We start from the raw sequence: 226,349 nt of genomic DNA, 5'->3' as shown, positions 1-226,349 counted from the left end.
ACGTGCGCGACACAGCGCACCGAGGCGGTGCCGCCGTTTGCATCTTCGAGTTCGACCGTATGCGGGCGCGGCAGCGTCGACAGCATCACGAACGGCAGCGCGGCGAGCGCATCGGTATCGTCCGGCCGCCCGTGGCGCGCGATGAACGCGGGGCTCGCGACCAGCCATTTCTCGTACGTGCCGAGTTGCACCGCGCGATAGTTCGAATCGGCGAGGCGGCCGATGCGGATCGCGACGTCGAGGTTGTCCGCGACGAGATCGACGACACGGTCGTTCGCGACCAGTTCGACATCGAGGCCCGGATGCCGGTCGCGCAATGCGACGACGGCAGGCGCGACGACCAGCGCGCCGTAGTCGATCGGCACGCTCACGCGTAGCGTGCCGCGCAGCGGCCCCGCGTCGGACGACACCGCGTCGAGCGCGCTTTCGGCGGCGCGCACGATGTCGCGGCACGCGTCGTAGAACGCCCGTCCCGCGTCGGTCACGCTCAGCCGCCGCGTGGTGCGCACCAGCAGGTTCGCGCCGACCTCCGATTCGAGGCGCTGCATGTGCGTGCTGACGACCGTCTTCGCAAGGCCGAGCCGCTCGGCCGCGGCCGTCAGCGAGCCGGCGTCGACCACCGCGACGAAGATCGCCAGCCGGTTCAGGTTCACGTCGCGCAGATCGGCCATCGTCGATTGTCCTATGGAAAAGGATAATGTTTCCGCGATTATCCGTGTTCTGGTGACGAACGGCGAGCGCTACGCTGCAGCTGTTCGTCGCCGATCCCCGGCGGCGCGAGATTCCGGAGCGTTTTCCATGTCTGCCGCCCGCAAGCCTGCTTCACCGATTCGCGTCTATTCGTTCCTGCTCTCGGGGCATGCGCATCGCGTCCGCTTATTCCTGTCGCTGCTCGGGCTGCCTGCCGAGATCGTCGACGTCGATCTCGCGGCCGGCGCGCAGCGCGAACCGGCGTTCCTCGCGCTCAATCCGCTCGGGCAGGTGCCCGTGATCGACGACGGCGGCACGGTGATCGCCGATTCGAACGCGATCCTCGTGTACCTCGCGAAGCGCTACGGCGACGCGCACTGGCTGCCCGACGACCCGGCCAGCGCGGCCATCGTGCAGCGCTGGCTGTCGTATGCGGCCGGGCCGATCGCATCGGGGCCGGCCGCCGCGCGGCTCGTGGCCGTGTTCGGCGCGAAGCTCGACCAGGAGGCCGCCAAGCGCACGGCCGCGAAGGTGCTCGACGTGATCGATCGCGAGCTGGCCGGCAAGCCGTTCGCGGCCGGCGCGCAGCCGACGATTGCGGACATCGCCGCGTGCTCGTACATCGCGCATGCGCCGGAAGGCGGCGTGTCGCTCGAGCCGTATCCGCACGTCCGTGCATGGCTGGCGCGCGTCGAGGCGCTGCCGGGTTTCGTCGCCATGCCGACGACGCGCGCCGGCCTGCTCGCCGCGTAACGCCCACCGATGCCGTGCCTGCCAGGGAGAACGCGATGAATACCCCGACCGCCGTCGTACCGGGCTGGGAACTCGATGCCGCGCCGTTTCACGCGGGTGAGCTCGCCGTGCAGCAGCGCGCGGGCGTGACGGAGGCCGCGGGTTCGGCAGGCCGGCGCGGGATCCGGCGTTTCATGCCGGACCAGCACCGGACGTTTTTCGCGCAACTGCCGTTCTTCGTGCTCGGCGGCGTCGATGCGCACGGCCAGCCGTGGGCGACGCTGCGGGCCGGTGCGCCGGGGTTCGTGACGTCGCCGGACCCGCGCACGCTGCGCGTCGTGGCGCGCGCGCTGCCGGGCGATCCGCTGGCCGGCGCGTGGCAGCCGGGCGCGCCGCTCGGCGGGCTCGGCATCGAATTCGATACGCGACGGCGCAATCGCGTCAACGGCATCGTGCGCGCGGTCGACGGCGATGCGCTGACGATCGCGGTCGAGCAGAGCTTCGGCAACTGCGCGAAGTACATCCAGGGCCGCAAGCCGACGTTCGTTGCACGGGAAGCCGGCGAGTCCGCCGGGCCTGACATATCGGACGCGTTGAGCGATGCCGATCGCGCGCTGCTTGCGCAGGCCGACACGTTCTTCGTCGCGAGCGCGAACACGGCGGCGGACGCGGGCGCCGCGCGCGGCGCGGACGTGTCGCATCGCGGCGGGATGCCGGGGTTCGTGCGCGTCGACGATGCGCGCACGCTGACGACACCGGATTTCAGCGGCAACCGCTTCTTCAATACGCTCGGCAACCTGCAGCACGATCCGCGCGCGGGGCTGCTGTTCGTCGATTTCGACAGCGGCGACCTGCTGTATGTGGCCGCGCGCGCCGAGATCGTGTGGGACGGGCCGCTCGTCGCGTCGTTCGACGGCGCGCAGCGGGTCGTGCGGTTCCATGTGCGGGAAGTACGGCGCATGCGCGCGGTGCTGCCGTTCCGGTGGTCGGCGGTCGAACGTGCGCCGCAGTTTGTGGCGATGGCGGCGGGTGCGGTGGGCGGGGCGGTGCCGTCTGCTTCGACTCCGACTTCGGCTTCGGCTTCGGCATCGGCACCGACATCGGCATCGGCACCGACATCGGCACCGACATCGACACCGACACCGACACCGACACCGACACCGACACCGACACCGACACCGACACCGACATCGACATCGACATCGACATCGACATCGGCACCGGCTTCGACTTCGACTTCGGCATTGGCACCGACTTCGGCTTCGGCACCCGCACCAGAATCAATATCCGCATCGGTACCCGCATGGCGGCCGCTGCGCATCGCGAAGATCGTCGACGAAGCGCGCGCGATCCGCTCGTTCCATTTCGAACCGGCGGACGGCGGCGCGTTGCCCGCCTACGAAGCCGGGCAGCACCTGACGCTGCGCGTCGCGCTGCCGGGCGGCGATGCGTCGTCGATCCGCAGCTACACGCTGTCCGATGCACCGGGCAGCGCGCATTACCGGATCACCGTGAAGCGCGAAGGGCGCGTATCGGCGTGGCTGCACGATCACGCGCAGGCGGGCATGACACTCGACGCGCAGATGCCGCGCGGGCGCTTCACGTTCGATCTCGCGAGCCCGCGCCCGGCCGTGCTCGTGTCGGCCGGCATCGGCATCACGCCGATGATCGCGATGCTGCGCCGCGCGCTGGCCGACGATCAACCGTTGCGCCGCATGGTGTTCGTGCATGGTGCGCGTGAAGCGGCCGACCGGCCGTTCGCGGCGGAACTGGCACGCATCGCGGCCGCCGACGAACGGTTCTCGATCCACTGGTTCGACAGCCATCCTCACGAACGCTCGGCAGCGCGAGCCGGCCGCATCGACATCGCGCAATTGAAGCGGCTCCTGACGTTCGACGATTACGATTTCTACCTGTGCGGGCCGTCGGCGTTCATGCGCGACTTGTACGACGGGCTGCGCGCGCTGAACGTGCCGGACGAACGTATCCGCTTCGAGGCGTTCGGGCCGTCGAGCGTGGCACGCAGCGCGACCCGTACGACCGGCGCGCCGGCGGCGGGCGTGCCGGTCTTGTTCCAGCGCACGGGCCGCGAAGCCGCGTGGACGCCCGCCGACGGCACGTTGCTCGAATTCGCGGAAGGGCAGCGCGTGGCTGTGCCGTCCGAATGCCGCTCAGGGTCGTGCGGCACGTGCGCGACGCGCGTGCTGTCAGGCGCGGTCGACTACGAGCAGGCGCCCGATGCACCGGTCGAACCCGGTTGTGCGCTGCTGTGCGTCGCGCGGCCCGCGCAAGGGCCGGAGCCGCTCGTGCTCGACTGCTGACGCACCCTGCGACATGCGGCCGCAGACGGCCTGCTGCGCGAAAAGCGCGCGCAACTGCTTCTTTTTTCGGAGGCCGGTCGGATCGACGATAGCGTCAACCGATTCGATGAAAGGAGCACAACCATGAAACTGCTCGGCATGATCAAGCTGGTCCTGTGGAGTTTCTTCGGCGTACGCAACAGCAAGGCGCACGCGGCCGATCTCGCGAACGTCAACTACACGTTGCTGCCGTTCGTGGCGATCGTGCTCGCGCTGCTCGTCGGCGCGGTCATTTACGGCGTCGTGCACTTGGTCGTCGATCCGACCGCGACGATGCAGGGGTTCTGACCGGCCGTCGAATCGCGAGCGGGCGAAGAGCGTTCCCGCTCCGGTTCCCAACCGCTTGACCGGTGTGCGACTGCGCCGGTCATCGAGGTGGCCGCGCACGACGCCAGTGACGCGCAAATCGGCACCGTCGTCGTGCCGCACGAAGCACACTGTTCCCGTACCCGTACCCGTACCCGTACCCGTACCCGTACCCGTACCCGTACCCGCCTTCCGATTCTCCCAATCCGCTCGTTTCGCCCGATCCGCCCGATCCGCCCGATCCGCCCGATTCGCCCGATTCGCCCGATTCGCCCGATTCGCCCGATCCGCCCAATCCGCCCAATCCGCCCAATCCGCCCGTTTCCCCCGATTCGCCCATTTCCCGGGCGGTCAGCCCCGCCCGGGGTAAAATGCGCGCCGCGCCGCGATGTCGTGCGCGACGGGCACGCCGCCGTTCCAGCGAACGGCACGCGTCAGACCGTCGCGCCCGTACCGGGGCGTTCGAAGCGTCCCCCCGCATGACAAGACCGCGCGATGCAGCCGGCCGCCCGACACGCCCCCCGACGAACCGGTCGACGGCTGCGTCGGTTCCCGGTGCGTCACCTGAATCCGATGTCCCATCCTGCGTCCTTCCGACCGAGCGGCCCGCTTGCGTGCCATATCGTCCGGTTTGTCCGGTTCGCCCGGTTCGTCTGATGAATGTCGCGCCGGCGCATGCGTCCGGCGCAGGTGGGATCCGGTCGCGGGCACGCTTCGCAGCTTCGTAACAGGTTTCGACAGGGTCGAGTGGCGAGTTTTCCATCCAGAACAATGACGGTGAATAGAACAACAGCGTCGCCCGCACGGCGGCGGCGCGCGAAGGTCGGGCTTGGCGTCGGTCTCGGCATCACGCTTTTCGCGGCACAGGCCGCCGCGGCGCAGGGCGACACGCCGGCACCGGACGCCGAGGCAGCCGGCAGCGCGACGCTGCCGACGATCACGGTGAGCGGCGAGCGCGGCAATGCGCTGCGCGTACGCACGGCGTCGGTCGCGGGGCTCGATGACGCACCGCTGCGCGATACGCCGGCGTCGGTGAGCGTCGTCACGCGCGCGCAGCTCGACGACCAGCAGGCGAAGCGGCTGAGCGACGTCGTGCGCAACGACGCGTCGGTCGTCAACGACTATGCGCCGGTCGGCTATTACGAAGGCTTTGCGATCCGCGGCTTTCCGGTCGATCTCGCGAGCGCGATCCGGATCGACGGGCTGACGGTGTCCGGCGAGCAGAACGTGCCGCTCGAGAACAAGGAGCGCGTCGAGATCCTGAAGGGGCTTGCCGGGATCGACAGCGGCGTCGTCGCGCCGGGCGGCGTGATCAACTTCGTGACGAAGCGCTCCGCGAACGTCGCGAGCGTGACGGGCGGCGTCGACAGCCGCGGCTCGACGTCGGCGGCCGTCGATCTCGGCCGCCGCTTCGGCCCCGACAATCAGTTCGGCTTCCGGATCAATGCCGCGAAGGAGAACATGCACTCCTACATCGACGGCACGAACGGACGGCGCACGTTCGGCTCGATCGCCGCCGACTGGGACATCAGCCCGCGCGCGAGCCTGCAGCTCAACGCCGAATTCCAGCAGTGGATCCAGCGTTCCGCGCCCGGCTACCAGTTGCTCGGCGGCACCGTCGTGCCTTCAGTCAAGACGACGTCGAAGGCGCTCGGCACGCAGCCGTGGGCGAAACCGGTGACGACCGACGCGCTGAACCTGAACGCGCGCTTCGACTACCAGTTCAACGACGACTGGAAGGCCTACATCGCCGCCGGCCGCAGCCGCACGATGATCGACGACAACAGCGCGTTCGCGTACGGCTGCTCGTATGCGGCGAGCTGCAAGGCGGGCACGACGTCGCCGTTCTTCTTCGGCGCGAACGGCGACTACGACGTGTACGACTTCCGCAGCCCCGGCGAATACCGGCGCAACGACGACCTGCGTGCGGTCACGACGGGCAAGTTCGCGACGGGGCCGCTGCGGCACGAGCTGACGCTCGGCGTGAGCGTGCAGCGCCGCGTCGTGAGCATGGCCGACGCCGTGTACGACTACGTGGGCAGCGAGAACATCTACGGGCCCGACACGACCTTTTCGCCGTCGCCGAATTCACCGGGGCCGTCGTATCCGCGTCTCGATGCGTGGCAGTACGGCGTGTTCGGGCTCGACCGCATCAGCATCGGCGAACACTGGCAGGTGCTCGCGGGCGGCAAGGAAGTGCTGCTGCGCCAACGCAGCTGGAGCAGCCTCGACGGCGACACGACGCATACCGACCGCTCGGTGTTCCTGCCGCAGGTCGCGCTCGTCTACAAGCCGGTGAACGCGCTGTCGCTGTACGCGTCGTACAGCAAGGCGCTGTCGCTCGGCGACCAGGCGCCCGTGCGCGCGACCAACGCGTATGCGTTCCTGCCGCCCGTCGAATCGCACCAGATCGAGGTCGGCGCGAAATACGACTGGCTCGACCGGCTGAGCCTCACGGCCGCCGTATTCTCGATCAGCAAGCCGTTCCAGTTCGCCGACCCGGACGCATCGGGCACGACCTACACGTTCGTGCAGCGCGGCACGCAGCGCCACCAGGGAATCGAGCTCGGCGCGGCCGGGCGCGTGACCGAGCGCCTGGGGCTGACGGCCAGCGTCGCGGCGATTCGCGCGCGCGCGTACGATTCGGGTTCGCCGGCATACGAAGGGCACCAGATCATCAATGTGCCCGCGCTGCGTGCGTCGGTGTACGCGGACTACGCGGTGCCGGGCGTCGCGGGGCTGAACGTGCTGGGCGGCGTCGAGTACAGCGCGGCCCGCAACGCGAACGAGGAGGGCACCGCGCGCGTGCCGTCGTGGTTCGTGTTCAATCTCGGCGCGCGCTATACGACGAAGATCGGCGGCCATCGTACGGTGCTGCGCGTGTCGGTGGACAACCTGTTCAACAAGTTCTACTGGCGCGATGCGGGCGAGCAGCAGGGCGACGCGTACCTGTTCCCGGGCGCGCCGCGCACCGCGCGCGTGTCATTGACCTATGATTTCTGACCGTCCGGAACCGGCCGCGTGACGCGCGGCCCCGGCAGCTAACCTGGAGAGCACAGACGATGTCCCCACTCGAAATCGCCGGCGTGATCGTCAGCGCGCTCGCGATCTGGCTGACCGCGAAGCGGCGCATGCTGTGCTGGCCGGTCGGGCTCGTGTCGGTCGCGTTGTACGGCTGGATCTTCTTCGACGCGAAGCTGTATTCGGACATGCTGCTGCAAGGCGCATTCGCGGTGCTGCAGGTGTACGGCTGGCAACGCTGGCTCGCGCAGCGCGCGAGCGAGGCGGACGGGAGCGCCGCGCCGGCGGGCGATGTCGCGCCCGTCACGGGCGTGCGGCCGATGCAGATGCTGCCCGACCTGATCGCGGCCGTCGTCGGCAGCGCGCTGCTCGGCGGCATGATGGCGCGCTGGACCGATGCGGCGCTGCCGTTCGTCGATGCGTCGTTGACCGCGTTCAGCCTCGTCGCGCAATACTGGACCGCGCGGCGCTATATCGCGTCGTGGGGGCTGTGGATCGTCGTGAACGTCGTGTACGTCGGGATGTTCGTGTTCAAGGAACTGTATCTGACGGCCGGACTCTATGCGCTGTTCATCGGGCTGGCCGTCGTCGGCTGGCGCGACTGGAGCCGCACGGCCGCGGCGCTGCGCGCGGCGGCCGGCGGTGCGCTGGCAACGGGCGGCGGCGCGCGCTGATTCACGCGCCGATTCAACTACGGAGCAACCTCGTTCATGTCATTTCCACTCGAGCCGGACGGAACCCTGTCGCGTGACGTCGCGCCGCCGCAATTCGGTGTCGACGGCGAGCAGGCCGAACGCGACTGGCCGCTGATGACGCACGACGAGGTGGCGGCGGTGCTCGCACGCATCGACGGCGCGGGCGAGCCCGCGCGGCTGACGTGGCACAGCCCGCGGCAGTTCGCGGCGGCCGTCCTGGTGCAGATGACGGACGGGCGCGGGCTGTTCGTCAAGCGTCACCACGTAAGCCTGCGCGATGTCGAAGGGCTCGAGGAAGAGCATCGCTTCATCGCGCACCTGCGTGAACGCGGGATACCCGTGGTCGACATTCTCGCGGATCGCGACGGTGCCACCGCGTTCGCATCCGGCGACTGGACCTACGAGGTGCATGTGCGGGCACCCGGCGTCGATCCGTATCGCGGCGTGATGTCGTGGCAGCCGTTCACGCATGCGTCGCATGCATACGCGGCCGGCCGCGCGCTGGCCGAACTGCATCGCGCGTCGGCTGGCTACGATGCGCCGGCGCGGCCCGTGCGCACGTTGCTGTCGAGCTTCCGCGTGCTGTCGTCCGGCGATCTGGCGGGCGCGCTCGAACGCTGGGTCGAGGCGCAGCCGCTGCTCGTGCGTGCGCTCGGCGCGCGCGACTGGCGCGGCGACGTGGCCGACGCGATCGGCCCGTATCACGCGCGCCTCGTGCCGCTGCTGCCCGCGCTGGCGCCGCTGTGGACGCATGGCGACTGGCACGCGTCGAACCTGCTGTGGACCGAGGCGGGGCCCGGCGCGCAGGTGCGGACCGTGCTCGACTTCGGGCTGTCGGATCGCACCTGCGCGGTGATGGACCTCGCGCTCGCGATCGAGCGCAATACGGTCGACTGGATGGCGCCGGCCGATGCGCGCCGCGTCGAGTACGCGCAGATCGACGCGCTGCTCGACGGCTATGAATCGCTCGAACCACTGGGCGACGAAGCCTATGCGGCGCTGGTTGCGCTGCTGCCGATCGTGCATACGGAGTTCGCCCTGTCGGAAGTGGCGTATTTCGGCTGCATCATCGATGCGCCGGCAATCGTCGACATCGCGTACGACGGCTACCTGATCGGGCACGCGCGCTGGTTCGGCGAACGCGACGGACGGCAACTGCTCGACTGGCTCGTGCAGCGCCGGCGCGAGAAGCAAGGGGGCGTTTGATTCGCATGCCGGGGGTTTCGGCACACGCGCGCCGAGTCCCCGACCCTCCGCAGTCTTCCTCGCGGCCATCGCGCTGCGCGTTCACCTCAGTCTCCTGATCGTTCAAGCGGGCTGCCGTTCCCGCGGGGCGCCGCAAGCGTGTGCGCGGCTGCACCCAACATGACGGAAATATCATCTTCGCCTCATGTTCGCACTGCGGCCGGACCGTAGCATCGGTCGCGAACCGTTACCGCAGAACCGAACATGCTCAAGCTCAACCTCGCCGTGGCCGTCGTCTTCGCGATGGCCGCGACGGCTCATGCGCAGCCGTCGCTGTCGCCGGGGCCGGCTCCGGCTGCCTCAGGCAGCACCGCGCCGATCGGCGCACCGCCGCCCGACGCGCTCCCTTCCACCTCGTTGACGCTCTCCGATGCGCTCACCGTCGCCGCCCGGAACAATCCGGCGCTGCGCGGTGCGCGCGCGGACGTCGATGCGTCGGCCGGCGCACTGATGCAGGCCGGTGCGCGCCCCAATCCCGAAGTGTCGTTCCTGCAGGAAGGCTTCCGTCGCGCCGAACGCACGTCGACCGCGATGATCAACCAGACGATCGAACTCGGCGGCAAGCGCAGCGCGCGGCTCGACGTCGCGTCGTACGGCAGGGAAGCGGCCAATGCATCGCTCGACGAGCAGGGCGCCGTCGTGCGCGCCGACGTGATCGCCGCGTTCTACGGGCTGCTTGCCGCGCAGCGCCAGCTTCAGGTGACCGAGGAATCGGCCGCGATCGCCGCGCGTTCCGCGGATCTCGCGAGCCGCCGTGCACAGGCCGGCAAGGTGTCACCGGTCGAGGCGACCAAGGCGCACGTGGCGGCGGCCGGCGTGCAGATCGAAGTCGTGACCGCGCGCGGCCGTGTCGAAGTCGCACGCGAGAAGCTGAACGCGGTGATGGGCGAAGCGCGCGAAGGCGGGCTGGCGGTGCGCGGCGACCTCGAAGCCGTGCCGCCGGTCGGGCCGCTGTCCGCGCTCGCCGCGCAGCTCGATGACGCGCCGCTCGCGCGGGTCGCGCGTGCCGAGATGCTGCGCTCGAACGCGGCCGTATCGCTCGAACGCGCACGGCGCATTCCGGATGTGACGATCAGCGCGGGCGTGAAGCGCGTGACCACGGGCGGCGTGCCGGACAACCAGGCCGTGGTCGGCGTGTCGATCCCGATTCCGCTGTTCAACACGAACAAGGGCGCGCTGCTCGAGGCGACGCACAAGGCCGAGCGCGCGAACGCCGATCTCGATCGTGAACGCACGCGCCTGCGGCTGGAGCTCACGCAGGCGTACGCGAATTTCGACGCCGCCGCGCAGGAAGCGCAGCGACTGAAGGCCGACATCCTGCCGGCGGCGCGCCTCGCGCTCGATGCGATGTCGCGCGGCTACGAGCTCGGGAAGTTCAGCTTCCTCGACGTGCTCGACGCGCAGCGCACGCTGTTCCAGGGCCAGTCGCAATACGTGCGCGCACTCGCCGACGCCCATACCGCGCGTGCCGACATCGGCCGGCTCGTCGGTACGCCGCTCGCACCGTTCGCACCGTTCGCACCGGTCACGCAATAGCGCAACAGGCGCCTCCATTACCTGAAGGATCATCATGTCACGCAGCAGAATCCTGATCATCGCGGCGGTCGTGCTCGGCAGTGCCGGGATCGTCCTCGGCGCACTCGGCGTCACGCGCAACAGCGGCGGCAACGGCACGTCCGCGTCGGCGGCACCCGAAGGCGCTTCATCCGTCGAAGCCGCCGGCGAGCGCGGCGGCGTCGTGCTCAAGCGCGGCAAACTATCCGTCGAGATCGTGATGACGGAGAAGCCCGGCGATGCGCGCCTCATCGTCTATCCGTTCGTCGACGGCAAGCCGGCCGACAAGGGCGTCACCGTGTCAGGCACGCTGGTTCGCTACGACCGCACGCACGAACCCTTGCGCTTCGACGCGGCCGGCCAGAAGTTCGTGTCCGCGCAGTCGATTGCCAAGCCGCACGTGTTCGATGCGACGATCGACGTGAAGGCGGGCAATGAAGCGGCCTCGTTCCCGTTCGCACGCGCCGACGGTGCGATCGCGTTGACCGACGCGCAACTCGCGACCTCGAAGATCGCGTTGGCGAAGGCCGGCCCCGCGCAGATCGCGACGCCGTTCCAGCTGCCGGGCGAAATCAGGTTCAACGAAGATCGCACCGCGCACGTGGTGCCGCGCGTGGCCGGCATCGTCGAGCAGGTGTCGGTATCGCTCGGGCAGAACATCGCGAAGGGGCAGGTGCTCGCCGTGATCGCGAGCACCGATCTCGCCGACCGGCGCAGCGAGTTGCTGACGGCCGAGCGTCGGCTGTCGGGTGCGCGCGCGACCTACGAGCGTGAACGTACGTTGTGGAAGGAGCGCATCTCGGCCGAGCAGGACTACCAGCAGGCTCAGGTGCAGTTGCGCGAGGCCGAGATCGCCGTGCAGAACGCGCGGCAGAAGCTCGCCGCGCTGAATGCACCGGTCGGCGCGGGTGCGCTGAACCGCTACGAACTGCGCGCGCCGTTCGCGGGCACGATCGTCGAGAAGCATGCGACGCCCGGCGAAGCGATCGCCGCCGATGCCAGCATGTTCGTGATCTCCGACCTGTCGACGGTATGGGCCGAGATGGCCGTACCGGCGCAACGGCTCAACGACGTGCGGGTGGGCCGCGATGCAACCGTGATTGCGACGGCGTTCGAATCGCGTTCGAGCGGCCCGATCGCGTACGTTGGTTCACTGCTCGGCGAACAGACGCGCACCGCGCCGGCGCGTGTCGTGCTACCGAACCCGGACGGCATGTGGCGGCCCGGGATGTTCGTGAATGTATCGGTTGACGCGGGCAAGCAAGGCGTGCCGCTCGCGGTCGCGAGCGACGCGCTGCAGGACGTCGACGGTGCGCCGTCGGTATTTGTGCGCTCGCCGAAGGGCTTCGTCGCACAGGCCGTCGAGACGGGGCGCCGCGACGAACGTGCGACCGAAGTGCTGAAGGGGCTGAAGCCGGGCCAGGAATACGCGGCGTCGAACAGCTTCGTGCTGAAGGCCGAACTCGGCAAGGGGAGCGCGGAACATGAATGAGCATCACGTGTGCGCTGCTGCGCGATCCGCGGCCCCGTCTGCAGCCCGATTCACGGCCCGGTTTACGGCGCGGTTTGCAACCCGGGTCGCAGCCCGATTCACGGCCCGGCTCGCGGTGCGATTCCCGGCCCGCCGGGTGGTCGGCCGGGCGGCCCGTCCGTCGAGAGTGACCGTGCCCCGTTGCGCGTTGCGCAACGCGAGTTTCAAGGAAACCCGTCATGTTTGAACGCCTGATCCGCTTTGCGATTGCGCACCGCTGGCTCGTGATGCTGGCGATCGCGGCCGTGGCCGCGCTGGGCGTGTTCAGCTACCAGAAGCTGCCGATCGACGCCGTGCCCGACATCACCAACGTGCAGGTCCAGATCAACACGGCCGCGCCCGGCTATTCGCCGCTCGAGGCCGAGCAGCGCATCACCTACCCGGTCGAGACCGTGATGGCCGGGCTGCCGGGCCTCGAACAGACGCGCTCGATCTCGCGCTACGGGCTGTCGCAGGTCACCGTGATCTTCAAGGACGGTACCGACATCTACTTCGCGCGGCAGCTCGTCAACGAGCGCATCCAGGAAGCGAAGGACAAGCTGCCGCCCGGCATCACGCCCGCGATGGGGCCGACGTCGACGGGCCTCGGCGAGATCTACCTGTGGACCGTCGAAGCCGATGCCGCCGCGCGCAAGCCCGACGGCACGCGCTATACGGCGGCCGACCTGCGCGAACTGCAGGACTGGGTCGTGCGGCCCCAGCTCCGGAACGTGCGCGGCGTGACCGAGGTCAACTCGATCGGCGGCTACGTGAAGGAATACCGCGTCGCGCCGAATCCGGCCAAGCTGATGTCGTACGGGCTGACGCTCGCCGACGTCGTGCGCGCGCTCGAACGCAACAACGACAACGTCGGCGCCGGCTACATCGAGAAGCGCGGCGAGCAGTATCTCGTGCGCGTGCCGGGCCAGGCGCGTAGCGTCGACGACATCGCCAACATCGTGCTGACCAACGTCGGCGGCGTGCCGGTGCGGATGAAGGACGTCGGGCTGGTCGACATCGGCCGCGAACTGCGCACGGGAGCGGCGACGTCGGACGGCGAGGAGGTCGTGCTCGGCACGGTCTTCATGCTGATGGGCGAGAACAGCCGCACGGTCGCGAAGGCCGTCGCCGCGAAGATGGAGGACGTGAACCGCACGCTGCCGTCCGGCGTGAAGGCGATTCCCGTGTACGACCGCACCGTGCTGGTCGAGAAGGCCGTCGCGACGGTGAAGAAGAACCTGCTCGAAGGCGCGATCCTCGTGATCGCCGTGCTGTTCCTGTTCCTCGGCAACATGCGCGCGGCGCTGATCACCGCGCTCGTGATCCCGCTGTCGATGCTGATGACCTTCACCGGGATGGTCAACGCGAAGGTGAGCGCGAACCTGATGAGCCTCGGCGCGCTCGACTTCGGGATCATCGTCGACGGCGCGGTGGTGATCGTCGAGAACTGCGTGCGGCGGCTCGCGCATGCGCAGGCCGCCGCCGGCCGGCCGCTCACGCGCGACGAGCGCTTCGCGGAGGTGTTCGGCGCATCACAGGAAGCGCGTCGCGCGCTGATCTTCGGGCAACTGATCATCATGGTCGTGTACCTGCCGATCTTTGCGCTGACCGGTGTCGAAGGCAAGATGTTTCACCCGATGGCCATTACCGTCGTGATGGCGCTCGCGGCCGCGATGGTGCTGACGGTCACGTTCATTCCGGCGGCCGTCGCGCTGTTCATTGGCGAGCGCGTCGAGGAAAAGGAGAACCGGCTGATGGGCTGGGCGCGGCGCGCGTACGAACCGGTGCTCGCCGCGTTCATGACGCGCCCGGCGCGCGTGATGATCGGCGCGGGCGCCATCGTGCTGGTCACGCTCGGGCTCGCTACGCGGCTCGGCAGCGAGTTCATCCCGAGCCTCAACGAGGGCGACCTGGCCGTTTCCGCGCTGCGGATTCCCGGCACGAGCCTGTCGCAGTCGGTGGAGATGCAGAAGTCGATCGAGAAGACGCTGAAGTCGCGCTTCCCCGAGATCGAGCGCGTGTTCGCGCGCACCGGCACGGCCGAGATCGCGGCCGACCCGATGCCGCCGAACCTGTCGGACGGCTACATCATGCTGAAGCCCGCCGACCAGTGGCCCGACCCGAAGAAGCCGCGCGACCAGCTCGTGCGCGAGATCGAGGAAGCGCTCGCCGAGCTGCCGGGTAACGCGTACGAGTTCTCGCAGCCGATCCAGCTGCGCTTCAACGAACTGATTTCGGGCGTGCGCAGCGACGTCGCCGTGAAGATCTTCGGCGACGACATGGCCGTGCTGAACCAGACCGGCGAGCAGATCGCGGCCGCGCTGCAGAAGGTGCCGGGAGCCTCGGAAGTGAAGGTCGAGCAGACCACCGGCCTGCCTGTTCTGACCGTCAACCTCGACCGCGACAAGCTCGCGCGCTACGGCGTGAGTGTGGCCGACCTGCAGGATACGGTCGCCGCGGCCGTCGGCGGCCAGAAGGCCGGTACGCTGTTCCAGGGCGACCGCCGCTTCGACATCGTCGTGCGGATGCCCGACGAGCTGCGCACGGATATCGAGGCGATCAAGCGGCTGCCGATCGCATTGCCCGTGCCGGCGGCCGGCGCAGGCGCCGGCACGTCGGCGGGCGGCATCGTCGCGCCGTTGGGCGGCGTGAACGCAACGCGCGCGGCGGCACCGTACGTACCGCTCGCGGAGCTCGCGACGATCGAGGTCGCGCCGGGGCCGAACCAGATCAGCCGCGAGGACGGCAAGCGGCGCGTGGTCGTCAGCGCGAACGTGCGCGGGCGCGACGTCGGTTCGTTCGTCGCCGATGCACGCGAGCAACTGCAGCAGGACGTGCGCGTGCCGGCCGGCTACTGGGTGTCGTGGGGCGGGCAGTTCGAGCAGCTGCAGAGCGCGAGCGAGCGCCTGAAGCTGGTCGTGCCGCTCGCGCTGTTCATGGTGTTCGTGCTGCTGTTCGTGATGTTCAACAACGTGAAGGACGGGCTGCTCGTGTTCACCGGCATTCCGTTCGCGCTGAGCGGCGGCGTGGTGTCGTTGTGGCTGCGCGGGATTCCGCTGTCGATCACGGCGGCGGTCGGCTTCATCGCGCTGTCGGGCGTGGCCGTGCTCAACGGGCTCGTGATGATCTCGTTCATCCGCAACCTGCGCGATGAAGGGATGCCGCTCGAGGCCGCTGTGCATGACGGCGCACTCACGCGGTTGCGGCCGGTGCTGATGACCGCGCTCGTCGCGTCGCTCGGCTTCCTGCCGATGGCGTTTGCAACCGGTACCGGCGCCGAGGTGCAGCGCCCGCTCGCGACGGTCGTGATCGGCGGTATCCTGTCGTCCACGGCGCTGACGCTGCTGGTGCTGCCCGTGCTGTACCGCGTCAGCCATGCGGTGTCGTGGCGCGCGGCGTTTCGCGGCGGCCTCGGCGCGGGCGTGCTGCGCCGGCTGGGTTTCTTCAAGGGTAATGCGTGATGCGAATTCTGATTGTCGAAGATGAACCGAAGACGGGCGCGTACCTGCGCAAGGGCCTCACCGAGGCCGGTTATGTCGTCGATTGGGTCGAGGACGGCATCACGGGCCAGCACCAGGCCGAAACCGAGGAGTACGACCTGCTCGTGCTCGACGTGATGCTGCCCGGGCAGGACGGCTGGACGCTGCTGCAGAACCTGCGGCGCAGCAAGTCGACGCCCGTGCTGTTCCTGACTGCGCGCGACGATGTCGGCGATCGCGTGAAGGGGCTCGAGCTCGGCGCCGACGACTATCTCGCGAAGCCGTTCGACTTCGTCGAGCTGACCGCGCGCATCAAGTCGATCCTGCGGCGTGGCCAGCCGCGCGATTCGAACACGCTGCGCGTGGCCGATCTCGAACTCGACCTGACGCGCCGCAAGGCCACGCGGCAGGGCGACACGATCCTGCTGACCGCGAAGGAATTCGCGCTGCTGTGGCTGCTGATGCGCCGTGAGGGCGAGATCCTGCCGCGCGCGACGATCGCGTCGCAGGTATGGGACATGAATTTCAACAGCGACACGAACGTCGTCGATTCGGCGATCCGGCGCCTGCGCTCGAAGATCGACGACGCGTACGACCCGAAGCTGATCCACACCGTGCGCGGCATGGGCTACGTACTCGAAGCGCGCGGCGGCGCGGCCGCATGATCGCGCGCCTGCTGCCGCGTACGCTGCGCGGACGCCTGACCGCGCTGATCATCCTGTCGACGTCGGTGATCCTCGCGTCGAGCGGCGTCGCGCTCTACGAGGCGCTGAGCAATCGCGTCGAAACGACGGCGGCCGAGCAGATGGCCGGCATTTCCGCCGCATTGGGCGCGCACCTGGCCGAAGCGCGCTCGACGGCGGACGTCGCGCGCAACACCGATATCTGGATCGACCAGTTGCACGGCCATCCGAACATGGATCTCGCGATCTATGACGCCGCGGGCACGCGCCTCGTCGTCACCCCCGGATTTCGCCTGGTTGCACCGCTGCTGTCGCTCGACGCGGGGCGCATACCGGTCGGCATCGCGCCGCCCGGCGCTCGGCAGCAGTATCTCGTGACGACCGTGCCGCTCGCCGGCGCAGGCGCACCCGTGGTGCGCGTCGCGGTGCAGTACGACCGTGGCGCCGATGTGCTGCTGCTGCGGACGCACGCTTATACGATCGTCGTGATCGAAGTGTTCGGCGTGGTGCTCGCGGCCGCGATCGCGTACGGCATTGCGGCGCTGGGCTTGAGCCCGCTGCGGCGCTTCGCGGCGCGTGCCGAGCAGATGTCGACGAGCCGGCTCGCGCATCCGCTGCCGGCGCTCGATACCGCAGGCGAGCTGAAGGAGCTCGAGCACGCGTTCAACGGCATGCTCGAGCGGCTGAACGAATCGTTCACGCGGCTGAGCCAGTTCTCGTCGAATCTCGCACACGACATGCGCACGCCGCTCACGAACCTGCAGGCGGCCGCACAGGTCGTGCTGTCGCAGCCGCGCAGCGCGGATGAATACCGCAACGTGATCGAGTCGAGCATCGACGAATACCAGCGGCTGTCGCGGATGATCGAGGACATGCTGTTTCTTGCGCGTTCGGAACAGGCCGGCACGTCGATCGACGTGCGGCGATTGAATGCGGCAGAGGAGGCCGGGCGAGTGGCCGGCTACTACGAGCCGCTCGCGGAGGATGCGGGCGTGCAGGTGAAGGTCGACGGCTACGCGTGGGTCGATGCGGACCTGACGCTGTACCAGCGCGCGCTGAGCAACCTGCTATCCAATGCGCTAAGGTATGCGCCGCGCGGCAGCGTCGTGACGATCGATTGTGTGGAGCAGGGCGGTGCGACGACGATCGCCGTGTCGGATACGGGGCCCGGCATTGCCGCCGAGCATGTCGGGCGGATTTTCGAGCGCTTCTATCGCGTCGATCCGTCGCGGCACGATTCGGCATCGGGTACCGGGTTGGGTCTCGCGATCGTCCGGTCGATCATGGACAATCACGGCGGCGAATGCGGCGTCGACAGCGACCCCGGCCGGCGCACGACGTTCTGGCTGCGCTTTCCGCGACGGCCGGCCGAGCTGAAACGGCCGGCGGCCATCAGCACCTGACACCGCGGGCGAGCCCGCCCGCGCGTTCGCCATGAGGCGGCTGCGCGCGGCGTGCTACCCGCAGTCGTGCGGCCGTGCCTCATTTCTGCGCGGTCAGGTTGTCGTGGTTGTCGGTCTGCGGCTTCTTCTCGCCGCCATGCACCGAAATCCCGTGAAGCTCCTTGTTGCGCGCGACGAGTTCGCCGCTCGGCGGGTACTGCGTCTTGCTCACCGGCACGACGCCGTCGTGCTGCGCCTGCTTCAGTTCATTGACGACCTGCGTGCGGGTCTTGCCCTGCGTTTGCGTCTGTGCGAACGCGGCCTGCGTGGCCATGCCGAGCGACAGCGTGGCGGTGACGAACAGTGCTGCGAGTTGTGCCGTTTTCATCGAGTACTCTCCTTGATCAGGGCCGCCGGGTGGCGAACCATGGACCCAGTATGCGAAAGCAGCCGTGCGTGATCGTGATCGCGAGATGAAAAATGCGTCAGATTGCGTCACGCGGGGATGCGCCGTTCGAACGCGAACGACATGACGCAATCGTCATGTTCGCGTCATGGGCGCGATGAGCGGGAAGTGGAACATGAAGCCTGCCGATGGTCGACGTGGCCGACGGCGTTCACGCCGTTCGCGACAGCAGCATGGAAAGCGGGCGGCCCTTCCTGACTTTCACACCGGACCGAAAAGTGCATCGTCCCGCCATCCGCCTAGCCTTGATCGCAGTCCTGATCGTCCCGTTGTTCGCGGGCTGCGCATCGACAAATTCCGGCTCAACGCCCGATGCACCGACCGCATCGGCCACGCCGGCCGCCGCACGCAAGCCGGCGCCGGCCGACCTCATGCCCGGCGAGCAGATCGATTATGCGGGGCATCGCTGCGGCAATCCGAATCTGTACGTCAAGACGCATGTGTGCCTGTTCCCGCAGCGCAACGGCACGCGTTGATCGCGATTGCCCGGTCTTTGGTTGCCGGGCACGCGGCGGGAGTCGTCCGGGATAGCTCGCAGGCAATGGCGGGTTCATCGCCAAACGCGCAAGGGTTCGGTTCTCGATGAGCGAAAAAAGAAGCCCGGCACTCGACGTGTCCGGGCCTAATGCGTGACGTGCCGTGAGGCAGCGACCCGCTTGCGTGGTTCGTTACGGGCGCTGCCCGTCACGTTTAAGATCGTAGCGATGCGACGCATCGCGAACCTGATCGGCGCATGAAATTTTCGTCATGCAGCGCGCGGTTTGCCGCCGCGATCAGAACCGGTGGCGCAACCCGAGATTGACGATGCCCTGCGTGCGCGTTCCCCCATAGCCATAGGAGCCGATCGACGCCTGCGCCGTTTGCGTGCCACCGTCGAGCGTGCGCTGTTCGCCGTTTGCGCGCTGCCATGCGCCGACTGCGTAGAGATCGGTGCGCTTCGACAGCACGTAATCGGCGCCGGCGGACACCTGATGGTAGGTCGCACTCGTGTCGCCACGGGCGCGCGTGTAGCTGTAGCCGACGCCGACGAGCAGGCTGGGCGTCGCCTGGTAGTTGAAGAAGCCGCGCGCGGTGTCGTACTTCTGCGTGCTGCGAAACGCGGACATCGCGTCGGCCTTGTACTGCGCGTTGCTGTAGTCGATACCGACCGCGAACGGCGCGAAACTGTAGCGTAACGCGCCGCGCGCGATGCCGATCGATTTCGCGGAGATGTAGCCGCCATTGACCAGCGACCCGTCGAACGTGCCGTCGGAGGTGCCGTTCCAGCCGGTCCGGATGCCGTTGGCGAGCGATGAACGATTGGCCGCGTAGTAGTAGCCGCCCGCCACGTCTACCGGGCCGTTGCTGTACGACAGGCCGGCCGACCAGGTTTGCCCGGCACCGCTCTTGCCGGCCACGCCGCCGAGCGCGTACATACCGACGAACTGGAGTCCGTTGATCACGGGCGACGTGTATTTCACCGCGTTGTCGGTGCGCGACGACGTGTCGTAGTTGTCGACGTCGCCGGGTGTCGCGTAGACGCTGCCGAAGTAGAAGTCGCCGGTGACCGGCCACGCGACGTCCGCGAGCGCGTCGTACTGGCGGCCGAGCGTCAGCGTGCCCCAGCGCGCGCTTTCGAGGCCGACGAAGGCCTGCCGGCCGAACATCCGGTTGCCTTGCCCGAGCGCACCGGTGTTCGGATTGAAGCCGTTTTCCAGGGTGAAGATCGCTTTCAGCCCGCCGCCGAGATCTTCCGCACCCTTTACGCCGAAGCGGTTGCCGAGCAGGTTGCCGTTGCCGAGGCCGACGAGATTCCTGCCGTCCGCGTTGGCGTTCCATACGTACGTCAGCGACGTATCGAACAGGCCGTACAGCGTGACTTCCGACGCGTGTGCCGCGTGAGCGGTCGTGAGCAGCGCCCCCGACATCATGGCGAGCCGAACTGGAGTTTTCATGGTGTGCCCCTGAGATTCAAGATGATCGATTCATGCATTGGTCGATTCCGCACCGCGTTGTGCCGGCGGGCGTGGAATGTCGCAATCGCGTTGCCGATTCTGGGAAGCGTTCGGATCGTGAAGGTGAGGGACAAATGAGAAAAATGTCATCGCCGCGTCATGGATTCGGAAGCGTGCGACGCGTTTTCATTCGGAGTGCGATGCAGGAAATATCTAAGCAGTGACGAAACCGTCATGCTGCGATCACGATTCCGCACCGCCGCCGGATCAAAGTGAAGGCTCCTGTCTCATCTTTCCAGCAAGGAGCGAACAACATGAGCATTCCGCGCCCGATGATCGTCATCGCCGCTGCCGTCCTGTCGATTGCGGCCTTTTCGCAGGCGGCGGCCGCGCAGCAGAAGACCCGGCAGGAAGTCCGTCAGGAACTGGTGCGAGCGCGCCACGACGGCGTGATCCCGAGCCCGAATCACGACTATCCGGCGAGCCCGGCCACCGTCGCACGCAACCAGGAAATTCATCGCGCGACGGTGCATCGCGGTGAGGCGGCGCCGCTGGTCGATGCGCACGACAACCGTTTTGCGGTTCGTTGATCGTTCGTTCGCGGCCGACCGGCGCGGTGCCCATCGGCCGTACCCCACACGAAGAGGAGAGAGCCATGCGCCATTTCGCGAAAGGAATCGTGCTCGCGGCGTGCCTGATATCGACGGCGGCGATCGCGGCCGGCTGGCCGGAACGCGCGCTGTCGCACGCGTCGGCGCACGATGTCGGCCGGCGCGCGAACGAGCGGATGCGCTGCGAGTTCGCGGCCGTGCCGGCCGGCGAGTGGAGCGCGACGTTCACGCGCGGGCAATGCGAGGTCGACAACGGGCGGCTGACGTTCGTGCCGGCTGATGCGGGAAGCGGGTCGGCGATGACAGAGAAGCGGATCCTGCTCGGCGACATCCGCACCGCGTCGCATCAGTCGCGCAAGCTGAAGGAGCAGCTGCAGTTGACGACGGGCGACGAAGTGATCGCACTGAACGTGCTGACCGACGACGGCAGCCGCAAGTCGCGCGAACATGCGATCGACCTGTGGGCTGCGCTGCGCAACGAAGGCGTGACGCCCGTCAACGGTACGCGCATCGTCGACACCTATCCGACGGGCGCGACGACGTGGTAACCGGTGCGCGGCCGCGCCCGGCTTATCCGGCCTTCACCGAGCCTTCGATCAGGAAGAACACGATGAAGCCGATGAAGAATGCGGCCGTCGCAAACGGCGTTTCGGGCACCTCGTGCGCTTCGACCAGCAGTTCTTCGGTGACGAGGTACAGCAGCGCGACGGTGCCCAGCCCGAGCAGCGCCGCGTAGATATTGGCCGGAAGCCCTGCGAACGCCGCGTTGCCGGCAACGGCCGCGACGCTCAGCAGTGCCGCGAGCCCGACCGGTACGACGATCGACAGCAGGCGGCCGATGCCGGCGGCCGCGAGCGCCGCACTGACCGACAGCGCGAGGAACAGCACCTCGAGCGTCAGCGCGACGGTCAGGATGATGCCGCTTTCGTCGCTCGCGGAGAATGCGATACCGAGCACGAGGCCGTCGATGACGAGGTCGATCGCGGTGACGATGATGAGGCTCACGGGCAGCCGCGCTTCCTCGAAGCGCGTCTCGATCGCGCCCGACAGCGCACGGATCGCGAGCATCAGCGCGATGCCGAGCACGAAGCCGACGACGACCGGGAACAGCGCATGCGCGCGGTCCTGCGGCAGCAGTTCGAGCGCCGCGGCCGCGAACACGATGCCGCCGGTGAAATGCTGGATGACGCTCGACGTTTTCGGGCCGGGTGCGCGCCACGCGGCGGCGAGTGCGCCGAAACAGGCCGCCAGCAAGGGCGGTAACGTCAGTAGCGCAAGCTTCGCGGTCGGTGTCATGAGGCCTCTCGGACGGTTGGCTTACCGCAGCGGGCCCGGCGTCTTGCTTCCCGGCCGCCTTGTACGGTTCATACACGCCGGGCGTTGCCCCGGCATCAACCGGGGATTGAACACCTTGAAGCCGCTTCAGGGTCAAGACATTCGATGCCGGGCGCACCGGCAAGCCGGCGCGCCCGTCGCGGTCAAACCTGCGCGAGCGCCTGGTCGAGATCGGCGAGCAGGTCGTCGATATGCTCGATGCCGATCGACAGCCGCACGGTTTCTTCCTTCACGCCGGCCTTCGCGAGTTCGGCCGGCGACAGTTGCCGGTGCGTCGTCGAGGCAGGGTGCGTCGCGAGCGATTTCGTGTCGCCGATGTTGACGAGCCGCGTGAACAGCTTCAGCGCGTCCTGGAACTTCGCACCGCCGTCGCGGCCGCCCTTCACGCCGAACGTCAGGATGCCCGGCGCACGGCCCGACAGGTAGCGCGCGACGAGCGGATGGTCGGGGTGATCGGGCAGGCCAGCATAGTTCACCCATTCGACGCGCTCATGACGCGCGAGGTGCTGCGCGATCTTCAGCGCGTTGTCGCTGATCCGCTCGACGCGCAGCGCCAGGGTTTCGATGCCCTGCAGGATCTGGAAGGCATTGAACGGCGAGATGGCCGCGCCCATGTTGCGCAGCGGCACCACGCGCGCGCGGCCGATATAGGCGGCCGGCCCGAACGCTTCCGTGTAGACGACGCCGTGATAGCTGACGTCGGGCTCGTTCAGCCGCTTGAAGCGGTCCGCATGCTCGGCCCACGGGAACTTGCCCGAATCGACGATCGCACCGCCGAGGCTCGTGCCGTGCCCGCCGAGATACTTCGTCAGCGAATGCACGACGATGTCCGCGCCGTGCTCGATCGGGCGCAGCAGGTACGGCGACGGCACCGTGTTGTCGACGATCAGCGGGATGCCGTGGCGATGCGCGACTTCCGCGAGCGCGGCGATGTCGGTGACGTTGCCGAGCGGGTTGCCGACCGATTCGGCGAAGATCGCTTTCGTGCGCGCATCGATCAGCGGCTCGAACGATGCGGGGTCGCGCGGATCGGCGAAGCGCGTCGTGATCCCGTATTGCGGCAGCGTATGTGCGAACAGGTTGTAGGTGCCGCCGTACAGCGAACTCGCGGACACGATGTTGTCTCCGGCTTCGGCGATCGTCTGGATCGCGTACGTGACGGCCGATTGCCCCGATGCCAGCGCCAGCGCGCCGATGCCGCCCTCGAGCGCGGCGATCCGCTGCTCGAGCACGTCCGTCGTCGGGTTCATGATCCGCGTGTAGATGTTGCCCTGGACCTTCAGGTCGAACAGGTCGGCGCCGTGCTGCGTGTCGTCGAATGCGTACGCAACGGTCTGGTAGATCGGTACGGCGACCGCGCGCGTGGTCGGGTCGGGACGATAACCGCCGTGCACGGCGATGGTTTCGAGGCGCCAGTTCGAAGAGGCCTGATCGGTCATGGGTGCTCCGTTTGTTGTTGTGGTGGTCCGGCGATTATAGGAGCACGTGCGCGGCAGCCCTTAGAACGAATGGTTTGTTGCTTATGGCGGCGCGGCGCATAAAATGCCTTTTCCGCAAACAAGGGGTACACGATGAATCAGGATCATTGGAACCAGGTGGATGCGTATTTCTCCGCGACGCTCGTGCCGTCCGACGATGCGCTCGACGCCGCGCTGGCGGCAAGCGACGCGGCCGGGCTGCCCGCGATCAACGTCGCGCCGAACCAGGGCAAGCTGCTGCAACTGCTCGCGACGATCCGCGGCGCACGGCGGATCCTCGAGGTCGGCACGCTCGGCGGTTACAGCACGATCTGGCTCGCGCGTGCGTTGCCGCCGGGCGGCACGCTCGTGACGCTCGAACTGAACCCCGAGCATGCGAAGGTCGCGACGCAAAACATCGCGCGCGCCGGGTTCGCGGAGGTCGTGACGGTGGTGGTCGGCAGCGCGAAGGACAGCCTCGCGCGGCTCATCGACGCGGGTGAAGCGCCGTTCGATTTCATCTTCATCGATGCCGACAAGGACAACAACCCGGTCTATCTCGACGCGGCGCTGAAGCTGTCGCGGCCCGGCACGGTGATCGTCGTCGACAACGTCGTGCGCGGCGGGCGTGTGGCCGACCTCGATAATCGCGAGCCCGACGTGGCCGGCGTGCGCGACGGGTTCGCGCGTCTCGTCGCCGCGCCGCACGTCACCACGACGGCCGTGCAGACGGTCGGGCAGAAGGGCTGGGACGGGTTCTCGATCTCGATCGTCGGCGCGTGAGGTGATGGCGGAGCGCCAGCCGCGCGTGCGCCGAGTCGCGGTCGCATTGTGCGGCGCAGATGCATGGGTCGGCCCCTCGGTTTGTTACGGGTAATGACTTGCCGGCGTGTTCCGGTACGATGCGCGCGTCAGCGATTGACCGTCGCGTCGGCGCGTCGATACAGGCGTGGCCATTGATCGTCGAACAGGCCGTTGCACGTGCCGTGCGTGGCGATGTCGTCGAGCATGAAGCGCCGGCCATCGAAGATCCACGATGCGGTCGAGCCGCAATCGCCGGCACTGCGCAGCCTGACCTTGCTCGACAGCGTCGCGCGGGTACGGTCGTAGCCGGCCTCCGTCAGTTCATTCGCGAAGGATGCCGAATCGAGTCCCGCGTTCGCGTTCTCGCCGAAATTCATCGCCGTCGGCGTGAACGGTGCCGTCCGTCGCACGCGATACCACAGGTCGGTGTGGTTATACATGCTGCTGGTCTGGCACGGTATCGCGACGAGCGCTTCGTCGGCGGAGATCGCCACGGCGCGTGACGCCTTCGTGCGATCGGTGGCCGGCATTTCGTCTTCGACATCGGCCGCACATTGCTTCACGTCGTCGCCGAACTTCGCGAGCACCGCGTCGACGAGCGGTCGCTGCTCGGCGGCCGACAGGTTCGCGACGGCCGGTGCCGGTACGACGGCGGGCGGCAGTGCCGGCGCGGCCGGCACCGACGATGCGGGCCGGTTGCCGGGGCGCAGCAGGGCCGTCGTGGTGCCCACACGGCCTTGCGTGTCGTCGATCAGCAGCAGCGCGGCATTCAATCCCGTCAACGGCATTCGAGCGGTTTGCGCCGATGCCGGATCGCCGAAGCTCAGCAGTTGCGCATTGCGCGACGCGGCGAGCCATGCGGCAACCGTTGCCGGATCGTTGGTCCGGATCCGGAACGGGTGGGCTTCGTCGTCGTCCGGTTTGCCGCCGAACGCATGCCATTGGGCCGCCATTGCGTCGAACGGGCGGCCGTCCGCGCGTGTCGTGTGCAGGTCCAGCGGCGCCGACGCGTAGAGGTCGAGCGAGGCTTGCGCATCCGGGCCGGCATCGCGCGTCACGCGCAGGATGAGGCTGGTGCGCGAACCGTCGATATCGTCGGCATGACTTTCGGCAATGCAACGGTTGCCGTTGTCGCAGACGACTGCCCAGTTCCTGAAGTCGCGTTCGACCGGCGGCCGCGTGAGCGGACGAGCCTGGGCAACGATCGGGGAAGCGGCGAGGAGGGCGGCGATGGCGAGCGAAAGGCGGTGCGACATGGCGGTTCGTATCGACTGTGGATGGGCGGGCGCAAGACGTCGGGCTGCAAGCGCATCGTCAGCAAGCGGGGCAGGTCGAAGGCAGTGGCGCATGCGGCGGCGCGCTGTGCCGAACGGCATCGAGTATACCGCCGCCATGGGCGCCGATCGCGGTGGCGACGCGTAGTTCGCGGGCACTTACGTTGCTGGCCGACATGGGGCGGCCGAGTGCGAATGCGGAAACGGCGCGATGCCCGCAGGCATCGCGCCGTTCGCATTTCATCGAGCGTCGACCACGTCGCGCAGGAACGCGTCGAGCATCGCCACGTCGCCCCACGGCCGCTTGTATTCGCGATCGTGTTCGGCATCGGCGAGCATCGTCTCGACGAGCGCGTGGATCGCCGGCCGGCGCGGCCCGTATTCGCTTTCGTTCGCGCTCATCTTCAGCGCGAGCAACGCGTCGAGCTCCGCGCGTACCGCCGGCTCGTGCACGGTGCCGTCGACGAGATCCGCGAAACGCATCGGCGGCATCCCGAGCCCCGAGTCGATCCAGCGCACCGCGAGCAGCGGCCGCAGCACGTACAGGTACTTCTTGTAGCGCACCGTGTCGCCTTGCAGATAACCGCGAAAGTTCTTCTTCGCCATCGCGAGGTAGTGATGACGCCCGCGCACCGGCGAGAAGAACGCCGACGCCAGCGACCTGAGTCGCGGCGCCCAGCGCGCGTCTTCGCGATACACGACGGGCGAGTCGAGCCATTCGAGCAGCGTCGGATTCGAGCGGCGCAGCAGTTGCAATGCCTTGCGCAGTTCCCAGCCGCTGACGTCGAGCTCGTCGTCGAGCGGCCGCTCGATCACGTCGCGTTGCAGCTCGACGCTCAGGTACCAGTCGCGCCGGTGCGCATACACGAAGCGCACGTCGTAGTCGCTGTCCGGCGAGGCGAACCCCCAGCCGCGGCTGCCCGATTCGCACGCGAACAGCACGCTCACGTCATGGCGGCGCTCGACTTCCGCGAGCTCCGCCATCACGCGTGCCCGCACGGCCGGGTCGACCGGGTGCGCGCTGCGCACGGCAGTCATTTTTTCCGTTTTCATTTTTGTCGTTTCCCTTTCGTTGTGCGCGGCCGCCGGCCATCGGCCGCGCACCGCGCTATCCTTTCACGCACACCACCTGACGCAGCGTATGCACCACTTCGACGAGGCTGCGCTGGGCCGCCATCACCGCGTCGATGTCCTTGTAGGCCATCGGGATTTCGTCGACGACGCCCGAGTCCTTGCGGCATTCGACGCCCTGCGTTGCCTTCACCTGGTCGTCGACCGTGAAGCGGCGCTTCGCTTCGGTGCGGCTCATCGTCCGGCCCGCGCCGTGGCTGCACGAGCAGAAGCTTTCCGGGTTGCCGAGCCCGCGCACGATGAAGCTCTTCGCACCCATCGAGCCCGGGATGATCCCGAGTTGCCCCTTCTGCGCGGACACCGCGCCCTTGCGCGTCACGAGCACGTCTTCGCCGAAATGGCGTTCGCGCTGCACGTAGTTGTGGTGGCAGTTCACCGCGTGTTCGTCGACCGAGAACGGCTTGGCGATCACGCCGCGCGCCGCGCCGATCACCGCATCCATCATCGCCTGCCGGTTGCGCCGCGCGTAGTCCTGCGCCCACCCGACCGCTTCGACGTAGTCGTCGAAGCGCCGGCTGCCCTCGGTGAAATACGCGAGGTTGCGATCCGGCAGGTTGGCGATGTGCTGCCGCATGTCGGCCTGCGCCAGTTCGATGAACAGGCTGCCGATCGCATTGCCGACGCCGCGCGAGCCGCTGTGCAGCATGAACCACACGTGTTCCGCTTCGTCGACGCACACTTCGATGAAGTGGTTGCCGGTGCCGAGCGTGCCGAGATGCGCGTAGTGGTTCGTCTTTTCCAGCTTCGGATACTTGTCCACGATTCGCTGGAAGCCCGGTTGCAGCGCCTTCCACGATTCGGTCACGGAGGCCGGCGTACGGTCGCCCCACGCGCCCGGATCGCGGCGGCCCGGCGCGCGGCCGTGCGGCACCGCGCGTTCGATCGCACTGCGCAGGCCCGCGAGCGAATCCGGCAGGTCGGACGCGGTCAGCGTCGTGCGCGCGGCCATCATCCCGCAGCCGATGTCGACACCGACCGCGGCCGGAATGATCGCGCCCTTCGTCGGGATCACGCTGCCGATCGTCGAGCCCTTGCCGAGGTGGACGTCCGGCATCACCGCGACGTGGCTGAAGATGAACGGCATCTGCGCGGTGTTGCGCAGTTGCGCGCGCGCTTCCTCCTCGACAGCGACGCCTTGCGTCCACATCTTCACCGGCTTGCCGTTCGCCAGTTCCATCACCTGGTAGTCCATTGCACTCATGTTCATCACCTTGCTTCGTTGTTCATGAGGCACGACGCCCGTGCGCCGTGCCTGTCCATTCATTACGCGCCCTTGATGCTGACGAGTCCGTTCAGCACCTGGTCGAGACCGCCGAACACCGAGATCCGGTCGATCCGTTCCGCGACGCGCTCGAGCGTTTCCAGCTCCTTGAGTCGCAGCGCAGTCGGGTTTTCTTCCATGACCCTTGCGGTGTTCAGCAGCGAACGCGTGGCCGCCGTTTCCTCGCGACGGCGAATCACGTTCGCCTGCGCGGACTTTTCCGCTTCGACCACCTGCGCGAGGATCGTCTTCATGTCGCCCGGCAGCACGATATCCTTCACGCCGACGCTGCGCACCTCCACGCCCGAATGGCCGAGACGTGCACGCACCTGCGTGATCACGACGTCGTCGATCGACTGCTTGTCTTCCAGCAGTTCGTCGAGCGAGCGCGTGCCGACGGCCGCGCGCAGTGCGAACTGCAGCTCGCGATACAGGTGTTCGACCGGCTTCTGCAGCTGGCCGAACGCATGCAGCACGTTCGCATAGCACCACGTCGCCGACAGGTTCAAGCGCAGCGCGACCTTGTCGCGCGTCAGGATTTCCTGTCCGCCGACTTCGAGCGCCTGCACGCGCAGGTCGACGAGTTCGACCGCGATGTCGCGGTTGAAGCGCCAGAACGCCGCGACGCCCGCGTCCAGCAGCCGCTCGATCTTGCCGTCGATCTTCAGCACGCCGACGTGGTATGCCGGCACCTGCGCCAGCAGCACGCCTGCCAGGCCCGCCACGCCGCGCGCACGCAGCGCCGGTTGCGCGATGCGCTTCACGAGCGCGGCCGGCAGCATGCTGTCCTGCGCGAGATCGACGCGCTCGAGACGGTGCGCGGTCAGGCCGCGCCAGTACAGCCGGCGCGTGCCCGGCGCCAGGATTTCGACGAGCACGTCGTCTTCGTAGCGCAGGCCGGCTTCGTCGTCGGCGAGATCCATCGCGACGAAGTGCCGGGCGAGCACGTCCTGGGCGTCGTGACGCAGATAGTCGGCCAGTGCCGCATCGGCGAGCGGCGCGTCGAGACGCGCGGTCTGCACCGACAGGCGCTTGAACGGATCGAAGGCCTTGAACACGCCCGGTTCGAGCACCTTCACGAAATCGCCCTCATTCATCAGCAGCGCGCGTTCGTTCTTTTTCACTACATGTCGCATCCACATATTCTTGTCCTTTTCTTCAATGGCCGCCGGGTGACGCGCATCGTGCGGATCGCGGGGCGACGCAACCGGGCGGGCGGCGCGCCGGCCCTGCGCTGAAGTGCGCGGCGACGCATCCTGCATCGCGTCGTCGTGCGCCTTCGCGCGGGCCGTGCGGCCGTCCGGCCGATCGCGCGGAACCGCAACCGGTCCGACGCGCGGCGGGCCTCGCGGCCCGCACCGGCGGGTACTGCTTTCATTACAAGGCTGTCCTTGCGGACAGCGTTCGAGCGGGATTCGAACCCGCTACACACCGGCTTGCGCCGGCTGCTCTACCCGAATGAGCTACCGAACGGAGGGCGCCCCGGGATTCGAACCCGGGCGAAGTGCCAGTACGCGCCCGTTTGCCTTCGTCTGCCCATGGCGGCATGCGCGACCGCGACGAACCAGGTTCGGCGGCGGCGCACCAGCAGGGCTGTGTGAACCCTGACTCGTGGGCCAGCGGGACATCCGGCGCTTTCTATTTAGCGAGGAGCGTGCCAGCGGGCGGGTCGGCGCGCGAAATAAATCTCAAGCTATTGAAGTAAAAGGGGAAATTATTTGATGTGGCGGGTGAGTCATGAAAATTCGATCGTGGCTCGATCCGGAAAATTCGATACAATCGGATCGCTTATTATCTTGTGGGATAAACATGCGCAAGACCGTCGCGATCGGTTTTCTCGGCACCGTGCTCGACCAGGGCGGCGGCTCGCAGCGTCGCTGGCGCAACTGGCGGCCGACGATTTCGCTGTGCGAGCAGCGCGACATGCCGATCGACCGGCTCGAACTACTGCACTCGCCAAACTACGCGCGTTTCGCGAATCGCGTGAAGCAGGACCTGGAGCGCGTGTCGCCGCACACCGACGTGCGGCTCATTTCGATGGAGATTCGCGATCCGTGGGATTTCGAGGAGGTCTACGCGACGCTGCACGATTTCGCGCGCGCCTACCCGTTCGATCTCGACCGCGAGGATTACCTGATCCACATCACGACGGGCACGCACGTCGCGCAGATCTGCTGGTTTCTGCTGGCGGAGGCGCGCTACCTGCCGGCGCGTCTCGCCCAGACGGCACCGCCGCAGAAGACCGACGAGGGACCAAGCGGGCCCGGCACGATGTCGGTGATCGATCTCGACCTGTCGCGCTACAACCGGATCGCGCAGCGCTTCACGCGCGAGCGCGACGAGACGGTGTCGTTCCTGAAGGCCGGCATTGCGACGCGCAACGCGCGTTTCAATGCGCTGATCGAGCAACTGGAGCGCGTGGCCGTGCGCTCGCGCGCGCCGATGCTGCTGGTCGGGCCGACGGGCGCTGGCAAGTCGTTTCTTGCGAAGCGCGTGTACGAGCTGAAGCGCGGCCGCCATCGGCTCGCGGGGCCGTTCATCGAGATCAACTGCGCGACGCTGCGCGGCGACGCGGCGATGTCGACGCTGTTCGGTCACGTGAAGGGCGCGTTCACGGGTGCGCAGTCGGCGCGGGCCGGGCTGCTGCGCGCGGCGGACGGCGGGCTGCTGTTTCTCGACGAGATCGGCGAACTCGGGCTCGACGAACAGGCGATGCTGCTGAAGGCGATCGAGGAGAAGCGTTTCCTGCCAGTCGGCGCGGACGTCGAGGCGACCAGCGATTTCGAGCTGATCGCGGGCACGCACCGCGACCTGCGGCAGATGGTGGCGGCCGGCACGTTCCGCGAGGATCTCTATGCGCGGATCAACCTGTGGACGTACGAGTTGCCGGGGCTGGCCGAGCGCCGCGAGGACATCGAGCCGAACCTCGAATTCGAACTCGATCGTTTCGGCCGCGAGCAGGGCGAGCAGGTGCGTTTCAACGTCGAGGCGAAGCGGCGCTATCTCGCGTTCGCTGCGTCGCCGCGTGCGGCGTGGGCCGGCAACTTCCGCGAGCTGTCCGCGTCGGTCACGCGGATGGCGACGCTGGCCGATGCGGGGCGGATTACCGAAGCGCTCGCCGAACAGGAAGTCGAACGGCTGACGCGGACGTGGTCGCAGCCGGGCGGCGCGGGTGAGTCGGACGCGTGCGTCGAAGCGGTGTTCGGCGCGCGCGCGGCGGAACTCGACCTGTTCGACCGTGTGCAACTCGAACGCGTGCTCGACGTGTGCCGCGTGTCGGCGAGCCTGTCGGAAGCCGGGCGCACGCTGTTCGCGGTATCGCGGCAGAGCAAGAAGCAGCCGAACGATGCGGACCGGCTGCGCAAGTATCTCGCGCGGTTCGGGCTGGATTGGGACGGGGTCAGGGGCGCACTCGATGCGGTGCGGTGACGGGCACGCACGATGCATTTCCTGCGTCGGGTGTGCCGGATAGCGCGTACGGCATCGTGTGCGCAAATTTCGGGAGGGTGGTTGTGGTCGTGATTCCTTCGTCGGTCAAATTGCTGTTTGCCGATTCCGGTTGGCGGGGTGACGACGGTTGCCGTGTGTCGGCCGGCGATGGCGAACATCCGGGAGATGTAATCCTGCGCGAATTCGGCGGGCTGATCGTGGGCGCCGCTGGCAGCGGGCAGACCTGCGCGCGAATGGGGCTCGCATTTCATGCGCTGGCGCGCAAGGATCGTCAGATCGACGCGTGGGAACAGGCGCTCGGGACGACGATGATCGGTTTCGCCGAAGACGATCTCGGGTACGCCGAGTTTTATGTCGATGCACGGGGCCGTGTGTTCTCGACCAATTGCGTGGTCGACGGCGTGTATCTGTGCGGATTCACGTTCGGCGAAGCGGTCGAGCGAGCGCTGCTCGGGCGCGTCTCGATTCCGCTATTGCTCGACGATCGGGCAACGATTGCCTATTACGGCGAGGATCTGACGATCGACGATCCGCGCGTGATGACGATCCGTCAGCTCCTTGGCAGCACGTAATGCGATGACGTGCTTCGGCCGTGTTTCAATCGGCCGTCGCTGTCGCCGCCTCACGAAACGGCGCCAGGAATGCCCATTCCGGCTGCGCGGCCGCGACATCCGCCAGCCCGTGCGCGAACGCGTGCGCCGGCAGCCACGGATACCCGAACGCCGCATGCAGCGCATCGAGTTTCGTCGACTTCGGATCGTCGATCGTATCCATCCGCGCGATATGAATGTGCAGCGCGGTAATGCGCGCGTGCGCTTCGCCGTTGCCCGCGAACTGCCAGCGGTACGTGCCGTGCCCTATCCGCAACGCGCCGTTGTCCTTCTGCCGCATCACGACGAGCCACGACATCCCGCTGACGCCGTGCGGGTCGACTTCGGGTTCCGTGCAAACGTAATAGGTCCGGCACCGCTCGAACCGCTCGCCGAATTCCTCGACCAGGGTGCGTGCGATCGCGGCCGCGCCCGTCACGCGCGGCGGAAAATCGATATCGTCGTTCGCGAGCGAAAAGCTCAGCTCGGCATCGGCGGCGAAGCACTCGGCGATCAGTGACGGCCGGTTCAGGTCTTTCGCGCGCAGATAGCATTCGAGCAGCGCGCGAACCGTCGCGGGATGAAGCGGGAAGGGCATGGACAAGCCTCCTGTATCGGTAAACAGGGCCACACGCGCCGGCCGGGCCTGGCCAGGGACGTATGTGCCTTTGCCGTATAATTTCGTTTCAAAGCTAAATTCGCATGACCGTACGGAGCGTCGAAGTCATGGCCAAGCAGCAAGAGGAGTCCGTTCTGACCATTACCAACCCGGCCTGCCTGATCGACGGCACGGACACGGAATTTCGCCACCTGATCAACGGGCTGCTGCCGTTCGCGGCCCGCCTGCTGTCGGTACGCGACGGCTTCGGCTCGCTGATCGGCCTCACCGGCATCCAGTATTCGCTGCTCGTATCGGTCTCGCATCTGTCGCACGACGACGTCGTGACCGTCAATCGCCTCGCCGATCACCTGCACCTGAGCGGCGCCTTCGTCACGATCGAGACGGGCAAGCTGAAGAAGCTCGGCCTGCTCGACAAACGCTCGGACCCCGACGACAAGCGCAAGATGCGTGTCACGGTCACGCCGGCCGGCTCGAAGCTGCTGAAGACGCTCACCGAGACGCAGCAGCGCATCAACAACGTGCTGTTCGAGGGCGTGACGAAGACCGAATTCAAGGCACTCTGCTCGGTGATCGACCGCCTCGTCACCAACGGCGACCGCGCGACGCTCGATCTCGCGCACCTGATCGCGCGCCAGGAAAAAGGCTGACGCGCACCCGCCGCCGGCCCGCCCGCGATCGCCGGCCCGCCTGACGCTTCGGCCGCACTCAGTGCGCGGCCCACTCGATCGTATTCAGGTCGACCCCTTCCAGATGCATATCCCACAGCGGGCTCAGCGCGCGCAGCTTGTCGACCGTGTCGCGTACCTGCGCGATCACGCTGTCCACTTCGGCTTCGGTCGTGAAACGGCCGAGCGTGAAGCGGATCGAGCTGTGCGCGAGCTCGTCGCTGCGGCCCAGCGCGCGCAGCACGTACGACGGCTCCAGCGATGCCGACGTGCACGCGGAGCCTGACGACACCGCGACACCCTTGATTCCCATGATCAGCGATTCGCCTTCGACGAAATTGAAGCTGACGTTCAGGTTGTGCGGAATCCGGCGGGTGACGTCGCCGTTCACGTAAACCTCGTCGAGCGTTGACAGGCCGGCCAGCAGCCGGTCGCGTAATGCGCCGACGCGGCGGCTTTCTTCCGCCATCTCTTCCTTCGCGAGCCGGAACGCCTCGCCCATCCCGACGATCTGGTGGGTCGGCAGCGTGCCCGAGCGCATCCCGCGCTCGTGGCCGCCGCCGTGCATCTGCGCTTCGATCCGTACGCGCGGCTTGCGGCGCACGTACAGCGCGCCGATCCCCTTCGGGCCGTAGACCTTGTGCGCGGTCACCGTCAGCAGGTCGACGTTCAACGCATTCACGTCGACCGGAATCTTGCCGGCCGCCTGCACGGCGTCGCAGTGAAACACGATGCCGCGCGCGCGGCACAGCGCGCCGATCTCGGCCACGGGCTGGATCACGCCCGTTTCGTTGTTCGCGAGCATTACCGACACCAGGATCGTGTCGGCGCGCAGCGCCTGCTGCACCGTATCGAGATCGAGCAGGCCGTCTTCCCGCACGTCGAGGTACGTGACGTCGAAGCCCTGGCGTTCGAGCTCGCGGCACGTATCGAGCACGGCCTTGTGCTCGGTCTTCACGGTGACGAGGTGCTTGCCCTTGCCCTGGTAGAAGTGCGCGGCGCCCTTGATCGCGAGGTTGTTGCCCTCGGTCGCGCCGGAGGTCCACACGATCTCACGCGAATCGGCGCCGAGCAGCGCGGCGACGTGCGCGCGCGCTTCCTCGACGGCCTGCTCGGCATCCCAGCCGTAACTGTGGCTGCGTGAAGCCGGGTTGCCGAACTGCTCGTGCAGGAACGGCACCATTTTGTCGACCACGCGCGGATCGACGGGCGTCGTCGCGCTGTAGTCCATGTAGATCGGACGGGATTGCATCGATGCGGCTCCGGAAAGCGGTGTCTCCCGCGGTGCACGGAAGCACCGTGGAACAGGGTAGCGGCAGTGTACGTGGACATTCGAAGGCGCCGCGCAACACCCATCACGCCAGTAGGGTTGTCTTTCAAACAAAGCTTTCAAGGTCAGGGTTTACGACAGCTTGAATCTGCCTTTGTGTTTACATTTAATAAAAGCTAAATAACAAAGCTAAATAACGGTGCTTTGTTGGGCCGGATTCCACTGCGGAATCCGGCGATGCAACCCAAGGAGGACGATATGAGCGAGAACCATGCCGGAACCGGTGCGGGCGCAGACGCGCAGCGGCACTTTCGCACTGCGCTGTCGATGTTCGCGACGGGCGTCGCGGTGATTACCGCGACGCGCAAAGAGGGGATGCCGGTCGGCATCACGGTCGCGTCGTTCAATTCGGTGTCGCTGGACCCGCCGCTGATCCTGTTCTCGGTCGACCGTCGCAGCCTGAGCCTCGGCGACCTGGCCGACGCGGGCGGCTATACGGTCAACGTGCTCGACGAGACGCAACAGCACCTGTCGAACTGCTTCGCGAAAGCGAACGGCGACAAGTGGGGCTGGCGTGCCGACGCGGCCGATGACGACGGCGCGGTGCTGCTGCCCGACGCGCTCGCGACGTTCGAATGCGAACCCTATGCGCAGTACGACGGCGGTGATCACGTGATCTTCGTCGGCCGCGTGACGCGGCATCGCGCACGCTCGGAAGGGCGCCCGCTGATCTTCTTCGGCGGCCGCTACCGCACGCTCGACGGCTTGCATGCGCCGTCTGCCTGAATGCAACCCACGCTTCATTCCACCCTGGAGGACATCATGATCAAGAACGGGACCCAGCACATTGCGTCGCTGCGCGACGGGCGGCAGGTCTACCTGAATGGCCAGCCGGTCGGCGACGTGACCGCACACGCGGCATTCCGCAATTCGATCCGCAGCTATGCGAGCCTGTACGACTACCAGGCGCGCGACGAGAACGTCGAGAAAATGACGTTCGTGTCGCCCGACACGGGCAACCGCGTCAGCCGAATCTGGCAACTGCCGACCTCCTACGACGAACTCGTCGAACGCCGTGCCGCGCTGGAAGCGTGGTCGGAGCTGCATTACGGCTTCATGGGCCGTTCTCCCGACCACGTCGCGTCGTGCCTGACGGGCATGTATATGGGCGCCGACGTGTTCGAGCAATACGATCCGGCCCGTGCGGGTGCTCTGCGCGACTACTACCGCTATGCACGCGACAACGACCTGTTCCTGACCTACGTGATCGTGAATCCGCAGGCGAACCAGTCGAAGGCCGCGCACGAGCAGGAGGACAAGTACCTCGCGGTCGGCATCGTCGATCAGGATGCCGAAGGCATCACGGTGCGCGGCGCGAAGATGCTCGCGACGAGCGGGATCATGGCCAACGAGGTGTTCTGCAGCTGCATCCAGCCGCTGCGCGAAGGCGACGAGATGTATGCGCTGTCGTTCGCGGTGCCGATGAACGCGAAGGGCATGAAGATCCTGTCGCGCAAATCGTACGAGGAGAATGCGACGTCGGTGTTCGACAACCCGCTGTCGAGCCGCTTCGACGAGAACGACGCGGTGCTGTATTTCGACGACGTGAAGGTGCCGTGGGAACGGATCTTCGTCGCCGGCAATACGGCGATGTGCGCGAAGCAGTTCCACGCGACGCCCGCGCACGTGTACCAGAACTACCAATGCCAGGTGCGCCTGATGACGAAGCTGCGCTTCCTCGTCGGGCTCGGCCTGAAGATCTCCGAGGTCAACGGCACGAACGCGTTCCCGCAGGTGCGCGAAACGCTGGGCCAGCTCGCGGCAGAAGCGTCGATGGTCGAGGCGTGGGTCTACGGGATGGAAGCGAAGGGCACCGTCGTCAACGGCTTCTACGTGCCCGATCGCAACATGCTGTACGGCTCGCAGGTCGTCACGCAACAGCTCTATTCGAAGGTGCTCAACACGCTGCGCGAACTCGCCGGCGGCGGAATGATCATGCTGCCGTCCAGCGTGCGCGATTTCGAGAACCCCGACCTGCTGCGCATCATCGAGAAGACGCAGAAGTCCCCCGTGTGCTCGTCCGAGGAGCGCGTGAAGTTCTTCAAGCTCGCGTGGGACGCGGTGGGCTCCGAATTCGCATCGCGCCACAACCAGTACGAACTGTTCTACGCCGGCGCGTCGTTCGTCACGAAGGGGCATGCGTATCGCACGTACGACTGGCAGCGCGCGTCGCATCTCGTCGATTCGATGCTCGGCAGTTATTCGCTGGACCAGGAACTGTCGACGCCGCGCGCCGCTTGACGCGTCGTATTGCGCCCGACTCACCCGCTATCGCTACAGGAGAGACAGATGGCCATCAACAAGCTTCACGACGAATTCCATACGCTGGACATGCAGCGCGACTGGCAGCTGCCGGAAGGTTATGACCCGGCGTCCGGCGCACAGGAACTGATCCTGTCCGGCGCGCTCGACACCGAGCAGAAACGCGGCAGCCGCACGCGCTTGCTGCGCCTGCCGGCAGGGCTGCACACGAAGAAGCCGTTCGTGCACGACTACTGGGAAGAGGTGTTTCTCGTCGAAGGCGACCTGACCGTGGGCAACGACGAGCACGGCAACGGCGGCACGCCGTTCAAGGGCTACACGTATGCGGTGCGTCCGCCCGGCGCATGGCACGGCCCGTTCAAGTCGAACGGCGGCTGCGTGCTGCTGGAAATTCACTACTACGACCCGGCGTAAGCGCGGCCGATCAACGATACACGGCGAGCGGCTGCACGCAGCGTGCGCTGCCCGCCCAGAGGAGCATTCGATGAAAACCATCACGTTCGCGATCGACGGTCGCGACGGCCGCACCGAGCGCACGATCGCGATCGACACGCTCGTGATCGCGGGCTGGACCGGACGCGACACGGTCGCCATGGAGAAGCACATCCGCGAGCTGGAGGAACTGGGTGTCAAGCGCCCGGCGAGCACACCCGTGTTCTACCGCGTCGCGGCCGATCGTCTCGACCCGTCGCCCGCGATCCAGGTATCGGGCGGGCAGAGCAGCGGCGAAGCGGAATTCGTGCTGGTGCGCGACGGCGGCGAGACCTTCGTCGGCATCGCGTCCGATCACACCGACCGCGAGGTCGAGACCTACGGGATCACGGTGTCGAAGCAGATGTGCGGCAAGCCGTGTGCGAACACGCTGTGGAAGTTCGACGACGTGGCCGGGCACTGGGATCAGCTGGTGCTGCGCGCGTACGCGACGATCGACGGCGAGCGTGTGCTGTACCAGGAAGGCAAGGTGACCGCGATGCGCGCGCCGGACGATCTGCTCGCGCAGTTCGCACGCGATGACGGACGCTTCGTCGACGGCACCGCGATGCTGTGCGGCACGCTCGCGGCCATCGGCGGTATCCGGCCGGCCGAGCGCTTCGAGGTCGAGCTGGAAGATCCGGTGCTGGGCCGTATGATTCGCCATGCGTATGCGGTCGATGCGCTGCCCATTGCGGGCTGACGCAATCGGGTGCGCCTTCAGGCGCGGCAGATCGCGATGATCTCCGCGCTCGTCGCCGCGTCGAACGGTGCGTGCTGCCAGTCGCCGCACCAGTCGGATGAAGCGAATCCGGCTGCCGCCACGCGTGCCTGCAGTTCGGGTTGCTCGATGAAACGCAGCCGGCTCGTGCTCGTCAGAAACGTATCGTCGCGACGGAAGCGGTAGTGCGTGTCGAACGTCACGATCGCGCCATCGACCGAGCGCACCGCATGATGAAGACCGATGGTGCCGGTTTCGTGCGAGTCGACACTGCATGCCGAAAGTTCGGGCGTCCATGCGCGCCAAGGTGTGACGCGCGGGTTGCGGGTGTCGAACAGGAAGCGGCCGCTGTCGGCGAGTACGCGCCGCACATCGTGCAGCGTCGCGTCGATTTCGTCGTCGGTCAGCAGGCACTGGAACGCATGCCCGGTCATCACGACCGCGTCAAACGGCGCGCCGGGCGGCAGGCTGCGCAGATCGCACGCGAGCCAGCGCACCGCATCGGCGTCGGGCTGGCGTCGCGCGTAGTCGATCATCGCCGGCGCGGGATCGATCGCGACGACGTCGTGCCCGGCCGCCGCGAGCCGGCGCGCGAACGTGCCGGTGCCGCAGCCGAGATCGAGAATGCGTTGCCGTGCGCCGCCGATCGCGGCGGCATAGAACGCGAAATCGCGATCGCCCGCGTTGAACAGGTCGTAGACCGCGACGAGGCGTGGGTCGGTGTAAAGGGCGTCTTCGATGGTTGGCATGGGCAGGCGAAACGTCAACGATCGGCAACCGGCTTCAGCGCCCCGCGAAATTGCAGGTAGGTGCGCGCTTCGGCCTGCAGCGCGTCGTAGGGCTGCGCCATCCAGCTCCTGATCTCGCCGAGCGCATCGCGGCCGGCGGCCCGCACCGCGCCGCTGACCGCCTGCGCTTCCGGGTTGTCCGCCACGTCGTTGCCGCAGAACACGGCGTCGTCGCATGGCCGCGATGTCGTCTGCGTGAACACCGTCTTGCCGTCGTGGAAATACTGGTCCCAATGCGTATTGAAGATCACGACGCCCTTCTGCGTATCGACCACGTAGTCGATGTCGGCGGTGTAGCCGACCAGCGCGTCGTCGAAGAAGGTCCAGCGTTCGGTACGGATCGGCAGCACGCCATTCACCGGGTGTGCGTTGTCGAAGCGCATGCGGACTTCGAGCTGGCGATACGGGCCGAATTCGATCAGGTACGCGTCCGGCCCTTCGTCATTGCGGTGATACCAGCGCTCCATCGCGGGCGTCGGCGTGACGGGGCCCGACAGCAGCGTGGCGCCATGTTGGTGATCGAGGTCGAGCCTAACCTGCGCGGCGGCGATCCGGCCGGGCGGCAGCCGGCCCGGTACGGCGGGCACGTTGATGCCGGGCGTCACGTCGTAGCCGGGAATGGCATTGGCCAGGGCATCCGGCATCGGGCAGCGCGTGCTGCCGGTGAACGACATGCCCGGCGTGCTGGTCGTGAGCGTCACGACGATCGGAACGCTCACCTCGGGTACGCCGATCGGCAAAATCGATTCGAGGCAGTCCTGCACGTTGCGCGGGCCAGGCCCAGGGTCGTGGCCCGCGTCCTGCGCGTCGAAGCGCACACCATAGTCGAGCAGCGGGCCGTCGTCGCCGAGCGGTTTGGCATTGGCCTCACCGCTTCTCGCGAGGAGCGTGTGGTAGCCGGGCTGGCGCGGCAGCGCGCCGGGCGACAGCACCACGGCGAACGACGCGATCGAGAAGCCGTTGTCGATCCGGTGCGGCAGGTCGAAGCCGATCGTGCGTGGCGTATCGGGGCCGCCTCGCGGCGTGACCGTGGCGGTCAGACGGCGCACTTCCTCGTCGGTGTGCTGGTTCCATTGCGGATCGGGCAGGCACCCGAGGCCATAGCTGCACGACAGCAGGCTGTAGGTGGTGGTCGTGCGCGTGTAGTGCGCGACGATGTCGACGCTGTCGGGCAGCCGGCTACGCAGATCGGCATTCTCCGCGGGCGACAGGAACGGCATGTAGAGATCGCTCAGTGCGATCGTGATGTGCGAGGTGCCGGGTGGTGCCAGGACGTCGCGGGGTTTCGGGTCGCGGGGCGTCAGCAGCCACCAGGCCGCGAGCGTGAGCGCGGCGACGACGCCGAGTATCCACGCCAGGCGCCGGGTGGTGCGGGTGCGCGATGCGCGAGGGGAAGCGGCCATGGATCGGGTCGTCGGTGCCGGTGGTGGTCGAGTTGTTGTCCGGTCTGTCCGCGCTCGCCGCGCGACGCGACCCGCTTGCCGTGTTTACCGGTGCTGCACGGCCACGCGCAGCCCGAGCGTGATGAAGATCGAGCCGATGATCTTGCCCTGCCAGCGCGTGAGCCATGTGAGCCGCTTCACGATGCGGCCGAGCGGGCGGATCGAGCACGCGATCAGCGTCGTGTAGAGCGAGCTGAGCACGACGAAGATCAGCCCGAGCACCGCGAACTGCACGAACGTCGAGCCGCGTTCCGGATGCACGAATTGCGGCATGAACGCGAGAAAGAACAGCGCCGTCTTCGGGTTCAGCACCTCGGCGGGAATCGCCTGCAGGTACGCCTTGCGCGGCGTGACGGGCGATACGCTCGGCAGCGACGGATCGGACTGTTTCTCCAGCAGCGCGCGCACGCCGAGATAGATCAGGTACGCGGCGCCGATCACCTTCACGACGTTGAACGCGAGCGCCGACGTCATCAGCAGTGCCGACAGGCCGACGGCCGCGAACAGCGTATGCACGAAGTCGCCGCTGGCGACGCCGAGGCCGGTCAGGATGCCGGTCTTGCGGCCGCCCTGCACGGTGCGGCTCAGCACGAGCAGCACGGCGGGGCCGGGGATCAGGAACAGGCCGAGGACGACAGCGATGAAGGTGGTCAGCGTGGTCAGGTCGAACATGGCGGCTCCGGCAGGTGGGTGCAGCGGCGGGGATCGGGGCATTGTATTCGCTTCGGCGGGCGGCTGCAGACGCCGCACGGGCATCCGCCGCGCGGCACGGCCGTGCCGGCACCTTTCTGGTATAAGCACGAAAGGACGCGCGGGCAGGGCGTCCGGCTTCCTCCATCGTCCACCGGTTCATGCGCACGCTTCCCCCGACCACCGATCCCGCAGCGGATGACGAAGTCTTCCACGTACCGCGTCCGCTCGTCGTGTTCGGCGGCTCGGTCGTCGAGCCCGAATGGCGGCTCGAGCGGCACAGCCATCCGCAGGCGCAGTTGCTCTACACGCTGAGCGGCGTCATCTATTGCGAGATCGACGGCGGCGTGTGGAGTGCGCCGCCGCAATGCACGGTGTGGATCCCGGGCGACGTCCCGCACGCGGCGCGCGGCTCGGCCGGCGCGACGTTCTACGCGGTGCTGGTCGAACCGGATGCCGCGCTCGACCTGCCCGCGCGCTGCTGCACGCTGGCGGTGTCGCCGCTGTTGCGCGAACTGGTGCTGAAGGCCGCGAGCTTCCCGAACCTGTACGACGTCGACGGCCCGCAGGGGCGGCTGATGGCGACGCTGCTCGACGAACTCGTTGCGGCGCCGATGGAGGATCTGTACCTGCCGATGCCCGCCGATCGCCGGCTGCGCAAGCTGATCGACCATCTGCTCGACGATCCGGCCGACAAGTCGCCGCTGGCCGAACTCGCGCGGCGCGCGGGCGTCAGCGAGCGCAGCCTGACACGGCTCGCGATGAAGGAGCTGGGCATGAGCCTCGGCGACTGGCGCCGCCGGCTGCACGTCGCGCTGTCGCTGCGGATGCTGACCGCCGGCCGCCGCGTGCACCAGATCGCGATCGATCTCGGCTACGAGAGCGCGAGCAGCTTCGTGACGATGTTCCGCAAGGCGACCGGCAAGTCGCCGACGCAATTCCAGACCGACCGGCAACGCTGAACGGCGCGGTCCGCGCCATCCGTGCGCGATTGGCCGGATCGAGCAAGCGGTTGGCCGGGACGATAAATGACGCCGTGAGCCTCGATCCATAAAATGAGAATTGTTCTCATCTGGAGGCCGACATGCAAATCACCACGACCGAATTCCCGTTTGTCTGGTTGCGTTACGCCAGTGCGCCGCGTACCGACCCCACTCACTTGCTCGCCGAACTCGACGCGTTGCTGGCGCGCCGCGAACGCTTCGTCCTTCTGACCGACGACGCGCCGTCCGGCGACGATCGCAGCGCCGACGATCACGAAATACGCAAGCAGCTCGCGAAATGGAGCAAGGCGAATCGCGATCAGTCGCGTGAATGGATCCCCGCGATGATCGCGATCGAGCCCGATGCGGCGCGGCGCGTGGCGCTCGACGCATTCTCGGGCGCGTTCGAGAAGGTATGGGGCTATCCGCTGAACGCGGCAGCCACCCGCGACGACGCGCTCGCGCTGGCGCAGCGGCTGCTCGACGAACCGGCGCGCGGCGCCGTGGCGGCGAACGGTTGAACCGTCTGCCGCGCCGGCGGCGCGGCGTTCCTCGATACGCATGCACGGCGGGCGCGCAAGTGTGCGCCGCGGCATGCGGCAACAACGCAGGGGTGTCCGGTGGACAATCCGATCCGCGCGATGCGCATCTTCACGCGCATCGTCGAAATGAACAGCTTCACGCGTGCGGCGCAGGTGCTCGGCATTTCGCGCGCGACCGCGACGCGAACCGTGCAGGAACTCGAAGCGGCGCTCGGCATGCCGCTGCTGGTGCGCACGACACGCGCGCTGCGCGCGACGCCCGAAGGCGACGCGTATTACCGGCGCTGCCTGCGCATCACGGCCGACGTCGACGATCTCGAGGCCAGCATTCGCGGCGCCGCGCTGAATCCGAGCGGGCCGCTGCGCGTCGAGCTGCCGACGGCGGTCGCGGATGCGATCGTGCTGCCGGCGCTCGGCGAGTTTCATGCGCGGCATCCCGATCTGGTGCTGACGCTGGGCGTATCCGGGCGCCCGGCCGATCGCATCGGCGACGCGGTCGACTGCAGCGTCCGGCTCGGCGAACTGCCCGATTCGTCGCTCGTCGCGCGCCGGCTCGGCACGCTCGAGCGCGTGACCTGTGCGAGCCCGGCGTATCTCGACCGCCATGGCGTCCCGCGCATGCTCGACGATCTGGCCGGTCATCGCGCGGTCGGCGGGGCGTCCGCTCCTGGTCAACGCGTGGCCGAACTCGATTTCACGGTGGATGGCGCGGTGAGCAAGGTGCGGCTCGACGGGATCGTCAGTGTGGAGGACGAGCAGGCGTACCTGGCGTGCGGCGTGCACGGCCTCGGGCTCATCCAGCCGCCGCGCGTCGCCGCGCAGCCGCTGATCGACGCGGGACGGCTGCGGGAAGTGCTGCCGCGCTGGCGGCCCGATGCGATCGCGGTGTCGGCCGTCTACGTGAAGCGCCCGCATGTGTCGCCCGGCGTGCGCGCGTTCGTCGACTGGATCGCGGAGCGGTTTTCGGATGCGTCGCGGGACCTCGAGGGGCTCGTCGTCGCGGGGGGCGTGGTGCGGCGGCCGGCGCCGGAAACGATCGAGGTCGACGATCGCGCGGGCAGTGAGGTCGCGATGGCGTGAAGGACGCGCGGTGGACGAAGAACGATCAAGCGCTCGCGAGATGGAACGCGCCGGCCATTCGCTCCTGTTCCCTGGCAGGGAGCGCGAGCCGCGTCGCAAGCGTTCGCCACTGACCGACGATATCGCTGAAGTCGTCGATGATCTCGTCGGCGTCCTGCAGCTTGAGCCGAAAATACTCGCATACCTCGCGGGCGAGTTCGAGGTCGAGTGCGTTGTCGGCTTCCGTAATGTTGAGCTTGAGCCCGTCGGCGACGGCGACAGGGTTCATGTCGTAGGCCGCCGAGAGCCGCCACCCCGCACCCGGCACCAGAATGAAGCCGTGATTGCGGAGATGGTCGTCGGTGTTCGAGACCAGCAAGTTGAAGACGATTCGCGCCCATAGTTCGCGCAAGTCGGCGTTCGGCTGCGCGCCGTGCCGCATGAGCACTTCGGCCAGTTCCAGGTAGCTGACGCCAGTCGACGCATCGTCGCCGTCGACGTGGTTGGTCATGGTCATCGCCGACGCGAAATGCAGGCGTCGGCCCTCCGCCGTCCGATCGAATCGCCGAACCAGGAAGCAGTGATGGTCGCTGGCGAATTTTCTTGCCTCGGCGTGCGCGACGTTGAGGCCGCAACCCACCGCGAGCGCATTGACGACCATCTCCCAACCGCCGACGTCGTAGTCGTCGCGCGCGCTCGGAAACTTCGCGATATAGAGGCGGCCTTGATCGTCGGCCACGCTTGCTTTGGGTCTTGCGCCGCCGAGCGAGCCGCCGGGGGCGATGAGCATCGACAGCCAGTCGCGCCCGTTCGGGGCGGTATTGTCGACGTCTTCCTCCAGCGCGCGACTCGCGTGCTCCAGTTCGCGGATCTCGGCGAACGGCGGTGCCGCGAGATCGTGACGGTCGTCGAGGAATTCTCCTGAGTCGTCGAGCTTGTAACGCAACGCGCCGACGCGATACAGGTCGTGCACGCCAAGCAGGTAGTCCGATTCGTGCAGGCGAGTGCCTTTCGGTTGCAGGCCGGCGCGAATGTCACGCTCCAGCCTGCGATCCATCAGCATGCGGCCCCATCGATCGGGACTGGAGTCGGCGAAGGCGCCGAACGCGTCTCGCGGCGGTGCCGGATATTGGGGGCCTTCGAAGCAACCGATTGCCGGATCGATCTGCACGTTCGCGAATTCGGGTGCCGCCAGCGCGGCAGACGCATACTGGAACTCGAACCGCTCGCTCGCCCGCGTCTTGCGGCTGTGCAGGAGTCCGAGCTTGTGTGGTTCCGCCAAGCCGTCCCAATCTGCGTAGACACCGATCGTCGTCATTTCCCTCGATGCTCCCCGTGCCGTTTTCGTGCCGGCTTCAGCAACGCCGCAAGGTCGGCCGCCGTCGTGCCGCGGACATCGCCGCGGTCGGTGGTGTCGGAAGCGGCGCTGCCTGCGTCGGTCGTTTTCGTGGCGGAAGAAGCGGTTGCACGATTGCGCCGCTCGGGCCCCGACGATGCGGCAGAGGACGGAGGCGGCGCGGTTCGTCGTTCGGGCCGCGGTTGGACGAGCCGCGCGTCTTGAAGCTGGCGGCCGAATTCGTCCGTGGCGGCGAGATTTTCCAGATCGTTCTGGAGCCCCAGAACCTGCATGACGGACAGATACGCGCCCATGGTGACGCCCGACCCGCCGGCTTCCAGTGAACGGAGCGTCATCGGCGACATGCCGGCGCGTTCCGCGACCTGCTTGGCCGTCAGTTTCCGGCGCAGGCGCGCAAGTTTCAGCCGCTCGCCGAATTCGGCGAGCAACTGGTTCGATACGGGCAGGAGCGGGGCGGTCTTCTTTGCCATGAAGCTAATATTTCAACGTTTTGCTAACAAAGATGCCAAAATATTAGCACATTCGACGCGCTTCATGGGCATCTTGAGGGTTGGATGGGTGTCAGGGGTGCTGATATTTTGGCGATTTATACAAAAAATAGCCAAAATATTAGTGTTCTTGTGTGCGTTCCCTGCGCGCGGAGCCGACGTGCGTGCCGTTCCGACTCCTACACCACCCTCAACCGCCCCAACTCGTCCGCCAGAAAATCCACGAACGCCCGAATCCGCGCGGACATCTGGTGCCGCTGCGCGTACACCGCGTAAATGTCGGCGCCCGGCGTTTCGTGGTCGGGCAGCACGACGACCAGGCGGCCGTCGGCGAGATAGTCGCGCAGGTCCCACTCCGCGCGCATCAGGATCCCGTGCCCGTCGAGCGCCCACTTCACGGCGATCTCGCCGTCGTTCGTCGTCAGGTTGCCGTTGATCCGCACGGCTTCCGTATTGCGTGCCGTGCCGCGCCCGCTCGTCAGGCGCCAGATCCCGTAACCCTCGTCCCCCTGCCGGATGCCGATGCAGTTGTGCCGCGTCAGGTCGTGCGGCGTGCCCGGTGTGCCGTGCCGCGCGAGATACGCGGGCGCCGCGCACAGCAGCCGGCGGTTCGGCGCGAGCCGCCGCGCGACGACGCGCGTATCGGGCGGCTCGCCGAAGCGGATGCACACGTCGAACGCGTCGTCGGTGAGCGGGGGCGGCATCACCGACAACTGCAGTTGCACCGACACTTCCGGATACCGCGCGACGAAGCGCGAAATTGCGGGGCCGACGTGGCTGCGCCCGAAACCGAGCGTCGCATTCACGCGCAGCAGGCCCTTCGGGCGTTGCTTTGCGCTGCCGAGCAACTCGCCGAGTTCGTCCATCTGGTCGAGGATCCGGCGTGCGTAGTCGAGATACACGTCGCCTTCGGGCGTCAGCATCATCCGCCGCGTCGTGCGGTTCACGAGCGTGACGCCCGCGCGCCGCTCCATCTGCGTGAGCCGCTTGCTGACGGCCGCCGCGGTCAGCCCGAGTTCGCGCGCGGCCGCGCTCAGGCTGCCGGATGCGGCGAGCGTCGAGAAGAAGCCGAGATCGGCCGGCTGGACGGTATCCGCCATGACGGGATTCGTGAATTAAAGTTAAAGATGCTTTGAGTCTAGCACCGGTTCCTGCACTTCTGGTTCGGTAAAGTGCCGCCACGCAGACGATCAATCGAGGATGTGCACATGAAGACCTACCGTATCGCAACGATCCCCGGCGACGGGATCGGCAAGGAAGTGGTGCCGGCCGGCAAGCAGGTGCTGGAGGCGCTGGCCCGCGGCAGCGACCGCTTCGCGTTCGAGTTCGAGGATTTCGGCTGGGGCGCCGATTACTACCGCGAGCACGGTGCGATGATGCCGGCCGACGGCCTCGACGCGCTGCGCGACAAGGACGCGATCCTGTTCGGCTCGGCGGGCGATCCGGACGTGCCCGATCACGTGACGCTGTGGGGGTTGCGCCTGAAGATCTGCCAGGGCTTCGACCAGTACGCGAACGTGCGCCCGACGCGCATCCTGCCCGGCATCGACGCGCCGCTGAAGCGCTGCGGGCCGGACGACCTGAACTGGGTGATCGTCCGCGAGAACTCCGAGGGCGAATATGCGGGGGTTGGCGGCCGCGTGCACCAGGGTCATCCGATCGAGGCCGCGACCGACGTGTCGATCCTCACGCGTGCCGGCGTCGAACGCATCATGCGATTCGCGTTCCGGCTCGCGCAGTCGCGTCCGCGCAGGCTGCTGACCGTGATCACGAAGAGCAACGCGCAGCGGCACGCGATGGTGATGTGGGACGAGATCGCGAAGCAGATTGCGCAGGAATTCCCCGACGTCACGTGGGACAAGGAACTCGTCGACGCGGCGACCGCACGCATGGTCAACCGGCCGGCGTCGCTCGACACGATCGTCGCGACCAACCTGCACGCGGACATCCTCAGCGATCTCGCCGCCGCGCTGGCCGGCAGCCTCGGCATCGCGCCGACCGGCAACATCGATCCCGAGCGTCGTTATCCGTCGATGTTCGAGCCGATCCACGGCTCCGCGTTCGACATCATGGGCAAGGGGCTCGCGAATCCGGTCGGCACGTTCTGGTCGGTCGTGATGCTGCTCGAACACCTCGGCGAAACGGAAGCCGCCGCGCGCGTGATGCAGGCGATCGAGGCGGTGACGTCCGACCCGTCGCTGCACACGCGCGATCTCGGCGGCAGCGCGACGACCGCGCAGGTGACGGCGGCTGTCTGCGAGCGGGTCGCGAACGCGGCGATCGCAGCCTGACGACAGGGGCGACGAGGGGGCGAGGTGCGGACGGGCCGTGACGTAGCGGCGGCGCGCATGCGCAGCCGGTAGCCGGCTATCGCCCGTTCATCGTCCTCCCGTTTCCCTGCCCGCGACTCGCGCATCCGACGCGAGCCGGGCGCCTGCCCGCCCGCTTCGCGGCGGCGCCGGCGAGCATTCACAGACAGAGCACGGCTCGACCTCGAAGGAGGAGACACATGCAAGCGGATCTGGAAAACCGTGTCGCGCGGAAACTGATGTGGCGCATCATTCCGTTCGTGATGCTGCTTTACTTCGTCAGCTTTCTCGATCGCGTCAACGTCGGCTTCGCGGCGATGACGATGAACAAGGCGATCGGCCTGTCGCCGACCGCGTTCGGGTTCGGCGGCGGCCTGTTCTTCATCGGCTACTTCCTGTTCGAAGTGCCGTCCAACCTGATTCTTCATCGTGTCGGCGCGCGCATCTGGATCGCACGCGTGATGATCACGTGGGGGATCGTGTCGGCCGTGTCCGCATTCGCGGCCGGGCCGACGAGCTTCTACGTGCTGCGCTTCCTGCTCGGTGTGGCCGAAGCCGGATTCTTCCCCGGCATCATCCTGTACCTGAGCCTGTGGTTTCCCGCGAAGCAGCGCGCGGTGGCCGCCGCGTGGTTCATGGCGGCCGCGCCGATCTCGACCGCCATCGGCTCGCCGCTGTCGGGCGCGATCATGCAGATGCCGCCGATGTTCGGGCTCGCCGACTGGCAGATGCTGTACATCGTCGAAGCGCTGCCGGCGGTCGTGCTCGGCTTCGTCGTGCTCGGGTGCCTGACCGATTCGCCGTCGAAGGCCGCGTGGTTGCGGGCGGACGAGCGCGACTGGCTGGTCGCGAAGCTGAGAGCCGAAGCCGATGCGCGCCACACGCATGCCGGGCATACCGCCGGTGCGTGGCAGGCGCTGCGCGACCCGCGCGTGCTGGCGCTTGCGCTGATCTACTTCGGCACGTCGGCGGGGCTGTATACGCTCGGCCTGTGGGCGCCGCTGATGGTCAGGCAGTTCGGCTTCACCGCGCTGCAGACGGGCCTGCTCACCGGGATCCCGAGCATCGCCGCCGTCGTCGCGATGATCGTCTGGGCGCGGCACTCGGATCGCAGCGGCGAGCGCACGTGGCACGTCGTGATTCCGTGCGTGCTCGCATGCATCGGCTTCGTGTTTGCGGGGCAGGCGAGCACCGCGCTGCTCACCGTGCTCGCGCTGGTCGTCGTCAACATCGGGATCAGTGCCGCGAAGGCGCCGCTGTGGGCGATGCCGAGCGCGTTCCTGTCGGGTGCCGGCGCGGCGGCCGGCATCGCGATGATCAACTCGATCGGCAATCTCGGCGGGTTCGTCGGGCCGTTCGCGATCGGCTGGCTGAAGCACGTGACGGGCGGGTATGCCGCGGGGCTCTACGTGGTGGCGGGCACGCTCGCGGTGTCGGCGGTCGTCACGCTGATGCTGAGCCGCAAGGGGGCGAGGGAGGATGCGGTGACGGGCGTGCGGCATCACCCGTAAGCCGGGCATGCGCAGGCGTGTACGTCGAAACGCCGGACAGGCCGTTGTGCGGCTGTCCGGCGACGTGCTGCGTCAAACGGTTGCGTGCTCAACCATGCGTGAGCGTCAGCGCATAGAACTTCACGATCGTGCCGGGCGTCGTCAGCGGTGTGCCGGACACGGCCGTCTGGTCGTAGTCGCCTGCCTTGAAGTAGAAGCTCTCGCCGTCGAAGCTCGAGTCCATCGTGAAGGTCTTGGTCGTGCCGTTCGCCGTGACGGTGATCGTCGTGCCGCTCAGGCTCAGCGCATAGCTGAACTTCTTGCCGACACCGACCGTGGTGATCGGTGTGGTCGTCGACTTGCCGCCCTGGTTGGTGCTTTCGAGCAGCAGCTGCACGACGCCGCCGGACGTGAACTGCAGCTCGCACAGCGGCTTGCTCGGGCCGCTGCCCTGGAAGATCTGGCCGATCGTCGTGTGATCGGGCACTTGCGTGACGGCCACCGTCGCATTCAGCCGGTTCGTGCCGGAGGTCGGCCAGATCGTGTTCTCGCGCAGCTCCGTGCGCGGATGCAGCGAGCCGGACGTCGTCCAGCCCTGCGTCGGGTCCATCATCACCATCGATCCATCGTTCGCGTCCGTGTAGAAATACGTCGGGTTCACGTAGCCGCCCGCGAGCGACGAGCCGCTCACCGTGTCGACCTTGCCGGACGAACCAGTCGGCAACTGCAGAGTGAACGGCGCGAGGTTGAAGTTCGAGCCGGGCGGGTTCGACAGGCTGAGCGCCATCGCCGTGGCCTGCTGGCGTGCGGCGGCGGCCGGGCTGGCCGGGTCGTCGCCGCCGCACGCGGACAGGGACGCAAAGGACAGAACGGCGACAACGCACGGGATGATCCTGTTCTTCATGGTGTCTCTCTCTGATGGTCCGTGGCTGGATGCCACGTTGTGGATAACGTTTTCCTTTTCAGGCTCACGATCGTCGAAATGAGATCGGTCGCCCGTAGAAAGCACTCCAAAATACAGAAAGCAGGTGTGACTCGACGGCGGGTGAAATAATGCGGAGATGCGAGGAATTCTGGAGCTTTCGATCGGCTTTCCGGGCGACTGGATTGCCCGACCGGGAACGATGCTAACAAGAAGCTCCAAAAGAGTAAACGTTTTCCTTCAGGGATAATATGGCGCTTTGCCTCGATGCCACGGAAGGCGTGATTCGTGTGTCGTCGGCGTGAGTTGCGCGTGCGGGCGCAGCCACAGGCTTACGACTCCGTCGCTGCGACGTGCTGCGCGATACGCGCCGCGCAAGCGTCGGGCGTCGCATCGGACGTATCGAGCAGCATCTGGCTGAATGGCCGCGACGCATAGCCTTCGCGATACATCTCGGCGATCCGGTTGCGTTCCCAGTCCGTCAGCGCGCGCGAGCCGCGATTCGACGACGCGATCGCTTCAGGCGGCGCGAGCGTCACGACGAACAACCGCGCATCGCGTGCTTCGCAGGCGGCGCGCAGCCGCTCGAATTCCGTTTCTCCGATCGGATAGGCGATGACCAGATGGCGCTCACGTGCGGTCGTGATCTGCGTGACGAGACGTTCGAGCGCGATCGCCCACTGCACGTCGAACGGTGCGTCTTCGGGCGCATCGTGATCGTCGCCGTCGATGAAGCGCGCATCGGGCAGCACGCGTGCGAGCGCGAGACCGATCGTCGTCTTGCCGCTGTTGATCGGGCCGTTCAGGTGGATGACGGTAAGGCGGGGCATGAGTAGCGCTGGAATCGGAAGACTCGCAGCTTGCCATGACTGGCGCGGTGGTGCAGAGCCGTTGGTGCGTCACGCGGCGCGATGCGAATACGGAGGGAAAGCGGAAAGGCGGAAAGGCGGGGAGAGGGAGCGGCAGGCTGCGTGCACGAAGCGGATCCGCCCACGCAGCCTGCCCGGCCGTGCCGCATCCAGCGATGCGGCACGGCGTCGAGCGAAGCGACTTACTTGTCGTCGCCCTTGATCTGCGGCAGCGCCGTGTTTTCGCCCGGCGTCAGCAGGCCGACTTGCGAATACACGCGCAGCTTGTCGCGCGTATCGGTGATGTCGAGGTTGCGCATCGTCAGCTGGCCGATCCGGTCGCGCGGCGAGAACGTCGACGCAACCTTCTCCATCGACAGGCGTTCCGGCTGGTACGTGAGGTTCGGCGACTTCGTGCTCAGGATCGAGTAGTCGTTGCCGCGGCGCAGTTCGATCTTCACTTCGCCGGTGATCGCGCGCGCGACCCAGCGTTGTGCGGTTTCACGCAGCATGATCGCCTGCGGGTCGAACCAGCGGCCCTGGTACAGCAGGCGGCCGAGACGGCGGCCGTTCTCGCGGTACTGCTCGATCGTATCCTCGTTGTGGATGCCGGTGACGAGACGCTCGTACGCGATGTACAGCAGCGCGAGGCCAGGGGCTTCGTAGATGCCGCGGCTCTTCGCCTCGATGATCCGGTTCTCGATCTGGTCGCTCATGCCGAGGCCGTGGCGGCCGCCGATGCGGTTCGCTTCCAGCAGCAGTTCGACCGGGTCGGAGAACTCGACGCCGTTCAGCGCGACCGGCTGGCCGGCTTCGAAGCGCACCGTCACTTCTTCGGCAGCGATCTTCACGTCGTCGCGCCAGAACGCGACGCCCATGATCGGGTTCACGATCTTGATGCCGCTTTCGAGGCTTTCGAGATCCTTCGCTTCGTGCGTCGCGCCGAGCAGGTTCGAATCGGTCGAGTAGGCCTTCTCGGCCGACATCTTGTACGCGAAACCGGCCTGGTTCATGAATTCGGACATTTCGGCGCGGCCGCCGAGCTCGTCGATGAACGTCTGGTCGAGCCACGGCTTGTAGATCTTCAGATCCGGGTTCACGAGCAGGCCGTAGCGGTAGAAGCGCTCGATGTCGTTGCCCTTGTACGTGCTGCCGTCGCCCCAGATGTTGACGCCGTCTTCCTTCATCGCGGCGACGAGCATCGTGCCCGTCACGGCGCGGCCGATCGGCGTGGTATTGAAGTACGTGACGCCGGCCGTCGTGATGTGGAACGCGCCGCTTTGCAGCGCCGCGATGCCTTCGGCGACGAGCTGCGCGCGGCAGTCGATCAGGCGGGCGCCGGCTGCGCCGTATTCGATCGCGCGTTTCGGGATCGCGTCGTAATCGTCTTCGTCGGGCTGGCCGAGGTTCGCCGTGTATGCGTACGGGACGGCGCCCTTGAGTTTCATCCAGTGCAGTGCAGCGCTGGTGTCCAGGCCGCCGGAGAAGGCGATACCGACCTTCTGGCCGGTCGGGAGGCTTTCGAGAATCGTGCTCATAGGAATTACCGTGGATTGAAGCCGGTGGGATCGTATTTCGCGGAATATGCGAGTATCGGCTGTCCGGCAGGTTGGGGCAAGGGCTGATTTTCGCGCGGAACCGTCGTCGGGCCTGTCGCGGCGGGCCTGGCGGGCGGTTAACCAGGTGGAGAACGCCACGCAAGCCGGCGCGAAATCGCAGCAGGAACAGGCATCGGCGAGCCCCGCCGCTGGCCGTGTTTCCGGGGCCTGATCGACCGAAGGACGGGGCTGCCGCCGTCAGGATGCGGTGCGTCACGCCGAAAGACATATGAAAGGCGAGTGCGCGAAGCCCGGATTCCCGCGAACGTCAGATATTCCACGACTGCGCGGTATCCAGCAGCTTCTCGCGCAACTGGTCGACTTCCACGGCCAGCTTGGCCGTGATCGACACGTAGCCGGACAACTGCGGCGGCGGTGCGTCGTGCGGCGGGTCGGCCGGCCGGCGGCGAGGCGAAAGCCGGCTCGGCGTGCCGAACTTGAGCGCGCGGCTCGCGCCGACCAGCGTATCGCGGATGCGCCGGTTCACGGCCTTCATGTCGACGCGCATGTATTCGCGGGCGGCGATGTCGTCGCGGGCCGGCACCGCGCTCGACAGGATCTCCAGATAGCCGATGCACAGGCGCAGGCTGCGCTGGATCGCCTCGAGCTGCATCATCGACGTCTCGCATTCCTTCGACACCGACGGCATCAGCGAGCGCAGCTGCACGAGCAGCGCGCTCAGCGCGGCCATTTCCTTCAGGTGCGCGTCGTCGCTCACCTGGCGGTCGCCCGCGAGCCGCGCATGCACGGCCGCGCACGCGCGCAGCGCGTCGGCGAGCTTGTAGCGCCACGAGTAGGTGGCATACAGCGGCAGCGCGAACGAGAACGCCAGCGCGATCGCGATGCCGGTCAGCACGTTCACCGCGCGCCACAGGCCGTCGACGATCTCGTTGTCGCCGTGCCCGGCGACGATCACCATCGTGATTGCCGACAGCAGCGCGATGTAGCCGGCCTTGCCGATCGCGTGATACGCGCAGAAGCCGCACGCGAGCGCCATCAGCAGGTAGATCGCGAGCGGCGCGTGCACGACCGAATAGAGCAGGATCAGCCCGAGCCCGGCGAGTGCGCCGATCGACGTGCCGAGCGCGCGCTCGGCCGCCTTCTTGCGGATGTTGCCGTGATGCTGCAGCCCGCCGACGACGATCAGCACGGTAATCGTCGACCACTCGCCGTGCGGCACGTTCAGGCCGGTGGACAGCGCGATCGACACGAGAATCGCGAGCGCGACGCGCGCCGCATGGATCAGCTTCGCGTGCCGGTAGCGGCGGTACGGGTCGAGCAGCGGGCGAAGCGCGTTGCGCAGGAGCGGCGGCAGCCGGGTCGGGAGCGGGGTGGTCATGGTGGAGCTGGAGTGGCCGGAACGCGCATGGCGGCCTGCGCGGGCCGGCGCCGCGCCGCATGCGCAGCAGATGTAACGCTAGCCGAACGCGGGAGGGCTGTCCACGGTGCGGTCATCCGGCCTGGCAGGCCGCCGCGCAACTTCACGCCACGTCACGGTGATGTCATGCGTCCGCGGTGCTCTGCTGCGCTTCCAGCACGCGGTTGCGTCCGCCGGACTTCGCGCGGTACAGCGCTTCGTCGGCACGCCGCAGCAGCGTCGCGGCGTTCAGGCGGCCGTCGGCGGAGGTCGCTGCGCCGATGCTCGCCGTGACCCGCCCGTACGGGCTTTTCGCGTGCTCGATGCCGAGCTCCGCGATCGCGCGCCGGATGCTCTCGGCGACGGTCACCGCGCCTTGCGCATCGGTGTCGGGCAGCGTGACGACGAATTCCTCGCCGCCGTAGCGCGCGACGTGATCGCCGTCGCGGCGCAGGCAGCTCGACGCGGTCTGCGCGACGCGTCGCAGCACGTGGTCGCCGGCCGGGTGGCCGTAGTAGTCGTTGAACGCCTTGAAGTGATCGACGTCGACGAACAGCACCGACAGCGGGCGGCCGCTGCGTGACGCACGCTGCGCCTCTTTCGCGAGCACCGTGTCGAACGTGCCGCGGTTGTCGAGGCCCGTCAGCGCATCGGTGTGCGCGAGCCGGTACAGCTTCGATTCGGCGACCTGCCGGCGCTTCAGTTCGCGCGACAGCGCCAGCGACCCCCACGCGATGAACCCGGTGAACAGGCACATCAGCACGACGGTCCAGATCGCGCGGTGGTGCCACGACGCGTAGACGTCGACCTCGGCCGGCGCGACGTCGACGATCAGCGGCAGGCCGGGGAGATGCTTGTATACATAGATGCGCCGCACGCCGTCGATGCTGCCGATGCCCGACAGCACGCCTTCGCGGCTGCGCAGCGCCTCGATGAACAGCGGCGAATCGCGCAGGTCGATGCCGACCACGCGCGCGTCGTAAGGCAGGCGGCTCACGAGCATGCCGTTGAGCTCGGCGATTGCCGCGCTGCCGTGCTTGCCGACCGCGAGGCCGTCGAGCAGCGCGCGGAAGTAGTCGATGCTGAGCGTGCCGACGACGACACCGCCGAACGAGCCGTCGGGCAGCGTGATCCGGCGGCTGAGCGCGATCGTCAGCGCGCCGCCGCGCAGCCGGGACGCGTACGGCCGGCTGAGATAGAGGCCCTGAGCGATATTGTTGCGGTGCACGGTGAAATAGTCGCGATCCGCAAAGTTGCCTTGCCGCGCGGGCGACGCGCTCGAATCGATCACGATATTGCCGTGCGCATCCATCACGAACAGCGACCCGAGATATTCGCCGGTGGCGGCGCGGTCGAACAGCAGCCGGTGGCGCTGGCGTGGCGGCAAGGTCATCAGTTCCGGATCGGCCACGCCGTCGACGACGTTCTGCAGCGACAAATCGTAGAGTTCGATATTGCGCGCGATATCGCGTTCGATCAGCAGCATCAGGTTGCGTGCATTTTCGACCGCATGGTCATAGGCATCGCGCCGCGCCTCGATTAAAAGCGACGTGGAAAGCCCCCAGCTGAACATCAGCAGCACGATCCCCGCAACGAGTACGCCGCGGGGCGACAGAATGCGTGCCACGATCGACGCCGTATGGCGGCGCAGCGCGGCGGGCAGCGTGAATGACTTCATCCTCGAGGGGCTGGCGGGCGGCGGATTTCGCGTCGTTGGCGATTCCGCTCGCTGTTTATTTCGAATCGGGCCGCATTATCTCGCGAATTCCCGACATTCGCGTGCACATGCAAAACATGCATGCGGATACGGCGATTCGAAACGATTACGCATCATTACCGCTTTACGTACGGGTGATTTGATTTGAATCAATTGCCGATATCGGTTGTATTGTCTGAATAATCCCGTGATTACCCGGCGATTTTGTATGTCGGTGCGGTATCGGGAGGAGGGCGACAGGACGGCGGAGAAACACCGGGGGGATCGGAAAACCGGATAACCACCCGGCGCACGTGGTTTTACGCCGGCATGCGGCCACGGCCCGCTCAGGGCGCGGCCAACTCCTTGATTCTGCGAAATCTCCGCGGCGGTGGCGGGCGGCGGCACCTGAGCTGCCCCCGTGACGAATCAGGTAGAATCCGCGCTTCGCCGCAGGCGCCCACCGCGCAACGCGTATCGGGGCCGCATCGAATGCATCGCAGGACGCGCACCGCGCTCCGATTCCGCATGCGCCGGCTACGGATGCCGGCCCGCTCAACGTTCGTCTCGTTTATGTCCGCAACTCCGAAATCCGACCAACCCGGTTCGTCTTCGAACCCACCCAAGCTTCATCGCGCGCTGAAGGCGCGCCACCTGACGATGATCGCCATCGGCGGCTCGATCGGCACGGGCCTGTTCGTCGCGTCCGGCGCGTCGATCTCGCAGGCCGGCCCCGGCGGCGCGATGGTCGCGTACATGCTGATCGGCCTGATGGTCTACTTCCTGATGACGAGCCTCGGTGAAATGGCCGCGTTCATGCCGGTGTCGGGCTCGTTCGCGACCTACGGCGCGAAATACGTGGACGAAGGTTTCGGCTTCGCGCTCGGCTGGAACTACTGGTACAACTGGGCCGTGACGATCGCGGTGGAGCTCGTTGCCGCGCAGCTCGTGATGCATTACTGGTTTCCGGACGTGCCGGGCGTGTGGTGGAGCGCGGCGTTCCTCGGTGTGATGTTCCTGCTCAACGCGCTGACCGTGCGCGGCTTCGGCGAGGCCGAATACTGGTTCGCGCTGATCAAGGTCGTCACCGTGGTCGCGTTCATCGGCGTCGGCCTGCTGATGATCTTCGGCATTCTGAAGGGCGCGCCGAGCAACGGCTGGGGCAACCTGACGATCGGCGACGCGCCGTTCGCGGGCGGCCTGCCGGCGTTGATGGGCGTTGCGATGATCGCCGGCTTCTCGTTCCAGGGCACCGAGCTGATCGGCGTCGCGGCCGGCGAATCGGAAAACCCGCGCACGACGATCCCGCGTGCGGTGCGCCAGGTGTTCTGGCGGATCCTGCTGTTCTACGTGTTCGCGATCTTCGTGATCGGCGTGCTGATTCCCTATACCGACCCGAACCTGCTGAAGACGGACGTGACCGACATCGGCGTGAGCCCGTTCACGCTCGTGTTCCGCCACGCGGGCCTCGCGTTCGCGGCCGGCGTGATGAACGCGGTGATCCTCACGGCCGTGCTGTCGGCCGGCAACTCGGGCATGTATGCGTCCACGCGGATGCTCTACACCCTCGCAACCGAAGGCCGTGCGCCGAAGATCTTCGCGAAGCTGTCGCGCGGCGGCGTGCCGCGCAACGCGTTGTATGCGACGACGGCCGTCGGCGCGCTGTGCTTCTTCACGTCGCTGTACGGCGACAAGACCGTGTACCTGTGGCTGCTGAACACGTCGGGGATGACGGGCTTCATCGCGTGGCTCGGCATTGCCGTCAGCCATTACCGGTTCCGCAAGGGTTACGTGAAGCAGGGCTACGCGCTCGACCAGTTGCCGTACCAGTCGAAGTGGTTCCCGTTCGGCCCGCTGTTCGCGTTCGTGCTGTGCCTCGTGATCGCGCTCGGGCAGGACTATCAGGCGTTCCTCGCGAACAAGATCGACTGGGCCGGCGTGACCGCGACCTATGTCGGCATTCCGCTGTTCCTCGTCGTGTGGCTCGGCTTCCGGTTCCTGAAAAAGAGCCGTTTCGTGCGCTACGAAGACATGGAAATCGCGCCGTGGATTGCCGCGAACCGCGGCGCGCAGGCGCAGCCGGTGGCGAACCGCGAAACCGCGGGCTGACGCGGGCGCGGCACGCGGCCGCGCGACATGCGATGAAACGGGAAGCCGCGCGCTTCCCGTTTTTTTTGCCCGGCTTTTGCCTGCACGGGGTCAAAGCCGGTTATATTGCCCGACCCTACCGGGCCTCGGCCCGGCCGGCGCGAGGCGCGCAGCGCGGATCGGCATCCGGCGCGCGCGGTGTGCGGCGGCCGGCAAAATGCCCGGCGTCTTCATCGTTCCATCCGGGCCGATACGGCCCGCGGAGCGCGCAACCCAGAGGAATCCATGAGCGCATCACCCGCCGAGCGGAAGGCCGGACCCGTTTCCATCGTGCGACTCGAAGCCGCGATCAACGCGTGGCGCGAAGTGTACCCGCCGGCGCCGGACGGCGAAGACGGCTACGCGCTCGACGCCGGCAGTAATTGCCTCGCGGAACTGTACGGCACGATGATCTGCTACCAGTTGCCGGACGTGCCGCTCGACTCGCTGAGCGACGCGCAGCGCGACGCGCTCTACGCGACCGAGGTGTGACGGCCGGCGCGTGACGCCGCCATGCCGCGGCGTCGATGAAGCAACGGGAAGCTCGCGGGCTTCCCGTTTTGCTTTGGGCGGCACGCGGCCGGGGGCCGCGCGTGGCGGTTTGCGCCGCCTGCGGTATCGTGATGACATCATCCGGCCGGGTTGAACGCCGGATCGCTGTCCGGGAGGCATCGAACATGGAGTTCAGACACCTCCGCTACTTCGTCGCGGTTGCCGAAGAGCGGAATTTCACGCGGGCGGCCGAACGGCTGCATATCGCGCAGCCGCCGCTGAGCCGGCAGATCCAGCAACTCGAGGAAGCGCTCGGCGTGCCGCTGTTCGAGCGCAACGCGCGGCCGCTGAAGCTGACCGACGCGGGGCGCTTCTTCTATTCGCACGCGGTGCAGCTGCTCGCGCAGACGACCGAGCTCGAATCGATGACGAAGCGGGTCGGCAAGATCGAGCGCAGCATGTCGGTCGGCTTCGTCGGCTCGACGCTGTACGGGATGCTGCCGAAGATCATCCGGCGCTTTCGCAGCGAGTATCCGGCCGTCGAGCTGAGCCTGCACGAGATGTCGACGATGGACCAGATCAAGGCGCTGAAGGAAGGGCGCATCGACGTCGGGTTCGGGCGCATCCGCCATGAGGATCCGAGCGTGCGCCGCGTCGTGCTGCGCGAGGAGCGGATGATCGTCGCGCTGCCGGTCGGCCACGTGCTCGACAGCGCGAAGCCCGTGCTGTCGCTGCACGATCTCGTGAACGACACGCTGATCATCTTTCCGAAGGCGCCGCGCCCGAGCTATGCGGACCAGGTGCTCGCGGCCTTTCACGATCGCGCGTTGCAGCCGCGCAAGATCTACGAGACGCGCGAACTGCAGATCGCACTCGGCCTCGTCGCGATGGGCGAGGGCGTGTCGGTCGTGCCGCACAGCGTCTACGGGCTGAAGCGCGACGACATCAGCTACAAGCCGCTCGACGATCCGAACCTCGTGTCGCCGATCATCATGAGCATGCGGATGCTCGACGAATCGGAGGACATCCGCGCGATTCAGGCGCTGATCTACCGGCTGTACGACGAGGCGCAGATGGAGTATCTGCCGCCGCAGCCCGAATGAACGCGCGGGCGGTGGGGGCTTGCTTGACGCTGCGCGCACGCGCGGGCCAACATCGCAGGATCCGATGCGGCCGCCGAGGTGCGGCCGCTTTCATGCAGACGACACACACATGACCGACATCCCGATCGAGGAGACAACCGTCGAGACGCCGCAAGGGCGCCTCTTCGCGAAACGCTGGCGCGGTGGTCCGGCGCAACAGGCAGCGGGTGCGCCCGGTGCGGCCGCACCCGAGTCGGCCGCACCGATCGTGTTGCTGCACGATTCGCTCGGCTGCGTCGACCTGTGGCGCGACTTCCCCGCGCAGCTCGCGAGCGCCACGCAGCGCGACGTGATCGCCTACGACCGCCTCGGTTTCGGGCGCTCGGATCGTCATCCGGGGGCGCTCGGCACGACGTTCGTGCGCGACGAGGCCGATCATGCGTTCGCGGCATTGCTTGAACAACTCGACGTCGATGCGTTCGTCGCGTTCGGGCACAGCGTCGGCGGCGGGATGGCGGTCGGGTGTGCCGCCGCGTATCCGGAGCGTTGCCGTGCGCTCGTGACGATCGCCGCGCAGGCGTTCGTCGAGGATCGCACGCTGGCCGGCATTCGCGACGCGGGGCAGCAGTTCGACGAGCCGGGCCAGCTCGACCGGCTCGCGCGCTATCACGGCGACAAGGCGGAATGGGTGCTGCGCGCGTGGGTCGACACGTGGCTGTCGCCGGCCTTTCGCGACTGGAATCTCGACGACGAACTGCCGCGCGTGCAATGCGCGACGCTCGCGATTCACGGCGAAGACGACGAATACGGGTCCGACGTGCATCCGAAGCGGATCGCCGCGCGCGTCGCCGGGCCGTCGTCGTATCTGTTGCTCGGCCAATGCGGGCACATGCCGCACCGCGAGCGGACCGACGACGTGCTGGCTGCCGTCGCGACATTCCTGCGCGGCGCGCTTGCCTGAGCGCGGCTGCCACCGGCGGGCATGCGCCCGCCGGCCATCAGAACGCGAGCTGGATCGCGAGGTCGATCGCGAGCAGCGCGATCGAACAGCCGATACCGAGGATTACGTTCGGCAGCCGGTGCTCGAAGTCGCGATTGTCGCGGCGCATCGCGGCGCCGAGCAGGAAGATCGCCTCGACGACGATCTGCAACCCGACGAACAGCAGCATCAGCAGATACTCGTAACCCATCTGCTTGAACGCGGCGAATTGCATCCCGTGATCGCGGATCCATTGGCCGACACGCAGCAGTTCGTACACGAACAGCAGGGCGGGGAACAGGTAGCTGATGAAATAGGTCGGCGCGGTGGCGTGCCGTAGTTCGAGGTGGAAGTGCTGATGCGTGGTTGCCATCACGAATCCCTCCTTGCAACGCATGATTGCGGTCGCGACGGCGGCGCGACAACGTGCAAATGCCGGGATTACCCGAGGCGTCGTGCGCAGCCGTACGACATCAGCATACTGCTGCGCGGGAAATTTGGCATGTGGTGTGTGCGATCGTCGTAAAAGGGCGCGTGTGCGCCGCGCGACGCGTCTATTGCGCCATGTTCGCCGGATGCGCTTCACTGGCCGGTTCTGCGGCGCTCGATGCATTCGGCAGCAACCACTCCGGATGCCGCTCCAGATCATCGCTCAATGCACGCAGCGCGCTCGCGGTTCGCGCGAATTGCATCAGCGTGCGGCGGACGTTCGATGTATCGGCACCTTGTTGCACGAGCATCGCCTGTGCGGCCGTGAACGATTGCCGCGCGGTGCCCAGCGCGGCGCGTGCCTGCGGTGCGAGTTCGGTATCGAGTTGCTCGAACAGCGCAGCGGTATTCCCGAGCGCTGCGGTCAGATCCGTACCCATGCGATCGAGCGGCAACCGCGAAAGCGTGCCGGCGATATCGGTCATCCGTACGCGCAGCACGTCGAGCGTGCCGGGCACGGTCGGCAACGCGATCGGCTCGCGGTTCGTGTCGACCGATGCGGGCGGTGCATTCGGGAACATGTCGAGCGCGACATACGAGCGGTTCGCAATCGGATTGCCGATGCGCAACTGGCCGCGCAAACCGCGCGCGACGAGCGTGCGCAGCAGCGCCTTGCCGGCTTCGGTCGCGCCGTTGCCGAGCGCGTCGCGGTAGCGCTGCCCGAGGCGATCGGGGTAGAGCGCCATCGTCACGCGCATCGTGACGTCGCCGCGTGCCGCATCGTATTCGGTGCCGACGGCCGTCACATGGCCGAGTTCGATGCCGCGAAAATCCACCGGCGCGCCGACCTCGAGGCCGCGCAGCGAACGATCGAAACGCATCACGACGGGTGCGGCCGGCGCGTTCGGCGTGCGCATCGCGTCGATTTCGTCGTCGGCTACGCGAAAGCGCGCACCGTCGAGCGCCGCGCCGCCCGGTGCCCGCCCGGGCGGCGATGCGAACGCAAGTGCACCGCCGAGCAATGCGGCGATCGACGGCGTGTCGAGTTTCATGCCGCCTGCACCCAGCCGCAGGCCGAGGCCGCTTGCCTGCCACCAGCGCGCATCGATGTCGACGGCTCGATCGAACGGCGCGGCGACGAACACGTCGATCGACACGCCGTGCCCGTCTGCATCGAGCGCGTAGCCGGTCACCTCGCCGACGCGTGCGCGCCGGTGATAGACGGGCGACCCGACAGCGACCGAGCCGAGCGACGTCGCGTGCAGCGTGTAGTGACGGCCGCCTTCCTCGGTGACCGGCGGCGCGTCGAGCCCGGTGAACGTCGTGCGCGGTTCGCGCGCATGGCCAGGCGCGGCTGCGATGGTCGATCCGGACAGCACCGTATCGAGACCGGAGAGGCCACCGGGCCCGATACGCGGCCGCACGATCCAGAAGCGTGAGTCCGCCACCGCCAGTGCCTGCGCGTCGGCGTCCAGCCGCACATCGATCATCACGCCCGGTTGTCCGCGCAACGCTCGAATGCGCGTGACGCGGCCGATTTCGACATTGCGCAGCCGCAGCGTCGACCGGCCGGCCGTCAGCCCGTCGGCGGTCGCGAATGCGATCGTGATCGTCGGCCCGCGGCTGCCGAGCGACACGATGCCCCATGCGATGCAGAGCGCAGCGGCCGCAAGCGGAACGATCCAGATGAGCGCCGCGCGCGTCAGAGCCGGCACGCCTCTGCGCAACACGTGCCAACGTATGCCGGCGGGTTTCAGTCGAACTGCGCGACGAGTGCATCGGCGCCCTTGTCGAGGCCGGTCTTTGCGGCGCCGAGCGCGCCGAAACTCGCGCCGATGTTCATCGCATTCGGATACTGCTTCGTCACGTACGCGCTGATCAGCCGGTTCGTCGATGCATCGCGGATCTCCACCGCATAGATGACCGAGCCCGTGAACGCGCCTTCGCGGCCCCGGATCGCCTGCACGCCGTTGTACACGTTGCCCGCGAGATCGAAATGCGCGAATGCGCCGGCAAAGGTCGTCGTCGTCACGGCGCCCGTCAGCGTCAGCTTCACGCGTAGCGTGTCGGGCCCCGGTGTGTTCGTCAGTTCGAAGCGCTTGCCGAGCTTCTTCGCGAACGTGTCGCCCATGTAGGTGGCGAGCGTCGCCTTGTCTTGATCGGTCAGGTCACCGAACTGGTGGTCGGTGCCGCGATAGATGGCGACGGGGTCGAGGATCAGCTTCCGGTATGTGTGCCAGTCAGCCGGCAACGCATAGCGATAGGGCACGCGGCCGGACTTGTCCTGCGGATCGCTGCGCAGGTACGGCGACGATTCGATGCCGCTGTAGCGGGCGGGCTGGACGCCGGCGCATCCGGCGAGCGCGACGCAAAGCGCGGCGTTGCGCAGGTGGCTGGATTTGATCGTTCGGTTCATTTGACTCTCCGGGTCGGGTTCGCGCCGGTGGAGCCGGTGCGAAGTGTGGTGCAACAGGGCGGCATCGCCGCTCGGGGTTGATGAAAAAAACCAACCAGACGGTTTGTTTTCGGGGTGCAAGAACCGCATGAATTTCGGCAGCGGCAAGCCGTCCGGCGGCGGTCATCGGCCGGACAGCCTTGCCACCGGCGGCGCTCGCGGCGCGCTGTGCGGTGCGGCATGCGGCGCGCGACGCACCCGTCATCCGGTCAGGGCCGATGCGGGAGCCGATCGTAGCATCGCCATTTCCCGAAGTAAACCGACCAGGCGGTTTGTTTGTGATAGACTCCGCGCACTTTCTTCATACGACCGCGCCGGCTTGGCGCGGTCGCATTGCATGACTCCATAGCGGGGACAGTTCATGGACAACCCAACGCGTTCCGAGCGAACGCGCACTGCCGCGATCCAGGCGGCGCTCGCGATCCTCGAGCGCGACGGCCCGGGCAAGCTCACGTTCGATGCGATTGCGCGCGAAAGCGGCATCAGCAAGGGCGGGCTGATGCATCAGTTCCGCACGAAAGGTGATGTGCTGAACGCGCTGATGGAACATCAGCAGGACTACTACCAACGGTTTCAGCGCGAGTATCTGGCCGCGCGCGATCCGGGCGACGCGCAGCCGACGCTGTCCGCGCAGATCGCGACGATGCGCGAAGTGATCGACCAGCAGCCGTCGGCGGCGCTCGCGATCATGGCGGCGCTGGTCGAGGATCCCGCACCGTTGCAGAAGGTGCGCGAGATCGACGGCGAGAACGCGAAGCGCATCGCGGCCGAATCGGGCGACCCCGATCTCGCGCTGCTGCGCTGGAAGGCGGCCTGGGGGCTCGCGCTATCGGCGATGTTCGGGCTGTGCCCGCTGTCGGCCGACGAGCGGGCACGGCTGTTCGACCGGCTGCTCGACGAGACGCAATGGCCGTCGGGTGGCGACGTAGCCGCGCAGGCCGCGAAATCGTCGCGGAAAAAATGAAGCGCGCGTTCGTCGCATGCGGGGTGGCGGTCGCCCGTTTCGCGCGCTCGCTGCTCGCGGTCGTGCTCGGACGCTTATGATCCGGTGAGCGCCTGACAGGCCACCGGTGTCGCTCAGCGTTTCGCTTCCGCGCCTTCGACGAACAGCTTCGCGACCGCCTGGAACTCCCGTTTCAGCGACAGCCCCGGCACGGTCAGCCAGCGCAGCATCGCCGCGAGATACAGGTGATGGAACCACGTCGCGAGCTGGTCGGCCCGCAGCGCGCCGTTCAGTTCGCCGGATTGCTGCCCTGCGGCGATCAGTTGCTGCCACACGAGCGCGATATCGCTGCCGTTCTCCCTGCCGCTTTCCGCTTCAACCGCGCCGATGCTCAGGAAGCGATGGCGCAAATACGCGAGCAGGTACGCGGGATGCTGCTCGCACCACGCGGCCGACGCATCGAGCACGCAGCCGATGCGCGACACGAAGGTCTTGCGCCGCGCGACGTCGCGCTGCAGATGCGCGAGATCGCGTGCGAGTTCGCCTTCGAGCCAGTGCGCGAGCACGGCCTCCTTCGTTGCAAAGTGGTTGTACAGCGTGCGCTTCGCGACATCGGCCTGCGCGGCGATCTGCTCCATCGTGACGGCGTCGTAACCGTGCGCGTCGAACAGGCGTGCGCCGGTGGCGGCGAGATGCGCGAGCATCTGGATGCGCTTGCGCGCGCGGCGGCCCGGATCGTCGGTCGGAATCGGCATGGCGAGGGATTGACTGAAAGTGTACGAGTTGCATTAGTATACGACGTGCACTTTTATGAATCCACCCGTCTCGACCCGTTTCCATCGCGCACGAGGAGTCACGCATGAAGCTCGTCATCGCCACCTACGGCACGGAAGGCGACACGCGCCCGCTCGCGGCGCTCGGCCGTGCGCTGATCGATGCCGGCCATGATGTCCGGCTGCTGGCCGACGCGGCGACGCTCGGGTCGGCCGCCACGCTCGGCGTGCCGTCGGCGCCGTTGTCCGGCGATATCCGCCGTGCGATTGCGCCGGATGGCGCATTGGCCGATGCGGTGCGCGGGCGCGGCGGCTTCAACGATACGTCGAAGGCGCTCGCGGCGATCGCCAATGCGAACACGGCCGCGTGGATGCGGGAGATCGCGGATGCGTCGGCCGGGTGCGATGCGATCCTCGTATCGGGGCTCGTATCGTTCGTCGGCCTGTCGGTTGCCGAGTATCGCGGCGTGCCGGCGATCGGCGCCGGCATGATCCCGATTACACCCACCACGGCATTCGCGTCGCCGTTCCTGCCGCCGGGGAAGGTGCCGCGCTGGCTGAACCGCGCGAGCCACCGCTTCGTGAACGCGCTGTTGTGGCAGGCGTTCAGGAAGGCGACGAATGCGGCGCGCGCCAGCGTGTGCGGGTTGCCGCCGCGCAGGCGGGTGTGGGCCGATCATCCGATGCTGTACGGCGTGTCGCCGGCACTGCTGTCGGGCCCGGCCGACTGGCCGTCGCAGGCGCTTGCCTGCGGCCAGTGGCGCATCGATGCGCGTGCATGGGAACCGCCGCCCGATCTCGCGGCTTTTCTCGAAGCGGGCGATCCGCCCGTGTACATCGGTTTCGGCAGCATGGCCGGCTTCGATCGCGCCGGAATGGTCGATGCGCTCGTGCATGCGCTCGCCGGCCGGCGGGCGCTGTTCTATCCGGGATGGAGCGGAATCGATGCGTCGATGCTGCCCGCGCACGTTCGCGTGATCGGCGATACGCCGCATGACCGGCTGTTCCCGCGTGTGTCGATGGCGATTCATCACGGCGGGTCGGGCACCACGCATTCGGCTGCGCGGGCCGGCATTGCGTCGGTCGTCGTGCCGTTCGCGGGCGATCAGTTCTTCTGGGCGAACCGGTTGCAGCGGCTCGGTGTGGCCGATGCGCCGGTGGCCGGGCGGCGCGTGGATGCTGCGGCGCTGGCGCGGGCCATCGCGTTTGCCGATCGCGGCGACACGAAGGCGCGTGCAACGGAACTCGGTACCCGCATCGCGCAAGAGCGCGGCTTGACGCTGGCCGTCAGTGCGATCGAGCGATGGGGGCGCGCCGTAGCGCGGTGAGCCCGCGCATCGACATCAGAAATGCCCGGTGAACCGGTAGCGGCTGCCCGGGTGCCACAGATTGGCGACCGACGCGACCATCCCTTGCGACCACGTGCGCCGATGCAGCAGCAGGCACGGCTCGCGGTCGTCCATCGTCAGGTGGCGGCGCGTTTCGGTGTCGGGCATCGCGGCCTCGATCCGGTACTCGACACGTTGCAGCGGTGCGACGCGCGTCAGGTACTGGTTCGGCGTCGTGGTCGTGAAGTCCTGCAGCGCATATTCGGGCGCGCAGGCCGGATTGACCCAGCGTTCCTCGAGCTGCACCGGCGTGTCGTTCTCGAAATGCAGCACGCGCGAATGGAAGATCGGGCTGCCCGTGTCGAGCTGCAGTTCGTCGGCGAGCTTCGCGTCGGCGACGGCCGCGCCGACCTGCAGCACCTGCGCGCGATAACCGTGGCCGCGCGCGGCGACTTCGTCCGAGATGCTGCGGATCGCGACGAGCGTCGATTCGTACTTCGGCGACGCGACGTACGTGCCGGAGCCGCGCGTGCGCGTGAGTACCTGCTCGGCGGTCAGCTCGCGCAGCGCGCGGTTCACCGTCATCCGCGCCACGTTGAATTCGCGCGCGAGCTCGTTCTCCGACGGCACCTGGTCGCCCTCCGCCCATTCGCCGGCATGAATGCGCGCGAGGATGAAGTCCTTGATTTCCTGATAGATCGGTGTGGTCATGGGGATCACGGTTCCAGAGTCGGCGGCGGCCCGCTGCCGAATGCCGATCCGGCGCGCGCCCGGCGCCGAGTGTACCGGTTTCGCGGACGCGCGGGCCCGGATTCCCCGAATGATCCCTGTTCGGCCGGCGCGCGTCCATGCGGGATTGCACAGAGCGGCCGGCCTTTGGCAACTGGCGAGCGGTCAGAACCGATGCCGGATGCCGACCGTCCCGACCACCTGCGTGTTGTTCGACGAAGCCGCGAGCCCGGTGACGTTCGCGAAGCCGAGCGTCGCGCCCGCCGGCACGCCGAACTGGTGCTGGTAGACGGTTTCCGCATACACGTCGGTGCGTTTGCTCAGCGCGTAATCGGCCATCAGCGTCACCTGATGCCATTTCGGCCGGTGGCTGCCGGTTGCGTCGTCGTAGCGGCCGTTGGTGAACGTATAGGCGCCCGCGAACGAGACGGCCGGCGTCAGCGCATAGCGTGCGTTGACCTCGAAGTTGTCGAAGCGCAGCGCGTTCAGCGCGCCGGGCAGCGACGACGCGGCCGTTTCATCGAACATCGAATGCGTCCACAGCGCGCCGACCGTCAACCGGTCGAATGCGTAGCTGCCGCCCGCGCCCATCACGCGCTGGCGCACGGCCGGGAAGTTCGGGCCGTCGTTCGTCGACAGCGCGCCGCCGGCCGTCAGGCCGCCGCGGTTGAGCTGCAGGTACGCGGCGCCGAGGCTGACCGGCCCGTTCGCATACGACACGCCCGCGCTGTACGCCCGGTTGTTTGCGAAGCCGCCGGCCGCGTTGCTGAACCCGTACAGGCCGCCGAACTGCCAGCCGGCGAGCGTCGGGCTCGTGTATTTCACCGCGTTGTCGATATAGAACGAATCGTCGATGTTGTCGTTGTCGAACGGATGCGACGCGAGGTTATTGCCGTCGCCGTTGTTCGCCATCGCGAGCGGGCCGAGGTAGTCGACCACGGCGTCGTACTGGCGGCCGAGCGTCAGCGCACCGTATTGGTCGCTCTGCAGGCCGACGTACGCGCGGCGGCCGAACATCGTGTTCTTGTAGGACTGCGTGCCGTTGTTCAGGTTGAAGCCGTTCTCGAGACGGAACAGCGCATGCAGGCCGCCGCCGAGATCCTCGTTGCCGCTCAGGCCGAAGACCGTATTCGACAGCAGGCCGCTGCCTTGCTGCCACGCGCTTTTACCCGACTGGTTGTTCGTATAGACGATGCCCGCATCGAGCATCCCGTAGAGCGTGACGCTGCTTTGCGCATGCGCGGCCGCGCTGAGGAACGCGAGGGAGAGGGTACCGGCGACTGCTTTTTTCATTGTGAGTGCTTCCTGGAAAGGCCCGTAGCGACGGGAACGACGATCCGTCGCGCGTGCCGGCGGCGAACGGGTGCGGCTCGTGACGAACCGCACGCGTTCGCGTCGGAAACGCGCGTTCGAACCGATGAAAGGGGCGCGGGCGCGTGACGCGTGTCACGCGCGGCTGCAATGGATGCCGGCTAGTGCTGCAGCAGGCGGATCGTGCCGAATTCGGCGGCCGGGAACAGGCGGAGAATCGACAGGATCGTCGGCGACGCCTGCGACCGCGCGACTTCGAGCTCGATGCAGGCGCGCCCGGTGCGGTTGTCGATCGCGGCCGTGTAGAAATTCAGTGCGGTGCCGACCGCCTGATGCAGCAGGCGCCGCACGACGGCGAGGTTGTCCGATTCGACGCGGATCGACAGCAGCACGAGTTCGTCGGCCGGGTAACGGCGCCGCGAACGAACGGGCGGCAGATCGCGTGAAGCGGCGGATTCGGTTCTGGTCGGTTTCATGCTGGCATCCCCGGGTCGCATCGTGCTCCGCACCGCGGAGATCTCGTCTTGGACATGTCGCCCATTCTAGGAATCGCGGTGACGAGATGGTGTATAGACTCGTATTGGCCCTGAAAAGAACGTATAAAAACGCCATCGCCACCGGCTTTCGTCTTTACAGCTTTTTTATTCCGCGTAAAGAAATTGAACACCGCTTTGATACGCGGATTTCTACACTGTCGCATCCCATTCGCCAGATGAGCATGGGGGCGTCAAGCGGGCCTGCGCCGACACGGCAGGGCCTGGTACGCCGACGAACGCGCGGAGCTTCCGCGCATACGAGAAAAAGGGGAAAGCCATGTTGTGGATCACCGGCGCGTTGTCGCTCGCGCTCTTTATCTATCTGTTTCATGCATTGATCAAACCCGAGCGGTATTGATCGGCACGATTCAACAGGAATTCGAAAATATCGGTGAATGTCATGAGCGATCTGCTTTTCATTTTGTTCACGCTCGCGTTCTTTGCCTTGACGGCCGGTTTCATCACTGGCCTTGACCGGATCTGAGCGAGCGTCGACATGTTCAACAATTTCATTCAATTCGCGATCGTTCTCGCGATCATGCTGGCGCTGGTGCCCGTCGTCGGGAAATGGCTCGCGCACGCCTTTACGAGCCCGCGCCACGCGTGGGTCGAACGCCGTACCTATGCGCTGCTCGGCGTGAATCCCGACGAAGCGATGTCGTGGCAGCGCTACGGCATGGTGCTGCTGCTCAGCAATGCCGGGATGATGCTGCTCGGCTATCTGCTGCTGCGCATCCAGGACACCCTGCCGTTCGATGCGCTGCAGCGCGCCGCGCAAAGCCCCGACCTCGCCTTCAACACCGCCGCGTCGTTCATCACGAACACGAACTGGCAGGCGTATGCGGGCGAGAGCAGCCTGTCGAACTTCTCGCAGATGGCCGTCATCACGTTCCTGATGGTGGTCAGCGCGGCGACCGGCGTCGCGGCCGCGGGAGGCTTCATCCGCGGGCTGAGCCGCAAGAGCGCGGCGGATATCGGCAACTACTGGGTCGACTTCACGCGCGTGACCTATCGCGTGCTGCTGCCGCTCAGCTTCGTGATGGCGCTCGTATACGTATGGCAGGGCATGCCGCAGACGCTCGCGTCCGATGCGTGGGCGACCACGCTCGAAGGCGCGCGCCAGCAGATCGTGATGGGGCCGGTTGCCAGCCTCGAATCGATCAAGCATATCGGCACGAACGGCGGCGGCTTCTTTAGCATGAACGCCGCGCATCCGTTCGAGAACCCGACGCCGCTCACCAACACGTTGCACATGCTGTCGATGCTGCTGATCCCGTCCGCGTTGACCTACGCGCTCGGCACGATGATCAGCCGGCGCCGCCAGGGATGGGTGCTCCTCGGCGCGTTCGTCGTGATGTTCGTCGGCTTCCTCGCCGTGATCTATTCGGCCGAGCAGCACGGCAATCCGCTGTTGACCGGGCTCGGCGTCGACCAGCAGATGAGCGCCACGCAGCCGGGCGGCAACATGGAAGGCAAGGAGATGCGCTTCGGCATCGCGCAGACGAGCCTGTTCGCTACCGTCACGACGGCCGCGACCACCGGGTCGGTCGACGCGATGCATGACTCGCTGACGCCGCTCGGCGGCCTCGTGCCGATCGCGCAGATGATGCTGAACAACGTGTTCGGCGGCGACGGCGTCGGGCTGATCAACCTGTTCACGTTCGCGATCCTCACGGTGTTCCTGGTCGGGATGATGATCGGGCGCACGCCGGAATTCCTCGGCAAGAAGATCGAGGCACGCGAAATGAAGCTCGTGATGCTCGCGGTGCTCGCGCATCCGTTCAGCATCCTCGGCTTCACCGCGGTGGCGGCGATGCTGCACTCGACGATGGACAGCCTCGCGAACCTCGGCCCGCACGGCTTCAGCGAAGTGCTGTACGCATACACGTCGGGTACGGCCAACAACGGCTCCGCGTTCGCGGGCCTGAACGCGAACACACCGTTCTTCAACACGACGATCGGCTTCGCGATGCTGATCGGCCGCTACCTGACGCTGCTGCCGATGCTCGCGGTTGCGGGCAGCCTCGCCGCGAAGAAGAGCGTGCCGGAAAGCGCGGGCACGCTGTCGACGTCGACGGGCCTGTTCGCCGGCCTGCTGGTCTTCGTGATCCTGGTCGTCGGTGGCCTCACGTTCCTGCCCGCGCTCGCGCTCGGCCCGGTCGTCGAGCACCTGCTGATGTCGGGCGGCCAACTGTTCTGAGGAAAACATCATGATGCAAGGCAATCGCCAGGCAGCGGCCGCCGCCGCGCCGGCACCCGGTTCTTCGTTCGGCGCGGCGACGCGCGGCCTCGTGCGGCCCGTGATCGCATCGTCGGTGCTGTTCATGCTCGTCACGGGGATCGCGTATCCGCTGCTCACCACGGGCGTCGCGAACGTGCTGTTCCCGTCGCAGGCGCGCGGCAGTCTCGTGGCGCGCAACGGTACGACGATCGGCTCGGCGGTGATCGGGCAGAACTTCACGCGTGCCGGCTACTTCCACGGGCGGCCGAGCGCGACGACCGGCACCGATCCGGCCGATCCGTCGAAGACGATCGACCAGCCGTACAACGCGGCCGGCAGCGGCGCCAGCAACCAGGGCGCCACCAGCAAGAAGCTGCTCGCGGATATCGCGCAGCGGGTGCGCGTGTACCGGCAGGAAAACGCGCTCGCCGCCGGCACGCCGGTACCGGCGGATGCCGTGACCGCATCGGCCTCGGGGCTCGATCCCGAGATCTCGGTGGCGAACGCGCGGCTGCAGGCGGCACGCGTCGCGCAGGCACGCGGTGTCGATGCCGCCCAGGTCGCGTCGCTGGTCGAGCGCATCGCATCGCCCCGCCAGCTCGGCGTGCTCGGCGAACCGCGCGTGCGCGTGCTCGAGCTGAACCTCGCGCTGGACCGCGCATTCGGCCAGGCGGCCGGCGCGAAGTAATGGCAGGAACCACGGAGTCACTCATGTCCCATATCGAAACCCCGATCAATCCGGCGGCGATCCCGGTCGGCACCGTGCCGCCGATGCGCTGGACGGCCGTGCTGCGCGAGGCGTTCCGCAAGCTCGCGCCGCGCGTGCAGTTGAAGAATCCCGTGATGTTCGTCGTCTATCTCGGCAGCATCGTCACGACCGTGCTGTGGCTGCAGGCGCTGACCGGCACGGGCGATGCGCCGGCCGGCTTCATCTTCGCGGTCGCATGCTGGCTGTGGTTCACCGTGCTGTTCGCGAACGCGGCCGAGGCGCTGGCCGAAGGGCGCGGCAAGGCGCAGGCCGACGCGCTGCGCGCGGCGCGCAAGCGCGTGTACGCGAAGGTGCTCGACGAGCCGAAGCAGTACGGCAGCACCAGCCACCGCGTGCCGAGCGACGAACTCGCCGCCGGCAGCATCGTGCTCGTCGAGGCCGGCGACACGATTCCCGCCGACGGCGAAGTGATCGACGGCGTCGCGTCGGTCGACGAATCGGCGATCACCGGCGAATCCGCGCCGGTGATCCGCGAGTCGGGCGGCGATTTCTCGTCGGTGACGGGCGGTACGCGCGTGCTGTCCGACTGGATCATCGTGAAGATCACCGCACAACCGGGCGAAGCGTTCCTCGACCGGATGATCGCGATGGTCGAAGGCGCGAAGCGCGGCAAGACGCCGAACGAGGTCGCCCTGACGATCCTGCTCGTCGCGTTGACGATCATCTTCCTGCTCGTGTGCGTGACGCTGCTGCCGTTCTCGCAGTTCAGCGTGCTGCTGAACGCGTCGGGCTCGGCCGTGAGCCTGACCGTGCTGATCGCGCTGCTGGTTTGCCTGATTCCGACGACGATCGGCGCGCTGCTGTCGGCGATCGGCATCGCGGGGATGAGCCGCATGATGCGGGCGAACGTGCTCGCGACGTCGGGCCGCGCGATCGAGGCGGCGGGTGACGTCGACGTGCTGCTGCTCGACAAGACCGGTACGATCACGCTCGGCAACCGTGAAGCCGTGCAGTTCCGGCCGGCGCCGGGCGTGGACGAACGCGCGCTCGCCGAGGCCGCACAACTGTCGTCGCTTGCCGACGAGACGCCCGAGGGGCGCTCGATCGTCGCGCTCGCGAAGCAGCGTTTCTCGCTCGACGTGGCGGCGGCCGGCGGCAGCATCACGGTGCCGTTCAGCGCGCGCACGCGGATGAGCGGCCTCGATATCGGCGAACGCCAGGTGCGCAAGGGTGCGGCGTCGGCGATCCGCGCGCACGTCGATGCGCTCGGCGGCGTGTTTCCTCAAGCAGTCGAGACGGCCGTCAACGACATCGCGCGGCGCGGCGGTACGCCGCTCGTCGTCGCCGATGGCTCGACGGTGCTCGGTGCGATCGAGCTGAAGGACATCGTCAAGCACGGGATCGCCGCGCGCTTCGCCGAGTTGCGCAAGGTCGGCGTGAAGACCGTGATGATCACCGGCGACAACCGGCTCACCGCGGCCGCGATCGCGGCGGAAGCCGGTGTCGACGACTACCTCGCCGAAGCGACGCCCGAGGACAAGCTGCGGCTGATCCGCGAGCACCAGGCGAAGGGCCATCTCGTCGCGATGACGGGCGACGGCACCAACGACGCGCCCGCACTCGCGCAGGCCGACGTGGCCGTCGCGATGCACAGCGGCACGCAGGCGGCGAAGGAGGCGGCCAACATGGTCGACCTCGACAGCAACCCGACGAAGCTGATGCAGGTGGTCGAGGTCGGCAAGCAGATGATCATGACGCGCGGCGCGCTGACCACGTTCAGCGTGGCCAACGATCTCGCGAAGTATTTCGCGATCATCCCGGCCGCGTTCGTCGCGACCTATCCGGCGCTCGGCGCGCTGAACGTGATGGGGCTGCACAGCCCGACGTCGGCGATCCTGTCGGCGGTGATCTTCAACGCGTTGATCATCGTCGCGCTGATCCCGCTCGCGCTGAAGGGCGTGAAGTATCGCGCGGAGCCGGCCGAGAAGTTGCTGGGGCGCAACCTGCTGATCTACGGTGTGGGCGGGATCATCGCACCGTTCATCGGCATCAAGCTGATCGACATGCTGTTGACGCCGTTTATCTGACCGAACGCGCCGTCGCGGCCCCGCTCACGCCTTCGCGGCGTGCGCGGGGCCGTTCGGCGTTTCAATTGCCGGAAGCGATCATGGATGTGAATGTGAACGTGAGCGAAGCGAATCGACGGACAACGGGGCGGCGGGACGCCGCCGCCCACGGCAGCGGGGCCGGCGCGGGCCGCGACCGCTGGCGAGCCGTGCTGCGCGCGAGCGCGGCGCTGGCCGACCGCATCGCGGGCGCGGGGCCCGATCCGCGGCCGGCGCTGGCCGTGCGCGAAGCGCGAGCGCGCACGCACGTGTGGGTGTCGCAGTACGCGGTGCCGCTGCTGCTCGCCACGCTCGTGTGCGCGCTGGCGACGCTGGCGGCGAGCGCGCTGCTGCGCGTGTTCGACCTGTCGAACGTCGTGATGCTGTTCCTGATGACGGTCGTGCTGATCGCGCTGCGGCTCGGCCGGCTGGCCGGCGCGTGGGCCGCGTTCGTCTGCGTCGGCTGCTTCGACTTCTTCTTCGTCGAGCCGAGGCTGTCGTTCGCGGTGTCCGATACGCAGTACGTGTTCACGTTCGCGCTGATGCTGGCCGTCGCGCTCGCGATCGGCCAGCTCGCGGCGCGCCTGCGCGCGGAGGCGCGGGCCGCGCGTGCGAACGAGAAACGCTCGGCCGCGCTCGCGCGCGTCGCGCATGACCTGTCGGCCGCGATCGAGACCGAGCAGATCGCGTCGATCTGCACCGGCACGATCGCGCCGCTGCTCGGCGTGCGCGTCGCGCTCGTGCTGCCGGACGCGGACGACCGGCTGATGCCGGCGCCACACGCCGCGTTCGTCGAAGCGCCGATCGCCCGCTGGGTCTACGAGAATGCGCGCGTCGCCGGGTGCGGGCTGCCGCCGTTCGAGCGCGCGGCCGCGCTATACCTGCCGCTGAAGGCGCCGATGCGCGTGCGTGGCGTGCTCGTGCTGTTCGGCGACGCGCAGCCGGTACCGACCGATCCCGACGATCGCCGCCTGATCGATGCGCTGTGCTCGTCGATCGCGATGGCGCTCGAACGCGTGCACTACGTCGGCGTCGCGCAGCACACGCTCGTGCGGATCGAAGGCGAGCGGCTGCGCAATGCGCTGCTCGCCGCCGTGTCGCACGACCTGAAGACACCGCTCACCGCGATCCGCGGGCTCGCCGAGACGCTGGAGCGGCCAGAGCGGCTGGCCGACGGGCAGCCGGCCGCGCTCGCGCACGGCATCCGCAACCAGGCCGAGGCGCTGCACGGGCTCGTCGTGAACCTGCTCGATCTCGCGCGCATGCAGAGCGAGGGCGTGCGGCTGAATCGCGAATGGCACATGCTCGACGAGATCGTCGGCAGCGCGCTCGCGCATTCGGCCGGCGTGCTGGCCGGCCGCGACGTGAGCGCCGACCTGCCGGCCGACCTGCCGCTCATCGACGTCGACGCGCTGCTGATCGAGCGCGTGCTGATGAACCTGCTCGACAACGCGGCGAAGTACGCGGGCACGGAGGCGGCCGTGGCGGTGCGCGCGCGCGTGTTCGGCGAAACGCTGTACGTGTTCGTCGAGGACGACGGGCCCGGCTTCGTCGCGCGCAACACCGAGCCGCTGTTCGAGCCGTTCGAGCGCGAACGCAAGGAATCGTCGATCAGCGGCGTGGGGCTCGGGCTCGCGCTGTGCCGCAGCATCGTCAACGCGCACGGCGGCTCGATCCGCGCGGTGCCGCTCGATCCGCATGGCGCGCGGTTCGAGATTCGCCTGCCACTGGGTGCGCCGCCCGACATCGAACACGAGAGCCGGACATGATCAGATCGCGCGTACTTATCGTCGAGGACGAATCGGACATCCGCCGCTTCGTGCGGATGGCACTGGAACAGGAAGGGCTCGACACCTGCGAGGCGTCGACGGCCCGCGAGGCGCGGATGTATGCGTCGAGCAGCAAGCCCGATCTCGTGATCGTCGATCTCGGGCTGCCGGACGACGACGGCAAGACCTTCATCCGCGAACTGCGCGAGTGGTCGACGGTGCCGGTGATCGTGCTGTCGGCGCGGCAGCAGGAGGTGGAGAAGGTCGCGGCGCTCGACGCGGGCGCCGACGATTACCTGCCGAAGCCGTTCGGCGTGCCCGAACTGCTCGCGCGGGCACGCGCGCAGTTGCGGCGCGCGGCGTTCGTGTCGGCCGACGGGCAATCGTCGTCGGTCGTGCGGTTCGGCGACGTGACCGTCGATCTCGGCCGGCACGAAGCGGTTCGCGGCGGCGAGCCGGTCCATCTGACGCGCCTCGAATTCCGGCTGCTCGCCGCGCTGATTCGCGCCCGCGGCGGCGTGATCGCCGCGCGGCAATTGCTGGCCGAGGTCTGGGGCATCCACGACGCCGACCGCGCGCACTACGTGCGCGTCTACATGACGAACCTGCGGCAGAAGCTCGAGCCGGTGCCGGCACGCCCGCGGCACCTGCTGACGGAACTGCAGTTCGGCTACCGTCTGGTCGGTCTGGAAACGGTCGGCATGACGGACGGGCCGCGCGGTGCGGCGTCGTCAGGTCTAGACAAGTGAAAACCCGCTCCCGGCCGTGCACCTGCATGTGGAGAAAGCTGTTGTTTAGCTCGATGTAATTCGTAATTAATTGAAATTGAAGGGAATTTGCAACCCACGGCCATAATCCACCGACAATTAGAGATAAACACGGATTGCTGGCAATGTCCCTGCGCGGGCAAAGTTGTATGTACAACTTGGAGTGTCGCCGAAGGGGCGATTTCCGGGTTGGAAGGGGGCCCGCCGGGATGCCGTACCGGTCGCCCGACGGAACCCCTGCCCAGTTCGCCTATGACAGGAACGCCATGAAGAAACTCGCGCTCAGTATTGCCCTTGCCTGCATCGCGGTCGGTGCCCACGCCAAGGATTGGTCGACGATCCGGTTCGGCGTCGACGCCAGCTACCCGCCGTTCGAATCGAAGGACGCAAGCGGCAAGGTCGTCGGCTTCGACGTCGATCTCGGCAACGAGATCTGCGCGCGCCTGAAGGCGAAATGCGTGTGGATCGAGAACGACTTCGACGGGATGATCCCGGCGCTGAAGGCGAAGAAGTTCGACGGCGTGCTGTCGTCGATGTCGATGACGCCGGCGCGTGCCGAGCAGATCGCGTTCTCCGACAAGCTGTTCAACACGCCGACGCGCCTCGTCGTGAAGAAGGGCGCCAACCTGCAGCCGACGGCCGAGTCGCTGAAGGGCAAGTCGGTCGGCGTCGAGCAGGGCACCATCCAGGAAACCTACGCGAAGGCGTACTGGGCGCCGAAGGGCGTGCAGGTCGTGCCGTACCAGAACCAGGACGGCGTGTACCAGGACCTGATGTCGGGCCGCCTCGACGCGGCGCTGCAGGACGCGGTGCAGGCCGACATCGGCTTCCTGAAGACGCCGCGCGGCGCGAACTTCGACTTCGCCGGCAAGGACATCGACGATCCGAAGACGCTCGGCAACGGCGCCGGCATCGGCCTGCGCAAGGACGACGCCGACCTGAAGGCGAAGATCGACCACGCGATCGCCGACATCATCAAGGACGGCACGTACAAGAAGCTCGAGAAGAAGTACTTCGCGTTCGACGTCTACGGCGGCTGACCATCCATGCGGCGCGCACCGGCTGTGGCGCGCGCCGCGTCTGTCGTGGGTGCAACCCGCTTCGCGTGATGCGTCCGACTTGATGAGCAGCTCGCATCAGGTAGTGCGCAGATATCGTTTGATGCGCGGCTAATGGCTATTGACAATCCAGCCACCTCGTTCTGGATCCCTCATATGATCTTCCAAGGATTTGGCCCGCTGCTGTGGGCCGGCACGGTCGAGACCGTGAAGCTCGCGGTACTGTCGCTCGCCGCGTCGCTCATTCTGGGCCTCGTCGGTGCGAGCGCGAAGCTGTCGACGAACCGTGTGCTCAAGTCGATCGGCACCTTCTACACGACACTGATCCGCGCGGTGCCGGACCTCGTGCTGATGCTGCTGCTGTTCTACGGGATCCAGATCCTGCTGAACAACTTCACCGACATGCTCGGCTGGGACCAGATCGACATCGATCCGTTCGTGGCCGGCGTCATCACGCTCGGCTTCATCTACGGCGCGTACTTCACCGAGACCTTCCGCGGCGCGTTCCTGTCGGTGCCGCGTGGCCAGCTCGAAGCCGGCTTCGCATACGGGATGAGCGGCTGGCGCGTGTTCCGCCGCATCCTGTTCCCGCAGATGATGCGCTTCGCGCTGCCCGGCATCGGCAACAACTGGCAGGTGCTCGTGAAGGCCACCGCGCTGGTGTCGATCATCGGCCTGGCCGACGTCGTCAAGGCGTCGCAGGACGCGGGCAAGAGCACGCTCGATTTCTTCTTCTTCACGCTGGCTGCAGGCGCGATCTACCTCGCGATCACGACGGTGTCCAACGTCGTGCTGCATCACCTCGAGAAGCGTTATTCCGTCGGCGTCCGGAGGCTCGCACTGTGATCGAACTCGTCAGCCAGTACTGGCAAAGCTATCTCTACACCGACGGCTACCGCTTCAGCGGCCTCGCGATCACGCTGTGGTTGCTGGTCGTGTCGATCGCGCTGGGCTTCGCGCTCGCCGTGCCGCTCGCAATCGCGCGCGCGTCGTCGAACCGCTGGATCTCGGGCCCGGTGTGGCTCTACACGTACGTGTTTCGCGGCACGCCGCTCTACGTGCAGCTGCTGATGTGCTACACGGGCATCTACAGCCTGCAGGTCGTGCACAACCACGTGCTGCTCGACACGTTCTTCCGCAACGCGATGAACTGCACGCTGCTCGCGTTCGTGCTGAACGAATGCGCGTATGCGACGGAGATCTTCGCGGGCGCGATCAAGGCGACGTCGGCCGGCGAGATCGAGGCCGGCATGGCCTACGGGATGTCGCGCTTCAAGCTCTATACGCGGATCATCCTGCCTTCCGCGCTGCGCCGCTCGCTGCCGAGCTACAGCAACGAAGTGATCCTGATGCTGCACGCGACGACGCTCGCGTTCACCGCGACCGTGCCCGACATCCTGAAGGTCACGCGCGACGTCAATTCGGCGACGTACATGTCGTTCCAGGCCTACGGCATCGCGGCCGTGCTGTACGCCATCGTCGTGTTCACGCTCATCTGGGCGTTCCGCAAGCTCGAGACGCGCTGGCTCGCGTACCTCTCGCCGCGCGGCCATTAACGCATTCGCAAGATTCGCAAGGAAGGACCCAGCATGTACAAGCTTACCGTTGACAACCTGCACAAGAAGTTCGGCGACAACGAGGTGTTGAAGGGCGTGTCGATGAAGGCGAAGGCCGGCGACGTGATCAGCATCATCGGCTCGAGCGGCTCCGGCAAGAGCACGTTCCTGCGCTGCATCAACTTCCTCGAGCAGCCGTGCTCGGGGCAGATCACGATCGGCAGCGAGCCGATCCAGACCGCGCGCGACCGCAACGGCTCGCTGCGCGTGGCCGACCAGAAGCAATTGCAGCGGATGCGCACCAAGCTGTCGATGGTGTTCCAGCACTTCAACCTGTGGGCACACATGACGGTGCTCGAGAACGTGATCGAAGCGCCGATGGCCGTGCTGGGGATCGGCAAGGACGAAGCGATCGCTCGGGCGCGCAAGTACCTGGAGAAAGTGGGCCTCGCGCCGCGCGTGGAGGGCATGTATCCGGCGCATCTGTCGGGCGGCCAGCAGCAGCGCGTGGCGATTGCTCGCGCGCTCGCGATGGAGCCGGAAGTGATGCTGTTCGACGAGCCGACGTCGGCGCTCGATCCGGAACTGGTGGGCGAAGTGCTGAAGGTGATGCAGAAGCTCGCCGAGGAAGGCCGCACGATGGTCGTCGTCACGCACGAGATGGGCTTCGCGCGCAACGTGTCGAATCACGTGATCTTCCTGCATCAGGGGAAGATCGAGGAGGAGGGGAATCCGCAGGAGATTCTCGTGAATCCGAAGAGCGAACGGCTCGGGCAGTTCCTGTCGGGGCGGTTGAAGTAAGCCGGCGGGCAGCGCTGCGCATCGCCCGTGAAGCCGCAACGGCGTCGCGGGCGATGCGGAGATTGAAGTACGCTTACAGTTGCGCCAGCGCGTCCGTCAATGGCCGCTGCGCGACACGCACGAGCGGTATCCTGCACGGCTTCACGCCGTCGCAAACTGGAACGCTAAATGCTTGTCACGCGGGATCCTTTCGATGAAGGAGCACCACGATGAGCACGCCGACAACGACCCATTTTTCCCATGTGAAGCCGCAGGACACCGCGTATCGCGGCGAAGGCCTGCGCGACTTCTTCCTGTATCGCGATCTCGGTATCGCGGCCGCGACGAACGGCAAGGTCGTCGCGCAGCTCGTCAGGGCGAATCATGCACCGGAGGCGGGCACCGGCTGGCACCGTCACGAGGCCGAGTTCCATATCGTGATCATGCTGAAGGGCTGGGCGCGCTTCATGTACGGCGAACGCGAGACGCTGGTGGCGGCCGGCGACTGCGTGCATCAGGCGCCGGGGATCGTCCACTATCTGTTCGACTACTCGCCTGATATGGAATATCTGGAGATCGTCGGGCCCGCCGATTTCAAGTCGATCGACGTCGACGGGCCGTGCGCGGTGCCGCCGCCGACGCCGTGGGGCGAGGCGGGCGCGTAGCTGCCCGGTTGCCCGAGACGCGCATCATGCGCACGCTTGCATCGGACCGCCTTCGGGCGGTTTTTTCGTTGCGCGTTACACGGCAGCTTCCGTGTGAACCCGCGACACCTGCGATTCGCTTTCCCCTCCGTCACATTCTTTCGAATTCCGAACGGTCAAGAAGCTGAAGATCCGGAAAGAAAAGAAAGACATTCGTCAGCTTCGACGCGTCGGCGGTGCTGCGATGTCAAAGATCGTCAATTGCGTGGGGATGCGGTGCACGGCCTGTCGACGACCGGCGTTAAGGAGGTACCAGCCGGATCACCGGTTGACCTACCCGGGAGAGTTTCATGAAGCGCATCGCGAAGATCCTGACGGCCACCGCAGTGGCCTGTGCCGTTCTCGTTCCGGCACTTGCCGAAGCCCATTCGCACCGTGAGTGTCACTTCGATCATCACCACCATCGCGTGTGCCGCTGGGTGCGGTAAACGCGGATTTTCCGGGATTACCCGGAACGCATTCTTCAGTCAGGCAAATCAGGAGAGGACCATGAAAAAGACGATGTTGATCGCCGCGCTGGTCGCCGGCATGGGTATGTCGATCGGTGCATTCGCGCAGGTTCCGGCCAGCGCGCCGGCCGGCACGACCGGTCTGTGCAAGGACGGCTCGTTCTACTCGGGCGCGTCGAAGAAGGGCGCATGTGCCGGCCACAAGGGCGTGAAGACCTGGTACGGCGCATCGTCGGCGGCAGCCGCGAGCGCACCGGCCGCCACGCCGGCAACGGCAGCTTCGGCTGCCGCGGCGTCCGGCACCGCGCCGGCGAAGAGCGCGGCCGCGACGACCGCGGCGGCAGCGCCGGGCGGCGGCCCGGGCAAGGTGTGGGCCAACGACAGCACGAAGGTCTATCACTGCTCGACCGACAAGTACTACGGCAAGACGAAGCACGGCAGCTACATGTCGGAAGCCGATGCGAAGGCGAAGGGCTACCACGCGTCGCACGGCAAGGCCTGTTCGTAACGCGGGCTGACGCGCGAGCCCGCTTCCTCGCGCGTCGCTTGCACACGGCAGCAATTCACGCCCCGCCAGCCCAGGCGGGGCGTTTTGTTTTCGGCGCCGATCGCCTTCAGCTGGCGTGATGCGGCGCCGTGCCGGTCGCGGCATCGTGCGCCGTTGCGCGTGCGTCGAGCAGCGCGCGCAGCGTCACGTAGTGCGTGCCGTCCGCATTGCCGTCCGCGCCCGCGGTGCGATCGTACGGCTCGTTGTCGTGGATCGTCGCGCGCACGATCGGATAGATCTGCGTTTCCCAGCGGCTGCCGTTGAACACGCCGTAGTGGCCCGCCCCGGTCTGCACGTGGTGCGTCTTCAGGTACGGCGGCAAGCCCGAACACAGCTCCTGCGCGGCCACTGTCTGGCCGACTGCGCAGATATCGTCCTTCTCGCCTTCGATCGTCAGCAGCGCGGTGCGATGGATCGCCGCCGGCTCGACGAGCCGGTCGCCGACCGTCAGCTCGCCGCGCGCGAGCGCATATTGCTGGAACACTTTCTCGACCGTCTCCAGATAGAACTCCGCGGTGAGATCGGCGGTGGCGAAGTATTCGTCGTAGAAGTGCCGCAGCGTGTCGGCTTTCGCCGGGTCGCCTTTCGCGCGCTCGTAATACAGGTCGGCAAACGACGCCGCGTGGCGATCGGGATTCATCGACATGAACGCGCCGACCTGCACGAAGCCGGGATACACGCAGCGCTGCGCACCGACGAAGCCCGCCGGCACGACGCTGATCAGGTTCCGCGCGAACCATTCGATCGGCTGGCTCGTCGCGAGCGCATTGACCTTGGTCGGATTCACGCGGCAGTCGATCGGCCCCGCCATCAGCGTCAGGCTCGCGGGCTGCGCCGGATCGCCGCCGGCGGCCATCAGCGCGACCGCCGCGAGCGCGGCGACGGTCGGCTGGCAGATCGCGAGCACGTGCGCGTCCGGGCCGATCTGGCGGATGAAGTCGATCACGTGCACGACGTATTCGTCGAAGCCGAACCGCCCGGCCGTCAGCGGGATGTCGCGCGGGTTGTGCCAGTCGGTGATGTACACGTCATGGTCGGCCAGCATCGTATGCACGGTGCCGCGCAACAGCGTCGCGAAATGCCCGGACATCGGCGCGACGATCAGCACACGCGGCTGGCGCGCGACCGGCAGCGCCTTGCGGAAATGCAGCAGCGTGCCGAACGGCGTGGCCGCGGCGGCTTCCTCGACGATCGGCACCGTTTCGCCGTCGACGACGATCGACGCGATGCCGAACGGCGGCCGCCGGTGCGAGAACGCGCAGCATTCGAGCAGTTCGCACAGCGCGTCGAGCATGCGGCCGGTCGGTGTCGTGGTGGCGGGCGGCCACAGCGACATCGTCGCGCGGGCGGCGGCGGCCCATGCGCGCGCCGGGCGCATGCATTCGGCAGACCATTGATAGAACGGATAGGCAAGCAGATTCATGACCGTCGCTCGTTGTGCCGCGTTGCATTGAACGAGGCAAGCCATGTGCCAGCCCGCGGCTGGCACGCGCGTTGCACGCGGTTCGGGGCGGCGGCGACGCAGGCGGCACGCGACAAGCGGCAGTCGCATGTGGTGCGTTGCCGCGCCGGCCTGACGTGCGGCACGTGCCGCGACAGCGTGCGGAGTTGCGCCAGTTCGGCGAATCCGCGGCACCGGCATGGTGCGGGTGACGCCACGCGGCGTCCGTTTCGGTGCAGGGGCACGAACGGTTTTGGACAGGGGAGCGACATGGAAGTCACCGGACAGACGACACTGACCATCAGCAGCCGCAATTACTCGTCGTGGTCGATGCGCGGCTGGCTGCTCGCGAAGCTGAGCGGGCTCGTGTTCGAGACGGTCAGCGTGCCGATCGATGCCGCGTCGCGCGCGGAGTTGCTGCTGCTGTCGCCGTCGATACTCGTGCCGTGCCTGACGCACGACGGCAACACGGTGTGGGACACGCTCGCGATCGCCGAATACCTGAACGAAATCCGGCCGCAGGCGCGGCTGCTGCCCGAAGACCGGAAAGCGCGCGCGCATTGCCGGTCGATCTGCGGCGAGATGCATTCCGGTTTCAGCGCGTTGCGATCGGCGTTGCCGATGAACCTGCGCGCGCATTTCCCCGGCTTCCGGATCTGGTCGCGCGCACAGCACGACATCGAGCGGATCGTGACGATCTGGCGCGAGTGCCTCGCCGCGTACGGCGGCCCCTGGTTGTTCGGCGCGGAGATCGGCATCGCCGACGCGATGTATGCGCCGGTCGTCACGCGCTTCCTGACCTACGACGTGAAACTGGAGCCCGATATCGCCGAGTACTGCATGCAGGTGCTCGCGCATCCGTTCGTGGCGGAGTGGATCGAGGCGGCGAAGGCGGAGCACGAAGACATCGACGAACTCGACATGGAGTTCTGAGCGCCGATCACGTGCGGCGCCCCCGCGCAAACGCGCGACGCGTTCAACGATCGGATGAATGGCGTCTGATCATGGCGCGCTTAAATCGGACGAATCGGCGCGCGCCGTGAAGTCTCGTGCGGCGGGCTTCGCGCGCGATCGGGGTAAACATCGCGGACACGTTGCCGATAACGCAGGTCCAGTGACCGCGAGAGAAACACGTGAAACCGTTTGTCATGCTTGCCTGTGCCGCTGCGTTGGTCATGTCGGCCGGCTGCGCTCAACTTCAATCCGGACGTCAGGACGCGAATGCGCGCGGCGACGCGCCCGCCGCGTCGTCGCCGCTCGTCGATTTCGTCATACCAGCCGATGCGCTCGGCGCACGCGATCCTCAATTGACCGCGTTGCTCGCGAAAGTCGGCGCGCTGGCATCGAAGCAGCCGCAGCCGATGACGATTCGCGTGGCTGCGCTGCCGCAGGATTTCGGTTACCTGAACCAGTCGCTTCGGCGCGGCGTTGCGATGCCGCGCGCCGCGTCGGTGCGGGTCGAGAACGTTGCGGCCGGGAGTTGCCGGCCGTACAGCGTTCAGGTCGCACCGACCCAGACCCAGTAACAGGAGATCCCGAGATGCTACGACTATCGATCTGTGCGGCCATGTTCGTGTGCGGCACCGCACTTGCGGCGTCACCCGGCGACGGTGCGCCGTTTGCTCCTGCCGCATCCAATCAGGTGTTTCCGCCGCTGCCGCCGTTCGCGTCGCTGCCGCCGGGGGCGGGTGGAGGCGACGACGAAGCGCAGGCACCCGCGCCGACGGGCGGGCGTCACGCGAGGAAGCTGCGCCACGCGCCGCCCGTGAAGAAGGCGCCGGAATTTCAGGTGCGTCTCGTCGTGACCGACGAGTCGCGTGCGGCACTCGCCGCCGAGGACAGGAAGCTTGACGACGCGCTCGCGAAAAGCACGCACGATCGGCGCACGACAGGAACCGGCGCGGCTGCGCTGGCGATGACGCAATGAAGCGGCACGATCGAAGCGGCGCGGACGTGACGACCCGGACCCGGATCACCTCGATGCGAGCAGGCTGCACGGCGTGGCTGCGGTTCGCGATGTTGCTGAGTGTGCTTGTCGTCGCGCCGGTGCGTGCGGACGATGTCGTGCCCGGCAGCGCCTGTTTCGAGCGCGCAGCCGGCTATCAGGGCGTCAACCCGCAGATCCTGCGCGCGATCGCGTGGTACGAATCGAAAGGCAATCCCGCCGCCGTGCATCGCAACGCGGATGGCAGCATCGACGTCGGCCAGACCCAGATCAACTCGGTGCACTTCGGCGAACTGCGCCGCTACGGTGTGCCGCCGGGCGCGTTGAAGGACGCGTGCGTGAACATCTACGTCGCGGCGTGGATGCTGAAGCGCAAGATGGTCCGCTACGGAAACACCTGGCAGGCGATCGGCGCGTATCACTCGGAGACGCCGCGCTTTCGGGACGAGTACGCACGCAACATCCACGCGGTGCTCGTATCGTGGGGCTTGCACGAGTGAGCCGCGCGTTCGTATGCGTTGAAGGCCGCGCGTAAGGGTTGCGGCGGGCCCGCGCGATCCGCGGGACGTGCGGCCGGCTATCGTTTTCCCGGGTGCATCGGGCCGTATCCTCAGCGCAAACGTTTTGCTGCCACTGTCGCGTCCGGAGCCCTGGCGACGACGCTAAAGAACGACTCCGTTCGTGTCGTAAACGGGAGCACGGGGAACGGCAGCGACGATCGCGCATGAAGCGCGGCGCGGCCGAACAAGAAAGTCAGCGCAGCAGGGGAATCGATTTGAATCGTCAGCAATCGTGGACGCGTACGGCGGCGCCCGGGGAAATCATTTACTCCGAGGGTTTTGCGGGCGAGCCCGTCATCTTTCTGATCACCGACGGCAAGGTCGAGCTGTCCACGCGATGCGACGACAAGCGCGTCGTCGTCGCGACACTCGGTCGTGGCGAGTTCTTCGGTGAATCGGCGTTGCTCGCGGCCGAGCCGCGGGCCCATACCGCGAAGGCGCTTTCATTCTGTCAGCTGACGGTCGTGCCGGCCGGCATGCTCGACGAGGAAATCGAGCGCGTGTCGGCGCTGCTGCGTCATATCGTGCGGACGATGATCCGTCGCGTGAAGCGCAAGGACGACCAACTCGCGACCTATACGCATGCCGACTTCATGCCGGGCGTGTTGTCGTATGCGCATGTGCTGGCGCTGATGGCGGGCGCCGATGCGCGTGAAGCTGGCGACGCCTGGACGCGCCGTCCGATGCAGGCGCATGCGGCCGAAACGTCGGTGCCGCTCGCCGAAGTGATCCGCAAATGCCGCGCGATTGCCGGCCACTCGCGGCCGCACGTGCTCGCGATGCTGCGACGCATGGAGAAGCTCAATCTCGTCACGATCGAAGCGGCGCAGGCGGACCACGCCGGCGGCGCAACCGACTATGCGGCGTCGTCGGATGCGCGCCAGGTCGTCACGTTCGACGCCGCGCGCGTGATCGACCGCGCGCAGCAGGTGGCCGATCACGATCTCGATCTTTCGATCAACAGCGAACTCGAGCTCATCGAGCTCGCCGATCTGGAATCGCTGATCGGCGTCGAGAAGACGATGCTGCTCAACAAGCTGTCGAACGGCGAAATTGCCGAAGAAGTGTTCGCATTCCGCAAATCGAAGGTGCTCAGTTACGTCGAGCAGAAGGGTGTCGCGTACTTCTCGCGGCGCAATGCGCGTCGCGGCGGCGACGTGCGCGCGCTGGAGGATCTCGTGTGGATCGACGCGCGCACGCTGTTCGACGTCATCAGCGCGTTCGATACCTACGATCTCGCGAAGCTGATCGCGAATCTCGACGATCGCGCAGTGGCCGACAAGCTGTTCTCCGTGATGACCGAGGCGCGGCGCAACGAGGTGTCGTGGGTGATGCGCCGCGAGCTCAAGCTCGATCCGGTCGAGATCGAGGACATCGAGCGGCGCGTGCTGGATGCCGTTCGCGCGGCGAAGGCGCCGGCGGCGGGCACCGCGCCCGTCGCATCGGCGTCGGACGCATGACAAAGGAGGCGCGCATGGATCTGTTGACCCTGGCCGGCGTGGTGCTTGGCGGCGCGGCGATCGTGTTCGGTTTCGCGCTGGAAGGCGGGCATTTCACGATGCTGTTCCAGTTCGAGGCGCTCGTCATCGTGCTCGGCGGCACGCTCGGCGCGGTGATGATCCAGAACACCTGGGCGCGCTTCTTCGACGCGGTGAAGCAGTTGCGGCTCGCGTTCGTGCGGGCGCGCGAGGTCGATCGCAAGAACCTGTCCGACCTGCTCGAATGGGGCGACCGCGCGAAGCTCGACGGGCTGCTCGCGTTCGAATCGATGGACGTGAGCGGCATCCATCCGTTTGCGCGCCGCGGGCTCGAACTGCTGGCGAACGGCGTGTCGACCGCCGTGCTCGAGGACGCGTTGCAGCGCGAGCTCGATGCATACGAACGCAGCCGCCTGGCCGCCGCGCGCGTGTGGCAGCAGGCGGGCGGGTATGCGCCGACGTTCGGCATTCTCGGCTCGGTGCTCGGGCTCGTGCAGGTGACGAGCCATATTCTCGAACCGGCGCAGCTCGGGCCGGGCATCGCGGTCGCGTTCATCGCGACGCTGTACGGGCTGGCGCTCGCGAACCTCGTGTTCCTGCCGCTTTACGGCAAGCTGCGCGCGCAGATCGACAGCGAGCTGCGGTTTCGCAAGCTGTATCTCGACGGTTTGCTGGCGATTTCGCGCAAGGAATCGCCGCATACGATCGAAACGCGCCTGACGGGCGACGTGCGCGGGCGCGCGGCGGAGTCGCTCGCGTGATGGGCGTGTGTCGGACGAACAACCCGGATTTCCCACAGCATGACTGCTCGAACTGACGGTGCATCCGCGGCCGATCGCGACGATGACGAACTCGACGGCGCGCAGTCCGGCCGCTGGCTGATTTCGTACGCGGATCTCATCACGACGCTGATGGTGCTGTTTCTCGCGTTGTATGTGCTCCAGCTCGCGAAATACAACGCGCTCGACGCGCGGTACCAGACGCTCGCGCGGCATGCCGGGAGCGCCGCGAGCGCATCTGCTGCTGTGGCTCCCGAGCGCTCGCCGCCGTGGCTCGCCTTGCTCGATTCGTTGAAGGCGAACGGCCGGATCTCGCTCGTGAAAGCGCCGCACGGCGTCGAGATCGGCATCGACGCGAAGATCCTGTTCAACGTCGGCGATGCGCGCTTGCTGGCCGATTCGGCGCCCGTGCTGAACCAGATCGCGCAGGCGCTGAGCGATCACGCGACCGGCGACATTCTCGTCGAAGGGCATACCGACAGCGTGCCGATTGCGAACGCCAAATACGAATCGAACTGGGAGCTGTCGTCGGCGCGCGCGGGGAGCGTCGTACGCTACCTGACCGAGCGCGGCGTGGCACCGCACCGGCTCGCGGCGATCGGGCGGGCCGATACGCAGCCGCTCGTCGCGGGTGACGATGCGGCCGCGCGGGCACGAAACCGGCGCGTCACGATCTTCGTTGCATACTGATTGACGCCGATCGCGCGCCGATAGGCGGCCGCCTATGCCCGCCTGACAACAACATAACAAATCTCGCATGATGAACATCTGAAATCAGCGATGCGGTTCCGCGCCCGCATGCCGATAACCCAAACTGGCTCAGACCGAGCGGTTATCGAGGGTTCCCCATGCACTTCTGGCGCAAGCTTTCCATTCAGAACAAGCTGATTCTCAGCATGACGAGTTGCCTGCTCGTGTTCGTCGCGATCTCGAGCGGGCTCAGCATCCGTCTGATCGGTAACGCGGTACGCGATCGCGTGGTCCGCGAAGAGCTGCCGACGGCCGTGAACGGCATCCGCGCCGACGTGCAGCGGCAGATGGCCGGCCCGATCGCGGCGTCGCGGATTCTCGCGCGCGACGCGTTCCTGCTGCAATGGGAAGCCGACGGTGAACCCGACGCCGGCACGCGCAACTGGATCCAGCTCGCGAAGAACGTGAAGGACGAGCAGAAGGCCGCGTCGGTGCAGTGGGTGTCCGTGAAGAGCGGCAACTACTACAACGAATCCGGCCTGCAGCGGAAAGTGACCGACAAGGATCAGTGGCTGACCGGCTTCCTGTCGTCCGGCAAGGCGTTCGACGTGAACATGGACCGCGAGGTGACGGTCGGCGGCTACATGATGTTCATCAACAGCCGCGTCGAGCTCGACGGCGTGCCGATCGGCGCGGCCTGCATGAGCCTGTCCGTCGATGCGCTCGCGAAGGGTATCGCCGCTTACCGGATCGGCGAGACCGGGTTCGCGTATCTCGTGCGTCCCGACGGCGCGATCATGATGCATCGCGATTCGTCGCTGATCGACGGCAAGCATTTCATGAAGGACCAGCAGGGGTTGCCCGGCGATGCGTCGTCGACGCTGCTGGCCGGCAAGCCGTATGCGTACCTGAGCTACGAGGGCGACGGCGGCGCGCGCTTCATCGCGACGTCGTTCATTCCGGAATTGAACGCGTATGTCGTCGTCGAGGTGCCGCAGGCCGAACTGCTCGGGCCCGTGACGAGCGCGATCCGCAGTGCGGCGCTGGTCGCGGCGGTGGTGGGCCTCGGGGTCGCGCTGTTCGTGATCTGGCTGGTGGGCCGCGCGATTGCCGCGCCGATCCGCCGCGCGGCGACGCTGCTGTCGGAGATCGCCAGCGGCCAGGGCGACCTCACGCGCCGGATGACGGTCGAGAGCCAGGACGAAATCGGGCAGTTGTCGGACGCGTTCAACCGGTTCGTGTCGTCGCTGTCGACGCTGGTGCACAGCATTCGCACGGCGTCCGCGTCGATTGCGACCGGGTCGGCGCAGATTGCATCGGGGAATGCGGATCTGAGCGAACGCACGGAGGGGCAGTCGAGCAATCTGGAGCGGACGGCGTCGTCGATGGAAGAAATCACGGCCGTGGTGCGCAACAACACCGAGACCGCGACGACTGCCGCGAAGATGATCAACGGTGCGTCGGATACGGCGGCGCGCGGCGGTCAGGTGGTGGGTGAAGTCGTGACGACGATGGAGCAGATCAGCGACGCTTCGCAGCGGATCTCCGAGATCATCGTGATGATCGACAGCATCTCGTTCCAGACGAACATTCTCGCGCTGAATGCGGCCGTCGAGGCGGCGCGGGCCGGCGAGCAGGGGCGCGGGTTCGCGGTGGTGGCATCGGAAGTGCGGAATCTGGCGCAGCGCAGCGCGCAGGCGGCCAAGGAGATCAAGGCGCTGATCGAGCACAGCGCGGGCACCGTGAATACCGGGTCGCGGCTGGTCAGCGAGGCAGGGAAGGTGATGCGCGATGTCGTGTCGCAGGTGCAGGGGGTGAGCGCGATGATGAGCGAGATTGCCGAGGCGAGCCTGGAGCAGAGTGCCGGGATCGACCAGATCGGCGATGCGGTGCAGTCGCTCGACCAGATGACGCAGCAGAATGCGGCGCTGGTGGAAGAAAGCGCGGCGGCCGCGGCGAGCTTGAAACAGCAGGCGGCGGAACTGACCAGGCTCGTGTCGGCTTTCAAGGTGGATGAATAAAGCCTGATTCACGATTTAGAATGGGGCGTTTCTGAGGGACGGCTGCCGTGGTTTCACGGCAGCCGTTTTGCATATCGGTGCGGGATTCGATGACGTCCATAAAAATGAAGCGCATTTCCAGGTGGAAGATCGGAGTGGGGGCGGCGGTTCTTGTCGCGGTGATCGCCGGGGTGGGGGCGAAGGTGATTGCGTCGCCGACCGATTCTTATCTTGCCTATCGGAAGCAGGCTGTCGACGCGATCGGGGCGGCGCAGCCGGACGACAAGACGGAACTGGACAAGAAGTACACGCCGGAGGTGAATGCGCGGCTGGCCAGGCTGGTCGGGAAGGTCAGGGCGAAAGGCTTTTCCGCGAAGGCGGGGAGTACCGTCGATGGTCTCTATATCGACAACGGGACGACGCCCGGTCCGGATGGACTGTTCTTGAAGTCGGACGACGGCAAGGTGAATCTCGTCGTGACGACGGTTCCGCTTTTGAAGGCCTGGGTGGCGACGGCGGATGCGGGGATCAAGTCGGCGGACGATGTCGCGGCGATTTTCGATAACGAGACGTTTTACACCGACGTGTTCGGTAATGACGCCATGGCATTCCGGTTCGCCGAATTGCCGGTGAAGCGGAAGCCGGCCGATGCAGTGGTGAAAGCATGGCTGCTGGGTGAAAGCCAGGACGGGATGCCGGATGGGCCGAACAAGCTGGCCGTGTCGATCAGGCAGGGCGCACGGGTTTATCTCCTGTGGCGGGATGCGACGTTGCCGACGATTGCCGCCTGCAGTGCGGAGCGCGTGGCCGAGGAGCAGCGGCCAGCCTGTTTCGCGCAGCAATTGCCCAAACAGCGGCGCTATGCGCGGTTTCTGTCCGACGCGCAAGCGATGGTCGATGCCGTTGCTCAATAGGATGCAATCGTCTCGATTGTCGTTGAGCCGGGCGGTATCGCGACGCTAATGGATTCGCCCGCTTTTTGAGACATTCGACAGCACCGGAAACATCGCTGACAATCGGCGGCTGAAGACCGGACAGCCATCGATGTCGAATACGGCTGCGTCGCCGGGTACTTCAATCTCCTTTTTGCCCAGCTTCGTCTTCGCCTGCCATGACTATTGCCTTCGAGTCTCCTGATCAACCCGACGTGATCGCCCTCATCGCCGATCTCGATGCGTACCAGGACACCCTGTACCCGCCCGAGAGCCGGCACGCTCTGGATATCGCGTCGCTGAAGCAATCCAATGTGCTGTTCGCCGTCGCGCGGGACAGCGAGGGCAAGGCAATCGGGTGCGGGGCGATTGTCCTCAATCCCGAATTCGGCGAATTGAAGCGGATGTATGTCAGCCCGCAAGGTCGCGGGCAAGGTGTCGCGAGGAAACTCATGGCGCTGCTCGAGTCAGGGGCGATCGATCTCGGTTGCGCGTTGCTCAGGCTCGAGACCGGACCTTATCAACCTGAGGCGCTGGCCTTGTACGCGTCAGCGGGGTATGAGCGCCGTGGGCCGTTTGGCGATTACGTGAATGACCCGTTGAGCGTATTCATGCAGAAGCCCCTCGCGGCTTGAGCATCCGGCTCGTGCGGGCCGGCGATGACTGCCGGTGGTTTTCGCTCGTCCGTCGGATTTCGTCGCGGGCGGACGTTCGACGTTTCATGCAATCCGTCGAAACGCGATGGTTCGGCGGCGTTCGGGAAACGCCCGGCCGGGCGTTTCCGCAGCCGTGCGGCGGCCGACCGCAGTCACGCCGGGCAGGGCGCGCAGCGAGGTAGGGTCGCATCGTTTCGTCTGAAAAACAGGCCCCCGGGAGAAATAGTTACAAGATAGCGGTTGACGCGGGCCTGCCTGGCGGTTAGTGTATGCGTCGAAGTCCAAGAAGTCCGATTGCTGTTCATCAATTGCTCGCTCTCCGCAGCGGTATTCGTTGTCCTCTCCCTCCTTGACGCTTCAGGCGCTCTTCAACAGAGCAAATCTTCATATTTTTATCTCAGGGAATCTTCATGGATACCGGTATCGTCAAGTGGTTCAACGACAGCAAAGGCTTTGGCTTCATCACGCCGGATAACGGCGGCGACGATCTCTTCGCTCACTTCTCCGAAATTCGCAGCGACGGCTTCAAGACGCTGGCTGAAAATCAAAAAGTGAGCTTCGAAACGAAGCAGGGCCCGAAGGGTCTGCAAGCGGCCAACATCACGCCGCTGTAAAGTTTGAAGGGCCCGGCCTCCTGCGATGGAGGCCGGGTCGCAGCGACACCCTCACGGAGCGTTGTCTCCTAAAGTTGGCGCGATTGTTCTTAGCTGCATCTGTTGATTCAGCAGCTTGCCAAGCGCCACACGCCTCGTTGCACTTCATTCCCCCCTCCGGCAGCAACGCCTCATTCTTGCTTTCCGAAAGCTTTAGATTCAGCCCGTAATGGCTTTGAATCGGCGCGCCTGTGCACATTTCGCACGGCACGCGCGCACTCGAACATTATTAAAATTAAAATGCAAAACAAACAAATTCAACAATACAACGGCTATGCCGTCCAACCCTCGGCGCATCGTTTGCCCGACGGTAGTTTTTCCTCCAACCTGGTACTCGAACGTACCGACAGCGCACCCGCCGAAGGGCGCTACCAGTTCTATTCGCTCGATTACTTCTCGAGTGAAGCGCAGGCACTGCGGCACTCGGCACGCTGGGCACGTCGCTGGATCGACACGCGCGGTTAAAGGTAACGCCGCGGCACCCGACACCCAACGCAGATGAGTCACCCGGGCGCGCAACAAAGCGCGCCCAGACCTCGTGCGCAATCGATTCGCAGTCCTTTGATTGTTTTCGTGCGCCTTGTCCATCTGCAGGTGCAGTGGCCGATTCGGTGGCCCGAGGCGTTCAGGTCATGCACGTCCTTGCGGCGCATCGTCGGCTTGGCCGGACGACAGTGCGAACGTCATGGCTGTTCGCGCATCCGCGGCAACCCTGTTCGGCCCGAGCCGCGCGGCGGCTTCGAACGCGACGAGACACTGAAGGGCGGAAGGAGCGTGATGTGCATGGCGGGTGTGAAGGTCTTGCGGCTCGCGACATCATAAGCGCGGATCGAAAGGAAATCACAAGCCGACGCATGGGCGAAAGCCCGCCCGTCGGGGCGTAATACAGATTTACAAAGTCCGTGCGGCGCGGCGTCAACATGGGGCAGGAACGGGGCGTTCACTACTGCGGGAACACTCCATTTCACGACAAGACGGAAAAACTGCACTCATGAAACTCAAATCCATTCCCGTGATTCTGTGCGCCGCTTTGATGGCGAATGCCGCGTTCGCCGACGAGCTTCACAACAAGGCGATGGCCGCCACGCACGATCTTCAGCGGTCCATCGAGGAAATGCACATCATCCAGCAGGAACACGGCGGCGAGTTTGGCGGCCACATGGCGCGTGCCGAGCAATTGGCCCGCCAGGCCGAGCAGGAGCGTGCCGCTGCGCTCGAGTACTACCGCGCGCGACATCCCGGCTGGCAGTAACGCCTGTCCGCCTCACATGGCCACGACGTTTGGATGATCAATGATGAAATCGAAATCCTGTTACACCCTGGTCGCGTCGCTGCTCCTGGGTGCCTCGCTGTCCGGCTGTGTGGTGGCGCCGGCTGAACCGCCGGTGGTCGCCCCGGCCGGTGTCGTCTACGTTGCGCCGGTCGGCGTGATGCCGGCTCCTGGTTACTCGTGGCGCTACCACCCGCACTACGGGTGGGGATGGTGGCACCCTCACTACGGCTGGCACCGAGGCTGGCGCTGACGCGTGGTCGCGCGGGAATGCCTGCGCGACGAAGGTGGACGCAGGAGCAAGGCACGGGGAGATTTCCCCGTGCTTTTTTTTACGCCATGCCACTGCGACAGTCGCGGATCGCATTCGTGCGAAGATTGCCGCGGTGCGCGCGTGACAACGTTCGCCGGCCTCCATTTCCCTTTCACCCCACCCAGGCACCATGGACCGCTTCGAAAGCATGTCGGTGTTCGTCGAGATCGTCAGTACCGGTAGCCTGACTACCGCGGCCGAGCGGCTCGGCCTGTCGCCGAGCATGGTCGGCAAGCACTTGAACGCGCTCGAAGCGCGGCTTGGCGTCAAGCTGCTTCACCGCACGACGCGGCGTCATCACCTGACCGAGGCCGGCGCGCTTTACCTGGAGCGCTGTCGCGACATCCTCGACCGGGTCGAGACAGCCGACGACGCCGCGTCGACACTCGGCAGCGATCCGTCGGGCCAGCTCCGCATCGCCGCGCCGATTTCGTTCGGCGTCACGCAGCTCGCGCCGGCCGTCGCCGCCTTTCTCGCGCAATATCCACGCGTCGATATCGAACTCGTGCTGACCGATGCGGCAGTCGACCCGGTCGGCGACGGTATCGATCTCGCCTTTCGCGTCGGTCCATTGGCCGATTCGTCGCTCGTCGCACGGCCGTTGCCGTCGTATTACCGGACGGTCGTATGCGCGTCGCCGGATTATCTGGCCCGCCACGGTATACCGGCCACGCCGCAGGATCTGCTGAATCACGATTGCCTGGGCCATACGCGATGGGGGCCGCGTTACCGGTGGCGATTCGACGGGCCCGACGGGCCGATCGAAGTGCCCGTTGCGTATCGATTGCGCGTCGACAGCGGCCCCGCGCTGCGCGAGGCCGCGCTGGCCGGCGGCGGCGTGATCCTGCAGCCGTTCGGGCTGGTCAAGGCCGATCTCGAGGCCGGCCGCCTGCATCGGTTGCTGGCCGCGTATGAATCGCGCGGCCGCGACTTTTACCTGCTGTACGCGCGCGACATCGGCGCGCCGGCCAAACTTCGCGCATTCATCGCGTTTGCGCTGGATCATTTTGCGGCTGCGGACCCGGCGCATTGAGCCCGTCGGCATCGGGCAGGGCGGCGAAGACTTCCGCTACGACGCCCAGCGCGTTGTTCACGGCCGCACCGCCGCCATAGAACATCGTTTGCAGGATCGTCTCGACGATCTGCTCGCGCGTCGCGCCGGCGACCAGCGCCGCTTCGACGTGCGCGCGCAATTGCGGCAACGCGTACCCGAGCGTCACGCAACTGGCGATCACGACCAGCTCGCGCGTCGCCAGGTCGAGCCCGGGCCGGTCGAGCACGCCAGCGAACGCCCATTGCATCGTCATCGTCAGGAAGTCGGGGCAGAGCGTTTCGCGCGATTGCGCGAGATCCTTGCCGCTATGCGCGCCGTGCAGGCGCTCGAACAACGCGAGACCACGTGCATAGGTGTCGTCGCGGGGAAGAAGGGGCTGCGTCATCGTTGACCTCGTCGGGAAGCGCCGAAATACCGGCGGACCAACGCAGTGTGGGGCGACGGGGCAAGTTGAAAAACGCGCGTCGGGTCGTTTCATTTCGCACCGGGAGTGGGGAATGCGCGAGCGCCGCACCTGCGTCCGGCGCCGCGATGCCGGCGGTACTCGTCGCCGCGCATCATTCATGCGAAGATTGACCGCACATCACACTCGCCCGAGAACGACGTGTCCCGATTCAACCCTGAGCGCAAGCCGGACGCCGCCCACCCACCGTGGATGCCCGTTGCGATGGCCGAACTCGGCATCCGCCGCCATCCGCCCGGCAGCATCAACCCGCGCATCGTCGAATACAACAACCAGACGAACCTGGTCGGCTACGACGACAAGATTTCCTGGTGCTCGTCGTTCGTCAACTGGTGCATGACGCACGCCGGCATCCGCGGGACGGGCTCCGCGCTCGCGCGTTCGTGGCTCGAATGGGGCCGGCCGCTGGAGCGCCCTGTCTACGGCTGCATCGCGATCCTGACGCGCGACGATCCCGCGAGCTGGAAAGGGCATGTCGGTTTCTACCTGCGTCATGACGGCGAACACGTGCATCTGTTTGGCGGCAATCAGCTGGAAGAAGTGCGCGAGCTTGCGTACCCGTTGAACGAAGTGATCGGCTACCGCTGGCCCGACGCCGTCTGACCAAACCGCCGCAGCGCAAACAAAACTTCGAACATTGCCTTTCAAGCGGCTGCTAATCTGTCGCACACGCCGCATTGATCCACGCGGAGTTCGTCGACGCATCCGCCGCACAGTCGCCGACCTCCGCCCTGACAAGGAGCCTGCAGTGCAAACCGGTAATCTCCGTCTCTACGCGGATACGCAATACGCGAGCCCTTACGCGATGTCGGTTTTCGTCGCCCTCGAGGAAAAGGGGCTGCCGTACGAACTGGTGACCGTCGATCTCGGCAACCGCGCGCATTTCGCCCCTGACTACGCGGCGACCTCGCTGACGCAACGCGTGCCGACGCTCGTGCATGACGATTTCGCGCTGTCGGAATCGTCGGCGATTACCGAGTATCTCGACGAGACCTTCCCGGGCACGCGGCTCTATCCGGCCGAGCCGCGCCAGCGCGCGCGGGCCCGGCAGGTGCAGGCGTGGCTGCGCAGCGACCTGATGCCGGTTCGTACGGAGCGGTCGACCGAAGTGCTGTTCTACGGGCCGTTGAGCGAGCCGCTGTCGAGTCTGGCGCACGCTGCCGCGCAGAAGCTGTTCGCGGCCGCCGACAAGCTGCTCGCACCGGGTGCGGCAAACCTGTTCGGCGAGTGGAGTATCGCGGATGTCGACCTGGCGGTGATGCTGAATCGCCTGGTGCTGAATGACGATCCGGTGCCGCAGCGCCTCGCCGACTATGCGCGCGCGCAGTGGGAGCGGCCGACGGTGCAGCGGTGGGTGAAGCTGAAGCGGCCGCCGCTGTAATTCACGGGTGCAAGGAGCGCGTCGGCGGCGAGAGAGTGCGCCGGCTGCCGACGCGCCGCGTTTGAGACCGTCCCGCATGCAACCAAAATCGGCGTGCTAGAGTAGGCCGGCATTCCTCCTCACCTGAATCCTCCCGAACCGCCATGAGCTATCTTCCCCAACTCGCCGCAGTCGGCGGCGTGATGTTGCTGGCGTGCGTCAGCCCCGGTCCCGACCTGATCGCCGTTTCGTCCCATGCGCTCGGCAATCGCCGCGCGGGCCTGCTGGCCGCGCTGGGCATCGCGTCGTCGCATGCGGTGTGGGCCGCGATGGCGATTTTCGGGCTCGGGCTGATCGTCGCGAAGCTCGCTTGGTTATACGAGGCGATTCGCATCGCCGGTGCCGCCTACCTGATCTATCTGGGCATCAAGACGCTGTCGGGCCTGCGCCAGTCGGCACGGCAGGCGGAAGCCGCAAGCCAGCCGATCGTTCGCGGCGGCGTGCATGCATACCGGAAAGGGCTGCTGGTCGGCCTGACCAACCCGAAAGCCGCGGCGTTCTTCGGCAGCCTGTTCGTCACGCTGCTGCCCGCGCATGCGCCGGCATGGGTGCATGGCGCGACGCTGGCCGTGGTCGTCGCCGTATCGCTCACCTGGTTCTGCACGGTCGCCGTGCTGTTCTCGACGGACCGCGTGCAGACGGGTTACGCGAAACTGCGCAAGCCGATCGATGCTGTGATGGGGACGATCCTGTTGGGGCTCGGCGCGAAGCTGGCGCTGGACCGGTAAGCCGGGACGCGGATCGTATAGGGTCGTGATCCCCGGGATTGCCTTTCTGTTGCGCCTCGTTGCCGGCGTTGTCGCGGCAATCCGGTTCTGGCACAAACGCATCACGCGTGTCGTCGTGATGGTCGTCGCGATGGTGATGGCGATTTCCTGTCGTGCGTGGGCCGCTCCGCCGCACGAGCGCCTGATAAAAAGTTGTCTGTTGGCGCAATCGACTTCTCCGTCCGTCGTCATTCACGACATCGACGCACATGAAGTATCGCAAGAGGATGACTACGCAGACGGCTTCAACGCAAGGTATCTCGTCAAGTACGAGGGTGCCGACGTTGGCTACGCTGAAGGGAAATCGACGCAGGCGTTGGTCTATTCCGGAAAACTCTATCGATTGTCCGCGGCCTTGCCCGTTGGAAACAACGGCGGGATCAAGCCGGCCGCGTTCAATCCTGCGCTCGCGCAGTGGAGCCTCGCAACCGAGGGGCGCCAGAGCTATCTATGCGTGAGCTTCAATTTCGACGGGCTGGGGCGAAGCGGGTCGTTTCAGAACGTTCACGGCGGATATCTGTTGAATCCGGAAACCGGCAACCTGTACTTCGTCGTGCGTGACGTCAGGAAGTGAGCGCCCCGTGTTGCGCAAGCTTGCCGGCGGCCATCTCGTGTTTGCGGGGCTGCCATGTACCTGATGCCTTTTGTGAAGGCAGGAACGAGTCAGTCGCCTTTGATCCGCGTGATTGACGCGAACCCCTCGTCAACGGTTGGCGGTTCAAAGAGGGACGCCACGCTTTCGATACTGCCATCGGGGACGCGCTCATCCACGGGTCTCCGTGCGTTCCGTGCCTTTGCGACGTCGAGCGGCGTGTCGATCCAGATCGCGTGTACGACCGCATTGCGTTGACGTGCGATATCGATGATGGGCTTGCGGTGCCTTGCGCCAGGCAACGCGGCATCGAAGCAGATGCACGGCGCATACTCGTGCGCGTGCGTGCCGATCCAGTGCGATTTTCCCGCCCCCTGCACGCCACAGACGACAAGGATCGGCGGGGGATTTTCCGCGTGGCTGGCCAAGGCAGATTCAAGCGCCGCGAAGCTGCTCGACCATGCCGCTTTGCTTCTCTCCGGAGTCCAGACCCTTCCCGTGGCCGTTTCCAGAAACGTATCGGGATTGATCACCTGTATGTTCATGACGCCAATGTGTGCCGGAATTGCGCCGATTCGTACTATAGGCCCTTCCGCGCAACCGTGGACGGGTCCTGGTCGACGACCGGCCAACCCGGCACGACCCGGCGCTCAATTCTTCGCCACGGCCTCCACCGCCGGCCCACCTGCCGCCTCATTCCTGCTCCACCCACCCCCGAGTGACCGATACAGCGCGACCGCCGCCAGCGCATGTTCGCGCTTGAGCTGATTGAGCGAATCCGAATCGCGCAGATACACCTCCTGCGCCGACAGCACATCCAGAAAATCCGTCGCGCCGCCTTTATAAAGCTGGTTCGCCAGCCCGAGCGCCTTGTCCGACGCTGTCAAGGCACTATCGAGCCTGCGCGTCGCCTCATCGGCGCTGACGAGATTCGCCCGCGCATCCTCGACTTCCCGCAACGCCTGCAGCATCGTCTGCCGTAGCCCGAGTTCCGATTCGCGCATCCGGCTTTCGCTCTGCGTGATATCGGCCGTGATGCGCCCCGCATTGAAGATCGGGCTGGTCGCACTCAACGCGGCACTGAACAGGTTGTCGGTCAACGTCGGCAACCCGAGATACGAAGCAGCGAGAATCCCGTCCGTCAGGTTCAACGAAAACTTCGGATACCGTTCGGCCTTCGCCACGCCGACTTGCGCCGCCCGCCGCTCGACCTGCGCATACGCGCTCAGCACATCCGGCCGCCGCAGCAACGCCTGCGAAGGCAACGTACCGGGCGCGCCAACCGGCGGCGCGGGAATATCGCCCGCCTGCGCGAGCACCAGCCGGTCGACCGATTCCGGCGTGCGCCCCGAATACACGGCAATGAGATTGAGCTGATGCGCAATCTGCGCCTGCGTCGGCGGAATCCGTGCTTCGAGCGCGTCGAGCTGGTTCTGCGCACGCGTGACGTCGAGTTCCGTCGACAGCCCGAACGCCTGCCGCTTGCGCGTGAGTTCGAGCGCATGCTGCCGGATCTTCGCGTTGTCCTGCAGGATTTTCAGTTCCTGCTGTGCCCAGCGCAGATCGACATACGCGGAAGCCGCATCCGCTGCGAGCGCGAGCCGCATCGCATCTTCCGCATGTTTCTGACCGACGAGCTCCGCCTGCGCGGCGAGCAGGTCGAGCCGTTCGCCGCCGAACACGTCGGGCGACCAGCTCAGCGCGAGCCCCGCGCCGGCCTGCCGCACATAGCCGAGCGGCGGCGGCGTGTTCTGGCGTGCGTCGGCCGCATGCGCGGTCGCGTCGAGTTCGGGCAGCAGCACCGCGCGCTTCTGCACGGTCAGCGCCTGCGCCTGCTTCACGCGTTCGGCAGCGGCTTGCAGATCGAGGTTGCCGTCGAGCACGGCGGCGATCAGCCGGTCGAGCACGGGATCGTGGAATTGCGCCCACCACGCGGCGGCGTCGACATCCGCGCGCGGCACGTCGGTGCCCCACGCGGTGGGCGCGAGCGTCCGAACGGATTCGGGGAGCGCCGGATGCTGCGCGGGCTGCACCGCACACCCGGCGGCGAGGGTGCTGACGGCGAGGGCGACGAGTAGTTTTTTCATGACGGTGATGACCTCAACCTCAGTGCGCGTCCGGCGGCGGCGCGTTCAGGGAAATGGGTTTGGAGAAGACGACCGCGATCAGCGCGACGATGAAGCACAGCGACAGCGCGTAGTACGCATCCGCATACGTGAGCGTCAGCGCTTCGCGATAGATCAGGTGGTGCAGGTTGGCCAGCCCGGCTTGCGCGGTGTCCAGCGTGTTACCGGCCACGGACGACCAGTACGCGGCCTGGCGATCGAGCAGCGAGGCGACCTGCGGTTGGCCTGCGCTCACGTGCTCGTTCAGGCGCAGGTAGTGAAAATTCAGCCGGTCGTTGAGCATCGTCGCGCTCACCGCGATGCCGATCGCACCGCCGAGATTGCGCATCAGGTTGAACAGGCCGCTCGCCGATTTCAGGCGTGACTGCGGCAGCGAACCGAGCGCCATCGTCACGATCGGCGGCACGCTGAATTGCTGGCCGATGCCGCGCAGCGCCTGCGGCAGCAGCAGTTCGCGCCAGCCCCAGTCGTGCGTGATCGGCGTGTACAGGTAGCAGCCGAGCCCGAAACAGATCAACCCGAACACGAGCAGCGAGCGCAGGCTGAAAAAGCGCGCGGCGAACGCATACGCGCAGAGGGCGACCAGCTGGAACGCGCCGACCGACAGCAGCGCCATGCCGATCTGCAGCGAGCTGAACGCACGCACCTGCGCGAGAAACAGCGGCGTCAGGAACACGGTCACGAAGATCCCGATGCCGGTCACGAACGACAGCAGGCTGCCGATCCCGAAGTTGCGCACGGCGAGCGCGCGCAGGTCGACGATCGGATCCTTCGCGGTCAGCGCGTGCACGATGAACAGGAAACCGCAGATGCCGGAGATCCAGGCGCAGATCACGATCGCGTCGTCGCCGAACCAGTTCTTGCGCGGGCCTTCCTCCAGCACGTATTCGAGGCAGCCGAGGAAACCCGACATCAGCACGATGCCGAGATAATCGCCGCGCTTGATGAGGCTGAGGTCGGGTTCGTCGATATGCACGTAGCGCGGCACCAGTGCGGCCACCGCGATGCCCGGCACGAGGTTCAGGTAGAACAGCCAGTGCCACGACCATTGATCGGTGATCCAGCCGCCGATCACGGGGCCGATCGCCGGCGCGAGCGACGCGAGCGCGCCAATGGTCGTCGACGCGATCAGCCGCTGCTTGCCCGGGAACAGCACGAACGCGGTGGTGAACACGGTCGGGATCATCGCGGCGCCGAGCGCCCCTTGCAGCCCGCGAAACAGGATCATCGAGTTGATGTCCCACGCGAGCCCGCACAACATGCTCGTGATCGTGAAGCCGACGGCCGACGCGACGAACAGCCAGCGCGTCGACATCACCTTCGACAGCCAGCCCGACATCGGGATCACGATGATCTCGGCGATCAGGTAGGCCGTCTGCACCCACGACAGTTCGTCCTGGCTTGCGGACAGGCCGCCGCCGATGTCGCGCAGCGACGATGCGACGATCTGGATGTCGAGCGTCGCCATGAAGAAGCCGACGCACATCAGCGCGAATGCGAAGACGCGCTGCTTCGTCGGTTGCGACGCCGGGTCGCCGGAAAACGCGGTGGTCATGATCTGCTCCCGCTCAGTTCGCGTGATCGGTATGCACGGTCACGACCGCGGACAGGCCGGGACGCAGCACGTGCTCGAGGCCCGGCTGCGGATCGAGGTGCACGCGCACGGGCACGCGCTGGACGATCTTCGTGAAGTTGCCGGTCGCGTTCTCGGCCGGCAGCACGCTGAAGGTCGCGCCGGTGGCGGGCGCGAGGCTGTCGACGCGGCCGTGCAGGCGTGTGCTCGACGCATCGAGCGACACGTCGACGCGATCGCCCGCGTGCATCTTGCGCAGCTGGTCTTCCTTGAAGTTCGCGTCGATCCACAGTCCGGAGGCCGGCACGACCGTCAGCAGCGGCACGCCGACGTTCGCGAGCATCCCGACGCGGCCCGTGCGATTGCCGACGTAACCGTCGACCGGCGAGCGGATCGTCGTGTATTCGACGTTGAGCGCGGCGACGCGCTGCGCGGCAAGCGCGGTGTTCACGCGGGCCTGCGCGTCGGCGAGCTGCGCGCCGAGCACGTCGAGCTGCCGCTTCGACGCGAGCAGTGCGGCGTCGCTGCGTTCGACGGCGGCACCGGCCTTCGAGTAATCGGCGTCTGCGCGTTCGACGATCTGGTTCGACACGGCGTCGGATTTCACGAGTTCGCGGTAGCGCACGCGATCCGATGCGGCACGTGTCAGTTCGGCCGACGATGCGTTCTTGTCGGCTGCCTGCTGCCCGATCACCGCATATTGCAGTTGCTGCTTCGCCTCGAGTTCGGTCACGGCGGAGCGTGCGCTGTCGACTTCGGCGCCGGCCTGCGCGAGCTTCGCGTCGTAGTCGCGCGCATCGAGCTGCACGAGCACGTCGCCGGCCTTCACGCGCTGGTTGTCGGTCACGAGGATCTTGTCGACGAAGCCGTTGACCTTCGGCGCGAGCACCGTCACGTCGCCGCCGACATACGCATCGTCGGTACTTTCCTGGAAGCGCAGCACGAACAGCCAGTCGAGTGCTGCTGCGGCGACGACGACGACGACGGCACCCACCGCGATGCGCATCCACGGCACGCGGCGCTGTTGCTTCGCGGGCCGGTCGAGTGTGGCTGCTTCACGTGATGACGCAGCGGCTTGGGTCGTATCCATCGATTCACCTATGTATATGCACTTATCAAGTCGATCGACGAGATATCGTCGATCGGGAAAGGGGCTAGCGCTCCGGCAGGTTGTGCGTGATCCGGAACAATTCGTCTCGCAGGCGGGCCGCCTGCGCCGACCCGAACCGCTGCTCGAACGCTTCCTGCGCGGCGAGCCAGTGCACCTGCGCGTCGGCGATCTTCGTTTCGCCGTGCGCGGTCAGCGCGAACGTCTGGCGGCGGCATGGCGACTCGATCCGGCCTGCCACCAGCGCCGCGGCGACGAGCGGCTTGAGCGCGCGCAGCAGCGCGGTGCGTTCGATCACCAGCACGGCCGACAGCCTTGCCATCGTCAGGCCCGGCCGGTCGCGCAGCAGCGCGAGAATGCTGTACTGCGATGGCGTGACGCCCGCCCGCGACAGGTAACGCTCGTAGAACTGCGAGATCCGGCGGGCGGCTTGCCGGACCGCGAAGCAATCGTCATCGGTGAGCGTAGTCTTGTGCATGTGCACATGTTAGGGGGCAATACGGCGCGAAGCGAGCGGCGGGGCGGGATCAGATTGTTGTCACGGCTGTACCAATCGGCGTCAGGCCGCCGCCGGCACGATCCAGCCTTCGCGGTCGCAGTAGGCGGCCGTGTAGTCGATGAACGCCTTGACCTTCGCGGGCAGCAGCGCGCGGTTCGCGTACGCGAGCTTGATCTCGACGAAGGCGTCGACGAGATCGGCGTCCGGCAGCAGCTGCACGAGCGCGCCCGACGCGAGTTCGGCCCGAACGAGCGTTTTCGGCACGACGCCGATGCCGAAGTCGTGCATCACCATTTCGCGGTTGAAGACGGGGCTGTTCGACGAGATGTCGAAGCGGAACGGCACGGTCAGCATGTCGCCGTCGATGCGGAACGACAAGGCGGGCCGCCGCAGCGACGGCGACAGCGGCACGAACGGATGGTCGGCGAGATCGGCCGGCGTCTCGGGGCGCGAATGCGCGCGCAGGTACGCGGGTGTCGCGACGATCACGACCGGTATGCGTTCGACCAGCCGCACGACGGTCGATTCGCTCGTCAGCATGTAAGGCACGACGATGCCGATGTCGTAGCCTTCGCCGACGAGATCGACCGGGCGTTCGGTCAGCGTCACGTCGAGACGCACCTTCGGGTGCGCGGCCTTGAAGCCGGCGATCAGCGGCACCAGCCGGTTCAGCGCGGCCGTCGTGTGCGCGACGAGCCGCAGCAGGCCTTCAGGCTCGCGCGTCGGCGCCTGCGCTGCCGCTTCGAGCGAGTCGAGTTCGTCCAGCACGGCCGCGCAGCGCTCGTAGATGCGCTCGGCCGTTTCGGTCAGCGACACCTGGCGCGTGGTCCGGTGCAGCAGCCGGCTGCCGAAACGCGCTTCCAGATCCGCGACCGCACGCGACACGACAGGCCGTGCGAGGCCGTGCATGTCGGCGGCGCGCGTGAAGCTGCGCATCTCCACCACCGACCGGAAAATCCGCAGCTTGTCGATGTAGTCCATGTCCGTCTCCTTGACGCGAGTGCCGGCCGCCGGCCCGGTTACGGCGGAGTGTACATTGACTTTATGCATATGCACATATAAATTGCGGAGCATGAACGACACCTCGATTGCCCAGGCGTGCAACTGCCTCGCGCTGCGTCAGGCGGCGCGCTTCGTCACGCAACTGTACGAACGCCATCTGGCCCCGGTTGGCGTCACGCCCGCCCAGTTCTCGATCATGGCGAACCTGACGCGCAAGCCCGGCCTGCTGATGAGCGAACTCGCCGATACGCTCGTGATGGATCGCACGACGCTGCTGCGCGCGCTGAAGCCGCTGCAGCGCGACGGCTTCGTCGCAACGACCGCGTCCGAGCACGATGCGCGCGCGCATGCGCTGAGCCTCACGAAGCCGGGCGAGCGCACGTTCGCGCGGGCGTTGGTCGCGTGGCAGGCCGCACAGGACGAATTCGAGACGCAGTTCGGCCGCGACCGCGCGAAGGCGCTGCGCGACGAGCTGTTCAGTGTGACCGCGGAACGCTAGACGGATCGGCGGCAAACTGGAGCGGAATTCGAGCCATTGCCAGTATCAATCACCCTCCAGACTGAGAATTGGTTTTTTTGGCTGTCCGGATCAGCGATGATCTGGACAGTTTTTATTTCCAGTTGTAGAGTCCCCTGACGAATTTCACGGGCCGGCGCCGCCGGCACGCGTCAGAGGAGCAACCGATGCTGCAGTTGAGTGACCGCGACAGCGCCATGCTGCGCGGGGATTTCGGCGATGGCGTCGCGCGCGCGATGCGGATCGTCGCGCGCACGGCGCAAGTGATGTCCGCGCCGCACCTGATCGACATCACGTCCGCGCATATCGACGGCTGCCTTTACCACGGCCAGACCAGCCTCGACTTCGTCGAGTATTTCGTCGACACCGGTGCGAAGGTCGCGGTGCCGACCACGCTGAACGTCGGGTCGCTCGACCTGATCCATCCGGAGCTGTACCACGGCGACCGCACGATCCAGCGCGACGCGCAGCGCCTGATGGACGCGCACCTGCAGCTCGGGTGCGAATCGAGCTTCACGTGCGCGCCGTACCAGCTGAAGAACCGTCCCGCGAAAGGCGAGCAGATCGCGTGGGCCGAATCGAACGCGATCGTGTTTGCGAACTCGGTGCTCGGCGCGCGGACGAGCCGGTACGGCGATTTTCTCGACCTGGCCGCCGCGATCACCGGGCGGGCGCCGTACGCGGGGCTGCATGTCGAAGCGAACCGCGCCGCGCGGATCGTGTTCAACGCGCCGGACTTCAGCCGCCTGCCGTCGCGCGACATCCATTTCGCCGCGCTCGGGCTGCTGATCGGCAGGATCGCGGGCGCGGTCGTGCCGGCGATCGTCGGGTTGCCGGCGGACACCACCGAAGACGAACTCAAGGCGCTGGGGGCGGCCGCCGCGTCGAGCGGGGCCGTCGCGCTGTTTCATGCGGTCGGCGTGACGCCGGAAGCGCCCACACTCGATGCCGCGTTGCACGGGCAAGCGGCGCAACGGACGGTCGATGTCGCGATGGCCGATCTCGACGAGATTCGCCGCACGCTGAACCATGGCGCGGCCGGCGACCCGCTCGTCGCCGTGGCGCTCGGCACACCGCATTTCTCGCTGGCCGAATTCCGCACGCTCGACACCTTGCTCGACGCGTTCGACGGCAAGCCGGCCTGCGATTTCTACGTGAACACGAGCCGGTTCATCTTGTGGGAGCTGGGCGAAGCCGGCCTCGCGGAGAAATTCGCTGCGCGCGGCATCCAGATCGTCGTCGACACCTGCACGTACATCACGCCGGTGATGAAGCAGCTGTCGGGGCTGGTGATGACCAATTCGGGGAAATGGGCGTCGTATGCGCCCGCGAACATCGGCGTGACGGTCGCTTACGGCAGCATGCGCGAATGCGTGCGTTCGGCGTTCGAAGGAAAGGTGCGATTCGATGACTGACGCGACGGGCAAGGTGTTGACGGGCGATACGCTCGTGCCGGGCAGCGCATGCGCGCGCGCGTTCGTGCTCGACAAGCCGCTCAGCTTCTGGGGCGGCTACGACTCGGGCGCGGGCAAGATCGTCGATCGCGGGCATCCGCAGGCCGGTGCGAGCCTCGCTGGCAAGATGATGGTGATGCCACACGCAAAAGGTTCGAGTTCGAGCAGCAGCGTGCTCGCGGAAGCCGTGCGCAACGGTACGGGGCCGGTCGGGATCGTGCTGAAGGAGCGCGACCTGATCATCTCGATCGGCGCGATCGTGGCTGCCGAACTGTATGCGATCGCGGTGCCGGTGGTGTGCGTTTCCGACGACGTGTACGACGCGATCGTCGCCGCGACGGGCGATGTGCGGATCGAAGCGGGCGAGGGTGACGGCGGCGCGCGGATTTACCTCGGCGACGATGCGCAGTCGCGCGGATCCGCTTTGACCTGAACGAGCGGCGCGCGCTGACGGCGAGTCAGGCGGTGATCGCGGCGATGCGATCCGGGTTGTGTCTCGTTCGCTCGCGCAGTGGCCGCGCCCGGCACGATCAGATGATGCGCACGTGCCGGGTTTCTTCCTGCGTGATCGACAGCGCTGTCGTTGCCGCGGTCATTTCGCGTTTGCCGCCCGGCTGCGCCAGTCTCCTGATTTCGGGCCACAGGATCACGCCGAACAGGATCCGCAGGATCGCACTCAGCACGCCCAATCCGATTGCACACGCGCTGATCAGCGCAAACACGTCGAACGTCGATTCCGTGCTGAGTGTCACCACGGATACGATTGCGCTGACCACGGCGGCGGCGACCACGCAAAGAAGCATGACGGTGAGGTCGGTCCGGGCGCTGGCGACTTTGGCGGGACGCAGCAGATAAGCCGAACCGTCGGTCATGTTGCGGATGCCGTAGACGATCTGGCGATCCTGGACGTCGGCATAGGCGACATTCAACCGGTCGCCGTCGGCGATGAACAGGCGCGTCGTCCGGTTGGTCCTGAACACGAGGGGGGACGCGAGCGATTCGAGGTGGAGCGTGATTTCCTCGATGCTTTGCGTGGTCGAGCCCAGGTTGTTGCTCCAGATCTTCGTCTCGATCGATTGCTGGTCGATTGCCGTGACGCGGCCCGAGACGGTCTGCATCGCGTGGTTCGTCATGGGCGGCTCCGCTCCACGTCGAAACCGGACGGTGCGCCTGGCCAGCTCTGCTGGGCTTCGCGTCGCTGCGGCTGGAAGATCAGGTCGGACAAGCCGCCGATGGCGAGCAGGGTGCCCATCAGCGTAACGATGCCCGCGACAGTGGCCAGCGCCGAGACGAACGCCCAGCCCGAATGAAGTGCCGCGGCAGCGAGCCCAAAGCTCAGCACGAGCAGGCACGACGCCCAGGCTAGCAGCGACAGGTTCCGCCGCGTTTGCGCGACCACGTCGTAGGGGGCGATCGCCAGCTTGTCGCTCCTGATCCACGCGATCCGGCGACGGCCGCGATGCTCGAATGTGCACGCGCGCACCGGCATGCCGGGCTTCAGTTGTTCGATCTGCTTGAACGCGTCCTCGTCGACGTCGCTGGCCGTGACGAAGTAGCAGACGTTCTGCATCGTCACGCGGTATGACGGGGTGTTCCTGACATCGGCCTTGACTCGGATGAGGTTGGTATCGACGCAGTCGATCGTCGCCTCGATCACGGTGGTGAGATTGGGCATGGGTCGGAGAGGGCGCCGATTCGCGCGACGTCGTTTTGATGTGGCGCTCATCATACGCCAACGCGTTTGGCCGACCGCCCGGGATGGCCGGGTGGCGGATTGCCCGGCGTGTGGCACTGAAGTCCGCGCCCAGCCGCAGCCTGCTACCGGCGGCCCGGCGTTATTTGCGTTCGGGTGCGCCGGCCGCCGCTTCCCGATACGCGCTCGGTGTCTGCCCGGCCCAGCGCCGGAACGCGCGCGTGAAATTCGCCGGGTCGGTGAACTGCAGCCGCTCGGCGATCGTCTTCAGGTCGAGATCCGACGCCGCGAGCAACTGCTTCGCGTCGCGACACCGGGCTTCGTCGAGCAACTGCCGATAGCTCGACCCGGCCTCCTCGAGCCGGCGCCGCAGCGTGCGCGTCGATACGAGCAGCGCATCGGCGAGCGTGTCCGGCCCAGGGTAATCGCCTGCTGCACGCGCCAGCTCCGCGCGTACGCGCTCCACCAGATCGCCTTCCTCCTGGCGTACTTGCGCATACTCACGCTCTACCTGCACGAGCGCTTGCCGGTGCGCGACTTCGTCGGCGAGCGGCAGCGGCCAGTCGAGCACGTCGCGCGCGATCCACAGCGCGTTGGCGGCACAGCCGAATTCGACCGGCGGCAACGAGTCGCGATAGCGTGCGAAATAGGGCGGCTCCGGCCACGCGAATTGCAGCGCGATCGGCGGCGACGCGCGCCCGGCCCATTGCGAGATGTTCTGCGCGAGCCCGGTCAGCACGAACTCGAACATCACGTGATGCTGCAGCACGGGGCTCGCCTGCACGCCGTGCAGTTCGAGCGTCGCGCCGCGCTCGTCTTCTTCATAGGTCAGGCGATATTGGCGGTTGCGCATCCGGAAGTAGCGCTGCGTGACGGACAGCGCCTCGCGGATGTCCCGCGCGGTCAGTGTCGCGTAGCCGAGAAAGCCGTGCACGGTCGGCTTCAGCAGCAACCCGAACGCGAGCCCGATGCCCGGATCGCCGCCGATCTCGATCGCATTGAGCACGAGCCGTCCCCATTGCGACGGCGCGACGCGCGCGTCCGGTTCGGCCAATACCGCATCGCGCAGGCCCGTGCCGGCGCGCACGGCGGCCAGGTCGACCCCGCGTGCGGCAAGCGCCTGCAGCAGCAGGCGCGTATAGGCGACCGGAATCGTCGGCCGGCGCAGCCCGAGGCGATCCTTGGCGAGCGGGGAAGTCATGTCGTTTTGGCCGGAAATGACAAGCATTATGGCTGTTTGCCCCCTCACGTTCAAGGCGGCGCGCGCCTACGATGTCACGCATCGCTTATTGGCACGCTCATCATGACCACGACCTTTCCCCACCTGCTCGCACCGCTCGATCTCGGCTTCACGACGCTGAAGAACCGCGTGCTGATGGGCTCGATGCACACGGGCCTCGAGGACAGCCGCAAGACGCTGCCCCGGCTCGCCGAATATTTCGCCGAACGCGCACGCGGCGGCGTCGGCCTGATCGTGACGGGCGGTTTCGCGCCGAACGTGGCCGGCTGGACCAAGCCGTTCGGCGGCACGCTGATGACGTCGGCCGCCGCACGGCGGCATCGCGAGATCACGGACGCCGTGCACGCGGAGGACGGCAAGATCGCGCTGCAGATCCTGCATACCGGCCGCTACGGCTATCACCCGTTCGCGGTCGCGCCGTCGAAGATCAAGTCGCCGATCTCGCCGTTTGCGCCGCATGAGCTGAGCGCGCGTGGTGTCGAGCGGCAGATCCGCGCGTTCGTGCGTTGCGCGAAGCTCGCGCGTGAAGCCGGGTATGACGGCGTCGAGATCATGGGCTCCGAAGGCTACCTGATCAACCAGTTCATCTCGATGCATACGAACAAGCGCACCGACCAGTGGGGCGGATCGTACGAGAACCGCATCCGGCTGCCGATCGAGATCATCGAGCGCACGCGCGAAGCGGTCGGTCGCGATTTCATCCTGATCTACCGGCTGTCGATGCTCGACCTGATTCCGGACGGCAGCGACTGGAGCGAAACCGTGCAGCTCGCGAAGGCCGTCGAGCGCGCGGGCGCGACCATCATCAACACGGGGATCGGCTGGCACGAGGCGCGCGTGCCGACGATCGCGACGTCGGTGCCGCGCGGCGCGTTCGCGTGGGTGACGAAGAAGATGAAGGGCGAGGTCGGTATTCCGCTCGTGACGACCAACCGGATCAACCGTCCCGAAGTGGCCGAGCAGATCCTCGCGGACGGCTGCGCGGACATGGTGTCGATGGCGCGCCCGCTGCTCGCGGATGCCGAGTTCGTGGTCAAGGCCGCGCAGGGCCGCGCCGACGAGATCAACACCTGTATCGGCTGCAACCAGGCGTGCCTCGATCACGCGTTCAAGAACAAGGTCGCGTCGTGCCTGCTGAATCCGCGCGCGTGCCACGAGACGGAGCTGAAATACACGCCCGCACCGCAGCCGAAGCGCATCGCGGTGGTCGGCGCGGGGCCGGCCGGGCTCGCGTGCTCGACCGTGCTCGCGCAGCGCGGCCATCAGGTCGACCTGTTCGACGGCGCGGCCGAGATCGGTGGCCAGTTCAACATGGCGAAGCGGATTCCGGGCAAGGAGGAGTTTCACGAGGCGCTGAGTTACTTCGGCCGCCAGGTCGAGTTGACCGGCGTGAACCTGCACCTGAACCGCCGCGTCGACGCGAGCGAGCTGATCGCGGGTGGCTACGACGAGATCGTGCTCGCGACCGGCGTCGCGCCGCGCGACCCCAAGATTCCGGGGCAGGACGGGCCGAACGTGCTCAGCTACATCGACGTGCTCGCGGGCAGGCAGCCGGTCGGACGGCGTGTCGCGGTGGTCGGCGCGGGCGGGATCGGCTTCGATGTCGCCGAGTATCTGGTGCAGGACGGCGAATCGCCTGCGCTCGATCTGGAAGAGTGGAAGGCCGAATGGGGCGTGACCGACCCGGCCGCGACGCGTGGCGGCGTGACGCGTGCGCAGGTCACGGCGCCCGCGCGTGAAGTGACGCTGCTGCAGCGCAAGGCTGCGCCGCTCGGCAAGGGGCTCGGCAAGACCACCGGCTGGATTCACCGCGCGACGCTGAAGATGAAGCAGGTGAAGATGATCGGCGGCGTGAACTACGAGCTGATCGATGCGCGCGGGCTGCACGTGTCGTACGGCGAGCAGCGCACCGATCACGAGCTGATCGAAGCCGACACGATCGTGCTCTGCACGGGGCAGGAGCCGCAGCGCGCGCTGCTCGCACCGCTGCAGGCGGCCGGGCGTTCGGTGCACCTGATCGGCGGCGCGGATCTGGCCGCCGAACTCGACGCGAAGCGCGCGATCGATCAGGGCGCGCGGCTCGCGGCGCGGCTCTGATTGCTCGATGGCGCGGCTGCGCGTGGCCGCGATGGCATGCGCTTTCCCGGGATTCGGCGCTTGCGCCGGCGCGGCCTGACCGGAAGGCAGCGCCGGCCGCCGGGGTCAGTCCATCTCGACGCGCTGGGTCTCTGTCTCTTCCGCTTCGAGCATCGCCTTGACGATCAGATAGACGGCAGGTAGATCGTCGTCGTCGCGCTTCCAGTCGACGGCTTCCTCGATGTCCGCCGCGACCATTCGGCTGTCGCGCAGCCGGATGAATGCATCGACGACGGTCGGATCGTTGCGGTTCAGGAAACCGGCGTTCGAGAACGCAAGCTCCTCGACATTCAACAGCGCCTGCCAGCTCATCGTGCGGACCGCGGCCGGATGGCTGCGCCGCCGCAGGCCGAGCGCCCGCTGCGCGGGGGCGCCGACGACGCGTTGAAGATCGACGACCGCTTGCCGCGCGGCGCGCTCGAAGTGGATCGGGTTGAAACCGGGTTGCTCGGGATCGAATGCGGATGACTGGAACATGGTCGCCTCACAAAAATCCGTCCGTCGATGGGTGACGGAATTCGGGTCAAATGGTGCAAAAGCACTGTAAATATATACAGTGTTGGAGGCGGTTTCAAGTCCCGAATGAAGAATCTTGCAGCAGGGCCGGGCGGCCCTGGCGAAGGCGACCGAAGCCGGCAATCGGGCGCCGTCCGGCAAGCCGTCCCCGCCGCCGTGGCGAATCAGGCCGCCGTCGTTGGCTTATACCGATGCCGCAATCGTCTCCCGCAGCCACCGATGCGCCGGATCGCGATGCACGCGCTCGTGCCACAGCATCGACATTTCATAGCCGGGCACGTCGACCGGCGCTTGCACGACACGCAGCGCGGGCACGTCGCGCACCAGCCGCTCGGGCAGCATCGCGACGAGATCGGTGCTGGCGACGGCCGACATCACGAACAGGAAATGCGGCACGGACAGCACGACGCGCCGTGTGGCGCCGACTTTCGCGAGCACTTCATCCGTCACGCCGAAGAAGCCGCCGCCATCGGGCGACACGATCACGTGTTCCAGCGTGCCGAACTGCGCGAGCGTCGGGCGCCGCTTCAGCTTCGGATGCCCGGCGCGGCCGATCAGCACGTATCGCTCGACGAACAGCGGCAGGCGCCGCATGCCGGCCGGCGAACCCTCGGTCGTATGGAATGCCAGATCGATGCCGCTGCGCTCCGCATCCTGCTCGATGCGCGGCGGTACGAGCTCGACGACGGCCAGCCGCGTACCGGGTGCGGCCGAACGCAGCGTGTTCAGCGCGGGCAGCATGATCGTCGACTCGCCGTAGTCGGTCGCGGCCACGCGCCACGTGTTCGTCGCGGTCGCGGGATCGAACGGCGTGGCGGGAATCACCGCGCGTTCGATCGCTTCGATTGCATCCCGCAACGGCTCGCGCAGCGCTTCCGCGCGCGCGGTGGGCCGCATCCCGCGCGGCCCCGGCAACAGCAGCGGATCGCCGAACAGGTCGCGCAGTTTCTGCAACTGCACGCTGACCGACGGCTGCGACATGTTCAGCTTCTCGGCCGCGCGCGTGACGTTGAGCTCGGCGAGCAGCACGTCCAGCGTGACGAGCAGGTTCAGGTCGAGTCGTCTGAGATAATTCATGGCTATACCTGGAATATCAGGAATTCATTTCAAATATACCGTCGGCGGCGTCATCCTGCAGTCATTCAATCAACGGAGTGACGAACATGAACGTGCTGATCGTTTATGCCCATCCGGAACCGCGTTCGCTGAACGGCGCGCTGCGCGACTTTGCCGTCGAGCATCTCGAAGCGGCGGGTCACAGCGTGCGGGTGACGGACCTGTATGCGATGAACTGGAAGGCGGCGTTCGACGCGAACGACGTGACCGATCGCGCTCCCGACGCGCGTTTCGATCCGTCGCTCGACTCGAAGCACGCGTTCGCGACGGGCACGCAAAGCGAAGACATCGCGCGCGAGCAGGACAAGCTGAGGTGGGCCGATGCGGTGATCCTGCAGTTTCCGCTGTGGTGGTTCTCGATGCCGGCGATCATGAAGGGCTGGGTCGAGCGTGTGTATGCGTACGGTTTTGCCTACGGTGTCGGCGAGCATTCCGACAGCCATTGGGGCAATCGTTATGGCGAAGGTTCGTTCGCCGGCAAGCGCGCGATGCTGATCGTCACGGCAGGCGGGTGGGAGTCGCACTACAGCCCGCGCGGTATCAACGGGCCGATCGACGACGTGCTGTTTCCGATTCAGCACGGGATGCTGTATTACCCGGGTTTCGACGTGCTGCCGCCGTTCGTGATCTACCGGACGGGAAAGATGAACGAAGCGCGCTTCGACGAAACGCGCGCGGCGCTCGGCAGGCGTCTCGACGATCTGTGGACCACGCAGCCGATTCCGTTCCGGCGGCAGAACGCGGGCGACTACGAGATTCCGGCGTTGACGCTGAAGGCCGGGATCGCGCCGGAGAAGGTCGGATTCGGCGCGCACATGGAATGACTTCCGGCGGTCGGCCCGGACGATGCGCCCGCCGTTCGCGGGCGCGTCTTCGGCCCGGACGCATGAGATGCCGCGGATCGCGCCGCGGCGATGCCGCCGCTCACGCTGGCGGCAGCGAGAAGGTGAAGGTCGAGCCGCGATCCGTGTTGTTGGTCGCCCATACGCGTCCGCAGTGCGATTCGATGATCGACTGGCAGATCGACAGGCCGATACCCATGCCGGCCGGCTTCGTCGTGAAGAACGCGTCGAACAGCCGATCGATGTCTTCGTCGCGAATGCCGGTTCCGGAATCCCGCAGCGCGACCGCGACGTGGCCGTTTTGTTCCAGATGCGACGTGACGACGAGGTGGCGCACGCCATCGGGCAGGCCGGCCATCGCCTGTATCGCGTTCACGAGCAGGTTCATCAACACCTGTTGAAGCTGGATCCGGTTGCCCGAGATCGGCGGGAGGCCGGCCGCGAGGTCGACGCGCAACGCGATGCCGTGATGCGCCAATTCCCCGTTGAGCAACGCGACGGTTTCCTCGACGACGTCGTTCAATGCCAGCTCGTCGCGCTGCACGGCGGCGGAGCGCGACGTCAGGTCGCGAACCCGCTGCACGATACTGGCGGCACGCATGCTGCTGGAAATCACGCCGTCGAGGCAGGCACGCACTTCGTCGAGCTCGGGCGGATCGCGCGCGATCCAGCGCTGGGCGGTCTGCCCGAAGGTCAGTATTGCCGACAGTGGCTGGCCGACCTCATGCGCGATGGACGCGCTGAGCGCACCCAACATCGTTGCGCGCGCAACGCGCTCGAGTTCGGCACGGGTCGAGCGAATCTGGTCCTCGGCCTGTCGCGCGGCACTGACGTCCATTACCGCGCCGACGTACTGCGCGCTTTGCTGCGCGTCGTCGAGCGGATGGGCGACCAGGTGGGCATGCTTGACGGTTCCGTCGGGCATCAGCAATCGTGCATGGAAATCGAGGCAGCCTCTCGATCGGGTGGCGGCCGTCAGCGCGACCTGGAAGGCGCCGGCGTCCTCGGGATGCAGACGGGCCGCGAACAGCGCGATGGACGGCGTGGTCGCGGTGTCGTACTCGAGAATCCGGAATGTCTCCGCCGACCACGAAACGGCGGCGGTCGCGATATTCCAGCCGAAGCTGCCGGTGCGGCTCAGGCGTTGCACTTCGGCGAGGAATTCCGCCTCGCTGCGGCGCAGCGCCTGCTCGGCCAGTTTGCGCTGCGTGATGTCCGTGTTGCTTTCGAGGATGCCGCGCGGTTCGCCGCCGGCATCGACCTGCATGGACCACCGGCTCGCGAGGACGAGTATCTTGCCGTCGTGGCTCGTATGCACGAGCTCGCCTTCCCAGTGACCGGTGCCCTTCAGGATCGCGTTGATCTCATCGAGCGGCACGGGGAAGACCGTCTTGAGCAGCGTGTGCGCATGCCGGCCGATTGCGTCGGCGCTTTTCCATCCGTACAGGGTTTCCGCAGCGCGATTCCAGTACTTGATCGTATCGTTTTCGTCGCGCACGAAGATGCTGTCGTTCGTGAGGTCCAGCAGGCGGGCCTGTTCGTGCTGGATATGCCCGAGGACACGGATATGCCGGATCATCGCGCAGACGATGAGCGTCGTGACCAGGAACGTTGCAAGCGCGACGATGTCTTGCGTCCGGCTGACCGTCAGCGCGAAATAGGGCACCGTGAAATAGTAGTCCAGGAGGGCGCCGCCAAGCACCGCAAACAGGACGGACGACAGCAACGAGCCGAATATCGCGAGGACGACGATCACCAGCCGTAACACGAGGCTGGCGGTCGGATACTCGACATGCCACGCGAGGCATGCCCAAGTGGCAGCGGCCACGGCGACGCTGCCGCCGGCGCAGAACAGGACGGCGTACATGAACTGCGCGGGCGTGACGGGCTGCCACTTCAGATACGGACGGACGCCGGACAGGACGCCACGCAATAGCGTCGCGCGAGAAGCGGGCTGGATGGTTGAGCGCATGGCAAGCGAAGGGTGGCGACCTCGGGTACGCGATTGCGGGCGGTGCTTGTTCTGTGAAGTGGGTGATCCGGGTGCGGCGTGGCGAATCGTTCGATCGGTATCCCGATCGCACGCGCGAACGGCGACCGGCCGTGGTGGAGACCGGGCGCAGTCAGTTTCGCGGCGCGTGCGCTGCGGGTTGACGGGCAACGGGCAACGGGCAAAGTGCGACCGATTCCCGTGCCGGCACGACACGAGAGAAGTTGCCACGATGCGCCTGAATAGTCCTGAATTTGCCGCTAATTCTTCTTCGCTGGCGGGCAGGCGTAGCTGCACCGCGGCGTCGGGCGCGGATGCGGTGTGGCGGAAAGCGCAGTCTTGGGGGATTGAGCGGCGGGGCGTCTGGATCAGGCAGGCTTGCCGGAGGCAAAGCCTTGAAACGTATTAAGGGCTGCACCGATACGTGCGCCGCGAACGCCGGCGCAATCGCATCGGAATCCCGTGGTACTTCGTCCGCCTCGGTCGAGACGATGCACCGCGAATTCCACGGCTTGTCGGTCGTTCACCGATCGTCTTCCCGAATCGAAGACGGATGCCGGCAAAGTGCCCGTACCTCGAGCTCCACATACGGAAACAGCGGCAGCTGGCTGAGCAGGTCATGCAATTGCTGCACGCTTTCGACATCGAAAATCGTGACGGGCTGGGGCGAGCGTGTGTATGCGTACGGTTTTGCTTATGGTGTCGGCGAGTATTCGGATACGCGCTGGGGTAAACCGCAATGGCGAAGGTTCGATAGCCGGCACGCGCGCGATCATGACCGATCGACGCGCCGTTCGATGCGAAGGCGCCCCGGCGGCTCGAAGTAGGTGCCGAAACGCACGAGCCCGGTGTTCTTCAGGTGGCACGTCATCTCGAAGCTGACCAGGATGCCGGGATCGCGGTTGTCGACGATCGCGACGTCGATCGAGCGAATGCGCGGTTCGTACTTCAGCAGCGTCGCCTCCATCTGCTGTTTGAGCAGGTGCGCGGATGCGGGCAGTGCCTTGTAGATGTTCGTGAGATCGGGTAGCCCGTAGTCGGGCAGGTGCTTGAGCGCACCGGCCCGCGTATTGAGAATGCGGCGTAGGTTCTGCTGCACGCTCAGGCATTCGAGCGTCCGGTCGTCGTAAGCGCCGATCGGTTCTCCGCCGATCTGGCCGAGCAGCATGTCGTAGAGGGAGGGGCCGGCGGTCATCGGTTGTTCCATTGTGCGGTGCTGGTTTCGGCGGCCGTCGGCGCATCGACGAAGTCGATCGTCAACGTTCCTTCGGTAGCGGTCGACAGCAGGATCTTTCCTGGCGTAATGCCCGTTGCCATCCGTCCAAGCAGCTCGCGGGACACGACCGGCAGCACGCGCTGGTTCAGGAACGCGTCGACGCTGCGTGCGCCAGATTCACGCGATACGCAGTGCCGCGCGATCGATTCGATCAGATCGTCCGTGCACGCCAATGTCACAGTGTGTTGCCGATGCAGGCGTTCGGCGATCTTGTTCAGCTTGATCCGCACGATAGACGCGAGCGCCGCAGCGCCGAGCGGTCGGTAGACAAGCGTCTGAAAGCGTGCGAGCAATGCGGGCTGGAAGTGCGCGACCAACGGAGGATGAACGGCTTCGCGTAGTGCTGCGTGTGAGATCGCAGGATCCTCGGTCGTTGCGTCGTCGATTTGCGTGCTGCCGAGATTGGAAGTCATCACGATCACGCAGTTGCGGAAATCGATCTCGCGTCCCTCGCCGTCGCGCATCGTGCCGCGGTCGAACACCTGATAGAAAATGTCGAGCACGTCGCGATGCGCTTTCTCGACTTCGTCCAGCAGCACGACGCTGTACGGACGCTGACGCACGGCTTCGGTCAGGACACCGCCGCGTCCGTAACCCACGTAGCCGGGCGGCGAGCCCTTGAGTTGCGATACGTTATGCGCTTCCTGGTACTCCGACAGGTTGATCGTCGTCAGCGCGGCATCGCCGCCGAACAGCAGGTCGGCGAGTGCCAGTGCGGTTTCGGTCTTGCCGACGCCGGACGGCCCGGTGAGCAGGAACACGCCGAGCGGTGCGTGCTCGTTCTTCAGGCCGGCCTTGGCGGTACGCAGGCTCTCCGCCAACGCGCCGATCGCATCGTCCTGCGCAACCACACGCGCAGCGAGCGTTGCTTCGAGCGCGAGCAGGCTTCGCAGTTCGTCCTCGACGAGATTGCCGACCGGCACGCCGGTCCATTCCGCGACGACGCGCGCGATGGCCTGCGCATCGACGTCGGCGGCGATCATCGGCGACTTTCGCTGAACGGTCGATAGCGCATCGATGGCATTGGAAATGGCCGCCGGATCGAGCGCAGGGCTGGCGCCGCCGCGAAGCGTGCGCAAGACGTCGACGAGTTCGCGTTCCCGCAAGTACTGGCTGAGCAGCATGTCGGCAGTGTCGCGCACGGCGTCGTGTTCCGTGTCGATCGTGGCGCGCCGCTCGGTGAGGTCGCCTATCCCGGCACGGGAATCCGCATCGAGCGCGGCGCGTTCAAGTTCGAGTGCCGTCAGTGTCGCGCGTGCCTGCTGCAGCTCCACCGGCGGCACGTCAAGCGCCATGCGCACGCGCGCGGCAGCCGTGTCGATCAGATCGACGGCCTTGTCCGGCAACTGCCGGGCCGGAATGTAGCGGCGTGACAGCCGCACGGCCGCGACGATCGCCTCGTCGCGAATGTGGACGTCGTGATGTTTTGCATAGCGGCTTGCGAGCCCGCGCAGCATCAGGCAAGCCGTGTCGTCGTCCGGCTCGTCGACCTTGATGATCTGGAAGCGCCGTTCGAGCGCGGCGTCGCGTTCGAAATATTCCTTGTACTCGGCCCATGTGGTCGCCGCGATCGTGCGCAACTCGCCGCGCGCGAGCGCCGGCTTGAGCAGGTTGGCCGCATCGGCACCGCCCACCGCGTTGCCCGCACCGATCAGCGTATGCGCTTCGTCGACGAACAGCAGGATGGGTGTCGTCGATGTCCGCACCTCGTCGATCACGTTCTTCAGCCGTTGTTCGAATTCGCCCTTCACGCCAGCGCCGGCCTGCAGCAAGCCGAGATCGAGCGTCAGGATGCGCGTGTCGCGGATCGTTTCCGGCACGCTGCCTTCGACCACGCGCAATGCGAGCCCCTCGACTAGCGCGGTCTTGCCGACACCCGGCTCGCCGACCAGGATCGGGTTGTTCTTGCGGCGGCGCGCCAGCACGTCGATCATCTGCCGGATCTCCCGATCGCGTCCGAAGACGGGGTCGATCTCGCCACGGCGGGCCTTTTCGGTCAGGTCGAGCGCAAAGCGCGCGAGTGCGTTGTCGTCGGTGGCGCGAGACGGTGCCTGTCGAGCGTGACGATCGATGGAGGCTTCCGTCGCTGCATTGCCGGGGTGACCGACGGTTGGCGGCGTTTTCGGCGGCAACGTCATTTCATCGGACGCGTTCTCGGATGAACGTCGCCCGATCCGGGGCAGCACGCGTCGGATCTGCGCGCTTGACACCGACAAGAGCGGCCACGCACGTTGCGTGCGCAGCACGTGCGGCGCGTCGACGATCGCCTGCAGCAGATGGCCCGAGCGAATGGTGCCGTCGGAATCGTCCGACATCGCATGCGTCCACGCATCCTCGATCACCGTGGCGAGCTGCCGTGACAGCGCCGGCATGCCGCGCAACGTGCGTGGCATGCGGTTGATCACGTCGATCAACGCATCCCAAACCGCATCGATATCGAGATCGTAGTGGCGCAGGATCGCCGGAATGTCGCCGTCGTCCGCTTCGATCAGTTTCAGCACCCAGTGCTCGACCGCGATCTCGTCCGCGAGCCGGGTTTGGCAAAGGCTTGCAGCGGCTTCGAGCGCGCGTGTGCAATGGGGATTGAGGCGGCGAATGAGATGGGAGGCGTCCCGGAGAGGCGGCGTCATGTCGATAGCGGATCAGGAAGGGAGGAGGGCGTGCGTCGGGCGATGCACATGCGAACCTAGGGGGGCGATTGCGAATGGGCGATCGGCGGAGCGGAATCCGGCGCACGAGCGTGCCGGATTCCACCAGTCGGTCAGCGCATCAGGAACGTTCGTTCCACGTGTCCTTGTGGATAATGTTGCCGTCCTTGTACGACCACGTGATCGTCTCGTAGCGCAGTTCGACGTCTTCGAGATGGTTGTGTTTCTCGTAGTCGGGGTTCTTGATGTCGAGCATCTTCGGCTTCAAGGCGACGATCTTCACGTTGTCGAGCTTCGTGTTGAAGTACTCCTTCTCCTTGCCCGCGTCGTCGATCTTGTACCACTTGATCTCGACCGACTTCAGTGTCTGGCCGCTCGTCACCGCCTTGTACAAATACGGCGTCGACGCGTCCGTCTCTTTCGTCAGCGTGATCGGCTTGTGCACGCGCGTGCCGGTGAGCTTGCCCGTGTTGCCGTCGGTCGGAATGTGCACGCCGTGATCGAACGCGACCAGTTCGACGCTGCCTTCGCGATCCTGGACGGTCACCGAACCCTTGATGTCCGCACCGCCGTCGTCCTTGAGCCACATGTAGGCCGGAATTGCCATTTTTTCACTCCTTCTTCTTCGTACTGCGAATTGCCGGAACCGGATTCCGGCGCTGACAAACCCGGGGCGGATTCCCCGGGAACCAAAACGCGTGTTACATCGCGGTGCGGATCGAAGCGGCCGGCGTCGGCATATCGGGCACTAGCGTGATTTCGACCCGGCGATTTTTCGCCCGTCCTTCCGGCGTGGCGTTGTCCGCGACCGGTCGCGTATCGCCGTAGCCCTGAATCGCGAATTGCGTCGTCGGCAAACCCGACGCATCGACGAGCCAGTCGCGCACGGCAGTCGCTCGGTCGATCGACAGTTTCAAGTTGCGGTCGGGGCGGCCCTGGTCGTCCGCATAGCCGGCGACGAGCACGCGCTTGCCGGGATGCGCCTTGATCAACTCAAGCGCATCGACCATCGCGCGCGTGGTGCCAGGCTTCAGTTGCGCTTTGCCGCTGTCGAACAGCGACATGCTGTCCAGCGTGATGACGGCGGGAGGCGGCGCGGGCGGTTCGTAGGAGGCGATCGTTTCGTCGAGCAACGGTAGCAGTTGAGCGCCGCGATACGTGCCGAACGACAGTCGGAGCGGAACGCCGATGCGGGCATACCGGTCGAGTTGGTCACGATCCGACGAAAGGGCTTTGAGCGCCTCGCGCTTTGCGGCGTCCTGCTTGGCGGGGAGTCGGTTGTAGCGCTCGATGTGTTCGCCGATTCGGGTCATCAGCGTTTCGTTGTTTTTCGCGGCGCCGCAGATGGCGGCGGTGGCTGTGCAAGCAATGATCGCGGCGACATGCGCGACTGCGGTGAGGCGTGGTGATCGCCGCGACCGGCGTGGCATCGCGTCGATCAACGGCTGCGGCACCGGCCATGGGGAGGGTGATGCAGGCAGCGCGGCCGGAGCGATACCGATGCGCGATCGGACGTCACGTTCCCATGGCTTGCCGGGGCCCGTCGCGGGACCATGGTCGATCCAGCCGGCGCCGAACAACGGCCAGGACGACGCAGGCTGGCGTCGATCCTTGAGCGTGTCGAATACGGTACGGCGAGTCCATCCGATCATTGATCCGATCCCAGCGGCGCGTGCCGCGGCCGCGCGGCTTCCGTCGGCATGGAGGGCATCGGACTCGGCTGCGTCGATCGCGGAGTCGAAACGGTGCATGTCCGTGATCGGTGAGCCTGCCGATACGCCATACCACTGGGCCGCCGGCTCTGTTGAAACGGCCGTATCGGAGAGTCGCTGATAGATCGCGACATAGCCCGGCAGCGACGCGCCAAGCATGCGCGACGTGTCTGCAACGGCCTGCCGGATCACGCGTAGGGTCTGCGACAGCACATCGTCGTTCGCATGAAGTACCGGCGCGACCGACAGCACGACGCAATCGGGTGCCTGGCCGTCCCGCCACTGGCGGACGGCGACAGCAAGGCGGGGAAGATCCTGGGGACGATCGGCCCGCAACCAGATTGCGCCGTCGCCGACGTGAACGAACTGCGATCGCGACGCGTCGCGATCGAACAAGGCGGGCAAGCCGTCCCCTGTGACGAGGGCGAGCGGCATCCTGGTGCGCAGCGCGACGGGCAGGTCGGCGGTCGCCGCGCCGAGTTGCGCAATCACGTGCACGTTTCGTTCGCGTGCGTGCGTCAATCTGCGTGAATGCAACCAGACGATCAGCGCCGAAAGCGCGACGACGATCGCAATCAATCCCCACATGACGCCGTGGTCGACGGGCAAAACCCATCCGATGACGGCAAGCGCCAGTGTGGCCGATACCATCACGACCGTGCGCAGTGGGTAGCCGAGGCCCGACAGGGCCGCGCGGGCGGCATCGGAGTCGGCGCGTGTTGCCACCGGTGGGAGAACAGTATCGGAAGTCACGGCCGTGTCGCTTTTTGGACGAGCTGTGCCAGTTCCGCGTCGAGGATGCGATCCCACGCGAACCACACGCATATCGCGATCACGCATGCCATGGCTGCAATCGCCCACGGCGACAGGCCTCTGAGCCGGTCTATCAGCCGCGTGTTCGAGCGATCGATGACGAACCCTGGCTGCACGGTCGGTCGCAACTGATCGATCCGCGCGACCAGTGCAGCGACTACGGCCTGACGTTGCGCTTCGCGTTCGTTGGCATCCGCTGACAGGCCCGAGCGGGCCGCATAACGGCCACGAAATCCGAGGCCGAGCACGGCCGCATAGCATTCGAGCAGGTCGACGTTTGGCGCGGGTTCGCGCAGCCGGTGCTCGAGGCGCTCGTAGATGCGGGTTCCCGCGTCGTGAGTGCCGAAGCGCTCGACCTGCAGCGGTCGGGACTCCCAGTTCCCCTTGTCCGACGCGGGAAGGTAACGCAATGCCGCTTCATCGATCAGCCCGCATTGCGCGAGGACGGCGTCGTCCCGGATATCGGTGGCAATTCCTTGCGCATCGAGTGCCGTCGCGAACTGCGCGATGAGCCGAACGCACTGCTGACGCAGGTTCTCCTGGCTGTCGACCTGCCCACCGTTCGACAGATGGGTGACGAGCAGCGCCGTATCGCGCAGCAGCGCCCGCATCGAGGGACCGGGCAAGCGGCCGGATGATGGCTCCTGCGCCAGCAGCGCGGATTCGTGACGAGTGGAGACGATGGCATTCATCAGCGCAGCACCGCATAGAGTTCGATCGATGCGTCCGGAATCGACGCGGGCAGGTAGATCTGGCACGCGCGTGCGGCGAGCATCCGCGCATGCGCGGCGTCATGCGCATCGAGCGCGAAATAGTGGTTGTCCAGCCGGACCGGAATGGCGCCGGGCACGCGCTGCACGGCCTTGAGTGGAATGCCGGCCACCGCGGAATTGACGATGTGCTCGACGTCGTCCGGCGCGCCGATCTTGCACAGGCGCGGAAACTGTTCGACGAGTTCGAATGCCGGCAGCGCGGCGTTGACGGACAGGTACCAGTCCGCCGCGCCTTCGACGATGCGCTCGTCGCGGAACTGGCCGGCCCAGGTTGTGGGCGTCGTGTGCGAAAGCCCGATCGACACGACGCGCGACGGGATGATCGTGTCCAGCAAATCGCGGATCAGCGATTCGAGAGTCGCGAAGACGTCATGTGCAGCGGCGTGATCGTAAGGCGGGATGTCGGTCAGCGACACGCGTGTCGAGAACGTGGTCAACGATCCCGCCAACTGCGCGAGTACCTGATACAGGTGATCCGTGGGCTGCGCCGGATGCGACGCGAGGAAGCGCAGTTGCGGCCACGCTTGATGAATGCAGTGCAGGAGCCAGAAGAGCTGGACGTCGGCGACGCCGTATTCAGCCACCTGCTCGATCCGTTCGCTGCGGCGCGCACCGAGGAGCGCGCTCTTGGCGGCGAGGATATCCGCAAGCCGCCGGATGCGCTCGATATGCAGTGCATGACCCGACAGCGACAGACAGGGCGGCACATATCCGCGATCGATCTGGAACTGGCCGCTCGTCGTGCGTGTCAGGCGGGCTATCGCGCATGCCGTATCGTCGGCGTGCGATTCATAGCCATACAGCAACCGGACCGCGTGGCGCTCGGCGGCGATTTCGGCTTCCGCCGTGCCGTTCAGATCCGTCACCTTCACGAATTCCCGGTATGCCCGTCGCGGCCGGGCCAGCGCCGTTTCGTCGAAACGGCAGTTGCTGCCGTTCGCATCGGGCAGCGCGAGTACGGCGAGTACATCGACTGTCTGGATATTGGCTGGAATGTCGCCGACGAGGTCGCGAGCGGGCGGCAGCGTGTCGGTGACGGTCGTGTCGACCGGCGTGCCATCCGGGAAGCGCAGTCGCAGCCGTGTGAGCTTCAGGCGGCCGGAGGCCAGTGCTTCTTCGTCGACGTTGACGTTCAGCGTTCCCCAAGGTGATACGGCGATGGCCGACGCGAGCTGTTGCAGCGTGAACCCGTTCCAGCGGTCCTGCTGCTGGAAATGCTGCTGCGTAAGAATCAAGCCTTCATGCCAGAGCGGCTTTTCGATCCGCATGGTGTGGTCTATATCGATTAGGAATTATGAGGCGCCGATTCTAACCATCGTTTTCCGATTTCGTATACCCCGTGATTTGGCGAATCGTTGACAACTGTGTCATTGATATCGAGATATGTGTGTGATTGATTTTGAGATTTTGTGAATGAATGGGTTTTTATAATTTGCGGATTGTTGATGTTTGGTTGTATTGAGATTTTCGTGGTTGCTGTGACTTTATTTTTTCAATAAAAATCAATGGATTGGGTGGCGTGTTTGTGAATTAGAGATTGATCTGGCATATCGGATGATCTTGGTCTGGCGTCATGGGTGGATGGATTTTGTATTCGTACTAGTCTTATTGGTGAGGCTGCATGTGTGGTTGATGGTCGATTTTTTATTTTGATGGTTTACTTCATGTGAAATGGCGTGATATTTTTTGCCGCCTGATTCGGATGTCGTGCCGCGAATATCCGAATCGGTCGTCCGTCAATACGTGTTGCGGGGTTCGGCAAAGGTGACGTGAACGACGGTGCACCGGCGATTGCGGGTGCGCATCGCGGAGTCTTCAAGCTTCCTGAGATAAGGAGAACGAATTGGATAGCTTTCAGCGAGAGATCCCGAAGAGCCGGGTGTCGATCACCCTTGATCTGCATACGGGCGGGGCGCAAAAGAAGGTCGAACTGCCGCTGAAGTTGCTGGTGGCGGGCGACTTCAGCGCCGGTCGCGAGCAGGCGCCGCTGGCCGAGCGGAAGAAAGTGAACATCGACAAGAACAACTTCGATGCCGTGCTGGCCGACTACGCACCGGATCTCAAGATCGCTGCGGACAACACGCTGGCGGGCGACGGTTCGGAGTTGCCCGTCAACCTGTCGTTCCGGTCGATCAAGGATTTCGAGCCCGAGCAGGTAGCGCGCCAGATTCCCGAGCTTCAGGCGCTCCTCGCGATGCGCAATCTGTTGCGCGACCTGAAATCGAACCTGCTCGACAACGGCACGTTCCGCCGCGAGTTCGAGAAGGTGCTGAAGGACGACCGCCTGTCCGCGAAGCTCCGTGGCGAACTCGCGCAGATCGCGACCGCCGCGACGCAGCCGGAAGGGCATGCGTGAGCGACGCTGGGCAAAGCGCGCGTTCAGCGCATTCCGCAACATCGTAGTGATTCGATCGCAGACAGGACCCGAGATGAAACCCACTGAAACGCAGCAGACCGGCGCGACCGAGACTGTCGTGCTGGACGCCCCGCATGGGGATATCGACAGCGTCTATGCATCGCTGTGCAGCAAGATCAACCTGAAGCCCGTCAACGAGGCGCGGCCGCTCGAGGCGTTCCGCGACAACGATATGCTGTCCGAGGCGTCGGCCGACGAGCGGATCGCGCGCGGGATGGGCGCATTCCTCGAGCTCGTGGCGAAGGCGAGCCAGCCTGTCGACCGGCTGGACAAGTCGCTGCTCGATTTCCATATCGGCCAGATCGACCGGCAGATCGGCCGGCAACTCGACGCGGTGATGCATGCGACGGAATTCCAGGCACTCGAAGCGCGCTGGCGTGGCCTGAAGATGCTCGTGAGTCGTACCGATTTCCGCAAGAACGCGCGAATCGAGGTGCTGGACGTGTCGAAGGATGCGCTGCAGCGCGATTTCGAGGACACGCCTGAACTGATCCAGAGCGGCCTGTATCGTCTGACGTATATCGAGGAATACGACACGCCGGGCGGCCAGCCGATCAGCGCGATGATCAGCGACTTCGAGTTTGCGAATTCGCCGATGGACGTTGCGCTGCTGCGGAACATCTCGAAGGTGGCCGCCGCCGCGCACATGCCGTTCATCGGCTCGGTCGGGCCGGCGTTCTTCGGCAAGCAGTCGATGGAGGAAGTGGCGGCGATCCAGGACATCGGCAACTATTTCGATCGCGCCGAGTACATCAAGTGGAAGAGCTTCCGCGATACCGACGACGCGCGCTATGTTGGCCTGACGATGCCGCGCGTGCTCGGTCGCCTGCCATACGGCAAGGATACGGCGCCGGTGCGGGCGTTCAACTACGAGGAGGCCGTCAAGGGCCCCGATCACAACAAGTACCTGTGGGTGAACGCATCGTTTGCGTTCGCGGCGAACATGGTGCGCAGCTTCGTCAGCAATGGCTGGTGCGTGCAGATTCGCGGGCCGCAGGCGGGCGGGAAGGTAGAGGACCTGCCGGTCCACTTGTATGACCTCGGCACCGGCTATCAGCCGAAGATCCCGACGGAAGTGCTGATCCCGGAAACGCGCGAATTCGAGTTCGCGAATCTCGGCTTCATCCCGTTGTCGTTCTACAAGAATCACGACTTCGCGTGCTTCTTCTCGGCGAGCTCGACGCAGAAGCCTGCGCTGTACGAGACGAAGGAGGCCACGGCGAACAGCCGCATCAACGCGCGGTTGCCGTACATCTTCCTGCTGTCGCGCATCGCGCACTACCTGAAGCTGATCCAGCGCGAAAACATCGGCACGACCAAGGATCGCCGTCTGCTCGAACTCGAACTGAACGGCTGGATCAAGGGGCTCGTGACCGAGATGAAGGATCCGGGTGACGAGCTGCAGGCATCGCACCCGCTGCGCGACGCGAAGGTGACGGTCGAGGATATCGACGACAACCCGGGTTTCTTCCGGATCAAGCTGTTCATCGTGCCGCACTTCCAGGTCGAAGGGATGGACATCGGGCTGTCGCTCGTGTCGCAGATGCCGAAGGCCAAGAACTGATCAGGCGTTAGTCGCGTGAGGCGCCCGGGGTGACGAGAGCCGCTCCGGTGTGCCGCATGTTTGCGCAACCGAGGGACCCCATGTCGATGATTCTGCCTTCGCAGGCTTATGAATTGAAACTGGCGCCGCAACCGGCGCCGTTCTCGATCCTGACGTTCACCGGGCTGGACCGGATCAGCCAGCTGTACCGGTACGAGATCGAATTCACGAGCCCGATCGCGGGCATTCCGATGGATCAGGTGCTGGGGCGGCCGGCGAAGTTCATCGTCGATCCGGTCGATCCGGACATGGGGTATCTGCAGAAGATGTTCGGGGAGAACGCCGGGCAATTCAGCACGAAGCCGCCGGCATATACGGTGCACGGGGTCATCACCAGGTTCGATGAACTGGGGACGTCGGCTGACGAGACGAGGTATCGGGTCGTGCTGGAGCCGACATTGGTGGATCTCGATCGCGGGGTGACCAGCCGGCTGTTTCAGAAGCAGTCGGTCGAAGAGATCGTGACCGATACGTTGCGGCATTACGGGTATCGCGCGGGCGTCGATTTCCAGTTCCAGTTGCGAGGCGAGTACAAGCGTCGCGAATACGTGACGCAGTATCGCGAGACCACGTTCGCGTTCATCCGGCGTATTTGCGCCGAGGCAGGGATATGGTTCCGGTGGGAACAGAAGAAGGATCGTGCGGTGGTCGTGTTCGGCGACGATCTGGATGCCTATGCGCGCAAGCAGCGCACGGTTCCGTATCGTCGTGATTCGGGGCTGGAGAGCGTCGGGGCCGATGCGATCAAGACGCTTGGGCGTGAAATGCAGCGTGTGCCGGAAACGGTGCGATTGCATGACTACAACCATCGGCAGGCCGGGGTGTCGCTGCTGGTCGAGGAAAACGTCGCGCGTGACGACAAGACGACGAACTCAGTCGATTATCGCTGGGGCGAACATTACGAGACGCCGGAGGAAGGCAAGCGCGTGGCACGGTTGCGGCACGAGGCTTATCTGGCCGGACAGATCCTCTTCAAGGGAACTGGCAATCCGTTCTGGCTCGAAGCCGGCGAGGTGATGCGGGTCGATCCGAATCCGGTCGATGCGAAGCACGGGATTTTCGTGACGTCGGTCGAGTCGCACGGCGGGCGCAGCGAGGCGTATTGGGTGGCGTTCGAGGGGATTCCGTCGGATCGGATTTGGCGCACGCCGATGGCATCGGTTTCGAGGCCGGTGGTCGACGGGATCTTGCCTGCACGGATTACGTCGCCGGGCAATTACAAATACGCGTATCTGACCGAGCAGGGCTGGTACGTGATCAAGCTGCCGTTCGACCTCGATGAATGGAGCCCGGGTGGCACAAGCCGGCCGGTGCGGTTTGCGAAACCGTATAGCGGCGACAACTACGGGCATCACTTTCCGCTGATCGATGGCGCTGAAGTGGCGATTGTCCATACGGACGGTGATCCGAACCGGCCGGTGATCATCGGGGCGATGCACGACAGCGTGCATCCGGATCTGGTCAACAACCTGAACCATACGCGGAACCTGATTCGTACTGCTGCGCGGAATGAGTTGCGGATGGAGGATAAGGAGGGCAACGAACACGTCCATCTGATAACGCAGTTCCGTGCGAGCCAACTGAATCTCGGCTTCATGGTGGACACCGATCGCAATGCGCGTGGAAAGGGTGCCGAACTCGCCACCGCTGGTCACGCGTCGATCAGGGCAGCAGACGGTGTGCTCATATCGGCCGAGGCACAACCCGGCGCGGCCGGCGAGCAGCTTGCCATGCAGAACGCGGACGCGACGTTCGCGCAGGCTGAAGAAATTCTGCGTTCACTCAATGACGTCGCGAACACAGCAAAGGCGCTACAGGCTGAGGCCAACCAGCAACGCGTGCTGATCGAGCAGAAGCTGAGCCGCCTTCAAAAGCCCGTCATCGTTGCGAGTGCGCCGGAAGGTGTTGGCATCGCCAGTGGGCAGCAGGTCCAGATCGCAGCACGCAAACAGATGTTCGTCACGGCCGGTGAAGGGCTCGACATCGGCGTGATGAAACGCATCACGGTGGCGGCCGGTGAAGCGATTTCGTTCCTCGCGGCAAGGCTCGGCATTAGGCTCTTCGCAGCAAAAGGCAAGGTACAGATTCAGGCACAAGGCGATGGTATGGAACTGATGGCATTGCAGGACATGCTGATGAGCTCGTCGGACGGCGAAGTCACGATAACCGGTCGAAAGGGCGTCATGATTGGTGACGGCGCCGGCGCCTATATCAAATTGGCAGGCGGAAAGATCATTCTCGGAAGCCCTGCCGGCGAGATTGAATTGAAAGGCAATCTGACCGTCAACGATGCCGCGGGCGGTAGCTTCAAATTTCCGACCTGGTCCGCAGTGCCGCTCAAGGACGTGAAGAACACATTGAATTTCGGATTTTCGGAGTAAGCCCGACCATGGCGACCAAAGCCGCACCGAAGAAATCGCCGACGCCGCAGCAGCCTGCCAAAGCCGGGTTGAAGCAATTGTCGTTCGCGTTTCCGTTTTTGCGCAAAGGGCAAGGCAAGTCCGAGGCATCCACTCGATTCACCAACGAGCACGACATTTATCGGCTGCTGGCCGAGCGTGAGCCGTCCGGTACCTATCTCGCGAGCAGTAACGGCATGTGGCACGGCGGCATCCATGTCACGGAGACTGGCGCTGGGCAGTCGCTGGACCTCGATGGAGGATTGCGGTGCATTGCCGACGGCGTGTTGATCGCGTTTCGTGCCAATAAGACTTATCCGATAAGCGAGATTGCCGAAGTCGACGGCGGATCACCTTACGAGGCACCGTATAGCACGGGCTTCGCGCTGGTACGGCACACGATGGAGTTCCCACGGGACACGAAGCTGACGTTTTACAGCCTATACATGCACCTGATGTCATGGGAAGACTACGCAAACTTCCCGAAGCGGGAAAAGCCGTCGTATTGGCCGCGGCAATGGCTGGTGACGCAGTATGCGCAGGACAAGCAAGTGTCTGGCCGAAGCGGGCAGGCTCCCGATCCGGCACAGCAGGGGCTCCGTATTCGCAAGACACCAGGCGGTAGCCCCATCGCGATTCTGCCGCAAGGAGCCAACGTCGGTATCGGAAAGATTGAGACGAAGAACGGAAAGCCGTGGGGACAGTTGACGGATCTTCGTGGGACATCACTGTATCCACAGAAAGCAGGTGAATACGTCGAGCCGTCGAGTGCGATCGGTAAGTGGGTCTTTCTCGGCCAGGAAAACGGTGGGCCGGTCGCCGAAGAGACTGTCGAGGATTCTATATTTGATCGGGTTGTCGTGACGACGGGCCAAGGTGCGGCAGGCGACACGACCGGCATTCCAATCAAGGCAGGCGATTTGATTGGGCACTTGGGGCGCTACGACTCGCTGAACCAGTGTAGCTCGGGAACCCGAATGGCACACATCGAAGTCTTCTGCGATGACAGCGTCCAGTCGTTCCTCGAAAAGGGGCGTGCATGGGTCAATCAACACAGTCCGAACAAGGAGGACTGGACTGCACTGGGCCTGCCATCCGAGTCGACGATCCTGCGGATCGCGCCGGGTACGGTGCTGTATCAACGTACTCAAGACAAGAAAAAATTTGTCCCTGGTGTTGACCCACAGTTGAGAAAGACGGACGCCGTTCAGGTGTATTCGCTTGCTGAACTGGCGCGTGACCCGGATCGACGAGTTGCCGAGCCGCATCCGAATCCCGATCCGGGTTATCCGGTGAACTGGTGGCACGTTGACGGTGTGAATGCACAAGGTCAACCGATTGACGGTTGGGTGTGCGACTTCAACCACGCGAGCGGTCGGGTGACGCGGGAATTCGCGCAGACGTGGGTCGACTTCGAGTGTCTTGCGGATACCCATGATCCGGCGCATACGATCTTTGCGACAACGCAGTCGTGGGTTGACTATAGGAGCGGCGCCAATGTTGACGACCTTGCTTCGCGTTCGAAGCTCAGTCCGTTGATGCTTAAGGTGTATGACGCGCTGTTTACGGCAGGAGATGGCAAGCGAGCGGCTGATGAACTATGCACGCTGTCGCGGACCGAGCGTGGTGGATATCCGTGGTTGATGCAGGCGGCGTCTAGGCTGATCGTCAAGCACGAGAGCGAGTGGGCGAATCCGTCGAAATGGAAGCAGTTGATCACCGAGTTGGAAAAGCAGACGGGGTCGAAGCTCCAGTATGAGGAAGAACAGAAGCGGATTGAGAAGTTAGCGTGGTGGGAAGACGTGAAGGACGGCATCCCGGCTTTCCCTGGGTCGGATATTTTTCATGTCCACCCCATTGGGTTAGCCACAAACTTCCAATTTGAAAGTCAGTTGATCACGCTCGCTATGCTGATGGCGGTCGAATCATCGAATTCGATCGAATATTACCAGAATATTTTGCCCTATCTAAATAAATATGCATCAATCTATAAAATTAATAAACCAAAGAGGATTGCGCATTTCCTTTCTCAATCATCACACGAGAGTCATTTGCGCGCCACTGAAGAAGGATTGAGCTACAAGCCCCAGGGTATGCGAAAAACGTTCGGATGCAAGGGTGGGAAAAAGAACTATGATGAAAAATGTGACGATTGTAAGCACGGTCGTCTGCGAGACAAGCTTTGGAGTGAGGAGACGTATTACGCTTATAATCCAGAGCACCTCGCGAATTATGTGTATGCGGATCGAATGGACAACGGTGACGAGGCGAGCGGCGATGGATATAAATATCGTGGGCGTGGGTTTATACAGGTGACCGGCAAGGTGGGTTACGAATCGTTTCAAAAAGAGCATAACCGACGATCTCCCGATGATCAGCAGGACTTTATCAAAAACCCCGATCTTGTTGCGTCTCGATTGGAATATGCGGTCGAGTCGGCCTTCACTTTCTGGGCAAGAAAGAATCTAAACTCGGTCTCTGATAACGGAACTGTCAGTGACGTGACGCAAATCGTAAACGGCGGGCAGACAGGATATGATGATCGGCGTGACCGCTATAATAAGGTGGCGCCTCTTTTAGGTCTCTCGGTGGAGTAATTTGTGAAAATTTATCGAATAATCTCGGCTTCGATCATTGGCCTTGTTTCTGTGGTGGTCGCGCGCGCAGAAGGATTGTGCAACAAAAAAGAGACAGTAGTCTTCAACTGCGAACTTAAAAGATCTGTTTCATCGCTTTGTCAATCAACAGAAAGTGGAGCCCTGATATATCGAAATGGAGTTGACGGGAGGGTAAATCTTAAGATTTTGGATAACAAAAAAAATATGAAGAATGTATTTTTTTTGTCAAATACACCGTATGCGGGGGGCGGGGAGACTCATATTCGATTTTCTCGGTTAGGTTACACGTACTATTTGTACGACAAGGTCATAAAAGTCGACGATGGTCCGGCATTCTCTGCTGGCATTGTAGTGTATAAAGGAAAGGTAAGGGTTTCTAGTTCTACATGTAACAATGATGCGTCAATACGCACAAGTGCATATCAATCAATTGCTAAGGAAGAGTACCGATCAATTGGTGCTCGGTAATTGAATCTGGAAAATTTAATTAAAAATTATTTGATGTGAGTTGTGGTGATGTGTGTCTGTTCGAGGCGCGCACGGTATGCGATGAAAAGCGCGCTTCGTGCGTGCGGGCATGTGGAATGATTCTGGTCTTCCCGCAGCGAGTGTAATGATTGGTGTTGATTTAATGAGGTTTATTTGATCTGGATTTAATTCTGAAATTTATGATAATTTGGGGTTTTGTTTTTCTGGTGATCGCGCTTATAAATAACTCGGTGTTCGCGAAGAGTGCGTGTTCCGATCTTCAGGGCGAGCAAATTTTTCCATCATTGAATACAAAGGATGGGGCAGGTTGCTTTGTTCGGGAGGCTATATTGGATGATAAGACCGGGTCGCCAATCGACCTCGATGGAATTTCGCTATATTACGGCGCGCATGGAATTGTGCCGGTGGAGGTGAAAGGGAGGGGGCTGCTTTATGACGACACCCCCGGTGAGATTTTCGATGCCTTTTCACTGAATATTGGACGTGATCAACGAGAAAAGCTCTTTGTAATCCACTCTTTTGAGGTTCGATACTCGCTTGTGGAGCCAAATTCGTTAGGTAAATTCTACTCGGATTCTGTTTTTGAACCAGTTGGGAGTACCTTGCGCCAAGATAAGCGTTCTACCGATTGGTTTGGCGTTGGTTATAGGTGGCTATCCGATGGGTAGAGGCGGGTTTGGGAATTTCCATACCAATCTAGAAACGATGTTCGGCAAGCGCTTGATTTCCACTTTGCTTCGTTGATGAGTGATGGGGAGGGCATTCCTGTCAGAGTGAAGTCAAAAACATACCTGTTTGACGGATCTAGTATTAGAAATATGACAAAAAATACCTGATTGAAGGGGATGGAGCGGTGGTTGAAGAGGTTACGGCTGGGTGGTGCAAAGTTAATTATTCTAGAGGTATAAGGCCAATAAAGATGTGGTCGATGTGTGCCGCGCTTGACGCGGAAGGTGGGGCTCAAAAAAATAAATTGATACGTGATTGATTTGACTGGGGTGGCTTGATGTTTATGGGTGAGCATACTCGATGCTCCCTAAATGGTTGCGTGATTTTGTAAAAAATACGGATATCATTCCCGGTAATTTTTGGGTGCTTTCGCGGTTGCTGATTGTGCGTGAGTTCGTGCGGTTTCGGTGGTGGTATTGGTTATTCGGAACACGCAGTCGCATACAACAATGTGGCTCCGATTCTTGGGCTTCCCAGAGAGGTGGCATAAAATGTCTGCTTACAAGTTGCTGGCGGCAAGTGCAGTGTTGTTCGTTTTCGCGCTGAGCGGACATGGAGCAGAACGTGTCGTTAATTGCCCGGTGGAAAAGGTAGAGAACGACGTGTTCGATGCATCGGTGCTCGTAAAAAACTCGAGAATTTCTATCGAAAACGGCACTGTCGAATATCCACTGGTTCTGAATTTCTATCGACCTACAAAAGATGGGTGTAAAAAGACGGAGTTCGCTCGGTATGCGCTTAATGGGGGGGTGCCGACTATCGAGTCTGTATTTTTTATGAATTTTCGTGGTCGAGCTAATGTGTTTTCAATTGTTTCTTGGGATATAAATAATCGTGGTGAGATGACTTATGGGCGATTTTATAAAGTGTACGCCTATTATTTTGATGGAAATGATGGGTTGGCGGTGAATAGGGGTATTTCTGAAGATGAGGCGATGACGGGAATCGAGGGTTACGTCAAAGGTAGAGGGTCAAAATTTCAATATAGGACAGCTTCGGATGTCAAGAAATACTGGCATAGAAGGCTGCGATAAGTTCGATGGAGAATCTGCGGGATTGTCTCAGTATTGAGTGTCATATATTGAACAAAGGAAAACACGAAATGAAGAATCTCGCATACGAAGGTGACGCAACGAGCCACGGCGGCAAGATCCTGACCGGCTCGGATCGCATCAAGGTAAAGGGGCGCCGGGCCGCCCGTGTGGGTGACAAAGTCTCGTGCCCGATCCACGGCGACAACGAAATCGTCGAAGGCGGTGGCAGGATGAAGGATGGCACCACGCCGCTATCGCGCGATGGCGATCACACGCGATGTGGGGCGATCCTCATTGCCTCGTCCACCGGAGCGCAGGTCAAGTAAGCAATGCCCGTCGATTTCAATCGCGTGCCACCGCGAGTAGATGTGCCACCTCCGCCTCGAGCCTCGATGATCGTCTGGACGCTGCTGCTGGTGCTCGTCATGGGAGCCGGGGCCGGGCTGACGATCACGTTTTGGCCAACGGACCGCCCGACGAATACGCTGTGGTTCTGGCTCTGTGTCGTTGGTTATCCCTTCCTGTTCTGGGCTTTCCTGCTATTTGCGTGGCTTGCGTATGGCTACACCCGTCGCAATCAGGCGATCGCGACCAACCGCGTTAGTGATGAGGCCGAGCAGGCATGTCACTCAATGGCGAGCAGACCGCTCGCGATACTGGGCCATGCATGGTGTTTCGCCGCGAACGATTCGGAGAATTCGCTTGAAGGGATACTGACGGGAACTGTAGCGGCGACGCTTCGGCCGAGCGGCGCGGTCGCGGATAGTGAAGTCAATGCACGCTGGCTCGACATCCCGGAGATGCATTTTCATCCAGGTAATGAGCTCACTGAACATGCACGCCATCATGCCGTCTGTACGTGGCTGCTCGAACGCTTGATCGATCGTCTCCTGCCGCAGCTCAATACACTTCCGCCGCGAACGAAGCTTCAGATCGATCTTCATCATCGATCCAGGCTGAAATCCGAGGTTTTCGACACCCGGCTACGGGAAGTGCTCACTGAACGAGTGCCTGCGTTGAAGGTGGACGTCACATCGGGTGAACACACGATTTCGCTCTTCCGAACGGACGCGTGGCTGGACAATCGAGCTGTCGATACGGTCCACCTGCTGGTCGCCGTTGAGCTTCGCAATGCAATCAGTTCCGTCCTGTCCGATGGCGTTGCAGAGGTGGGTGTCGCATTGCTCGTCGGACACCCGCGCCTGGAGTCACCGGCCATGCCAGTCGGGTTGCGGTTGCATCGCCCCGCCAGGGGCTCGCTCGATACCGCCGCTCGGACGCTTGAGCTTGCCGCGCGCTGGGGACAAACCTCGCACGACCGTCTGAGCACGTTGTGGACGCATGGCCTGACCGGCGACAGAGTCAGTGCAGTTCGGCAAGCCGCATCGTTTCCCGACGAGACGCGATGGATCTCGCTCGAGACGTCAGTGGGTGACTGTTCCGGCGCAGGGCCGTGGTTGGCTGTCACCCTTGCTGCAGAAAGTGCCCGGACAACGGGCGACCCGCAAATAGTGCTGTGTGGCGAAGGTGAAGAACTGATCGCCCTCATGTGCAGAAAGCAGATATGAACGATAACAAGAACGACAACAAGACTCGGCCGGCAGGCCTCTTCATAGGCATCGCGGCAGTGATCGTCTTCATTGCGCTCGGTAGCGCGGTATGGATGGAAGGGCCCCGTCACGGATGGTCGCGCGATACCCGGATCATCATCGAGCTTGTGCTGTTGGTGGGCTTGCTGATAGTGATCCTGTCGATCAAGTACTTCGAGTTTGTGCTGCTTTCAATTGCCTCGCTGAGAGCATCCCGTTGGTTTGCTCGTTACGATGCCGGAAAACGCGCAGCGTCCGTCGACCACAACGATCAGAGCGGTCCACCGGGGCCTGTCGACAGAGCTACGGCGCTGCGGAATCTCCTGCGTGACCGTCACGGCTGGCGTTGGCGCAATCGCGAACGATGGGTGCTAGTCGCCGGCGACCTGCCGCTGGTGAAGCGCTTGGCACCGGGACTTGCCGACACGGGGTATGTCATCACCGGCGATACGATCCTGCTGTACGCCAGGCAAACCCGAGACACGCTCGAGACGGAATGGCTCGATCAGATCCGCCGTCTGCGCCGGTATCGCCCGATCGACGCGATCGTTGCGGTGACACGCAACCGCAGTTCGGCGGACGTACCGTTCGACGTCGATGGCGTTCGCCGGCAACTCGCGCTTCACGCGCGTGCCCTGCGCTGGGCGGCGCCCGCATATCTGCTCGACGCCACCGATTTCGGCAGCATGACGTCGAGCCCGGATGAAGCAATCGGCTTTACCTGGTCGAACGCGTGCCTGAACGCAGACGGTATCGATTCGTCGCTGCAAGATCTCAGCTACGACCTGGCGAGCACGGGAGTTGTACGCCTCACCAAAGACGCACGGGATCGCTATCCCGTCGAGTTGTCGCAGCATATTGCCAATCTGCGCTCTGCGTTGACGAGTCTCGTGCTGGACGCTAACCAATCGCGTGCCTGGAAACATGGGGTTCACGGCTTACTGTTCGCGCCATTGTTCAAGGAGCGCGAACTCGAATCGCCGCTATCAAGCGATACGAGCGGCGACGACTCGCCACTCGGTCCTCAACATCGAACGATCTGGCAAACCGTCGCCGATCACAGCCGCAAGGTTCATGGTCGCCGCGTCGGCGTTTCGCTGTCGACCACGGCAGCGTGGATGGCGACAGCCGTGCTCGGCTGCTGGATTGCCGGCACGACGCTGTCCGGCTTCGTCAATCGCGCAACGATCGGAAGTGCAGTAGACACGATCGTAACAATCAAGGGAACCGAGGAGCCGACACAGTCGCTGCAGATGCTTGTCAACCTGGACAGGGAAATCGACACGCTTGAAATTCACCAGCGCACCCGCGCGTCGCTGAGTGCCCGCTTCGGCCTGAACCGCGACCACGCATTGCTCGATGCCCTCTGGCCGCACTATGCCGATGCGGCAAACCGCATTCTCGTCGGCCCGATTCGCCGGCAGATCGAGGCGCGACTGCATCAACTGGCATCGTTATCCGACGCAGAAATCGCCAGCGGCGGCGATGCGCAGGTACAGGCCGCATACGACACGCTCAAGACCTATCTGATGCTCGCGAAACCGGAGCACGCTGTGGCCGCATTCCTGACGCCCCAGCTCGTTGCGACGTCCATGCCGGCGCGCCCCGTCAATTCATCGTTGTCGCCAGGAAGATGGGAGGACTTGCGGCAGCAAGCCATTACATTCTTCACGAACCATCTGGGACCCGGTGCGAAGTCGACGGCGGCTGCGTTGGCAATCGTTCCGGACAGTACCTTGATCGTAGCGACTCGCCAGACGGTGATCGGCGTTCGGGGCATTCAGAATTCGCGGGACGCGGTCTACCAGCAGATCCTCGACGAAGCGACGCCGAAGTATCCGCCTGTGTCGCTTGCCACGCTGCTGGGTGACGCGGCATCCCAGGCCGGTGCAGGCGGCGCGACAAGCGGTGGCTTGTTCAACACGGCCATGACCGTGCCGGGCGTATTCACGCGCGCAGCATGGGACGAACGGATCGCCAAGGCCATTGACGAAGCGGGCGAGCAACACGACGTGGCAAGCGACTGGGTGCTTTCCGACACCAACGCCGCCGGCCAGTCCTCGTCGACACTGAAGGACGAACTGCGCCAACGCTATTTCGACGACTATGCGCGCGCCTGGGCACAGTTCCTCAACAGCGTGCGCTGGCAACCGGCACCGACGCTTTCCGCCACGGCCGATCAACTGACCTTGCTGGGCGATCCGCAACGTTCGCCGCTCGTCGCGCTGATGAATGCGATCGTCTATCAGGCGGGAACGGGGGCCAACACGCAGTCGCTGTCCGATACGCTGATCAGCAAGGCACAGCAGCTCGTCGGCGCCGACGAAAAGGATCCGTCGAAACAGGTCAAACCGCAGCTCGCGCCGCTGGCGGCTGCGTTCGGCCCGATCCTGCGTCTGACCGGCAGCGATCTCGTCTCCGGCGTACCGGCCAACGGCAAAACCTCCGCCGCGCAAATGGCCGCGACCGGTGATCTGAGCCTCGCCCGCTATCTGGAGCGCATCACGGCCATGCGCCTGAAGACGTCGCAGATTGTCTCCAGCGCCGATCCGGATGCGGTTGCGCGACTGGCAGCCCAGTCGGTGTTGCAAGGCAAGACATCCGACATCGCCGACAGTCGCGACTATGCGAGCCGGGTCGCCGCGAGCCTCGGCGAACAGTGGTCCGGCTTCGGCGCACTATTCCGGGCGCCGTTCGATCAGGCATGGCAGGTCATCGTGCAGCCTGCAGCGTCGAGCCTGAACGAGATCTGGCGCGCGGCGATCGTGGCCGACTGGAACAAGTCGTTCGGCGGCCGCTATCCGTTCGCGGATTCGGACAACGACGCGTCGCTGCCCGAAATGGCGCGCTTCATGCGACCCGATGGTGGCGTGATCACACAGTTCGTGACGATGCAGCTGGCCGGCGTCATCGAGCGGCAGGGCGACCGCTGGGTACCCGCGCAGGGCACCGATTCCGGTGCGCTGACGATCGATCCGGGCTTCCTGAGCGGATTGAACAAACTCACGCGCATTTCGACGGTGCTGTTCCCGTCCGGCGATACACGCGTGCGCTACGAGTTGCAGGCGGTGCCGACGCCGGGCGTCACCGACATGCGGTTCGTGTTGTCCGGCCGCGAATTGCACTATTTCAACCAGAAGCAGGAATGGACGCCGTTCGAATGGCCTGGCCAGTCGCTCGAAAACCTGTCGCATATCGAATGGCAGACCGAGCAGGGTGGTTTGCGGACGGCGCTCGATTCGCAGGGGCGCTTCGGCCTTATTCGCCTGTTCGAGCGAGCGAAGGTCACGCAACAGGACAACGCACGTTACCTGCTGACCTGGACGCCGGATACGAGCCAGGGCGTCCCGCTGAAGGTACAACTGCGCAGCGAGGCGGGCGCCGGCCCGCTCGACGTGCTCCAGTTGCGCAACTTCGTGCTGCCTGCACGGGTTTTCATGACCGGGGCGGCGAGCACCGGGCCGAAGGTGTCGACGGCCAGTCCGCCGCCGTTGCCGGCAGCGGCGATTGCCGCAGCCAGGCACGCTGCCGTGCCGTTGCCACCGGGGCTACCGGGTGCGATGACGTGGCCAGATGAAGCGATGCCGTTGGAGTCCAGGAAGGCGTCCCGTCGGACGACCGCAATAGCGGACGCACGTCCGGGCGTGTCCGTCGAGCAATCGCCAAAGAGCGATCCGCGGATCGCGGTGTCTTCGCTGGCGACGAATTCCGCATCTTCCGATGCCGCCACCAGACCGTTCGGACACGCCCTCCGTTTGCTGGGCGACGCATTTGCGTTCTGAGACCTGCCATGACGCTTGCCAATTTTGTAAAGACACTCGTCGGCGGATCTCGTGTCGATTCGCTACAGGAATCCCGGCAGACCACCTGGACGGCATGGCTGGCTCCGATACCCGGGGAACAAGCATGCGGCCGCGATCCCGGCTACGAGGATGCGTTCTTCGAACTGAAGGACGAGGCAAACAAGCTGTCGGGAATCGACGATGGACTGATCGTCCGCACCTGCGAGCAGTTGCTCAAGGAAACCGGGAAGGATCTGCGTCTGGTCGGCTACTACACGTTCGCGAGGCTGCGGCAGGACGGCCCGGCCGGTTTTGCCGACGGACTGGAACTGGCTGCTTCGCTAGTCGACCGGTTCGGCGAGGCCGTGCTGCCCGCGCGAGCCGAGGCGAAGCGGGCGGCGATGGAAATGCTGGCGACGTCACGCGTGATCGACACGCTGGACAGCCGTGGCGACTTTGCGCCACGCGATCTCGAGCGTGCGCTTGCTGCACTCGACGTGCTCGTCGAACAAACAGGAAACTGGTCGGAAGCTGCGCGGCCGAATTTCCTGTCGCTGGTTTCCCGCTTCGAGCGCAACGACGAACCGGCTGGTAGCGCTAATCCGGGCGCGACCGTGCCGCAAAAGGTCGTTTCGGTTCCCGCGTCGAGCGGGGCGATCGCGTCGGCGCGCGACCTGCTCGATCAGGCACGGTCGATGTCGGCGTGGCTGCGGGATCAGGAAAACGGCTATTTGCCGTCGGTGCGCCTCGTGCGCAGCGTTCGCTGGGACACCTTGCACGACGTGCCACCGGCAGATGCCGCATCGCATACGCGTCTGGCGCCACCACGCGCCGAGCTGCGCCAGCAGATGAAGCGCCTTGTGCTGCAGAAGCACTGGCACGAGTTGCTGGAGCGTGTCGAGGGCGCGTTCATGGAAGGCGTGAATCACCTGTGGTTCGATCTTCAATACTTCCAGCACGTCGCGCTCGATCACGTCGGCATGCCGTACAGCGCGTGGCGCGAACTGCTACGCACCGACTTTGCGCTGTTTCTCGAACGACTGCCGGGCATCGAACGGCTGGCATTCAGCGACGGCACGCCATTCGCCGACGACACGACGCTCGAATGGATTGCCCGGCACGCGGTCGTGCGTGACCTGGAGGCGGGCGAGACGGTTGCGCCGCTGTCGGTCTCCGCAGATAGCGAAGGCGACGCCACCGGCGACTGGCCTGAAATCGAGACCCAGGCCCGCGAACTGGCGGCTCGCGACGGCATCGAAACGGCTTTCGCTTGGCTTGAAGCGCTACCCGGCATGAAAACCGATCGGCATCGCTACCTGCAGCGGCTCGTGATGGCCCGGCTTGCCGATCATGCCGGCCGTCCCGATGCGGCGCTCGCGCTGCTTGCCGAGCTCGACGCATCGTCGCGGTCGCTGCCGCTGATGCGCTGGGAGCCGGCGCTGACGTTCGAAGTCAAGCAACAACTCGTCAAGGCGTTGAAAGCGATGAGCAGCCGCAAAGATGCCGATAAGTCAGCACTCATGCGTCGTGTTGCTGAACTGCAGGCCGAACTGACAGTGCTCGATCCCGCCCGCGCCTTGACCCTTTCGTAACGGATTCCCATGGACAACAATGATTCCATCCTGCGCTACTACGAAGCGGAAATGCGTTATCTGCGCGAATCCGGCAAGGAGTTCGCAAAAGCGCATCCCGATCGCGCGCGTCTGCTCAATCTCGATCGCGTAGGTGATCGAGATCCGTACGTCGAGCGGCTCTTCGAGGGTTTCGCATTCCTGACCGGGCGGCTTCGGCAAAAACTCGATGACGAATTGCCCGAACTGACCGAAGGTCTCGTCAGCCTGTTGTGGCCGCACTATCTGCGGATGATTCCGTCGCTGTCGATCGTGGAGTTGATGCCGTTCGCGGAGAAACTGCAGAAGACCGAAGTGGTGCCGGCCGGCGCACCCGTCAGGTCAGCCCCGATCAATGTTCCTTCGCCAAGTGGTGTCGAGGATTCTGCGCTGCGAACGATCCAGTGCCTGTACCGGACCACACAACCGGTCGCGCTTCATCCGATTACGATTACACACGCCGGTCCGGCCGTGCGCCATGACGGCCGGTCGGTGATCAGGATCGGCTTTGCATTGCAGGGATCCGCACTCCGCAGTGAAACGAACTTGGCTCGCCTGCGTGTGCATCTGAACGCGGATCTGCCGACCGCATTCGCGATGCATCTCGCGCTCACGCGGCAGGTCGACGCGATCCACTGGCGCGTCCCGGAAATTCGCGATGGCGAACCGGTGCCGCTCGTGGATGTCACGATCGAGCCCGCGGGCTTCTCGACAGAAGAGCGATTGTGGCCCAAGGCCGATGCCGCGTTTTCCGGTTATCAGCTTCTGCTTGAGTACTTCACGTTCCGCGAGAAGTTTCTGTTCGTCGACGTGTGCGGGCTCGATGTTGCGAAGCTTCCGGAAGGTGCGACCCGCTTCGAACTCGAAATCGTGCTGAAGCACGCGTATCCGTCGGACCAGCGTTTCAGCGCGGAAAACGTGCGACTGTTCTGCACGCCCGTCATCAACCTGTTCGAACTCGATGCCGAACCTATCGAGATCGATCATCACGAAACCGAATATCGCGTCGTGCCGGCCGGCCATCAGGGCGAGCATGTCGAAACGTATTCGGTCGACGCGATCGCGACATTCGACCACGATACGGCCGAACGATACGAATACGTGCCGTTTGCCACCTTCCGTCACCGCGGCGGCATGCTGCGGCACGAGGCCCCCGAACGCTATTTCCATACGCGCGTGCGTCCGGGCATGTCGGGAATACACGAAACCTGGGTGATTCTCGGTGGTCACGCGTGGGAAACGATGGATGCGCTTCCCGAGGAGAGCCTGTCCTTGCGCGTGACCGGTACCAACGGGATGCTGCCGCGCAAGGGGTTGCGCGAGGCAAGTCTCAACGAGATCGCGGTCAGCACGCAAAGCGTTGCGGGCGTGCGTAATCTCGTGTCGCCGACGTTGCCGCTGTATCCACCGACGGAGGATCGCTTCCAGTGGCGCGTGTTGTCGCATCTGGCGCCGAACTTCCTGTCGATGATGGACGCGGAAGTGCTGCGAGGCGCCCTAGCGCTTTATGACTGGACCAGCGACGAGCTGAACCGGCGGCGGCTCGCGGGCATTTTGCATGTGTCGCAGGAATTGATCGAAGAGGTGTCGGGCGGTGCCGTCGAGCGAGGCGTTTTGATCGAGATCACGCTGGATTCGCACGCATTTTCCGGCGAAGGCGACGTGATGCTGTTCGGGGAATTGCTGCATCGGTTCTTCGAGGCATACGCGGAAATCAACCTGTTTACGAAGCTGGCGATCGTCAGCCTGCCGTCTCAGCTTCGGACGGAGTGGCCGCGCGGCAAGGTGCAGAGGGCGGCATTGTGAGGCGCGCATTTAATCGGGCCGGTGTCGAAGCGACCGATGCGCAGGAGCTTCCGGCAATTGTCGGGGGCCTGCTGGCGCGTGCGCCGAAGATGAGCTTCATGCAGTTCTGTCGGCTGCTGGAAGCCTGTGATCCCGACGCGCCCGGATTCGGTACGCGCGATACGCTGGAACACGAGCCGGTGCGATTCCGGCCGCGTGCTCGCTTGGGCTTTCCGGCCGGCGAGATGGCCGCGGTCGAGGTCGACGACGAGGATGGCGATGCGCCGCCGACCATCCGCACGACATTCATGGGGTTGTACGGGGTCGATGCGGCGATGCCGTCGCATACGATCGACGAGATCGCGCTGCGCGAAGAGGGACATGAAGCGGTCGAGGCGTTTCTCGACCCGTTCAATCATCGCATCGCGACGCTGCTGTACCGTACATGGAAGAAATACCGCTATCCCGAGCGTTTTCAGGCCGGCGGTGTCGATGATTATTCCCGGAGCCTGTTGTGTCTGGCGGGGTTTGGATGGGGCGACAAACCTGCGCGTGCCGGTTTACCGGCGTCTCGAATGCTTGCGCTGCTCGGTTTGCTGATCCAGCGCACGCGAACGTCCGAAGGGCTTGCCGGCGTTATCGCATTGGCCGCGCCGCGGGCTGGCGTGCGCGTCGACGAGTTCTGGGCGGTGACGACGAGCGCGGGCCGGCCGCGGCCGCTGACGTCGACACGCCCGGCGATTGCAGCTTCACGGGACGATCGGCGCGTCGGACTCGGCGGCGGTTACGTGCTCGGCCGGCGCGTCGCATATCGCAGCCGTGCGGTGCGTGTGACGCTGCGGCCTGACGATGCGCAGCAGGCGCACGATCTGTTGCCGGGCGCGTCGTTGCATCGCGAGTTGATGGCGTTCATTCGGTTGTATGTCGGCGTGAAAGCCGATGTGCATTTGCGAATGGAAGTGTCGTCCCGTTTCGTTCCGGGTCCGGTGGTCGGGGCAGGGCGTGCAGATCCTGCGCCGCGTCTCGGCTGGACCACGGTGTTGCCCTCAGAGAGCGCGCGCTTGATCGATATCGCGCTCGGTGTCTACGAGGCATTTCCGACACCTCAATCGAACCTGCATCTCGTGCCGCGCACGATCTGATTCTGGAGCCTTCATGTTCAAACGAATGAGCGCGGCAACTGTTGCCGCAGCGTTGCTTCTGTCGGGCTGCGGTGCCTGGCAGTCCGTTTCGGATGCATCGTCGAATGCCTATCGTGCGCTGTTTTTCAAGCAGGTAAAGGTGTTGAATGTCGATCTCGCGGCACGGGCTGCACTGAATCCGGACGAGGCTGGGCGCGCGATGTCGGTGGCGGTTCGTGTGTATCAGTTGAAGGATCGCAAGGTGTTCGACGGGGCGTCGTATGACGATCTGATGAAGAGCGATCGGGCGGTGCTCGCCCAGGATCTGCAGGCTGACATGTCGACGGTCGTGAGTCCCGGGGCATCGGCAAGCCTGTCTCAGCCGATGCGGGGCGATACGCGGTACGTTGCAGTCGTCGCGTTCTATCGGGCTCCGGGAAACGGCGATGGGTGGAAACGTGTCGTCGAGAAAAGGAGGCTCGACGCCGACAAGCCGCTCAAGCTCGAATTGTCGATGAACGAATTGGTGGGCGGTCGCGATTCCGGAAAGCGCGGGGCGAGTCGATAGCTGACGGTGGAACTTTGCAGTGTCTTGAAATGGCCAACTGGCGGGGTGGACGAGGCGGCCGGATGCAACAGGGTACGGACATATCGACACGTGCGGTCAAATCAAGTAGCTTCCGGGGATCGACGCGATTCGTCTGCGTAATGGACTTGCGCGCCTGCGGGCCTGCATGCCGGCGCAGCGAATCCGTCTCGACGGAGAACAACAATCATGTCATTCGAACAAGCGGGCCCCACCGAATCGATCGAACACGATGACCGCGCCAGCCTGCTGATGGCACTCGAAGCCGGCGGCTATCTGACCGAGGAACAGGCGGCGCGCGTCACGCAGCGTCTGAAGGACGCACCGGCCGAGCTTCCCGATACCGATTCCTCACGCAAACTGCTCGACTGGCTGATCGCCGAGGGCTACACGACGTCGGACGCCGAGGCGAAAGCGACGCATGACTTGCTGGACGGCCAATTCGCTAGCATCGACGCGAAGCTCATCCTGATGAAGATGCTGGAGGAGATCGATCCGCCCCGGTTCGAACAGCGTCTGAACGAAACGGTCGCATTGATCCAGCGCGAGCAAAAGAAGAAGCAGATGCTGATTGGCTTCGGTGGTCTGGCTGCCGCGCTGGCGGTGGGCGCCTACCTGTTGTGGCCCGCATCGGCGCCCGCGTGCAGCGCGTCAAGCACTGTCAAGACGCTGAATTCGCTGATGTTCGACGCGCGCATGGACATGATGCGCAAGAACCCGATGCAGATGCTTGACAAGGGCAGCACGCCTTTTCCGCGCGTCAGCAACCACCGCGAAGTCGGCTACGACGAAGCCAATCAGGTGCGTGGCTGCCTGGCGGACCTGACTGTCGCCGACGAGCACACGACGCTCGGCTATGTGGTCCGGCACGACGACAAGGACAAGAGCGATTTCGTCGTGCAGACGTTCCCGGCGGAATACGTGACGGCCCGCTATAGCGCGCAGGGCCTCAACCCGAAGCTCGGCGCGCCGCTCGGGCGCGACGTCATCAGCACGGCGTTCATGACGGGCGTCGCGCAACTCGACAAGAGCGTGTCGGAGCGCTCGCCGAGCTACGGCAAGCCGATGCCCGGCAGCGACGAACCGACGACGCTGGCGAGCAGCGTGCTGGGCGTTATACCGTCCGCCGATTGCAAGCAGATCGACGGCGACCATGTGTCGTGTCCGTTGCTGATCGATTATCGCGATCGGCTGCTCGGCGCGATCGGCGCGCCGTCGATGCTGCAGTTGAAGGGCGATTTCACGTTCGTCAAGGATGGCAGCGGCTGGAAAACCGCCGACGATTTCGACAAGACGCTGATGCAGGCGATCGTCGCGCGACGTGTCGCGAAGGTGTACGGCGACGAAGTCGCCGACAAGATGGATGCGCAGAAGTAGGTCGCGCGGCAACCTGATTCACCGCTGCGGATGACGAAATGAAACGGGCGGCCCGCGATACGATCGCAGGCCGCCCGTCTTGTCAGTGCTCGATCGCCTGCTTAGCGATCGTCGTCCCGCACCGAAGACGGATGCCGGCACAGCGCCCGCACTTCCATCTCCATATACGGGAACAGCGGCAGCTGGCTCAGCAGGTCATGCAGCTGCTGCACGCTCTCGACATCGAAAATACTGACGTTCGCATACTGCCCCGCGATTCGCCACAGATGTCGCCAGGTCCCTTCGTTCATCAGCCGCTGGCACATCGCCTTTTCTTCCGCCTTCAGCGTGGCCGCCTTGACCGGATCCATGTCCGTCGGCAGACGGACGGTCATTTCCACATGAAACAGCATCCTGCACTCCTTGCGTTGTCGATTCGTCGAACGGGAAGTCCGCTCACGCCTGCGCGCGGGCTCGTTCGACTTCGCTTCCCGGCACGTCCTGCTTTTCCTTGAGCAGCGAGAAGTCGAAGTCGATCAGCGCGAACTGCCCGTCCACGCCATACGGCTTGCCTTCCGCGCCTTCCGCCTGCTTGACCGGCGGAATCAGCCCGTCGCGAGTCGCGAACGCGAAGTCATCCCACAGATGCGGATCGCCGTCGATGTTGATCTGCGTCGTCAGCTTACGATAACCGTCGGCCGAAACGAAGAAGTGAATGTGCGCCGGACGATGGCCGTGGCGGCCGAGCTGGTCGAGCAGTTGCTCGGTCTTGCTGCCCGGCGGCACGCTGTAGCCGACCGGCAGTACGCTGCGGAAGCTGTAGCGGCCTTCGGCATCGGTGCGGATCGAGCGGCGCAGGTTGAACGCGGGCTGCGACTGGTCGAAGTACGAGTAGTTGCCGAGATGGTTCGCATGCCACACCTCGACCAGCGCATTCGCGATCGGCGCGCCGTCGTGGCCGAGCACCTGGCCGCGCATGATCAGCGTCTGGCCCGGATCGGTGCCGTCGTCGAGACGTGCATGGCCGAGCGATTCCGGCGCTCCGGCGACATACAGCGGCCCTTCGATCGTGCGCGGCGTGCCGCCCTGGATGCCGGCCTTTTCCTCGGCTTCGTCCATGCGCACGTCGAGGAAGCGCTCGAGGCCGAGGCCCGCGGCGATCAGCCCGAATTCGCGGCCGGCTTCGTTCAGGTAGTTCAGTGCCGTCCAGAACTCGCTCGGCTGCACGTCGAAGTCCTCGATCGTGTAGCAGATGTCCTTCACGATCCGGTTGACGATCGCGCGCACGCGCGGGTTGCCGGGTTTCTCGGCGGCGTCGTCGAAGGTCTTCAGCAGTGCGTCGATGGCTTGCTTGTTCATCTGTGTCTCCGGTTTCGGTTGTCGTGTGGGGTCAACGGGCGTCGCGTCGCATCCGTTCGATGCGGGCCCAGTCGAAGGTGATGCCGAGGCCGGGCGTCGCCGGCAGGTGCAGCTGGAAATCCTCGTAGCGCAGCGGCTCGACGAGGATTTCCTCGGTGAGCAGCAGCGGGCCGAACAGCTCGGTGCCCCATTTCAGCGAGTCGAATGTGCTGAACAGTTGCGCGGACGCCATCGTGCCGGCCGCGCCCTCGAGCATCGTGCCGCCGTACAGTTCGATGCCCGCCGCCGCCGCGATCGACGCGACGCTCGCCGCGCCCTGCAGGCCGCCCGATTGCGCGATCTTCACCGCGAACACGTCAGCCGCGCGATCCTGCGCGAGCGCGAACGCATCGACGGGGCCGTGCAGCGCCTCGTCGGCCATGATCGGCACCTGCGCGAGCTGCGTGAGACGTTTCAGTCCCGCGCGGTTGGTCGCGGCAATCGGCTGCTCGACGAGGCTCACACCGGCGTCCGCGAGCCGCGCGCCGGCCCAGATCGCGTCGGTTTCGCTCCATGCCTGGTTCACGTCGACACGCACGTCGCCGCGCTCGCCGAGTGCGCGCTTGATCGCGACGACGTGCGCGACGTCGTCCGCGACCGCGTTCGAGCCGATCTTCAGTTTGAATGCACGGTGGCGGCGCGCGTCGAGCATCGCTTCGGCTTCCGCGATGTCGCGCTGCGTATCGCCGCTCGCAAGCGTCCAGGCGACGTCCACCGCATCGGTCCGGCGGCCGCCGAACAGCTCGGACAGCGGCACGCCGAGACGCTGTGCCTGTGCGTCGAACAGCGCAGTTTCGATCGCGCACTTCGCGAAGCGGTTGCCCTGGAACAGCTTGCGGGCGCGCGCCATCGCGGCGCCCGGGCGCGTCGCGTCCATGCCCTTCAGCAGCGGCGCGAAGTAGGTGTCGATGTTGACCTTGATGCTTTCGGGGCTTTCCTCGCCGTACGCGAGACCGCCGATGGTCGTCGCCTCGCCGACGCCTTCGATACCGTCCGTGCATCGAACACGGACCAGCACGAGAGTCTGGCAATTCATCGTGGCGACCGACAATTTGTGGGGCCGAATCGTCGGCACGTCGACGAGCAGCGTCTCGATGCGTTCGATGGTGGCGGCAGTTGCTATCATGCGATTCCTCCTGTTGGTGCACATGGTAGGAATTCCCGCCCCGCGTCGTCCAACACTCTTTCCGACTACTTCCATACCTTTGAGGCATGAAATGGAATTGCGTCAGCTCCGCTACTTCATCGCCGTCGCCGAGGAAATGAACATCACGCGGGCCGCGGAGCGCTTGCACATGACGCAGCCGCCGCTGAGCCGCCAGCTCCAGGCGATCGAGGACGAAATCGGGCTGCCGCTGTTCGAGCGCGGTGCGCGGCCGCTGAAGCTGACGGATGCGGGGCGCGTGTTCTATGCGCAGGCAAAGCGCCTCGTCGACCAGGCCGACGAGCTCGGCCCGCTGACGCGGCGGCTCGCGCAGCTGTCGGAGCGGATCGTGATCGGCTTCGTGCCGTCGACGCTGTACGGTGCGCTGCCGGACGTGATCCGCGCGTTTCGCGAGGCGCAGCCGGACGTCGAGCTGTCGCTGATCGAAATGTTCACGCTCGAACAGCTCGGCGCGCTGAAGGGCGGGCGGATCGATGTGGGTTTCGGCCGGCTGCGGTTCGACGACGACCAACTGGTGCGCGAGGCGCTGATCGAGGAAAAACTGATCGCGGCGCTGCCGGCCGGGCATCCGCTCGCCGATCCGGCCCGGCCGCTGACGCTCGCGGATATCGCGAACGAGACGCTGATCGTCTATCCGAGCACGCCGCGGCCGAGCTTCGCCGATCAGCAGCTGTCCGCGCTGCGCGACGGCGCGCTGGTGCCGGCGGCCGTGCACGAGGTGCGCGAGCTGCAGACGGCGCTCGGGCTCGTGGCCGCGCAGGTGGGCGTGTCGCTGGTGCCGGAGAGCGTGGAGGGGGTGCGCGTGAAGGGCGTGGTCTACCGGCGGTTGCCGGAGCCGGCCGCGACGTCGCCGATCATCATGAGCCGCCGGCTGCACGGCGAAAGCGCCGCCACTGCCGCGTTCTGCGCGATTGCGCGGGAGATGATCGGGTCTACGGCTTGACGAGCGTCGCTGCGCTCAAGTACCGCAACTAACGGTCTGTTTCGGCGCGCGCCGATGAATGCGGAGAAGGTGTCGCAATGTCACGCGCGCCGATGCAAGCCCCGCCCGGTCGTACAGGTCATAGGCCGCAGGCTGCGTCAGCGAATGCGCCGCTATCGCTTCGCGTCGAGCGTTTCCGACGGCGATTCCCCGAACTTCTCCCGATACGCGATCGCGAATCGCCCGAGGTGGGTAAACCCGCAATCGAGCGCGACATCGGCGATCCGCCGGTCGGACATCGCGCCGCGCAACAACTCGCGTGCATGGTCGAGCCGCGTCGCGCGCAGGTATTGCATCGGGCTCATTCCGCGGAACTGCAGGAACGCGTCGCGCAGCGTCCGTTCCGGCACGTTGGCGGCCTGGACGATATCGGCGAGTTGCAGCGGCTGCGTGTAGTGCGCGTTCACGAACTCCTGCGCGCGCCGCACGAAGCCCGGCGCCGGGTCGCGATGTGACGCGTGCAGCACGGACGGCGGGTGACCTTCGATCAACAGGTCGATCAGCAAGTGCTCGAGCTGCGACGCGACGCGCGGGTTCGCGTTCGCGCGTTCGAGCAGTTCGGGCGAACGCGCGACGAGCATCAGTTGCTGGCGCCACGCGGCGAGCGCGGCGTCGCTGACATGCAGCACGGGATCGAGCGTCGCGCGCGGGTCGCCCGTCAGCGAGCCGACCGTTGCCGCGTCGATGCGCAGCACGAACTGCTCGCAATCGGCGGACAGCACCGCGTCGAAGGGCTCCCCGGGCGCGCACAGCACGCCTGTCTGGCCGTCGACGCCGAGCTGCCGCCCCATCGCGCGCACCTCGGCCTGGCCGGACAGGCAGAACATCAGCAGGTAGTAGCCGTCGACCGCGTCGACCTGCACGCGCATCGCGTCGCCGAATGCGATCGTGCCGATACCAAGCCCGCCGAGCCTGACGAAATCCATGTGCGACGCACCATGCGTGCGGCCGTTCGGCAGCAGCGCATGCGGCTGCATCACGCGCGAGATCCGCTCGCGCGTCTCGTCGAGATCGCGGGATTCGAACAGCCGGTGCGCGCGCAGCGCGAGCGGCTCGAACGACGTTGGGGACATGGGCCTCAGCCTTTGTATGAGCGACGTGCGCTTCGATCCGATGAATGGGTCGCGATCGTGCGCAGGGTCGTGTGTGCCGCCATGCTAGCGCAGAAATCCGCCGAAAGTGGATATTGCGCCGCCGCAATCGCACTTTCCGGATAGACGGCGAATATTAGCCTTTCAAAAATGGACTCCATCTTGTTAATGAAACGGAACCACAAGGAGTCCGACATGGAGCAGACAGAATCGCCCGTCATGTTCGCCTCGCGCGACGACGCGTCCGCCGTGAGCTTTCCGCACGACGACGGCTCGCGCGTGCCGTACAAGGTGTTCAGCTCGCAGGCCGTCTACGAACGCGAGCAGGAACGCATCTTTCGCGGCCCGACGTGGAACTTCGTCGCGCTGGAAGCGGAAATCCCGAATGCCGGCGACTTCAAGAGCACGTTCGTCGGCGATACGCCGGTGGTCGTCACGCGCACCGAGGACGGCACGCTTTCCGCGTGGGTGAACCGCTGCGCGCACCGCGGCGCGCAGGTGTGCCGCAAGTCGCGCGGCAACGCGAGCTCGCACACGTGCGTGTATCACCAGTGGAGCTTCGACAACTCGGGCAACCTGCTCGGCGTGCCGTTCCGGCGCGGCCAGAAGGGGATGTCCGGGATGCCGGCCGACTTCGACCCGAAGCAGCACGGGCTGCGCAAGCTGCGCGTCGACAGCTATCGCGGGCTCGTGTTCGCCACCTTCAGCGACGACGTGATGCCGCTGCCCGACTATCTCGGCGAGCAGATGCGCCCGTGGATCGACCGGATCTTCCATAAGCCGATCGAGTATCTCGGCTGCACGCGCCAGTATTCGAAGTCGAACTGGAAGCTGTACATGGAGAACGTGAAGGACCCGTATCACGCGAGCATGCTGCACCTGTTCCATACGACCTTCAACATCTTCCGCGTCGGGATGAAGGCGCGCTCGATTCCGGATGCGAACCACGGGCTGCACAGCATCATCACGGTGACGAAGACGAACGACGATACGTCGGCGGCGTACAAGCAGCAGAACATTCGCTCGTTCGACGAAGGCTTTCATCTGGAGGACGAATCGATTCTCGATCTCGTGTCGGAATACGACGAGGACTGCACGAACCATATCCAGCCGATCTTCCCGCAACTCGTGATCCAGCAGATCCACAACACGCTGGTCGCGCGCCAGATCCTGCCGAAAGGCCCCGACAACTTCGAACTGATCTTCCATTTCTTCGGTTACGCGGACGACACGCCCGAGCTTCGCGCGCTGCGCATCAAGCAGGCGAACCTCGTCGGACCGGCCGGCTATATCTCGATGGAGGACACCGAGGCGACCGAGCTCGTGCAGCGCGGCACGGTGCGCGACGGCGACGCGACGTCGGTGATCGAGATGTCGCGCGGCAATCCGGACCAGCAGGACACCGTGATCACCGAAAGCCTGATCCGCAAGTTCTGGGTCGGCTACCAGAAGCTGATGGGCTATTGAGGCGGGAGAGCGAAATGACGGAAGACATGAAGACGTGGTTCGAGATTTACATGCTCCAGAACCGCTATATCGGGCACCTCGACAACAACCGGCTCGAAGCATGGCCGACGATGTTTACCGAGGACTGCACGTACGAAATCGTGCCGAAGGAGAACGCCGACCTCGGGCTGCCGGTCGGGATCGTGCACTGCACGAACCAGCGGATGCTGCGCGACCGCGTGGTGTCGCTGCGGCACGCGAACATCTACGAAGAGCATACGTACCGGCACATGACGTCGGGCCTGACGATTGTTGCGGAACGTGACGGCGAGATCGACACCGAGAGCAACTACGTCGTCGTGCAGACGCGCAGCAACGGCGAGTCGAACGTGTACCAGGCCGGCAAGTACTACGACACGGTTGTGCGCACGCCGGACGGGCTGCGCTACAAGACCAAGCGGGTGATCTACGACACGTCGCGCGTGCAGACGCTGCTCGCAACCCCGATCTGATACGGAAGCAAGGAAAAGTCATGACCGAAGCAACGCTCGCCGAGTGGCATCCGCTCGGCGCTTTCGACGAATTCTCCGAAGACGAACCGGCGGCGCGCGTCGCCGGCCAGAAACCGATCGCCGTGTTCCGGCTCGGCGACGAGCTGTTCGCGATGCACGATCTCTGCACGCATGGCCATGCGCGGCTGTCCGAAGGCTATGTGGAGGACGGCTGCGTCGAATGCCCGCTGCACCAGGGGCTGATCGACATTCGCACCGGTGCGCCGAAATGCGCACCGATCACCGAGCCGGTGCGGACCTATCCGATCCGGATCGTCGACGGGCAGGTGGAAGTCAATGTCGGCTGATCCGTTCGTGATCGTCGGCGCCGGCCACGCGGCGCGGCGCACGGCCGAAGCGCTGCGCGAGCGCGATGCAGCGGCGCGCATCGTGATGATCGGCGCGGAGCGCGAGCTGCCGTACGACCGGCCCGCGCTGTCGAAGGATGCGCTGCTGAGCGATGGCGGCGAGCAGCGTGCGTTCGTGCGCGATGCCGCGTGGTACGACGCGCAGCGCATCGAGCTGCGGCTCGGCACGCGTGTCGACGCGATCGAGCGCGATGCGCTGCGCGTGCAGCTCGACGACGGCACGACGCTGCCTTACGCGCGGCTCGTGCTGGCGACGGGTTCGCGGGTGCGCACGTTTGGCGGCGCAATCGACGAAGGTGTCACGCCGCATTACGTTCGCACGGTCGACGATGCGCGCGCGTTGCGCACGCAGCTTTCGCCGGGCCGCCGCGTGGCGGTGCTCGGGGGTGGTTTCATCGGCCTCGAGGTCGCGGCGGCGGCGCGCCAGCTCGGATGCGACGTGACGGTGATCGATCCGGCGCCGCGCTTGCTGCAGCGCGCGTTGCCGGAAGTCGTCGGCGCGTATGCGCATCGGCTGCATGACGCACATGGCGTGCTCTTCCAGATGGCAACGCTGCCGCGCGCGATCCGTCGTGCGCCGGGCGGCGGCGCGATCGTCGAGACCGATCGTGGCGACGTGCCGGCCGACCTCGTCGTGGTCGGTATCGGTGTGGTGCCGAATGTCGAGCTTGCGCAGGCAGCGGGGCTCGAGGTCGACAACGGGATACGCGTCGACGCGGGCTGCCGCACGGTTGATCCGGCGATCTTCGCGGCGGGCGAGGTGACGATGCACTTCAATCCGCTGCTCGGGCGTCACGTGCGGATCGAATCGTGGCAGGTGGCCGAAAACCAGCCGGCCGTCGCGGCCGCGAACCTGCTCGGCGCCGACGAAACCTATGCCGAACTGCCGTGGTTGTGGTCCGATCAGTACGACTGCAACCTGCAGATGCTCGGGCTGTTCGGCAGCGAACGCACGATCGTCGTGCGCGGCGATCCGGCGAGCGGGCCGTTCACGGTATTCGGGCTGGGTGACGACGGCAGGATCGTCGCGGTGGCCGCGGCGAACCTGGGGCGCGATATCGGCGCATCGCGCCGGTTGATCGCGGCGGGGGCGGTGCCCGATCCGGTGAAGCTCGCCGATTCGGCGGTGAACCTGAAGACGTTTCTATAACGGCGGCAGGCGCGGTAAGCAAGGCCGGCGCGGCGGACGGATTGTGTGTCGGCGCCGACGTCGCCGGCCGTGCGCTTGCAGGACGGTTGCGTGACGTGGCGGGCGATGTGATGCGCGGAGGCGGTCGCGCGGGCCCGTCGCGCGTCATGCCGCGCGTTTGTCGGCCGGTGCAAAATCGGGGATATTAGCGGCATCGCCGATTCGTCTGCCGCCATGACGCCTGACAAAGCCCTCGAACTGAAACGAAGCAAGCGCCGCGCGCTGTGGCTGCTGCTGGCCGCCGTCGCGGTGTTCGTCACGACGATCCTGTTGCCGCGTGGCCCGTGGGTCGACGGCTTCAAGGCCGTGGCCGAAGCCGCGATGGTTGGCGCGCTCGCCGACTGGTTCGCGGTCGTCGCGTTGTTCCGCCGTGTGCCGATTCCATTCGTGTCGCGTCATACCGAGATCATTCCGAAGAACAAGGACAAGATCGCCGACAACCTCGCGGTGTTCGTGCGCGAGAAATTCCTTGGCCCCGACGCGCTCGCCGCGCAGATCCGCCAGCACGATCCCGCGCAGAAACTCGGCGCGTGGCTCGGCGAGCCGGCGAACACCGATACGCTCGGCGGCTATGTGACGAAGCTGATGAGTTTCGCGCTCGACATGACCGACGACGCGCGGATCCAGTCGTTCGTCCACGACGCGTTTCGCGCGGTGATCGACCGGGTCGACCTGTCGCAATCGGCCGGCGCGATCCTCGACACGCTGACGAAGGACGGCCGCCACCAGGTGCTGCTCGACGATGCGATCGAACAGGTGGTCGACGTGCTCGACAAGGAGGAGAACCGCGAGGTGATCGCGGGATTCATCGTCGAATGGCTGAAGACGCAATACCCGAAGGTCGAGAAGATCATGCCGACACAGTGGTTCGGCGAGAACGGCGCGCGGATGCTCGCGAGCGCGGTGAGCCGCCTGCTGGAGGGCGTGGCGGCCGACCCGGAGCATGAGCTGCGGCAGCGCTTCGACCGGACGGTCGTGCGGTTGACCGAGCAGTTGAAGCACGATCCCGTGTTCATCGCGAAGGGCGAGGAGATCAAGCGCTATGTTCGCGACGGCGCCGCGTTCAACGAGTATGTGCGCGACTTGTGGGATCAGTTGCGTGCGTGGCTGAAGGCCGATCTCGCACGCCCCGATTCGGCGCTGCACCGGCAGGCCGCGACGCTCGGTGGCTGGCTCGGTGCGCGGCTTGCGGAGAGCCCGGCATTGCGCGCGTCGCTGAACGAGCACGTCGAGAAGGCGGTGCACGAGATGGCGCCGGATTTCGCGGATTTCCTGATGCGCCATATCCGCGACACGGTGCGCAACTGGGATGCACGCGAGATGTCGCAGCAGATCGAGCTGAACATCGGCAAGGATCTGCAATACATCCGCATCAACGGCACGCTGGTCGGCGGGCTGATCGGGCTCGGGTTGTATCTGGTGTCGCTGGTGCCGCGCTGGGCGGCCGGGTGGTTGCATTGACGCGGTCACGCCGGCGAACTGCGGCTGCGGTGCTTACGCGTGCGTGCGCTCGCGCGGTTCGACCTTGCGGTCGATCTCGCTGCGCGTCGGCAGTGTCTTGAGATCGTAGGCGGTCTGCAGGTTCAGCCAGAATTCCGGCGACGTCTCGAAGTAGCGCGCGAGCCGGTAAGCCGTATCGGCCGTGATACCGCGCCGTTCCTTGACGATTTCGTGCAAGCGTGTCGCCGGCACGTTCAACGCGAGCGACAGTGCGTTGACGCTCATGTCCAGCGGAACGAGGAATTCTTCCCGCAGGACTTCGCCCGGATGAATCGGGCGCATTCCATTCTTGAGCATGCAAAGCTCCAGTCAGTGATAGTCGACGATCTCGACCTGGGTCGGGCCATCGTCACTCCATTCGAAACAGACCCGCCATTGTTCGTTGATTCGGATGCTGTGCTGACCATCCCGATCGCCTTGCAATGCTTCGAGCCGGTTGCCGGGCGGTGCTCGCAAGTCGCGCAATTCTTTCGCGGCGGCGACCATTTGCAGTTTCCGGGTAGCAACGGTTTCGATCGTACGGAAGCGCTTTGGTGATTCTCCGGCAAACAGCAACCGAGTATCTTTGCATCGGAACGATCTGATCATTACGGGCATGGTATTACGTTTGGCGTAATACGTCAATAGGGGTGAAATGATTTCGACGACGCTTACGTCGAAGCGCCTCTGCGTGAAATAACCAATAGGAATGCTGATTGATAGGGAGTTGATGAGATCATCGTGCGATGGCAGGTTTCGCCAATGCATGCCGGCCGGTTGCCGTCGTCCCGACGAGTATAGGGGCGCACGTCGCCTTTACGGGGCCGATATGCCATTCGGACGATCTATTGCATCAACGGCACGCTGGTCGGCGGGTTGATCGGGCTTGGGTTGTATCTGGTGTCGCTGGTGCCGCGCTGGGCGGCCGGGTGGTTGCATTGACGCGGTCGCGGACATCGCGCGGAGGGCGCGACGGGCCGTGCCCGCGCGTCATGCGTGCGCTTTCGAGCCGTGCAGTTGCAGGCCGAGCGCCTTGATGACCTTCAGGATGGTGCCGAAGCTCGGGTTGCCGTCGTGCGACAGCGCCTTGTATAGCCCTTCACGTGACAGGCCCGCATCGCGCGCGACCTGCGACATGCCACGTGCGCGTGCGATTACCCCGAGCGCGTGCGCGATGAAGGCCGGATCGTCGCCGGCTTCCTGCAGGCACGCTTCGAAGTAGTCGGCCATGTCGTCTTCGGTCTTCAGATGGTCGGCCGAATCCCACGGCCGGGTGCTGATCTTGTCCATCGATTACTCCATGTCGAGATGCGCGAGCATCGCGTGCGCGGCGCGTATGTCGGCCTGTTGCGTCGATTTATCGCCGCCGCAGAGCAGGATGACCCAGATCGTTCCTCGCCGGACGTAGTAGACGCGATATCCGGGGCCATGGTCGATACGCATTTCGACGACCGGCGAGCCGGCGGATTTCCAGTCGCCCGGATTGCCCATCGACAGGCGGTCGATGCGCGCCTGGATGCGGCGCTTTGCGACGCGATCCTGCAGGCCGGCAAACCATGCGTCGAAGACGGTGGTGGTCCGGATGCTGAACGTAGGCGCACTGTAGGGCATTGATTGCAGTATGTCAACCATGGTTCACAGGTGTATCGGGCTGTTCCGTTGCCGCTACATTAGGGCCGCCTGCTTCGCTTGGGCGCCAAATGGCCGTTTGGCCGAAGTCGACATTTCCCGAATCCGTCTACAATCAAAAACGTCCTTGCCGCCCGCGCGCTTGCCGCGCGCGGGCGGATCCGTTTGTCCTCCGGAATCCGGAGGCGCCGCCGCGTATCGCGTGTTGCGTGTTGCGCGGCGGGCAGTGCCGTGGTTTGTGTCCAGTAGGTAAAGCGTCCGCGTGCCGTAGGCCGGCGCGCGTTCTGAACGCTGCGTGTCCGTAGGCCGGGCAGGCGGCATCAACCGAGAGTCCCCCATGAAAGCATCGGATCTGTTCGTGAAGGCGCTGGAAGCCGAAGGCGTCGAGTACGTGTTCGGCATTCCAGGCGAAGAAAACCTCGATCTGCTCGAATCGCTGCGGCGATCGAAGATCAAGCTCGTGCTGACCCGGCACGAGCAGGCGGCCGGGTTCATGGCCGCCACCTACGGCCGCCTGACGGGCCGCACCGGCGTGTGTATCGCCACGCTCGGGCCCGGCGCGACGAATTTCGTGACGGCCGCCGCGTATGCGCAGCTCGGCGGGATGCCGATGCTGATGATCACCGGGCAGAAGCCGATCAAGTCCAGCAAGCAGGGCCACTTCCAGATCGTCGACGTGGTCGACATGATGCAGCCGCTCACGAAGTTCACGCGGCAGATCGTGTCGATCGGCAACATCCCGTCGGCCGTGCGCGAGGCGTTCCGTCGCGCGGAGGAGGAGCGTCCGGGCGCCGCGCACCTCGAACTGCCGGAAGACATCGCGCACGAGGAGGGTGACGGCAAGCCGATCCCGCGCAGCTACAGCCGGCGGCCGGTGGCCGAGGAAAAGGCGGTCGCGCACGCGGTCGACGCGATCCAGGCCGCGCGCCATCCGCTGCTGATGATCGGCGCGGGCGGCAACCGCAAGACGACCCGCAAGATCCTCGGCGAATTCGTCGACAAGACGGGCATCCCGTTCTTCACGACGCAGATGGGCAAGGGCGTGATCGACGAGTCGCATCCGCTGTGGCTCGGCAACGCGACGCTGTCCGACGGCGACTTCGTACACCGCGCGATCGAGCATGCCGACTGCATCATCAACGTCGGCCACGACGTGATCGAGAAGCCACCGTTCTTCATGCGCGCGGACGACAAGACCGTGATCCACGTGAACTTCCTCGGCGCGCAGGTCGATCCCGTCTATTTCCCGCAGATCGAGGTGGTCGGCGACATCGCGAACGCGGTGTGGCAGATGACGGAAGCGATCGCGCCGCAGCCGCACTGGGATTTCGCGCGCTTCGCGATGATCAAGGAGCATTTCGACGCCCATCTGGAGAAGGGCCAGCACGATCCGCGCTTCCCGATGTATCCGGTGCGGATCGTCAACGATCTTTACAACGCGCTGCCGGTCGACGGCATCGTCTGTCTCGACAACGGGATGTACAAGATCTGGTTCGCGCGCTACTGGCGCGCGCACGAGCCGAATTCGCTGCTGCTCGACAACGCGCTCGCGTCGATGGGCGCAGGCCTGCCGTCGGCGATCGCGACCAAGATCGTGCATCCGCAGCGCAAGGTGATCGCCGTGTGCGGCGACGGCGGCTTCATGATGAATTCGCAGGAGCTCGAAACGGCCGTGCGGCTGAAGCTCGACCTCGTCGTGATGATCCTGCGCGACGACGCGTTCGGGATGATCCGCTGGAAGCAGGAGAACATGAACTTCCCCGATTTCGCGATGACGCTGCAGAACCCCGATTTCGTCGCGTATGCGCAAAGCTACGGCGCGCACGGGCACCGCGTCGAATCGGCCGACGATCTCGAGCCGCTGCTGCGCGAGTGTTTCTCGTCGCCGGGCGTGCACGTGATCGACGTGCCGATCGACTATTCGGACAACGAGCGCGTGCTGAACCGCGAGATCAAGCGCCTGTCGGCGCAACTCTGAATTCCCCGTCCACCGGAAGGAGTCGTTCCATGTTGAAGGAAGCCTACCCGTATTACCTCGCCAACGAGGCGGTTTACGCGAACACCGATCTGGAAGTGACGGACAAGTTCAGCGGCAAGGTCGCGACGCGCGTCGCGCTGGCCGATGCGAAGGCCATCGACGCAGCGATCGGCGCGGCAGTCGACGCAGCGAAGCCGATGCGCGAGCTGCCGGCCTACAAGCGGCAGGCCGTGCTCGACCATTGCGTCGCACGTTTTCGCGAGCGCTTCGACGAACTGGCCGAGGCACTTTGCATCGAGGCCGGCAAGCCGATCAACGATTCGAAGGGCGAAGTGACGCGGCTGATCGACACGTTCCGCGTGGCCGCCGAGGAATCGGTGCGCATCGACGGCGAGATCATCAACCTCGAAATCTCCGCGCGAGCGCAGGGTTATACGGGGTACGTGAAGCGCGTGCCGATCGGCCCGTGCTCGTTCATCTCGCCGTTCAACTTTCCGCTGAACCTCGCCGCGCACAAGGTTGCGCCCGCGCTCGCGGCCGGCTGTCCGTTCGTGCTGAAGCCTGCGAGCCGCACGCCGATCGGCGCGCTGATCATCGGCGAGGTACTCGCGGAAACCGATTTGCCGGAGGGCGCGTTCTCGGTGCTGCCCGCGCATCGCGACGGCGCCGACCTGTTCACGACCGACGAGCGTTTCAAGCTGTTGTCGTTCACGGGCTCGCCGGCGGTCGGCTGGGCGCTGAAGGAGAAGGCCGGCAAGAAGAAAGTCGTGCTGGAGCTAGGCGGCAACGCGGCCGCGATCGTCGATGCGGATCAACGCGACCGGCTCGACTACGTGGTCGAGCGTCTCGCGTTCGGCGCGTATTACCAGTCGGGCCAGAGCTGCATCGGCGTGCAGCGGATCCTCGTGCATGCCGACCTGTACGACGCGCTGCGCGAGAAGCTGATCGCGAAGACGCGTTCGCTGAAGATGGGCGATCCGAAGGATCCGTCGACGTTCGTCGGCCCGATGATTTCCGAATCGGAGTCGCGCCGGCTGTCGGGGTGGATGGACGCGGCCGTCGCGGCGGGCGCGAAGATCGTCGCGGGCGGCAAGGTCGACGGTGCGATGTTCGAGGCGACGCTGCTGGAAAACGTCGGGCACGAGCAGGACCTGTACCGGAAGGAGGCGTTCGGCCCCGTTGCGATCCTCGAGAAGTTCGACCGGTTCGACGATGCGCTCGCGCGCGTGAACGACAGCGACTTCGGGCTGCAGGCCGGCGTGTTCACCGATTCGCTCACGCATGCGCAGCGCGCGTGGGACGAGCTGGAGGTCGGCGGCGTCGTGATCAACGACGTGCCGTCGTTCCGCGTCGATAACATGCCGTACGGTGGCGTGAAGGATTCGGGCCTCGGCCGCGAAGGGATCCGCTACGCGATCGAGGACATGACCGAGCCGCGGCTGATGGTCGTGCGGCGCCGGTAACGCGGGGCGGGCAGCGCGGTGCCGCGACGGCACGCGGGCAGGCGATCGGGCCGGCCCGCGTGCCGTTTTTCATGGCGTTGCGCGCAGCGGGCCGGCGCCTGGCTTGCATCGTGCCCGCACCGCGTGGCGGCGCGCCAGAACGCGCTCGACTGCGGCACTCGCCTCGTGATGTAATCGCGCGAAACTGCCGACCGGGGTACGACGCCGGAACGCGCGAATTCATTCTTCACGAGGTCGATTCATGTCTCCCGTCTCGGCATTCAAGCTGGTTTTGTTGTCATTTCTCGCGATCGTCGCGCTCGAATGCCTCGCCAAGCGGCTGCGGCTGCCGCCCGCGGCCGCGCTGCTGGTCGGCGGCATCGGCATCGCGTTCATCCCCGGCCTGCCGCCGATCAATCTCGATCCCGAACTGGTGCTGCTGGTGTTCCTGCCGCCGTTGCTGATGGACGGCGCGTATTTTTCGGTGTGGGAGGAGTTCAAGCGCAACGTCGGTGGCATCCTGCTGCTGGCGATCGGTGCGGTCGTGTTCACGACGTTCGCGGTCGGCTTCGCCGTGCACTGGGTGGCGCCGTCACTGCCGTGGGCCGCGTGCTTCGCGCTCGGCGCGATCGTGTCGCCGCCCGACGCCGTTGCCGCGAAGGCCGTGCTCGAACGCGTCGCGCTGCCGCGCCGGCTGATGGTGCTGCTCGAAGGCGAGAGCTTGCTGAACGATGCGGCGGGCCTCGTGCTGTTTCGCTTCGCGGTCGCGGCGGCACTCACCGGCGCGTTCAGCGTCGAGCACGCGGTCGTGCGCTTCGCGGAGCTCGGGCTCGGCGGCGTGGCGATCGGCTTCGCGGTCGGCAAGCTCGTCGTGTGGTTCCTGAAGCAGCTCGACGACGACTATCTCGTGATCACCGTCGCGGTGATTGCCGGCTGGATCGCCTATATCGCGGGTGAAATGGTCGAGGTGTCCGGCGTGATCGCCACCGTCACGGCCGGCATGATCATCGGCTGGCATCAGCACGAGGTGTTCTCGGCGGCCGTGCGCACGCGCGGCACCGCGTTCTGGCAGGTCATCGTGTTCCTGCTCGAAGCGATGGTGTTCGTGCTGATCGGGCTGTCGCTGCGCGGTGCGATCCACCGGCTCGGCGGCTTCGAGCAGGTGCTTGCCACGATGGTGCCGCCGATGCTCGCGGTGCTGGCGGCGGTGATCGTGTCGCGCTTCGTGTGGATCTACGCGGTCGAGATGCTGAAGTGGCCGGTGCGCGGGATCGCGCGGCGCGGCGAAGCGCCCGACTGGAAGGCCGCGACGATCATGAGCTGGGCCGGGATGCGCGGCGTCGTCACGCTGGCGATCGCGCTGTCGCTGCCCGAGGCGATGCCCGGCCGCGACGTGATCCTGGTCGCGTCGTTCGCGGTGATCCTCGTCACCGTGCTGCTGCAGGGCACGACGATCGGGCCGTTGATCCGGCTGCTGCGCCTGCCGCAGCGTGAAGAGCGCGCGGCGCATCACCTGACCGAGCCGCAGACGTGGGCGTACGTCGAGGCTGCGCAACTCGCGGCGATCCAGCCGCTCGTACGCGACGAGAACGGGGTCGTGATCCATCCGCGCCTGCTCGAGCAGTACACGTATCGCGCGGAATTGACCGAGCGGGCGAAGGACGAGCCGGCATACCCGGCAGAAGTGCGTACCGCGCACTACGACGTCGTGCTGGCCGCGATCAAGGCCGGGCGCGTGGAATTGTTGCGCCTGCACCGATCGGGGCGCATCCACGACGAAATGCTGCACGCGCTCGAACGCGACCTCGACCTGCAGGAAGTGTCCGCCCAGCACGCGCGCGGGTAAGGCAGCACCCCAGCGTCATCCCGCCATCGAGCGGCCGGTGCCAGCCGGCCCGAAGCGCGCACGGGCGATCGTTGCCCGGCGCGCTTTTTTCGTTTCTCACACCCGCCGATTCGACGTATTTCCATCCGGCCCCAAATGCAGCGGGGAGCCAGCCTTGCAGCGCATGCAAACCTTATGGCGCTGGTCTCGCAAACGTTATCGTCTTTCGAATCCGGAAATGATCTGATTTAACTGATTCCGTCTCTTTCTGCATATTTGGCAAAACTAAACCGGAAGGAGATAGATGCTGTGTTCTAATTTCATTTAGAATCAGCCGGTTATGTTTATTGAGAGAAAGGATGCGGAGGTAATGCGGCCGCCAACGGGGAGAAATCGGCGTCCGGAGCCCTGCAAGGCGGTGCTGACAGGCCAAGTCGGCGGAATCAGGCGGGTTTTTCAACCGTCGAATTAAGATAGCGTCCAAAGTCTGATAAACAACTCCTATGAAAGAATCGATTGGAGAATCGGCGTTTGAAACTGTATTTATGAAAGAATCGAGCGGTGATAATGCCTCGGATTGTCTTGAATCGGGGTTGTCGGTTCTTCTCGTCGACGATCAACCGTTCGTCGGCGAGGTGATCCGCCGCGCGCTGCGCAGCGAACACGACATCGACCTGCACGTGTGCACTGACGCGCACCGGGCGATGGCGGTCGCGCGCGACGTGAAGCCGACGGTCATCCTGCAGGATCTCGTGATGCCGGAGATCGATGGCCTCGATCTCGTCCGCGCGTGGCGTGCGGACGCCGGCACCGCTCGCGTGCCGATCATCGTGCTGTCCGCGAAGGAGGAGCCGATCGTCAAGCGCGAGGCGTTCATCGCCGGCGCGAACGACTATCTGGTGAAGCTCCCCGACGCGATGGAGCTGGCCGCACGTATCCGCTATCACTCGAATTCGTACCTGATGTCCCGGCAGCGCGACGAGGCGCTCGATTTCCTGTCGCACGACATGCGTTCGCCGCAGACGTCGATCCTCGCGCTGCTCGACGTCTACCGGTCCGAGCACGGCGAGATGCCGGCAATCATGGAACGCATTGCCGGCCATGCGCGGCGCGCGCTCGCGCTTGCCGACGGCTTCATCCACCTGACCCGCGCGCAGTCCGAGCGCCGCGCGCACGAGGTCGTGAGTCTCAACGAGATCGTGCTCGACGCCGTCGACCAGCTGTGGGAGAAGGCGGCCGGGCTCGGCAGCCGGGTCGCCGCGCACGTGCCCGACACCGAGTGCGTGACGATGGGCGACCGCATGATGCTGACGCGCGCGGTCGCGAACCTGATCGACAACGGGCTGAAGTACGGCCCGGCCGGCACGGACGTGCACTGCACGCTGAGCAGCGAGGACGGTGCATGGCTGATCGGCGTCGAGGATACCGGCGCCGGGATCGCGCCGGAGCAGCGCACGGCCGCGACCGAGTCGTTCGTGCAGCTCGAATCCGCGCATGGCGCGGCACGCGGCGGCTTCGGCCTCGGGCTCGCGTTCGTCCGCGCGACGGCGGCGCGGCATCGCGGCCAGATCCTGATGCGCAATACGGCGCGCGGCTTCATGGTCGCGCTTCGGCTGCCGGCGCAAGCGGAGCGGTGATTTCGCGGCGCGGCCTGCCGGCGCCGCGCTGCCCGCAGACCCCGATGCGCTCGTGGCGCGCCGTCCGGCGCGCAGGCGGGTGCGGATTTTTTCAACGCTGATTTTAGAAAGCCCATAACGAACATGGCCACCGTGACGCCCCGCGCGACCAATGAAAGCCTGCATCCGACGATCGGCGCTGCCCGGCTGACGCTCGGCAATCGCATCCTGCTCAGCTTCGGCGTGCTGTTCGTGCTGATGCTGGTGACAGCCGGCGTGTCCTACGAGCGATTGCGCGCGATCAACAGCGAAGCCGTCAGCATCGAGCGCGATTCGCTGCCTGGCGTCTACCTCGCGTCGTCGCTGCGCGGCGCGGTGAATGAATCATTCATGCTGCTGCAGCAGGCGACGTTCGTCGAGACCGATTCCGAAAACATCCAGCGCGATCTCGCGAAGATCGCCGATTCGGCGAAGGACGTCGATTCGTTGTCGGTCGAGTACCAGAACTCGATGTTTCGCGACGACGACCGGCAGCGCTTCGCGACCTTCCGGGGCACCTACGACCACTACCTGCCGCTGCTGAACGAAGCGGTGCAGCGGCACCGTCAATCGCGCGACGATGCGGTTGCCGCGTATGCGAAGGTGCAGCCCGCATGGGCCGAGGTCGTGCGCAACGCGAATATCCTGGTGCAGGAAAACCGCAAGTTCGCCGATCAGTCGGCGAAGCTGATCCGCGAATCCGTGCAGGACACCGAAGCGGTGCTCGCGACCGCACTGGCGGTCATGCTGCTGTCCGCGCTGGGGTTCGGCTACATGCTGTTCCGTTCGGTAACCGTACCGATGGCGCGGCTCGTCGAGGTGCACGACGTGATGCGTACCGGCAACCTGACGCGCCGACTCGACCTGCGCCGCCGCGACGAATTCGGCACGCTCGAGACGGGCTTCAACCGGATGGCCGACGAACTGACCGAGCTCGTCGCGCGTGCGCAGCAGTCGTCGCTGCAGGTGACGACGTCGGTCGCCGAGATCGCGGCGACGTCGCGCGAGCAGCAGGCGACCGCGAACGAAACCGCGGCGACGACGACCGAGATCGGCGCGACCTCGCGCGAAATCTTCGCGACCTCGCGCGACCTGGTGCGCACGATGAACGAAGTGGCCGGCGTGGCCGAGCAGTCGGCGACGCTCGCGGGCGTGAGCCAGAGCGGGCTCACGCGGATGGGCGAGACGATGCGCAGCGTGATGGACGCGGCCGGTTCCGTGAACGCGAAGCTCGCGATCCTCAACGAGAAGGCGCTGAACATCAACCAGGTGGTCGCGACGATCACCAAGGTGGCCGACCAGACCAACCTGCTGTCGCTGAACGCGGCGATCGAGGCCGAGAAAGCCGGCGAATACGGCCGCGGCTTCGCGGTCGTCGCGACCGAGATCCGCCGCCTCGCCGACCAGACGGCGGTCGCGACCTACGACATCGAGCAGACGGTGAAGGAAATCCAGTCGGCGGTGTCGGCGGGCGTGATGGGGATGGACAAGTTCTCCGAGGAAGTGCGCCGCGGGATGCTCGACGTGCAGCAGGTCGGCGGGCAGCTGTCGCAGATCATCGCCGAGGTGCAGACGCTTGCGCCGCGCTTCCAGATGGTCAACGAAGGGATGCAGACGCAGGCGAATGGCGCGGAGCAGATCACACAGGCGCTGTCGCAGCTGTCGGAGGCCGCGCAGCAGACGGCCGAATCGCTGCGCCAGTCGTCGCAGGCGATCGACGACCTGACGCTGGTGGCGAACCAGTTGCGTACCAGCGTGTCGCGCTTCAAGGTCGACGCGTGACGCGCGCCGATACGCAGAACGGTGCACACGCGCTGTTCCTGATGTTCGAGCTCGACGGCGAACGCTATGCGCTCGACGCGGCCGGCATCGGCGAGGTGCTGCCGCTCGCAGTCACGAAGGCCGTGCCCGGCGCCCCCGAATGGATCGCCGGGCTGCTGATGCGCGGCGGCCAGCCGGTGCCGGTGATCGACGTGCCGATGCTGGCGCTCGGGCGCCGCGCGCATGCGTTGCGCTCGACGCGGCTCGTGATGGTCCGCTACCGTGCCGACGAGGCAGGCGGCGAGCGCACGATCGGGCTGATCGTCGAGCGCGCGACGCAGACGATGCGGATCGATCGCGCGGCGTTTCGCGCGAGCGGCATCTCGACCGCGCGCACGCGCTGGCTCGGGCTCGTCGCGAACACGCCCGATGGCGTCGTGCAGCAGGTATCGGTTGCCGACCTGATCGACGATGTTGCACGCCTGTATCTGTTCGACGGCGGCCTGCCGGGCCATGGGGGAGAGTTCGCATGAAAGAGTCCGAATCGCGATTTCACGGCTGGCTGTTGCGCGAGACCGGCATCGACCCCGATTCGCTCGGCAACGATTTCATGACCCGCGCGCTGACGGAGCGCGTGCATGCGCTGCAGGCGGACGGCGAGCGCCTGCCGTCGGCGGCGCGGCCGCCCGTGACGCAGGACGCGCTCGACGCATACTGGCAGCAGCTCAACGCGTCGGCCGACGAGCGGCGTGCGCTGATCGAGCTGTTCGTCGTGCCCGAGACCTGGTTCTTCCGCGACCGCGAGGCCTTCGCGACGCTCGCGCGGCTCGCGGTCGAACGGCTCGCCGCGCTGCCCGGCCGCGTGATCCGCGTGCTGAGCGCGCCGTGCTCGACGGGCGAGGAGCCGTATTCGGCGGCGATGGCGCTGCTCGACGCGGGGCTCGACCCGGCCAGTTTCACGATCGACGCAATCGACCTCAGCGTGCGCGCGATCGAGCACGCCCGGCTCGGCTGCTACGGGCGCAATGCGTTCCGCGGCACCGCGACGGAGTTTCGTGCGCGGCACTTCACGCCGACCCGCGATGGCTGGCTGCTCGACGATCGCGTGCGGGCATGCGTGCAGTTCAGTCAGGCGAACCTCGTCGAACCGGCTGTGGACACGGGCATTCGCTACGATTTCGTGTTCTGCCGCAACGTGCTGATCTACTTCGATCGCGACGCACAGGATCGCGTGATCCGCTCGCTCGACGAGCGTCTTGCCGACGACGGCATGCTGTTCGTCGGGCCGGCCGAAACGGGCGTCGCGATGCGGCACGGGATGCGCTCGGCGCGCGTGCCGCTGGCATTCGCGTTTCATCGCGAGCCCGCCGCCGCGGTGTCCGACGCATATGCGGCCCGGCCGGCGGCGCCGCTGTCCGTGGCGACGGCGCCGTACCGGCGCGCGGAGCGCTTCACGGTCGCGCCGCTCGCGGCGACGCGCCCGGTGCTGGCGGTCGCGCCGCCGGCCTGGCTCGGCGACGCGCGTCAGCCGTTCACGGTGCCGCCGCCCGCCATGCGCGCGGCCGCGTTCGACGCACGGGCCGACCTGTCGGCAGTGGCGGTCGAACCGGCCGCACCGGTTGCGCCGGCCGTACCGGTTGCCGAAGGCGCCGCGCCGACGCTGGAAGATGCGCAGGCGCTTGCGAATGCCGGCGCGTTCGACGAGGCCGAGCGCGTGCTTGCGCAGTTCTCGGCACGCGTCGGGCCGCATGCCGATGCGTTCTACCTGAACGGGCTGATCGCGGATGCGCGCGGGCGTGCCGCGGAAGCCGGCGACTTCTACCGGAAGGCGTTGTACCTGCGGCCCACGCACCACGAAGCGCTGACCCATCTTGCGACGCTGCTCGACGTCGGCGGCGATCGCGCGGGCGCGCAATGGCTGCTCGAGCGCGCACGGCGCTCGGCCGGCTGACAAGACTACGGGTTGGGGACCGACACAGCGATGACCAGAGGAATTCATGAACCGCGCCGCCGCTGCCATTGACGAGACGACGATCGACGTCGACGATTGCTGGAACCGGATCGGCACGCGCGGCGACCGCACGTGCGAGCGGCTGAACGACTGCCTGCGCTGCCTGAACTGCCCGGTGTACGCGTATCACGCGGCGAAGCTGCTCGAGCGCCCGCTCGACGGGGCCGAGATGGCCGACACCACGCGCCGGATGAGCGCGCCCGGCGCGCCGCACGTGCACGACGCCGACGCCGACGCCGATACGCGCCATGCGGCGCTGGCGTTCCGCGTGGCCGGCGAATGGCTCGCGCTGCCGATCGGCGTGCTGCGCGAGATCGCCGGCACGCGTCCGATCCATTCGCTGCCGTATCGCCGCAATTCGGCCGTGCGCGGCGTGGTCAACATCCGCGGCACGCTGCGCATCGCGATCTCGATCGGCGCGCTGCTCGGCCTCGACGCCGGCAAGGGCGGCACCGGCGGCGATGATGGCCGCTTCACGCGGCTGCTGGTGGCCGCGCACCAGGGCGACCCGGTCGTGTTTCCGGTCGACGAAGTCGAGGGCGTGCTGCGCTTCGGCGCATCCGACTGGGTGCCGGTTCCGGCAACGGTCGGGCGCGCGAGCGCCGGCCTGTCGCGCGGTGTGCTGTCGTGGCGCGGCAAGTCGGTGGGCCTGCTCGACGACGACCGCCTGTTCGACGCCGTCACACGGAGCATGCGATGAGCGGCGATGACGATCTGAGCCACCTGTCGCTGCTCGAGCTGTATCGCGAGGAAACGCGCACGCAGACCCAGGCGCTGTCCGAGCGGCTGCTCGCGCTCGAATCGGGCGAGCCCGATTCCGTCGCGCTCGAGGCCTGCATGCGCGCCGCGCATTCGCTGAAGGGCGCCGCGCGCATCGTCGGCGTGCCGCTTGGCGTCGACATCGCGGGGCGGATGGAAGAGTGTTTCGTCGCCGCGCAGGCCGGCACGATCGCGCTGACGGCCACGCACGTCGACGTGCTGCTGGCGGGCGTCGATTTGCTGGTGCGCGTCGGCGATCCGCAGGCGCAGCCCGTGACGCAGACGGAGATCGAGGTGTTCGCGGCGGCGCTCACAGGTGCCGACGGCGCGCAGACGATGCAGGCGCCGGGCGCCGTCCCGCCGCCGGCGCCGCCGTCGGTCGTACCGTATCGCGAGCACGACGGTGCCGCGAACGAGCCTGTCGGGGCCGGTGCCGCGGTGCCGCCGCTTGCGGTATCGGGCGCGGTGCCCGATCCCGCCCAGGCCGGCCGCGTGGCCGGCGCCGGCGCGATGCGCCGCGTGCGCGCGGATACGCTGAACCGGCTGCTGAGCCTGTCCGGCGAATCGCTGGTTGAATCGCGCTGGCTCAAGCCGTTCGCCGAATCGATGCTGCGTGTGAAGCGCGCGCAGCGCGACGCAGCCCGCTCGCTCGATTTGATGTACGAACAATTCGCCGACGATCTCGACTCGGGCATGCTCGCGTCGATGAACGAAGTGCGGCACATGCTGAACGACCTGCAGCGTTCGCTTGCCGAGCGCATGGACGAATTCGACCGCTTCGAGCGGCGCAGTACCCATATCGCCGAGCAGCTGTACGACGAGGCGCTGCAATGCCGGATGCGGCCGTTCGGCGACGCGACGCGTGCGTACCCGCGCATCGTCCGCGATCTCGCGCGCTCGCTCGGCAAGCAGGTGCGGTTCTCGATCGTCGGCGAGAGCACGCAGGTCGACCGCGACATCCTGGACCTGCTCGACGCGCCGCTCGGCCACCTGCTGCGCAACGCGATCGACCACGGCGTCGATTCGCCGGACGCGCGGCGTGCCCGCGGCAAGCCGGCCGAGGCGAGCGTGACGCTGGAGGCGCGCCACAGCGCCGGCTCGCTGCTGGTCAGCGTGATCGACGACGGTCCGGGCGTCGACATGGACGCGCTGCGCGCGGCCGTCGTGCGCCAGCGCCTGACGGACGACGAGACAGCCGCGCGGCTGTCCGATCCCGAGCTGCTCGAATTCCTGCTGCTGCCGGGTTTCTCGATGCGCGATGCGGTGACCGACGTGTCGGGCCGCGGCGTCGGCCTCGACGCGGTGCAGGAGATGGTGCGCGGCGTGCGCGGCGCGGTGCGGATCTTCAACGAGCCGGGCGCGGGCATGCGCTTCGTGCTGCAGTTGCCGCTCACGCTGTCGGTGATCCGCAGCCTGCTCGTCGAGGTCGGGGGCGAGCCGTATGCATTCCCGCTCGCCCACGTGCGCCGCACGCTCGAACTCGCACACGACGATATCGACGTGCTCGAAGGGCAGCCGCATTTCCCGTTCGACGGCCGGCGCGCGGGCCTCGTCGCCGCCCACCAGCTGCTCGACGCGGGCGAGCCCGACGCGGCTCGCGGGAGCACGGCGGTCGTGGTGGTCGGCGCCGAGCCGGAGCTGTACGGCGTCGCGGTCGACCGCTTCCTCGGCGAGCGGATGCTCGTCGTGCAGCCGCTCGACAGCCGCCTGCACAAGATCCAGAACATCGCGGCCGGCGCGCTGCTCGAGAACGGCGACCCGGTGCTGATCGTCGACGTCGAGGACCTGATCCGCTCGGTCGACAAGCTCGTGCGCGGCGGGCAGCTCGCGCGACTCACGCGTGACCCGCAACTCGCGCTGACTGACCGGCGCCGCCGCGTGCTCGTCGTCGACGATTCGCTGACGGTGCGCGAGCTCGAACGCAAGCTGCTGGAAAAGCGCGGCTACGACGTGACGGTCGCGGTCGACGGGATGGAAGGCTGGAACGCGGTGCGCAGCGATGCGTTCGATCTCGTCGTCACCGACGTCGACATGCCGCGCATGGACGGCATCGAGCTCGTCACGCTGATCAAGAGCGATCCGATGCTCAAGCGCGTGCCGGTGATGATCGTGTCGTACAAGGATCGCGACGAGGATCGCCGTCGCGGGCTCGATGCGGGCGCCGACTACTACCTCGCGAAGAGCAGCTTCCACGACGAGGCGTTGCTTGACGCCGTGCACGACCTGATCGGGGACGCGCGAGGATGAACATTGGTATCGTCAACGACTTGCCGCTCGCCGTGGAGGCGCTGCGCCGCGTGATCGCGCTGCGCACGGACCACCGCGTGCTGTGGGTCGCGACCGACGGCGACGAGGCGGTGGATTTCTGCGTCGCGCATCCGCCCGATCTCGTGCTGATGGATCTCGTGATGCCGAAGGTCGACGGCGTCGCGGCGACGCGCCGGATCATGGCGCGCGCGCCGTGCGCGATCCTGATCGTGACGGCGAGCGTCAGCGCGAACACGTCGTCGGTCTACGAGGCGATGGGCGCAGGCGCGCTCGATGCGGTCGACACGCCGACGCTCGCGCTCGGGCTGTCGACTGACGCGTCGCCGCAGGCGCTGCTCGCGAAGATCGACCAGATCGGCCGGCTGCTCGAAAGCCGCACCACGACGCTCGTGCCGCCGGGGCCGACGCCCGAGCGCGGCCAGCCGACGCTTGTCGCGATCGGCGCGTCGGCGGGCGGGCCGACCGCGCTGACCGCGCTGCTGCGCGCGCTGCCGGCCGAATTTCCGGCGGCCATCGTGATCGTCCAGCATGTCGACCAGGCGTTCGCGCTCGGGATGGCCGAGTGGCTCGACGGCTATACGCGGCTGCCGGTGCGCGTCGCGCGACAGGGCAGCGTGCCGCAGTCCGGCGAGGTGCTGCTCGCGGCGACCAACGACCACCTGTACCTGTCGCCGCGCGGCGTGCTCGGCTATACGCGGCATCCGGTCGAGACACCGTACCGGCCGTCGATCGACGTGTTCTTCAACAGCGTCGCCGACGGCTGGCAGGGCGAAGCGTTCGGCGTGCTGCTGACGGGCATGGGGCGCGACGGCGCGCTCGGCCTGAAGGCGATGCGCGCGAAGGGCTGTTACACGATTGCGCAGGACGAGGCGACGAGCGCCGTCTACGGGATGCCGAAGGCGGCCGCGGCGATCGGGGCGGCGTCGGCGATCCTGCCGCTCGAACGGATCGCCCCCCAACTGATCTCGCGCATCACGCGCCCGCTGCGCGACTGACGGGGCGCTCGAGGGGCGCGCGACGCCGCCCCGTTCCGCTGCGCCGGCGGCCGCATTGCGGGCGGCGCGGGGCGTCGCGTACAATGGCGGCCAGCGGAGATGGCATGCCTCCCTGCGGTCGTACGCGGCGCGTTGCGCGCGCGGTGCGGCCCTCAACCGCCGGTCAGCCCGGCTGATGATGCCTGCGTGTTCCTGGGTCGTCAGGAGGTCGCAGGCCGTCCATGCGGTATTCTGCCGCCCAGGTTTTGATGTTCCGTCGAATCTGGAAATCATGTTCTTCACGACTTCTGCCGATCTTCTCGCGACCGTGCGCTACGTGTGCCGCTGGCTCGCGCTCTCGGCCCTGCTCGGCGCGCTGGCCGGCACGGCTTCCGCCCTGTTCCTGATCGCGCTCGACTGGGCCACCGGCACGCGCGTTGCGCATCCGTGGCTGCTGTGGGGGCTGCCGGCGGCCGGTTTCGCGACCGGCTGGATCTACCATCGCTTCGGCCAGTCCGTCGCGCGCGGCAACAACCTGCTGATCGACGAGATTCACGACCCGAAGGCGCTCGTGCCGAAACGGATGGGGCCGCTCGTGCTCGTCGCGACCGTCGTCACGCACCTGTTCGGCGGCTCGGCCGGCCGCGAGGGCACGGCCGTGCAGATGGGCGGCGCGCTCGCCGATCGCATCACGCACGTGTTTCGTCTCGATCGCGAACATCGCCGCGTGCTGCTGATGGGCGGCATCGCGGCCGGTTTCGCATCGGTGTTCGGCACGCCGCTCGCGGGCGCCGTGTTCGGGCTCGAGGTGCTGGCGATCGGGCGCGTGCGCTATGACGCGCTGCTGACCTGTGTCGCATCCGCGATCGTCGCGGACGTCGTCTGCCGCGCGTGGGGCGTGCATCACACGGCCTATGCGATTCCGTTCGTGCCGGCCGTATCGGCGACGGGGCTGGCCGTGACGGTCGTCGCGGGCATGGCGTTCGGCGTGGTCGGGCGGCTGTTCGCGTTTGCGACGCATGCGCTGACCGCGTGGTTCCGCCGCGTCGTCCGCTATGCGCCGCTGCAGCCGGTGCTTGGCGGCCTGCTGGTCGCCGCGGCCGCCACCGCGTTGAACGTGCCGCAGTATCTCGGCCTCGGCATCCCGACGATCGAAGCGGCGTTCCACGGCCCGCTGCCGCTCTACGATTTCGCGGGCAAGTTCGCGTTCACCGTCGTCACGCTCGCGTCGGGGTTCAAGGGCGGCGAAGTGACGCCGCTGTTCTACATCGGCGCGACGCTCGGCAACGCGCTCGGCCAGGTGCTGGCGCTGCCGGTGCCGGTGCTCGCGGGGCTCGGCTTCGTCGCGGTGTTCGCCGGCGCGGCCAACACGCCGATCGCGTCGACGATCATGGCGATCGAACTGTTCGGCGCGGATATCGGCGTGTATGCGATCGTCGCGTGTGTCGTTGCGTATCTGTTCTCCGGGCACGCGGGGATTTATCGTGCGCAGCGTGTGGCGGTGGGGAAGGGTGCGCAGGCGGAGTGAGGCGGGCGCGGAAGGCGGATTCGTTGCGGCTTCTCCGGGAGCGCGATGCATGCGATATCGGACGGGGAGCGTGTCGTTGCAGGTACATCTGATCGGGCCGGGCGGCGCCGGCAAGACCACGGTCGGGGCGATTGTCGCGGCGCGCCTGAACTGGCGGTTCGTCGATGTGGATCAGTGCTTCCTGGCCGCGCACGGGAACATTGGCGATTTCATCCGCGATCGCGGCCATGCCGAGTATGCGTCGCACAACGTCCGGCTGTACGAGCAACTCAGGCGCGACGTGCCGGCGCCCACGATCTGCGCGGTGTCGTCCGGTTTCATGCTGTATCCGGACGATGTCGCGCCGGCTTATCCGGCACTTCGCCGTGACATCGAGGAGGACCGGTTCACCGCGCTCCTGTTGCCTGCGTTCGATCTCGAACGCTGCGCGAAACGGATCGTGGCCCGGCAAATGTCCCGGCCGTACCTGAACGCGAACGAAGCCGACGAAATGCGCAAGATCCGCGATCGGTTCCCGGCCTTCATGCGCCTGAACTGCAGGCGGTTCGCGAGCGACGGCACGCCCGAACACGTGGCGGGCGACATCGAACGCTTTATCGTGGCGTCGATGTCATCGGGTGAACCCGATCCGTGTCCGGTCGCGGGCGGGTGGAACAGGCCCTAGCACGCCGGCATCCGTTACTGCTTCGGCAGGCGCGCGACATGGCGCGCCAGCAGTTCCTCGATATCGATGCCTTTTTCCGCCAGCAACGCCGTGACGACGCCGTTCAGTTCGCCGAGCGTTTCCTTGACCGATTCCCGGATCGTGTCCACGACCACCTGCGTGCTGCGCTCGATCTCGATGTTGACCGTGTCGTTGACGCCCTTCGCATCGAAGGTCGTCGCGCGGCGCGTTTCGGGGATCAGCCAGACGTCGAACCAGCCTTCGTCGCGGTTGACGTCGGACACCGTCAGGCTGCAGCCGTTGATCGCGATATAGCCCTTCGCGAACACGTACCGCTTGAATGCGTCCGGCACGCCGATACGCACCATCCGGTTATGCTCGGACGTCGCGATGTGCCGGATGGTCCCGGTGAAGTCGACATGGCCGGACAGCGGATGCCCGCCGATCTCCGCGCCGTCCTTCGCGGCCCGCTCCACGTTGATGTGGGCACCCGTCGCGAGGTCGGCCAGCGTGGTGATCTTCAGGCTCGGCAGCATCACGTCGAAGTCGATCAGTTCCGGCGAATGGATGGTCGTCACGGTCAGGCAGACGCCGTCGACCGAGACGCTGGCGCCGATCTCGATGTCGTCGGTAAACCGCTCCGGGAATTCGATGCTGAAGGTTCTCAGTTCCCCGTGGTCGGCGATGGTCTTGATGGTGGCAACACCCTGGACAATTCCTGTAAACATGGTCGATCCCTAGTCGCAAATTTCCTGGTCGACATGATAAGGGATACCGGAAAAGGGCACGTCGTGCCGCGCGGCGTCAGGGCTGCAGGCGTGACGCGCGGACGTAAAAAAGGCCGTGCACCTGGCACGGCCTCGATCCGGATCCATTTGTCGGTGCGCGCCGGCGGTGATGACCGCACTGCCGGCGCGCGTCGCGACACGCTTGCGTCACACCTCGGCAGGCTCGTCGAGCGGCCCGGCGGCGTCGTCCGCCGTGCGTCGCGGCGAATCGGCGAGCCCCTTCGCGAGCTCCAGCGCCTGCCGCTCGAACAGCCGGCGATAGATGCCGCCGTCGATCCGGATCAGCGCGTCGTGACTGCCTTCCTCGATCACCTTGCCGCGCTCGAGCACCAGCAGCCGGTCGAGCGCACGCACGGTCGACAGCCGGTGCGCGACCACGAGCGTCGTGCGGCCGACCATCAGCCGCTCCATCGCCTGCTGGATCAGCAGCTCGCTTTCGCTGTCGAGGCTCGACGTGGCTTCGTCGAGGATCAGGATCGGTGCATCGGCGAGGAATGCACGCGCGATCGCGACCCGCTGGCGTTCGCCACCCGACAGCTTGATCCCGCGTTCGCCGACGAGCGTGTCATAGCCGTCCGGCAGCGTGGCGATGAAGTCGTGCGCGCTGGCAAGCCGCGCGGCGCGCTCGATGTCGGCCCGGCTCGCGTCGGGGCGCGCATACGCGATGTTCTCCGCGAGCGTGCGGTGGAACAGCACGGGCTCCTGCTGGACGATCGCGATCTGGCTGCGCAGCGAATCCTGCCGCACCCGCGCGATGTCCTGGCCGTCGATCGTGATGCGGCCGCCCGACACGTCGTACAGGCGCTGGATCAGCTTGATGAACGACGTCTTGCCCGACCCGGAATGGCCGACGAGGCCCACGCGTTCGCCCGGCGCGATTCGCATCGAGAAATCGTCGTACAGCGGCACCGGATGGTTGTCGTAGCGGAACGTCACGTGCTCGAAGCGGATCTCGCCTTGCCCGATCCGGATCGCCGGCGCGCCGGGACGATCGTCGATACCGAGCGGCTGGCGTTCGAGCGCGACGAGTTCTTCCATGTCGTTCACCGAGCGCTGCAGGTTGCGGATGTGCATGCCGACGTCGCGCAGGTAGCCCTGCAGCATGAAGAACATCGTCAGCGCGAACGCGATGTCGCCGACGCTCGCCTCGTCGTTCACCCACAGCCGCAGCGCGACGCCGATCATCGCGGCCTGCATCGCGACGAGCATCGCACCCTGCAGCCCGCCGTTGAACGTGCCGCGCACCCACGTGCGGCGTGTGCGTTGCCGCCACTTGCCGATCACGCGGGCGAGCCGCGCTTCCTCGCGTGTTTCCGCGCCGAATGCCTTGACGACCGCGTTGCAGCTCACGGCGTCGGCGAGTGCGCCGCCCATGCGCGTATCCCACAGGTTGCCGAGCCGGGCGGCCGGCGCGACGATGCCGAGCGACACCACGACCGTCACCGTGATGTACAGCAGCGACCCCGCGCCGACGACGAGCCCCATCACGGGCCAGTGCGTGCCGAGCAGCACGGTTGCACCGACGAGCATCGTGACCGACGGCAGCAGCGCGATCAGCACGGTGTCGTTCAGCAGGTCGAGCGCCCAGATGCCGCGCGTGATCTTGCGCACGGTCGAGCCCGCGAAGCTGTTCGCGTGCCAGTCGGTCGAGAAGCGCTGCACGCGATGGAACGACGCGGCCGCGATCTCGCTCATCATCTTCAGCGTGAGCGTGATGATGTTCAGGTAGACGCCTTGCCGCAGCACCGTCGCGCCAAGGCCGAGCGCGGCGAGCGTGCCGAACGCGACGAGGGCCGCATGCCACGCGGCGGCGCGGTCGGTCAGGCCGGTCGACAGCGCATCGACGAGGCGGCCGGCGAACAGCGGTGTGAGCACGTCGGCGAGCGCGGCGAGCAGCGCGAGGCTCGCGACCGTGGCGGTGCGGGCCGGCTGCTTGCGCCAGTAACGGAAGGTGAAGCCGAAGACGGCCTGGAATGCCTGGCCGCCCAGATGGGTGGTTTTTCTGGTCATTTATCGTTGCCCGGCGCGTCGCGCGACGGGGCTTTCCGGTTTGGCGAACATCGAAAACGCAACAGCCGGGCCGCGCGGAAACCGTGCGGCGAAACGAAACGGGCTGTCGGGAAACGGCGCGGCTGACGGGTTAGCGGAAAACTCGGGAGCCGGCGCGGACGGCGGGCTGGATCAGCTGCGCCGTGGGACCACGTTCGGGAAGGTTGCTGGCATTCGGAACATCTGCACCTCCCCTGAAGTGAACGGTTGAAAGGACGCCGAAAAGACGTGAAAAGATTCTATCAGCAGTGCCGGGCGCGCCGCAACGTCTGACGAATGCGGCGTTGCAGCGTCGATACGGTTAGTATTCCGGGTTTCGGCCCTTCCTTTGCGGCCCTTCCACAGTGCGGCAGCACATGGGCCGGCACACGCATCGATTACACTTCAGCGTTTGCGGCGCACCGCGCCGCGGCCCTCGCAGATTCACCACGATACATTCCTGAGGAAACGATGAGCGACGTTCAGCAAGGCATCCTGACCCCGATCGATACGGCGGCCCGATACCTCACTTTCACGATGTCGAACGACGGCAATGTGGCGGCGGCGCTGGCCGCGCTGCGCGAGATCGTCGACGGACGCGACACGGTCGCCGGGTTCGGGCATGCATTGGCGGCGCACCTCGGGCACCCGGTGCCGGGCCTGACGGAATTCCCGGCGTTCGCGGTGAAGGATCGTGCGCTGCCGGCGACGCCGGCCGACGTGTGGGTCTGGCTGCGCGGCGACGATCGCGGCGAGATCGTGCTGCGCGCGCGGGCGATCGAACGCGCGCTGGCGCCGGCGTTCGCGTTGCAGGATGCGGTCGACGGTTTCCGCTATTCGAACGATCGCGACCTGTCCGGCTACGAGGACGGCACCGAAAACCCGGAAGGCGACGAAGCGGTGGCCGCGGCGATCGTGACGGGGCAGGGCGCGGGGCTCGACGGTGCGAGCTTCGTCGCGGTCCAGCAATGGCTGCACGACTTTGAGCAGATGGAGCGCATTCCGTCGGGCGACATGGACAACATCATCGGGCGCCGCCGCTCGGACAACGAAGAACTGGACGACGCACCCGAGTTCGCGCACGTGAAGCGCACCGCGCAGGAAAGCTTCGAGCCCGAAGCGTTCATGCTGCGCCGTTCGTCGCCGTGGTCGGACGCGCGCCGCGCGGGCCTCTACTTCGTTGCGTTCGGCTGCTCGTTCCGCGCGTTCGACGTGCAGATGCGCCGGATGAGCGGCGCGGAAGACGGGATCGTCGACGGCCTGTTCCGCTTCACGCGGCCGCTGACGGGCGCGTATTTCTGGTGCCCGCCGATGAACGGCGGCAAGCTCGACCTGTCCGCGCTCGGACTGTAAGCGCCTGACGGGTTCGACGAACGGGGGGCCGCGCATCGTGCGCGGCCCCCCGTTTCTTTTGGCGCGGCGATTCGCGCGGCGATCGGGTGTCGTGTGCGTTGCGTGTCAGCTCAACGTCGTGTCGATCCGCGTGCCGCGCTTGATGAACTGCGTGACCGGCGTCTTTTCGCAGATTTCGGCGAGGCGCTGGCGTTGCGCATCGTCGAGCGGGCCTTCGAGCGTCACGACACGGCGCACGTATTGCGTGCCTTCGCGGTCGGCATGCAGCTCGGTGCGCACGTCGATGCGCGTGGCCGGCCACGCCTTGCGCTGCATGTACATGCGCAGCGTCGCGGCCGTGCATTGCGCGAGTCCGGCCAGCACGAACTCATAAGGCGCCGGCCCGCGATCCTGGCCGCCTTCGCGTGGTGCTTCGTCGCCGGTCAGCGCGTGCGTGCCGGCCTGCAACTGGACGACGTAGTCGGGCGCCTCGGCGTCGAGGACGGCGGCGGCATGGATGAGCGACATGGCAAGTCTCCGGTCAGCGGAAAGAGGGAAGCGGGCGCCGCGTGGCGGCGTGCAGCCGCCAGCATACCGCCCCGATCGTAACGGCGCGCGCGGTGCGGCTACGCGTCGGCGCTGCCGGCGCTGCTGCGCACGAGCGCGGCGATCCGCTCGCGTACCCACTGGTGCGCGCGATCGGCGTCGCGTGATTCGTGCCAGTACGCGAGGAGCGGGAACGGCTTGAGCCGCAACGGCAGCGGCCGCACGACGATCGGCAGCATCGCGGCCATCCGCAACGCATACGTGTGCGGCAGCGTGACCAGCAGGTTGCCGGTCGCGGCGATCTGGCACGCGGCGAAATAGTGCTGGCAGGTGAGCCGGATATCGCGAAAGCGGCCGTCGTTGCCGAGCAGCACGTCGAGCGATTGCGGCTCGCCGAGCGACGACACCGCGACATGCTGCGCCGCGAAGTAGTCGCCGCGCCGCAGCGGGTCGCGTGCAAGCGGATGATCGCTGCGCAGTGCGACGACGAGCGAATCGTCGAGCAGGTGTTCGGTGGCGATGCGCGGGCCGGTCGGCACGCGGCGATCGACGACGAGGTCGAGATTGCCCGATGCGAGTTCGCGTTCGATGTCGGCTACCGCGATGCGACGGCTCACGAGCCGCAGGCCCGGCGCTTCGTCGGCGAACGCGGCGACGATCCGCGGCAGCGCGATCGATTCGAGCACGTCGCGAATGCCGACCGCGATGCTCAGGTCGAGCGTCGCGGGATCGAATGCCGACGGCGCGCGCGCGGTGCCTTGCAGGCCCTTCAGGTGCAACTGCACGTCCGTGATGATCGAACGCGTGCGTTCGGTTGCGACAACGCGGTTGCCCTGGCGCACGAACAGCGGATCGTCGAAATGCGCGCGCAGCCGGTTGAGCGCATGCGTGACGGCCGGCTGCGTGAGATGCAGCGCGCGGGCCGCCGCGCCGATGCCGCCATGCACGTAGACGGCGTCGAGCACGCGAAACAGGTTCAGGTCGAGACGATGATCGGCGGGCACGGGGCGCGGGCGGTGTGGTGAAGGGTGGAGCGATTCTAAAGGATGCGCAGGCAACGGATACGCGGGCTTTCCAGTGTGGCGGCCGATGGTATTGGAAACGTGTCGATATCGTTTGCGCCGATATTCGGCTGTGCATTTATCCGGATGCCCAACGCCATTCGTCGAAATGAAAATGCGCCGATTTCGACGCACACAATCGCAATAATTCGCGATATCGGCCTGCGCAATTCGGTGCAGGCCCGCCAGCAACCCCTGACAGCCTGTAGTAATCCGCCATCATGCTGTCCACGTCGGCCATTTCGCGCCAAAGCCGCGACCCGTTCGGCTAAGATGCCGTCGCTTCATATTTCGGGATAGCCGTCCTGTCGCACGCATTCAAACCAAATATAAGCCTGACAGTTCGACGGTATTAGAAGAAGTCGAAACGAGTCGGGGGCTTGGCCAGTGAATGCAGCAGATCAGAGGTGGGTCGTTATCTATTTGAGTACGGGGTTTTCGTTGGCCCAGGCCGCGCGTCTCGGCGAGGCTTTCAATCTGGCGAATCGCCTGCACGCATACAGTGCGGACTACCAGTTGAAGTACGTATCCGAAAGCGGGGGGCTGTTGCAATCGTCGTCCGGCGTGAGCATCGCGGCCGATCCGCTCGGCGACGAGCACGGCCGCCGCGCGCTCGCGTTCTTTCATCTTCACGGCGACCGAGCGGCCGTCAACTGGGATGACGCATTGCAGCGTCGCCTCATCGACATTCGCCGTCATGCGCGCTGGATCGTCGACGCGATGGACCTGCCCGCGCTTGCGGCCATGCAGCGTCCGTCGGCGGCGATCGAAGGGCGGCCGGGCAGGGCCGGCCGCCGGGTCGCCACGACGGTCGAGCTACAGGCTGGCGAAGCCGACGTGTTCGCCGCCGTGCTCGACATGTTCCGCGTCGATCTCGGCGACGGCGCCGCGCAGGAGATCGCCAGCAACATGCTGCGGCCGGTCGAGCAGCGCTATGCGCAGTCGATGTGGGCCTTTCGCGAGCTGAGCGCGAGCCCGTCGATCCGGATGTCGGCGCAGCAGCTGCGCGCGCAGAGCGTGAACCGCATCTCGATCGCGAACGCCGCACAGGCCGCCGCGATGAGCGAGCGCAATTTCCTGCGGCGCTTCAAGAAGGAGATCGGCGTGACGCCGACCGCGTTCGTCCAGCACGTGCGGCTCGAGCGCGCCTGCCACATGCTGGTCCACACGACGCTGCCGGCCGACAAGGTCGCGCGCCGCACCGGGTTCGGCAGCGGCGAGCGGCTCGCGAAGCTGTTTCGCCAGCGCATGCTGATGTCGCCGACCGAATTTCGCGTCACCGAGCGTGAAAGGATCCTCTCCCGCGGCGCCACGCCGCCCGACGCACACGAGGTGGGCTGCGACGGCGCCGGGGGGCATTGCGCCGCCTGCGCCGCCGCGCGGTAGAAAACCGGGCGGATACCCGTAGAATCGTCCTGTCGCGATCTCGATCCCCGGTTTCCATGCCCTTCCTCCCCACAACCGCCACCGCCCCTTTCTGCCCGTCGGAAGTAAAGGGCAGCATCACGATCGATGCCGGCGCGCCGCGCTGGCAGAAGCTCAAGCGCTTCTTCGGCCCCGGCCTGCTGGTCGCGATCGGCTACATGGATCCCGGCAACTGGGCGACCGACATCCAGGCCGGCTCGCAGTTCGGCTATTCGCTGCTGTGGGTCGTCGCGTTCTCGAGCCTCGCGGCGATCTTCCTGCAGATGCTCGCGGCGCGGCTCGGCCTCGTGGCGGGCAGGGATCTCGCGCAGGCCAGCTACGACCGCTACGGCCGGTTCGGCCGCATCGTGCAGTGGGTGACCGCCGAAGTGTCGATCATCGCGTGCGACATCGCGGAAGTCCTCGGCTGCGCGCTCGCGTTCAAGCTGCTGCTCGGCGTGCCGCTCGCGTGGGGGATCGTGCTGACCGCGCTCGATACGGTGATCGTGCTCGGCCTGCAGGGCAAGGGGTTCCGGCAGATCGAGGCGATCGTGCTCGCGCTGATCGCGACGATGGCGTTCTGCTTCGTCGCGCAGGTCGCGATCACGCCGCCCGACTGGCACGCGGTGGTCGGCGGGCTGGTGCCGGGCGATCCGGGCCACGACCGCAAGGACGCGATGGTGCTCGCGCTCGGCATCGTCGGCGCGACGATCATGCCGCACAACCTGTACCTGCATTCGTCGGTCGTGCAGACGCGGCGCGTGGTCGGCGGTGCACGCGGGATGATTCGCGACACGCTCGCGCTGGTGCGCATCGATACCTTCGTGTCGCTGTTCGTCGCGATGCTCGTCAACGCGGCGATCCTGGTCGTCGCGGGCGCGGCGTTCCATGCGACGGGCCAGCACAACGTGACCGACATCGAGCAGGCCTACAAGCTGATTACGCCGATCGCGGGCGGCGCGGCCGCGCTGATGTTCGGCATCGCGCTGCTCGCGTCGGGGCAGAGCTCGACGCTGACCGGCACGATCGCCGGCCAGGTGATCATGGACGGCTTCCTGCATACGAAGATTCCGTGCTACCAGCGCCGGCTGATCACGCGCGGGCTCGCGCTCGTGCCGGCGCTGATCGGCGTGCTGTGGCTCGGCGACGGCTCGGTCGGGCAGCTGCTCGTGTGGAGCCAGGTGCTGCTGAGCCTGCAGCTGCCATTCGCGATGTGGCCGCTGATCCGCTCGGTCAGCGATCGCAACACGATGGGCGAGCACACGATCGGGCGCGGGATGCAGGCGGCCGCGTGGGCGCTGTTCGTCGTCATCACCGGCACGAACCTGTTGCTGATTACCGGTGTCGCGGGCTGATACAGCCTGTCACAGGCTGACACAGTCGCGCGGCGCGCATGCGGTAAACTGCGGCCTTTCGATCGTCGTCCGAAGTCCGTTATGTGGAGTGAAATCAGCAACATCGGCGATGCCGCGCTGACCTTGCCGATCGCGCTGACGTGCGCGGCGTGGTTCGCGCTGACCGACTGGCGCCTCGCCGCCCGCTGGGGCGTGCTGCTCGCCGCCGGCATGGGCGTCGTCGGCGCAACGAAGATCCTCTATGCCGGGTGCGGCATCGAGCTTCCGCAATTCGATTTCCGCGTGATCAGCGGCCATACGATGCTGTCGACGTCCGTGTGGACCGTCGCGCTGTCGATGCTCTGGCAGGCGTTCCGGTCGGGCAAGATGCCCGGCATCGCGGCCGGGCTCGCCATCGGCGCGGTCACGGCCGTCGCGCGCGTCTTCGATCATTCGCACACCGTGCCGGAAGTGATCGTCGGCTGGATGCTCGGCGCGCTGGTCGCGCTGGTGTTCCTGCGCGGCTACGACGGCGCGCGGCAGCGCGCATTCTCGCCGCGCGTTGCGGCCGTCTGCCTGCTGCTCGTGTCGGGCATCGCGTACGGGCACCGTGCGCCGTTCCAGCAGATGATCGACACGCATTCGCCGCAACTCTGCGCGTTCGTGCGCGCGCCGTCGGGCGACGGATTCTGACGGTAGCCCGTCGCGGTGCCCCGGCGCCGCTTTCTTGCCGCATCCTCCCGGCGGTTGCGCGATTCCACGTCGTCCAGCTTCCCGATTACCTCCTCGCCTGCGCGGAACCCGGCCCTCTTCATTTCGCGATTCAACGAACCGGCTGGTCGACGTGACCGGCGGCGCCGGCTTGCGCATGCGTGCCGGTACGCGAAGGTCATGAACAAGGTTTATGACCGGGCATAACGATTATTCATTTCATCGATCGGCGGCATTCGCGTACGCTGGCTGTCGTTCAACGGGGGCAGGCTGCCCGGGGCTGTCCGGCGCGTGTCACGCTCATCTCGATATACTCGCGGAAACCGTGCGGTGCCGCGTGATGTCGAGGCGCGGTCAACCGGCCCGCGCTGGCGGGAACCGGCACGGAACACCCGTCGCGGCAGCGTTCCGCGATGACGATTCATGAAAGGAGCAGGTCACATGACAGTCGTTTCTTCGCGCCTTGCCGGCAAGTGCGCATACATCACGGGCGCCGCGGGCGGCCTCGGCCGCGCGATCGCGCGCCGGATGGTCGAGCAGGGCGCGCGCGTGTTCGTGACCGACATCGCCGACGCGGCGGTGCTCGACGCGTTCGCGCAGGAACTCAACGCAGGCCACGCGACGCCGGTCGCGTTCGCCGCGACGCAGGACGTGCGCGACGAAGCGCGCTGGCAGGCGCTGCTCGCGCAGGCGGTCGATGCGATGGGCGGGCTGTCGGTGCTCGTCAACAACGCGGGCGTCGGCTCGATCGGCTCGCCCGCGCAAATCGAGCTGGACGAATGGCGGCGCGTGATGGCGATCAACGTCGAGAGCATCGTGCTCGGCTGCAAGCATGCGCTGTCGTATCTGGCCGAAAGCCATCCCGCATCGATCATCAACATCTCGTCGGTCGCCGCGTTCAAGGTCGAGCCGGATTTCACCGCGTACAACGCGTCGAAGGCGGCAGTCGCGTCGCTGACGAAGTCGGTCGCGATCGACTGTGCACGCCGCGAGCTCGACGTGCGCTGCAACTCGATTCACCCGGCGTTCATCCGCACGGGGATCGTCGAGCCGCTGTTCCAGACGCTCGGCGAACGCGACGCGACACGCAAGCTCGCGCGCGGCATTCCACTGCGCCGGCTTGGCGAGCCGGACGACGTCGCGCATGCGGCCGTGTATCTCGCATCCGACGAGAGCCGCTTCGTGACGGCCGCCGAACTCGTGATCGACGGCGGCATGTGCGCGGTCTGACGCGCATCCCGAACCACAACGACCGGAGGAGAACATCGTGTCCACACCCGTGAACCGCCAACTGCTGCTGAAGACGCGCCCGGAAGGGCGGGTCGGCCGCGAACACTTCTCGCTCGTCGAAGCGCCCGTGCCGGCGCTCGCGGACGGCGAGGTGCTCGTGCGCGTGCTGTACCTGTCGATGGACCCGACCAACCGCGTATGGATGAGCGACGTGCCGCAATACCTGCCGCCCGTCGCGATCGGCGAGGTGATGCGCGCGCTCGGCATCGGCCGCGTGGTGGCATCGCGCAACGCGGGTTTCGCGGAAGGCGATCTCGTGCAGGGGCTCGTCGGCTGGCAGGATTATGCGGTCGTGCCGGCCGACCAGGCCGCGCAGCTCGTGAAGCTGCCCGCGCAGTCGGGCCTGCCGCTGCCGACGCTGCTCGGCGCGTGCGGGATGAGCGGGCTGACCGCGTACTACGGGCTGACCGACATTGCGCCGGTGCAGCCGGGCGAGACGCTCGTGGTATCGGCGGCGGCCGGCTCGGTCGGCTCGATTGCCGGGCAGATCGGCAAGATCCACGGTGCGCGTGTGGTCGGCATCGCAGGCGGCGCGGACAAGTGCCGCTACCTGACCGAGACGCTCGGCTTTGACGCGGCCGTCGACTACAAGGCCGACGATTTTCGTCAGCAGCTGAAGGCCGCGACGCCGGACGGCGTGCACGTGAACTTCGAGAACGTTGGCGGCGAGGTGATGCGCGCGGTACTGTCGCGGATGGTGATCGGCGGTCGCGTCGCGCTGTGCGGCGTGATCTCGAATTACAACAGCGGGCGCGCGGCGGACGACGTCGGCGTACTGATCTCGAAGCGGCTGACGATGCGCGGCTTCCTGATCCTCGACTATCGCAAGAGCCGCGAAGCCGTGCAGACGCTCTCGGGCTGGCTGCGCGACGGCCGGCTCAAGGCCGAGGAGACGGTCGCCGACGGTCTCGAAAACGCGCCGGACGTGCTGAATCGCCTGTTCGACGGCGACCATCGCGGCAAGCTCGTGCTGCGCGTCGATCCGGACGCGTGACCGGCCTGCGGCACAGCGTGCGAAGGCGTTCGTACGCTGCCGCGAGCGAGAGTCGAGCGCGGTGCGTCCGATCAACCGGGCCTTAGTTTCGGACTTGTCTCATATATTGTCCGGGCGTCTCTCCCTAAAGTGACTACCAGCAGACAGGCGGCGTGACCGACGCGTCACGCCGCCTTTTTTTGGTTCATCGCAGGAAACCGTGGAGCCTTGGAGAGCGATTGCGTAACCTGATGCCTGACTTTATGGAGGTCAGGAGGAAGAATTGCTCGATCGCAAGGCACTTCAGGCACTGGGTTGCTGGACAGGCTATCGGCTGGAGCGGGTGGAGTGGCCGGCGGGTGAAAAGCGCACGCTGTCGCTGTACTTGAAGCCGGTCAGCAAGGTCATGTACTGCGAGCAATGCGGAGCGCGTTGCCAGCAGATTCATGAAACGACGGTGCGGCGCGTGCGCGATCTGCCGCTGTTCGAGTATCGGGTGGTACTGCATGTCCCCCGTCGCCGAGTCTGGTGCGAACGCTGCGGCGGGCCGAGGCTGGAGAAGCTGGACTGGCTGGGCCGCTACCAGCGAGTGACTGAGCGATTCGCCAAGGCCTGCGAGAAGCTGCTGCAAGCGGCCAGCGTGCAGGCGGTAGCCGCCTTCTACGACCTGGGCTGGCATACAGTCAAATCGATCGACAAGATGCGCTTGCGCGCACGCGTGGCCGAGCCGGACTGGTCGACGATCCGCTATCTGGCGATGGACGAGTTCGCGCTACATAAAGGCCATCGCTACGCCACGGTGGTGGTCGATCCGATCGGCCGGCAAGTGCTCTGGATCGGACAGGGGCGCTCTCGCGAGACGGCCAGGGCCTTCTTCGAACAACTTCCCGCGGGCGTCGCCGAGCGCATCGAAGCGGTCGCGATCGACATGACCACGGCCTACGAGTTGGAGATCAAGGCGCAGTGTCCACAAGCCGAGGTGGTCTACGACCTGTTCCACGTCGTCGCCAAGTACGGGCGCGAGGTCATCGATCGGGTGCGCGTTGATCAGGCCAATCAGTTGCGCCACGACCGGCCGGCCCGGAAGGTTCTGAAGTCCAGTCGCTGGCTGCTGCTGCGCAACCGCCGCAACCTGAAGCAGGAACAGGCCGTGCATCTGAAGGAACTGCTGGCCGCCAATCAGCCGTTGCTGTGCGTCTACGTGCTACGCGACGAACTCAAGCGGCTCTGGTTCTACCAGAAGCCAGCTTGGGCGCAAAAAGCCTGGGAGCAATGGATCGAGCAAGCCCGGCAAAGCGGGATTGCCGCGCTGCAACTGTTTGCGCAGCGTCTGCAGAGTTACTGGCACGGAATCCTCGCCCGCTGCCGCCATCCGCTCAATACCAGCGTCGTCGAAGGCATCAACAACACCATCAAGGTCATCAAACGCAGGGCCTACGGGTACCGCGACGAGGAATACTTCTTCCTTAAGATCCGCGCCGCGTTCCCCGGTAATCCTCGATGAACCCTTTTTTTCTGGTTACACGGAAGAGGAGGGTGAGCATGCGAGACGACGCGAAGCGGGCGGCATCGGCAGCGATGCGCAATCGAACGGTGCGGCGCGCCGGTGCCGTGCGGAGGATGGCGATCGGGCTTGGCGTGGCATTCGCGATGTCGAATGCGGTGGCGGCCGGGCATGCCGGGCCGGGCGGTGTCGTGCGGTTCAGCGGCGCGCTCGTCGATCTCTGCGACGTGACGCTCGACGCGCGGCCGGGCGTGGTGGTCGAAGGGCTCGAGGTGGCGAACGGCGGGGCGGCGGCAACGCTGCGGTTCGATGCACATGGCCGGCATTTGCCGGGCGCCCATGTGGCGCTGGTCGGGCCTGACGGCGCACCGCTCGCGCCGGATGCCGCTTCGGGTGTGCGCGCAACGTGGCGCGATGCGCACGACGATCGAAGCGTGCCGCTGGTATCGGGCCGCCCGTATCGCGTGGGTCCGCATGGCGGCATGATGATGCTGGCGGCAGATGACGCGACGGGCGCCGCGGCGCCCGTCGTGATCCACATTCGTCATCCGTGACGGCGAATGTCCACAGGTGCGTGGCACGGGGCCACGCGACGTGTCATTCGCCCTGTTCGGAGCGTGCGTAGATGTCCCAGCTCGCCATGAACAGCGCGGCGACGAGCGGCCCGATCACGAAGCCGGTGATGCCGAACAGCGCCATCCCGCCGAGCGTCGAGATCAGCACGACCCAGTCGGGCATCTTCGTGTCCTTGCCGACGAGGATCGGGCGCAGCAGGTTGTCGACGAGGCCGATCACGCCCACGCAGAACGCGACGAGGATCACGCATTTCCACACTGCGCCGATCATCAGGAGGTAGAGCGCGGCCGGCACCCATACGAGGCTCGCGCCGATCGCGGGCAGCAGCGACAGGAACGCCATCAGCGCGCCCCACAGCACGACGCCTTCGATCCCGAGGATCCAGAAGATCAGCCCGCCGAGCGCGCCCTGCACGAGCGCGACCGCGATGTTGCCCTTCACCGTCGCGCGCACGACCGTCGTGAACTTGGCCAGCAGCAGGTTCTTGTGCTCGTCGTCGAGCGGCAGCGCGCGGCGCACGCGGCGGCCGATCTCGCCACCGTCGCGCAGCAGGAAGAACACCATGTACAGCATCACGCCGAAGCTCACGACGAACTGGAACGTGTTCTGGCCGATGCTGAGCGCCTGGGATGCGGCGAGCTGGCTGATCTGCGCGGCGCCATCGGTCAGTTTCTTCTGGATGCCCGGGAGGTTGCTCAGCCCGTATTTCTGCAGCAGGTGCTGGAGCGACGACGGCAGCGCGTGGATGATGTCCTGGAAGTATTGCGAATAGTTCGGCTGCGCGGTCTTGATTTCCTGGTACACGTATGCGATTTCCTGCACGAGCGTCGCGGCGACGAACACGAGCGGGAGGATCACGATCAGGACGATCAGCGACAGCGTCAGGAGCGCGGCCAGGTTGCGCCGCTTGCCGAAGCGTGCGGCGAGCCAGCGCTGCACGGGTTGGAAGAGGATCGCGAGTATGGTGCCCCAGAACACGGCGCCGGAAAACGGCGCGAGGATCCAGCAGAGTCCGACGGTGACCGCGGCCAGCAGGAAATAGAAGAATTTTTGGTGGTCGTGTCCGCTATCCATGGATGACATTCGCGCAGATTGATGCGTGGTTTGATTGAATCTCGTTGCCCCGTGCGCGATCGATTCGCGATCGTCACGGGTTCGCGGCGCAACGCGCCGCGGGGCGGCCATCCGCTGGGCGGCCCGAACCGGAGTATGCCCGCAAAGGTGCCGCCATCATAGCCGCTGCGTGCGGCACATGCGAAAACGCCGCGGCCGGGGCCGCGGCGCTGCCGGGAAGCAAACGCGGCGCAACGCCGCGTGCCGCATCGTCAGATGTTGAGCTTCGTGACCTTCGTGCCGTTCACCGACAGGTCGCCCATCAGGCCGGCGTTGGTCAGGACCAGCACTTCGACCGGTGCGGTGGCCGTGGTCGTATCGACCGCGCCGTTCGCGCCGACCTTCACGACCGCGACCGATGCGTCGGCGCCCGCGGCCCACCCTTCGGACTTGCGGAACGAGTCGAGCGCATCCTGCGTCATGAACAGGAACACGATCGCCTTCGACTGCGCGCCGGCCTGCAGGCCGACCGACAGCGACGACGTGTTGTAGTAGCCGACCGTGCTGCCGCCGACGCGCAGCGCGCCGTTGCCGGATTGGCCGCCGACGATGAAGCCGGCCTGCAGCACGCTCGGGAACACGAGCACGCCGCGCGATTTCGCGACGAGTTCACGCGAACCCGGCACCGTCGAATAGAGGCGCGACAGTGTCGCGTTGACGCTGGCGTCGATCGACTGGCGCTTCGACGCGCTGGTCGCGGCGTTTTCCGGTTTGTCCGGAGTGGTCGTGCAGCCGGCGAGCGCGACGCTGCCGAGCAGGACGGCGGCGGCGGCTTTCATGGCAAAGGTCTTCTGCATGGCGTTTCTCCTTCGTTGTCTGATTGTGAGGACTGACGGGGCGGGCGGCGGGGCGGCCGGCTCCGTTCAACGGCGGGCAAGGAGCAGGCCCGCGACGAACGCGAGGCCGGCGACGACGCCGGCGGTTTGCCACGGGTTGTCTTGCACGACCTGCGACACGCGTTCGGCGGAATCGCGCAGCCGGGCGGCCGCGCTGCCCGACGCATGGTCGAGCGCGCCGCGCGCTTCATCGAGCCTGGATTGCACGCGCTTGCGCAGCGCGGCGATATCGCCGTCGCCGTCGTTTTTCAGCAGATCTTCCAGTTCGTCGACCAGCCCGCGCAGATCGTCGGTGACGTCGGCATGCAGGTCGCGGGCGGCCGAGCGCGTCGTGCGTCCCACGCGCCGGCCCGTGCGACGAATGTCGGACAGGCCGCGGTCCAGCTTGTGTTCGATCGAGTCGGTGAGCGCCATGGTGTTTATCCTCCTTCGATTCAAGGCCAAATTGGAGATAAGACGAATCCCAGCAACTAATGTGATTCACTTGGCCCAATTGAGTTTCGAGACAAATTTTCAATTCGTCGCCAGGATCGCCGCGAAGCCCCGCCGCACGGGGCGGCACGGCGGTTGAAAAATATTCGCATTCCGGGCGAAGCGGCGTATCGGGCTGCGGTACGCGGTGAAGGTTCGGTAAATATCGCGTCGCCGGGGCTATCAGGTAAATAGTGCCGTTGCAGGCCTTGTGCTGATGCAAATGCACTAGTCGACGCTTTGTCGACGAGCACGGTTCGTGCCCGGGGCGGCGAACGTGCCGGCGTCGCCAAGCGCGACGTCGATCACGACGGGATCATGGTCCGAGGATCGGAATGCGTCGGGTGCGTAATAGGACGACCGTTGCGCGGACGTCTTGTAATCGGGCACAGGTTGTAGCGCGACCGGTTCGTCGGCGTTGATGTGCCAGACGTGCACGGCCTTCACGCGTGCGGCGAGTGCCGGCGTGGCGAGCGCGTGGTCGAGGTTGCCCGCTTCGCCGCGAAATATGTAGCTGTACGCAGCATCGCCGACGAAGCGGGCAACCAGGTTCGTGTAGCCGCGTGATTCGAGCGCGCGAACCGGATCTTCCTTCGCATAGCTGTTCAGGTCGCCGATCAGCAGTACGCCGTCGGCCGCGGCACCTGTCGGCGACGTGGCAAGCCAGTCGGCGACGCGCGTGGCGGCCCGCGTGCGCGCCGCATTCCAGCAGCCCTGGCCGTCCGACTGGTCGCGATCGGCGCCGGTCGCGTTCGGGCAGTTCTTCGATTTCAGGTGATTGACCGCGACCGTGAACGCGCGCGTGCCGTCGATGCGTCGGAACGTCTGCGCGAGCGGCGGGCGGTGCCGGCCGCCGAGCGAGACGGTCGTGGCGCGACCGATCGGCTCGACCGTGTGGCTGTCGTACAGCAGCGCGACCGCGATCGCATCGCGGCCGAGCCGCGCGGTGCCGGGATCGACCGCGCGCCAGCCTTCGCCAAGTTGCGCGGCGAGACGCCGCACGGCGCTCGCGTCGCCGTGGCCGTTGTTCGCGATTTCCATCAGCCCGATCACGTCGGCACGCGGCGCGCGCAACGCCGCGACGATCTTCGCCTCCTGCCGCGCGAAGGCCGCGGGCGTTTTCGCACCGCGGTTGGCCGGCGCATCGAATCCACCGCCGTTCCCGTCACCATTGAAATAGTTGAACACGTTGAACGACGCGATGCGCACGTCGGCATCGGGATGCCGGGCCGGCGCGTCGGTACGCGGGTTCGTGGCGGCATCGAACGTCGGCACCGCGCCGGCAACCGGTTGCAGCCGCCACGCGCCGTAGCGCAGTTCGAGCACGCCTTCGACGCCGCGTACCGTGTAGCCCGCGCGCAGCGTGTTGGCGGCGCTCAGCGCCGGCGGCGGATAGCGCACGGTCGCGGGATCGGTGCGATTCGAGCCGTCGTCGAGCACGATACGGTTGCGTGCGTTGGCTGCCGCGAGCGCGGCGGCCTCGGCCGGCAGTGCGACGTGGGTCGGGATGCGCAGCCGGCCGTTGCTGAGGACGACGCTGCCGTAGCGACCGAGTTCATGGGTATCGCTGACCGTCAGCGTTTGCGGCAGGCGCACGCGCATGCCTTCATGCGCGGCCAGCACGGATAGCGTGGCGACCGGCAGCGTGAGCGTCGCGGGGGTGATTTTCTGCCCGCGTGCGCATACCGCCACGCCGCCCGACAGCGTGAATTGCGTCCGGCCGTATCGCTCGTCGACGCGGCCCGTGAGATGCACGAGATCGCCGGCCTTCGCGCGCGCGTTCGGTGCATACACGAACACGCCTTCCGGGACGCCCGGCCGGTGCCGACGCTGTGCGTCGGCCTGCTGGACGAAGAAGCCGCCCAGGCCTTCAGCGCCGCCGAAGGCTGCCGTGACGACCGCCTCGATCGAGGTCGTTTGCCCGGCCAGCGGCGACGGGCCGCCGGTGCCGCGGAGGTCGGCAATCGGCGTGGTCGCGCCGCCGCAGCCGGCGCTGATCGGTGGTGCGGCCGCGGCCGGCCGGGCGAAGAAGGTGGCGAGGGCGGCGACGGCGATGAACGGTGCAACGGCAAGCGGCGGAAGCAGGCGTGACATGGGGCGGTCCACAGGAAGAAAATCCGACGGTTCGGGAAGGCATCTTGACGGCAAAATGTCAGGAAGCGGCCGAAATGGCCATCCGGCCAGTGGCCGATTGGCCGACGATGCAAGCCGCACGGTGGCTGTTACGCTTTTGCATCGGCCGGCGCATCCCGATCGCGCAGCGAACGCTGCCGCGCCCCGTTCCCACAGGAGAAATCCATGTCTTACATGCTGTTGATTGTCGAGCCGACCGACCAGCGCGCCGAGCGCACGCTCGACGAAGGTCAGGCGCTGTACGCGCGGATGGTCGATTTCGCCGAGACGCTGAAGGCGCGCGGCGTGCTGCGCGGGGTCGAGTCGCTGGAGCGTTCCGAGCGCGGTACGCGCGTGCAGGTGCGCGACGGCGAGACGCGCCTGCTCGACGGCCCTTTCGCGGAGGTGAAGGAGATGGTCGGCGGCTTCTTCCTCGTCGACGTCGACACGCGCGACGAAGCGATCGAGATCGCGCGCCAGTGCCCGGCCGCGCAATGGTGCACGGTCGAGGTGCGTGCGGTCGGCCCATGCTTCCTGTGAATGCCGTGACTCGGTATTTACCCTGATTTGTCGTGGAGTGTGTCGATCCGGCCGTCTTCCGGACGTCGTCCGGATAAGGCACCGATCAACGGGCGCCGTCTTCCACCGACGACAAGGAGTGAACGATGCGATTCATGATCATGATCCGGGCGAACGCCGTCAGCGAATCCGACGCGTTGCCGGACAACCGGCTGGTCGAAGCCATGACCGTCTATCACGAGGAACTGGCCAAGGCCGGGGTGCTGCTCGACGCGAACGGGCTGCGGCCGACCGCGCAAGGCTGGCGCGTGCGTTACACGGGCGGCAAGGGCACGGTGGTCGACGGCCCGTTCGCCGAAACGAAGGAGCTGATCGCCGGCTATACGCTGATCCAGGTGCGTTCGCGCGACGAGGCGCTTGAATGGACCCGCCGGTTTCCCGCGCCGTTCGGCGCCGAAATGGACTGCGAGATCGAGGTGCGGCCGCTGTTCGAGCTCGACGATCTCACACCGAGCGACGCGGTCGAGCGGTTCCGCGATCTCCACGTCGGCCGCACCCGCGCCTGGATGTCCACCTGAATCCAATCTCACCGGAGCATCCGTCATGCACAAGATGGTCTTCATCAACCTGCCCGTGGCCGACCTGCCGCGCGCGAAGACGTTCTATCAGGCACTCGGTTTCGAGGTCGTGCCGGCCTATACCAACGACCAGGCCGCCTGCCTCAAGATCAGCGACACGATCTTTGCGATGCTGCTCGTGCGGCCGTTTTTCCAGACCTTTACCGACAAGACCATCGTCGATCCGGCGACGCACGTGCAGGTGTTGTCGTGCCTTTCGTGCGAAAGCCCGGCCGAAGTCGACGCTGTCGTCGCGAAGGCGCTTGCCGCAGGCGGTACCGTGCCGCGCCCGCCGATGGAATACCCGGGCATGTACGGCCACAGCTTCGCCGATCCGGACGGCCACGCATGGGAGCTGATGTACGTGGAGCAGGACGCGTCCGCCCAGGGGCAGGCGTCGTGACGCTTGAGGCGACTCACCGTGCGATCGAAGCGGTCTGGCGGATCGAGGCGCCCAAGATCATCGCGCGCGCCGCGCGCGTGGTGCGCGACGTCGGCGTGGCCGAGGAACTGGCGCAGGACACGCTCGTCGCGGCGCTCGAGCACTGGCCCGTCGACGGCGTGCCGGATAACCCGGCCGCATGGCTGATGACGGCCGTGAAGCGTCGCGCGCTCGATCGTGTCCGGCAGGAGTCGCTCCACGCGGCGAAGCGCGACCAGCTCGGCCACGAGATGGACGCGCTTGAAGCGCACGTCGTCCCCGACATCGCGGATGCGCTCGCCGACGCGAGCGACGACGACATCGGCGACGACCTGTTGCGGCTGATCTTCACGTCGTGCCACCCGGTGCTGTCGACCGATGCGCGCGTCGCGCTGACGCTGCGGCTGCTCGGCGGGCTGACGACGGGCGAGATCGCACGCGCGTTCCTGACACCCGAGCCGACGATCGCGCAGCGGATCGTGCGCGCCAAGCGCACGCTCGCGGCGGCACACGTGCCGTTTGAGGTGCCGGCTGCCGATGCGCGGCCCGCGCGGCTCGCGTCGGTGCTCGAAGTGATCTATCTCGTGTTCAACGAAGGTCATGCGGCGACCGCAGGCGACGACTGGACGCGCCCGGCGCTGTGCGACGAAGCATTGCGGCTCGGCCGCGTGCTGGCCGGGCTGGCGCCGGACGAGAGCGAGGTGCTCGGGCTCGTCGCGCTGATGGAGCTGCAGGCGTCGCGCATGCATGCGCGCACCGACGCGCAGGGCCGGCCCGTCCTGCTGCTCGACCAGGATCGCAGCCGCTGGGATCCGCTGCTGATCCGGCGCGGCCTTGCGGCGCTCGAACGCGCGACGAAGCTCGGCGGCGTACGCGGGCCGTACGCACTGCAGGCCGCGCTGGCCGCCTGCCATGCGCGTGCACGGCAGGCGTCGGATACGGACTGGGCACAGATCGTCGCGCTGTATGACGCGCTCGCCGAAGTCGCACCGTCGCCCGTCGTCGAGCTGAATCGCGCGGTGGCCGTCGGGATGGCGTTCGGGCCCGCTGCCGCGCTCGAACTCGTCGACGTGCTGCGCGACGATCCCGCGCTCGCGCGCTATCACTGGCTACCGAGCGTGCGCGGTGACCTGCTGGCGAAGCTGGGCCGCGCTGACGAAGCCAAGGCCGAATTCCGCCGCGCGGCGGAGCTGACGCGCAACGAGCGCGAACGCGAATTGCTGCTCAGGCGCGCGACGGACGCGTGACGCACGGAGCACGGAGTACGGAGCACCGAGCACCGAGCACCGAGCACGCAGCACGCAGCACGCGCGAACCCGGCGCACCGTGCACCAAGCACACCTGGCACACCCGGCACACCCGGCACACCCGGCACACCCGGCACACCTGGCACACCTGGCACACCTGGCACACCTGGCACACCTGGCACACCCGGCACACCCAGCACACCCGGCACACCCGGCACACCCCACGTCCCGCCGGGCAACCCACCGACTATCGCGCGGATTGAAATTGCCTATTGGGGGATGCGAACGCGAGCGCCTAGATTGAAGAGCACGATGCGCGCGCCGCGGCACACGCATCGTTCCCCACATACCTGATCGGCCCGGCTTCGCACGCGGCCGCGCCGACTCGAACGGAGGCGCAAATGGCGCAACTCAAGGGCAGCAAAACCGAAGAGAACCTGAAGGCCGCATTCGCGGGTGAATCGCAGGCGAACCGGCGTTATCTGTATTTCGCTTCGAAGGCAGACGTCGAAGGCCAGAACGACGTCGCCGCGCTGTTCCGCTCGACCGCCGAAGGCGAAACCGGCCATGCGCACGGCCATCTCGAATACCTGGAAGCCGTCGGCGATCCGGCAACGGGCCTGCCGTTCGGTTCATCGCGACTGAATCTCGAAGCGGCCATCGCCGGCGAAACGCACGAATACACGGACATGTATCCGGGCATGGCGAAAACGGCGCGCGACGAGGGCTTCGACGAAATCGCGAACTGGTTCGAGACGCTCGCGAAGGCTGAACGCAGCCACGCGAACCGCTATACGAAGGCGCTGGACAGTCTCGTCGACTGACGGGCCGCCGCGGGCCGCACGGCAGGCCGTGCGAGCGGCAAGCGGCCGGCTGTTCGTTCATCGCTGCCCGCATCGCGCGGGCGGCGCTGGCGCGCATGTGCGCCACGCTGGAGCGCCCCATGCCCCACAAGGAAGGCAGTCTCGAAGCCCCGACCCGGCATCCGCTCGACTGGCAGTCCGATGCGTTCTACGATCCGGCCGCGATCGATGCGGAAATGACGCGCGTGTTCGACATCTGCGCCGGATGCCGGCGCTGCGTGTCACTGTGCGGCGCGTTTCCGACGCTGTTCGACCTGGTCGACGACACGCCGATGGGCGATATCGAGGAGGTGCCGAAAGAAGCGTTCGGCAAGGTCGTCGACCAGTGCTACCTGTGCGACCTCTGCTACATGACGAAATGCCCGTACGTGCCGCCGCACGCGTGGAACGTCGACTTCCCGCACCTGATGCTGCGCGGCAAGGCCGCGCGCTACAAACGTGGCGAAGCGACGTTGCGCGACAAGGTGCTGTCGAACACCGACGCGCTCGGCCACTTCGCCGGCATTCCGATCGTCACGCAGGCAGTGAACGCGGTGAACCGCACGCCGTCCGCGCGCCATGCGCTCGAAGCGACGCTCGGCGTCGATCGCCATGCGTGGCTGCCGGAATTCGCGCCGCGCAAGTTCCGGCGCACGGCGAAGCCCTCGGACGGCCTGCCCGTGCGCGACGGCGAACGCACGCCCGGCAAGGTCGCGATCTACGCGACCTGCTACGTGAACTTCAACGAGCCGGGCATCGGCCACGACCTGCTCGCGATCCTCGCGCACAACGACATCCCTTACGAGCTCGTCACGCGCGAAGCCTGCTGCGGGATGCCGCTGCTCGAGCAGGGTAATCTCGCCGGCGTCGCCGCGAAGAAGGACGTGAACCTGCCCGTGCTCGAACGCTACGCGCGCGAAGGTTATGCGCTGATCAGCGCGATTCCGAGCTGCGTGCTGATGTACAAGAGCGAGCTGCCGCTGATGTTCCCCGGCGACGAAGCAGTGCGCGCGGTGGCCGACGCATTCTGGGATCCGTTCGAATACGTGATCGCGCGGCATCGCGACGGGTTGCTGAAAACCGATTTCAAGACGGGCCTCGGCACCGTGTCGTATCACGTGCCGTGCCACGCGCGCGTGCAGAACATCGGCCGCAAGACGGCCGACGCGCTGTCGCTCGTGCCCGATACGCGCGTGAATGTCGTCGAGCGCTGCTCGGGCCACGCGGGCACGTTCGGCGTGAAGAAGGAGTTTCATGCGGATGCGATGCGGATCGGCGGGCCCGTGTTCAAGGCGATGGCCGAGCCGCAGCCGGATTTCGTGTCGTCGGACTGCGCGCTGGCCGGCCATCACATCGTGCAGGGCATCGACGACAAGGGGCTGCCGTCCGCGCCGCTCGCGCATCCGCTCACGCTGCTGCGCCGCGCGTACGGCATCTGAGCCGCCGCCGGCCGACCCACGAGGACATCCCATGACGTTGACCCGCGACTCCCTGCTGACGCTCGAAGCGTACGCGAAGATCCGCACGGCCGAACACGCGCGGCTCGTCGCGTACAAGCGCCGCCGCGCGGTGGCGCTTGGCAACCACCTGCGCTTCCTGTTCGAGGACGAGACGACGATCCGCTATCAGATCCAGGAGATGCTGCACATCGAGAAGATCTTCGACCAGGCGGGCATCGAAGGGGAGCTGGAAGCGTATCTGCCGCTCGTGCCCGACGGCACGAACCTGAAGGCGACGATGCAGATCGAGTACGAGCACGAGATCGAACGGCGCGCGGCGCTCGCGCGGCTGATCGGTGTCGAGGATCGCGTGTACCTGCAGGTCGACGGGCACGAGCGCATCTACGCGATCGCCGACGAGGATCTCGAGCGCGACAACGCCGAGAAGACGTCGGCCGTGCACTTCGTGCGCTTCGAGCTCGGCGCGCCGATGCGCGCGGCGCTCAAGGGCGGGGCGGCGCTGTCGATCGGCTGCGATCACCCGGCCTACACGATGCCGGCGCGGCGCGTGGACGCGGACGTGACCGCATCGCTGGCCGGCGATCTGCGCTGACGCGTCCGCTGCACGTCCGGAACACCCTGCGCACCGGCTTCCATTTTTCCGTTCCGACCCGAAACAAGATTCCCGCACGCGCTGCGGCGCTATCGCTCGCCTGCCGCCGCGAAGATGTAACAGACGTCACGAGTTTGCGTGTGGCGAAAAATGTGCATCGTGCGTCACCGTGCTTTCATCACTCGCAGAGAAACAATAAAAAGATTGTGCACGGAGATAATTAAAATCGGCGAAATTCGAATGATTTACCGATTCGTGAATATCTCGTTACTATTTTTTCCCTGATTTACCGATGTTGGGCAGCAATGCGCGGGATTGTTGCCGACAGGGGTCGGAGTAGCCCGAAAATGCCCATTCGCGGGTATTCTTCAGACGCTGTAGAGCCCCGCCTGGCGGGCCTTTGCAGCTGCGGGCATAAAGATCTCGCAAAAAAATTCAAGCGTAAATACATTACGCACCCTTGGCAGGTTGTTTCAGTGCGTAACATTAAGTCATTGTCATATTGAGATAAACCCTAGGGATGGTATGCTTCGTGCACAAAAATTCCCACATTGGAGTGAGACCGGGATTTGTGCGCCATTGCCGGGAATGGCGGCACCGTGAAAGTGCGGTGTCGCGCCGGCATGCACAACACCGGATAACCATAATGTGCAACCTGGCCGCCCCGCGACGCGATGTGTCGCGACGGCGCCGCCAATCGCAGCCCCGGCCTGGCTGCGTGGAGAGATCTACTATGTTCTTCGATGAGCTTAACGATGAAGAGTGGGTTCGTCTTTCAACGCTGATCGCCGATGAACCCATCCGGCTGAATCGTCGTGGGCGTCCGCGTGCCGAACCGCGCGTCGTCGCCAACGCGGTGCTCTGGATCCTGACGACCGGTGAAGCCTGGTCGAAGCTGCCCGGTCGTTATCCGTCCGGGCCGACGTGCCGTCGCCGTTACGAGGAATGGCTGGCGTCCGGCACGCTGTTGCAGATGATCGACGTGCTGACCCAGTTCAGCGGGCGCGCGTTCGCTTATATCCCGCCGCCGCCGGAGGCGGTCGTGCCCGCGCGCCGTGCCGAGCCCGTGCCCGACAACGATCGCTTGCGCGGTGTGTTCTGGCAGAACCCCGAGTCGTGGCAATTGCCGGTCGCGCACGCAAACGTTTGGGATGGCGAAGGTGCGTCGCAGACGGCCATGCCGGACGACGCCGAAGTCCGGCAGTCCGATGCGTCGTTCGTGGTGCCGGGTGCGCGGTCGGTGGAGCTGCGCCATGCGCATGGTTCGTCGGCGAGCTTCGCCGCGGCCGAGCCGCAAGTCGACGAATATCGCGGCTATACGATCTGCGGCATCGCGCAGCCCGTGCAGAACCTGATGTTCCGCGCGTGGGCCGAGATTTCGCAGGACGAGCGGCGCGTCGAGCGCTCGGGCCTCATCGGCCCGCGTTTCACCGATGCCGAGGAAGCCGAGCAGTTCGCGCTCGACTGGGCACGTCAGTGGATCGATCGCCATGGCGCGAGCGACGAACCGGCGCGCGACCCGCAAGGCGAGGTGCTGGCCGGCCTGTCCGCGCTCGCGCGTGCGGAGTCGGACATCAAGCGCTTCATTGCCGAGCGTCACGCGAGCACGCTCTCCGAAAGCCGCAACGATCCGGTGCAGCCGGAGCGTCGCGAATACGTGTACCGCGTAGGCTGATCGCCGTACCGGTGAAACGCGCGGGCCGTCGTGTGCCACGACGCCCGCGCGGAAGTCCCGTCTGTCCATGCCTGCCTCGCCCGGGGCGCCGCCGTCAAAGCGGCGCCCCGGGCGCACGATGCGTTACTGGCGGCCGTAGGTATCGTCGAAGCGGACGATGTCGTCCTCGCCGAGATACGCGCCCGATTGCACTTCGATCAGCTCGAGCGGCATCTTGCCCGGGTTCTCCAGGCGGTGCGACACGCCGAGCGGGATGTACGTCGATTCGTTTTCGGACAGCAGGAACGTTTCGTCGCCACGCGTGATGCGCGCGGTGCCGCGCACGACGATCCAGTGTTCGGCGCGGTGGTGGTGCATCTGCAGCGACAGTCGCGCACCCGGTTTCACGACGATGCGTTTCACCTGGAAGCGTTCGCCCGTGTCGACCGAGTCGTAGTGGCCCCACGGGCGATGCACCTTGCGGTGGTCGGTGGCTTCCGCGCCGCGTTGCGCCTTGAGGCGCCCGACGATTTTCTTCACGTCCTGCACGCGCGACTTGTCCGCGACGAGCACGGCGTCGGGGGTTTCGACGACGACGAGGTTCTGCGTGCCGACGCAGGCGACGAGCCGGCTTTCCGAATGCACGAACGTCGATTCCGCGCCTTCGAGCAGCACGTGGCCGCGGCCGACGTTCCCGGCTTCGTCCTTCGACGAGATCTGCCAGATCGCATCCCACGAGCCGACGTCCGACCAGCCCGCGTCGAGCGGCACGACGACGCTCTCGCACAGTTGCGGCAGGCTCGCGAGCGGCTCCATCACCGCGTAGTCGATCGAGTTCGACGGCGACGCGGCGAACGCATCGCGATCGACGCGGAAGAAATCGCCATCGGCCTTGCCCTGGGCGACGGCCTGTTCGCAGGCCGCGTAGATCGCGGGTTCGAGCTGGCGGATCGCCTTCAGCCACACCGACGCGCGCACGATGAAGATCCCGCTGTTCCACCAGTATTCGCCCGATGCGACGTACTGCTGAGCGAGTTCGAGATGCGGCTTCTCGACGAAACGATCGAGGCGGCGCACGTCGAGGCGGCCCGTCGCGGCGTCGCCGAGCGGCGCGCCGATGCGGATGTAGCCGTAACCGGTTTCCGCGTGCTTGGGCACGATGCCCATCGTCGCGATCCTGCCTTGCATCGCGCAGTGCACGCCGGCCGCGACGGCCGCGTGGAAGCGCGGCAGGTCGGCGACCGCATGATCGGCCGGCATCACGGTCATCACCGCATCGTTACCGTCGGCAACGAGCCGCAGCGCGGCGAGCGTCAGCGCGGGCGCGGTGTCGCGGCCGATCGGCTCGAGCATGATCGACGCGGACTTGCCGGTCAGGCGCAGCTGTTCGGCGGTCGTGAAGCGGTGATCCTCGCCGCATACGATCAGCACGTCGTCGGCCAGCGGATGATCGACCGCCAGGCCGTCGAGGCGCAGCGCGGTCGACTGCAGCAGCGAATGTTCGCCGAGCAAGCCGATCAGCTGTTTCGGAAAACGTTCGCGCGACATCGGCCACAGGCGCGTGCCGGAGCCCCCGGCGAGAATCACCGGTTGCACGGCGACGCGCGTGCCGGCGGCGGGTGCGGCGGAAGAAGAATGGCGCGTTTCGGCAGCCACGGCCGGAGCATTCATGGTGACACTCTCCACGGTTGAAGTCAGTGCCTGTCGTTGTAGCATGAAGTAAATCGACAATAAAACCGGGTCCATTGCCTGATATTCGCCAGGCATGCATTGGGAAAAATTTTCCGCGCTAGCATCCGATGCAAATAAAAAATTAAAAAATAAATCCGTGAATCGGCTGGTCTTGACCGTCGGCAAAGGGTGAGCGGAAATCGTAAAGCTTCCGAAAAATTCCCGATTTCTGAGCATTTCGGGAAAACCTGCCGATTTAATTCAAAAACTTCTCAGCAAGAATTTCCGATTATTTTTCGAAATACTTGTGCGCTTGAGGAGAAATTTTCTTACCGCTTCAATAGCGTCATGCAACGTTTGAATCGAATGTGCGGCACGGGTCGCACAAGGAGCTGTTCGGCAAACGCCTGTTCAAAGAGGATGCAGACATGTTGAGCGTGCTGGCGAGAGTCATCGATATCGCGATGGTCGTGGCGGGGGCACTGATCGCTGCCGCACTGCACGGCGGCAGTATCTGGCTCAACGACCTGCAGCGCACGACGGTGTTGTTCGACTGCCTGCTCGTCGTCGTGTTCTTTCCGGCCATCGGCATTTACCAGTCGTGGCGCGGCAAGCGTCTCGTCGGGCTGGTGGGCCGGGTTGCGTTCGCGTGGCTCGTGGTCGAGCTCGCGGGCATCCTGATGAGCTTCAGCTTCCACCAGTCGGGCGACCTGTCGCGGATGTGGCTGGGTTACTGGGCGGTCGTGACGATGGCGCTGCTCGCGGGCTCGAAGGCCTGCGTGCACGTCGTGCTGCGGCAACTGCGTCGCGGCGGCTACAACCTGAAGGCGGTCGCGATCGTCGGCGGTACGCCGGCGGCGCGGCGGCTGATCGCGCAGATGCGGGCGCGGCCGGAAGCCGGTTTCAACCCGGTGTGCGTGTACGACGAAAGCGAAGCGCCGGGCGAGGTCGCGCTCGACGACGTGCGTATCGAGCGGCAGTTCGAATCGCTGGTGTGGCTGGTACGCAGCCGCGCGATCAGCGAGCTGTGGCTCACGCTGCCGATCACGGAGGAGCGCCGGATTCACCAGATCGTGACGGTGTTCCGCCACGACTTCGTGAATATCCGCTTCATCCCGGATGTGCGCACGCTGTCGTTCTTCAACCAGGAAGTGGTCGAGGTGCTCGGCGTGCCGGCGATCAACCTCGCGGCGTCGCCGATCACCGATGTGCGGATCCTGCCGAAGTTCGTGTTCGACCGGCTGTTCGCGCTGGCAGCGCTCACGGCGCTCGCGCCGGTGATGGTGCTGATTGCCGGCCTGATCAAGCTGACGTCGCGCGGGCCGGTGTTCTTCCGCCAGAAGCGCAAGGGTATCGACGGGCACGAGTTCGAGATCTACAAGTTCCGCTCGATGAAGGTGCACCAGGAAGTGGCCGGGCACGTGACGCAGGCCACGAAGAACGACACGCGCGTGACGCCGGTCGGCCGGTTCCTGCGCCGCACGAGCCTCGACGAGCTGCCGCAGTTCATCAACGTGCTGAAGGGCGAGATGTCGGTCGTCGGCCCGCGCCCGCATGCGCTCGCGCACGACGACATCTACAAGGATCTGGTCAAGGGCTACATGTTCCGCTACCGGATCAAGCCGGGCATCACCGGGTGGGCGCAGATCAACGGCTTTCGCGGCGAGACCGACCAGATCGAGAAGATGATGGGACGCGTGAAGCTCGATCTGTACTACATGCAGAACTGGTCGTTCTGGCTCGACATCAAGATCGTCGTGCTGACGCTCTGGAAAGGCTTCACCGGCAGCAACGCGTACTGAATACCGAGATCGCGCCACGCAGGCATTGCGGTTTAACGAATTTCGAATCATTGGTCACGAGGTCCGACACATCATGAATCTGACTATCATCGGCAGCGGTTACGTAGGTCTTGTCACCGGCGCCTGTCTCGCCGACATCGGGCACGACGTGTTCTGTCTCGACGTCGACCAGGCAAAGATCGACGTCCTGAACAACGGCGGCGTGCCGATCCACGAGCCGGGCCTCAAGGAAGTCATCGCACGCAACCGCTCGGCGGGCCGCCTGCGCTTCTCGACCGATATCGAGGCCGCGGTCGCGCACGGCGACGTGCAGTTCATCGCGGTCGGCACGCCGCCCGACGAGGACGGCTCGGCCGACCTGCAATACGTGCTCGCGGCGGCACGCAACATCGGCCGTTACATGACGGGCTTCAAGGTGATCGTCGACAAGTCGACGGTGCCGGTCGGCACGGCCGAGCGCGTGCGCGCGGCGGTGGCGGAAGAGCTTGCGAAGCGCGGCGGCGACCAGATGTTCTCGGTCGTGTCGAATCCGGAATTCCTGAAGGAAGGCGCGGCGGTCGACGATTTCACGCGGCCGGACCGCATCGTGATCGGTTGCGACGACGACGTGCCGGGCGAGCGCGCCCGCGAGCTGATGAAGAAGCTCTACGCGCCGTTCAACCGCAACCACGAACGCACGCTGTACATGGACGTGCGCTCGGCCGAGTTCACGAAATATGCGGCGAACGCGATGCTCGCGACCCGCATCTCGTTCATGAACGAACTGGCGAACCTCGCCGACCGCTTCGGCGCGGACATCGAGGCGGTGCGCCGCGGGATCGGTTCCGACCCGCGTATCGGCTATCACTTCCTGTATGCCGGCTGCGGCTACGGCGGCTCGTGCTTCCCGAAGGACGTCGAGGCGCTGATCCGCACGGCCGACGAGCACGGGCAGGCGCTGCAGATCCTGAAGGCCGTGTCGTCGGTCAATGCCACGCAAAAGCGCGTGCTCGCCGAGAAGATCATCGCGCGCTTTGGCGACGACCTGACCGGCCGCACGTTCGCGATCTGGGGCCTCGCGTTCAAGCCGAACACTGACGACATGCGCGAAGCGCCGAGCCGCGAGCTGATCGCCGAGCTGCTGTCGCGCGGGGCGCGCGTCGCCGCGTACGACCCGGTCGCGCAGCAGGAAGCGCGCCGCGTGATCGCGCTCGATCTCGCCGATCACCCGAGCTGGCTCGAGCGCCTGAGCTTCGTCGACGACGAGGCGCACGCCGCACGCGATGCCGACGCGCTCGTGATCGTCACCGAATGGAAGATCTTCAAGAGCCCCGACTTCGTCGCGCTCGGCCGCCTGTGGAAAGCGCCGGTGATCTTCGACGGTCGCAACCTGTACGAGCCGGAGACGATGAGCGAGCAGGGCATCGAATACCACCCGATCGGCCGGCCGGGCTCGCGCCAGGCTGTCGCCGCCCGTGTGCCTGGCACTGCGCCCGCGAGCGCGTAACCCTTTTTCCCGTCACTCGTTACGAGACGCCATGTTCCGGAACATCCTGATCGTCTGCCACGCAAACGTCTGCCGCAGCCCGGCCGCGGAAATGCTGTTCAAGTCCCACGCCGCGTCGCGCGGCGGCCCGCGCCCGACGTTCCATTCGGCCGGCGTGCATGCGAACGACGGCGACGGCATCGATCCGGTGATGCGGCGACTGCTTGCCGAGCGCGGCGTCGATGCGACGACCCACCGCTCGCGGCGGCTGTCGCGCCGGTTCGTGCGCGACGCCGACCTGATTCTCGTGAGCGAGCGCGGACAGATCGCCGCCGTCGAAGCGGTCGATCCGTTCGCGCGCGGCAAGGTCCACCTGCTCGGCAAGTGGGAAGGCGCCGAGATTGCCGATCCGCACGGCGGCCCCGAGGCCGATTACCGCGAGAGCTACTCGCAGATCGAACGTCTGGTTCAAGGATGGCTACAGAAACTATGCTGAAACGCCCGATGCGCCCGGTGGCGCTTGCCGTCGCGCTGACGACTTTCCTGTCAGCCTGTGCAACCGCGCCCGGCAACTACCTCGACTCGTCGAACCTGAAGGACGAAGGCCGCCAGGAAGCGGCTGAAACCTATCCGGTTCATTACATCGACGCCAAAGTGGTGATGGACCAGCTGCAGAAAGCGCAGGTCGACCATCCTCTGCCGCCCGCACGCTATACCGATCCGTCGCAATACGTGTACCGCATCGGCCCGCAGGACATCCTCGGCGTCACCGTCTGGGACCACCCGGAGCTGACGACGCCGCAGGGCCAGTCGTTCTCGAGCGGCGGCAACACGACGCAGACGATCGCGGGCGCGCTGCAGCAGCCCTATTCGTCGTCGCTGCCGGGCCAAGCCGATCCTTATGGCCAGACGGTGGCCTCCGACGGCACGATCTTCTTCCCGTTCGTCGGCCGTATCCACGTGGCGGGCAAGACGATTGCGCAGACCCGTGACGAGCTGGCCACGCGTCTCTCGCGCTATGTGAAGAATCCGCAGCTCGACATACGCGTGCTGTCGTTCCGCAGCCAGAAGGTGCAGGTGACGGGCGAAGTGAAGACGCCGGGCCCGCTCGCGATGAGCGACGTGCCGCTGACGCTGGTCGACGCGATCTCGCGCTCGGGCGGCTCGACCACCGACGCCGACCTGCAGCGCGTGCGCCTGACGCGCGACGGCAAGCTCTACACGCTCGATGCAAACGGCGTGCTCGACCGCGGCGAAGTGCGGCAGAACGTGATGCTGCAGCAGGGCGACATCGTCAACGTGCCGGACCGCAGCGACAGCCGCGTGTTCATCATGGGCGAGGTCAAGACGCCGGTCACGGTGCCGATGCTCAAGGGCAAGCTGACCATCGCCGACGCGTTGACGGCCGGCGGCGGCATCCTCGACACCGATGCGAACCCGCGCAAGATCTACGTGATGCGCGGCATGCGCGACAACCCGACGAAGCCTGAAGTGTTCCGTCTCGACATGACCCAGCCCGATGCGCTGATGCTGTCGAGCCGTTTCCCGCTTCAGCCGCTCGACGTGGTCTACGTCAGCACGGCCAGCTCGGTGCAGTTCAACCGTGTGCTGCAGCAGGTGCTGCCGACGATCCAGACGATCTTCTACATGCGGCAAATCACGCGCTGATAGCCCGCCGGGGCGGCGCCTCCGCCCCGGCACCACTCAAGCGGGAACGAATGGTGAACACGCAAGCGAAACACTCCTACGCGGATCTGTCCGTGAAAACCGAGGAAGAGGACGTCGTCCTCGGCCAGTTGCTCCAGGTGATCATGGACGACATCTGGCTGCTGCTCGGCATCGCGGTGACGGTCATCGCGCTCGCCGGCCTCTACTGCTATATCGCGAAGCCGGTGTATCAGGCCGACGTGCACGTGCGGGTCGAGAGCAACGACAACACGTCGCAGGCGCTCACGCAGACGCAGACCGGTGCGACGATCAACAGCGGTCCGCAGCAGGCGCAGACCGACGCGGAGATCGAGATCATCAAGAGCCGCGGCGTGGTCGCACCGGTGGTCGAGCAGTTCAAGCTGAACTTCTCGGTCGTGCCGAAGACGATTCCGTTGCTCGGCAGCCTCGCCGCGCGCGTCGCGACGCCGGGCACGCCGGCTCGCCCGTGGCTCGGCCTGAAATCGTATGCGTGGGGCGGGGAAGTCGCCGACGTCGATTCGATCAGCGTCGTGCCCGCGCTCGAAGGCAAGAAACTGACGCTGACGGCCGGGCCGAACGACACCTATTCGATCGTCGACGAGAACGGTACCCGGCTGCTGTCGGGCCGCGTCGGCGAAGCGGCGCAGGGCGGCGGCGTGACACTGCTCGTGAAGCAGCTCGTCGCACGCCCCGGCACGCAGTTCACGGTGGTCCGCTACAACGATCTCGACGCGATCAGCGGCTTCCAGACCGGCATCCAGGTGACCGAGCAGGGCAAGCAGACGGGCGTCGTGCAGATCTCGCTCGAAGGCAAGGACCCGGACCAGACTGCCGCGATCGCGAACGCGCTCGCGCAGTCGTACCTGAACCAGCACGTGGTCGCGAAGCAGGCCGAAACGACCAAGATGCTCGACTTCCTGAAGGGCGAGGAACCGCGCCTGAAGTCCGACCTCGAACGCGCGGAAGCCGCGCTGACGCAGTACCAGCGCACGTCGGGCTCGATCAACGCGAGCGACGAGGCGAAGGTCTACCTCGAGGGCAGCGTGCAGTACGAGCAGCAGATCGCCGCGCAGCGCCTGCAGCTCGCGTCGCTCGCGCAGCGCTTCACCGATTCGCATCCGATGGTGATCGCCGCGAAGCAGCAGCTCGCCGAGCTGCAGGGCGAGAAGGACAAGTTCAGCAACCGCTTCCGCAGCCTGCCGGCCACCGAAGTGAAGGCCGTCCAGCTCCAGCGCGACGCGAAGGTCGCCGAGGACATCTACGTGCTGCTGCTGAACCGCGTGCAGGAACTGTCGGTGCAGAAGGCCGGCACGGGCGGCAACATCCACCTCGTCGATTCGGCGCTGCGTCCGGGCGACCCGGTCAAGCCGAAGAAGGTGCTGATCCTGTCGGCCGCCGTGTTCCTGGGCCTGATTCTCGGCACGGGCGTCGTGTTCCTGCGTCGCAACATGTTCCAGGGCATCGAGGATCCCGACCGCATCGAGCGCGCGTTCAACCTGCCGCTGTACGGGCTGGTGCCGCAAAGCGCCGAGCAGGTGAAGCTCGACGCCGCGGCAGAAAAGGGCGGCGGCCGTGCGCGGCCGATCCTCGCGAGCCTGCGTCCGAAGGACCTCAGCGTCGAAAGCCTGCGCAGCCTGCGCACCGCGATGCAGTTCGCGATGATGGATGCGAAGAACCGCGTGATCGTGCTGACGGGCCCGACGCCCGGCATCGGCAAGAGCTTCCTGGCGGTCAACCTCGCGGTGCTGCTCGCGCATTCGGGCAAGCGCGTGTTGCTGATCGACGCCGACATGCGTCGCGGCCTGCTCGACCGCTACTTCGGCCTCACCTCTCAGCCGGGCCTGTCGGAACTGCTGAGCGACCAGTCGCCGCTCGAGGATGCCGTGCGCGAAACACCGGTGCAGGGCCTGTCGTTCATCTCGGCCGGCACGCGCCCGCCGAACCCGTCGGAACTGCTGATGTCGCCGCGCCTGCCGCAATACCTCGAAGGGCTCGGCAAGCGCTACGACGTGATACTGATCGATTCGCCGCCGGTGCTGGCGGTGACCGACGCGACCCTCATCGGCCGCATGGCCGGCTCGACGTTCCTCGTGCTGCGCTCGGGCATGCATACCGAAGGCGAGATCGCCGACGCGATCAAGCGCCTGCGCACCGCGGGTGTCGACCTGGAAGGCGGGATCTTCAACGGCGTGCCGCCGAAGGCGCGCGGCTACGGCCGCGGCTATGCGGCCGTGCATGAATACCTGAGCGCCTGATCGGCATCGCACGTAACCGGGCTGGCGGCGCACACCGCCTGCCCGGTCGACAGGAGAACCAACGATGAAAATTTCCGTGCTCGTTCCGACCTATCGGCGTCCCGCCGACCTCGCGCGCTGCCTGCTGGCGCTGCAGCGGCAGCATCGGCTGCCCGACGAGGTGATCGTCGTCGCGCGCCCGGAGGACGACGCCACGCACGAACGGCTCGCCGATCCGGCGGTCGGCGGTGCGCTGCCGCTGCGCATCGTGCCGGTCGACGTGCCGGGCCAGGTCGCCGCGCTGAACAAGGGGCTCGACTCGGCGAACGGCGACATCGTCGCGATCACCGACGACGACGCGGCGCCGCACCCCGACTGGCTTGCCCGCGTCGAGTCGGCATTCGAAGCCGATCCGCGCGTGGGCGCGGTCGGCGGGCGCGACTGGGTGCACGAGAAAGGGCGCGTGCTCGACGAATCGCGCGAACTCGTCGGCCAGCTCACGCTGTCCGGCAAGATCGTCGGCAATCATCATCTCGGCGTCGGCGGCCTGCGCGAGGTCGACATGCTGAAAGGCGCGAACATGAGCTACCGCCGTGCCGCGATCGAGCGGCTGCGCTTCGACACGCGGCTGCGCGGTGCCGGTGCGCAGGTGCACAACGACATGGGTTTCAGCATGCAGGTGCAGCGCGACGGCTGGAAGCTCGTCTACGACCCGGCGATCGCGGTCGATCATTTTCCGGCCGAGCGCTTCGACGACGACCGGCGCGATGCCGCGTCGCTGAATGCGATCAGCAACGGCGCGTACAACCTGCACCTGATCCTGCGCGAGCATCTGCCGCCGGTGCGGCGCGAGATCGCGTGGTGGTGGTGGACGCTGGTCGGTACGCGCGTCTACCCGGGCCTCGCGCACGTGCTGCTGTCGCTGCATACGGCGAAGCGCGAGCGGATCCGCGAGCACTGGCGCGCGGTGCGCCGCGGCGCGCGCGATGCCCGCCGCGCGAACCTTGCCCCCCATCGTGCGGCGATGCCGCCGGTGACGTCTTGAACGAGCTGCGCGCGCAACACCGCGCGGCCGAACCCGGAGAAGGGCTCGAATGACTGCAACCAAGGTCCACGTCCATCTGTTTTACGGCGCCGATCCGCGTACCTACCGGAAAGGCGAGAACATCGGCTGCCTGTACGGCTATCACCATGCCGAATCCGACGAGTTCCGGCTGACCTATTCTCAGGACGGCGGCGAGAGCCGCGTCGTCGGCCTCGCGCGTCGCGCGCTGAAGGCGGCGCTCGGCTTCGACGTCGTGCATGCGTGGCGCAATCGTGCCGCGCTGCTGAACACCGACGTGATCTGGACGCATACGGAGCAGGAGCACCTTGCGGCCTCGCTGATCCTGAAGCTGGCCGGCGCGCAGGGCAAACGTCCGCTGCTGCTCGCCCAGAGCGTGTGGCTGTTCGACAAGTGGGGCAGCTTCGGCGGCCCGCGCCGCTGGCTGTACCGCAAGCTGATCGCGCGCGCCGACGCGCTGACCACGCTTGCCCGCGACAACGCCGACCTGTGCCGCCGCTATCTCGGCCGCGAAGCCGAGTTCGTCTACTACGGGCTGAACACGCAGGACTTCCCGATCACCGAGCCGCGGCAATGGCAACCGAACCGGCCGCTGCGGATCGCGGCGATCGGCAACGACCGCGACCGCGACTGGCGCACCTTCCTCGCCGCGTTCGGCGGCGACGAGCGTTACGACGTGCGGCTGGCGACACGGCGCCGCGTGCCGAGCGAGTGGCATGCACCGAACGTGAAGATCGGCTCGGCGTCGGGGCTCGCGAAGCAGCACGAGCTGTACGCATGGGCGGACGTGATCGTCGTGCCGCTGCGGCCGAACTTTCATGCGTCCGGCATCACCGTGATGCTCGAGGCGGCTGCTGTCGGCAAGCCGATGATCGTGTCCGACGTCGGCGGGCTCAGCGACTACTTCCCGCACGATACGGCCGCCTATGTGCCGGCGTTCGACGCGCAGGCGATGCGCCAGGCCGCCGATCGCTTCGCGGCCGATCCGGTCGCGGCGCTGGGTTGCGCGCGGGCCGCCGCCGCGTGCCTGCGCGAACGCGACTTGACCACGCAGGCGTTCGCCGAGCAGCACGTGCGGATCACGCGCGACATGCTGCGCCGGCGCCGGACGCCGGCGGCTGCGGGCCTCGCGATGCCGCTCGCGGATTCGCGACCGTCGTCGCGCTGAGAGCGGATCGATGAGTACGATTGCCGCCGAACGCGCACCGTCGCGCAACCGCAGCTGGCTTCCCGAGCCGAAGCACTGGGTCGGGCAGGCCGGGCTGTGGACGTTTACCGCCGCGCTGATCGCCATTCACCAGGGCAAGGTGCTGACGCTCGCGTTTCCGGTGCTGGCCATTGCCGTCGGCATCTGGCTGTATTTCAAGAGTCCGGCGCGCTACGTCGGCTTCATGTGGTGGGTGTGGTTCCTGAGCCCGGAAGTGCGGCGTCTCGCCGACTGGTCGAAGGGCGCGTTCACGCCGACGAGCCTGATCCAGGTCGCGCCGCTCGCGGTGACGATGATCGCCGGCCTGGGCTTGATCCGGCATTACCGCGTGCTCGCGCAGCGACGCGGGATCCCCATCCTGCTGATGCTGTTCGGGCTCACGTACGCGTACCTCGTCGGGATCGTGTCGAGCGGCGTGATGGCCGCGACCTATGACCTGGCGAACTGGGTGTATCCGGTGCTGATCGGTTTCCACATCATGGTCAACGCGCGCGACTATCCCGAGTACCGCGACGTGCTGCTGTCCACGTTCATGTGGGGCATGCTCGTGATGGGCCTGTACGGCGTCGTGCAGTACTTCGTGATGCCGCAGTGGGACGTGCTGTGGATGATCGGCTCCGACATGGGTTCGCAGGGCGAGCCGGTACCGTACGGCGTGCGCGTGTTCAGCACGATGAACTCGTCCGGGCCGTTCGCGTTCGCGATCATGGGCGCGCTGGTGTTCGTGTTCGCCGCGCCGCAGAAGATCCGCTGGTTCGCGGGGGCGGCCGGCTTCGTGTCGTTCGCACTGTGTCTCGTGCGCTCGACGTGGGGCGGCTGGGTGATCGCGCTCGCGATCCAGCTCGCGCAGTCGAACAACCGCGTGCGGATGCGGATCCTGATCAGCGGCGTCGTGCTGGTCGGGCTGTGCGTGCCGCTCCTGACCGTCGGGCCGGTGGCCGATCGTCTCGGCGCGCGTTTGCAGTCGATCACGAACCTGAAGGACGACCGCAGCTACGACGACCGCAACAAGTTCTACGCCACCTTCGCGCAGACGGCGTTCACCGACGTCGCCGGCGAAGGGATGGGCGCGACCGGCGCGTCCACGAAGCTGTCGAGCGACAGCGGCGAACTCGGCAAGTACGGCAGCTTCGACAGCGGCGTGATGAACGTGCCGTTCGTGCTCGGCTGGCCCGGCACGCTGCTGTACCTCTCCGGCGTCGTGATGCTGTTCGGCCGCACGCTGCGCGCCGCGTTCAAGCTGCGCAAGGACAAGTTCGTCGGCGCGTGCCTGAGCCTGTGCCTGTCGACTTTCGCGATGCTCGTGTTCACGAACTCGCTGATCGGCACGGGCGGCCTGCTGATGTTCACAGCCATTTTTTCGATACTAGCCGCGGCGCACTGGCAAAAGGCACAACGCCTGCTGGCCGCCGCGCGTTCACGGGGAGGCGACCATTGAGAATCGCGATCGTCACGCACGTCGTGCGACATAACGACGGGCAAGGCCGCGTCAATTACGAAATCGCGCGCGCGGCGCTGGCCGAGAACTACGAGGTCACGCTGGTCGCGTCGCACGTCGCGCCCGAGCTGCTGGCCGACCCGCGCGTGCGCTGGGTGCCCGTGAAGGTCGGCGGCTTCTGGCCGTCGAATCTCGTCAAGCAGCAGGTGTTCGCGCTGAAGAGCGCGGCCTGGCTGCGCGCGCACCGCGACGAATACGACGTGCTGCACGTGAACGGCTTCATCTCGTGGATCAAGGCCGACGTGAATACCGCGCACTTCGTGCACGGCGGCTGGTTCAAGAGTCCGTACTATCCGTTCGGACCGACGAAGGGAATCTGGTCGGCTTACCAGTACGTCTATACGCGCGTGAACACCACGCTCGAGCGCTGGGCGTACAAGCGGTCGCGCGCGATCACGGCCGTGTCGCAGAAGGTGGCCGACGAGATCGCCGGGCTCGGCATCGACAGCCGCAAGATCAGCGTGATCTACAACGGCGTCGACGGCAGCGCGTTCGCCGGTGCGCAGGCCGACCGTGCGGCGTTCAAGCTGCCGGACGACGCGTTCCTGCTGCTGTTCGTCGGCGACTTGCGCACGCCGCGCAAGAACCTCGGCACCGTGCTGAAGGCGCTGACGAAGCTGCCGGCGAACGTGCACCTTGCGGTGGCCGGCTATCTGCCCGGCAGCCCGTATCCGGAAGAAGCGCGCGCGCTCGGCATCGATTCGCGCGTGCATTTCCTCGGCCTCGTGAAAAACATGCCGACGCTGATGCGCTCGGTCGACGCCTACGTGTTCCCGTCGCGCTATGAAGCGATGAGCCTGTCGCTGCTCGAGGCGATGGCGGCCGGACTGCCGGTCGTCACGGCGCGCACGGCGGGCGGCGCGGAAATCATCACGCGCGAATGCGGGATCGTGCTGGAGGACCCGGACGATCCGGCCGCGCTCGCGCAGGCGATCGGCTCGCTCGCGGCATCGCGCGACACCTGTCGCGCGATGGGCGAAGCAGCCCGCGAACTGATGACCCGTTTCGGCTGGGCGCATATGGGCGCCCAGTATGTGGCGCTTTACCGGCGCATCGGCCAACCCACGCAGCCGTCCGCCTTCGAGCGGGTCGAGCATGCAGTGACGCAGGAGCAATCGTAATGTCCCACTCTTCCCGGCCGATCAAATCGTTGCAGATCGGCATGCACTGGTTCCCCGAACGTGCGGGCGGCCTTGACCGGATGTACTACTCGCTCGTCGGCGCGCTGCCGGGCGCGGGCGTTGAGGTGCGCGGGCTCGTCGCCGGCTCGCCGAAGGTCGCCGACGACACGGGCGGTGCGATCCAGGGCTTCGGCCCGGCATCGGAGCCGCTCGCACGGCGGATGCTCGCCGCGCGGCGCGCGCTGCGCGAGGAGATCCGCAGCGAGCGGCCGGATGTGATCTCGTCGCACTTCGCGCTGTACACGTTTCCGGGCCTCGACGTCACGCGCGGGATTCCGCAGGTGTCGCACTTCCAGGGGCCGTGGGCCGACGAAAGCCAGGTCGAGGGTGCCGCGTCGCTCGGCCAGCGCGCGAAGCGCTATCTCGAACAGACCGTTTATACGCGTTCGTCGCGGCTGATCGTGCTGTCGCAGGCGTTCGGACAGATCCTGACGAACCGCTACGGCATCGATCCGTCGCGCGTGCGCGTGATTCCCGGCTGCGTCGATACCGCGCAGTTCGACACGCCGCTCACGCCCGGCGAGGCGCGGCACAAGCTGCAACTGCCGCAGGACCGGCCGATCGTGCTGGCCGTGCGCCGGCTCGTGCGGCGCATGGGGCTGGAGGACCTGATCGACGCGATCGGCCTCCTCAAGCACCGTCACCCGGACGTGCTGCTGTTGATCGCCGGCAAGGGCAAGATCGGCGAGGAACTGCAGCAGCGCATCGATGCGGCAGGACTGCAGGACAACGTGAAGCTGCTCGGCTTCGTGCCCGACAACCATCTCGCGGCGCTGTACCGCGCGGCGACGGTCAGCGTCGTGCCGACGGTCGCGCTCGAAGGCTTCGGGCTGATCACCGTCGAATCGCTCGCGTCCGGCACGCCCGTGCTGGTCACGCCGGTCGGCGGGCTGCCGGAAGCGGTGGCCGGGCTGTCCGACGATCTCGTGCTGCCGTCCACGGGCGCGGACGCGATCGCGGAAGGGCTCGGAGCCGCGCTGTCGGGTGCGATCACGCTGCCCGACGAGGCTGCGTGCAAGCGCTATGCGCGCGATCATTTCGACAACGCGGTGATCGCGCGGCGCGTTGCCGGCGTGTACGAAGAGGCGATCGAGGCGGCAGGCTGAGCGCCCGCGGCGCGCAACCTGCGCGCTGAACCGGAAGCCGAACCGGAAGCCGAACCGGAAGCCGAACCGGAAGCCGAACCGGAAGCCGAACCGGAAGCCGAACCGGAAGCCGAACCGGAAGCCGAACCGGAAGCCGAACCGGAAGCCGAACCGGAAGCCGAACCGGAAGCCGAACCGGAAGCCGAAGCCGAACCGGAAGCCGAAGCCGAAGCCGAAGCCGAAGCCGAAGCCGAAGCCGAACCGGCGCGCATACGCGGCCGGTTCGCGCGCCGGCCGGCCCGCTCCACGCGACGCGCGGCACCGGCACGCATCACGCACGCCTGAGCGTGGCGGCCCAGACACCGAGCGCCGCCACGCTCACGACCGCGCCGAGCACGCAGACGCCCGTCCATCCGGCGCGCGCATACATCATCGTCGAGGCAATCGCGCCGAGCCCGCTGCCGACCGAATAGAACAGCATGTAGCAGCCGACGAGGCGTGCATGCGCGTCGGGCCGCGCGCCGAGAATCATGCTCTGGTTGACGACGTGGACGGCCTGCCCGCCGATATCGAGCAGCACGATGCCGACGATCAGCCATGCAATCGACGTAGCGCCGAACGCGAGCGGCAACCATGAGCACGCGAGCAGCGCGAGCGCGACACCGGTCGTCGCTTCGCCGCGCCCGCGATCCGCGAGCCGGCCCGCGCGGGCGGCGGCGGCCGCGCCCAGTGCGCCGACGAGGCCGAATGCGCCGATCTGCGTATGCGACATCGCATGCGGCGGTGCGCTCAGCGGCAGCACCAGCGCGCTCCAGAAGATGCTGAATGCCGCGAACATCAACAGCGCGATCGCGCCGCGCACGCGAAGCACGCGTTCACGGTGCAGCAGCGACACCATCGATCGCAGCAGCGCCGCGTAGCCGATGCGCTCGCGTGGCCCGTTTTCGTCCGGCAACAGTCGCAACAGCACGACGAGCATCGCGATCGCGAGCGCGCCGGATACCAGATAGACGGCTCGCCAGCCCGCGATGTCGGTGACGACGCCGGCCAGCGAACGCGCGGCCAGCAACCCGACCACGACCCCGCCTTGCGCGGCCCCCACCACGCGCCCGCGTTCGCCGGCGCCCGCGAGCGCGGCCGAGCACGCGATCAGCCCTTGCGTCATCGCGGTGCCGAGCAGCCCGACCGCGACCATTCCTGCCAGCAGCGCGATGCGCGTCGACGATGCGGCGACGCCGATGCAGGCCGCCGTCAGCAGCAGAAGCTGCACGGTGATCAGGCGCTTGCGGTTCAGCAGATCGCCGAGCGGTACGACGAACAGCAGCGCGAGCGCACAGCCGAGCTGCGTCGCGGTGATGACGCCGCCGACGGACGCCTGCGACACGCCGAAATCCCGCGCGATCGAGTCGAGCAGCGGCTGCGCGTAGTAGACGTTCGCGACGCTGGCCGCACTGCAGACGGCCAGCAACGCGACGCGCGCCGTGGACAGGTTGCCGACAGCGGCCGGATGTGCGGCATGCGCAGATGCGTTCGATGCAACGGTGCCGGAATGACAGGAAGACTCCATGGGTTTCCTCGTGCAAAGTAGTTGCAAATTGAAACTTGTGTGAGTGTAGGAAAAGTAGTTTTAAAATGCAACCTGTTGTGCGGCGGGCGAGATGTCCGTGCACGGATGGCCGGTGTTGCCGCGAAGGCGGCCGGCGCGATTGCGGAGAGGGACATGGCCAGGCAGAAAAGTCTTGCGGATTCGCCGTGCCCGGTGGCGCGGGCGACCGATATCGTCGGCGATCGCTGGGCATTGCTGATCGTGCGCGATGCGTTCGACGGGGTGCGCCGGTTCGGCGATTTCCGGGCAAGCCTCGGCGTCGCGAGCAACATCCTGTCCGACCGGCTCAGGATGCTGGTGGACGCGGGCGTGTTCGACGTCGTGCCGGCGTCGGACGGCAGCGCGTATCAGGAGTACGCGCTGACCAAAAAGGGCGAGGGGCTGTTTCCGGTGATCGTGATGCTGCGGCAGTGGGGCGAGGCGAACCTGTTCGCGCGAGGCGAGCCGCATTCGGTGCTGGTCGATCGCCAGACGGGGCGCGCGATCCGCAAGCTCGCACTGCGGCACGACGACGGCCGGCCGGTGAAGGCGGGCGAGATGGTCGTGAGGAAGGTCGGCGACGAAGCGGGTGCACCGCGGCGATGAGCGTCGTGCGCGACGGCTACGCGCTCGGATAGACTGTCGCGATCGTCGTTGACCGGAGCCGCATCGTCATGTCCCACCCGCTGGATTCCGCCGGCTATCGGCTGCTGCTCGACCTGCAGCGGCGCATCCACGACCACTGCGAGCGCGAGGGCGCCGAGGACGGGCACGACCATGCCGACCCTGCGGAACCGCTGTGGCAGACCGATTTCAACCATGTCACCGTCGCGCCGATGCGGGCGGGGCTGCACGTGCGGTATTTCGGCGGCGCCTGGGAGGAACCGTTCGACTGGACGCTGCAATGTCTGGCAACGCGGGACGTCGCGGATCTCGTGACCGACCTCGCGTTCAGCAGCCTCGACGAAGGGGCGAACGGCACGCTTGAATGGGATTTCGGTCCGTTGCTCGATTCGGATGCGCGCTTCCCGATGCTGCGCTCGCTCTATGTGCGGCCGACCGAGCCGGCCGATCACAACCAGTCGATGATCGTGCGTCGCGACCTGATCATGCAGGAGGGCGGCGAGATTGCCCGCTTCGCCGCGAAGGCGCCGTTTCTCGCCGAACTGACGGTGCCGAATGCACCCGATGCGCGTTTCTTCGACGTGCCGCTTGCGCATCTCGGGCGGCTGCGTATCGGTGGCGGAGACGACACGCAGCGGTTCATCGATCGTCTGGCGGACAGCGACAACCTGTCGTCGCTCGGCTGGCTCGATTTCTCCGAGTCGACCGCATTGCATTCGACCTGGAAGCGCGATCGCGCTGCCGGCAGCGTGACGTCGTTCGACGCGTACGAGCGCTTGCTGAAGAGCCGCGCCGGCCAGCGGCTCCACACGCTGACGCTGAGAAACACCTGTCTCGATCGGGAAGCGCTCGAAGCGCTGCAGGCCCTGCATCCGCGGCTGTCGTTGATGGTGATCCAGGCCGGCAGCGGCGGTTACGTGAGTCACTTCAAGGGCAACGTGTTTCCGTGGCGTCACCTGATCCAGCGCGACCCCGGCGACGCGTGACCGCACCCGGTCAATCGGCCGCCGGCACGGCCTGACGCACGGGCGATGCGCCGCGATGCGCATCGGGCCGCACCAGCGTCGCGAGCAGTGCGGCGGTGACCAGCAGCGCGACCGACACGGCTGTTTCGATCCGCAACCCGTTCACGACCTGCGCCGCGGCGCCGCCGCCGGCGAGCGCGCCGAACGCGGCCACGCCCATCGCGCCGCCGGCCTGCCGCGCGGTATTCAGCACGGCCGACGCGATGCCGGCCCGTTCGGGCGCGACCGACGCGAGCACGGCGGTCGTCATCGCCGGCACCGCGAAACCCATGCCCGTCGGAATCAGCAGGAACGGCACGAGCAGGACGGCCAGCGGCGTCGACGCATCGATGAAATGCAGCGATCCATAGCCGAGCGCGGCGACGAGCGCGCCTGCCAGCATCGGCGCACGCGGGCCGTGACGCGCCACGACGCGGCCGCTCGCGAGGTTCGACAGCAGGAAGCCGCCCGTCAGCGGCAGGAACGCGAGGCCGGCCTGCAACGCCGATTCGCCGCGTGCGCGCTGCAGGTACAGCGCGAGCACGAACACGGTGCCGTAGTACGTGAGGTTCACGCAGATCCCGAACAGCACGGCCGCGCTGAACGTGCGATGTCGGAACAGCGACAGCGGCAGCATCGGCGTGGCCGTACGCGCCTCCACCGCGACGAATGCGAGCGCGGCGAGCGCCGCCAGCGCGAACCCGCCGGCGACGACCGGATGCGTGAAGCCGAGCGGTCGCCATTCGATCACGGCGCCGGTCAACGCGGTCAGCATTGCAATCGCGATGAACTGGCCGCGCAGGTCGAGTGCGCGGACGGAACGGGATGGCGCGCCCGGCGTCGTCGCTACGCGGTGCGCAGGTACCCACGCAAGGGCGGCCGCCAGGCCGGCTGCACACAGCGGCAGGTTCACGAGGAAGATGCCGCGCCAGCCCCACGCCGCGATCAGCAGACCGCCGACGACGGGGCCGGCCGCGATCGAAATCGAGCCGGCCGCCGTCCACCAGCCGACGGCCCGCGCGCGCAGGTGCGGGTCGTGCCGGCACGCGTCGTTGAGCAGCGCAAGCGAATTGGGCAGCATCGCCGCGGCGCCGACGCCTTGCAGCGCGCGCGCCGCGATCAGCATCGCGGGCGCACTCGCGGCGCCGCACGCGAGCGACGCAAGCGCGAACAGCACGAGGCCGGCGATGTACAGGCGGCGCGCGCCGAAGCGGTCGCCGAGTGCGCCGCCCGACAGCATCAGTACCGCGAACGCGAGCGTGTACGCATCGACGACCCACTGCAGGCCGGCGACCGGCAGGTGCAGGTCGCCGGCGAGATGCGCGAGCGCGATGTTGACGATCGTCACGTCGAGCTGCGTGACGACGAAACCGGTGCTGACGGTCGCGACGACGCGGGCGAGTGCGGGCGGGAAGGCGGAGGAGGGGGTGGTCGTATCCATGCGTCAATCGTAGGGCGCGGCGGCAGGCGATGTTTCAGCGGGACGTGAAGCGTCGAAGCGTCGGAGGCGAAGCGGCGGAGCGGCGAGCGGGAACGAAGCGGGAACGAAGCGGGAACGAAGCACGAACGAAGCACGAACGAAGCGTGGCGAAGCAGTGGCAAGCCGGAACGAAACGGAAACGACGAATGCCACGGCCGGGCTGGCGCGAACGCGGTTTGCCGAACCGTGCCGCTACGTACGTCGATGCGTGCTCAGCGCGGGAGCAAGGCTTTGCTCAATGCCGCTCGCCGCGCCAGCGTCCCGGCGCAACGCCGAAGCGTTTCGTGAACGCATGCGTGAACGTGCTTTGATCCGCGAAGCCGACCATCCCGGCGATATCGACGAGCGGATATCGGCCGTCCGCGAGCAGGATGACGGCCGCGTCGAGCCTGAGCCGCTGCAGGTAGCGATGCGGCGTTTCGCCGAACGCATCGACGAACAGCTGATGAAAGCGGCGCATCCCGTAGCCGCAGTGCGCGGCGAGATCGGCGATGCGCAGCGGCTCGGCGAGCCGTGCGCGCAGCCAGCGGTCGATGCGCGCGAAATCGAGGCCCGATGCGGGCGCGGCGATGTCGCGTTCGTCGAGCAGTGCGCCGCACAGCCGGGCGGCGGCCTGCCACTGGAAGCGGTGCGCGGCCGCGTGCGGTACGTCGCCGGCGGGCGCGTCGAGTTGCGCGGCCGCTGCCGCGATCTGCGCGACCAGCGACGTCAGTGCCGGATCGATTGCCACGGCGCGCGCGCTGTCGAACAGCCGCTGCGGCACCGCGAGTGACGCGAGGGGAAGATTGAGCACGAGCTGGCGATTTTCGCCAAGGCCCGCGTAATCGTGGCGTGCGCCGGCCGGAACCAGCCAGGCGCTGTGCCGGTCGAGCCGCTGGCTGACGCCGTCCACCGCCATCACCATCGCGCCGTCGATGCCGAGCACGATCTGGTGAAAGTCGTGCACGTCCGACGCTTCGAGCGCGTCGTAGCGTTGCAGCGCGACGGTGGGGGACGGAAGGTGCGCCATGGGGCGGGGTGTCAGCCGGCGGCTCGTGTGCCGTGTCAGATGGCGAGCAGTTCGACTTCGAACACGAGCGTCGCATTCGGCGGAATCACGCCGCCTGCGCCGCGCGGGCCGTAGCCGAGTTGCGGCGGGATCGTCAGGCGACGCACGCCGCCGACCTTCATGCCCTGCACGCCTTCGTCCCAGCCCTTGATGACCATGCCGCCGCCGAGCACGAACGCGAACGGGTCGTTGCGATCCTTGCTCGAATCGAATTTCTGACCGTCGGTCAGCCAGCCCGTGTAGTGGACGCTGACGGTCTGGCCGGCTTGCGCTACGTCGCCGGTGCCTTCGGTCAGGTCTTCGTATTTGAGGCCCGATTCGGTCGTGATGACAGACATGACTTCTCCTGAAAAAGGATGGGTAAAACCGCTATTGTAGGCGAGCACGCAGCGGGCCGCCGCTCATGGCTTTCGGCCCGTCGTGCGCGTATCGCGGACGGCTGAAGGCTGTCGTGGCCGCGATCGCCGGAAATGCAAATGGAACGCGCGTTTGAATTTCCAGCGAACCCCGCGGCCGAGGTTGCACCGCGCGAGTGCGACGCGTGTATGAATCGGTGCTACCGGAGCGCCTGGCCGCACGCCGCACAGGGTTGCCGGATGCTGCAAAACGCCCTCCACACGGGGCTTCCGGACCACCGCTGCGATACGGCGTCGGCCGCTGCGAATGGCTCGCGTGCGGTCACGCGCGTTCGAATCCGGCCCTGTCCGGATGCTGTTCAAACGCCGCTTTTTCCGCCTTTTCGACCGTGCCCTGTTTGGAAGCGCGCATCTACCGCGCGGCTTGCGCGCGCCGCCGCGGGCGGCCTATCTTTACAGCTGTCGATGTCAAGATTTTGGCGGTGCGCGACGCGCCGCCCGGGCCCGCGCCGGCCGCGTCGGACGACGTGCCGGGCCGCGCCGGAACCAGGAGAACGATGAACATGAAGTCAGCCGCTTCCGCCACCGCAGCCGGGATCATGCCGGTGCGCCGCGACCTGCGCTTCGACCTGCCGGTCGAACGCGCGAAGGACTGGCATGGCCTCGGGTCGCACGTGACCCATTTCTTCAATGCGCTGTCGCTGCTGTTCCCGGCCGGCGAGCGCTTCTTCATGGATTCGGTGCGCAACTATCGCGACCGGATCGACGATCCCGTGCTGAAGCAGCAGGTGCTTGGCTTCATCGGTCAGGAGGCGATGCACACGCGCGAGCACATCGAGTACAACGAGCTGATGCAGGCGAACCACCTGCCCGCGCGCAAGCTCGACCAGCGCGTGTGGGCCGTGCTCGGCTACATGAAGCGCAAGCTGCCGCATTCGGTGCAGCTCGCGCATACGGTCGCGGCGGAGCACTACACGGCGATGCTTGCCGACTGGCTGCTGCGCGACCCGACGCGTCTCGAAGGCTCGGTCGAGGGCTACCGCCAGATGTGGATCTGGCACGCGCTCGAGGAAACCGAGCACAAGGCCGTGTCGTTCGACGTATGGAACGCCGCGATGGCGCCGGGGCTGCGTCGTTACCTGATCCGCATCGGCGTGTATCTGCTGACGACACTGACGTTCTGGCCGACCGTGTTCCTGATGCACGTGACGCTGCTGTGGCGCGATCGTGGCGCCGGCCATCACGTGCGCGGCATGCTGCGGATGGTCGCGTTCCTGTACGGGCCGCGCCGCGGGCTGTTCCCGCGCATCGCGGGCGAATGGCTGAGCTTCTTCCGGCCAGGCTTCCATCCGTGGGATCACGACAATCATCACCATCTCGCGCGGGTCGACGCGCTTGCCGCCACCTACGGCGAACACGGCGGCACGCCGGCCGGCCGTGGCCGTGCGAACGGGCCGGCGCCGCTCGCATCGGGCCGTTGATACCGCGCGCTGCGCCAGCGTGCTCGGTATCGGGCCGAGCATGTTGCGTTCCTGCATCAGCCGGCTTCCTCTGACGATTGATCGAAATCAATTTGAACCGCCCGCGGGGGTATCCCGCTGGCCGGTCGACCGCTTGCGCACCCATGCGCGGCCGAGCCGACCCTGCGTGCGCCGAATCGCCCGCGAACACCGCGCGCCAGTACCGGCGTGGCTTTGCGCGTCGCACTGTCGCCCGTTCACCGCTCGCGCCTCGCACGCCACCGGGATAACACCCATCTAGCCGGGCGCCGGCCGCATCGATATACCGTTCATGACGATGTCCACCTCACGTGCGATTCATGCACGTGGGGATTTTATTCGGACGGAAATGCGGCCAATATGTCGGTTCGATCGAGGTCCGTCGCACGCGACAGCGAGCCGGGGCGCGCGATACCAATGCCAAGCGGGGAACAACGATGGTTGCTAGGTCACCTGACGCAAACGGGCAGGCGGTGTCGGAGATGACGCATGTGTCCGTCACCGCTCCCGAGGACGGACGCAAGCTGTTCGTGATCATGCGTTCGCCTGACGAGCCGTTGCTGGCGCAACTGCGCGGGCTGGGCTGGGAAATCTCGGTCGCGAAGACAGCCGGCGCCGCGCAGAACATGACGTCCGGCGTGAGCGTCGCCGCCGGGCTGGTCGATTTCACCGGGTTCACGTCGCGCGACTATCCCGCGTTGAAGGCGTGCCTGAGCCAGCCGTCGATCGGCTGGATTTCCATCGCCCAGGCGGGCATCACGATCGGCCCTGCCGTGCGCGAGCTGATCCGCAGCTATTGTTTCGACTACGTGACGCTGCCGCTGCCTTACGAATGGATTTCGCACGTGCTCGGCCATGCGCGCGGGATGGCCGCGCTCGATCGCGTCGATGGCGCGGCCTATGCGGCGTCGATCGGCGAACACGGGATGATCGGCAACTGCGAGGCGATGCAGCAGCTGTTCAGCACGATCCGCAAGGTCGCGAAGACCGACGCGAGCGTGTTCATCTCGGGCGAGTCGGGCACCGGCAAGGAGCTGACGGCGCTCGCGATTCACGAGCGTTCCGGCCGCGGCAAGGGGCCGTTCGTCGCGATCAATTGCGGCGCGATTCCGCATCACCTGCTGCAGTCGGAACTGTTCGGCTACGAGCGCGGCGCGTTCACCGGCGCGAACCAGCGGCGCGCCGGCCGGATCGAATCGGCGAACGGCGGCACGCTGTTTCTCGACGAAATCGGCGACATGCCGGTCGAAAGCCAGGCGAGCCTGCTGCGCTTCCTGCAGGAAGGGAAGATCGAGCGGCTCGGCGGGCAGGAATCGATTCCGGTCGACGTCCGGATCATCTCGGCGACGCACGTCGATCTCGACGGTGCGGTCGAGGCCGCGCGCTTTCGCGCGGATCTTTACCACCGCCTGTGCGTGCTGCGCATCCACGAGCCGCCGCTGCGCGCGCGCGGCAAGGACATCGACATCCTCGCGCACTACGTGCTGCAGAAGTACAAGGCCGACAGCGGCCGCAAGATCAGCGGCTTCACGTCGGCCGCGCTCGACGCGATGCGGCGCTACGAATGGCCCGGCAACGTGCGCGAGCTGATCAACCGCGTGCGGCGCGCAATCGTGATGGCCGAGAGCCGGCTGCTCACGCCGCACGATCTCGGGCTCGATACGCCGGGCGAAACCGAACCCGTGACGCTCGAACAGGCGCGGGCGCTCGCCGAGCGCACCGCGATCGAGAATGCGCTGCTGCGCAACGATCACCGGATCAACAAGGCCGCCGCTGAACTCGGCATTTCGCGCGTGACGCTCTACCGGATGATGATCGAACACGGGCTGAACGATCATGACAACAACGGTGACAACGGCGGGCACGACGGCGCGCCGTCCGGCGACGCAGGGCATCAGCGGGTCGGCTGAGCGCTGCACGTGTGACGCGTGAACCGGTTCAGCGATAGGTCCAGAGCCGGTGCAGCACGAACGTGACGGGCGGCACGCACAGCACGACCGCGACGACGCTCCACGCGCGTGCCAGCCCGAGCGTCTCGGTACCGTGCGCAAGCAGCATCGTCACGACGAGGCCGGCCATCGCGACGGCGAGAAAGCGCACGAAGTTGCCCCACGTCACGGGCGACGAAAAACTCCACAGCGTGTTGGCGAGATACGAGAACGCGGTCGAGCAGGCGAACGCGACCGCGTTCGCGATCACGGGCGTCGCGTCGAACAGTGCGAACATCGCGGCCGCGATCAGCGCATGCAGCGCGGTCGAACCGAGGCCCGACACACCGAAGCGTATCAATCTGGCGCGTTCGGCGGCATCGAGGGTGCGGATCATCGGGGCGATCGTTCGGGCGGTGTGGCGGCGTGTGGAGCGGTGTCGTGGGGCGCGGCATTCGCCGGCAAAAGGCACCGATGCGAACATGGCAAACGCCGGTTTCGCAGTATAGCCGTGCGGTCCGCCGGCCCGGCGCCGGCCGATGGATGGCGCGCACAACCTGCGGCTCGCGTGCTGCCGGCGGCATGTAAAGCGCATGAAACATTTCGCTTCGGCAGCCACGCAATTTTGCGTGGCAAATCGGGGTGAACGGCCGGCCGCGCATCGGTAAAAATGCCGCGCTTCATTGTTCAGCCTTATCCGGCAAGGCAGGGCCGCCACGCGGCCGGTGCGTGCCGCGCGCCGCGTGTTTCAGTTTCGTAACTTCCCGCATTCGGCACCCGTTGCGGCCGCCACGCTGCCCGGTCAACCCCTTGTCCGGACGGGCTTGCGAGAAGCTGGCCCGCTCCTTGCGGAAGTGGACGTGCGAAAGTCGACGATGCACGGTCCGTCCGGTTCGGCAGCGAACCCTGTCAGTACCGGCCAGGACACAGTCCGCGGGGATGCGGCGGCGGAGCGCGGCACGGCAGCCGCGTTCCGGCGAGCACGGAGCGTCGTCACCTGATCGTCGGGGCACCGGCCTCGTCCGGTTGCCGGAACAACCATCAGACTGATACGGGGTAGAAAAATGAACGATCGCCACACGCCGCGGCCGGCAGGCCGCGATCGCAGTGAGTCGGGACATCGTCGGTCGAACGTCGTTCTCGCAGCCGGCCGGCATGCATCGACAGGCCATCTCTCCGCGCCCGGTGCGAGGCGGATCCGGCTGATTGCCGGTCATCCGCGCCGGGTCGGCACTTTCCTGCACGCGGATCCGATCCGCAAGGGCATGTGCGCACGGGCGCCGGTACCGCGACGCCCGCTCTTCGCATACTGACTGAAGCCGCACGATATCCGTTCGCGCCGGGCATCGTCCCCGCGAACGATCAATCTGCAATCCGAAAGAAGCGCGAAGCGACATGCCGCGCATACGGCGGATGATGCATTCGATGTGACGGCAAACGGCGTCATGCCGTTGCCGTCCGGTGGTGAGGGGAGGGGCGGTCGGACGCGCGCGACGGGAGTGGCGCCCGTACGCGCGCGACGCCGTTTCAGCCGCCGTAGATGTCGAAGTCGAAGTATTTCGACGCGAGCCGCTTGTAGGTGCCGTCCTTGACCATGTCGAGGATGGCGCCATCGATCTTCGCCTTCAGGTCGGTGTCTTCCTTGCGCAGCCCGATGCCGGCGCCGATGCCGAGCACCTTCTCGTCGACGAGCTCGGGGCCGACGAACGTGTA

The 226,349-nt window shown here is 66.1% G+C and carries 203 protein-coding genes, 1 tRNA gene, 2 pseudogenes and 1 riboswitch (2 of these 207 cut by a window edge); of the genes and pseudogenes, 131 read left to right on the top strand and 75 right to left on the bottom strand.

Going from position 1 to position 226,349, the window contains the following annotated elements; all coding sequences use genetic code 11:
* Window positions 1-671, bottom strand: the 5' portion of a protein-coding gene (locus tag ACPTTF_RS29215) for a LysR family transcriptional regulator (RefSeq protein WP_423369224.1). Its footprint begins 271 nt before the window's first position; the window shows 671 of its 942 coding nt (coding positions 1-671); it begins with the start codon at window positions 669-671; the stop codon falls past the left edge of the window.
* 127 nt (window positions 672-798) lie between these two features.
* Here ACPTTF_RS29215 and ACPTTF_RS29210 point away from each other — a divergent pair, with 127 nt between their 5' ends.
* The 11 genes from ACPTTF_RS29210 to ACPTTF_RS29160 all read left to right on the top strand — a co-directional run bounded on the left by ACPTTF_RS29210 (window position 799) and on the right by ACPTTF_RS29160 (window position 17,678).
* Complete coding sequence (locus ACPTTF_RS29210; RefSeq protein ID WP_423369223.1) at window positions 799-1,443, top strand: glutathione S-transferase family protein; 645 nt, start codon at window positions 799-801, stop codon at window positions 1,441-1,443.
* A 35-nt stretch (window positions 1,444-1,478) separates the two neighbouring features.
* Window positions 1,479-3,743: a pyridoxamine 5'-phosphate oxidase family protein gene (locus ACPTTF_RS29205; RefSeq protein WP_423391186.1), complete on the top strand. Its 2,265-nt coding sequence runs from the start codon at window positions 1,479-1,481 to the stop codon at window positions 3,741-3,743.
* A gap of 123 nt (window positions 3,744-3,866) precedes the next feature.
* Entirely contained in the window at window positions 3,867-4,070 is a 204-nt protein-coding gene (locus ACPTTF_RS29200) for a DUF2970 domain-containing protein (RefSeq protein ID WP_021164122.1), read from the top strand.
* A gap of 789 nt (window positions 4,071-4,859) precedes the next feature.
* The gene (locus ACPTTF_RS29195; protein WP_423369221.1) at window positions 4,860-7,091 is read left to right on the top strand and encodes a TonB-dependent siderophore receptor; all 2,232 of its coding nucleotides are present in this window, start codon (window positions 4,860-4,862) and stop codon (window positions 7,089-7,091) included.
* Window positions 7,092-7,150: 59 nt separating this feature from the next.
* The gene (pnuC, locus tag ACPTTF_RS29190) at window positions 7,151-7,783 is read left to right on the top strand and encodes a nicotinamide riboside transporter PnuC (protein ID WP_011356028.1); all 633 of its coding nucleotides are present in this window, start codon (window positions 7,151-7,153) and stop codon (window positions 7,781-7,783) included.
* Between the two features lie 36 nt (window positions 7,784-7,819).
* Entirely contained in the window at window positions 7,820-9,010 is a 1,191-nt protein-coding gene (locus ACPTTF_RS29185; protein WP_423369220.1) for a phosphotransferase enzyme family protein, read from the top strand.
* Between the two features lie 243 nt (window positions 9,011-9,253).
* On the top strand, window positions 9,254-10,585 hold the full coding sequence (locus ACPTTF_RS29180; RefSeq protein ID WP_423369219.1) for a TolC family protein: 1,332 nt from the start codon (window positions 9,254-9,256) through the stop codon (window positions 10,583-10,585).
* 34 nt (window positions 10,586-10,619) lie between these two features.
* On the top strand, window positions 10,620-12,095 hold the full coding sequence (locus tag ACPTTF_RS29175; protein WP_423369218.1) for an efflux RND transporter periplasmic adaptor subunit: 1,476 nt from the start codon (window positions 10,620-10,622) through the stop codon (window positions 12,093-12,095).
* A 218-nt stretch (window positions 12,096-12,313) separates the two neighbouring features.
* On the top strand, window positions 12,314-15,574 hold the full coding sequence (locus ACPTTF_RS29170) for an efflux RND transporter permease subunit (RefSeq protein ID WP_423369217.1): 3,261 nt from the start codon (window positions 12,314-12,316) through the stop codon (window positions 15,572-15,574).
* Complete coding sequence (gene irlR / locus ACPTTF_RS29165; RefSeq protein ID WP_021157388.1) at window positions 15,574-16,257, top strand: heavy metal response regulator transcription factor IrlR; 684 nt, start codon at window positions 15,574-15,576, stop codon at window positions 16,255-16,257. Before ACPTTF_RS29170 ends, irlR begins: the two co-directional genes overlap by 1 nt.
* On the top strand, window positions 16,254-17,678 hold the full coding sequence (locus ACPTTF_RS29160; protein ID WP_423369216.1) for a heavy metal sensor histidine kinase: 1,425 nt from the start codon (window positions 16,254-16,256) through the stop codon (window positions 17,676-17,678). Before irlR ends, ACPTTF_RS29160 begins: the two co-directional genes overlap by 4 nt.
* 79 nt (window positions 17,679-17,757) lie before the next feature.
* Here ACPTTF_RS29160 and ACPTTF_RS29155 read toward each other — a convergent pair whose 3' ends face one another.
* Entirely contained in the window at window positions 17,758-18,045 is a 288-nt protein-coding gene (locus ACPTTF_RS29155; protein ID WP_423369215.1) for a DUF4148 domain-containing protein, read from the bottom strand.
* A gap of 206 nt (window positions 18,046-18,251) precedes the next feature.
* Here ACPTTF_RS29155 and ACPTTF_RS29150 point away from each other — a divergent pair, with 206 nt between their 5' ends.
* Window positions 18,252-18,599 carry a hypothetical protein gene (locus ACPTTF_RS29150; protein WP_423369214.1) on the top strand — a complete coding sequence of 116 codons (348 nt, stop codon included), beginning with the start codon at window positions 18,252-18,254 and terminating at the stop codon, window positions 18,597-18,599.
* A gap of 297 nt (window positions 18,600-18,896) precedes the next feature.
* Here the strand turns inward: ACPTTF_RS29150 and ACPTTF_RS29145 are convergent, their stop codons facing one another.
* Window positions 18,897-20,057 (bottom strand): porin, encoded by a 1,161-nt coding sequence (locus tag ACPTTF_RS29145; protein ID WP_423369213.1) that lies wholly within the window; start codon window positions 20,055-20,057, stop codon window positions 18,897-18,899.
* A gap of 314 nt (window positions 20,058-20,371) precedes the next feature.
* Between ACPTTF_RS29145 and ACPTTF_RS29140 the strand changes: the two genes are divergently transcribed.
* Window positions 20,372-20,647: a DUF4148 domain-containing protein gene (locus ACPTTF_RS29140; protein WP_423369212.1), complete on the top strand. Its 276-nt coding sequence runs from the start codon at window positions 20,372-20,374 to the stop codon at window positions 20,645-20,647.
* Window positions 20,648-20,712: 65 nt separating this feature from the next.
* Window positions 20,713-21,216, top strand: coding sequence for a hypothetical protein (locus ACPTTF_RS29135; RefSeq protein WP_423369211.1), 504 nt, complete (start codon window positions 20,713-20,715; stop codon window positions 21,214-21,216).
* Between the two features lie 22 nt (window positions 21,217-21,238).
* Here the strand turns inward: ACPTTF_RS29135 and ACPTTF_RS29130 are convergent, their stop codons facing one another.
* Together ACPTTF_RS29130 and ACPTTF_RS29125 are read right to left on the bottom strand one after the other, a co-directional pair.
* Window positions 21,239-21,964, bottom strand: coding sequence for a ZIP family metal transporter (locus tag ACPTTF_RS29130; protein ID WP_423369210.1), 726 nt, complete (start codon window positions 21,962-21,964; stop codon window positions 21,239-21,241).
* Window positions 21,965-22,146: 182 nt separating this feature from the next.
* A complete protein-coding gene (locus tag ACPTTF_RS29125) occupies window positions 22,147-23,442 on the bottom strand; it encodes an O-acetylhomoserine aminocarboxypropyltransferase/cysteine synthase family protein (RefSeq protein ID WP_423369209.1) in 1,296 nt (431 codons plus the stop codon).
* Between the two features lie 132 nt (window positions 23,443-23,574).
* On the opposite strand from ACPTTF_RS29125, the gene ACPTTF_RS29120 reads away from it, so the two are divergent.
* Window positions 23,575-24,243: an O-methyltransferase gene (locus ACPTTF_RS29120; RefSeq protein ID WP_423369208.1), complete on the top strand. Its 669-nt coding sequence runs from the start codon at window positions 23,575-23,577 to the stop codon at window positions 24,241-24,243.
* A gap of 128 nt (window positions 24,244-24,371) precedes the next feature.
* Here ACPTTF_RS29120 and ACPTTF_RS29115 read toward each other — a convergent pair whose 3' ends face one another.
* The 5 genes from ACPTTF_RS29115 to ACPTTF_RS29095 form a co-directional block, all read right to left on the bottom strand.
* Window positions 24,372-25,520 (bottom strand): DUF1176 domain-containing protein, encoded by a 1,149-nt coding sequence (locus ACPTTF_RS29115; RefSeq protein ID WP_423369207.1) that lies wholly within the window; start codon window positions 25,518-25,520, stop codon window positions 24,372-24,374.
* Between the two features lie 258 nt (window positions 25,521-25,778).
* Window positions 25,779-26,591, bottom strand: a complete 813-nt coding sequence (locus ACPTTF_RS29110) for a nucleotidyltransferase domain-containing protein (protein WP_166954512.1) — start codon at window positions 26,589-26,591, stop codon at window positions 25,779-25,781.
* Window positions 26,592-26,646: 55 nt separating this feature from the next.
* Window positions 26,647-27,870 carry an RtcB family protein gene (locus ACPTTF_RS29105; RefSeq protein ID WP_423369206.1) on the bottom strand — a complete coding sequence of 408 codons (1,224 nt, stop codon included), beginning with the start codon at window positions 27,868-27,870 and terminating at the stop codon, window positions 26,647-26,649.
* Between the two features lie 62 nt (window positions 27,871-27,932).
* Window positions 27,933-29,072, bottom strand: coding sequence for a slipin family protein (locus ACPTTF_RS29100; RefSeq protein ID WP_423369205.1), 1,140 nt, complete (start codon window positions 29,070-29,072; stop codon window positions 27,933-27,935).
* A 258-nt stretch (window positions 29,073-29,330) separates the two neighbouring features.
* A tRNA-Cys gene (locus tag ACPTTF_RS29095) sits at window positions 29,331-29,403 on the bottom strand.
* A 336-nt stretch (window positions 29,404-29,739) separates the two neighbouring features.
* On the opposite strand from ACPTTF_RS29095, the gene rtcR reads away from it, so the two are divergent.
* Both rtcR and ACPTTF_RS29085 read left to right on the top strand, forming a co-directional pair.
* Complete coding sequence (rtcR, locus tag ACPTTF_RS29090; RefSeq protein ID WP_423369204.1) at window positions 29,740-31,359, top strand: RNA repair transcriptional activator RtcR; 1,620 nt, start codon at window positions 29,740-29,742, stop codon at window positions 31,357-31,359.
* 155 nt (window positions 31,360-31,514) lie between these two features.
* Window positions 31,515-31,952 carry an SUKH-3 domain-containing protein gene (locus ACPTTF_RS29085; protein WP_423369203.1) on the top strand — a complete coding sequence of 146 codons (438 nt, stop codon included), beginning with the start codon at window positions 31,515-31,517 and terminating at the stop codon, window positions 31,950-31,952.
* Between the two features lie 25 nt (window positions 31,953-31,977).
* Here the strand turns inward: ACPTTF_RS29085 and ACPTTF_RS29080 are convergent, their stop codons facing one another.
* Window positions 31,978-32,568: a nuclear transport factor 2 family protein gene (locus ACPTTF_RS29080; RefSeq protein ID WP_423369202.1), complete on the bottom strand. Its 591-nt coding sequence runs from the start codon at window positions 32,566-32,568 to the stop codon at window positions 31,978-31,980.
* 128 nt (window positions 32,569-32,696) lie between these two features.
* On the opposite strand from ACPTTF_RS29080, the gene ACPTTF_RS29075 reads away from it, so the two are divergent.
* Window positions 32,697-33,239: a MarR family winged helix-turn-helix transcriptional regulator gene (locus ACPTTF_RS29075; RefSeq protein WP_166954502.1), complete on the top strand. Its 543-nt coding sequence runs from the start codon at window positions 32,697-32,699 to the stop codon at window positions 33,237-33,239.
* 58 nt (window positions 33,240-33,297) lie between these two features.
* Here ACPTTF_RS29075 and ACPTTF_RS29070 read toward each other — a convergent pair whose 3' ends face one another.
* Complete coding sequence (locus ACPTTF_RS29070) at window positions 33,298-34,509, bottom strand: IscS subfamily cysteine desulfurase (protein WP_423369201.1); 1,212 nt, start codon at window positions 34,507-34,509, stop codon at window positions 33,298-33,300.
* A gap of 276 nt (window positions 34,510-34,785) precedes the next feature.
* On the opposite strand from ACPTTF_RS29070, the gene ACPTTF_RS29065 reads away from it, so the two are divergent.
* The 4 genes from ACPTTF_RS29065 to ACPTTF_RS29050 all read left to right on the top strand — a co-directional run bounded on the left by ACPTTF_RS29065 (window position 34,786) and on the right by ACPTTF_RS29050 (window position 38,023).
* Complete coding sequence (locus ACPTTF_RS29065) at window positions 34,786-35,313, top strand: flavin reductase family protein (protein WP_423369200.1); 528 nt, start codon at window positions 34,786-34,788, stop codon at window positions 35,311-35,313.
* A 36-nt stretch (window positions 35,314-35,349) separates the two neighbouring features.
* Window positions 35,350-36,828 carry a 4-hydroxyphenylacetate 3-hydroxylase family protein gene (locus ACPTTF_RS29060; RefSeq protein WP_423369199.1) on the top strand — a complete coding sequence of 493 codons (1,479 nt, stop codon included), beginning with the start codon at window positions 35,350-35,352 and terminating at the stop codon, window positions 36,826-36,828.
* Window positions 36,829-36,876: 48 nt separating this feature from the next.
* A complete protein-coding gene (locus ACPTTF_RS29055) occupies window positions 36,877-37,263 on the top strand; it encodes a cupin (protein ID WP_423369198.1) in 387 nt (128 codons plus the stop codon).
* Between the two features lie 70 nt (window positions 37,264-37,333).
* Window positions 37,334-38,023: a DUF2848 domain-containing protein gene (locus ACPTTF_RS29050; RefSeq protein ID WP_423369197.1), complete on the top strand. Its 690-nt coding sequence runs from the start codon at window positions 37,334-37,336 to the stop codon at window positions 38,021-38,023.
* Window positions 38,024-38,040: 17 nt separating this feature from the next.
* Here ACPTTF_RS29050 and ACPTTF_RS29045 read toward each other — a convergent pair whose 3' ends face one another.
* The 3 genes from ACPTTF_RS29045 to ACPTTF_RS29035 form a co-directional block, all read right to left on the bottom strand.
* Window positions 38,041-38,790, bottom strand: coding sequence for a class I SAM-dependent methyltransferase (locus tag ACPTTF_RS29045; RefSeq protein WP_423369196.1), 750 nt, complete (start codon window positions 38,788-38,790; stop codon window positions 38,041-38,043).
* Between the two features lie 14 nt (window positions 38,791-38,804).
* Window positions 38,805-40,232, bottom strand: a complete 1,428-nt coding sequence (locus tag ACPTTF_RS29040) for a hypothetical protein (RefSeq protein ID WP_423369195.1) — start codon at window positions 40,230-40,232, stop codon at window positions 38,805-38,807.
* 84 nt (window positions 40,233-40,316) lie between these two features.
* Window positions 40,317-40,943 (bottom strand): LysE family translocator, encoded by a 627-nt coding sequence (locus tag ACPTTF_RS29035; RefSeq protein WP_423369194.1) that lies wholly within the window; start codon window positions 40,941-40,943, stop codon window positions 40,317-40,319.
* A 179-nt stretch (window positions 40,944-41,122) separates the two neighbouring features.
* Here ACPTTF_RS29035 and ACPTTF_RS29030 point away from each other — a divergent pair, with 179 nt between their 5' ends.
* From ACPTTF_RS29030 to ACPTTF_RS29020, 3 genes are all read left to right on the top strand, one after another.
* Window positions 41,123-41,923, top strand: a complete 801-nt coding sequence (locus ACPTTF_RS29030) for a helix-turn-helix domain-containing protein (RefSeq protein ID WP_423369193.1) — start codon at window positions 41,123-41,125, stop codon at window positions 41,921-41,923.
* 122 nt (window positions 41,924-42,045) lie between these two features.
* Window positions 42,046-42,465: an ATP--cob(I)alamin adenosyltransferase gene (locus tag ACPTTF_RS29025; protein WP_166954482.1), complete on the top strand. Its 420-nt coding sequence runs from the start codon at window positions 42,046-42,048 to the stop codon at window positions 42,463-42,465.
* Between the two features lie 99 nt (window positions 42,466-42,564).
* Complete coding sequence (locus ACPTTF_RS29020; protein WP_423369192.1) at window positions 42,565-43,566, top strand: LysR family transcriptional regulator; 1,002 nt, start codon at window positions 42,565-42,567, stop codon at window positions 43,564-43,566.
* 25 nt (window positions 43,567-43,591) lie between these two features.
* Here the strand turns inward: ACPTTF_RS29020 and ACPTTF_RS29015 are convergent, their stop codons facing one another.
* From ACPTTF_RS29015 to ACPTTF_RS29005, 3 genes are all read right to left on the bottom strand, one after another.
* Complete coding sequence (locus ACPTTF_RS29015) at window positions 43,592-44,863, bottom strand: type II toxin-antitoxin system HipA family toxin (RefSeq protein WP_423369191.1); 1,272 nt, start codon at window positions 44,861-44,863, stop codon at window positions 43,592-43,594.
* Window positions 44,860-45,372 carry a helix-turn-helix domain-containing protein gene (locus ACPTTF_RS29010; protein ID WP_166954477.1) on the bottom strand — a complete coding sequence of 171 codons (513 nt, stop codon included), beginning with the start codon at window positions 45,370-45,372 and terminating at the stop codon, window positions 44,860-44,862. Before ACPTTF_RS29010 ends, ACPTTF_RS29015 begins: the two co-directional genes overlap by 4 nt.
* 197 nt (window positions 45,373-45,569) lie before the next feature.
* Window positions 45,570-46,490 (bottom strand): LysR substrate-binding domain-containing protein, encoded by a 921-nt coding sequence (locus tag ACPTTF_RS29005; protein WP_423369190.1) that lies wholly within the window; start codon window positions 46,488-46,490, stop codon window positions 45,570-45,572.
* Window positions 46,491-46,598: 108 nt separating this feature from the next.
* Between ACPTTF_RS29005 and ACPTTF_RS29000 the strand changes: the two genes are divergently transcribed.
* Together ACPTTF_RS29000 and ACPTTF_RS28995 are read left to right on the top strand one after the other, a co-directional pair.
* Window positions 46,599-47,681 carry a tartrate dehydrogenase gene (locus tag ACPTTF_RS29000; RefSeq protein ID WP_423369189.1) on the top strand — a complete coding sequence of 361 codons (1,083 nt, stop codon included), beginning with the start codon at window positions 46,599-46,601 and terminating at the stop codon, window positions 47,679-47,681.
* Between the two features lie 218 nt (window positions 47,682-47,899).
* Window positions 47,900-49,210 carry an MFS transporter gene (locus tag ACPTTF_RS28995; protein WP_423369188.1) on the top strand — a complete coding sequence of 437 codons (1,311 nt, stop codon included), beginning with the start codon at window positions 47,900-47,902 and terminating at the stop codon, window positions 49,208-49,210.
* Between the two features lie 88 nt (window positions 49,211-49,298).
* Here the strand turns inward: ACPTTF_RS28995 and ACPTTF_RS28990 are convergent, their stop codons facing one another.
* The 5 genes from ACPTTF_RS28990 to ACPTTF_RS28970 all read right to left on the bottom strand — a co-directional run bounded on the left by ACPTTF_RS28990 (window position 49,299) and on the right by ACPTTF_RS28970 (window position 55,592).
* Window positions 49,299-50,093, bottom strand: coding sequence for a polysaccharide lyase family 7 protein (locus ACPTTF_RS28990; protein ID WP_423369187.1), 795 nt, complete (start codon window positions 50,091-50,093; stop codon window positions 49,299-49,301).
* A 350-nt stretch (window positions 50,094-50,443) separates the two neighbouring features.
* Window positions 50,444-50,941 carry a shikimate kinase gene (locus ACPTTF_RS28985; protein WP_423369186.1) on the bottom strand — a complete coding sequence of 166 codons (498 nt, stop codon included), beginning with the start codon at window positions 50,939-50,941 and terminating at the stop codon, window positions 50,444-50,446.
* A gap of 221 nt (window positions 50,942-51,162) precedes the next feature.
* Window positions 51,163-52,497: an argininosuccinate synthase gene (gene argG, locus ACPTTF_RS28980; RefSeq protein WP_166954465.1), complete on the bottom strand. Its 1,335-nt coding sequence runs from the start codon at window positions 52,495-52,497 to the stop codon at window positions 51,163-51,165.
* Window positions 52,498-52,825: 328 nt separating this feature from the next.
* Window positions 52,826-53,896, bottom strand: a complete 1,071-nt coding sequence (locus ACPTTF_RS28975; RefSeq protein ID WP_166954463.1) for an FUSC family protein — start codon at window positions 53,894-53,896, stop codon at window positions 52,826-52,828.
* A 163-nt stretch (window positions 53,897-54,059) separates the two neighbouring features.
* A complete protein-coding gene (locus ACPTTF_RS28970; protein ID WP_423369185.1) occupies window positions 54,060-55,592 on the bottom strand; it encodes a diguanylate cyclase in 1,533 nt (510 codons plus the stop codon).
* Window positions 55,593-56,183: 591 nt separating this feature from the next.
* Here ACPTTF_RS28970 and ACPTTF_RS28965 point away from each other — a divergent pair.
* The 4 genes from ACPTTF_RS28965 to ACPTTF_RS28950 all read left to right on the top strand — a co-directional run bounded on the left by ACPTTF_RS28965 (window position 56,184) and on the right by ACPTTF_RS28950 (window position 60,272).
* Complete coding sequence (locus tag ACPTTF_RS28965; protein WP_166954459.1) at window positions 56,184-57,719, top strand: amino acid permease; 1,536 nt, start codon at window positions 56,184-56,186, stop codon at window positions 57,717-57,719.
* Window positions 57,720-57,983: 264 nt separating this feature from the next.
* On the top strand, window positions 57,984-58,229 hold the full coding sequence (locus ACPTTF_RS28960; RefSeq protein WP_043178075.1) for a DUF3717 domain-containing protein: 246 nt from the start codon (window positions 57,984-57,986) through the stop codon (window positions 58,227-58,229).
* Window positions 58,230-58,414: 185 nt separating this feature from the next.
* The gene (locus tag ACPTTF_RS28955; protein WP_423369184.1) at window positions 58,415-59,332 is read left to right on the top strand and encodes a LysR family transcriptional regulator; all 918 of its coding nucleotides are present in this window, start codon (window positions 58,415-58,417) and stop codon (window positions 59,330-59,332) included.
* 109 nt (window positions 59,333-59,441) lie between these two features.
* A complete protein-coding gene (locus tag ACPTTF_RS28950) occupies window positions 59,442-60,272 on the top strand; it encodes an alpha/beta fold hydrolase (protein ID WP_423369183.1) in 831 nt (276 codons plus the stop codon).
* A 37-nt stretch (window positions 60,273-60,309) separates the two neighbouring features.
* On the opposite strand, the gene ACPTTF_RS28945 is transcribed toward ACPTTF_RS28950, so the two are convergent.
* The 3 genes from ACPTTF_RS28945 to ACPTTF_RS28935 form a co-directional block, all read right to left on the bottom strand.
* Entirely contained in the window at window positions 60,310-60,663 is a 354-nt protein-coding gene (locus ACPTTF_RS28945; RefSeq protein ID WP_059521580.1) for a hypothetical protein, read from the bottom strand.
* A gap of 181 nt (window positions 60,664-60,844) precedes the next feature.
* Window positions 60,845-62,434 carry an intermembrane transport protein PqiB gene (locus ACPTTF_RS28940; protein WP_423369182.1) on the bottom strand — a complete coding sequence of 530 codons (1,590 nt, stop codon included), beginning with the start codon at window positions 62,432-62,434 and terminating at the stop codon, window positions 60,845-60,847.
* A gap of 38 nt (window positions 62,435-62,472) precedes the next feature.
* Entirely contained in the window at window positions 62,473-63,135 is a 663-nt protein-coding gene (locus ACPTTF_RS28935; RefSeq protein ID WP_423369181.1) for a DUF3313 domain-containing protein, read from the bottom strand.
* Window positions 63,136-63,535: 400 nt separating this feature from the next.
* On the opposite strand from ACPTTF_RS28935, the gene ACPTTF_RS28930 reads away from it, so the two are divergent.
* Entirely contained in the window at window positions 63,536-64,138 is a 603-nt protein-coding gene (locus ACPTTF_RS28930) for a TetR/AcrR family transcriptional regulator (RefSeq protein WP_423369180.1), read from the top strand.
* 113 nt (window positions 64,139-64,251) lie between these two features.
* On the opposite strand, the gene ACPTTF_RS28925 is transcribed toward ACPTTF_RS28930, so the two are convergent.
* A complete protein-coding gene (locus ACPTTF_RS28925) occupies window positions 64,252-64,872 on the bottom strand; it encodes a TetR/AcrR family transcriptional regulator (RefSeq protein WP_423369179.1) in 621 nt (206 codons plus the stop codon).
* A 104-nt stretch (window positions 64,873-64,976) separates the two neighbouring features.
* On the opposite strand from ACPTTF_RS28925, the gene ACPTTF_RS28920 reads away from it, so the two are divergent.
* Window positions 64,977-66,218, top strand: a complete 1,242-nt coding sequence (locus tag ACPTTF_RS28920) for a glycosyltransferase (protein ID WP_423369178.1) — start codon at window positions 64,977-64,979, stop codon at window positions 66,216-66,218.
* A 15-nt stretch (window positions 66,219-66,233) separates the two neighbouring features.
* On the opposite strand, the gene hutC is transcribed toward ACPTTF_RS28920, so the two are convergent.
* The 4 genes from hutC to ACPTTF_RS28900 form a co-directional block, all read right to left on the bottom strand.
* Window positions 66,234-66,929, bottom strand: a complete 696-nt coding sequence (gene hutC / locus ACPTTF_RS28915; protein ID WP_069750460.1) for a histidine utilization repressor — start codon at window positions 66,927-66,929, stop codon at window positions 66,234-66,236.
* Between the two features lie 183 nt (window positions 66,930-67,112).
* A complete protein-coding gene (locus ACPTTF_RS28910) occupies window positions 67,113-68,240 on the bottom strand; it encodes a porin (protein ID WP_174949020.1) in 1,128 nt (375 codons plus the stop codon).
* 179 nt (window positions 68,241-68,419) lie between these two features.
* Entirely contained in the window at window positions 68,420-68,734 is a 315-nt protein-coding gene (locus ACPTTF_RS28905; RefSeq protein ID WP_423369177.1) for a hypothetical protein, read from the bottom strand.
* 154 nt (window positions 68,735-68,888) lie between these two features.
* On the bottom strand, window positions 68,889-69,311 hold the full coding sequence (locus tag ACPTTF_RS28900) for a hypothetical protein (RefSeq protein WP_423369176.1): 423 nt from the start codon (window positions 69,309-69,311) through the stop codon (window positions 68,889-68,891).
* Between ACPTTF_RS28900 and kdpA the strand changes: the two genes are divergently transcribed.
* The 12 genes from kdpA (at window position 69,291) to ACPTTF_RS28840 (ending at window position 81,420) form a co-directional block, all read left to right on the top strand.
* A complete protein-coding gene (gene kdpA, locus ACPTTF_RS28895) occupies window positions 69,291-70,994 on the top strand; it encodes a potassium-transporting ATPase subunit KdpA (protein ID WP_423369175.1) in 1,704 nt (567 codons plus the stop codon). The two genes, ACPTTF_RS28900 and kdpA, sit on opposite strands and share 21 nt — an antisense overlap.
* Window positions 70,995-71,004: 10 nt before the next feature.
* Window positions 71,005-71,703 carry a potassium-transporting ATPase subunit KdpC gene (kdpC, locus tag ACPTTF_RS28890; RefSeq protein WP_208101863.1) on the top strand — a complete coding sequence of 233 codons (699 nt, stop codon included), beginning with the start codon at window positions 71,005-71,007 and terminating at the stop codon, window positions 71,701-71,703.
* A gap of 83 nt (window positions 71,704-71,786) precedes the next feature.
* The gene (gene kdpB, locus ACPTTF_RS28885) at window positions 71,787-73,811 is read left to right on the top strand and encodes a potassium-transporting ATPase subunit KdpB (RefSeq protein ID WP_166956647.1); all 2,025 of its coding nucleotides are present in this window, start codon (window positions 71,787-71,789) and stop codon (window positions 73,809-73,811) included.
* Window positions 73,812-73,891: 80 nt separating this feature from the next.
* Window positions 73,892-75,598, top strand: coding sequence for a DUF4118 domain-containing protein (locus ACPTTF_RS28880; RefSeq protein WP_423369174.1), 1,707 nt, complete (start codon window positions 73,892-73,894; stop codon window positions 75,596-75,598).
* A complete protein-coding gene (locus ACPTTF_RS28875; protein WP_423369173.1) occupies window positions 75,595-76,347 on the top strand; it encodes a response regulator in 753 nt (250 codons plus the stop codon). The genes ACPTTF_RS28880 and ACPTTF_RS28875 overlap by 4 nt, the downstream gene beginning before the upstream one ends.
* A 284-nt stretch (window positions 76,348-76,631) precedes the next feature.
* A complete protein-coding gene (locus ACPTTF_RS28870; RefSeq protein WP_166954435.1) occupies window positions 76,632-77,405 on the top strand; it encodes an ABC transporter substrate-binding protein in 774 nt (257 codons plus the stop codon).
* 174 nt (window positions 77,406-77,579) lie between these two features.
* Window positions 77,580-78,269 (top strand): ABC transporter permease, encoded by a 690-nt coding sequence (locus tag ACPTTF_RS28865; protein ID WP_423369172.1) that lies wholly within the window; start codon window positions 77,580-77,582, stop codon window positions 78,267-78,269.
* The gene (locus tag ACPTTF_RS28860) at window positions 78,266-78,979 is read left to right on the top strand and encodes an ABC transporter permease (RefSeq protein ID WP_043178033.1); all 714 of its coding nucleotides are present in this window, start codon (window positions 78,266-78,268) and stop codon (window positions 78,977-78,979) included. The genes ACPTTF_RS28865 and ACPTTF_RS28860 overlap by 4 nt, the downstream gene beginning before the upstream one ends.
* A gap of 33 nt (window positions 78,980-79,012) precedes the next feature.
* On the top strand, window positions 79,013-79,780 hold the full coding sequence (locus ACPTTF_RS28855; protein WP_423369171.1) for an ABC transporter ATP-binding protein: 768 nt from the start codon (window positions 79,013-79,015) through the stop codon (window positions 79,778-79,780).
* Window positions 79,781-79,989: 209 nt separating this feature from the next.
* Window positions 79,990-80,424 carry a cupin domain-containing protein gene (locus ACPTTF_RS28850; protein ID WP_166954429.1) on the top strand — a complete coding sequence of 145 codons (435 nt, stop codon included), beginning with the start codon at window positions 79,990-79,992 and terminating at the stop codon, window positions 80,422-80,424.
* Window positions 80,425-80,753: 329 nt separating this feature from the next.
* Window positions 80,754-80,891, top strand: coding sequence for an HHHH-motif protein (locus tag ACPTTF_RS28845; protein ID WP_166954427.1), 138 nt, complete (start codon window positions 80,754-80,756; stop codon window positions 80,889-80,891).
* A 61-nt stretch (window positions 80,892-80,952) separates the two neighbouring features.
* Window positions 80,953-81,420 carry a hypothetical protein gene (locus ACPTTF_RS28840; protein WP_166954425.1) on the top strand — a complete coding sequence of 156 codons (468 nt, stop codon included), beginning with the start codon at window positions 80,953-80,955 and terminating at the stop codon, window positions 81,418-81,420.
* A 106-nt stretch (window positions 81,421-81,526) separates the two neighbouring features.
* On the opposite strand, the gene ACPTTF_RS28835 is transcribed toward ACPTTF_RS28840, so the two are convergent.
* The gene (locus tag ACPTTF_RS28835) at window positions 81,527-82,882 is read right to left on the bottom strand and encodes a polyhydroxyalkanoate depolymerase (RefSeq protein WP_423369170.1); all 1,356 of its coding nucleotides are present in this window, start codon (window positions 82,880-82,882) and stop codon (window positions 81,527-81,529) included.
* A 288-nt stretch (window positions 82,883-83,170) separates the two neighbouring features.
* Here ACPTTF_RS28835 and ACPTTF_RS28830 point away from each other — a divergent pair, with 288 nt between their 5' ends.
* The 14 genes from ACPTTF_RS28830 to ACPTTF_RS28765 all read left to right on the top strand — a co-directional run bounded on the left by ACPTTF_RS28830 (window position 83,171) and on the right by ACPTTF_RS28765 (window position 95,209).
* Window positions 83,171-83,833, top strand: a complete 663-nt coding sequence (locus ACPTTF_RS28830) for a glutathione S-transferase family protein (protein WP_423369169.1) — start codon at window positions 83,171-83,173, stop codon at window positions 83,831-83,833.
* A 215-nt stretch (window positions 83,834-84,048) separates the two neighbouring features.
* Complete coding sequence (locus tag ACPTTF_RS28825; protein WP_423369905.1) at window positions 84,049-84,426, top strand: hypothetical protein; 378 nt, start codon at window positions 84,049-84,051, stop codon at window positions 84,424-84,426.
* Between the two features lie 14 nt (window positions 84,427-84,440).
* Window positions 84,441-84,827, top strand: coding sequence for a hypothetical protein (locus tag ACPTTF_RS28820; RefSeq protein ID WP_166954419.1), 387 nt, complete (start codon window positions 84,441-84,443; stop codon window positions 84,825-84,827).
* Between the two features lie 89 nt (window positions 84,828-84,916).
* Window positions 84,917-85,345 (top strand): lytic transglycosylase domain-containing protein, encoded by a 429-nt coding sequence (locus ACPTTF_RS28815; protein WP_407062419.1) that lies wholly within the window; start codon window positions 84,917-84,919, stop codon window positions 85,343-85,345.
* Between the two features lie 275 nt (window positions 85,346-85,620).
* Entirely contained in the window at window positions 85,621-86,865 is a 1,245-nt protein-coding gene (locus tag ACPTTF_RS28810) for a Crp/Fnr family transcriptional regulator (RefSeq protein WP_423369168.1), read from the top strand.
* 14 nt (window positions 86,866-86,879) lie between these two features.
* Window positions 86,880-87,644 carry a flagellar motor protein gene (locus tag ACPTTF_RS28805; protein WP_166954414.1) on the top strand — a complete coding sequence of 255 codons (765 nt, stop codon included), beginning with the start codon at window positions 86,880-86,882 and terminating at the stop codon, window positions 87,642-87,644.
* 39 nt (window positions 87,645-87,683) lie between these two features.
* Complete coding sequence (locus ACPTTF_RS28800; protein ID WP_423369167.1) at window positions 87,684-88,352, top strand: OmpA/MotB family protein; 669 nt, start codon at window positions 87,684-87,686, stop codon at window positions 88,350-88,352.
* Between the two features lie 158 nt (window positions 88,353-88,510).
* The gene (locus ACPTTF_RS28795) at window positions 88,511-90,373 is read left to right on the top strand and encodes a methyl-accepting chemotaxis protein (RefSeq protein WP_166954411.1); all 1,863 of its coding nucleotides are present in this window, start codon (window positions 88,511-88,513) and stop codon (window positions 90,371-90,373) included.
* Window positions 90,374-90,477: 104 nt separating this feature from the next.
* On the top strand, window positions 90,478-91,266 hold the full coding sequence (locus tag ACPTTF_RS28790; RefSeq protein ID WP_423369166.1) for a hypothetical protein: 789 nt from the start codon (window positions 90,478-90,480) through the stop codon (window positions 91,264-91,266).
* A gap of 197 nt (window positions 91,267-91,463) precedes the next feature.
* Window positions 91,464-91,919, top strand: a complete 456-nt coding sequence (locus ACPTTF_RS28785; RefSeq protein ID WP_166954408.1) for a GNAT family N-acetyltransferase — start codon at window positions 91,464-91,466, stop codon at window positions 91,917-91,919.
* Window positions 91,920-92,350: 431 nt separating this feature from the next.
* On the top strand, window positions 92,351-92,554 hold the full coding sequence (locus ACPTTF_RS28780) for a cold-shock protein (protein ID WP_166954405.1): 204 nt from the start codon (window positions 92,351-92,353) through the stop codon (window positions 92,552-92,554).
* Between the two features lie 279 nt (window positions 92,555-92,833).
* Window positions 92,834-93,058 (top strand): hypothetical protein, encoded by a 225-nt coding sequence (locus tag ACPTTF_RS28775; protein ID WP_166954404.1) that lies wholly within the window; start codon window positions 92,834-92,836, stop codon window positions 93,056-93,058.
* 526 nt (window positions 93,059-93,584) lie between these two features.
* Window positions 93,585-93,845, top strand: coding sequence for a hypothetical protein (locus ACPTTF_RS28770; protein WP_155627214.1), 261 nt, complete (start codon window positions 93,585-93,587; stop codon window positions 93,843-93,845).
* A 461-nt stretch (window positions 93,846-94,306) separates the two neighbouring features.
* Window positions 94,307-95,209 carry a LysR family transcriptional regulator gene (locus tag ACPTTF_RS28765; protein ID WP_423369165.1) on the top strand — a complete coding sequence of 301 codons (903 nt, stop codon included), beginning with the start codon at window positions 94,307-94,309 and terminating at the stop codon, window positions 95,207-95,209.
* Here the strand turns inward: ACPTTF_RS28765 and ACPTTF_RS28760 are convergent.
* Window positions 95,160-95,615: a carboxymuconolactone decarboxylase family protein gene (locus tag ACPTTF_RS28760; RefSeq protein ID WP_166954400.1), complete on the bottom strand. Its 456-nt coding sequence runs from the start codon at window positions 95,613-95,615 to the stop codon at window positions 95,160-95,162. The two genes, ACPTTF_RS28765 and ACPTTF_RS28760, sit on opposite strands and share 50 nt — an antisense overlap.
* Before the next feature lie 270 nt (window positions 95,616-95,885).
* Between ACPTTF_RS28760 and ACPTTF_RS28755 the strand changes: the two genes are divergently transcribed.
* From ACPTTF_RS28755 to ACPTTF_RS28740, 4 genes are all read left to right on the top strand, one after another.
* Window positions 95,886-96,296, top strand: coding sequence for a TIGR02594 family protein (locus ACPTTF_RS28755; protein ID WP_423369904.1), 411 nt, complete (start codon window positions 95,886-95,888; stop codon window positions 96,294-96,296).
* 145 nt (window positions 96,297-96,441) lie between these two features.
* Entirely contained in the window at window positions 96,442-97,074 is a 633-nt protein-coding gene (yfcF, locus tag ACPTTF_RS28750) for a glutathione transferase (RefSeq protein WP_423369164.1), read from the top strand.
* Between the two features lie 143 nt (window positions 97,075-97,217).
* Window positions 97,218-97,841 (top strand): LysE family translocator, encoded by a 624-nt coding sequence (locus tag ACPTTF_RS28745; RefSeq protein ID WP_423369163.1) that lies wholly within the window; start codon window positions 97,218-97,220, stop codon window positions 97,839-97,841.
* Between the two features lie 25 nt (window positions 97,842-97,866).
* Entirely contained in the window at window positions 97,867-98,454 is a 588-nt protein-coding gene (locus ACPTTF_RS28740; protein ID WP_423369162.1) for a hypothetical protein, read from the top strand.
* 89 nt (window positions 98,455-98,543) lie between these two features.
* Here ACPTTF_RS28740 and ACPTTF_RS28735 read toward each other — a convergent pair whose 3' ends face one another.
* The 6 genes from ACPTTF_RS28735 to ACPTTF_RS28710 all read right to left on the bottom strand — a co-directional run bounded on the left by ACPTTF_RS28735 (window position 98,544) and on the right by ACPTTF_RS28710 (window position 104,759).
* Entirely contained in the window at window positions 98,544-99,005 is a 462-nt protein-coding gene (locus tag ACPTTF_RS28735) for an AAA family ATPase (protein ID WP_423369161.1), read from the bottom strand.
* Window positions 99,006-99,122: 117 nt separating this feature from the next.
* Window positions 99,123-100,559, bottom strand: a complete 1,437-nt coding sequence (locus ACPTTF_RS28730; protein WP_423369160.1) for an efflux transporter outer membrane subunit — start codon at window positions 100,557-100,559, stop codon at window positions 99,123-99,125.
* A 19-nt stretch (window positions 100,560-100,578) separates the two neighbouring features.
* A complete protein-coding gene (locus tag ACPTTF_RS28725) occupies window positions 100,579-102,153 on the bottom strand; it encodes a DHA2 family efflux MFS transporter permease subunit (protein WP_423369159.1) in 1,575 nt (524 codons plus the stop codon).
* A 13-nt stretch (window positions 102,154-102,166) separates the two neighbouring features.
* Window positions 102,167-103,261 (bottom strand): HlyD family secretion protein, encoded by a 1,095-nt coding sequence (locus ACPTTF_RS28720; protein ID WP_423369158.1) that lies wholly within the window; start codon window positions 103,259-103,261, stop codon window positions 102,167-102,169.
* A 64-nt stretch (window positions 103,262-103,325) separates the two neighbouring features.
* A complete protein-coding gene (locus ACPTTF_RS28715; protein ID WP_423369157.1) occupies window positions 103,326-103,757 on the bottom strand; it encodes a MarR family winged helix-turn-helix transcriptional regulator in 432 nt (143 codons plus the stop codon).
* Window positions 103,758-103,838: 81 nt separating this feature from the next.
* Window positions 103,839-104,759, bottom strand: a complete 921-nt coding sequence (locus tag ACPTTF_RS28710; RefSeq protein WP_166954387.1) for a LysR family transcriptional regulator — start codon at window positions 104,757-104,759, stop codon at window positions 103,839-103,841.
* A gap of 91 nt (window positions 104,760-104,850) precedes the next feature.
* On the opposite strand from ACPTTF_RS28710, the gene ACPTTF_RS28705 reads away from it, so the two are divergent.
* The 3 genes from ACPTTF_RS28705 (at window position 104,851) to ACPTTF_RS28695 (ending at window position 107,184) form a co-directional block, all read left to right on the top strand.
* Window positions 104,851-105,279 (top strand): MarR family winged helix-turn-helix transcriptional regulator, encoded by a 429-nt coding sequence (locus ACPTTF_RS28705; RefSeq protein WP_423369156.1) that lies wholly within the window; start codon window positions 104,851-104,853, stop codon window positions 105,277-105,279.
* 185 nt (window positions 105,280-105,464) lie between these two features.
* The gene (locus ACPTTF_RS28700; protein WP_423369155.1) at window positions 105,465-106,712 is read left to right on the top strand and encodes an aconitase X; all 1,248 of its coding nucleotides are present in this window, start codon (window positions 105,465-105,467) and stop codon (window positions 106,710-106,712) included.
* Window positions 106,705-107,184 (top strand): aconitase X swivel domain-containing protein, encoded by a 480-nt coding sequence (locus tag ACPTTF_RS28695; protein WP_423369154.1) that lies wholly within the window; start codon window positions 106,705-106,707, stop codon window positions 107,182-107,184. Before ACPTTF_RS28700 ends, ACPTTF_RS28695 begins: the two co-directional genes overlap by 8 nt.
* Window positions 107,185-107,281: 97 nt before the next feature.
* Here ACPTTF_RS28695 and ACPTTF_RS28690 read toward each other — a convergent pair whose 3' ends face one another.
* The 3 genes from ACPTTF_RS28690 to ACPTTF_RS28680 all read right to left on the bottom strand — a co-directional run bounded on the left by ACPTTF_RS28690 (window position 107,282) and on the right by ACPTTF_RS28680 (window position 109,672).
* Complete coding sequence (locus tag ACPTTF_RS28690) at window positions 107,282-107,884, bottom strand: hypothetical protein (protein WP_166954380.1); 603 nt, start codon at window positions 107,882-107,884, stop codon at window positions 107,282-107,284.
* Window positions 107,881-108,408, bottom strand: coding sequence for a hypothetical protein (locus ACPTTF_RS28685; protein ID WP_347814737.1), 528 nt, complete (start codon window positions 108,406-108,408; stop codon window positions 107,881-107,883). Before ACPTTF_RS28685 ends, ACPTTF_RS28690 begins: the two co-directional genes overlap by 4 nt.
* A gap of 178 nt (window positions 108,409-108,586) precedes the next feature.
* Window positions 108,587-109,672, bottom strand: a complete 1,086-nt coding sequence (locus ACPTTF_RS28680; protein WP_423369153.1) for an AraC family transcriptional regulator — start codon at window positions 109,670-109,672, stop codon at window positions 108,587-108,589.
* Window positions 109,673-109,747: 75 nt separating this feature from the next.
* Between ACPTTF_RS28680 and ACPTTF_RS28675 the strand changes: the two genes are divergently transcribed.
* The gene (locus ACPTTF_RS28675; RefSeq protein WP_423369152.1) at window positions 109,748-111,781 is read left to right on the top strand and encodes an FAD-dependent oxidoreductase; all 2,034 of its coding nucleotides are present in this window, start codon (window positions 109,748-109,750) and stop codon (window positions 111,779-111,781) included.
* 105 nt (window positions 111,782-111,886) lie between these two features.
* Here the strand turns inward: ACPTTF_RS28675 and ACPTTF_RS28670 are convergent, their stop codons facing one another.
* On the bottom strand, window positions 111,887-112,297 hold the full coding sequence (locus ACPTTF_RS28670; RefSeq protein WP_423369903.1) for a DUF2471 domain-containing protein: 411 nt from the start codon (window positions 112,295-112,297) through the stop codon (window positions 111,887-111,889).
* A gap of 222 nt (window positions 112,298-112,519) precedes the next feature.
* Window positions 112,520-113,413 (bottom strand): LysR family transcriptional regulator, encoded by an 894-nt coding sequence (locus ACPTTF_RS28665; protein WP_423369151.1) that lies wholly within the window; start codon window positions 113,411-113,413, stop codon window positions 112,520-112,522.
* Between the two features lie 86 nt (window positions 113,414-113,499).
* On the opposite strand from ACPTTF_RS28665, the gene ACPTTF_RS28660 reads away from it, so the two are divergent.
* Window positions 113,500-114,276: an NAD(P)H-dependent oxidoreductase gene (locus tag ACPTTF_RS28660; RefSeq protein ID WP_423369150.1), complete on the top strand. Its 777-nt coding sequence runs from the start codon at window positions 113,500-113,502 to the stop codon at window positions 114,274-114,276.
* A 100-nt stretch (window positions 114,277-114,376) separates the two neighbouring features.
* Here the strand turns inward: ACPTTF_RS28660 and ACPTTF_RS28655 are convergent, their stop codons facing one another.
* Window positions 114,377-116,581, bottom strand: coding sequence for an ATP-binding protein (locus ACPTTF_RS28655; protein WP_423369149.1), 2,205 nt, complete (start codon window positions 116,579-116,581; stop codon window positions 114,377-114,379).
* A gap of 226 nt (window positions 116,582-116,807) precedes the next feature.
* Window positions 116,808-116,942 (bottom strand): annotated as a pseudogene (locus tag ACPTTF_RS28650) (muconolactone Delta-isomerase family protein); the annotation flags it as partial.
* Here ACPTTF_RS28650 and ACPTTF_RS28645 point away from each other — a divergent pair.
* Window positions 116,935-117,061 (top strand): annotated as a pseudogene (locus tag ACPTTF_RS28645) (flavodoxin family protein); the annotation flags it as partial. The pseudogenes ACPTTF_RS28650 and ACPTTF_RS28645 sit on opposite strands and share 8 nt — an antisense overlap.
* Here the strand turns inward: ACPTTF_RS28645 and tssE are convergent.
* From tssE to tssK, 6 genes are all read right to left on the bottom strand, one after another.
* Window positions 117,057-117,479 (bottom strand): type VI secretion system baseplate subunit TssE, encoded by a 423-nt coding sequence (gene tssE / locus ACPTTF_RS28640; protein WP_166954362.1) that lies wholly within the window; start codon window positions 117,477-117,479, stop codon window positions 117,057-117,059. The pseudogene ACPTTF_RS28645 and the gene tssE sit on opposite strands and share 5 nt — an antisense overlap.
* Window positions 117,476-120,190 carry a type VI secretion system ATPase TssH gene (gene tssH, locus ACPTTF_RS28635; protein ID WP_423369148.1) on the bottom strand — a complete coding sequence of 905 codons (2,715 nt, stop codon included), beginning with the start codon at window positions 120,188-120,190 and terminating at the stop codon, window positions 117,476-117,478. The genes tssE and tssH overlap by 4 nt, the downstream gene beginning before the upstream one ends.
* Window positions 120,191-120,329: 139 nt before the next feature.
* The gene (locus ACPTTF_RS28630; RefSeq protein ID WP_423369147.1) at window positions 120,330-120,815 is read right to left on the bottom strand and encodes an Hcp family type VI secretion system effector; all 486 of its coding nucleotides are present in this window, start codon (window positions 120,813-120,815) and stop codon (window positions 120,330-120,332) included.
* A 94-nt stretch (window positions 120,816-120,909) separates the two neighbouring features.
* Window positions 120,910-122,673 (bottom strand): OmpA family protein, encoded by a 1,764-nt coding sequence (locus ACPTTF_RS28625; protein WP_423369146.1) that lies wholly within the window; start codon window positions 122,671-122,673, stop codon window positions 120,910-120,912.
* On the bottom strand, window positions 122,670-123,425 hold the full coding sequence (locus ACPTTF_RS28620) for a DotU family type IV/VI secretion system protein (RefSeq protein ID WP_423369145.1): 756 nt from the start codon (window positions 123,423-123,425) through the stop codon (window positions 122,670-122,672). The genes ACPTTF_RS28625 and ACPTTF_RS28620 overlap by 4 nt, the downstream gene beginning before the upstream one ends.
* Window positions 123,425-124,774 carry a type VI secretion system baseplate subunit TssK gene (gene tssK / locus ACPTTF_RS28615; RefSeq protein ID WP_423369144.1) on the bottom strand — a complete coding sequence of 450 codons (1,350 nt, stop codon included), beginning with the start codon at window positions 124,772-124,774 and terminating at the stop codon, window positions 123,425-123,427. Before tssK ends, ACPTTF_RS28620 begins: the two co-directional genes overlap by 1 nt.
* A gap of 575 nt (window positions 124,775-125,349) precedes the next feature.
* Here tssK and tssB point away from each other — a divergent pair.
* The 14 genes from tssB (at window position 125,350) to ACPTTF_RS28545 (ending at window position 146,644) form a co-directional block, all read left to right on the top strand.
* Window positions 125,350-125,862: a type VI secretion system contractile sheath small subunit gene (gene tssB / locus ACPTTF_RS28610; RefSeq protein ID WP_034185094.1), complete on the top strand. Its 513-nt coding sequence runs from the start codon at window positions 125,350-125,352 to the stop codon at window positions 125,860-125,862.
* A 73-nt stretch (window positions 125,863-125,935) separates the two neighbouring features.
* The gene (gene tssC / locus ACPTTF_RS28605) at window positions 125,936-127,486 is read left to right on the top strand and encodes a type VI secretion system contractile sheath large subunit (protein WP_423369143.1); all 1,551 of its coding nucleotides are present in this window, start codon (window positions 125,936-125,938) and stop codon (window positions 127,484-127,486) included.
* 80 nt (window positions 127,487-127,566) lie between these two features.
* On the top strand, window positions 127,567-129,906 hold the full coding sequence (locus ACPTTF_RS28600) for a type VI secretion system Vgr family protein (RefSeq protein ID WP_423369142.1): 2,340 nt from the start codon (window positions 127,567-127,569) through the stop codon (window positions 129,904-129,906).
* A gap of 8 nt (window positions 129,907-129,914) precedes the next feature.
* Entirely contained in the window at window positions 129,915-132,521 is a 2,607-nt protein-coding gene (locus tag ACPTTF_RS28595; protein WP_423369141.1) for a glycoside hydrolase family 19 protein, read from the top strand.
* 839 nt (window positions 132,522-133,360) lie between these two features.
* Window positions 133,361-133,699: a hypothetical protein gene (locus ACPTTF_RS28590; protein ID WP_423369140.1), complete on the top strand. Its 339-nt coding sequence runs from the start codon at window positions 133,361-133,363 to the stop codon at window positions 133,697-133,699.
* A gap of 552 nt (window positions 133,700-134,251) precedes the next feature.
* Window positions 134,252-134,794: a hypothetical protein gene (locus tag ACPTTF_RS28585; RefSeq protein WP_423369139.1), complete on the top strand. Its 543-nt coding sequence runs from the start codon at window positions 134,252-134,254 to the stop codon at window positions 134,792-134,794.
* A gap of 68 nt (window positions 134,795-134,862) precedes the next feature.
* Window positions 134,863-135,120 (top strand): PAAR domain-containing protein, encoded by a 258-nt coding sequence (locus ACPTTF_RS28580; protein WP_423369138.1) that lies wholly within the window; start codon window positions 134,863-134,865, stop codon window positions 135,118-135,120.
* A 66-nt stretch (window positions 135,121-135,186) separates the two neighbouring features.
* The gene (locus ACPTTF_RS28575) at window positions 135,187-136,362 is read left to right on the top strand and encodes a hypothetical protein (RefSeq protein WP_423369137.1); all 1,176 of its coding nucleotides are present in this window, start codon (window positions 135,187-135,189) and stop codon (window positions 136,360-136,362) included.
* Window positions 136,359-140,165: an ImcF-related family protein gene (locus ACPTTF_RS28570; RefSeq protein ID WP_423369136.1), complete on the top strand. Its 3,807-nt coding sequence runs from the start codon at window positions 136,359-136,361 to the stop codon at window positions 140,163-140,165. The genes ACPTTF_RS28575 and ACPTTF_RS28570 overlap by 4 nt, the downstream gene beginning before the upstream one ends.
* Before the next feature lie 8 nt (window positions 140,166-140,173).
* A complete protein-coding gene (gene tssA, locus ACPTTF_RS28565; RefSeq protein ID WP_423369135.1) occupies window positions 140,174-141,757 on the top strand; it encodes a type VI secretion system protein TssA in 1,584 nt (527 codons plus the stop codon).
* Between the two features lie 9 nt (window positions 141,758-141,766).
* Window positions 141,767-143,581 (top strand): type VI secretion system baseplate subunit TssF, encoded by a 1,815-nt coding sequence (gene tssF, locus ACPTTF_RS28560; protein ID WP_423369134.1) that lies wholly within the window; start codon window positions 141,767-141,769, stop codon window positions 143,579-143,581.
* A 56-nt stretch (window positions 143,582-143,637) separates the two neighbouring features.
* Complete coding sequence (gene tssG / locus ACPTTF_RS28555) at window positions 143,638-144,702, top strand: type VI secretion system baseplate subunit TssG (protein ID WP_423369902.1); 1,065 nt, start codon at window positions 143,638-143,640, stop codon at window positions 144,700-144,702.
* Window positions 144,703-144,715: 13 nt separating this feature from the next.
* Complete coding sequence (gene tssJ, locus ACPTTF_RS28550; protein ID WP_423369133.1) at window positions 144,716-145,249, top strand: type VI secretion system lipoprotein TssJ; 534 nt, start codon at window positions 144,716-144,718, stop codon at window positions 145,247-145,249.
* Between the two features lie 207 nt (window positions 145,250-145,456).
* A complete protein-coding gene (locus ACPTTF_RS28545) occupies window positions 145,457-146,644 on the top strand; it encodes a hypothetical protein (protein WP_423369132.1) in 1,188 nt (395 codons plus the stop codon).
* A gap of 101 nt (window positions 146,645-146,745) precedes the next feature.
* On the opposite strand, the gene catC is transcribed toward ACPTTF_RS28545, so the two are convergent.
* The 3 genes from catC to ACPTTF_RS28530 are packed head-to-tail and all read right to left on the bottom strand — an operon-like array spanning window position 146,746 to window position 149,147.
* Window positions 146,746-147,036 carry a muconolactone Delta-isomerase gene (catC, locus tag ACPTTF_RS28540; protein ID WP_059706458.1) on the bottom strand — a complete coding sequence of 97 codons (291 nt, stop codon included), beginning with the start codon at window positions 147,034-147,036 and terminating at the stop codon, window positions 146,746-146,748.
* Between the two features lie 43 nt (window positions 147,037-147,079).
* Window positions 147,080-147,982 (bottom strand): catechol 1,2-dioxygenase, encoded by a 903-nt coding sequence (gene catA, locus ACPTTF_RS28535; RefSeq protein ID WP_166954316.1) that lies wholly within the window; start codon window positions 147,980-147,982, stop codon window positions 147,080-147,082.
* 31 nt (window positions 147,983-148,013) lie between these two features.
* Window positions 148,014-149,147, bottom strand: coding sequence for a muconate/chloromuconate family cycloisomerase (locus ACPTTF_RS28530; protein ID WP_423369131.1), 1,134 nt, complete (start codon window positions 149,145-149,147; stop codon window positions 148,014-148,016).
* A 91-nt stretch (window positions 149,148-149,238) separates the two neighbouring features.
* Here ACPTTF_RS28530 and ACPTTF_RS28525 point away from each other — a divergent pair, with 91 nt between their 5' ends.
* Window positions 149,239-150,129, top strand: a complete 891-nt coding sequence (locus tag ACPTTF_RS28525) for a LysR family transcriptional regulator (protein ID WP_423369130.1) — start codon at window positions 149,239-149,241, stop codon at window positions 150,127-150,129.
* Between the two features lie 152 nt (window positions 150,130-150,281).
* On the opposite strand, the gene andR is transcribed toward ACPTTF_RS28525, so the two are convergent.
* On the bottom strand, window positions 150,282-151,241 hold the full coding sequence (andR, locus tag ACPTTF_RS28520) for an anthranilate 1,2-dioxygenase regulatory protein AndR (RefSeq protein WP_423369129.1): 960 nt from the start codon (window positions 151,239-151,241) through the stop codon (window positions 150,282-150,284).
* A gap of 213 nt (window positions 151,242-151,454) precedes the next feature.
* Between andR and andAc the strand changes: the two genes are divergently transcribed.
* The 5 genes from andAc to ACPTTF_RS28495 all read left to right on the top strand — a co-directional run bounded on the left by andAc (window position 151,455) and on the right by ACPTTF_RS28495 (window position 156,274).
* Complete coding sequence (gene andAc, locus ACPTTF_RS28515) at window positions 151,455-152,726, top strand: anthranilate 1,2-dioxygenase large subunit AndAc (protein WP_423369128.1); 1,272 nt, start codon at window positions 151,455-151,457, stop codon at window positions 152,724-152,726.
* Window positions 152,727-152,740: 14 nt separating this feature from the next.
* A complete protein-coding gene (gene andAd / locus ACPTTF_RS28510; RefSeq protein WP_166954302.1) occupies window positions 152,741-153,217 on the top strand; it encodes an anthranilate 1,2-dioxygenase small subunit AndAd in 477 nt (158 codons plus the stop codon).
* 20 nt (window positions 153,218-153,237) lie between these two features.
* Window positions 153,238-153,564 carry an anthranilate 1,2-dioxygenase ferredoxin subunit AndAb gene (gene andAb, locus ACPTTF_RS28505; RefSeq protein ID WP_423369127.1) on the top strand — a complete coding sequence of 109 codons (327 nt, stop codon included), beginning with the start codon at window positions 153,238-153,240 and terminating at the stop codon, window positions 153,562-153,564.
* On the top strand, window positions 153,554-154,774 hold the full coding sequence (gene andAa, locus ACPTTF_RS28500; RefSeq protein ID WP_423369126.1) for an anthranilate 1,2-dioxygenase system ferredoxin--NAD(+) reductase: 1,221 nt from the start codon (window positions 153,554-153,556) through the stop codon (window positions 154,772-154,774). Before andAb ends, andAa begins: the two co-directional genes overlap by 11 nt.
* A 213-nt stretch (window positions 154,775-154,987) precedes the next feature.
* The gene (locus ACPTTF_RS28495) at window positions 154,988-156,274 is read left to right on the top strand and encodes a DUF445 domain-containing protein (protein ID WP_423369125.1); all 1,287 of its coding nucleotides are present in this window, start codon (window positions 154,988-154,990) and stop codon (window positions 156,272-156,274) included.
* A 33-nt stretch (window positions 156,275-156,307) separates the two neighbouring features.
* Here ACPTTF_RS28495 and ACPTTF_RS28490 read toward each other — a convergent pair whose 3' ends face one another.
* From ACPTTF_RS28490 to ACPTTF_RS28475, 4 genes are all read right to left on the bottom strand, one after another.
* Entirely contained in the window at window positions 156,308-156,610 is a 303-nt protein-coding gene (locus tag ACPTTF_RS28490; RefSeq protein WP_166954294.1) for a HigA family addiction module antitoxin, read from the bottom strand.
* A gap of 12 nt (window positions 156,611-156,622) precedes the next feature.
* Entirely contained in the window at window positions 156,623-156,910 is a 288-nt protein-coding gene (locus tag ACPTTF_RS28485) for a type II toxin-antitoxin system RelE/ParE family toxin (RefSeq protein ID WP_423369901.1), read from the bottom strand.
* Window positions 156,911-157,282: 372 nt separating this feature from the next.
* Window positions 157,283-157,582, bottom strand: a complete 300-nt coding sequence (locus tag ACPTTF_RS28480; RefSeq protein WP_039344756.1) for an addiction module antidote protein — start codon at window positions 157,580-157,582, stop codon at window positions 157,283-157,285.
* A 3-nt stretch (window positions 157,583-157,585) separates the two neighbouring features.
* Window positions 157,586-157,903: a type II toxin-antitoxin system RelE/ParE family toxin gene (locus ACPTTF_RS28475; RefSeq protein ID WP_423369900.1), complete on the bottom strand. Its 318-nt coding sequence runs from the start codon at window positions 157,901-157,903 to the stop codon at window positions 157,586-157,588.
* Between the two features lie 355 nt (window positions 157,904-158,258).
* Here ACPTTF_RS28475 and ACPTTF_RS28470 point away from each other — a divergent pair, with 355 nt between their 5' ends.
* From ACPTTF_RS28470 to ACPTTF_RS28415, 12 genes are all read left to right on the top strand, one after another.
* On the top strand, window positions 158,259-159,899 hold the full coding sequence (locus tag ACPTTF_RS28470; protein ID WP_166954292.1) for an acetolactate synthase large subunit: 1,641 nt from the start codon (window positions 158,259-158,261) through the stop codon (window positions 159,897-159,899).
* Between the two features lie 29 nt (window positions 159,900-159,928).
* The gene (locus ACPTTF_RS28465; protein WP_423369124.1) at window positions 159,929-161,362 is read left to right on the top strand and encodes an aldehyde dehydrogenase family protein; all 1,434 of its coding nucleotides are present in this window, start codon (window positions 159,929-159,931) and stop codon (window positions 161,360-161,362) included.
* A 241-nt stretch (window positions 161,363-161,603) separates the two neighbouring features.
* A complete protein-coding gene (locus ACPTTF_RS28460) occupies window positions 161,604-163,187 on the top strand; it encodes a Na+/H+ antiporter (protein ID WP_166954288.1) in 1,584 nt (527 codons plus the stop codon).
* A 482-nt stretch (window positions 163,188-163,669) separates the two neighbouring features.
* Window positions 163,670-164,803 carry a hybrid sensor histidine kinase/response regulator gene (locus ACPTTF_RS28455; protein WP_423369123.1) on the top strand — a complete coding sequence of 378 codons (1,134 nt, stop codon included), beginning with the start codon at window positions 163,670-163,672 and terminating at the stop codon, window positions 164,801-164,803.
* A gap of 123 nt (window positions 164,804-164,926) precedes the next feature.
* Window positions 164,927-166,603: a methyl-accepting chemotaxis protein gene (locus ACPTTF_RS28450; RefSeq protein ID WP_423369122.1), complete on the top strand. Its 1,677-nt coding sequence runs from the start codon at window positions 164,927-164,929 to the stop codon at window positions 166,601-166,603.
* Window positions 166,600-167,115 (top strand): chemotaxis protein CheW, encoded by a 516-nt coding sequence (locus ACPTTF_RS28445; RefSeq protein ID WP_166954282.1) that lies wholly within the window; start codon window positions 166,600-166,602, stop codon window positions 167,113-167,115. The genes ACPTTF_RS28450 and ACPTTF_RS28445 overlap by 4 nt, the downstream gene beginning before the upstream one ends.
* The gene (locus ACPTTF_RS28440) at window positions 167,112-168,533 is read left to right on the top strand and encodes a CheR family methyltransferase (RefSeq protein ID WP_423369121.1); all 1,422 of its coding nucleotides are present in this window, start codon (window positions 167,112-167,114) and stop codon (window positions 168,531-168,533) included. The genes ACPTTF_RS28445 and ACPTTF_RS28440 overlap by 4 nt, the downstream gene beginning before the upstream one ends.
* Before the next feature lie 46 nt (window positions 168,534-168,579).
* Window positions 168,580-169,293, top strand: a complete 714-nt coding sequence (locus ACPTTF_RS28435; protein ID WP_423369120.1) for a chemotaxis protein CheW — start codon at window positions 168,580-168,582, stop codon at window positions 169,291-169,293.
* Window positions 169,290-171,599 carry a hybrid sensor histidine kinase/response regulator gene (locus ACPTTF_RS28430; protein ID WP_166954276.1) on the top strand — a complete coding sequence of 770 codons (2,310 nt, stop codon included), beginning with the start codon at window positions 169,290-169,292 and terminating at the stop codon, window positions 171,597-171,599. The genes ACPTTF_RS28435 and ACPTTF_RS28430 overlap by 4 nt, the downstream gene beginning before the upstream one ends.
* The gene (locus tag ACPTTF_RS28425; protein ID WP_423369119.1) at window positions 171,596-172,615 is read left to right on the top strand and encodes a chemotaxis response regulator protein-glutamate methylesterase; all 1,020 of its coding nucleotides are present in this window, start codon (window positions 171,596-171,598) and stop codon (window positions 172,613-172,615) included. Before ACPTTF_RS28430 ends, ACPTTF_RS28425 begins: the two co-directional genes overlap by 4 nt.
* Window positions 172,616-172,701: 86 nt before the next feature.
* A riboswitch (Fluoride riboswitch) is annotated at window positions 172,702-172,807 on the top strand.
* A gap of 79 nt (window positions 172,808-172,886) precedes the next feature.
* Window positions 172,887-174,122, top strand: coding sequence for a voltage-gated chloride channel family protein (locus ACPTTF_RS28420; RefSeq protein WP_423369118.1), 1,236 nt, complete (start codon window positions 172,887-172,889; stop codon window positions 174,120-174,122).
* Entirely contained in the window at window positions 174,079-174,786 is a 708-nt protein-coding gene (locus ACPTTF_RS28415; protein WP_423369117.1) for a shikimate kinase, read from the top strand. The genes ACPTTF_RS28420 and ACPTTF_RS28415 overlap by 44 nt, the downstream gene beginning before the upstream one ends.
* A 14-nt stretch (window positions 174,787-174,800) precedes the next feature.
* Here the strand turns inward: ACPTTF_RS28415 and ACPTTF_RS28410 are convergent, their stop codons facing one another.
* Entirely contained in the window at window positions 174,801-175,514 is a 714-nt protein-coding gene (locus ACPTTF_RS28410) for a riboflavin synthase subunit alpha (protein WP_423369116.1), read from the bottom strand.
* A 207-nt stretch (window positions 175,515-175,721) separates the two neighbouring features.
* Entirely contained in the window at window positions 175,722-177,584 is a 1,863-nt protein-coding gene (locus ACPTTF_RS28405; RefSeq protein WP_423369115.1) for an ABC transporter ATP-binding protein, read from the bottom strand.
* Window positions 177,585-178,073: 489 nt separating this feature from the next.
* Here ACPTTF_RS28405 and ACPTTF_RS28400 point away from each other — a divergent pair, with 489 nt between their 5' ends.
* Entirely contained in the window at window positions 178,074-178,955 is an 882-nt protein-coding gene (locus ACPTTF_RS28400; protein ID WP_423369114.1) for a Dyp-type peroxidase, read from the top strand.
* Window positions 178,956-179,060: 105 nt separating this feature from the next.
* Here ACPTTF_RS28400 and ACPTTF_RS28395 read toward each other — a convergent pair whose 3' ends face one another.
* Window positions 179,061-179,462, bottom strand: a complete 402-nt coding sequence (locus tag ACPTTF_RS28395) for an OsmC family protein (protein ID WP_423369113.1) — start codon at window positions 179,460-179,462, stop codon at window positions 179,061-179,063.
* Window positions 179,463-179,560: 98 nt separating this feature from the next.
* Window positions 179,561-180,484, bottom strand: coding sequence for a LysR family transcriptional regulator (locus ACPTTF_RS28390; protein WP_423369112.1), 924 nt, complete (start codon window positions 180,482-180,484; stop codon window positions 179,561-179,563).
* Window positions 180,485-180,982: 498 nt separating this feature from the next.
* On the opposite strand from ACPTTF_RS28390, the gene ACPTTF_RS28385 reads away from it, so the two are divergent.
* The 7 genes from ACPTTF_RS28385 to ACPTTF_RS28355 all read left to right on the top strand — a co-directional run bounded on the left by ACPTTF_RS28385 (window position 180,983) and on the right by ACPTTF_RS28355 (window position 188,311).
* Window positions 180,983-181,927 carry a helix-turn-helix domain-containing protein gene (locus tag ACPTTF_RS28385; protein ID WP_407062407.1) on the top strand — a complete coding sequence of 315 codons (945 nt, stop codon included), beginning with the start codon at window positions 180,983-180,985 and terminating at the stop codon, window positions 181,925-181,927.
* A gap of 56 nt (window positions 181,928-181,983) precedes the next feature.
* Window positions 181,984-183,300: an Nramp family divalent metal transporter gene (locus ACPTTF_RS28380; protein WP_423369111.1), complete on the top strand. Its 1,317-nt coding sequence runs from the start codon at window positions 181,984-181,986 to the stop codon at window positions 183,298-183,300.
* Between the two features lie 81 nt (window positions 183,301-183,381).
* Window positions 183,382-183,972 (top strand): phosphatase PAP2 family protein, encoded by a 591-nt coding sequence (locus tag ACPTTF_RS28375; protein ID WP_166954256.1) that lies wholly within the window; start codon window positions 183,382-183,384, stop codon window positions 183,970-183,972.
* Window positions 183,973-184,431: 459 nt separating this feature from the next.
* A complete protein-coding gene (locus tag ACPTTF_RS28370; RefSeq protein WP_048022225.1) occupies window positions 184,432-185,220 on the top strand; it encodes an SDR family oxidoreductase in 789 nt (262 codons plus the stop codon).
* A 37-nt stretch (window positions 185,221-185,257) separates the two neighbouring features.
* A complete protein-coding gene (locus tag ACPTTF_RS28365; protein ID WP_021157603.1) occupies window positions 185,258-186,274 on the top strand; it encodes an NADP-dependent oxidoreductase in 1,017 nt (338 codons plus the stop codon).
* A 262-nt stretch (window positions 186,275-186,536) separates the two neighbouring features.
* Complete coding sequence (locus tag ACPTTF_RS28360; protein WP_423369110.1) at window positions 186,537-187,757, top strand: ISL3 family transposase; 1,221 nt, start codon at window positions 186,537-186,539, stop codon at window positions 187,755-187,757.
* Window positions 187,758-187,795: 38 nt separating this feature from the next.
* Window positions 187,796-188,311, top strand: coding sequence for a thioesterase (locus ACPTTF_RS28355; RefSeq protein WP_423369109.1), 516 nt, complete (start codon window positions 187,796-187,798; stop codon window positions 188,309-188,311).
* A 43-nt stretch (window positions 188,312-188,354) separates the two neighbouring features.
* Here the strand turns inward: ACPTTF_RS28355 and ACPTTF_RS28350 are convergent, their stop codons facing one another.
* The 4 genes from ACPTTF_RS28350 to ACPTTF_RS28335 all read right to left on the bottom strand — a co-directional run bounded on the left by ACPTTF_RS28350 (window position 188,355) and on the right by ACPTTF_RS28335 (window position 192,847).
* Window positions 188,355-189,407 (bottom strand): AI-2E family transporter, encoded by a 1,053-nt coding sequence (locus tag ACPTTF_RS28350; protein ID WP_166954248.1) that lies wholly within the window; start codon window positions 189,405-189,407, stop codon window positions 188,355-188,357.
* Window positions 189,408-189,658: 251 nt separating this feature from the next.
* On the bottom strand, window positions 189,659-190,243 hold the full coding sequence (locus tag ACPTTF_RS28345) for a BPSL1445 family SYLF domain-containing lipoprotein (protein ID WP_423369108.1): 585 nt from the start codon (window positions 190,241-190,243) through the stop codon (window positions 189,659-189,661).
* A gap of 66 nt (window positions 190,244-190,309) precedes the next feature.
* Window positions 190,310-190,696, bottom strand: a complete 387-nt coding sequence (locus ACPTTF_RS28340) for a DUF883 family protein (RefSeq protein WP_021157600.1) — start codon at window positions 190,694-190,696, stop codon at window positions 190,310-190,312.
* Window positions 190,697-190,981: 285 nt separating this feature from the next.
* Complete coding sequence (locus tag ACPTTF_RS28335) at window positions 190,982-192,847, bottom strand: ExeM/NucH family extracellular endonuclease (RefSeq protein ID WP_423369107.1); 1,866 nt, start codon at window positions 192,845-192,847, stop codon at window positions 190,982-190,984.
* 204 nt (window positions 192,848-193,051) lie between these two features.
* Between ACPTTF_RS28335 and ACPTTF_RS28330 the strand changes: the two genes are divergently transcribed.
* The 8 genes from ACPTTF_RS28330 to ACPTTF_RS28295 all read left to right on the top strand — a co-directional run bounded on the left by ACPTTF_RS28330 (window position 193,052) and on the right by ACPTTF_RS28295 (window position 200,238).
* Entirely contained in the window at window positions 193,052-193,405 is a 354-nt protein-coding gene (locus ACPTTF_RS28330; protein ID WP_166954240.1) for a YciI family protein, read from the top strand.
* 125 nt (window positions 193,406-193,530) lie between these two features.
* On the top strand, window positions 193,531-193,962 hold the full coding sequence (locus ACPTTF_RS28325) for a YciI family protein (protein ID WP_423369106.1): 432 nt from the start codon (window positions 193,531-193,533) through the stop codon (window positions 193,960-193,962).
* A gap of 25 nt (window positions 193,963-193,987) precedes the next feature.
* Window positions 193,988-194,404, top strand: a complete 417-nt coding sequence (locus ACPTTF_RS28320) for a VOC family protein (RefSeq protein ID WP_166956624.1) — start codon at window positions 193,988-193,990, stop codon at window positions 194,402-194,404.
* Window positions 194,401-195,669: an RNA polymerase sigma factor gene (locus tag ACPTTF_RS28315; protein WP_423369105.1), complete on the top strand. Its 1,269-nt coding sequence runs from the start codon at window positions 194,401-194,403 to the stop codon at window positions 195,667-195,669. Before ACPTTF_RS28320 ends, ACPTTF_RS28315 begins: the two co-directional genes overlap by 4 nt.
* A 401-nt stretch (window positions 195,670-196,070) precedes the next feature.
* Entirely contained in the window at window positions 196,071-196,493 is a 423-nt protein-coding gene (locus tag ACPTTF_RS28310; protein ID WP_048250182.1) for a rubrerythrin family protein, read from the top strand.
* A gap of 119 nt (window positions 196,494-196,612) precedes the next feature.
* On the top strand, window positions 196,613-197,950 hold the full coding sequence (locus ACPTTF_RS28305) for a heterodisulfide reductase-related iron-sulfur binding cluster (RefSeq protein ID WP_423369104.1): 1,338 nt from the start codon (window positions 196,613-196,615) through the stop codon (window positions 197,948-197,950).
* Between the two features lie 31 nt (window positions 197,951-197,981).
* On the top strand, window positions 197,982-198,563 hold the full coding sequence (locus ACPTTF_RS28300; RefSeq protein ID WP_423369103.1) for a DUF3501 family protein: 582 nt from the start codon (window positions 197,982-197,984) through the stop codon (window positions 198,561-198,563).
* Window positions 198,564-199,296: 733 nt separating this feature from the next.
* Complete coding sequence (locus ACPTTF_RS28295; RefSeq protein WP_423369899.1) at window positions 199,297-200,238, top strand: transposase; 942 nt, start codon at window positions 199,297-199,299, stop codon at window positions 200,236-200,238.
* Between the two features lie 123 nt (window positions 200,239-200,361).
* Here ACPTTF_RS28295 and ACPTTF_RS28290 read toward each other — a convergent pair whose 3' ends face one another.
* Complete coding sequence (locus ACPTTF_RS28290) at window positions 200,362-201,888, bottom strand: mannose-1-phosphate guanylyltransferase/mannose-6-phosphate isomerase (protein ID WP_166954232.1); 1,527 nt, start codon at window positions 201,886-201,888, stop codon at window positions 200,362-200,364.
* A 428-nt stretch (window positions 201,889-202,316) separates the two neighbouring features.
* Here ACPTTF_RS28290 and ACPTTF_RS28285 point away from each other — a divergent pair, with 428 nt between their 5' ends.
* From ACPTTF_RS28285 to ACPTTF_RS28240, 10 genes are all read left to right on the top strand, one after another.
* Entirely contained in the window at window positions 202,317-203,690 is a 1,374-nt protein-coding gene (locus ACPTTF_RS28285) for an undecaprenyl-phosphate glucose phosphotransferase (protein WP_166954230.1), read from the top strand.
* 73 nt (window positions 203,691-203,763) lie between these two features.
* Window positions 203,764-205,176, top strand: a complete 1,413-nt coding sequence (locus tag ACPTTF_RS28280) for a UDP-glucose dehydrogenase family protein (protein ID WP_423369102.1) — start codon at window positions 203,764-203,766, stop codon at window positions 205,174-205,176.
* A 31-nt stretch (window positions 205,177-205,207) separates the two neighbouring features.
* The gene (locus ACPTTF_RS28275; RefSeq protein WP_166954226.1) at window positions 205,208-205,651 is read left to right on the top strand and encodes a low molecular weight protein-tyrosine-phosphatase; all 444 of its coding nucleotides are present in this window, start codon (window positions 205,208-205,210) and stop codon (window positions 205,649-205,651) included.
* On the top strand, window positions 205,645-206,823 hold the full coding sequence (locus ACPTTF_RS28270; protein ID WP_423369898.1) for a polysaccharide biosynthesis/export family protein: 1,179 nt from the start codon (window positions 205,645-205,647) through the stop codon (window positions 206,821-206,823). Before ACPTTF_RS28275 ends, ACPTTF_RS28270 begins: the two co-directional genes overlap by 7 nt.
* 50 nt (window positions 206,824-206,873) lie before the next feature.
* Window positions 206,874-209,099 carry a polysaccharide biosynthesis tyrosine autokinase gene (locus tag ACPTTF_RS28265; protein WP_166954224.1) on the top strand — a complete coding sequence of 742 codons (2,226 nt, stop codon included), beginning with the start codon at window positions 206,874-206,876 and terminating at the stop codon, window positions 209,097-209,099.
* A gap of 64 nt (window positions 209,100-209,163) precedes the next feature.
* The gene (locus tag ACPTTF_RS28260) at window positions 209,164-210,123 is read left to right on the top strand and encodes a glycosyltransferase family 2 protein (protein ID WP_423369101.1); all 960 of its coding nucleotides are present in this window, start codon (window positions 209,164-209,166) and stop codon (window positions 210,121-210,123) included.
* Between the two features lie 49 nt (window positions 210,124-210,172).
* Window positions 210,173-211,309: a glycosyltransferase family 4 protein gene (locus ACPTTF_RS28255; RefSeq protein WP_423369100.1), complete on the top strand. Its 1,137-nt coding sequence runs from the start codon at window positions 210,173-210,175 to the stop codon at window positions 211,307-211,309.
* Between the two features lie 10 nt (window positions 211,310-211,319).
* The gene (locus ACPTTF_RS28250) at window positions 211,320-212,786 is read left to right on the top strand and encodes an O-antigen ligase family protein (RefSeq protein WP_166954219.1); all 1,467 of its coding nucleotides are present in this window, start codon (window positions 211,320-211,322) and stop codon (window positions 212,784-212,786) included.
* On the top strand, window positions 212,783-213,967 hold the full coding sequence (locus tag ACPTTF_RS28245) for a glycosyltransferase family 4 protein (RefSeq protein WP_423369099.1): 1,185 nt from the start codon (window positions 212,783-212,785) through the stop codon (window positions 213,965-213,967). The genes ACPTTF_RS28250 and ACPTTF_RS28245 overlap by 4 nt, the downstream gene beginning before the upstream one ends.
* A complete protein-coding gene (locus ACPTTF_RS28240; protein ID WP_166954215.1) occupies window positions 213,967-215,133 on the top strand; it encodes a glycosyltransferase family 4 protein in 1,167 nt (388 codons plus the stop codon). The genes ACPTTF_RS28245 and ACPTTF_RS28240 overlap by 1 nt, the downstream gene beginning before the upstream one ends.
* A 310-nt stretch (window positions 215,134-215,443) precedes the next feature.
* On the opposite strand, the gene ACPTTF_RS28235 is transcribed toward ACPTTF_RS28240, so the two are convergent.
* Window positions 215,444-216,679 carry an MFS transporter gene (locus ACPTTF_RS28235; protein WP_423369098.1) on the bottom strand — a complete coding sequence of 412 codons (1,236 nt, stop codon included), beginning with the start codon at window positions 216,677-216,679 and terminating at the stop codon, window positions 215,444-215,446.
* A gap of 153 nt (window positions 216,680-216,832) precedes the next feature.
* Here ACPTTF_RS28235 and ACPTTF_RS28230 point away from each other — a divergent pair, with 153 nt between their 5' ends.
* Together ACPTTF_RS28230 and ACPTTF_RS28225 are read left to right on the top strand one after the other, a co-directional pair.
* Window positions 216,833-217,303, top strand: a complete 471-nt coding sequence (locus ACPTTF_RS28230) for a winged helix-turn-helix transcriptional regulator (RefSeq protein WP_423369097.1) — start codon at window positions 216,833-216,835, stop codon at window positions 217,301-217,303.
* 68 nt (window positions 217,304-217,371) lie between these two features.
* Complete coding sequence (locus ACPTTF_RS28225; RefSeq protein WP_423369096.1) at window positions 217,372-218,307, top strand: hypothetical protein; 936 nt, start codon at window positions 217,372-217,374, stop codon at window positions 218,305-218,307.
* 10 nt (window positions 218,308-218,317) lie between these two features.
* Here ACPTTF_RS28225 and ACPTTF_RS28220 read toward each other — a convergent pair whose 3' ends face one another.
* From ACPTTF_RS28220 to ACPTTF_RS28210, 3 genes are all read right to left on the bottom strand, one after another.
* Complete coding sequence (locus ACPTTF_RS28220) at window positions 218,318-219,766, bottom strand: MFS transporter (protein ID WP_423369095.1); 1,449 nt, start codon at window positions 219,764-219,766, stop codon at window positions 218,318-218,320.
* 274 nt (window positions 219,767-220,040) lie between these two features.
* The gene (locus ACPTTF_RS28215; protein WP_166954042.1) at window positions 220,041-220,814 is read right to left on the bottom strand and encodes a helix-turn-helix transcriptional regulator; all 774 of its coding nucleotides are present in this window, start codon (window positions 220,812-220,814) and stop codon (window positions 220,041-220,043) included.
* A gap of 35 nt (window positions 220,815-220,849) precedes the next feature.
* Entirely contained in the window at window positions 220,850-221,191 is a 342-nt protein-coding gene (locus tag ACPTTF_RS28210; protein ID WP_027791040.1) for an FKBP-type peptidyl-prolyl cis-trans isomerase, read from the bottom strand.
* 581 nt (window positions 221,192-221,772) lie between these two features.
* On the opposite strand from ACPTTF_RS28210, the gene ACPTTF_RS28205 reads away from it, so the two are divergent.
* The gene (locus ACPTTF_RS28205; protein WP_423369094.1) at window positions 221,773-222,690 is read left to right on the top strand and encodes a metal-dependent hydrolase; all 918 of its coding nucleotides are present in this window, start codon (window positions 221,773-221,775) and stop codon (window positions 222,688-222,690) included.
* A 455-nt stretch (window positions 222,691-223,145) separates the two neighbouring features.
* A complete protein-coding gene (locus ACPTTF_RS28200; RefSeq protein ID WP_423369897.1) occupies window positions 223,146-224,618 on the top strand; it encodes a sigma 54-interacting transcriptional regulator in 1,473 nt (490 codons plus the stop codon).
* A 28-nt stretch (window positions 224,619-224,646) separates the two neighbouring features.
* Here the strand turns inward: ACPTTF_RS28200 and ACPTTF_RS28195 are convergent, their stop codons facing one another.
* Window positions 224,647-225,033 carry a GtrA family protein gene (locus ACPTTF_RS28195; RefSeq protein WP_423369093.1) on the bottom strand — a complete coding sequence of 129 codons (387 nt, stop codon included), beginning with the start codon at window positions 225,031-225,033 and terminating at the stop codon, window positions 224,647-224,649.
* 1,130 nt (window positions 225,034-226,163) lie between these two features.
* Window positions 226,164-226,349 carry the final stretch of an ABC transporter substrate-binding protein gene (locus tag ACPTTF_RS28190; protein ID WP_021156310.1) on the bottom strand. It continues 597 nt past the right edge of the window, so the window shows 186 of its 783 coding nt (coding positions 598-783); its start codon lies beyond the right edge, outside the window; it ends in the stop codon at window positions 226,164-226,166.

The organism is Burkholderia crassaminum, assembly GCF_964265005.1.
Lineage (GTDB): Bacteria > Pseudomonadota > Gammaproteobacteria > Burkholderiales > Burkholderiaceae > Burkholderia.
The sequence above is the reverse complement of the archived record's forward strand: the minus strand, read 5'-3'. Positions and strand labels throughout refer to the sequence as shown.

Excerpts from the sequence above, each read along its gene's own strand:
- ACPTTF_RS29210 (WP_423369223.1), top strand. The coding sequence starts at position 799 with ATGTCTGCCGCCCGCAAGCCTGCTTCACCGATTCGCGTCTATTCGTTC.
- ACPTTF_RS29205 (WP_423391186.1), top strand. The coding sequence starts at position 1,479 with ATGAATACCCCGACCGCCGTCGTACCGGGCTGGGAACTCGATGCCGCG.
- ACPTTF_RS29200 (WP_021164122.1), top strand. The coding sequence starts at position 3,867 with ATGAAACTGCTCGGCATGATCAAGCTGGTCCTGTGGAGTTTCTTCGGC.
- ACPTTF_RS29195 (WP_423369221.1), top strand. The coding sequence starts at position 4,860 with ATGACGGTGAATAGAACAACAGCGTCGCCCGCACGGCGGCGGCGCGCG.
- pnuC (WP_011356028.1), top strand. The coding sequence starts at position 7,151 with ATGTCCCCACTCGAAATCGCCGGCGTGATCGTCAGCGCGCTCGCGATC.
- ACPTTF_RS29185 (WP_423369220.1), top strand. The coding sequence starts at position 7,820 with ATGTCATTTCCACTCGAGCCGGACGGAACCCTGTCGCGTGACGTCGCG.
- ACPTTF_RS29180 (WP_423369219.1), top strand. The coding sequence starts at position 9,254 with ATGCTCAAGCTCAACCTCGCCGTGGCCGTCGTCTTCGCGATGGCCGCG.
- ACPTTF_RS29175 (WP_423369218.1), top strand. The coding sequence starts at position 10,620 with ATGTCACGCAGCAGAATCCTGATCATCGCGGCGGTCGTGCTCGGCAGT.
- ACPTTF_RS29170 (WP_423369217.1), top strand. The coding sequence starts at position 12,314 with ATGTTTGAACGCCTGATCCGCTTTGCGATTGCGCACCGCTGGCTCGTG.
- irlR (WP_021157388.1), top strand. The coding sequence starts at position 15,574 with ATGCGAATTCTGATTGTCGAAGATGAACCGAAGACGGGCGCGTACCTG.
- ACPTTF_RS29160 (WP_423369216.1), top strand. The coding sequence starts at position 16,254 with ATGATCGCGCGCCTGCTGCCGCGTACGCTGCGCGGACGCCTGACCGCG.
- ACPTTF_RS29155 (WP_423369215.1), bottom strand. The coding sequence starts at position 18,045 with ATGAAAACGGCACAACTCGCAGCACTGTTCGTCACCGCCACGCTGTCG.
- ACPTTF_RS29150 (WP_423369214.1), top strand. The coding sequence starts at position 18,252 with ATGGTCGACGTGGCCGACGGCGTTCACGCCGTTCGCGACAGCAGCATG.
- ACPTTF_RS29145 (WP_423369213.1), bottom strand. The coding sequence starts at position 20,057 with ATGAAAACTCCAGTTCGGCTCGCCATGATGTCGGGGGCGCTGCTCACG.
- ACPTTF_RS29140 (WP_423369212.1), top strand. The coding sequence starts at position 20,372 with ATGAGCATTCCGCGCCCGATGATCGTCATCGCCGCTGCCGTCCTGTCG.
- ACPTTF_RS29135 (WP_423369211.1), top strand. The coding sequence starts at position 20,713 with ATGCGCCATTTCGCGAAAGGAATCGTGCTCGCGGCGTGCCTGATATCG.
- ACPTTF_RS29130 (WP_423369210.1), bottom strand. The coding sequence starts at position 21,964 with ATGACACCGACCGCGAAGCTTGCGCTACTGACGTTACCGCCCTTGCTG.
- ACPTTF_RS29125 (WP_423369209.1), bottom strand. The coding sequence starts at position 23,442 with ATGACCGATCAGGCCTCTTCGAACTGGCGCCTCGAAACCATCGCCGTG.
- ACPTTF_RS29120 (WP_423369208.1), top strand. The coding sequence starts at position 23,575 with ATGAATCAGGATCATTGGAACCAGGTGGATGCGTATTTCTCCGCGACG.
- ACPTTF_RS29115 (WP_423369207.1), bottom strand. The coding sequence starts at position 25,520 with ATGTCGCACCGCCTTTCGCTCGCCATCGCCGCCCTCCTCGCCGCTTCC.
- ACPTTF_RS29110 (WP_166954512.1), bottom strand. The coding sequence starts at position 26,591 with ATGAAAACGGAAAAAATGACTGCCGTGCGCAGCGCGCACCCGGTCGAC.
- ACPTTF_RS29105 (WP_423369206.1), bottom strand. The coding sequence starts at position 27,870 with ATGAGTGCAATGGACTACCAGGTGATGGAACTGGCGAACGGCAAGCCG.
- ACPTTF_RS29100 (WP_423369205.1), bottom strand. The coding sequence starts at position 29,072 with ATGTGGATGCGACATGTAGTGAAAAAGAACGAACGCGCGCTGCTGATG.
- rtcR (WP_423369204.1), top strand. The coding sequence starts at position 29,740 with ATGCGCAAGACCGTCGCGATCGGTTTTCTCGGCACCGTGCTCGACCAG.
- ACPTTF_RS29080 (WP_423369202.1), bottom strand. The coding sequence starts at position 32,568 with ATGCCCTTCCCGCTTCATCCCGCGACGGTTCGCGCGCTGCTCGAATGC.
- ACPTTF_RS29075 (WP_166954502.1), top strand. The coding sequence starts at position 32,697 with ATGGCCAAGCAGCAAGAGGAGTCCGTTCTGACCATTACCAACCCGGCC.
- ACPTTF_RS29070 (WP_423369201.1), bottom strand. The coding sequence starts at position 34,509 with ATGCAATCCCGTCCGATCTACATGGACTACAGCGCGACGACGCCCGTC.
- ACPTTF_RS29065 (WP_423369200.1), top strand. The coding sequence starts at position 34,786 with ATGAGCGAGAACCATGCCGGAACCGGTGCGGGCGCAGACGCGCAGCGG.
- ACPTTF_RS29060 (WP_423369199.1), top strand. The coding sequence starts at position 35,350 with ATGATCAAGAACGGGACCCAGCACATTGCGTCGCTGCGCGACGGGCGG.
- ACPTTF_RS29055 (WP_423369198.1), top strand. The coding sequence starts at position 36,877 with ATGGCCATCAACAAGCTTCACGACGAATTCCATACGCTGGACATGCAG.
- ACPTTF_RS29050 (WP_423369197.1), top strand. The coding sequence starts at position 37,334 with ATGAAAACCATCACGTTCGCGATCGACGGTCGCGACGGCCGCACCGAG.
- ACPTTF_RS29045 (WP_423369196.1), bottom strand. The coding sequence starts at position 38,790 with ATGCCAACCATCGAAGACGCCCTTTACACCGACCCACGCCTCGTCGCG.
- ACPTTF_RS29040 (WP_423369195.1), bottom strand. The coding sequence starts at position 40,232 with ATGGCCGCTTCCCCTCGCGCATCGCGCACCCGCACCACCCGGCGCCTG.
- ACPTTF_RS29035 (WP_423369194.1), bottom strand. The coding sequence starts at position 40,943 with ATGTTCGACCTGACCACGCTGACCACCTTCATCGCTGTCGTCCTCGGC.
- ACPTTF_RS29030 (WP_423369193.1), top strand. The coding sequence starts at position 41,123 with ATGCGCACGCTTCCCCCGACCACCGATCCCGCAGCGGATGACGAAGTC.
- ACPTTF_RS29025 (WP_166954482.1), top strand. The coding sequence starts at position 42,046 with ATGCAAATCACCACGACCGAATTCCCGTTTGTCTGGTTGCGTTACGCC.
- ACPTTF_RS29015 (WP_423369191.1), bottom strand. The coding sequence starts at position 44,863 with ATGACGACGATCGGTGTCTACGCAGATTGGGACGGCTTGGCGGAACCA.
- ACPTTF_RS29010 (WP_166954477.1), bottom strand. The coding sequence starts at position 45,372 with ATGGCAAAGAAGACCGCCCCGCTCCTGCCCGTATCGAACCAGTTGCTC.
- ACPTTF_RS29005 (WP_423369190.1), bottom strand. The coding sequence starts at position 46,490 with ATGGCGGATACCGTCCAGCCGGCCGATCTCGGCTTCTTCTCGACGCTC.
- ACPTTF_RS29000 (WP_423369189.1), top strand. The coding sequence starts at position 46,599 with ATGAAGACCTACCGTATCGCAACGATCCCCGGCGACGGGATCGGCAAG.
- ACPTTF_RS28995 (WP_423369188.1), top strand. The coding sequence starts at position 47,900 with ATGCAAGCGGATCTGGAAAACCGTGTCGCGCGGAAACTGATGTGGCGC.
- ACPTTF_RS28990 (WP_423369187.1), bottom strand. The coding sequence starts at position 50,093 with ATGAAGAACAGGATCATCCCGTGCGTTGTCGCCGTTCTGTCCTTTGCG.
- ACPTTF_RS28985 (WP_423369186.1), bottom strand. The coding sequence starts at position 50,941 with ATGCCCCGCCTTACCGTCATCCACCTGAACGGCCCGATCAACAGCGGC.
- argG (WP_166954465.1), bottom strand. The coding sequence starts at position 52,497 with ATGAGCACGATTCTCGAAAGCCTCCCGACCGGCCAGAAGGTCGGTATC.
- ACPTTF_RS28975 (WP_166954463.1), bottom strand. The coding sequence starts at position 53,896 with ATGACCACCCCGCTCCCGACCCGGCTGCCGCCGCTCCTGCGCAACGCG.
- ACPTTF_RS28970 (WP_423369185.1), bottom strand. The coding sequence starts at position 55,592 with ATGAAGTCATTCACGCTGCCCGCCGCGCTGCGCCGCCATACGGCGTCG.
- ACPTTF_RS28965 (WP_166954459.1), top strand. The coding sequence starts at position 56,184 with ATGTCCGCAACTCCGAAATCCGACCAACCCGGTTCGTCTTCGAACCCA.
- ACPTTF_RS28960 (WP_043178075.1), top strand. The coding sequence starts at position 57,984 with ATGAGCGCATCACCCGCCGAGCGGAAGGCCGGACCCGTTTCCATCGTG.
- ACPTTF_RS28955 (WP_423369184.1), top strand. The coding sequence starts at position 58,415 with ATGGAGTTCAGACACCTCCGCTACTTCGTCGCGGTTGCCGAAGAGCGG.
- ACPTTF_RS28950 (WP_423369183.1), top strand. The coding sequence starts at position 59,442 with ATGACCGACATCCCGATCGAGGAGACAACCGTCGAGACGCCGCAAGGG.
- ACPTTF_RS28945 (WP_059521580.1), bottom strand. The coding sequence starts at position 60,663 with ATGGCAACCACGCATCAGCACTTCCACCTCGAACTACGGCACGCCACC.
- ACPTTF_RS28935 (WP_423369181.1), bottom strand. The coding sequence starts at position 63,135 with ATGAACCGAACGATCAAATCCAGCCACCTGCGCAACGCCGCGCTTTGC.
- ACPTTF_RS28930 (WP_423369180.1), top strand. The coding sequence starts at position 63,536 with ATGGACAACCCAACGCGTTCCGAGCGAACGCGCACTGCCGCGATCCAG.
- ACPTTF_RS28925 (WP_423369179.1), bottom strand. The coding sequence starts at position 64,872 with ATGCCGATTCCGACCGACGATCCGGGCCGCCGCGCGCGCAAGCGCATC.
- ACPTTF_RS28920 (WP_423369178.1), top strand. The coding sequence starts at position 64,977 with ATGAAGCTCGTCATCGCCACCTACGGCACGGAAGGCGACACGCGCCCG.
- hutC (WP_069750460.1), bottom strand. The coding sequence starts at position 66,929 with ATGACCACACCGATCTATCAGGAAATCAAGGACTTCATCCTCGCGCGC.
- ACPTTF_RS28910 (WP_174949020.1), bottom strand. The coding sequence starts at position 68,240 with ATGAAAAAAGCAGTCGCCGGTACCCTCTCCCTCGCGTTCCTCAGCGCG.
- ACPTTF_RS28905 (WP_423369177.1), bottom strand. The coding sequence starts at position 68,734 with ATGAAACCGACCAGAACCGAATCCGCCGCTTCACGCGATCTGCCGCCC.
- kdpA (WP_423369175.1), top strand. The coding sequence starts at position 69,291 with ATGTTCAACAATTTCATTCAATTCGCGATCGTTCTCGCGATCATGCTG.
- kdpC (WP_208101863.1), top strand. The coding sequence starts at position 71,005 with ATGATGCAAGGCAATCGCCAGGCAGCGGCCGCCGCCGCGCCGGCACCC.
- kdpB (WP_166956647.1), top strand. The coding sequence starts at position 71,787 with ATGCGCTGGACGGCCGTGCTGCGCGAGGCGTTCCGCAAGCTCGCGCCG.
- ACPTTF_RS28880 (WP_423369174.1), top strand. The coding sequence starts at position 73,892 with ATGGATGTGAATGTGAACGTGAGCGAAGCGAATCGACGGACAACGGGG.
- ACPTTF_RS28875 (WP_423369173.1), top strand. The coding sequence starts at position 75,595 with ATGATCAGATCGCGCGTACTTATCGTCGAGGACGAATCGGACATCCGC.
- ACPTTF_RS28870 (WP_166954435.1), top strand. The coding sequence starts at position 76,632 with ATGAAGAAACTCGCGCTCAGTATTGCCCTTGCCTGCATCGCGGTCGGT.
- ACPTTF_RS28865 (WP_423369172.1), top strand. The coding sequence starts at position 77,580 with ATGATCTTCCAAGGATTTGGCCCGCTGCTGTGGGCCGGCACGGTCGAG.
- ACPTTF_RS28855 (WP_423369171.1), top strand. The coding sequence starts at position 79,013 with ATGTACAAGCTTACCGTTGACAACCTGCACAAGAAGTTCGGCGACAAC.
- ACPTTF_RS28850 (WP_166954429.1), top strand. The coding sequence starts at position 79,990 with ATGAGCACGCCGACAACGACCCATTTTTCCCATGTGAAGCCGCAGGAC.
- ACPTTF_RS28845 (WP_166954427.1), top strand. The coding sequence starts at position 80,754 with ATGAAGCGCATCGCGAAGATCCTGACGGCCACCGCAGTGGCCTGTGCC.
- ACPTTF_RS28840 (WP_166954425.1), top strand. The coding sequence starts at position 80,953 with ATGAAAAAGACGATGTTGATCGCCGCGCTGGTCGCCGGCATGGGTATG.
- ACPTTF_RS28835 (WP_423369170.1), bottom strand. The coding sequence starts at position 82,882 with ATGAATCTGCTTGCCTATCCGTTCTATCAATGGTCTGCCGAATGCATG.
- ACPTTF_RS28830 (WP_423369169.1), top strand. The coding sequence starts at position 83,171 with ATGGAAGTCACCGGACAGACGACACTGACCATCAGCAGCCGCAATTAC.
- ACPTTF_RS28825 (WP_423369905.1), top strand. The coding sequence starts at position 84,049 with ATGCTTGCCTGTGCCGCTGCGTTGGTCATGTCGGCCGGCTGCGCTCAA.
- ACPTTF_RS28820 (WP_166954419.1), top strand. The coding sequence starts at position 84,441 with ATGCTACGACTATCGATCTGTGCGGCCATGTTCGTGTGCGGCACCGCA.
- ACPTTF_RS28815 (WP_407062419.1), top strand. The coding sequence starts at position 84,917 with ATGTTGCTGAGTGTGCTTGTCGTCGCGCCGGTGCGTGCGGACGATGTC.
- ACPTTF_RS28805 (WP_166954414.1), top strand. The coding sequence starts at position 86,880 with ATGGATCTGTTGACCCTGGCCGGCGTGGTGCTTGGCGGCGCGGCGATC.
- ACPTTF_RS28800 (WP_423369167.1), top strand. The coding sequence starts at position 87,684 with ATGACTGCTCGAACTGACGGTGCATCCGCGGCCGATCGCGACGATGAC.
- ACPTTF_RS28795 (WP_166954411.1), top strand. The coding sequence starts at position 88,511 with ATGCACTTCTGGCGCAAGCTTTCCATTCAGAACAAGCTGATTCTCAGC.
- ACPTTF_RS28790 (WP_423369166.1), top strand. The coding sequence starts at position 90,478 with ATGAAGCGCATTTCCAGGTGGAAGATCGGAGTGGGGGCGGCGGTTCTT.
- ACPTTF_RS28785 (WP_166954408.1), top strand. The coding sequence starts at position 91,464 with ATGACTATTGCCTTCGAGTCTCCTGATCAACCCGACGTGATCGCCCTC.
- ACPTTF_RS28780 (WP_166954405.1), top strand. The coding sequence starts at position 92,351 with ATGGATACCGGTATCGTCAAGTGGTTCAACGACAGCAAAGGCTTTGGC.
- ACPTTF_RS28775 (WP_166954404.1), top strand. The coding sequence starts at position 92,834 with ATGCAAAACAAACAAATTCAACAATACAACGGCTATGCCGTCCAACCC.
- ACPTTF_RS28770 (WP_155627214.1), top strand. The coding sequence starts at position 93,585 with ATGAAACTCAAATCCATTCCCGTGATTCTGTGCGCCGCTTTGATGGCG.
- ACPTTF_RS28765 (WP_423369165.1), top strand. The coding sequence starts at position 94,307 with ATGGACCGCTTCGAAAGCATGTCGGTGTTCGTCGAGATCGTCAGTACC.
- ACPTTF_RS28760 (WP_166954400.1), bottom strand. The coding sequence starts at position 95,615 with ATGACGCAGCCCCTTCTTCCCCGCGACGACACCTATGCACGTGGTCTC.
- ACPTTF_RS28755 (WP_423369904.1), top strand. The coding sequence starts at position 95,886 with ATGCCCGTTGCGATGGCCGAACTCGGCATCCGCCGCCATCCGCCCGGC.
- ACPTTF_RS28745 (WP_423369163.1), top strand. The coding sequence starts at position 97,218 with ATGAGCTATCTTCCCCAACTCGCCGCAGTCGGCGGCGTGATGTTGCTG.
- ACPTTF_RS28730 (WP_423369160.1), bottom strand. The coding sequence starts at position 100,559 with ATGAAAAAACTACTCGTCGCCCTCGCCGTCAGCACCCTCGCCGCCGGG.
- ACPTTF_RS28725 (WP_423369159.1), bottom strand. The coding sequence starts at position 102,153 with ATGACCACCGCGTTTTCCGGCGACCCGGCGTCGCAACCGACGAAGCAG.
- ACPTTF_RS28720 (WP_423369158.1), bottom strand. The coding sequence starts at position 103,261 with ATGGATACGACCCAAGCCGCTGCGTCATCACGTGAAGCAGCCACACTC.
- ACPTTF_RS28715 (WP_423369157.1), bottom strand. The coding sequence starts at position 103,757 with ATGCACAAGACTACGCTCACCGATGACGATTGCTTCGCGGTCCGGCAA.
- ACPTTF_RS28710 (WP_166954387.1), bottom strand. The coding sequence starts at position 104,759 with ATGGACTACATCGACAAGCTGCGGATTTTCCGGTCGGTGGTGGAGATG.
- ACPTTF_RS28705 (WP_423369156.1), top strand. The coding sequence starts at position 104,851 with ATGAACGACACCTCGATTGCCCAGGCGTGCAACTGCCTCGCGCTGCGT.
- ACPTTF_RS28700 (WP_423369155.1), top strand. The coding sequence starts at position 105,465 with ATGCTGCAGTTGAGTGACCGCGACAGCGCCATGCTGCGCGGGGATTTC.
- ACPTTF_RS28695 (WP_423369154.1), top strand. The coding sequence starts at position 106,705 with ATGACTGACGCGACGGGCAAGGTGTTGACGGGCGATACGCTCGTGCCG.
- ACPTTF_RS28690 (WP_166954380.1), bottom strand. The coding sequence starts at position 107,884 with ATGACGAACCACGCGATGCAGACCGTCTCGGGCCGCGTCACGGCAATC.
- ACPTTF_RS28680 (WP_423369153.1), bottom strand. The coding sequence starts at position 109,672 with ATGCTTGTCATTTCCGGCCAAAACGACATGACTTCCCCGCTCGCCAAG.
- ACPTTF_RS28675 (WP_423369152.1), top strand. The coding sequence starts at position 109,748 with ATGACCACGACCTTTCCCCACCTGCTCGCACCGCTCGATCTCGGCTTC.
- ACPTTF_RS28670 (WP_423369903.1), bottom strand. The coding sequence starts at position 112,297 with ATGTTCCAGTCATCCGCATTCGATCCCGAGCAACCCGGTTTCAACCCG.
- ACPTTF_RS28665 (WP_423369151.1), bottom strand. The coding sequence starts at position 113,413 with ATGAATTATCTCAGACGACTCGACCTGAACCTGCTCGTCACGCTGGAC.
- ACPTTF_RS28660 (WP_423369150.1), top strand. The coding sequence starts at position 113,500 with ATGAACGTGCTGATCGTTTATGCCCATCCGGAACCGCGTTCGCTGAAC.
- tssE (WP_166954362.1), bottom strand. The coding sequence starts at position 117,479 with ATGACCGCCGGCCCCTCCCTCTACGACATGCTGCTCGGCCAGATCGGC.
- tssH (WP_423369148.1), bottom strand. The coding sequence starts at position 120,190 with ATGACGCCGCCTCTCCGGGACGCCTCCCATCTCATTCGCCGCCTCAAT.
- ACPTTF_RS28630 (WP_423369147.1), bottom strand. The coding sequence starts at position 120,815 with ATGGCAATTCCGGCCTACATGTGGCTCAAGGACGACGGCGGTGCGGAC.
- ACPTTF_RS28620 (WP_423369145.1), bottom strand. The coding sequence starts at position 123,425 with ATGAATGCCATCGTCTCCACTCGTCACGAATCCGCGCTGCTGGCGCAG.
- tssK (WP_423369144.1), bottom strand. The coding sequence starts at position 124,774 with ATGCGGATCGAAAAGCCGCTCTGGCATGAAGGCTTGATTCTTACGCAG.
- tssC (WP_423369143.1), top strand. The coding sequence starts at position 125,936 with ATGAAACCCACTGAAACGCAGCAGACCGGCGCGACCGAGACTGTCGTG.
- ACPTTF_RS28600 (WP_423369142.1), top strand. The coding sequence starts at position 127,567 with ATGTCGATGATTCTGCCTTCGCAGGCTTATGAATTGAAACTGGCGCCG.
- ACPTTF_RS28595 (WP_423369141.1), top strand. The coding sequence starts at position 129,915 with ATGGCGACCAAAGCCGCACCGAAGAAATCGCCGACGCCGCAGCAGCCT.
- ACPTTF_RS28585 (WP_423369139.1), top strand. The coding sequence starts at position 134,252 with ATGTCTGCTTACAAGTTGCTGGCGGCAAGTGCAGTGTTGTTCGTTTTC.
- ACPTTF_RS28580 (WP_423369138.1), top strand. The coding sequence starts at position 134,863 with ATGAAGAATCTCGCATACGAAGGTGACGCAACGAGCCACGGCGGCAAG.
- ACPTTF_RS28575 (WP_423369137.1), top strand. The coding sequence starts at position 135,187 with ATGATCGTCTGGACGCTGCTGCTGGTGCTCGTCATGGGAGCCGGGGCC.
- ACPTTF_RS28570 (WP_423369136.1), top strand. The coding sequence starts at position 136,359 with ATGAACGATAACAAGAACGACAACAAGACTCGGCCGGCAGGCCTCTTC.
- tssA (WP_423369135.1), top strand. The coding sequence starts at position 140,174 with ATGACGCTTGCCAATTTTGTAAAGACACTCGTCGGCGGATCTCGTGTC.
- tssF (WP_423369134.1), top strand. The coding sequence starts at position 141,767 with ATGGACAACAATGATTCCATCCTGCGCTACTACGAAGCGGAAATGCGT.
- tssJ (WP_423369133.1), top strand. The coding sequence starts at position 144,716 with ATGTTCAAACGAATGAGCGCGGCAACTGTTGCCGCAGCGTTGCTTCTG.
- ACPTTF_RS28545 (WP_423369132.1), top strand. The coding sequence starts at position 145,457 with ATGTCATTCGAACAAGCGGGCCCCACCGAATCGATCGAACACGATGAC.
- catC (WP_059706458.1), bottom strand. The coding sequence starts at position 147,036 with ATGCTGTTTCATGTGGAAATGACCGTCCGTCTGCCGACGGACATGGAT.
- catA (WP_166954316.1), bottom strand. The coding sequence starts at position 147,982 with ATGAACAAGCAAGCCATCGACGCACTGCTGAAGACCTTCGACGACGCC.
- ACPTTF_RS28530 (WP_423369131.1), bottom strand. The coding sequence starts at position 149,147 with ATGATAGCAACTGCCGCCACCATCGAACGCATCGAGACGCTGCTCGTC.
- ACPTTF_RS28525 (WP_423369130.1), top strand. The coding sequence starts at position 149,239 with ATGGAATTGCGTCAGCTCCGCTACTTCATCGCCGTCGCCGAGGAAATG.
- andR (WP_423369129.1), bottom strand. The coding sequence starts at position 151,241 with ATGTCCCCAACGTCGTTCGAGCCGCTCGCGCTGCGCGCGCACCGGCTG.
- andAc (WP_423369128.1), top strand. The coding sequence starts at position 151,455 with ATGGAGCAGACAGAATCGCCCGTCATGTTCGCCTCGCGCGACGACGCG.
- andAd (WP_166954302.1), top strand. The coding sequence starts at position 152,741 with ATGACGGAAGACATGAAGACGTGGTTCGAGATTTACATGCTCCAGAAC.
- andAb (WP_423369127.1), top strand. The coding sequence starts at position 153,238 with ATGACCGAAGCAACGCTCGCCGAGTGGCATCCGCTCGGCGCTTTCGAC.
- andAa (WP_423369126.1), top strand. The coding sequence starts at position 153,554 with ATGTCGGCTGATCCGTTCGTGATCGTCGGCGCCGGCCACGCGGCGCGG.
- ACPTTF_RS28495 (WP_423369125.1), top strand. The coding sequence starts at position 154,988 with ATGACGCCTGACAAAGCCCTCGAACTGAAACGAAGCAAGCGCCGCGCG.
- ACPTTF_RS28490 (WP_166954294.1), bottom strand. The coding sequence starts at position 156,610 with ATGCTCAAGAATGGAATGCGCCCGATTCATCCGGGCGAAGTCCTGCGG.
- ACPTTF_RS28485 (WP_423369901.1), bottom strand. The coding sequence starts at position 156,910 with ATGCCCGTAATGATCAGATCGTTCCGATGCAAAGATACTCGGTTGCTG.
- ACPTTF_RS28480 (WP_039344756.1), bottom strand. The coding sequence starts at position 157,582 with ATGGACAAGATCAGCACCCGGCCGTGGGATTCGGCCGACCATCTGAAG.
- ACPTTF_RS28475 (WP_423369900.1), bottom strand. The coding sequence starts at position 157,903 with ATGCCCTACAGTGCGCCTACGTTCAGCATCCGGACCACCACCGTCTTC.
- ACPTTF_RS28470 (WP_166954292.1), top strand. The coding sequence starts at position 158,259 with ATGAAAGCATCGGATCTGTTCGTGAAGGCGCTGGAAGCCGAAGGCGTC.
- ACPTTF_RS28465 (WP_423369124.1), top strand. The coding sequence starts at position 159,929 with ATGTTGAAGGAAGCCTACCCGTATTACCTCGCCAACGAGGCGGTTTAC.
- ACPTTF_RS28460 (WP_166954288.1), top strand. The coding sequence starts at position 161,604 with ATGTCTCCCGTCTCGGCATTCAAGCTGGTTTTGTTGTCATTTCTCGCG.
- ACPTTF_RS28455 (WP_423369123.1), top strand. The coding sequence starts at position 163,670 with ATGAAAGAATCGATTGGAGAATCGGCGTTTGAAACTGTATTTATGAAA.
- ACPTTF_RS28450 (WP_423369122.1), top strand. The coding sequence starts at position 164,927 with ATGGCCACCGTGACGCCCCGCGCGACCAATGAAAGCCTGCATCCGACG.
- ACPTTF_RS28440 (WP_423369121.1), top strand. The coding sequence starts at position 167,112 with ATGAAAGAGTCCGAATCGCGATTTCACGGCTGGCTGTTGCGCGAGACC.
- ACPTTF_RS28435 (WP_423369120.1), top strand. The coding sequence starts at position 168,580 with ATGAACCGCGCCGCCGCTGCCATTGACGAGACGACGATCGACGTCGAC.
- ACPTTF_RS28430 (WP_166954276.1), top strand. The coding sequence starts at position 169,290 with ATGAGCGGCGATGACGATCTGAGCCACCTGTCGCTGCTCGAGCTGTAT.
- ACPTTF_RS28425 (WP_423369119.1), top strand. The coding sequence starts at position 171,596 with ATGAACATTGGTATCGTCAACGACTTGCCGCTCGCCGTGGAGGCGCTG.
- ACPTTF_RS28420 (WP_423369118.1), top strand. The coding sequence starts at position 172,887 with ATGTTCTTCACGACTTCTGCCGATCTTCTCGCGACCGTGCGCTACGTG.
- ACPTTF_RS28410 (WP_423369116.1), bottom strand. The coding sequence starts at position 175,514 with ATGTTTACAGGAATTGTCCAGGGTGTTGCCACCATCAAGACCATCGCC.
- ACPTTF_RS28405 (WP_423369115.1), bottom strand. The coding sequence starts at position 177,584 with ATGACCAGAAAAACCACCCATCTGGGCGGCCAGGCATTCCAGGCCGTC.
- ACPTTF_RS28400 (WP_423369114.1), top strand. The coding sequence starts at position 178,074 with ATGAGCGACGTTCAGCAAGGCATCCTGACCCCGATCGATACGGCGGCC.
- ACPTTF_RS28395 (WP_423369113.1), bottom strand. The coding sequence starts at position 179,462 with ATGTCGCTCATCCATGCCGCCGCCGTCCTCGACGCCGAGGCGCCCGAC.
- ACPTTF_RS28380 (WP_423369111.1), top strand. The coding sequence starts at position 181,984 with ATGCCCTTCCTCCCCACAACCGCCACCGCCCCTTTCTGCCCGTCGGAA.
- ACPTTF_RS28375 (WP_166954256.1), top strand. The coding sequence starts at position 183,382 with ATGTGGAGTGAAATCAGCAACATCGGCGATGCCGCGCTGACCTTGCCG.
- ACPTTF_RS28370 (WP_048022225.1), top strand. The coding sequence starts at position 184,432 with ATGACAGTCGTTTCTTCGCGCCTTGCCGGCAAGTGCGCATACATCACG.
- ACPTTF_RS28355 (WP_423369109.1), top strand. The coding sequence starts at position 187,796 with ATGCGAGACGACGCGAAGCGGGCGGCATCGGCAGCGATGCGCAATCGA.
- ACPTTF_RS28350 (WP_166954248.1), bottom strand. The coding sequence starts at position 189,407 with ATGGATAGCGGACACGACCACCAAAAATTCTTCTATTTCCTGCTGGCC.
- ACPTTF_RS28345 (WP_423369108.1), bottom strand. The coding sequence starts at position 190,243 with ATGCAGAAGACCTTTGCCATGAAAGCCGCCGCCGCCGTCCTGCTCGGC.
- ACPTTF_RS28340 (WP_021157600.1), bottom strand. The coding sequence starts at position 190,696 with ATGGCGCTCACCGACTCGATCGAACACAAGCTGGACCGCGGCCTGTCC.
- ACPTTF_RS28335 (WP_423369107.1), bottom strand. The coding sequence starts at position 192,847 with ATGTCACGCCTGCTTCCGCCGCTTGCCGTTGCACCGTTCATCGCCGTC.
- ACPTTF_RS28330 (WP_166954240.1), top strand. The coding sequence starts at position 193,052 with ATGTCTTACATGCTGTTGATTGTCGAGCCGACCGACCAGCGCGCCGAG.
- ACPTTF_RS28325 (WP_423369106.1), top strand. The coding sequence starts at position 193,531 with ATGCGATTCATGATCATGATCCGGGCGAACGCCGTCAGCGAATCCGAC.
- ACPTTF_RS28320 (WP_166956624.1), top strand. The coding sequence starts at position 193,988 with ATGCACAAGATGGTCTTCATCAACCTGCCCGTGGCCGACCTGCCGCGC.
- ACPTTF_RS28310 (WP_048250182.1), top strand. The coding sequence starts at position 196,071 with ATGGCGCAACTCAAGGGCAGCAAAACCGAAGAGAACCTGAAGGCCGCA.
- ACPTTF_RS28305 (WP_423369104.1), top strand. The coding sequence starts at position 196,613 with ATGCCCCACAAGGAAGGCAGTCTCGAAGCCCCGACCCGGCATCCGCTC.
- ACPTTF_RS28300 (WP_423369103.1), top strand. The coding sequence starts at position 197,982 with ATGACGTTGACCCGCGACTCCCTGCTGACGCTCGAAGCGTACGCGAAG.
- ACPTTF_RS28295 (WP_423369899.1), top strand. The coding sequence starts at position 199,297 with ATGTTCTTCGATGAGCTTAACGATGAAGAGTGGGTTCGTCTTTCAACG.
- ACPTTF_RS28290 (WP_166954232.1), bottom strand. The coding sequence starts at position 201,888 with ATGAATGCTCCGGCCGTGGCTGCCGAAACGCGCCATTCTTCTTCCGCC.
- ACPTTF_RS28285 (WP_166954230.1), top strand. The coding sequence starts at position 202,317 with ATGTTGAGCGTGCTGGCGAGAGTCATCGATATCGCGATGGTCGTGGCG.
- ACPTTF_RS28280 (WP_423369102.1), top strand. The coding sequence starts at position 203,764 with ATGAATCTGACTATCATCGGCAGCGGTTACGTAGGTCTTGTCACCGGC.
- ACPTTF_RS28275 (WP_166954226.1), top strand. The coding sequence starts at position 205,208 with ATGTTCCGGAACATCCTGATCGTCTGCCACGCAAACGTCTGCCGCAGC.
- ACPTTF_RS28270 (WP_423369898.1), top strand. The coding sequence starts at position 205,645 with ATGCTGAAACGCCCGATGCGCCCGGTGGCGCTTGCCGTCGCGCTGACG.
- ACPTTF_RS28265 (WP_166954224.1), top strand. The coding sequence starts at position 206,874 with ATGGTGAACACGCAAGCGAAACACTCCTACGCGGATCTGTCCGTGAAA.
- ACPTTF_RS28260 (WP_423369101.1), top strand. The coding sequence starts at position 209,164 with ATGAAAATTTCCGTGCTCGTTCCGACCTATCGGCGTCCCGCCGACCTC.
- ACPTTF_RS28255 (WP_423369100.1), top strand. The coding sequence starts at position 210,173 with ATGACTGCAACCAAGGTCCACGTCCATCTGTTTTACGGCGCCGATCCG.
- ACPTTF_RS28250 (WP_166954219.1), top strand. The coding sequence starts at position 211,320 with ATGAGTACGATTGCCGCCGAACGCGCACCGTCGCGCAACCGCAGCTGG.
- ACPTTF_RS28240 (WP_166954215.1), top strand. The coding sequence starts at position 213,967 with ATGTCCCACTCTTCCCGGCCGATCAAATCGTTGCAGATCGGCATGCAC.
- ACPTTF_RS28235 (WP_423369098.1), bottom strand. The coding sequence starts at position 216,679 with ATGGAGTCTTCCTGTCATTCCGGCACCGTTGCATCGAACGCATCTGCG.
- ACPTTF_RS28230 (WP_423369097.1), top strand. The coding sequence starts at position 216,833 with ATGGCCAGGCAGAAAAGTCTTGCGGATTCGCCGTGCCCGGTGGCGCGG.
- ACPTTF_RS28225 (WP_423369096.1), top strand. The coding sequence starts at position 217,372 with ATGTCCCACCCGCTGGATTCCGCCGGCTATCGGCTGCTGCTCGACCTG.
- ACPTTF_RS28220 (WP_423369095.1), bottom strand. The coding sequence starts at position 219,766 with ATGGATACGACCACCCCCTCCTCCGCCTTCCCGCCCGCACTCGCCCGC.
- ACPTTF_RS28215 (WP_166954042.1), bottom strand. The coding sequence starts at position 220,814 with ATGGCGCACCTTCCGTCCCCCACCGTCGCGCTGCAACGCTACGACGCG.
- ACPTTF_RS28210 (WP_027791040.1), bottom strand. The coding sequence starts at position 221,191 with ATGTCTGTCATCACGACCGAATCGGGCCTCAAATACGAAGACCTGACC.
- ACPTTF_RS28205 (WP_423369094.1), top strand. The coding sequence starts at position 221,773 with ATGAAGTCAGCCGCTTCCGCCACCGCAGCCGGGATCATGCCGGTGCGC.
- ACPTTF_RS28200 (WP_423369897.1), top strand. The coding sequence starts at position 223,146 with ATGGTTGCTAGGTCACCTGACGCAAACGGGCAGGCGGTGTCGGAGATG.
- ACPTTF_RS28195 (WP_423369093.1), bottom strand. The coding sequence starts at position 225,033 with ATGATCCGCACCCTCGATGCCGCCGAACGCGCCAGATTGATACGCTTC.